At 72.7% G+C, this 230,686-nt stretch carries 207 protein-coding genes, 2 tRNA genes, 1 other RNA gene and 4 pseudogenes (2 of these 214 only partly in view); 140 read left to right on the forward strand and 74 right to left on the reverse strand.

All coding sequences use genetic code 11. The features are described from left to right. The 5 genes from MicB006_RS04465 to MicB006_RS04485 all read left to right on the forward strand — a co-directional run. Positions 1-389 carry the 3' portion of a hypothetical protein gene (locus MicB006_RS04465; protein WP_116504012.1) on the forward strand. Its footprint begins 37 nt before the window's first position, so only the last 389 of its 426 coding nucleotides appear in the window; the start codon falls outside the window, past its left edge; the stop codon is at positions 387-389. Between the two features lie 318 nt (positions 390-707). Beyond that, a complete protein-coding gene (locus MicB006_RS04470; RefSeq protein WP_116504014.1) occupies positions 708-2,114 on the forward strand; it encodes a PhoH family protein in 1,407 nt (468 codons plus the stop codon). Between the two features lie 234 nt (positions 2,115-2,348). Beyond that, on the forward strand, positions 2,349-3,038 hold the full coding sequence (locus MicB006_RS04475) for a transglycosylase SLT domain-containing protein (RefSeq protein ID WP_073825022.1): 690 nt from the start codon (positions 2,349-2,351) through the stop codon (positions 3,036-3,038). A 104-nt stretch (positions 3,039-3,142) separates the two neighbouring features. Next, the gene (locus MicB006_RS04480) at positions 3,143-3,802 is read left to right on the forward strand and encodes a rhomboid family intramembrane serine protease (protein ID WP_116504016.1); all 660 of its coding nucleotides are present in this window, start codon (positions 3,143-3,145) and stop codon (positions 3,800-3,802) included. A gap of 106 nt (positions 3,803-3,908) precedes the next feature. Beyond that, complete coding sequence (locus MicB006_RS04485) at positions 3,909-4,877, forward strand: NAD(P)/FAD-dependent oxidoreductase (protein ID WP_116504018.1); 969 nt, start codon at positions 3,909-3,911, stop codon at positions 4,875-4,877. A 13-nt stretch (positions 4,878-4,890) separates the two neighbouring features. Here the strand turns inward: MicB006_RS04485 and MicB006_RS04490 are convergent, their stop codons facing one another. Beyond that, positions 4,891-5,577, reverse strand: a complete 687-nt coding sequence (locus MicB006_RS04490; RefSeq protein WP_116504020.1) for a TetR/AcrR family transcriptional regulator — start codon at positions 5,575-5,577, stop codon at positions 4,891-4,893. Between the two features lie 140 nt (positions 5,578-5,717). On the opposite strand from MicB006_RS04490, the gene MicB006_RS04495 reads away from it, so the two are divergent. Then, positions 5,718-6,653, forward strand: a complete 936-nt coding sequence (locus MicB006_RS04495) for an NAD-dependent epimerase/dehydratase family protein (RefSeq protein ID WP_116504021.1) — start codon at positions 5,718-5,720, stop codon at positions 6,651-6,653. A 25-nt stretch (positions 6,654-6,678) separates the two neighbouring features. Here MicB006_RS04495 and glpX read toward each other — a convergent pair whose 3' ends face one another. Next, positions 6,679-7,710 carry a class II fructose-bisphosphatase gene (gene glpX, locus MicB006_RS04500; RefSeq protein ID WP_073825013.1) on the reverse strand — a complete coding sequence of 344 codons (1,032 nt, stop codon included), beginning with the start codon at positions 7,708-7,710 and terminating at the stop codon, positions 6,679-6,681. 147 nt (positions 7,711-7,857) lie between these two features. Here glpX and MicB006_RS04505 point away from each other — a divergent pair, with 147 nt between their 5' ends. Further along, entirely contained in the window at positions 7,858-8,547 is a 690-nt protein-coding gene (locus MicB006_RS04505; protein ID WP_116504023.1) for a DUF4245 domain-containing protein, read from the forward strand. A 92-nt stretch (positions 8,548-8,639) separates the two neighbouring features. Then, a complete protein-coding gene (locus MicB006_RS04510) occupies positions 8,640-9,479 on the forward strand; it encodes a hypothetical protein (RefSeq protein WP_116504025.1) in 840 nt (279 codons plus the stop codon). Positions 9,480-9,519: 40 nt separating this feature from the next. Here MicB006_RS04510 and MicB006_RS04515 read toward each other — a convergent pair whose 3' ends face one another. Together MicB006_RS04515 and xseA are read right to left on the reverse strand one after the other, a co-directional pair. Continuing rightward, positions 9,520-9,732, reverse strand: a complete 213-nt coding sequence (locus MicB006_RS04515; RefSeq protein WP_116504027.1) for an exodeoxyribonuclease VII small subunit — start codon at positions 9,730-9,732, stop codon at positions 9,520-9,522. 13 nt (positions 9,733-9,745) lie between these two features. After that, a complete protein-coding gene (gene xseA / locus MicB006_RS04520) occupies positions 9,746-11,002 on the reverse strand; it encodes an exodeoxyribonuclease VII large subunit (protein WP_116504028.1) in 1,257 nt (418 codons plus the stop codon). A gap of 87 nt (positions 11,003-11,089) precedes the next feature. On the opposite strand from xseA, the gene MicB006_RS04525 reads away from it, so the two are divergent. Continuing rightward, on the forward strand, positions 11,090-12,079 hold the full coding sequence (locus MicB006_RS04525) for a 4-hydroxy-3-methylbut-2-enyl diphosphate reductase (protein WP_116504029.1): 990 nt from the start codon (positions 11,090-11,092) through the stop codon (positions 12,077-12,079). A gap of 38 nt (positions 12,080-12,117) precedes the next feature. Beyond that, entirely contained in the window at positions 12,118-12,528 is a 411-nt protein-coding gene (locus tag MicB006_RS04530; RefSeq protein WP_116504031.1) for a hypothetical protein, read from the forward strand. Between the two features lie 58 nt (positions 12,529-12,586). Here MicB006_RS04530 and MicB006_RS04535 read toward each other — a convergent pair whose 3' ends face one another. Together MicB006_RS04535 and MicB006_RS04540 are read right to left on the reverse strand one after the other, a co-directional pair. Continuing rightward, positions 12,587-15,880 carry a S8 family serine peptidase gene (locus tag MicB006_RS04535; protein ID WP_116504032.1) on the reverse strand — a complete coding sequence of 1,098 codons (3,294 nt, stop codon included), beginning with the start codon at positions 15,878-15,880 and terminating at the stop codon, positions 12,587-12,589. Positions 15,881-16,028: 148 nt separating this feature from the next. Beyond that, entirely contained in the window at positions 16,029-17,207 is a 1,179-nt protein-coding gene (locus MicB006_RS04540) for a DNA recombination protein RmuC (protein ID WP_073824995.1), read from the reverse strand. 54 nt (positions 17,208-17,261) lie between these two features. Here MicB006_RS04540 and MicB006_RS04545 point away from each other — a divergent pair, with 54 nt between their 5' ends. Next, entirely contained in the window at positions 17,262-18,062 is an 801-nt protein-coding gene (locus MicB006_RS04545) for a hypothetical protein (protein ID WP_116504033.1), read from the forward strand. 159 nt (positions 18,063-18,221) lie between these two features. Here the strand turns inward: MicB006_RS04545 and ppc are convergent, their stop codons facing one another. Both ppc and MicB006_RS04555 read right to left on the reverse strand, forming a co-directional pair. Then, complete coding sequence (gene ppc, locus MicB006_RS04550; RefSeq protein ID WP_116504035.1) at positions 18,222-21,008, reverse strand: phosphoenolpyruvate carboxylase; 2,787 nt, start codon at positions 21,006-21,008, stop codon at positions 18,222-18,224. A 123-nt stretch (positions 21,009-21,131) separates the two neighbouring features. After that, a complete protein-coding gene (locus MicB006_RS04555) occupies positions 21,132-22,160 on the reverse strand; it encodes a hypothetical protein (protein ID WP_116504037.1) in 1,029 nt (342 codons plus the stop codon). Positions 22,161-22,244: 84 nt separating this feature from the next. On the opposite strand from MicB006_RS04555, the gene MicB006_RS04560 reads away from it, so the two are divergent. Beyond that, on the forward strand, positions 22,245-23,285 hold the full coding sequence (locus MicB006_RS04560; protein ID WP_116504039.1) for a S66 peptidase family protein: 1,041 nt from the start codon (positions 22,245-22,247) through the stop codon (positions 23,283-23,285). Positions 23,286-23,473: 188 nt separating this feature from the next. Here MicB006_RS04560 and MicB006_RS04565 read toward each other — a convergent pair whose 3' ends face one another. Continuing rightward, positions 23,474-24,385, reverse strand: coding sequence for a cyclase family protein (locus MicB006_RS04565; protein WP_116504041.1), 912 nt, complete (start codon positions 24,383-24,385; stop codon positions 23,474-23,476). Between the two features lie 156 nt (positions 24,386-24,541). On the opposite strand from MicB006_RS04565, the gene mfd reads away from it, so the two are divergent. From mfd to MicB006_RS04585, 4 genes are all read left to right on the forward strand, one after another. Beyond that, positions 24,542-28,198, forward strand: coding sequence for a transcription-repair coupling factor (mfd, locus tag MicB006_RS04570; RefSeq protein ID WP_116504043.1), 3,657 nt, complete (start codon positions 24,542-24,544; stop codon positions 28,196-28,198). A gap of 98 nt (positions 28,199-28,296) precedes the next feature. Continuing rightward, complete coding sequence (locus tag MicB006_RS04575; RefSeq protein WP_116504045.1) at positions 28,297-29,067, forward strand: SurA N-terminal domain-containing protein; 771 nt, start codon at positions 28,297-28,299, stop codon at positions 29,065-29,067. Further along, on the forward strand, positions 29,064-30,053 hold the full coding sequence (locus MicB006_RS04580; protein ID WP_116504046.1) for a nucleoside triphosphate pyrophosphohydrolase: 990 nt from the start codon (positions 29,064-29,066) through the stop codon (positions 30,051-30,053). The genes MicB006_RS04575 and MicB006_RS04580 overlap by 4 nt, the downstream gene beginning before the upstream one ends. A gap of 581 nt (positions 30,054-30,634) precedes the next feature. Further along, complete coding sequence (locus tag MicB006_RS04585) at positions 30,635-32,254, forward strand: DUF885 domain-containing protein (RefSeq protein WP_116504047.1); 1,620 nt, start codon at positions 30,635-30,637, stop codon at positions 32,252-32,254. Between the two features lie 3 nt (positions 32,255-32,257). Here the strand turns inward: MicB006_RS04585 and MicB006_RS04590 are convergent, their stop codons facing one another. Both MicB006_RS04590 and MicB006_RS04595 read right to left on the reverse strand, forming a co-directional pair. Then, positions 32,258-33,022 (reverse strand): NAD(+) diphosphatase, encoded by a 765-nt coding sequence (locus tag MicB006_RS04590; RefSeq protein ID WP_225980640.1) that lies wholly within the window; start codon positions 33,020-33,022, stop codon positions 32,258-32,260. Between the two features lie 143 nt (positions 33,023-33,165). Then, positions 33,166-33,858, reverse strand: coding sequence for a hypothetical protein (locus MicB006_RS04595; protein WP_073824970.1), 693 nt, complete (start codon positions 33,856-33,858; stop codon positions 33,166-33,168). Between the two features lie 212 nt (positions 33,859-34,070). Between MicB006_RS04595 and eno the strand changes: the two genes are divergently transcribed. The 17 genes from eno to MicB006_RS04680 all read left to right on the forward strand — a co-directional run bounded on the left by eno (position 34,071) and on the right by MicB006_RS04680 (position 47,476). Continuing rightward, complete coding sequence (gene eno, locus MicB006_RS04600; RefSeq protein WP_030501297.1) at positions 34,071-35,354, forward strand: phosphopyruvate hydratase; 1,284 nt, start codon at positions 34,071-34,073, stop codon at positions 35,352-35,354. Between the two features lie 28 nt (positions 35,355-35,382). Further along, positions 35,383-36,018, forward strand: a complete 636-nt coding sequence (locus MicB006_RS04605; RefSeq protein WP_116511171.1) for a septum formation initiator family protein — start codon at positions 35,383-35,385, stop codon at positions 36,016-36,018. A 22-nt stretch (positions 36,019-36,040) separates the two neighbouring features. Continuing rightward, positions 36,041-36,598, forward strand: a complete 558-nt coding sequence (locus MicB006_RS04610) for a DUF501 domain-containing protein (RefSeq protein WP_073824968.1) — start codon at positions 36,041-36,043, stop codon at positions 36,596-36,598. Between the two features lies 1 nt (position 36,599). Beyond that, entirely contained in the window at positions 36,600-37,109 is a 510-nt protein-coding gene (locus MicB006_RS04615) for an amino-acid N-acetyltransferase (RefSeq protein ID WP_073824966.1), read from the forward strand. Between the two features lie 50 nt (positions 37,110-37,159). Continuing rightward, positions 37,160-38,101, forward strand: a complete 942-nt coding sequence (locus MicB006_RS04620) for a Ppx/GppA phosphatase family protein (RefSeq protein WP_116511173.1) — start codon at positions 37,160-37,162, stop codon at positions 38,099-38,101. Positions 38,102-38,136: 35 nt separating this feature from the next. Beyond that, complete coding sequence (locus tag MicB006_RS04625) at positions 38,137-38,340, forward strand: Arc family DNA-binding protein (protein WP_116504048.1); 204 nt, start codon at positions 38,137-38,139, stop codon at positions 38,338-38,340. Then, positions 38,337-38,714: a type II toxin-antitoxin system death-on-curing family toxin gene (locus tag MicB006_RS04630; protein WP_116504050.1), complete on the forward strand. Its 378-nt coding sequence runs from the start codon at positions 38,337-38,339 to the stop codon at positions 38,712-38,714. Before MicB006_RS04625 ends, MicB006_RS04630 begins: the two co-directional genes overlap by 4 nt. A gap of 142 nt (positions 38,715-38,856) precedes the next feature. Next, positions 38,857-39,189: a PadR family transcriptional regulator gene (locus tag MicB006_RS04635; RefSeq protein ID WP_030501302.1), complete on the forward strand. Its 333-nt coding sequence runs from the start codon at positions 38,857-38,859 to the stop codon at positions 39,187-39,189. Continuing rightward, entirely contained in the window at positions 39,186-40,133 is a 948-nt protein-coding gene (locus MicB006_RS04640; RefSeq protein WP_116504051.1) for a hypothetical protein, read from the forward strand. Before MicB006_RS04635 ends, MicB006_RS04640 begins: the two co-directional genes overlap by 4 nt. A gap of 236 nt (positions 40,134-40,369) precedes the next feature. Continuing rightward, positions 40,370-41,056 (forward strand): dienelactone hydrolase family protein, encoded by a 687-nt coding sequence (locus MicB006_RS04645; RefSeq protein ID WP_116504052.1) that lies wholly within the window; start codon positions 40,370-40,372, stop codon positions 41,054-41,056. Between the two features lie 19 nt (positions 41,057-41,075). Next, positions 41,076-41,789 (forward strand): uracil-DNA glycosylase, encoded by a 714-nt coding sequence (locus tag MicB006_RS04650; RefSeq protein WP_116504054.1) that lies wholly within the window; start codon positions 41,076-41,078, stop codon positions 41,787-41,789. A gap of 20 nt (positions 41,790-41,809) precedes the next feature. Continuing rightward, positions 41,810-42,541: a DUF4129 domain-containing protein gene (locus MicB006_RS04655; protein WP_116504055.1), complete on the forward strand. Its 732-nt coding sequence runs from the start codon at positions 41,810-41,812 to the stop codon at positions 42,539-42,541. After that, positions 42,538-43,122 (forward strand): hypothetical protein, encoded by a 585-nt coding sequence (locus MicB006_RS04660; RefSeq protein WP_073824945.1) that lies wholly within the window; start codon positions 42,538-42,540, stop codon positions 43,120-43,122. Before MicB006_RS04655 ends, MicB006_RS04660 begins: the two co-directional genes overlap by 4 nt. Beyond that, the gene (locus tag MicB006_RS04665; RefSeq protein WP_116504056.1) at positions 43,122-44,120 is read left to right on the forward strand and encodes a MoxR family ATPase; all 999 of its coding nucleotides are present in this window, start codon (positions 43,122-43,124) and stop codon (positions 44,118-44,120) included. The genes MicB006_RS04660 and MicB006_RS04665 overlap by 1 nt, the downstream gene beginning before the upstream one ends. After that, complete coding sequence (locus MicB006_RS04670) at positions 44,120-45,481, forward strand: DUF58 domain-containing protein (protein ID WP_116504058.1); 1,362 nt, start codon at positions 44,120-44,122, stop codon at positions 45,479-45,481. Before MicB006_RS04665 ends, MicB006_RS04670 begins: the two co-directional genes overlap by 1 nt. Further along, entirely contained in the window at positions 45,478-46,041 is a 564-nt protein-coding gene (locus MicB006_RS04675; protein ID WP_116504059.1) for a hypothetical protein, read from the forward strand. Before MicB006_RS04670 ends, MicB006_RS04675 begins: the two co-directional genes overlap by 4 nt. 103 nt (positions 46,042-46,144) lie before the next feature. Beyond that, a complete protein-coding gene (locus MicB006_RS04680; RefSeq protein WP_116504060.1) occupies positions 46,145-47,476 on the forward strand; it encodes an NAD(P)/FAD-dependent oxidoreductase in 1,332 nt (443 codons plus the stop codon). A gap of 93 nt (positions 47,477-47,569) precedes the next feature. Here the strand turns inward: MicB006_RS04680 and MicB006_RS04685 are convergent, their stop codons facing one another. Next, positions 47,570-49,396, reverse strand: a complete 1,827-nt coding sequence (locus tag MicB006_RS04685; RefSeq protein WP_116504062.1) for a hypothetical protein — start codon at positions 49,394-49,396, stop codon at positions 47,570-47,572. 89 nt (positions 49,397-49,485) lie between these two features. Here MicB006_RS04685 and MicB006_RS04690 point away from each other — a divergent pair. Together MicB006_RS04690 and MicB006_RS04695 are read left to right on the forward strand one after the other, a co-directional pair. Then, positions 49,486-49,566 (forward strand) — tRNA-Leu (locus MicB006_RS04690). A gap of 110 nt (positions 49,567-49,676) precedes the next feature. After that, the gene (locus MicB006_RS04695; RefSeq protein WP_116504063.1) at positions 49,677-50,522 is read left to right on the forward strand and encodes a Bax inhibitor-1/YccA family protein; all 846 of its coding nucleotides are present in this window, start codon (positions 49,677-49,679) and stop codon (positions 50,520-50,522) included. 157 nt (positions 50,523-50,679) lie between these two features. Here MicB006_RS04695 and MicB006_RS31620 read toward each other — a convergent pair whose 3' ends face one another. Further along, positions 50,680-50,994, reverse strand: coding sequence for a hypothetical protein (locus tag MicB006_RS31620; RefSeq protein ID WP_152037820.1), 315 nt, complete (start codon positions 50,992-50,994; stop codon positions 50,680-50,682). A 192-nt stretch (positions 50,995-51,186) separates the two neighbouring features. On the opposite strand from MicB006_RS31620, the gene MicB006_RS31625 reads away from it, so the two are divergent. The 4 genes from MicB006_RS31625 (at position 51,187) to MicB006_RS04710 (ending at position 54,641) form a co-directional block, all read left to right on the forward strand. Beyond that, on the forward strand, positions 51,187-51,498 hold the full coding sequence (locus tag MicB006_RS31625) for a hypothetical protein (RefSeq protein WP_152037821.1): 312 nt from the start codon (positions 51,187-51,189) through the stop codon (positions 51,496-51,498). A 485-nt stretch (positions 51,499-51,983) separates the two neighbouring features. After that, positions 51,984-52,736 (forward strand): ATP-binding cassette domain-containing protein, encoded by a 753-nt coding sequence (locus tag MicB006_RS04700; RefSeq protein ID WP_116504064.1) that lies wholly within the window; start codon positions 51,984-51,986, stop codon positions 52,734-52,736. Next, entirely contained in the window at positions 52,733-54,010 is a 1,278-nt protein-coding gene (locus MicB006_RS04705) for a hypothetical protein (RefSeq protein ID WP_116504066.1), read from the forward strand. The genes MicB006_RS04700 and MicB006_RS04705 overlap by 4 nt, the downstream gene beginning before the upstream one ends. After that, complete coding sequence (locus MicB006_RS04710; RefSeq protein WP_116504067.1) at positions 54,000-54,641, forward strand: hypothetical protein; 642 nt, start codon at positions 54,000-54,002, stop codon at positions 54,639-54,641. The genes MicB006_RS04705 and MicB006_RS04710 overlap by 11 nt, the downstream gene beginning before the upstream one ends. A gap of 236 nt (positions 54,642-54,877) precedes the next feature. Here the strand turns inward: MicB006_RS04710 and MicB006_RS31630 are convergent, their stop codons facing one another. From MicB006_RS31630 to MicB006_RS04715, 3 genes are all read right to left on the reverse strand, one after another. Next, positions 54,878-55,198, reverse strand: coding sequence for a hypothetical protein (locus MicB006_RS31630; RefSeq protein WP_152037822.1), 321 nt, complete (start codon positions 55,196-55,198; stop codon positions 54,878-54,880). A 17-nt stretch (positions 55,199-55,215) separates the two neighbouring features. Then, the gene (locus MicB006_RS31635; RefSeq protein WP_152037823.1) at positions 55,216-55,533 is read right to left on the reverse strand and encodes a hypothetical protein; all 318 of its coding nucleotides are present in this window, start codon (positions 55,531-55,533) and stop codon (positions 55,216-55,218) included. 878 nt (positions 55,534-56,411) lie between these two features. Beyond that, positions 56,412-57,254 carry a BTAD domain-containing putative transcriptional regulator gene (locus MicB006_RS04715; RefSeq protein ID WP_116504069.1) on the reverse strand — a complete coding sequence of 281 codons (843 nt, stop codon included), beginning with the start codon at positions 57,252-57,254 and terminating at the stop codon, positions 56,412-56,414. Positions 57,255-57,813: 559 nt separating this feature from the next. Between MicB006_RS04715 and MicB006_RS04720 the strand changes: the two genes are divergently transcribed. Further along, a complete protein-coding gene (locus tag MicB006_RS04720) occupies positions 57,814-58,572 on the forward strand; it encodes a Bax inhibitor-1/YccA family protein (RefSeq protein WP_116511175.1) in 759 nt (252 codons plus the stop codon). Positions 58,573-58,589: 17 nt separating this feature from the next. After that, positions 58,590-58,910: a hypothetical protein gene (locus MicB006_RS04725; RefSeq protein WP_116504070.1), complete on the forward strand. Its 321-nt coding sequence runs from the start codon at positions 58,590-58,592 to the stop codon at positions 58,908-58,910. Between the two features lie 94 nt (positions 58,911-59,004). Here MicB006_RS04725 and MicB006_RS04730 read toward each other — a convergent pair whose 3' ends face one another. The 4 genes from MicB006_RS04730 to MicB006_RS04745 all read right to left on the reverse strand — a co-directional run bounded on the left by MicB006_RS04730 (position 59,005) and on the right by MicB006_RS04745 (position 63,866). After that, positions 59,005-60,489, reverse strand: coding sequence for a CYTH and CHAD domain-containing protein (locus MicB006_RS04730; RefSeq protein WP_116504072.1), 1,485 nt, complete (start codon positions 60,487-60,489; stop codon positions 59,005-59,007). A 40-nt stretch (positions 60,490-60,529) separates the two neighbouring features. Next, positions 60,530-61,792: an acetyl-CoA C-acetyltransferase gene (locus MicB006_RS04735; protein WP_116504074.1), complete on the reverse strand. Its 1,263-nt coding sequence runs from the start codon at positions 61,790-61,792 to the stop codon at positions 60,530-60,532. Between the two features lie 58 nt (positions 61,793-61,850). Then, positions 61,851-62,663: an SGNH/GDSL hydrolase family protein gene (locus MicB006_RS04740; protein ID WP_116504075.1), complete on the reverse strand. Its 813-nt coding sequence runs from the start codon at positions 62,661-62,663 to the stop codon at positions 61,851-61,853. A gap of 156 nt (positions 62,664-62,819) precedes the next feature. Beyond that, a complete protein-coding gene (locus MicB006_RS04745) occupies positions 62,820-63,866 on the reverse strand; it encodes an SGNH/GDSL hydrolase family protein (RefSeq protein WP_116504077.1) in 1,047 nt (348 codons plus the stop codon). Between the two features lie 141 nt (positions 63,867-64,007). On the opposite strand from MicB006_RS04745, the gene MicB006_RS04750 reads away from it, so the two are divergent. Next, entirely contained in the window at positions 64,008-64,364 is a 357-nt protein-coding gene (locus MicB006_RS04750) for a YkvA family protein (RefSeq protein WP_013474058.1), read from the forward strand. A gap of 76 nt (positions 64,365-64,440) precedes the next feature. Next, the gene (locus tag MicB006_RS04755; protein ID WP_073824917.1) at positions 64,441-65,811 is read left to right on the forward strand and encodes a cystathionine beta-synthase; all 1,371 of its coding nucleotides are present in this window, start codon (positions 64,441-64,443) and stop codon (positions 65,809-65,811) included. Between the two features lie 90 nt (positions 65,812-65,901). Here the strand turns inward: MicB006_RS04755 and MicB006_RS04760 are convergent, their stop codons facing one another. From MicB006_RS04760 to MicB006_RS04800, 9 genes are all read right to left on the reverse strand, one after another. Further along, positions 65,902-66,411 carry a GNAT family N-acetyltransferase gene (locus tag MicB006_RS04760; protein WP_116504079.1) on the reverse strand — a complete coding sequence of 170 codons (510 nt, stop codon included), beginning with the start codon at positions 66,409-66,411 and terminating at the stop codon, positions 65,902-65,904. Beyond that, a complete protein-coding gene (locus MicB006_RS04765; protein WP_116504080.1) occupies positions 66,408-67,337 on the reverse strand; it encodes a ribonuclease Z in 930 nt (309 codons plus the stop codon). The genes MicB006_RS04760 and MicB006_RS04765 overlap by 4 nt, the downstream gene beginning before the upstream one ends. A 306-nt stretch (positions 67,338-67,643) precedes the next feature. Beyond that, positions 67,644-68,828 (reverse strand): osmoprotectant NAGGN system M42 family peptidase, encoded by a 1,185-nt coding sequence (locus tag MicB006_RS04770; protein WP_091418524.1) that lies wholly within the window; start codon positions 68,826-68,828, stop codon positions 67,644-67,646. After that, positions 68,825-70,663, reverse strand: a complete 1,839-nt coding sequence (ngg, locus tag MicB006_RS04775; protein WP_116504082.1) for an N-acetylglutaminylglutamine synthetase — start codon at positions 70,661-70,663, stop codon at positions 68,825-68,827. Before ngg ends, MicB006_RS04770 begins: the two co-directional genes overlap by 4 nt. A gap of 2 nt (positions 70,664-70,665) precedes the next feature. Further along, a complete protein-coding gene (locus MicB006_RS04780) occupies positions 70,666-72,456 on the reverse strand; it encodes an N-acetylglutaminylglutamine amidotransferase (protein ID WP_116504084.1) in 1,791 nt (596 codons plus the stop codon). A 282-nt stretch (positions 72,457-72,738) separates the two neighbouring features. Then, entirely contained in the window at positions 72,739-73,401 is a 663-nt protein-coding gene (gene msrA / locus MicB006_RS04785) for a peptide-methionine (S)-S-oxide reductase MsrA (RefSeq protein ID WP_116504086.1), read from the reverse strand. Between the two features lie 74 nt (positions 73,402-73,475). Beyond that, positions 73,476-73,889: an HIT family protein gene (locus tag MicB006_RS04790; protein WP_073824903.1), complete on the reverse strand. Its 414-nt coding sequence runs from the start codon at positions 73,887-73,889 to the stop codon at positions 73,476-73,478. Positions 73,890-73,953: 64 nt separating this feature from the next. Further along, entirely contained in the window at positions 73,954-74,631 is a 678-nt protein-coding gene (locus MicB006_RS04795) for a nucleotidyl transferase AbiEii/AbiGii toxin family protein (protein ID WP_161565909.1), read from the reverse strand. A 17-nt stretch (positions 74,632-74,648) separates the two neighbouring features. After that, entirely contained in the window at positions 74,649-74,975 is a 327-nt protein-coding gene (locus MicB006_RS04800; protein WP_116504090.1) for a hypothetical protein, read from the reverse strand. A 95-nt stretch (positions 74,976-75,070) separates the two neighbouring features. On the opposite strand from MicB006_RS04800, the gene MicB006_RS04805 reads away from it, so the two are divergent. The 4 genes from MicB006_RS04805 to ilvA are packed head-to-tail and all read left to right on the forward strand — an operon-like array spanning position 75,071 to position 79,785. Then, positions 75,071-76,213 carry a cystathionine gamma-synthase gene (locus tag MicB006_RS04805; protein WP_073824892.1) on the forward strand — a complete coding sequence of 381 codons (1,143 nt, stop codon included), beginning with the start codon at positions 75,071-75,073 and terminating at the stop codon, positions 76,211-76,213. Between the two features lie 16 nt (positions 76,214-76,229). Then, entirely contained in the window at positions 76,230-77,642 is a 1,413-nt protein-coding gene (locus MicB006_RS04810) for an amidase (RefSeq protein ID WP_116504092.1), read from the forward strand. Between the two features lie 11 nt (positions 77,643-77,653). Continuing rightward, the gene (locus tag MicB006_RS04815) at positions 77,654-78,568 is read left to right on the forward strand and encodes a DUF4328 domain-containing protein (RefSeq protein ID WP_225980642.1); all 915 of its coding nucleotides are present in this window, start codon (positions 77,654-77,656) and stop codon (positions 78,566-78,568) included. Then, positions 78,565-79,785, forward strand: a complete 1,221-nt coding sequence (gene ilvA / locus MicB006_RS04820; RefSeq protein WP_116504094.1) for a threonine ammonia-lyase — start codon at positions 78,565-78,567, stop codon at positions 79,783-79,785. The genes MicB006_RS04815 and ilvA overlap by 4 nt, the downstream gene beginning before the upstream one ends. A 132-nt stretch (positions 79,786-79,917) precedes the next feature. Here ilvA and greA read toward each other — a convergent pair whose 3' ends face one another. Both greA and MicB006_RS04830 read right to left on the reverse strand, forming a co-directional pair. Further along, on the reverse strand, positions 79,918-80,418 hold the full coding sequence (greA, locus tag MicB006_RS04825) for a transcription elongation factor GreA (protein WP_073824882.1): 501 nt from the start codon (positions 80,416-80,418) through the stop codon (positions 79,918-79,920). Between the two features lie 144 nt (positions 80,419-80,562). Beyond that, complete coding sequence (locus tag MicB006_RS04830) at positions 80,563-80,997, reverse strand: DUF4307 domain-containing protein (RefSeq protein WP_073824878.1); 435 nt, start codon at positions 80,995-80,997, stop codon at positions 80,563-80,565. Between the two features lie 238 nt (positions 80,998-81,235). Here MicB006_RS04830 and mca point away from each other — a divergent pair, with 238 nt between their 5' ends. The 6 genes from mca to purE all read left to right on the forward strand — a co-directional run bounded on the left by mca (position 81,236) and on the right by purE (position 88,962). After that, positions 81,236-82,117, forward strand: coding sequence for a mycothiol conjugate amidase Mca (gene mca / locus MicB006_RS04835; protein WP_116504096.1), 882 nt, complete (start codon positions 81,236-81,238; stop codon positions 82,115-82,117). 48 nt (positions 82,118-82,165) lie between these two features. Continuing rightward, the gene (locus MicB006_RS04840) at positions 82,166-82,450 is read left to right on the forward strand and encodes a hypothetical protein (protein ID WP_073824871.1); all 285 of its coding nucleotides are present in this window, start codon (positions 82,166-82,168) and stop codon (positions 82,448-82,450) included. A 222-nt stretch (positions 82,451-82,672) separates the two neighbouring features. Then, complete coding sequence (locus tag MicB006_RS04845; protein ID WP_192900261.1) at positions 82,673-85,162, forward strand: bifunctional diguanylate cyclase/phosphodiesterase; 2,490 nt, start codon at positions 82,673-82,675, stop codon at positions 85,160-85,162. A gap of 50 nt (positions 85,163-85,212) precedes the next feature. Further along, complete coding sequence (locus tag MicB006_RS04850; protein ID WP_116511179.1) at positions 85,213-87,249, forward strand: thioredoxin domain-containing protein; 2,037 nt, start codon at positions 85,213-85,215, stop codon at positions 87,247-87,249. A 64-nt stretch (positions 87,250-87,313) separates the two neighbouring features. Next, positions 87,314-88,471, forward strand: coding sequence for a 5-(carboxyamino)imidazole ribonucleotide synthase (locus tag MicB006_RS04855; RefSeq protein ID WP_116504100.1), 1,158 nt, complete (start codon positions 87,314-87,316; stop codon positions 88,469-88,471). Then, positions 88,471-88,962, forward strand: a complete 492-nt coding sequence (gene purE, locus MicB006_RS04860) for a 5-(carboxyamino)imidazole ribonucleotide mutase (protein ID WP_116504101.1) — start codon at positions 88,471-88,473, stop codon at positions 88,960-88,962. The genes MicB006_RS04855 and purE overlap by 1 nt, the downstream gene beginning before the upstream one ends. 31 nt (positions 88,963-88,993) lie before the next feature. Here purE and MicB006_RS04865 read toward each other — a convergent pair whose 3' ends face one another. Together MicB006_RS04865 and MicB006_RS04870 are read right to left on the reverse strand one after the other, a co-directional pair. Continuing rightward, positions 88,994-93,901 carry an SCO7613 C-terminal domain-containing membrane protein gene (locus MicB006_RS04865; protein ID WP_116504103.1) on the reverse strand — a complete coding sequence of 1,636 codons (4,908 nt, stop codon included), beginning with the start codon at positions 93,899-93,901 and terminating at the stop codon, positions 88,994-88,996. A 164-nt stretch (positions 93,902-94,065) separates the two neighbouring features. After that, positions 94,066-95,493, reverse strand: a complete 1,428-nt coding sequence (locus MicB006_RS04870; protein WP_116504105.1) for a UDP-glucose/GDP-mannose dehydrogenase family protein — start codon at positions 95,491-95,493, stop codon at positions 94,066-94,068. Positions 95,494-95,741: 248 nt separating this feature from the next. Between MicB006_RS04870 and MicB006_RS04875 the strand changes: the two genes are divergently transcribed. Continuing rightward, positions 95,742-96,905 (forward strand): acyl-CoA dehydrogenase family protein, encoded by a 1,164-nt coding sequence (locus MicB006_RS04875; RefSeq protein WP_116504107.1) that lies wholly within the window; start codon positions 95,742-95,744, stop codon positions 96,903-96,905. Positions 96,906-96,957: 52 nt separating this feature from the next. Here the strand turns inward: MicB006_RS04875 and MicB006_RS04880 are convergent, their stop codons facing one another. Next, positions 96,958-97,611: a hypothetical protein gene (locus MicB006_RS04880; protein WP_116504109.1), complete on the reverse strand. Its 654-nt coding sequence runs from the start codon at positions 97,609-97,611 to the stop codon at positions 96,958-96,960. Positions 97,612-97,634: 23 nt separating this feature from the next. Between MicB006_RS04880 and MicB006_RS04885 the strand changes: the two genes are divergently transcribed. Both MicB006_RS04885 and MicB006_RS04890 read left to right on the forward strand, forming a co-directional pair. Then, positions 97,635-98,150 carry an acyl-CoA thioesterase gene (locus MicB006_RS04885; protein ID WP_116504111.1) on the forward strand — a complete coding sequence of 172 codons (516 nt, stop codon included), beginning with the start codon at positions 97,635-97,637 and terminating at the stop codon, positions 98,148-98,150. Positions 98,151-98,467: 317 nt separating this feature from the next. Next, the gene (locus tag MicB006_RS04890; RefSeq protein ID WP_116504113.1) at positions 98,468-100,459 is read left to right on the forward strand and encodes an acetoacetate--CoA ligase; all 1,992 of its coding nucleotides are present in this window, start codon (positions 98,468-98,470) and stop codon (positions 100,457-100,459) included. A gap of 99 nt (positions 100,460-100,558) precedes the next feature. Here MicB006_RS04890 and MicB006_RS04895 read toward each other — a convergent pair whose 3' ends face one another. Next, positions 100,559-101,248 (reverse strand): TIGR03089 family protein, encoded by a 690-nt coding sequence (locus MicB006_RS04895; protein WP_116504115.1) that lies wholly within the window; start codon positions 101,246-101,248, stop codon positions 100,559-100,561. A gap of 150 nt (positions 101,249-101,398) precedes the next feature. On the opposite strand from MicB006_RS04895, the gene MicB006_RS04900 reads away from it, so the two are divergent. Further along, positions 101,399-102,544, forward strand: coding sequence for a glycosyltransferase family 1 protein (locus tag MicB006_RS04900; protein WP_116504116.1), 1,146 nt, complete (start codon positions 101,399-101,401; stop codon positions 102,542-102,544). Positions 102,545-102,608: 64 nt separating this feature from the next. Continuing rightward, the gene (locus MicB006_RS04905; RefSeq protein WP_073827008.1) at positions 102,609-103,700 is read left to right on the forward strand and encodes a mannose-1-phosphate guanylyltransferase; all 1,092 of its coding nucleotides are present in this window, start codon (positions 102,609-102,611) and stop codon (positions 103,698-103,700) included. 25 nt (positions 103,701-103,725) lie between these two features. Here the strand turns inward: MicB006_RS04905 and MicB006_RS04910 are convergent, their stop codons facing one another. Beyond that, positions 103,726-104,301 carry an NUDIX hydrolase gene (locus MicB006_RS04910; RefSeq protein WP_116504118.1) on the reverse strand — a complete coding sequence of 192 codons (576 nt, stop codon included), beginning with the start codon at positions 104,299-104,301 and terminating at the stop codon, positions 103,726-103,728. Positions 104,302-104,599: 298 nt separating this feature from the next. Here MicB006_RS04910 and MicB006_RS04915 point away from each other — a divergent pair, with 298 nt between their 5' ends. Next, a complete protein-coding gene (locus MicB006_RS04915; RefSeq protein ID WP_116504120.1) occupies positions 104,600-105,589 on the forward strand; it encodes a helix-turn-helix transcriptional regulator in 990 nt (329 codons plus the stop codon). An 81-nt stretch (positions 105,590-105,670) separates the two neighbouring features. Here MicB006_RS04915 and MicB006_RS04920 read toward each other — a convergent pair whose 3' ends face one another. Together MicB006_RS04920 and cofD are read right to left on the reverse strand one after the other, a co-directional pair. Next, positions 105,671-106,756 (reverse strand): coenzyme F420-0:L-glutamate ligase, encoded by a 1,086-nt coding sequence (locus MicB006_RS04920; protein WP_116504122.1) that lies wholly within the window; start codon positions 106,754-106,756, stop codon positions 105,671-105,673. Further along, entirely contained in the window at positions 106,753-107,700 is a 948-nt protein-coding gene (gene cofD, locus MicB006_RS04925) for a 2-phospho-L-lactate transferase (protein ID WP_116504124.1), read from the reverse strand. The genes MicB006_RS04920 and cofD overlap by 4 nt, the downstream gene beginning before the upstream one ends. A 98-nt stretch (positions 107,701-107,798) precedes the next feature. Between cofD and MicB006_RS04930 the strand changes: the two genes are divergently transcribed. The 6 genes from MicB006_RS04930 to MicB006_RS04955 all read left to right on the forward strand — a co-directional run bounded on the left by MicB006_RS04930 (position 107,799) and on the right by MicB006_RS04955 (position 114,436). Next, a complete protein-coding gene (locus MicB006_RS04930) occupies positions 107,799-108,761 on the forward strand; it encodes a hypothetical protein (protein WP_116504126.1) in 963 nt (320 codons plus the stop codon). Between the two features lie 159 nt (positions 108,762-108,920). Next, complete coding sequence (locus MicB006_RS04935) at positions 108,921-111,446, forward strand: bifunctional FO biosynthesis protein CofGH (protein ID WP_116504128.1); 2,526 nt, start codon at positions 108,921-108,923, stop codon at positions 111,444-111,446. Positions 111,447-111,601: 155 nt separating this feature from the next. Next, positions 111,602-111,895 (forward strand): hypothetical protein, encoded by a 294-nt coding sequence (locus tag MicB006_RS04940; RefSeq protein ID WP_116504130.1) that lies wholly within the window; start codon positions 111,602-111,604, stop codon positions 111,893-111,895. Between the two features lie 71 nt (positions 111,896-111,966). Then, entirely contained in the window at positions 111,967-113,364 is a 1,398-nt protein-coding gene (locus tag MicB006_RS04945; protein ID WP_116511181.1) for a DUF4331 domain-containing protein, read from the forward strand. A 12-nt stretch (positions 113,365-113,376) separates the two neighbouring features. After that, the gene (locus MicB006_RS04950) at positions 113,377-113,715 is read left to right on the forward strand and encodes a phospholipase (protein WP_073824816.1); all 339 of its coding nucleotides are present in this window, start codon (positions 113,377-113,379) and stop codon (positions 113,713-113,715) included. Between the two features lie 460 nt (positions 113,716-114,175). Continuing rightward, on the forward strand, positions 114,176-114,436 hold the full coding sequence (locus tag MicB006_RS04955; RefSeq protein ID WP_013284161.1) for a WhiB family transcriptional regulator: 261 nt from the start codon (positions 114,176-114,178) through the stop codon (positions 114,434-114,436). Positions 114,437-114,551: 115 nt separating this feature from the next. Here the strand turns inward: MicB006_RS04955 and MicB006_RS04960 are convergent, their stop codons facing one another. Beyond that, complete coding sequence (locus tag MicB006_RS04960; RefSeq protein WP_018787548.1) at positions 114,552-115,001, reverse strand: metallopeptidase family protein; 450 nt, start codon at positions 114,999-115,001, stop codon at positions 114,552-114,554. 153 nt (positions 115,002-115,154) lie between these two features. On the opposite strand from MicB006_RS04960, the gene MicB006_RS04965 reads away from it, so the two are divergent. Continuing rightward, entirely contained in the window at positions 115,155-115,526 is a 372-nt protein-coding gene (locus tag MicB006_RS04965; RefSeq protein ID WP_073824812.1) for a DUF3499 domain-containing protein, read from the forward strand. Positions 115,527-115,992: 466 nt separating this feature from the next. Here the strand turns inward: MicB006_RS04965 and MicB006_RS04970 are convergent, their stop codons facing one another. The 3 genes from MicB006_RS04970 to MicB006_RS04980 all read right to left on the reverse strand — a co-directional run bounded on the left by MicB006_RS04970 (position 115,993) and on the right by MicB006_RS04980 (position 119,384). Next, positions 115,993-117,372: an FAD-binding oxidoreductase gene (locus MicB006_RS04970; protein ID WP_116504132.1), complete on the reverse strand. Its 1,380-nt coding sequence runs from the start codon at positions 117,370-117,372 to the stop codon at positions 115,993-115,995. Between the two features lie 4 nt (positions 117,373-117,376). Further along, positions 117,377-118,723, reverse strand: a complete 1,347-nt coding sequence (locus tag MicB006_RS04975; RefSeq protein WP_116504134.1) for an aspartate aminotransferase family protein — start codon at positions 118,721-118,723, stop codon at positions 117,377-117,379. 148 nt (positions 118,724-118,871) lie between these two features. Then, positions 118,872-119,384 (reverse strand): Lrp/AsnC family transcriptional regulator, encoded by a 513-nt coding sequence (locus MicB006_RS04980; RefSeq protein WP_116504136.1) that lies wholly within the window; start codon positions 119,382-119,384, stop codon positions 118,872-118,874. Between the two features lie 205 nt (positions 119,385-119,589). On the opposite strand from MicB006_RS04980, the gene MicB006_RS04985 reads away from it, so the two are divergent. The 9 genes from MicB006_RS04985 (at position 119,590) to MicB006_RS05025 (ending at position 128,111) form a co-directional block, all read left to right on the forward strand. Then, positions 119,590-120,774 carry a spermidine/putrescine ABC transporter substrate-binding protein gene (locus MicB006_RS04985; protein ID WP_116504138.1) on the forward strand — a complete coding sequence of 395 codons (1,185 nt, stop codon included), beginning with the start codon at positions 119,590-119,592 and terminating at the stop codon, positions 120,772-120,774. Continuing rightward, the gene (locus MicB006_RS04990) at positions 120,771-121,928 is read left to right on the forward strand and encodes an ABC transporter ATP-binding protein (RefSeq protein WP_116504140.1); all 1,158 of its coding nucleotides are present in this window, start codon (positions 120,771-120,773) and stop codon (positions 121,926-121,928) included. The genes MicB006_RS04985 and MicB006_RS04990 overlap by 4 nt, the downstream gene beginning before the upstream one ends. Before the next feature lie 76 nt (positions 121,929-122,004). Beyond that, positions 122,005-122,913: an ABC transporter permease gene (locus tag MicB006_RS04995; protein WP_116504141.1), complete on the forward strand. Its 909-nt coding sequence runs from the start codon at positions 122,005-122,007 to the stop codon at positions 122,911-122,913. Then, on the forward strand, positions 122,910-123,740 hold the full coding sequence (locus MicB006_RS05000; protein ID WP_116504143.1) for an ABC transporter permease: 831 nt from the start codon (positions 122,910-122,912) through the stop codon (positions 123,738-123,740). Before MicB006_RS04995 ends, MicB006_RS05000 begins: the two co-directional genes overlap by 4 nt. Then, positions 123,737-125,158 (forward strand): FAD-binding oxidoreductase, encoded by a 1,422-nt coding sequence (locus tag MicB006_RS05005; RefSeq protein WP_116504145.1) that lies wholly within the window; start codon positions 123,737-123,739, stop codon positions 125,156-125,158. Before MicB006_RS05000 ends, MicB006_RS05005 begins: the two co-directional genes overlap by 4 nt. After that, the gene (locus MicB006_RS05010) at positions 125,158-126,360 is read left to right on the forward strand and encodes a saccharopine dehydrogenase family protein (RefSeq protein WP_116504147.1); all 1,203 of its coding nucleotides are present in this window, start codon (positions 125,158-125,160) and stop codon (positions 126,358-126,360) included. The genes MicB006_RS05005 and MicB006_RS05010 overlap by 1 nt, the downstream gene beginning before the upstream one ends. Next, positions 126,357-127,370 (forward strand): agmatinase, encoded by a 1,014-nt coding sequence (gene speB, locus MicB006_RS05015; protein WP_116504148.1) that lies wholly within the window; start codon positions 126,357-126,359, stop codon positions 127,368-127,370. Before MicB006_RS05010 ends, speB begins: the two co-directional genes overlap by 4 nt. A 40-nt stretch (positions 127,371-127,410) precedes the next feature. Next, the gene (locus MicB006_RS05020) at positions 127,411-127,803 is read left to right on the forward strand and encodes a type II toxin-antitoxin system RelE/ParE family toxin (RefSeq protein WP_116504150.1); all 393 of its coding nucleotides are present in this window, start codon (positions 127,411-127,413) and stop codon (positions 127,801-127,803) included. After that, positions 127,800-128,111 carry a helix-turn-helix domain-containing protein gene (locus MicB006_RS05025; protein WP_013284175.1) on the forward strand — a complete coding sequence of 104 codons (312 nt, stop codon included), beginning with the start codon at positions 127,800-127,802 and terminating at the stop codon, positions 128,109-128,111. The genes MicB006_RS05020 and MicB006_RS05025 overlap by 4 nt, the downstream gene beginning before the upstream one ends. Positions 128,112-128,130: 19 nt before the next feature. Here MicB006_RS05025 and MicB006_RS05030 read toward each other — a convergent pair whose 3' ends face one another. The 4 genes from MicB006_RS05030 to MicB006_RS05045 all read right to left on the reverse strand — a co-directional run bounded on the left by MicB006_RS05030 (position 128,131) and on the right by MicB006_RS05045 (position 131,882). Beyond that, positions 128,131-128,574, reverse strand: coding sequence for a hypothetical protein (locus MicB006_RS05030; RefSeq protein WP_116504152.1), 444 nt, complete (start codon positions 128,572-128,574; stop codon positions 128,131-128,133). 134 nt (positions 128,575-128,708) lie between these two features. Beyond that, positions 128,709-129,056, reverse strand: coding sequence for a DUF779 domain-containing protein (locus tag MicB006_RS05035; RefSeq protein ID WP_073824767.1), 348 nt, complete (start codon positions 129,054-129,056; stop codon positions 128,709-128,711). After that, entirely contained in the window at positions 129,056-130,561 is a 1,506-nt protein-coding gene (gene adh / locus MicB006_RS05040) for an aldehyde dehydrogenase (protein WP_116504154.1), read from the reverse strand. Before adh ends, MicB006_RS05035 begins: the two co-directional genes overlap by 1 nt. A 40-nt stretch (positions 130,562-130,601) precedes the next feature. Beyond that, positions 130,602-131,882 carry a transcriptional regulator gene (locus MicB006_RS05045; RefSeq protein ID WP_116504155.1) on the reverse strand — a complete coding sequence of 427 codons (1,281 nt, stop codon included), beginning with the start codon at positions 131,880-131,882 and terminating at the stop codon, positions 130,602-130,604. 236 nt (positions 131,883-132,118) lie between these two features. On the opposite strand from MicB006_RS05045, the gene MicB006_RS05050 reads away from it, so the two are divergent. The 7 genes and pseudogenes from MicB006_RS05050 to MicB006_RS05075 all read left to right on the forward strand — a co-directional run bounded on the left by MicB006_RS05050 (position 132,119) and on the right by MicB006_RS05075 (position 138,541). Continuing rightward, positions 132,119-132,784, forward strand: coding sequence for a response regulator transcription factor (locus tag MicB006_RS05050; RefSeq protein ID WP_116504157.1), 666 nt, complete (start codon positions 132,119-132,121; stop codon positions 132,782-132,784). Next, positions 132,781-133,833 (forward strand): HAMP domain-containing sensor histidine kinase, encoded by a 1,053-nt coding sequence (locus MicB006_RS05055; RefSeq protein ID WP_116504159.1) that lies wholly within the window; start codon positions 132,781-132,783, stop codon positions 133,831-133,833. The genes MicB006_RS05050 and MicB006_RS05055 overlap by 4 nt, the downstream gene beginning before the upstream one ends. Positions 133,834-134,036: 203 nt before the next feature. Further along, positions 134,037-135,482, forward strand: a pseudogene (locus tag MicB006_RS05060) (pyridoxal-phosphate dependent enzyme); the annotation flags it as partial. A gap of 88 nt (positions 135,483-135,570) precedes the next feature. Beyond that, on the forward strand, positions 135,571-136,044 hold the full coding sequence (locus tag MicB006_RS32590) for a pyridoxal-phosphate dependent enzyme (RefSeq protein ID WP_255419528.1): 474 nt from the start codon (positions 135,571-135,573) through the stop codon (positions 136,042-136,044). A gap of 14 nt (positions 136,045-136,058) precedes the next feature. Then, positions 136,059-137,174, forward strand: a pseudogene (locus MicB006_RS05065) (D-alanine--D-alanine ligase family protein); the annotation flags it as partial. Further along, entirely contained in the window at positions 137,171-137,806 is a 636-nt protein-coding gene (locus tag MicB006_RS05070; protein ID WP_116504161.1) for a M15 family metallopeptidase, read from the forward strand. The pseudogene MicB006_RS05065 and the gene MicB006_RS05070, both read left to right, overlap by 4 nt. Positions 137,807-137,881: 75 nt before the next feature. Continuing rightward, positions 137,882-138,541 carry a hypothetical protein gene (locus MicB006_RS05075; RefSeq protein WP_116504163.1) on the forward strand — a complete coding sequence of 220 codons (660 nt, stop codon included), beginning with the start codon at positions 137,882-137,884 and terminating at the stop codon, positions 138,539-138,541. Positions 138,542-138,608: 67 nt separating this feature from the next. Here MicB006_RS05075 and gabT read toward each other — a convergent pair whose 3' ends face one another. Together gabT and MicB006_RS05085 are read right to left on the reverse strand one after the other, a co-directional pair. Further along, complete coding sequence (gabT, locus tag MicB006_RS05080; protein ID WP_225980643.1) at positions 138,609-139,880, reverse strand: 4-aminobutyrate--2-oxoglutarate transaminase; 1,272 nt, start codon at positions 139,878-139,880, stop codon at positions 138,609-138,611. A gap of 5 nt (positions 139,881-139,885) precedes the next feature. Beyond that, a complete protein-coding gene (locus MicB006_RS05085; RefSeq protein ID WP_116504165.1) occupies positions 139,886-141,322 on the reverse strand; it encodes a gamma-aminobutyraldehyde dehydrogenase in 1,437 nt (478 codons plus the stop codon). 142 nt (positions 141,323-141,464) lie between these two features. Here MicB006_RS05085 and MicB006_RS05090 point away from each other — a divergent pair, with 142 nt between their 5' ends. After that, positions 141,465-142,904, forward strand: a complete 1,440-nt coding sequence (locus MicB006_RS05090) for an aldehyde dehydrogenase family protein (RefSeq protein WP_116504166.1) — start codon at positions 141,465-141,467, stop codon at positions 142,902-142,904. Between the two features lie 30 nt (positions 142,905-142,934). On the opposite strand, the gene MicB006_RS05095 is transcribed toward MicB006_RS05090, so the two are convergent. Then, positions 142,935-144,170 carry an SUKH-3 domain-containing protein gene (locus tag MicB006_RS05095; protein WP_116504168.1) on the reverse strand — a complete coding sequence of 412 codons (1,236 nt, stop codon included), beginning with the start codon at positions 144,168-144,170 and terminating at the stop codon, positions 142,935-142,937. A gap of 78 nt (positions 144,171-144,248) precedes the next feature. Between MicB006_RS05095 and MicB006_RS05100 the strand changes: the two genes are divergently transcribed. The 15 genes from MicB006_RS05100 to efeB all read left to right on the forward strand — a co-directional run bounded on the left by MicB006_RS05100 (position 144,249) and on the right by efeB (position 161,161). Then, entirely contained in the window at positions 144,249-144,662 is a 414-nt protein-coding gene (locus MicB006_RS05100) for a YbaB/EbfC family nucleoid-associated protein (RefSeq protein WP_116504170.1), read from the forward strand. Positions 144,663-144,665: 3 nt separating this feature from the next. Further along, on the forward strand, positions 144,666-145,022 hold the full coding sequence (locus MicB006_RS05105) for a hypothetical protein (protein WP_030501384.1): 357 nt from the start codon (positions 144,666-144,668) through the stop codon (positions 145,020-145,022). Positions 145,023-145,349: 327 nt separating this feature from the next. Then, positions 145,350-149,252, forward strand: coding sequence for a toxin glutamine deamidase domain-containing protein (locus MicB006_RS05110; RefSeq protein WP_225980645.1), 3,903 nt, complete (start codon positions 145,350-145,352; stop codon positions 149,250-149,252). 4 nt (positions 149,253-149,256) lie between these two features. Beyond that, the gene (locus MicB006_RS05115) at positions 149,257-149,727 is read left to right on the forward strand and encodes a hypothetical protein (protein ID WP_116504173.1); all 471 of its coding nucleotides are present in this window, start codon (positions 149,257-149,259) and stop codon (positions 149,725-149,727) included. Continuing rightward, positions 149,724-150,167 carry a hypothetical protein gene (locus MicB006_RS05120; protein ID WP_116504176.1) on the forward strand — a complete coding sequence of 148 codons (444 nt, stop codon included), beginning with the start codon at positions 149,724-149,726 and terminating at the stop codon, positions 150,165-150,167. Before MicB006_RS05115 ends, MicB006_RS05120 begins: the two co-directional genes overlap by 4 nt. Positions 150,168-150,184: 17 nt before the next feature. Continuing rightward, on the forward strand, positions 150,185-150,904 hold the full coding sequence (nfi, locus tag MicB006_RS05125) for a deoxyribonuclease V (protein ID WP_116504177.1): 720 nt from the start codon (positions 150,185-150,187) through the stop codon (positions 150,902-150,904). 105 nt (positions 150,905-151,009) lie between these two features. Beyond that, complete coding sequence (locus tag MicB006_RS05130) at positions 151,010-151,999, forward strand: hypothetical protein (RefSeq protein ID WP_116504179.1); 990 nt, start codon at positions 151,010-151,012, stop codon at positions 151,997-151,999. A 198-nt stretch (positions 152,000-152,197) separates the two neighbouring features. Continuing rightward, positions 152,198-152,404 (forward strand): Trm112 family protein, encoded by a 207-nt coding sequence (locus tag MicB006_RS05135; RefSeq protein ID WP_030501390.1) that lies wholly within the window; start codon positions 152,198-152,200, stop codon positions 152,402-152,404. Beyond that, the gene (locus MicB006_RS05140; RefSeq protein WP_116504181.1) at positions 152,401-153,597 is read left to right on the forward strand and encodes an SIS domain-containing protein; all 1,197 of its coding nucleotides are present in this window, start codon (positions 152,401-152,403) and stop codon (positions 153,595-153,597) included. Before MicB006_RS05135 ends, MicB006_RS05140 begins: the two co-directional genes overlap by 4 nt. 28 nt (positions 153,598-153,625) lie before the next feature. Next, on the forward strand, positions 153,626-154,648 hold the full coding sequence (locus MicB006_RS05145) for a cation diffusion facilitator family transporter (protein WP_116504183.1): 1,023 nt from the start codon (positions 153,626-153,628) through the stop codon (positions 154,646-154,648). A 3-nt stretch (positions 154,649-154,651) separates the two neighbouring features. After that, positions 154,652-155,809, forward strand: coding sequence for a mannose-6-phosphate isomerase, class I (manA, locus tag MicB006_RS05150; protein ID WP_116504185.1), 1,158 nt, complete (start codon positions 154,652-154,654; stop codon positions 155,807-155,809). 299 nt (positions 155,810-156,108) lie between these two features. Next, on the forward strand, positions 156,109-157,608 hold the full coding sequence (gene ahcY / locus MicB006_RS05155; protein WP_116504186.1) for an adenosylhomocysteinase: 1,500 nt from the start codon (positions 156,109-156,111) through the stop codon (positions 157,606-157,608). Positions 157,609-157,783: 175 nt separating this feature from the next. Continuing rightward, on the forward strand, positions 157,784-158,683 hold the full coding sequence (gene efeU, locus MicB006_RS05160; RefSeq protein ID WP_116504188.1) for an iron uptake transporter permease EfeU: 900 nt from the start codon (positions 157,784-157,786) through the stop codon (positions 158,681-158,683). A gap of 28 nt (positions 158,684-158,711) precedes the next feature. Then, positions 158,712-159,842: an iron uptake system protein EfeO gene (gene efeO / locus MicB006_RS05165; RefSeq protein ID WP_116504190.1), complete on the forward strand. Its 1,131-nt coding sequence runs from the start codon at positions 158,712-158,714 to the stop codon at positions 159,840-159,842. Beyond that, positions 159,839-161,161 carry an iron uptake transporter deferrochelatase/peroxidase subunit gene (efeB, locus tag MicB006_RS05170; protein ID WP_116504192.1) on the forward strand — a complete coding sequence of 441 codons (1,323 nt, stop codon included), beginning with the start codon at positions 159,839-159,841 and terminating at the stop codon, positions 161,159-161,161. The genes efeO and efeB overlap by 4 nt, the downstream gene beginning before the upstream one ends. A 7-nt stretch (positions 161,162-161,168) precedes the next feature. On the opposite strand, the gene MicB006_RS05175 is transcribed toward efeB, so the two are convergent. Beyond that, positions 161,169-162,128 (reverse strand): RDD family protein, encoded by a 960-nt coding sequence (locus MicB006_RS05175; RefSeq protein WP_225980646.1) that lies wholly within the window; start codon positions 162,126-162,128, stop codon positions 161,169-161,171. A gap of 41 nt (positions 162,129-162,169) precedes the next feature. Between MicB006_RS05175 and MicB006_RS05180 the strand changes: the two genes are divergently transcribed. Next, complete coding sequence (locus MicB006_RS05180; protein WP_073824680.1) at positions 162,170-163,123, forward strand: stage II sporulation protein M; 954 nt, start codon at positions 162,170-162,172, stop codon at positions 163,121-163,123. On the opposite strand, the gene MicB006_RS05185 is transcribed toward MicB006_RS05180, so the two are convergent. Genes MicB006_RS05185 through MicB006_RS05205 form a run of 5 tightly spaced genes read right to left on the reverse strand, consistent with a single transcriptional unit; the run spans position 163,101 to position 168,118 of the window. Continuing rightward, positions 163,101-164,411, reverse strand: coding sequence for a DUF58 domain-containing protein (locus MicB006_RS05185; RefSeq protein WP_116504196.1), 1,311 nt, complete (start codon positions 164,409-164,411; stop codon positions 163,101-163,103). The two genes, MicB006_RS05180 and MicB006_RS05185, sit on opposite strands and share 23 nt — an antisense overlap. Beyond that, positions 164,408-165,385 (reverse strand): MoxR family ATPase, encoded by a 978-nt coding sequence (locus MicB006_RS05190; RefSeq protein WP_116504198.1) that lies wholly within the window; start codon positions 165,383-165,385, stop codon positions 164,408-164,410. The genes MicB006_RS05185 and MicB006_RS05190 overlap by 4 nt, the downstream gene beginning before the upstream one ends. Then, positions 165,382-166,683 (reverse strand): DUF4350 domain-containing protein, encoded by a 1,302-nt coding sequence (locus MicB006_RS05195; protein ID WP_116504200.1) that lies wholly within the window; start codon positions 166,681-166,683, stop codon positions 165,382-165,384. The genes MicB006_RS05190 and MicB006_RS05195 overlap by 4 nt, the downstream gene beginning before the upstream one ends. Next, complete coding sequence (locus MicB006_RS05200) at positions 166,680-167,276, reverse strand: DUF4129 domain-containing protein (protein WP_116504202.1); 597 nt, start codon at positions 167,274-167,276, stop codon at positions 166,680-166,682. Before MicB006_RS05200 ends, MicB006_RS05195 begins: the two co-directional genes overlap by 4 nt. Continuing rightward, the gene (locus MicB006_RS05205) at positions 167,273-168,118 is read right to left on the reverse strand and encodes a hypothetical protein (protein ID WP_116504204.1); all 846 of its coding nucleotides are present in this window, start codon (positions 168,116-168,118) and stop codon (positions 167,273-167,275) included. Before MicB006_RS05205 ends, MicB006_RS05200 begins: the two co-directional genes overlap by 4 nt. A 214-nt stretch (positions 168,119-168,332) precedes the next feature. On the opposite strand from MicB006_RS05205, the gene mtrA reads away from it, so the two are divergent. From mtrA to hpf, 5 genes are all read left to right on the forward strand, one after another. Continuing rightward, positions 168,333-169,022 (forward strand): MtrAB system response regulator MtrA, encoded by a 690-nt coding sequence (gene mtrA / locus MicB006_RS05210; RefSeq protein ID WP_030501405.1) that lies wholly within the window; start codon positions 168,333-168,335, stop codon positions 169,020-169,022. Between the two features lie 70 nt (positions 169,023-169,092). After that, positions 169,093-170,790: an MtrAB system histidine kinase MtrB gene (mtrB, locus tag MicB006_RS05215; RefSeq protein ID WP_192900262.1), complete on the forward strand. Its 1,698-nt coding sequence runs from the start codon at positions 169,093-169,095 to the stop codon at positions 170,788-170,790. Further along, complete coding sequence (locus tag MicB006_RS05220) at positions 170,787-172,586, forward strand: LpqB family beta-propeller domain-containing protein (RefSeq protein WP_116504205.1); 1,800 nt, start codon at positions 170,787-170,789, stop codon at positions 172,584-172,586. The genes mtrB and MicB006_RS05220 overlap by 4 nt, the downstream gene beginning before the upstream one ends. A gap of 7 nt (positions 172,587-172,593) precedes the next feature. Continuing rightward, the gene (locus MicB006_RS05225; RefSeq protein ID WP_116504207.1) at positions 172,594-173,298 is read left to right on the forward strand and encodes a ComF family protein; all 705 of its coding nucleotides are present in this window, start codon (positions 172,594-172,596) and stop codon (positions 173,296-173,298) included. A 250-nt stretch (positions 173,299-173,548) separates the two neighbouring features. Then, the gene (hpf, locus tag MicB006_RS05230; RefSeq protein WP_073824654.1) at positions 173,549-174,193 is read left to right on the forward strand and encodes a ribosome hibernation-promoting factor, HPF/YfiA family; all 645 of its coding nucleotides are present in this window, start codon (positions 173,549-173,551) and stop codon (positions 174,191-174,193) included. Positions 174,194-174,239: 46 nt separating this feature from the next. Here hpf and MicB006_RS05235 read toward each other — a convergent pair whose 3' ends face one another. Together MicB006_RS05235 and MicB006_RS05240 are read right to left on the reverse strand one after the other, a co-directional pair. Continuing rightward, complete coding sequence (locus MicB006_RS05235) at positions 174,240-175,346, reverse strand: GNAT family N-acetyltransferase (protein WP_116504209.1); 1,107 nt, start codon at positions 175,344-175,346, stop codon at positions 174,240-174,242. Further along, positions 175,343-176,500, reverse strand: coding sequence for a GNAT family N-acetyltransferase (locus tag MicB006_RS05240; protein ID WP_116504211.1), 1,158 nt, complete (start codon positions 176,498-176,500; stop codon positions 175,343-175,345). Before MicB006_RS05240 ends, MicB006_RS05235 begins: the two co-directional genes overlap by 4 nt. Before the next feature lie 169 nt (positions 176,501-176,669). Between MicB006_RS05240 and secA the strand changes: the two genes are divergently transcribed. After that, positions 176,670-179,567 carry a preprotein translocase subunit SecA gene (gene secA / locus MicB006_RS05245; RefSeq protein WP_116504213.1) on the forward strand — a complete coding sequence of 966 codons (2,898 nt, stop codon included), beginning with the start codon at positions 176,670-176,672 and terminating at the stop codon, positions 179,565-179,567. A 349-nt stretch (positions 179,568-179,916) separates the two neighbouring features. Here secA and MicB006_RS32230 read toward each other — a convergent pair. The 3 genes and pseudogenes from MicB006_RS32230 to MicB006_RS05255 all read right to left on the reverse strand — a co-directional run. Further along, a pseudogene (locus tag MicB006_RS32230) lies at positions 179,917-180,189 on the reverse strand (Rv3235 family protein); the annotation flags it as partial. Positions 180,190-180,366: 177 nt separating this feature from the next. Further along, a pseudogene (locus MicB006_RS32720) lies at positions 180,367-180,606 on the reverse strand (hypothetical protein); the annotation flags it as partial. 95 nt (positions 180,607-180,701) lie between these two features. After that, positions 180,702-180,929, reverse strand: coding sequence for a helix-turn-helix domain-containing protein (locus tag MicB006_RS05255; protein ID WP_030501414.1), 228 nt, complete (start codon positions 180,927-180,929; stop codon positions 180,702-180,704). A 195-nt stretch (positions 180,930-181,124) separates the two neighbouring features. Here MicB006_RS05255 and MicB006_RS05260 point away from each other — a divergent pair, with 195 nt between their 5' ends. Further along, positions 181,125-181,634: a hypothetical protein gene (locus MicB006_RS05260; protein WP_116504215.1), complete on the forward strand. Its 510-nt coding sequence runs from the start codon at positions 181,125-181,127 to the stop codon at positions 181,632-181,634. Between the two features lie 9 nt (positions 181,635-181,643). Here the strand turns inward: MicB006_RS05260 and MicB006_RS05265 are convergent, their stop codons facing one another. Then, entirely contained in the window at positions 181,644-182,822 is a 1,179-nt protein-coding gene (locus MicB006_RS05265) for a hypothetical protein (protein ID WP_116511186.1), read from the reverse strand. An 871-nt stretch (positions 182,823-183,693) separates the two neighbouring features. Here MicB006_RS05265 and pruA point away from each other — a divergent pair. From pruA to MicB006_RS05310, 9 genes are all read left to right on the forward strand, one after another. Continuing rightward, the gene (pruA, locus tag MicB006_RS05270) at positions 183,694-185,322 is read left to right on the forward strand and encodes an L-glutamate gamma-semialdehyde dehydrogenase (RefSeq protein ID WP_116504217.1); all 1,629 of its coding nucleotides are present in this window, start codon (positions 183,694-183,696) and stop codon (positions 185,320-185,322) included. A 134-nt stretch (positions 185,323-185,456) separates the two neighbouring features. Continuing rightward, complete coding sequence (locus tag MicB006_RS05275; protein ID WP_073824633.1) at positions 185,457-185,972, forward strand: PadR family transcriptional regulator; 516 nt, start codon at positions 185,457-185,459, stop codon at positions 185,970-185,972. Between the two features lie 102 nt (positions 185,973-186,074). After that, positions 186,075-187,196, forward strand: a complete 1,122-nt coding sequence (gene prfB / locus MicB006_RS05280; RefSeq protein WP_073824629.1) for a peptide chain release factor 2 — start codon at positions 186,075-186,077, stop codon at positions 187,194-187,196. 118 nt (positions 187,197-187,314) lie between these two features. Beyond that, a complete protein-coding gene (gene ftsE, locus MicB006_RS05285) occupies positions 187,315-187,995 on the forward strand; it encodes a cell division ATP-binding protein FtsE (protein WP_013284225.1) in 681 nt (226 codons plus the stop codon). A 65-nt stretch (positions 187,996-188,060) separates the two neighbouring features. Continuing rightward, complete coding sequence (gene ftsX, locus MicB006_RS05290) at positions 188,061-188,936, forward strand: permease-like cell division protein FtsX (RefSeq protein ID WP_116504218.1); 876 nt, start codon at positions 188,061-188,063, stop codon at positions 188,934-188,936. A gap of 131 nt (positions 188,937-189,067) precedes the next feature. Then, entirely contained in the window at positions 189,068-189,547 is a 480-nt protein-coding gene (gene smpB, locus MicB006_RS05295) for an SsrA-binding protein SmpB (RefSeq protein WP_116511188.1), read from the forward strand. Between the two features lie 103 nt (positions 189,548-189,650). Next, positions 189,651-190,026: a transfer-messenger RNA gene (gene ssrA, locus MicB006_RS05300) on the forward strand. A 175-nt stretch (positions 190,027-190,201) separates the two neighbouring features. Then, positions 190,202-190,624 (forward strand): hypothetical protein, encoded by a 423-nt coding sequence (locus MicB006_RS05305; RefSeq protein ID WP_116504220.1) that lies wholly within the window; start codon positions 190,202-190,204, stop codon positions 190,622-190,624. Positions 190,625-190,665: 41 nt separating this feature from the next. After that, positions 190,666-191,610, forward strand: coding sequence for a hypothetical protein (locus tag MicB006_RS05310; protein WP_116504222.1), 945 nt, complete (start codon positions 190,666-190,668; stop codon positions 191,608-191,610). 3 nt (positions 191,611-191,613) lie between these two features. Here MicB006_RS05310 and mdlC read toward each other — a convergent pair whose 3' ends face one another. Further along, positions 191,614-193,206, reverse strand: coding sequence for a benzoylformate decarboxylase (gene mdlC, locus MicB006_RS05315; RefSeq protein ID WP_116504224.1), 1,593 nt, complete (start codon positions 193,204-193,206; stop codon positions 191,614-191,616). Between the two features lie 109 nt (positions 193,207-193,315). Next, positions 193,316-194,116 (reverse strand): S-methyl-5'-thioadenosine phosphorylase, encoded by an 801-nt coding sequence (locus MicB006_RS05320; protein ID WP_116504225.1) that lies wholly within the window; start codon positions 194,114-194,116, stop codon positions 193,316-193,318. Positions 194,117-194,265: 149 nt separating this feature from the next. On the opposite strand from MicB006_RS05320, the gene MicB006_RS05325 reads away from it, so the two are divergent. From MicB006_RS05325 to MicB006_RS05335, 4 genes are all read left to right on the forward strand, one after another. Then, the gene (locus MicB006_RS05325; protein ID WP_073827004.1) at positions 194,266-194,856 is read left to right on the forward strand and encodes a YqgE/AlgH family protein; all 591 of its coding nucleotides are present in this window, start codon (positions 194,266-194,268) and stop codon (positions 194,854-194,856) included. Positions 194,857-194,946: 90 nt separating this feature from the next. After that, positions 194,947-195,019, forward strand: a tRNA-Ala gene (locus tag MicB006_RS05330). Positions 195,020-195,105: 86 nt separating this feature from the next. Then, a complete protein-coding gene (locus MicB006_RS31795) occupies positions 195,106-195,252 on the forward strand; it encodes a hypothetical protein (protein WP_161565910.1) in 147 nt (48 codons plus the stop codon). A gap of 55 nt (positions 195,253-195,307) precedes the next feature. Further along, entirely contained in the window at positions 195,308-195,787 is a 480-nt protein-coding gene (locus MicB006_RS05335; RefSeq protein ID WP_116504227.1) for a GNAT family N-acetyltransferase, read from the forward strand. 46 nt (positions 195,788-195,833) lie between these two features. On the opposite strand, the gene MicB006_RS05340 is transcribed toward MicB006_RS05335, so the two are convergent. Next, entirely contained in the window at positions 195,834-196,322 is a 489-nt protein-coding gene (locus tag MicB006_RS05340; RefSeq protein ID WP_192900192.1) for a DUF1772 domain-containing protein, read from the reverse strand. 70 nt (positions 196,323-196,392) lie between these two features. Between MicB006_RS05340 and MicB006_RS05345 the strand changes: the two genes are divergently transcribed. Together MicB006_RS05345 and MicB006_RS05350 are read left to right on the forward strand one after the other, a co-directional pair. Beyond that, complete coding sequence (locus MicB006_RS05345; RefSeq protein WP_116504232.1) at positions 196,393-197,337, forward strand: AraC family transcriptional regulator; 945 nt, start codon at positions 196,393-196,395, stop codon at positions 197,335-197,337. Next, positions 197,334-197,675, forward strand: a complete 342-nt coding sequence (locus MicB006_RS05350; RefSeq protein ID WP_116504234.1) for a VOC family protein — start codon at positions 197,334-197,336, stop codon at positions 197,673-197,675. The genes MicB006_RS05345 and MicB006_RS05350 overlap by 4 nt, the downstream gene beginning before the upstream one ends. 35 nt (positions 197,676-197,710) lie before the next feature. Here MicB006_RS05350 and MicB006_RS05355 read toward each other — a convergent pair whose 3' ends face one another. After that, positions 197,711-200,029: a DUF4153 domain-containing protein gene (locus tag MicB006_RS05355; protein WP_116511190.1), complete on the reverse strand. Its 2,319-nt coding sequence runs from the start codon at positions 200,027-200,029 to the stop codon at positions 197,711-197,713. Between the two features lie 155 nt (positions 200,030-200,184). On the opposite strand from MicB006_RS05355, the gene MicB006_RS05360 reads away from it, so the two are divergent. Further along, the gene (locus MicB006_RS05360) at positions 200,185-201,087 is read left to right on the forward strand and encodes a lytic polysaccharide monooxygenase (protein WP_116504236.1); all 903 of its coding nucleotides are present in this window, start codon (positions 200,185-200,187) and stop codon (positions 201,085-201,087) included. 1 nt (position 201,088) lies between these two features. On the opposite strand, the gene mgrA is transcribed toward MicB006_RS05360, so the two are convergent. Then, the gene (gene mgrA, locus MicB006_RS05365) at positions 201,089-202,078 is read right to left on the reverse strand and encodes an L-glyceraldehyde 3-phosphate reductase (RefSeq protein ID WP_116504238.1); all 990 of its coding nucleotides are present in this window, start codon (positions 202,076-202,078) and stop codon (positions 201,089-201,091) included. Positions 202,079-202,135: 57 nt separating this feature from the next. On the opposite strand from mgrA, the gene MicB006_RS05370 reads away from it, so the two are divergent. The 5 genes from MicB006_RS05370 to MicB006_RS05390 all read left to right on the forward strand — a co-directional run bounded on the left by MicB006_RS05370 (position 202,136) and on the right by MicB006_RS05390 (position 208,814). Beyond that, positions 202,136-203,104, forward strand: a complete 969-nt coding sequence (locus MicB006_RS05370; protein ID WP_116504240.1) for an aldo/keto reductase — start codon at positions 202,136-202,138, stop codon at positions 203,102-203,104. Between the two features lie 70 nt (positions 203,105-203,174). Then, positions 203,175-204,659 (forward strand): sigma 54-interacting transcriptional regulator, encoded by a 1,485-nt coding sequence (locus tag MicB006_RS05375; RefSeq protein ID WP_116504242.1) that lies wholly within the window; start codon positions 203,175-203,177, stop codon positions 204,657-204,659. 2 nt (positions 204,660-204,661) lie between these two features. Next, positions 204,662-206,617 (forward strand): VWA domain-containing protein, encoded by a 1,956-nt coding sequence (locus MicB006_RS05380; protein ID WP_116504244.1) that lies wholly within the window; start codon positions 204,662-204,664, stop codon positions 206,615-206,617. Positions 206,618-207,631: 1,014 nt separating this feature from the next. Further along, on the forward strand, positions 207,632-208,210 hold the full coding sequence (locus MicB006_RS05385; protein ID WP_116504246.1) for a hypothetical protein: 579 nt from the start codon (positions 207,632-207,634) through the stop codon (positions 208,208-208,210). Positions 208,211-208,337: 127 nt separating this feature from the next. Then, positions 208,338-208,814, forward strand: a complete 477-nt coding sequence (locus MicB006_RS05390) for a hypothetical protein (protein ID WP_184689344.1) — start codon at positions 208,338-208,340, stop codon at positions 208,812-208,814. 24 nt (positions 208,815-208,838) lie between these two features. Here the strand turns inward: MicB006_RS05390 and MicB006_RS05395 are convergent, their stop codons facing one another. Further along, entirely contained in the window at positions 208,839-209,942 is a 1,104-nt protein-coding gene (locus tag MicB006_RS05395) for a GlxA family transcriptional regulator (RefSeq protein WP_192900193.1), read from the reverse strand. A 71-nt stretch (positions 209,943-210,013) separates the two neighbouring features. On the opposite strand from MicB006_RS05395, the gene MicB006_RS05400 reads away from it, so the two are divergent. Further along, a complete protein-coding gene (locus MicB006_RS05400; protein WP_116504252.1) occupies positions 210,014-211,312 on the forward strand; it encodes an MFS transporter in 1,299 nt (432 codons plus the stop codon). Between the two features lie 27 nt (positions 211,313-211,339). On the opposite strand, the gene MicB006_RS05405 is transcribed toward MicB006_RS05400, so the two are convergent. From MicB006_RS05405 to MicB006_RS05415, 3 genes are read right to left on the reverse strand one after another with little or no spacing between them, the layout of a single operon-like run. After that, a complete protein-coding gene (locus tag MicB006_RS05405; RefSeq protein WP_116504254.1) occupies positions 211,340-212,062 on the reverse strand; it encodes an RICIN domain-containing protein in 723 nt (240 codons plus the stop codon). 48 nt (positions 212,063-212,110) lie between these two features. After that, positions 212,111-212,395, reverse strand: a complete 285-nt coding sequence (locus tag MicB006_RS05410) for a DUF427 domain-containing protein (protein WP_030501939.1) — start codon at positions 212,393-212,395, stop codon at positions 212,111-212,113. A gap of 40 nt (positions 212,396-212,435) precedes the next feature. After that, positions 212,436-212,906 (reverse strand): aminoacyl-tRNA deacylase, encoded by a 471-nt coding sequence (locus MicB006_RS05415; protein WP_116511192.1) that lies wholly within the window; start codon positions 212,904-212,906, stop codon positions 212,436-212,438. 91 nt (positions 212,907-212,997) lie between these two features. On the opposite strand from MicB006_RS05415, the gene MicB006_RS05420 reads away from it, so the two are divergent. The 11 genes from MicB006_RS05420 to MicB006_RS05470 all read left to right on the forward strand — a co-directional run bounded on the left by MicB006_RS05420 (position 212,998) and on the right by MicB006_RS05470 (position 224,731). Continuing rightward, positions 212,998-214,383 carry an FAD-binding oxidoreductase gene (locus MicB006_RS05420; RefSeq protein ID WP_116504256.1) on the forward strand — a complete coding sequence of 462 codons (1,386 nt, stop codon included), beginning with the start codon at positions 212,998-213,000 and terminating at the stop codon, positions 214,381-214,383. Continuing rightward, positions 214,380-215,723, forward strand: coding sequence for a class I SAM-dependent methyltransferase (locus MicB006_RS05425; RefSeq protein ID WP_116504258.1), 1,344 nt, complete (start codon positions 214,380-214,382; stop codon positions 215,721-215,723). The genes MicB006_RS05420 and MicB006_RS05425 overlap by 4 nt, the downstream gene beginning before the upstream one ends. Before the next feature lie 91 nt (positions 215,724-215,814). Continuing rightward, positions 215,815-216,375 carry a helix-turn-helix domain-containing protein gene (locus tag MicB006_RS05430; RefSeq protein ID WP_116504259.1) on the forward strand — a complete coding sequence of 187 codons (561 nt, stop codon included), beginning with the start codon at positions 215,815-215,817 and terminating at the stop codon, positions 216,373-216,375. Continuing rightward, positions 216,368-217,195 carry an SRPBCC family protein gene (locus MicB006_RS05435; protein WP_116504261.1) on the forward strand — a complete coding sequence of 276 codons (828 nt, stop codon included), beginning with the start codon at positions 216,368-216,370 and terminating at the stop codon, positions 217,193-217,195. Before MicB006_RS05430 ends, MicB006_RS05435 begins: the two co-directional genes overlap by 8 nt. Positions 217,196-217,273: 78 nt before the next feature. Next, positions 217,274-217,507, forward strand: a complete 234-nt coding sequence (locus MicB006_RS05440; protein ID WP_073830721.1) for a zinc-ribbon domain-containing protein — start codon at positions 217,274-217,276, stop codon at positions 217,505-217,507. Between the two features lie 260 nt (positions 217,508-217,767). Continuing rightward, the gene (locus MicB006_RS05445; RefSeq protein WP_116504263.1) at positions 217,768-218,838 is read left to right on the forward strand and encodes a hypothetical protein; all 1,071 of its coding nucleotides are present in this window, start codon (positions 217,768-217,770) and stop codon (positions 218,836-218,838) included. Then, positions 218,835-220,340 (forward strand): hypothetical protein, encoded by a 1,506-nt coding sequence (locus tag MicB006_RS05450; protein WP_116504265.1) that lies wholly within the window; start codon positions 218,835-218,837, stop codon positions 220,338-220,340. The genes MicB006_RS05445 and MicB006_RS05450 overlap by 4 nt, the downstream gene beginning before the upstream one ends. A gap of 170 nt (positions 220,341-220,510) precedes the next feature. Beyond that, positions 220,511-222,790: a bifunctional diguanylate cyclase/phosphodiesterase gene (locus MicB006_RS05455; protein ID WP_192900194.1), complete on the forward strand. Its 2,280-nt coding sequence runs from the start codon at positions 220,511-220,513 to the stop codon at positions 222,788-222,790. A gap of 128 nt (positions 222,791-222,918) precedes the next feature. After that, positions 222,919-223,551, forward strand: a complete 633-nt coding sequence (locus MicB006_RS05460; protein ID WP_116504267.1) for a hypothetical protein — start codon at positions 222,919-222,921, stop codon at positions 223,549-223,551. 109 nt (positions 223,552-223,660) lie between these two features. Further along, a complete protein-coding gene (locus MicB006_RS05465; RefSeq protein WP_116504269.1) occupies positions 223,661-224,419 on the forward strand; it encodes a MerR family transcriptional regulator in 759 nt (252 codons plus the stop codon). A 27-nt stretch (positions 224,420-224,446) separates the two neighbouring features. Continuing rightward, positions 224,447-224,731, forward strand: coding sequence for a putative quinol monooxygenase (locus tag MicB006_RS05470; RefSeq protein ID WP_073830725.1), 285 nt, complete (start codon positions 224,447-224,449; stop codon positions 224,729-224,731). A 7-nt stretch (positions 224,732-224,738) separates the two neighbouring features. Here the strand turns inward: MicB006_RS05470 and MicB006_RS05475 are convergent, their stop codons facing one another. Both MicB006_RS05475 and MicB006_RS05480 read right to left on the reverse strand, forming a co-directional pair. Further along, the gene (locus MicB006_RS05475; protein ID WP_116511196.1) at positions 224,739-226,250 is read right to left on the reverse strand and encodes an SLC13 family permease; all 1,512 of its coding nucleotides are present in this window, start codon (positions 226,248-226,250) and stop codon (positions 224,739-224,741) included. A gap of 21 nt (positions 226,251-226,271) precedes the next feature. After that, complete coding sequence (locus MicB006_RS05480) at positions 226,272-227,813, reverse strand: gluconokinase (protein WP_116504271.1); 1,542 nt, start codon at positions 227,811-227,813, stop codon at positions 226,272-226,274. 266 nt (positions 227,814-228,079) lie between these two features. Between MicB006_RS05480 and MicB006_RS05485 the strand changes: the two genes are divergently transcribed. Continuing rightward, positions 228,080-229,234, forward strand: coding sequence for a hypothetical protein (locus tag MicB006_RS05485; protein ID WP_116504273.1), 1,155 nt, complete (start codon positions 228,080-228,082; stop codon positions 229,232-229,234). 6 nt (positions 229,235-229,240) lie between these two features. On the opposite strand, the gene MicB006_RS05490 is transcribed toward MicB006_RS05485, so the two are convergent. Next, complete coding sequence (locus MicB006_RS05490) at positions 229,241-230,515, reverse strand: rod shape-determining protein MreC (protein ID WP_116504275.1); 1,275 nt, start codon at positions 230,513-230,515, stop codon at positions 229,241-229,243. Continuing rightward, on the reverse strand, positions 230,508-230,686 hold the 3' end of the coding sequence (locus tag MicB006_RS05495) for a SigE family RNA polymerase sigma factor (RefSeq protein WP_116504277.1). The gene runs 343 nt beyond the window's last position; 179 of the gene's 522 nt are visible here — the last part of the coding sequence; its start codon lies beyond the right edge, outside the window; it ends in the stop codon at positions 230,508-230,510. Before MicB006_RS05495 ends, MicB006_RS05490 begins: the two co-directional genes overlap by 8 nt.

A 230,686-nucleotide genomic window follows, 5' to 3' on the forward strand; every position in this document is an offset into this window, starting at 1 on the left:
TCGGCTCCACCTGCTACGCGGCCGGTCGCCTGCACGGGCAGCTGAGCTACCGCATCGGCTACCGGTTCGGCTACCGGCAGGGCTACTTCGACGGTGACCGGGGCGCCTGGAACCGCCGCCGTCGCGACGCCCAGGCCGCGATCGCCTCGGCGCTGTCCGCCCCCGGCGCGACTGTGGTGACGTCGGCCGGGCGCTCGGCCGTGCCGTTCGCCGGCACCGCCGTGCCGGCCGCCGTCGCCGCCCGGTCCGGCTCCGCCCCGGCCGTACGGGTCACCGCCACCGCTCAGCTCGGCGCGGTGGGGCGGGCGGGCACCACGTACACCGGATCGTCGTTCGGCGCGACCGGCGCCGGACCGAGGGCCGGCACCCTGGCGCGGCGGCCGGGCTGACGCCCACGGCAGTACGCGGCGCCGCATGTGAGCGACCGGCCGGGATGCGCGCAGGGGGCATGCATCCCGGCCGGTTCCAGGCCGCCCGTCACCCGAACAGGTGTACGTCCGGCGACTGTCGCACGATGATCCACGCGCACCTCTAGCCCCGCGGCCCCGCGGCGATTAGCGTCTAGGCATGGCGCGGGGTTTTCCCGGGCCAGCCGGACAGCCCGGACCTGCGTCCTCGCACACGGGGCCCGCATCCGACCCCGTGTCCTCCGGGCACCGGAAGAGGCGGAACTCGGGTGGCCGGGTGCCCATCCGCGGAGCAGGCCTGTGACCACTCGCCGTACCCCCGCCGGAGCCGAGCAGACCCCGGCCTCGACCGCCCAGACCCGCCGGACCACCCGCAGCCGCCGGAGCGCCGCTGCCGAGGCCGAGGAGCCCCGACCAGCCGGTCCGGCCTTTGTCCTGGACACCTCGGTCCTCCTCTCCGACCCGGCGGCGTTCCACCGCTTCGCCGAGCACGAGGTGGTGCTGCCGCTGGTGGTCATCTCCGAGCTGGAGGGCAAGCGGCACCACCCCGAGCTGGGCTGGTTCGCCCGCCAGTCGCTGCGCATGCTCGACGAGCTGCGGGTGCGGCACGGCCGGCTGGACCGTCCGGTGCCCGCCAACGAGCAGGGCGGCACGTTGCGGGTGGAGCTGAACCACACCGACGACGGCGTGCTGCCGCCCGGCTTCCGCAACGAGTCGAACGACGCGCGCATCCTGTCCGTGGCGCTCAACCTGGCCGCCGAGGGGCGTGAGGTCACGCTCGTCAGCAAGGACATGCCGCTGCGGGTGAAGGCGGCCTCGGTCGGCCTGCGTGCCGACGAGTACCGGCACGGCCAGGCCAGCGACCCGACCTGGACGGGCATGGCCGAACTGGACCTGTCCGAGGAGGAGATCGGCCGGCTGTACGCGGGCGAGACGCTCGACGTCGATGCCGCGGCGGGCCTGCCCTGCCACACCGGCCTGGTGCTGCAGTCCGGGCGCGGCTCGGCGCTGGGGCGGGTGTTGCCGGACAAGACGATCCGGCTGGTCCGGGGCGACCGGGAGGCGTTCGGCGTGCACGGCCGCTCGGCGGAGCAGCGGGTCGCGCTCGACCTGCTGCTGGACGAGTCGATCGGCATCGTCTCGCTCGGCGGCCGGGCCGGCACCGGCAAGTCCGCGTTGGCGCTCTGCGCCGGCCTGGAGGCGGTGATGGAGCGCCGCCGGCACAAGAAGGTGATCGTGTTCCGTCCGCTGTACGCGGTGGGCGGTCAGGAGCTCGGCTATCTGCCCGGCTCGGAGTCGGAGAAGATGTCGCCCTGGGCGCAGGCCGTCTTCGACACGCTCGGCTCGGTGGTGCACGAGAACGTGCTGGAGGAGGTCACCTCGCGCGGGCTGCTGGAGGTGCTGCCGCTGACCCACATCCGCGGCCGCAGCCTGCACGACGCGTTCGTCATCGTCGACGAGGCCCAGTCGCTGGAGCGCGGCGTTCTGCTCACCGTGCTGTCCCGGATCGGCCAGGGGTCGCGGGTGGTGCTCACCCATGACGTGGCGCAGCGGGACAACCTGCGGGTCGGCCGGCACGACGGGGTGACCGCGGTGATCGAGGCGCTGAAGGGGCATCCCCTCTTCGCGCACGTCACGCTCAGCCGATCGGAGCGTTCTCCGATCGCCGCCATGGTCACCGACCTGCTGGAGGACATCCCCGGCTGAGCGCCGCTTTTACCCCACTTTGTCCGCATTTTTAAGGTGACGCAGATCACTTTTAGGGCTGGCCATTTCCCAGCGGCCTCACTGTGCGCAATGGTGTCCATCGAGCGTCACCGACCACTCGGGAGCCGTACACGCCCCGCAGTCACACCGGTACCGGAGCGCTCGCGGCACGTCGGCGCGGCCCGGTGAGGCCACGCGCGTGCCGCGTCCCTGCCCCCGACGAAGGGAAACTTCGTGACTCGGCTGTGGAGCCGGTTCGGCGCCCGCACCGCCGCTGTCGCACTGCTCTCCGTGGGCGTGGCCGGCGGCTTCTACCTGGGCGAGGATCGCCAGACCCAGCAGCAGGGCCTGACCGCGCAGGTCGGCCTGGAGGTCGACCAGGCGGAGTACGCGTACCAGCGCGAGCGGCTGTCCGACCACCGCGTGGACTCGTCCCGGCAGCGTGCCGCCGAGTACCAGGCGAAGCTGCGTGCCGCCGCGGCGGCGAAGGAAGCCGCCGAGCGGGCCAAGAAGGCCGAGGCGGCCGCCGCCACCCGCAAGAAGGAGCGGGAAGCGGAAGCGGCGGAGAGCGAGGCGAAGGTCAAGCCGTACGACGGACCGATCCCGTCCTCGTGCGCGGAGTACAGCGGCAACCGGAAGATCGGTTGCGCCATCATGCTCCAAAAGGGCTTCGGCATCGACCAGTTCCCCTGCCTGGACAAGCTCTGGACCAAGGAGAGCGGCTGGAACCCGAAGGCTTCCAACAGCTCCTCCGGGGCCTACGGAATCCCGCAGGCGGTGCCGGGCAGCAAGATGAGCTCGGTGGCCGACGACTGGAAGACCAACCCGGCGACCCAGATCACGTGGGGTCTCGGCTACATCAAGGGCCGGTACGACACCCCGTGCGGCGCCTGGCAGAAGTCGCAGAGTTCAGGCTGGTACTGACCTTGTGACGACGGCGGGACACCCGGGCAGAACCGGGTGTCCCGCCGTCGTCGTACCCGGCCCCCGACTGGCGGCCAGCCACTTTTACTGATAGCTCTTGGTAGGTGACCTGGCCCGACAGCCCACGTGGCGGCGACCCTCACCGGTTCGGCACCGATGCGTTCTACGCGGCGCTCGGCCGGGCCTTCGTCGCGATGTGCGCGGTCGTGCCGGTGCTGTTCCTCATCGAGGCCCTCGACGTCGGCCTGCGACTCGGCCTGGACTACACCGCCGGCATCATCCCGCAGCGGATCCAGGGCCTGGACGGTGTCTTCTTCTCACCGTTCCTGCACGCCGGCTGGAACCACCTCTACAGCAACAGCATCCCGCTGATCCTGCTGGGCACGTTCGTGCTCGCCGCGGGCACCCGCCGGTTCCTCTGGTCCACCGCTGTCATCATCCTGGTCAGTGGCCTGGGCGTCTGGTTCACCGGCTCGCCCAACTCGGTGGTGGTCGGCGCCAGCGGCGTGATCTTCGGCTACCTCGGCATCCTGCTCACCCGCGGCGTCGTCGAGCGGAGCTGGTGGAACTTCGCCGTCGGCCTGCTCGTCGGGTTGCTCTACGGCTGGCAACTGCTGGGCATCCTCCCCACCGACGAGCGCGTCTCCTGGCAGGGCCACCTGTTCGGGCTGCTCGGCGGCGTCGTGGCGGCGATCCTGTTCCGCCGCCGCAGGGACACCGACGACACCGACCACCTCGGCTCACCGAGGATGACGCTGCCCTGACGGCGCGTTGATCAGACCCCGGGACATGCTTGCCCGCGGCCACCCGCCCGCCTACCGTTTCGGCATCAGCGAGGGTTGATCCCGAAGCGGAAAGTGACGGTGAGCCATGCGCGAGGTCGATGTCGCCGTGATCGGGGCCGGTCCCGCCGGGCTCTTCGCCGCCTACTACGCGGGATTCCGCGGGCTCTCCGTGTCGGTGATCGACGCGCTGCCCGAGCCGGGCGGTCAGATCACCGCGATGTACCCGGAGAAGCTGATCCTCGACGTCGCCGGCTTTCCCGCGATCAAGGGCCGCGAGCTGGTCGCGAACCTGGTCGCCCAGGCCGCGCCGTTCCACCCCGACTACCAACTCGGCGTACGCGCGGAAAAGCTGTCCTACCTCGACGGCCGGCCGGTGCTCGGCCTGGCCGGCGGTGAGCAGCTGAGCTGCGGCGCGGTGGTCGTCACCGGCGGGCTCGGCAGCTTCACGCCCCGGCCGCTGCCGGTGGCGGAGAGCTTCACCGGCGGCGGGATCGTCTACTTCGTGCCGCAGCCGGCCGAGCTGACCGACCGGCACGTGCTCATCGTGGGCGGCGGCGACTCGGCGTTCGACTGGGCCGCCACGCTCGCGCCGCTGGCCCGGTCGGTGACGCTCGTGCACCGGCGGGACCGCTTCCGGGCGCACGCCGCCACCATCGAGCGGGTCCGCGCGCTGCCGGTGCGGATCGTCGTCAACGCCGAGGTGAGCCGGCTGTACGGCGAGGAGACCGTCACCGGCGCCGAGCTGACCGTACGCGGCGGTGAGGTGGAGACGCTGCCGGTGGACACGGTGGTGGCCGCGCTCGGCTTCACCGCCGACCTCGGCCCGCTCGCCGAGTGGGGGTTGAACATCGACCGGCGGCACATCGTGGTGGACAGCGCGATGGCCACCAACCTGCCCCGGGTGTTCGCCGCCGGGGACATCACCGAATATCCGGGCAAGGTCCGCCTGATCGCCACCGGCTTCGGCGAGGCGGCCACGGCTGTGAACAACGCGGCTGTCGTCATCGACCCGACCGCGCACCTGTTCCCCGGTCACTCCTCCGACGGCACCTGACGCCTGACCGGCGTCAGGGCAGGCCGATGAGGTCTGCCATCAGGCCGATCTGGTGGTCGAAGTACTCGTCGCGGTGCGGCAGTGCCCGGTTGATCCGGCCGAACAGCTCGAAGCTGATCAGCCCGAACAGCTGGGTCCAGCCGGCCATGCCGCGGGCCAGCAGCGCGGGCGAGACGTCCATGCCGATCTGCTCGACCAGCTCGGTCACGTCGCCGCGCAGCGGTTCGGGCAGGTCCTCGCCGGGCGGGGCGAGCCGTCCGGTGGCCAGCCCGTCGCGCAGGATGCCGATCAGCGTCACCGGTGGGCGCTGGGCCGGCACGACCGTGTCGTCGGGGGCCGCGTACCCGGGCACCGGGCTGCCGTAGAGCAGCGCGTACTCGGCGGGGTGGGCCAGTGCCCAGGCGCGGGCGGCCCGGCAGGCGGCGAGCCAGCGTCCGCGCAGGTCGGCCGGGGCCTCGGCGGCGTCGGCCGCCTCCACCGCGTCGCCGAGCGCGTCGTACGCCTCCAGGATCAGCGCGGTGAGCAGGTCGTCGCGGCTGGGGAAGTAGCGGTAGATCGCCGAGGAGACCATGCCGAGGTCCCGGGCGACCGCGCGCAGCGAGAGGTTCGCGCCGTCGGTGTCCAGGTGGCGGCGGGCCACCGTCTTGATCTCTTCGATCATCCCGGCGCGGACCCGGGCGCGCAGTGAGGGAGCGACCATGCCCTCACTCTGCCACGGATGAGAGCAGCAATCAAAAGAGAGAGCAGTGCTCTTGACAGTCGACCTGCGCTTGAGTCATGCTCTTTTTCGAGAGCGGTGCTCTCGCTTCAGATAACTGCTTCAGAAAAGGTGGACCTGTCATGGCCCTGCATGTGATCGTCGGCGCCGGCCCCGTCGGCACCGCCACCGCCAACCTGCTCGCCGAGCGCGGCGAGCAGGTGCGGGTGGTCACCCGGCGCGGCACCGGCCCGGAGCACCCGGTCATCGAGCGGGTGGCCGCCGACGCCGCCGACGCGAACCGGCTCACCGAGCTGGCCGAGGGCGCGGCCGCGCTCCACAACTGCGCCAACCCGGCGTACCACAGGTGGGCGACGGACTGGCCGCCGCTGGCCGCCGCCCTGCTCACCGCCGCGGAACGCAGCGGCGCCGTGCTCGCCACGGTCGGCAACCTCTACGGGTACGGTCCGGTCGACGCCCCGATGACCGAGGCGACCCCGCTCGCCGCCACCGGCGTCAAGGGCCGCGTCCGCAACCGGATGTGGGCCGACGCGCTGGACGCCCACCGCGCCGGGCGGGCCCGGGTCACCGAGGTACGCGGCTCCGACTACATCGGGCTCGGGGGCAACTCCCTGCCCATGATGGTGCTGCCCAAGGTGCTCGCCGGGCAGCGGGTGTTCCTGCCGGTCGACTGGGACGCCCCGCACACCTGGACGTACGTTCCGGACGTCGCCCGTACCCTCGTCACGGCCGCCACCGACCCGCGCGCCTGGGGACGGGCCTGGCACGTGCCGAGCGCGCCGCCGGTGCCCATGCGGGCCCTGGCCGAGCTGGCGGCGGAGCGGGCCGGCGTGGCGGCGCCACGACTGGCCCGGATTCCCTACCCGGTGCTCTGGCTGGGTGGCCTGGCCGACCCGTTCGTCCGCGAGATGCGGGAGACCGCGCACCAGTTCGCCGCGCCGTTCGTGATGGACTCCAGCGCCGCCACCACCACGTTCGGGATCGAGGCGACGCCGCTGGACCGGGTCGTCGACGAGATGGTCTCCGGCCTGCGCGCCCCGGCCCCCGCCGCCCGTTAGGGGCGGGGGCGGGACGCCGCCGGGCTCACTCCTGCTCGGCCAGCGGTCGGCCGTCGAAGTCGACGGCCGAGTAGAGGGCGAGCTTCTCCAGGCGGTGGTACGAGTCGATCACCCGGATCGTGCCGCTCTTGGAGCGCATCACGATCGACTGGGTGTACGCGCCACCCGAGCGGTAGCGCACGCCACGCAGCAGGTCGCCGGAGGTGACGCCGGTGGCCACGAAGAAGCAGTTGTCGCCGGTGACCAGGTCGTCGGTGAACAGCACGCGGTCCAGGTCGTGCCCGGCGTCCAGCGCCTTGCGGCGTTCCTCGGAGTCCTTCGGCCAGAGCTTGGCCTGCATCATGCCGCCCATGCACTTCAGCGCACACGCGGCGGTGATGCCCTCCGGGGTGCCGCCGATGCCCATCAGCACGTCGACGTCCGACTCGCCGCGGGCCGCAGCGATGGCCCCGGCGATGTCGCCGTCGGAGATGAACCGGATCCCGGCCCCGGTGCGCCGGATCTGCTTGACCAGGTCGTCGTGGCGCGACCGGTCCAGCACGCACACGGTCACCTCGGCGGTGTCGGTGCCCTTGACCTTGGCGATCCGGCGGATGTTCTCGGCCACGCCGGCGTTGATGTCCACCACGTCGGCGTACATCGGGCCGACTGCGAGCTTCTCCATGTAGAAGACGGCGCTCGGGTCGAACATCGCGCCGCGTTCGGCCACCGCGAGCACGGCGAGCGCGTTCGGCATGCCCTTGCTCATCAGCGTGGTGCCGTCGATCGGGTCGACCGCCACGTCCACCTCGGCGCCGGTCCCGTCGCCGACCTCCTCACCGTTGAACAGCATCGGGGCGTTGTCCTTCTCGCCCTCGCCGATCACCACGACGCCGCGCATCGGGATGGAGTTGATCAGCTTGCGCATGGCGTCGACCGCTGCGCCGTCGCCGCCCTCCTTGTCGCCCCGGCCGACCCAGCGGCCGGCGGCCATCGCCGCGGCCTCGGTCACCCGTACCAGATCGAGGGCGAGGTTGCGGTCGAGATCCTGGGGCGTCCGCGTCCTGGTGGTTGTCATGGCGGCCTCCTCGCGACGTTGCGGGGTGGGACCGGCGGTCGTCGCCGCCGGTTTTGTCGCTGATCCTCACACGATCTCAGGTTCGCGGTCCCGGCGGGGCGGAGGAGGCCAGGATCACGCCACCCGGAGGGCTGCGACAATGGCCCTGTGGAAGCCGCACAGCCTGCCGACCGCGCACCGACCGACGCCACCCCGCCGCAGGGCCAGCCGCCGGTCCAGCCGGGTGGCGGCCCGACCCCGCCCGAGGGTCAGCCCGCGCTCGTCGCGGAGCAGGGCGAACCGGCCGCCGCGGGGGACACTCCCGCGCCGCCCGCCGGCAAGGAGAAGGCCCGCTCCGAGCGGTCGCCGAAGGACATGGCGCTGTCCCTGCTGATCCTGCTGGTCCCGATCGCGCTGCTGCTCGCCTTCTACCGCGGCTTCCTCGGCGGCGACTCGCCGGTCACCGTCGACCCGGCGCCCGCGCTGGAGCAGGCCCGCTCCGCGAACGTCTTTCCGGTCAGCGAGCCGACCGGGCTGGGCGACGACTGGCGTACGGTGAACGCCCGCTTCCGGACCGAGGCCGACGGGTCGACGCTGCGGATCGGGTACGTGACCCCGGAGGGCCGTGGCGCGCAACTCGTGGAGAGCAACGTGCCGGCGGAAAAGCTGCTCCCGGCCGAGCTGAGCGAGGGCCGGCCGCAGGGGGCGGCCGACCTGCCCGGCGGGCTGAGCTGGCAGCGCTACACCGCCCGCGGCAACGAGCAGGCGCTCGTCCTGCTGGAGCCGAACCGCACAGTGATCGTGGTCGGCGACGCCGGGGAGACGGAGCTGCGCAAGCTCGCCACGTCGCTGCGCTGACGTCCTCCCTCCGGGTGAGGCGGGATTGCGGATCCCCGCTTCCGGGAACAGAAGGGACATCGAGCCCGGACGACCCACCTGGAGAGGTTGACGTGAAGATACGACGCTTCAGCGCCACCGCGTTCGCCGCGGCGCTTCTTATTCCCGGCCTGGCGGCCTGCAACGGCGACGGGACGACCGCCGGCGCCTCCGCGACCCCGAGCGCCTCCGGCAGCGTCGCACCGAGCGCCACGGCGTCCAGCAGCGCGGCCAAGCAGGCCCTGCTCGACTCCACGAACGCGATCCGCGAGGGCAATTTCAAGTTCACCATGACCGGCGCGGGCTCCACCGCCGAAGGGCAGGTGCACGAGCCGAGCCAGAGCGCCGACATGCGGATGACCATCGGCGACCCGTCGTCGGACCTGATGATGAAGCTGGACCTGATCCACGCCAAGCCGGACAGCTGGGTCAAGCTGGAGCTCGGCGGCACGGCGGCCGCGCAGATCCCCGGCGTGAAGAACCTCAACACCGGCAAGTACCACCACCTCGACCAGAACCGGATCAAGGGCAACCGGTCGCTGGGCTTCGACTTCGAGAAGCTCGACCCGGCCGGCAGCGCCGTGCTCACCCAGGGCATCACCGAGGTACGGCAGACCGGCGAGGGCGCGTACGAGGGCACCGTCGACGTGTCCAAGGCCGCCGACGCGGGCTCGCTCGACCCGGCCGTGATCACCGCGCTCGGCGCGCAGGCCCAGTCGGTGCCGTTCACCGCCAAGGTCGACACGCAGGGCCGGCTCAGCGAGATGGTGCTCAAGATCCCGGCGGCCGGGCAGAACGCCGCGCAGGACCTGAAGATCACCTACACCGACTACGGCAACGCGGCGGCGGCCCAGAAGCCCCCGGCCGACCAGGTCGTCGAGGCGCCCGCCGAGCTGTACAACCTGTTCAACTGACGTCTGCGGTGGGGTTCGGCGATCGCGCCGGACCCCACCGTCATTCCTCGGCGCGCTGCCGGGCGGCGTCGATACGGGCGCGCGCGCCGTCCAGCCAGCGCTGGCACACCCCGGCGAGCTGCTCGCCGCGCTCCCAGAGGGCGAGCGACTCCTCCAGCGAGGTGCCGCCGGCCTCCAGCCGCTCCACCACCGAGGCCAGCTCGGCGCGGGCCTGCTCGTAGCTGAGCTGCTCTTCCTTTGTCGTCCCGGTCATCGTCTCTCTTCCCTCAGCCGTCGACGGTGGCGGTCAGCTCGCCCTCGGCGAGGCGTACCCGCAGTGGATCGCCCTTGGCGACCTCGGACGCCGCGCGGACGACGTGGCCGTCGGCCCGCTGCACGATCGCGTAGCCGCGCTCCAGCGTGGCCGCCGGGGACAGCGCGCGCAGCCGGGCCAGCGTGTGCCGCAGGTCGTCGGTGGCGCCCCGCAGCCGGTGCTCCAGGGACCGGCCGGCGCGGTCGCGCAGCGCGGACACGTCCACGGCCCGCTGCTCGACCATCACCTGCGGGCGGGCCAGCACCGGGCGGGAGCGCAGCAGGTCGATCCGGTGCTGCTCCCGGTCGACCAGGTGACGAACTGCGCGTTCCAGCCGGGACCGGGCCTGACCGATCAGGCGGACCTCCTCGGTCAGGTCCGGCACGATGCGCTTGGCCGCGTCGGTGGGGGTGGAGGCGCGCACGTCGGCCACGTAGTCGAGCAGTGGCGCGTCGGTCTCGTGGCCGATCGCGCTGACCACCGGCGTGCGGCAGGCGAAGACCGCCCGGCACAGCGTCTCGTCGGAGAAGGGCAGCAGATCCTCGATGCCACCGCCGCCCCGGGCGATGACGATCACGTCGACCGCCGGATCGGCGTCGAGCACCTTGAGCGCGCCGACGATGTCCGGCACCGCGCTCGGCCCCTGCACCGCCACGTTGATCGTGCGGAAGTCGACGGCGGGCCAGCGGCGGCGGGTGTTCGTCAGCACGTCCCGCTCGGCCGCCGAGGCGCGGCCGGTGATCAGGCCGACCCGGCCCGGCAGGAACGGCAGCCGCCGCTTGCGGGCCCGGTCGAACAGGCCCTCGGCGGCGAGCAGCTTCTTGAGCTTCTCCAGCCGGGCCAGCAGCTCACCGAGGCCGACCTGGCGGATCTCGTCGGCGCGCAGGCTGAGCGTGCCCCGCGCGGCGTAGAACTCGGGCTTGGCGTGCAGCACCACCCGGGCGCCCTCGCGCAGCTCCGGCGCGCCCGCGTCCAGCACGTCGCGGTTCGTGGCGACGGTGAGGCTGAGATCGGCCGACGGGTCGCGCAGCGTGAGGAAGACGGTGCTCGCGCCGGGGCGGCGGCTGATCTGCGCCACCTGGCCGTCGACCCACACCCAGCCCAGGCGGGCGATCCAGGCGCCGACCTTCTGGCTGACCACCCGGACCGGCCACGGCTCCTCGGGCGTGCTCCGGCCGTCCGGCCTGCTCTGCCCCTCCGGCCTGCTCTGCCCGTCCTCTCCCGCGCTCACCAGCCCACCCTACGGCCCGGGCCCGACAGCGCCCGCGCGCGCCTCGCGGCCGCTGCCGCGCGGGGGAGCGGCACGTACGATGGGCGGGTGACTGACGCTGAGACGACTCCCCGGACCGGCAAGCGCGTGCTCCTGGCCAACCCCCGCGGCTACTGCGCGGGCGTCGACCGGGCGGTGCAGACCGTCGAGGAGGCGCTGAAGCTCTACGGCGCGCCGATCTACGTGCGCAAGCAGATCGTGCACAACAAGCACGTGGTGCGCACGCTGGAGGCCCAGGGCGCGATCTTCGTGGAGGAGAACGAGGAGGTGCCGGAGGGCGCCACAGTCATCTTCTCCGCCCACGGCGTCGCCCCCGAGGTGTACGAGCAGGCCAAGGAGCGCTCGCTGCGGGCGATCGACGCCACCTGCCCGCTGGTCACGAAGGTGCACCACGAGGCCCGGCGGTTCGCCGCGCAGGACTACGACATCCTGCTCATCGGGCACGAAGGGCACGAAGAGGTCATCGGCACCGCCGGTGAGGCGCCCGCCCACATCCAGCTCGTCGACGGCCCGGACGGCGTCGACAAGGTCACCGTGCGCGACCCGGAGAAGGTGGTCTGGCTGTCCCAGACCACGCTGTCGGTGGACGAGACGCTGGAGACCGTGGCCCGGCTCAAGAAGCGGCTGCCGCTGCTCCAGTCGCCGCCCAGCGACGACATCTGCTACGCCACCTCCAACCGTCAGCACGTGGTCAAGGAGATCGCCCCCGAGTGCGACGTGGTGATCGTGGTCGGCTCGCGCAACTCCTCGAACTCGGTCCGGCTGGTCGAGGTGGCGCTGGACGCCGGCGCCCGCGCCGGACACCTTGTCGACTTCGCCCACGAGATCGACGACGCCTGGCTGGCCGGCGCGAACACGGTGGGCGTGACCTCCGGCGCGAGCGTCCCGGACGAGCTGGTCCAGCAGGTGCTCGCGCGCCTGGCCGAGCGCGGCTTCGGCGACGTCGAGGAGATCACCACGGCGGACGAGCGGCTGACGTTCTCGCTGCCGCAGGAACTCAAGCGCGACATGAAGGCCGCCGCCGCGGCGCGCGGCTGACCGGGAACGGAACGGCCGTCCGCCGCGTCCAATCGACCATGAAGACTCCTCGCACGGTGCTCGTCGCACTGCTCGCCGGCCTCGCGCTGACCGCCTGCGCCGCACCCGGCGACGGGTCCGCCGATCCCAGCCCGAGCCCGAGTACGACGGGAGCCGCCCCGGTGACCAGCCAGCCCGATCCCGGCACCAGCCCGAGCCGGCCGGATCCCTCCTGGAAGGGCGGCCCGTCGACGCCTCCGGGTGTCGGCGGCACGGTCCTCAGCGGCACCGTGCAGGCCGGGGTCGAGCCGAACTGCCTGCTGCTCGACGGCCACCTGCTGGTCGGTGGCCCGCGCGACGTGCTCAAGGCCGGCGCCCGGGTCGAGGTCACCGGCCGCCCCGAGCCGGGCATGATGACCACCTGCCAGCAGGGCACCCCGTTCGTGGTCGAGTCCGCCCGCCCCGCCTGACGACACGAAAGAGCCCCGCCCCCTGCGAGAGGGGACGGGGCTCCGTCGTGTCAGCGGCTCAGTTGACCGCGAGGACCTCCACCGAACCACGGCCGACGACCGCGCCCTCGGTGGTGGTCACGGCCATGTCGCCGTACAGCTCCCGGCCGGCGGCCGGGGTGGACAGGGCGGTCACCGAACCCGTGAGGGTGGCGGTGGCACCGTTGGCCAGCGACACCGGCGTGGACGGCGCGGAGAGCGAGCCCAGTGCCGGGGAGGCGAACGAGTCCCGGTAGTCGTACGCGGTGCTCGGGTCACTCATCGAGTAACCATCGACCACGACCCGGTAGGTGCCGGGCGTCGGGTTGGTCAGCGTGACCGCCTCCTCCGAGTCACCGTCGGCCGACTGGCCCACCCGGGTCGTGCCCAGGAAGACCGTCAGGTCCAGGTCGGCGCTCAGGTCGGACGGGTTGCCGATCCGCGCGGTGAACGAGGTGGCGCCCGCCGGCACCTCCACCAGGTACTCCTGGCTCGCGCCCTGGGTGATGCTGGGCCGCTCGGCCCGGACGCTCGCCAGCGGCCCGCCGACGCCGGTCACCTGGACCGGACCGAACGCGTTGGTCAGCTTCCAGCTCACCGGAGCCGGGGTGCCGGCGGTGACCGACGGGAGCTGCACCACAGCCGGCTCCACCTTCACGCCCTGCACGCGGGCCTGCAGCCGGAACGGGTTGTCCAGCGCCGGCGAGGTGCGGCGCGCCTCCACCTCGATCTCCCACACACCCGGGATCGGGTTCTGGTAGTCCCGCTCCTGCGGCTTGCAGACCGCGGCGTCGGAGAAGTTGGTGTAGCAGGCGGTGCTGGCGGTGCTCTCGACCGGCACGCCGTACGGGTTGATGGCGATGAAGCGGGTCTGCGAGCCGGTCGCGATGCCGGACAGGTTGACCTGCAGCGCGCCCGCACCCGGCGGGACGGTCACGAAGTACGACCGGAAGTTGTTCCGCTCGACCGAGCCCTCGGCCGAGAAGGAGTACGCCGGAGCGGACACCGGGTTCGAGGCGACCACGACGGTGGCGACCTCGAAGTCGACCACGTCGGTGGCCGGGTCGTCGACGGTCATGATGGCGCCGTGGGCGCCGGCCGTCATCGGCTTGGCCTTCACCTTGACCGTGACCGTCGTGTTCAGCGGCAGCCAGACCACCTTGGGGGCGGAGTAGGTGCCGTCGTTGCCGAGGAACGCGACCTCGTGCTTGATGCCCTTGTTCGGGCCGCTGGTCCGGGTCAGCTTGACCTCGTAGTGGCGGCTCTCCTTGACCTTCTGGCCACCACGGTCGGCGGCGCAGCGGTTGTAGAGGCCGGTGCCGACGTTCGGGTTCGGCACGAACGTGCCGGAGGCCCGGTCGTAGCGGGTCAGGTTCGGCGACAGCTCGGTGCAGACCGGCGCCTCGGAGGTGTACGTGCGGGTCGGCACGCCCTTGGCGAGCAGGCTCCACGCGCCCGGCACGTTGAACATGCCGTAGCCCTGCGCGTACGTCGGCACGCCGGCGATCGGCTGGGCCGAGGTGTAGACGGCCCGGCGCAACGCGGCCGGGGTGACGCCCTTGCCGGTCGCCTTCGCGGCCGACAGCAGCAGCGCGGCGGCGCCGGTGGCCTGCGGGGCGGCCATCGAGGTGCCGTTCAGCATCTGATAGCCCGGGGGCAGCGGGTAGCCCGCCTCCGGCACCGGGTTGCCCGGCTGCCAGGTCGGCGCGGTGGAGATGGCCGAGCCCGGAGCGGCGATGTTCGGCTTGAAGCCGCCGTCCTCACGCGGGCCGCGCGACGAGAAGTTGAACAGCGCGTTGTCCTTGCGGACCACCGAGCCGTAGTTGGCCAGCCAGGTGTCCTTGCTGACGCTCGCCGCGACGCTGACCACGTCGGTGGCCACCGACGGGTCGCCGACGGTGTTCAGGCCCGGGCCGGAGTTGCCGGCCGAGATGAACAGCTGCACGCCGTAGGTGTTGATCAGGTCGTTGTAGAGGACCGCGCGGGCGTTCGAGCCGTCGTTGAGCGCGGGCAGGCCGCCGATCGACATGTTCACCACGTCGACCTTGCGGTTGATGACCAGGTCGGCCATGCCGGTGGTGAGCGCGGCGGCGGTGCAGCCGCCACCCCACGAGCAGGCGCGGGCGGAGACCAGCTTGGCGCCCGGGGCGGCGCCGTCGAAGGCGCTGTTGCCCAGCATGTCGTTGGCGGCGGTGATGCCGGCGACGTGGGTGCCGTGGGTGCTCTCGATGATGCCGATGTTGACGTAGTCGACCAGGCCGGGGCCGCCGACCGGCGCGGTGTCGACGTTGCGCCGGTACTCGACGACGAACGGGATCTGCTCGCGTACCGCGGTGGCCGGGTTGTCCGTGCCGAAGTGACCGACCTGGAACCGCTCCTTGTACGGCCGCATCACCTCGTCGTCGGTGAAGTCGTTGTTCTGGTTCGCGTCGACGCGGACGTCACCGTTGGCCGGGTTGTAGAGCACGCCCCAGAAGTCGGTGGTGTCGCCGTCGCGGTTGAGGTCGCCGCGCGCGTCGCTGTTCGCGGTGATGTTCTCGCGGAACACGTTGAACCGGTAGTTGCCGGCCGGCGCGGTCCAGGTGCCCAGCGAGGTGGTGAACGACGGGCCGCTGACCTCGGTCAGCATCGGCCGCCAGGAGGCGTCCTCCAGCGGGTCGGTGGCGGTGACCCAGTCGACGATCTTGCGCTCGCCGGTGGTGGTCGTCTGGAGCGCCGGCTGGTCCAGGTCCACACCGGAGTCCATGATGCCGATGGTGACGCCGCGGCCGTCCCACTGCGGGTTAGCGGCCTTGAAGGCCTCCGCGCCGGTCTCGTTCGTCGGCATGTACGGGTTCACCGCGCCGGTGTCACCGCCCGGGCCGGCCAGCGTCTGGGCCTGCGAGGCGGTCTTCGCGCCCTTCGGCGCCGCCTCGGGCGCCGGGTCGGGGAGCTTGATGGTCTCGTCCAGGTCGACCGCGGCGACGCCGGGCAGCGTGGCAGCCTTGAGCGCCTTGTCGGTGGGGACCTTCGCCAGCACGTACCCGATCTGGTCGTAGCGCTGGCTGACGGTGGCGCCCAGGCCGGCCAGGCCGTCGACGACCTTCTTGGCCGAGCCCTTCTTCGCCGCGATGATCATCGTGACGGTCGGAGCGTTCTTCGCCTCGGCCTCGTCGAGCAACTTGGCGTCGTGTGCGCCCAGTGCCTTCGCGGCGGTCGGCTGCGAGGGTTGCGGGGCGGCGGGGGCGGCGCTCGCGGTGCCGGCGCCACCTCCGACGGTCAGGGCACCGGCCGCGAGGACCGAGGCCAGGAGCGCGGCGGACGGACGCCGGCTGCGCGTGCGGGGTTTACTCAACGTTCTCTTCCTCCAGAGAACAGGGCCCTCGAGGGGCAGGGCACGTGTGACGGTGATCCTGCGTGTCAGGACGACACGTGTCACTACCCGGCCTGGGTTTGTGATCAGTCCGTGACGCAGATCGGTCTACGTCATCACGTGCGACGTGTTAGGCGTCGACGTCCGTCGACCTCTCGGCCGATGTGGACGGCGCGCCCAGCAGCTCCGGCGCCTGCGGCTGCCTCGGCGCCAGCTCGACCTGCGCCGGTGCGGCCAGCTCGTCGCCGGAGACGCCCAGCTCGGCCAGCTTGCGCGCGCTCACCAGCACCCGCGCCTCCAGCGAACCCACCGCCCGGTTGTACGCCGTCACCGCTCCGCTCAGCGAGCTGCCCAGCTTGCCGACGTGATCGCCCAGCGTGGACAGCCGCCCGTACAGCTCACGGGCCAGCGAGTGGACGGCGGCCGCATTGTGCGCCAGCGCCTCCTGCCGCCACGAGTAGGCCACAGTGCGCAGCAGCGCCACCAGCGTCGCCGGGGTGGCCAGCACCACGTTGCGGGCGAACGCGTGCTCCAGCAGCGTCGGGTCGCGTTGCAGGGCCACGTCCAGGAACGGGTCGGCCGGCACGAACAGCACCACGAACTCCGGCGTCTGGTCGAACGCCGACCAGTAGGACTTGGCGGCCAGGCCGTCCACGTGCGCGCGCAGGTGCCGGGCGTGCGCGTCGAGGTGGGTGTCGCGCCCGCGCTCGTCGCGCGACTCCATCGCGGTCAGGTACGCGTCGAACGGCGCCTTGGCGTCCACCACCACCGTGCGGCCGCCGTGCAGCCGTACCACCAGGTCGGGGCGTACCCCCTGGTGGTCGGTCGCGGCGGTGACCTGCTCGCTGAAGTCGCAGTGCTCCAGCATGCCGGCGGCCTCGACGATGCGGCGGAGCTGGTGCTCGCCCCAGCGGCCGCGCACCTGCGGCGCGCGCAGCGCGGCGACCAGCTGCTTGGTCTCGGTGCGCAGCTCACCCGAGACGGCGCTCATGGACCGCACCTGCTCGCGTAGCTCGGCGTACGCGTCGACCCGGTCCCGCTCCAGCTCGGCGACCCGCTGCTCGTAGCGGCGCAGCGTGTCGTGCAGCGGCGCCACCGCGCGGGCCACCGCCTCCTGGGACTGCGCTGTCGCCTCGTAGCTCAGCGCCCGCATGGACTGCTCCAGCCGGCCCTCGCCGGCCTGAGTGGCGGCAAGCGTCGCCTCCAGGCGGGCGATGTCCGCCGCCGAGCGCGCCCGGGCGGCCAGCCAGCCCACCGCCCCGCCCGCGGCGAGGCAGAGCAGCACCACGGCCAGCGTCGCAAAGCTCATGGCCAAGAGCTTGCCAAACGGGTACGACGAGCGCCCGGTGGGTACGTTCGAGTCATGGAGTTCGCGTTGTGGCTGTTCCTGATCGTGCTGCTCGGAGGTGCACTCGTGTTCTGGCGACGGGGGAGCAGATCCCGCCGGTCGAACGAGCTGGCCGACGCCCGCGCCGAGGCGCAGCGGTGGTACGAGCGGCTCGGCGGCCAGCTGATGAACCTGCACGGCGACGCCCCGGCGGTCCGGCAGGCGCTCGCCGACGCCGGTGAGCGGTACAACGCGGCCGGTTCGCAGCTGGAGCAGGCGGGCACGCCGCGCCAGTTCGCGCTGGCCCGGGAGACCGCGCTGGAGGGGCTGGCGTACATCCGGGCGGCCCGGACCGCGATGGGCATCGACCCGGGCCCGGAGCTGCCGCCGCTCGCCGCCGCCCAGGGCGCCGGCGCGCTCACCAAGGAGCGCCAGGTCGACGTGCAGGGGCAGACGTTCCGGGCCGGCCCGCAGCCGGGGAACGCGACGCCCTACTACTACCCGGGTGGCCGGTTCCAGGGGCGGCCGGTGCCGGCCGGCTGGTACTCCACGCCGTGGTGGAAGACCGCGCTCGGCGCGGGCGTCGGTGTGGTCGGCGGTCTGCTGATCGCCGACGCGCTGTTCTCGCCCGCGTTCGCCGACCCCGGTTACGGCTACGACGCCGGTTACCAGGAGGGCTTCGGCGACGGCCAGGACTTCGGCGACCAGGGCGACATGGGCGGTGGCGACATGGGCGGCGGTGGCGACTACGCCGGAGGCGACTTCGGCGGTGGCGGGGACTTCGGCGGCGGGGACTTCGGTGGCTTCGGTGGTGGCGACTTCGGCGGAGACTTCTAGCTGGCGCCGCGCGTCGGACGCCGCGCCGGATGCCGCGCGCCGGACGCCGCGCGCCCGACGCCGCGCATCGGACGCGCCGCTCGCGGCGCGCTCGGCGCACGCGTTAAGAAGGGCCCCCTCTTATGCACGAGGCGTTAAGAGGGGGCCCTTCCTTACACCTCAGCCGGTGTTGCGCATGCCGGCGGCGATGCCGTTGACGGTGGTCAGCAGCGCGCGCTCCAGCGCCGTACCGTCGTTCGGGGCACGCCGCCCACCCGGCGCGGTCACCACCGCCCGCCCGGCGGCGCCTGATTCGCGGTACTGCCGCAGCAACGCCACCTGGAGGTGGTGCAGCGGCTCCAGGTAGGTGTCCCGTACGGCGAGCGTGCGCTGGAGCACCGGCGAGTTCTCCAGCAGCGCCGGTGACGCGGTGACCGCCAGCACCTCCTGCTTGGTCAGCTCGTACTCCTGCTCGATCTTGTCGAAGATCGGGTGCAGCTTCTTCGGCACCAGCGTCTCCACGTAGCGCCGGGCGATGTCCAGGTCGGTCTTGGTCAGCATCATCTCGACGTTCGACAGGAACGTGCGGAAGAAGTGCCAGTTCCGGTTCATCTCGGCGAGCACGTCGGCCAGCCCGGCCGACCGCGCGGCGGCCAGCCCGGAGCCCACGCCGAACCAGCCCGGCACGATCTGCCGGGTCTGCGTCCAGCCGAACACCCACGGGATGGCCCGCAGGCCGGACAGGCCGGCGCCGGTGTTCGGGCGCTTCGCCGGCCGGGACCCGATGTTCAGCGCGCCGAGCAGCTCGGTCGGCGTGGAGGCCCAGAAGTACGCGGGCAGGTCCGGGTCCTCGACCAGCGACCGGTACGACCGGAACGCCGACTCCGAGACCACGTCCATCGCCGCGTCCCAGCGCTCCAGCATCTCGGCCGGCTGCCGGGGCGCGGTGTGCAGCAGCGTGGCCTGGAGCACCGCGGCCACCGTCAGTTCCAGGTTCTCCCGGGCCAGCGCCGGCAGCGTGTACTTGTCGGAGATGACCTCGCCCTGCTCGGTCACCTTGATCGCACCGTCGAGCGTGCCGTACGGCTGGGCCAGGATCGCGTCGTGGGTGGGGCCGCCGCCCCGGCCGACGGTGCCACCCCGGCCGTGGAACAACCGCAGGTGTACGCCGTGCCGCGCGGCCACGTCCCGCAGCGCGCGCTGCGCCCGGTGGATGGACCACTGGCTGGTGGTGATACCCGCCTCCTTGTTGGAGTCGGAGTAGCCGAGCATCACCTCCTGCACGTCGCCCCGGGCCGCGACGAGCGCCCGGTACGCGGGCAGCGACAGCAGCTCGTCCAGCAGCTCACCGCCGGCGTTCAGCTCGGCCGGGGTCTCCAGCAGCGGCACGATGCCGATGCGGGCGCGCCCGGAGTGCACGTCCACCAGGCCGGCCTCGCGGGCCAGCACCACTGCGGCGAGCACGTCGTCCACGCCGAGCGTCATCGAGATGATGTACGACTCGATGACCTCGGGGCCGAACCGGTCCTGCGCCTCGCGGATGGCCGCGAACACGTCGAACGTCTTGCGTGCCGACTCGGTGAGCGGGCTGTCCTGGGTGGAGAGGGGCCGGCGGCCGGTCAGCTCGTCGGCGAGCAGCTTGGTGCGCTCCAGCCGGGACAGCGCCGGGTAGTCGGACACCTCGCCGACGGCCTCGTAGAGCTGGGCCAGCACCTCGTGGTGCTTCTCCGCGTGCTCCCGGATGTCCATGGTGGCCAGGTGCAGGCCGAACGCGGACACCGTACGGATGGCCGAGGCGAGCCGCCCGACGGCGGTGAGCTGGCCGGAGTTGCGGGCCAGTGACGCGCGCAGCAGCTCCAGGTCGGCGATCAGCTCGGTCGAGCCCCGGTAGTCGCGCCCCGGCACGTGCGGAGTGCCGGCGCGCAGCCGCTCGCGGGTGTTGGCGAGCTTCGCCTTCACGCACCGCGCCTTGAGCCGGTACGGCTCCTCCGCGTTGACCCGGCGGAACCGGGGCGCGACCTCGGGCAGCGCGTCCAGGTCCTTGGCCAGGCTGGCGGACAGGTCGAGCGACACCGCGCGCAGCCGCCGGGAGACGCTGACCTCGGTGATCAGCTCGTCCATCGCCTTCTCGGTGGCGGCGATGCCGTGCTCGTGCTGGATGCGCAGCACCTCGCGGGTGACCACCGGCGTGACGAACGGGTTGCCATCGCGGTCGCCGCCGATCCAGGTGCCGAAAGTCAGCGGGCGGGACGTCGGGGACGTCTCCACCCCGAGCGTGCGCAGCGTGTCGGCTAGGTCGTCGAGGACCTGGGGCGCGGCCTCGGCGTACAGGTCCCGCAGGTAGTAGATGGCGTTGCGCGCCTCGTCGGTCGGGTCCGGCCGGTCCAGCCGCAGCTCGTCGGTCTGCCACATGAGGTCGAGCAGTTCGGCGAGGCGGCGGTTGGCCGGGCCCTCGTCGCTGGCGCCGTAGAGGATCGCGTTGGCGGTCTCGGTGTCCAGCTCGTCGGCCACCGCGCGCAGCTTGGACAGGATGGACCGGCGGGCCGCCTCGGTCGGGTGGGCGGTGAAGACCGGGCGTACTGCCAGGCGGCGGGCCGCGGCGGCGATCTCCTCGGCCGGTACGCCCCGCTCGGCGATCATCTTGGCGGCCTGGTCCAGCCAGCCGCCATGGGTGGCGCGGCGGCGGCGCAGGTCCCGGGCGCGGTGCACCTGCTCGGTGATGTTCGCCAGGTGGAAGTAGGTGGAGAAGGCGCGAGCGAGCTTCGTGCCGGTGGTGACGTCGAGCCCGGCGAGGCGCTGGGCGGCGGCCGGCGCGTCGGAGCGGACCTGGGCCCGGATCTCCTCGACCAGGTCGAGCAGCGGCCGGCCCTCCTGACGGGCCAGGGTCTGCCCGAGCAGCGTGCCGAGGCGGCGGATGTCGGCCCGGAGAGCGGCGTCGGGGCCGTCGTGGTCGTGCTGGTCGGTCACGGTTGCGCTCCTTACGCGAGGACGAAGGACAGCGCTGTCCGACTCCCCTGGATCGTATCCGCGTACCCCCGGGGGACAGGAGGGGGACCGCGTGATGATCTGCACTCTGGGACGGCCCGCCGGTCAGCCCCGGTCGACGGCGTGCCGACCCGGCTCCGGGCGTGGCCGGGCGTGGAACATGGTCGCGGTGAGCAGCCCGGCCAGGCCGGCGACCACCCAGATCAGCAGGCCGGTCAGCGCCCAGCCGCCGCCGCGCCAGTCGAAGTAGATGGCCGATTTGAACAGGTCGGTGGCGAGGCCGGGCACGTTCCAGCGGTGCATGCCGCGCAGGAACGGGGGCAGGAACTCGGGCGCGTAGATGCCGCCGGAGCCGGGGTTGCCGAGCACGACGAGCAGCAGGATCACGATGCCGGTGCCGAGCAGCCCGAGCCAGCCCTGCACGGCGGCGGCGACCATGCCGGCCGCGAACGCGGCGAGCGCGCCGACCGCCGCCACCGTCGCCACGTGACCGGCGAACACGCCGAGCACCGGTCCGACCAGGATTGCCCCGATGACGCCGAGCAGGATCGCGTGCACCGCGAGCGTGGCGATCCGCAGCCCGGCCCGGCGCAGGCTGCGAGGGCTGGTGCCGAGCGAGATGCCGAGCGCCGTGGACGCCAGGTAGCCGCCGAGCACCACGCCGACGGCCAGGTAGAACGGGACCAGGCCGCGCGGGTCGTCGGCGGAGACCGGCACGTCGTCGGTGACCTCCAGCGGCACCTCGGCCTGCCGGGCCGCCTCGGTGAACACGTCGGTGACGAGTTCGGTGGCGGCGGGCGCTCCGGCGCTGGCGGTGGCGAGCGTCAGGCCACCGTCGGGGGCGGAGCTGAGCACCGCGTACACAGACCTGTCGTTGAGCCCGTCGGAGGCGGCGCCGCGGCTGTCGTACCCGACGGGTTTGATCGTGTCGGTGCGGGCGCGGACGGCGGACATCACGGCCTGGGCCTGCTGGTCGCCGGTGACGACGGCGACCGGCACGTCGCGCGGGTCCGGCTTGTGCAGCGCGCCGACGTAGGCGGCGATGAACGCGCTCGCCAGCGCCAGAGTGCCGAGGATCAGCGCCGCGGTGCGCGGCAGCCAGTCCCGGGTACGCAGTTCCGGCTCGTCCTCCACGCGCTCAGCCTATTGCGGGCATATGCCCGGCTCGTGGAGTTTCGTCGGGCGAAAACCGGTGGCCCGGGCCGGTAGCGTCGGACCATGCAGGCACCCGTCTATCCCCCCAAACCGAAGCCGGGCGACCGGGTCGCGGTCGTCTCACCCTCCGCCGGCCTGCCGGGTCTCTTCCCCCACGTGTACGAGCTGGGGCTGCGCCGGCTCCGCGACGAGCTGGGGCTGGAACCGGTGGAGTACCCGACCACCCGCGTCATGGGCGCCGACCCGCGCGACCGGGCACGCGACCTGATGGCCGCGTTCACCGACCCGACGATCACCGCAGTGCTGGCCACCGTCGGCGGGGACGACCTGATCACTGTCACCCCGTACCTGAACGACGAGGAGCTGTGGGCCAACCCGAAGCCCTACTTCGGCTACTCGGACAACACCAACGTGCTCAACCACCTCTACCGGATGGACACCGTCAGCTACCACGGCGGGTCGGTGCTGGTGCACCTCGGGCGCTCCGGCAAGCCGCACCCGCTCACGCTCGACTCGCTGCGCGCCGCGCTGTTCACCTCCGGCTGGTACGAGCTGACCCCCGCCTCCGAGTGGGGCGACGAGCCGTGCGACTGGCGCGACCCGGCCACGCTCGCCGAGGAGCCGCCGATGTACCCGTCCGAGGGCTGGCGCTGGCACGGCCCGGCCCGCGTGGTGCAGGGCCGCACGTGGGGCGGCAACCTGGAGATCGTGCACTGGCTGGCCGCCGCCGACCGGGTGCCGCCGGCCGCCGACCTGGCCGGTTCGGTGCTCCTGCTGGAGACCTCGGAGGAGATGCCCCCGGCCCAGGAGGTCTTCCGGATGGTGCGGAACCTGGGCGAGCGGGGCCTGCTCGCCGGCTTCCCGGCGATCGTGGTGGGCCGCCCCAAGGCGTGGGACTTCGACCGGCCGCACTCCGTCGCGGCGCGGCTGGCCTGGGCCGCCGACCAGCGGGCGGCGATCCTGTCGGCGCTCGCCCCCTACAACGACGACCCGGTGGTGGTCTTCGACGTCGACCTGGGCCACACCGACCCGCAGGTGATCATCCCGTACGGCGGCGAGATCCGCGTGGACGCGGTAGACCGCCGCATCGCCGTCCGCTACTGAGCCCGCCGCCCGGCACCCGCCGCCCGCCTGCTCGGTGGAACGGCATGGGTGTCTACGTCGCCGTTTGACACCCATGCCGTTCCACTCACGCCTCGAAGTGGCGGTCAGTGGAACGCTATGGGTGTCTCAGCGCCCTTTTGACACCCATGGCGTTCCACCCGGCGCTTGGCGGCGCTTGGCGGCGTGGGTCAGGCGGCCACGACGGCGAACGCGCGGACCGGGAACGTGCCCATGCCGGCCACCCGCGGCGGCGCCGCGGTGAACCGGAAACCGGTCGGCGGCAGCGCGTCCAGGCCGGTCAGGTGCTCCACGATCGGCACCCCGGCGGCCAGCAGACCGGTGTGCGCCGGGCGCTGGCCTCCTGCCGCCGGAGTCATGTCGTCGATGTTGATCGAGTCGATGCCGACAAGCGCCGCGCCCGCCTCGGCCAGCCACTGCGCGCCGTCACCGGTCAGGTAGGGCGCGTCCGGTCCGGCGTACCCGTCGGTGCCGAAGTGCGCGTCCCAGCCGGTGTGCAGCAGCACCGCGCACCCGGCCACGTCGTACGGGGCGAGCAGCAGCTTGTCCACCGCCCGGGTACCGGCCGGCACCCGTACCACCAGGCCGGGCAGGTCGGCGAGGCGGTCCAGCGGCACCCCGGTCAGGTCCGGCCCGTCGGCGAAGCGGTGCGACGGCGTGTCCACGTACGTGCCGGTGTTGGCGATCATGTCGATCCGCCCGACCTGGAACTCGACGCCCGGCGCGTACCGCTCCCGGGACGCCTCCCGGGTCAGCCACTCGCTGATCGCCGGGCCGGGCCAGCCGGGCAGCGTGACCATGCCGTCGGTGACCACGTGGCTCAACTCGACCAGCCGCCGACCGCCGCCGGTGGCCGGTGCGGTCACCCCGCGTCCGCCCTTGTGCGGCTCCTCGACGACGGTCCGGTTGGTGATCCGTACCTCGCCGACCATGAGCAGCCCGAGGTGCCGGACCAGCAGCGCGGCCACCTCGGCCTCGGTGACGTCCGGGTGCGGCACGTCCAGCCGGAACCCGTCAGTGCGCAGGCCACCACCGTTTGCGAACTCCACCTCGGCGTCGAAGACCGCCCGATACTCGACCATCCGCCCACCGCACCACGCGCCCTGGCGGAGCGTCAAGATCCGCAAGCTGGGCGGGCCCGGATTGTCGGGAGAGGGGGATAGGCTCGGACGGTGCACCCCCCGTCCGGCTGGACGCGGGGTCGTCGTCGTGTGTCGATCCGCTGGAAGTGATCACTGATGCTCACCGGACTCTTCTCCGCCGCCCTGGCCGACCCGGGGCTGGCCCGGGCGCGTGACCTGGCGCGCTCCGGTGCCGCCCAGGTCGACGGGCTCGACCTGACCGCCCCCGCCGCGCTGCGCCCGTTCGCGGTGGCCGCGGTCGCCGCCGACGAGCCGGCCGGCGGCGCGGGCCGCCCGGTGCTCGCGGTCACCGCCACCACCCGGGAGGCCGACGACCTGGCCTCCGCGCTGGGCAGCCTGCTGCCGCCGGAGCAGGTGGCGGTCTTCCCGTCCTGGGAGACGCTGCCGCACGAGCGGCTCTCGCCCCGCTCCGACACCGTCGGGCGTCGGCTGGCCGTGCTGCGCCGGCTGGCCCACCCGGACGCGGCCGACGCGCACGGCCGCACCGGGCCGCTGCGGGTCGTCGTCGCGCCGGTCCGCTCGCTGCTCCAGCCGCAGCTCAAGGGCCTCGGGGACCTGGAACCGGTGCAGCTCGCCGCCGGTGACGAGGCCGACCTCGAAGAGGTCGCCCGCCGGCTCACCGACATGGCGTACGCCCGGGTCGACCTGGTCACCAAGCGCGGCGAGTTCGCGGTACGCGGCGGCATCCTGGACGTCTTCCCGCCCACCGACGAGCACCCGTCCCGGGTCGAGTTCTGGGGCGACGAGGTGGAGGAGATCCGCACGTTCGCGGTCGCCGACCAGCGCACCATCGAGGGCGTGGCGCAGATGTGGGCGCCGCCGTGCCGCGAGCTGCTGCTGACTCCGGCGGTTCGGGAACGGGCCGCCGCGCTCGCCGCCGAGCACCCCGAGCTGGCCGAGATCCTGGACAAGCTCGCCGAGGGCATCCCGGTCGAAGGGATGGAGTCGCTGGCCCCCGCGCTGATCGGCGCCGACGCGCTGGAACTGCTCGTCGACTGCATGCCGGCCGGCACCCACGTACTCCTCTGCGACCCCGAGCGCATCCGCACCCGCGCGCACGACCTGGTCCGTACCTCGGAGGAGTTCCTCCAGGCCAGCTGGGCCGCGGCCGCCGTCGGCGGCCAGGCCCCGGTCGACCTCGGCGCCGCCGCCTTCAAGACCCTGGCCGAGGTACGCACGGCGGCCCGCGCCCTGCGCCAGCCCTGGTGGACGCTCGCCCCGTTCGGCCTGGTCGAGTCGGACGCGGCGCCGGCCCGGCAGCCCTGGGAGGACGCGCCGGCCGAGGTCGACGTCACCCCCGACGACGCCATCGCGGTGAGCCTGGCCGCCCAGCCGGCCCCGCTCTACCACGGCGAGACCGCCCGGGTGGTCGACGACCTCAAGCGCTGGGCCGGCGAGGGCTGGTCGATCGCGCTGGTCTTCGAGGGGCACGGTCCCGCCCAGCGGGCCGTCGAGGTGTTGCGCGACGCCGGTCTCGGCGCCCGGCTCACCGAGGAGGTGCCCACCGCGCCCGCGCCCGGCGAGCTGCTCGTGTCGTGCGGCTGCCTGACCGCCGGCTTCGTCGACGAGGCGTCGAAGTTCGTGCTCCTGACCGGCAACGACGTCACCGGTGGCCGGGGCACCTCCACCCGCGACATGCGCAAGATGCCCAGCCGGCGGCGCAACACCATCGATCCGCTGGAGCTGAAGGCCGGCGACTTCGTGGTGCACGAGCAGCACGGCATCGGCCGGTATGTCGAGCTGGTGCAGCGCACCGTGAACGGCGCCAGCCGCGAATACCTGGTCATCGAGTACGCGCCGAGCAAGCGCGGCCAGCCCGGCGACCGCCTCTTCGTCCCCACCGACCAGCTCGACCAGCTTTCCCGCTACGTCGGCGGCGAGCAGCCCACGCTGCACAAGATGGGCGGCTCGGACTGGCAGAAGTCCAAGGCGCGGGCGCGCAAGGCGGTACGCGAGATCGCCGCGCAGCTCATCCAGCTCTACGCCGCGCGCAAGGCGTCCAAGGGGCACAACTTCGCACCCGACACCCCGTGGCAGCGGGAGCTGGAGGACGCGTTCCCCTGGCAGGAGACGCCCGACCAGCTCGCCGCCATCGAGGAGGTCAAGCGGGACATGGAGCAGACCGTCCCGATGGACCGGCTGATCTGTGGCGACGTCGGCTACGGCAAGACCGAGATCGCGGTACGGGCGGCGTTCAAGGCGGTGCAGGACGGCAAGCAGGTGGCGGTGCTGGTGCCCACCACGCTGCTCGTGCAGCAGCACTACAACACGTTCGCCGAGCGGATGAGCCAGTTCCCCGTGTCGATCCGGCAGCTGTCCCGGTTCCAGACGCCGAAGGAGACCGAGCAGACGCTGGAGATGGCCGCCGCCGGCACCGTCGACATCGTCATCGGCACCCACCGGCTGCTCCAGGCGTCCACCCGGTTCAAGTCCCTCGGGCTGGTCATCATCGACGAGGAGCAGCGGTTCGGCGTCGAGCACAAGGAGCACCTGAAGACGCTCCGTGCCTCGGTCGACGTGCTCGCCATGTCGGCCACCCCGATCCCGCGCACGCTGGAGATGGCGATCACCGGCATCCGGGAGATGTCCACCATCGCCACCCCGCCGGAGGAGCGGCACCCGGTGCTCACGTTCGTCGGCGCGTACGACGACCGGCAGGTGGCCGCCTCCATCCACCGCGAGCTGCTGCGCGACGGCCAGGTCTTCTACCTGCACAACCGGGTCGAGTCGATCGAGAAGACGGCCCGCAAGCTGCGGGAGCTGGTGCCCGAGGCCCGGGTCGCGGTGGCGCACGGCCAGATGGGCGAGGAAGCGCTGGAGAAGGTGATGGTCGGCTTCTGGGAGAAGGAGTTCGACGTCCTGGTCTGCACCACGATCGTCGAGTCCGGCATCGACATCCCGAACGCCAACACGCTCATCGTCGAGCGGGCCGACCTGCTCGGCCTGGCCCAGCTGCACCAGATCCGCGGCCGGGTCGGCCGGGGCCGGGAGCGGGCGTACGCGTACTTCCTCTACCCGCGGGAGAAGCCGCTCACCGAGAACGCGCACGAGCGGCTCGCCACGATCGCCCAGCACACCGAACTCGGCGCGGGCATGTACGTGGCGATGAAGGACCTGGAGATCCGCGGCGCCGGCAACCTGCTCGGCGGCGAGCAGTCCGGCCACATCGAGGGCGTCGGCTTCGACCTGTACGTCCGGATGGTCGGCGAGGCCGTCTCCGCCTTCAAGGGCGAGAGCACGGAGGAGGAGACCGAGGTCAAGGTCGACCTGCCGATCGACGCGCACCTGCCGCACGACTACATCGGGGTGGAGCGGCTGCGCCTGGAGATGTACCGCAAGCTCGCCGAGGCCCGCGACGCCGAGCGGCTGCGCGAGGTGGTCGCCGAAATGACCGACCGGTACGGCGAGCCGCCCGCCCCGGTGCAGAACCTGGTCGCGGTGGCGCAGTTCCGGCTGCTGGCCCGCCGGTACGGGCTGACCGACGTGTCGATGCAGGGCAAACACATCCGGTTCGGCCCGCTGCCGCTGCCCGACTCGAAGCAGATGCGGCTCAAGCGCTACCACCCGGACTCGGTCTACAAGCAGGCGCTCGATCAGGTCAGCGTGCCCCGGCCCAGCACCCGGCGGATCGGTGGCGAGCCGCTTCGCGACCAGGCGCTGCTGGAGTGGTGCGGGCAGCTCCTCGCGGATGTGCTCGGCAAGCCCGAGGAGCTGGCCGGTTCTGCCAGCCCCGCAGTGGCGAGCGGAAGGTGACCCGGCAAGCCCGAGGAACTCGTCGCCTCCGTGCCGGCGGGTGCGCGATGAGGTGGGTGGAGTCACAGGCTGGTACGGGGCGTGAGAGAGTGACCCACATGCGTGCCCGCCGTTCCCTCGTCGCCGTCAGCGTCGCGGCCCTCGCCGCGCTCTCTCTCGCCGCCTGTGGCCGATCCGCCCCGGACGTCGCCGCCTACGTCGGAGACACCCGGTACTCGGTCGAGCGGGTCGACGCGATCTACGACGACGCGCAGCGGCAGTACGCGGACGCCGTCCGGAACCAGGCGCCGCAGACGCCGTCGCCGGAGGAGCTGCGTTCCCCGGTGACCCGGCAGGACGTGCTGAACCTGCTCGTCGCGCTCGACCTCGGCAAGCGCGTGGCGGCCGAGAAGGGCCTCCAGGTCACCGACGAGGTGTCCCCGGAGCAGCTCCAGCAGCCGCTGCGGATGCCGGCGACCACCGAGTACACGAAGCTGTGGGGCGAGTGGGTGGACCTCTCCGCCACCCTCCAGCAGAGCCTGCCCCCGGCCGACCTCAGCGACGAGTCCCTGATGGCCGTCTACCGCGCCATCGAGAAGACCGGGGCGATCCAGCCGGGCCTGAGCGTCGACGAGGTCCGGCAGGCGTTCGGCGAGGCCGGGTTCGTGCGCAGCGCCACCGCGCTGAGCACCGCGCTTCAGCAGGAGGCCGAGAAGGCGGACATCCGCGTCAACCCCCGGTTCGGGGTGACCGGCGTGCCGTCGCTCGTCAACACCGGCCAGTCGCTCGTCTTCTACTCCCTGCCCTACGTCAACCAGGACGGCCCGGTCACCGACATCTCGACGCCGGAGGCGCCGGCCAGCAGTGAGCCGGCTCCCGGAGCCGCATGACCGCGCGAATCGTCCTGCTCGTCACCTCGCCCCGGCTGCCCGCCGGCCTGCTGACCTCGGCCGCCTGGGACGCCGTACGCTCCGCGCCGGTCCTCGCCGGTGCGGAGAGCGAGTTGACCCGGGCGGTCCGGACGGCCGGCGCCGAGGTGAGCGTGGTGGCCGAGGGCGCGACCCAGGCGCTGCTCGACGCCACCGCCACGCACGGCGGCGCGGTGTGGCTGGCCGGCCCGGCCGGGGACGAGACGCTCGCCCGTGAGCTGGGGCTGCGGCTGGCCCGCGAGCCCGGCCTGGCCGAGCTGGAGCTGATGTACGGCTCGTGGGACCCGCCCGGCGCCCGGCTGCTCGACGCGGTCGAGGTGATGGACCGGCTGGCCTCCCCGGGCGGCGATCCGTGGAAGCGGGCGCAGACCCACCGCAGCCTGGCCGGGTTCCTGCTGGAGGAGTGCTACGAGGCGTACGACGCGATAAGCGCCGACGACACCGACGCGCTCCGCGAGGAACTGGGCGACGTGCTGCTCCAGGTGCTGCTGCACGCCCGGCTGGCCGAGAACCTGCCGGAGGGCGAGAGCTGGAACGTCGATGACGTGGCGGGCACGCTTGTCGACAAGATGGTGCGGCGCAACCCGCACGTCTTCTCCGGCGAGCCGGCCGGCTCGATCGAGGAGATCGAGGCGAACTGGGAACGGATCAAGCGGGCCGAGAAGACCCGCGACTCGGTGCTGGACGGCATCGCACTGAGCCAGCCCGCGCTGGCGCTGGCCGCGAAGATCCTGGACCGGGCCGGCCGGGTCGGCCTGGCCGTACCGCCCCCACTGGCCGAGTCCCAGGTGGACCCGGAGGCCCGGCTCGGCGCGAGCCTGCTGTCCACCGTCGCCGCCGCCCGCCAGGCCGGCATCGACCCCGAGGCCGCCCTGCGCCGTGCCACCCTCTCGTACGCCGAGGCGGTCCGAGCCGCCGAACGCCCCACCCCCACCCACCCCGCCTGACCCCACCCCGCCTCCCCGCGCCCCCCGCCCCCTCATGCCCGCGATCTTGCACTTGCGGCCCTCGGGGCGTCACAAATATCCCTTCTGTCCGGGCAGGAAGTGCAAGATCGCGGAGGGCTGCCGGGGTGGATTGCGTGGTGGTGGGACAGGCTGATGATGGGGATCGGCGTTTCGCCGCCCTTGTCGGCCCGATCGGGGTCCCGCGCGCTGCCAGCCCTGTCCCGCCGCCCTTGGCTCATCCCGCGCTGGCGGCTGCCCCAACCCACCGCGCCCCTACTTGAGTCGACCCCTCTCGCCTCCCGAGACTTGTAGACCGAATCTCGGGATCAACCGAAGATCTTGGTACGAAAGGGCCCTCCTAGGGTCGGTTTCGTACCAAGATCTGCCCAGCCGCCCAGCCGCCCAGCCGCCCAGCCGCCCAGCCGCCCAGCCGCCCAGCCGCCCAGTGGGTCGGTTCGGTGATCAAGGAGTTTGGGGTCTAGGTGGGCGCTGGTGGGGACACAAACTCCTTGATCAACGCGGCGGGTGGCCCGGAGGGCGGGACGGGGAAAGGGTCGGGGGTGATCGGTAGGGTGCCGGGTATGGAGTCGTTCGTGCCGCTGGCGGAGCGGATCGTGGAGGCGTTGCTGGAGAGCCGGCCCGGGCTGGCCACCTACGCCGGGGACCACCGCTACGACGATCGGCTGCCCGATCTGTCCGCCGACGCGCTCGCCGCCGATCAGGCGATGCTGAAGGACGCGGCCGACGCGCTCGCCGAGATCGACCCGGACGCGCTGGACGTGGCGGAGAGCGTCGACCACGCGCTGCTCACCAGCATGATCGACAGGGGTCTGTTCGAGACCACCGAGATCCGCGGCCACGAGTGGGATCCGCTGCGCCACAATCCGGGGCCGCTGCTGCATGCCCTGCTGGCCCGTCCCTTCGCCCCGGCCGAGGAGCGCCTGACCAGCCTCGCCGGGCGTCTGTCGGCCGTACCCGATGCGCTTGCGACAGCGCGCGCGACGCTGCGGGACATGCCGCGGATCCACGCGGAGACGGCGGTCGGGCAGTTCACCGGCACGGCGGCGCTGATCCGCGACGAGGTGCCGGCGTTGCTCGCCCAGGCGCCCGCGCTGCGGGACCGGGTCGGCCCGGCGGCCACCGACGCGATCGCCGCGCTGGAGGAGTTCGTGGCCTGGCTGCGGCAGGGCCTGGCCGCCGACGCCGGCCCGGGGCGTGACCCGCGGCTGGGCCGGCGGCGCTGGGAGGCGCGGCTGTGGCACACGCTCGACACCGAGCTGAGCGCCGCCGAGGTGCAGCGCCGCGCCTGGGCAAACCTCGACCGGGTCACCGAGGACATCCGCGCGGCGGCCGTCGAGCTGGTCGGTGGTCCGGCCGACGACGAGACGGTACGCCGGGCGCTGGACCTGCTGGCCGCCGAGCATCCGGCCGACGCCACGATCGTGGACCTCGCCTCGGTGACGCTCGACGAGGCGAGTGACTTCGTCCGCCTCCACGACCTGGTCAGCATGGTCGATGACCCGTGCGTCATCCAGGAGATGCCGGAGTTCGCCCGGGGTGTGGCGGTCGCCTACTGCGACTCGCCGGGGCCGCTGGAGACGGCCGACGTGCCGACGTTCTACTGCATCGCGCCCACCCCGGCGGACTGGCCGGCGCAGCGGGTCGAGTCGTTCTACCGCGAGTACAACGACCACATGATCCGCAACCTGACCGTGCACGAGGCGATGCCCGGCCATTTCCTCCAGCTCGCCCACGCCCGCCGCTACGAGGGTCCGACCCGGGTACGCGCGCTCACCGAGTCGGGCGTGTTCATCGAGGGCTGGGCGGTCTACACCGAGGAGCTGATGGCCGGGCTCGGCTTCGGCGGGCTGCCGGTGCGGTTGCAGCAGCTCAAGATGCAGCTGCGGATGACCATCAACGCGCTGCTCGACCAGCTCGTGCACTGCGACGACCTGCCCGAGTCGGAGGCGATGGCGCTGATGACCGGGCGCGGCTTCCAGGAGGAGGGCGAGGCGGCCGGCAAGTGGCGGCGGGCGCTGCTCACCTCCACCCAGCTCTCCACGTACTTCGTCGGCTACAGCGAGATGGCCGACATCGCCGCCGCCCTGCCGGACGGCGTGCCGGTGCGTGACTGGCACGACGCCATGCTGGCGCACGACTGCCCGCCGCCGCGCCACCTGCGCACGCTGCTGGGGGTGTGAGGGTCACCGCCGGGCGGCGACCGCGTCGATCAGCCAGCGGGACAGGGAGTACGCGGGCGGCAGCTCGGCGGGTAGCGCGTCGACCGGGAACCAGCGCGCCTCGGTCAGCTCGGCGCCGTCGACCACCGGTTCGGCGGCCGGGTCGGTCACCTCGGCGGTGAATCCGGCGAGCAGCGTGCCCGGTCCGGACAGCGCCCACGGCTGGCTGTCCACGTACGCGGGGCGGCGCAGGGTCAGGCCGACCTCCTCGGCGACCTCGCGGTGCACCGCCGCCTCCAGCGACTCGCCGGCCTCGACGAACCCGGCGACGAGCGCCCACAACTCGGTCGGCCCGTGCGCGTGCCGGACCAGCAGGAGTTCGCCCGCTCCGCCGGCCGGGCCGGGGCGGGTGATCGCGGTCAGTACCGCGACGGACAGCGGCACGAACACGGTCAGCCCGCAGTCCGGGCAGCGGCGCGCGGTCTCGCCCGGCACGTCTGCCAGCTCGGCCCGGCACGCCCCGCACCACCTGTGGGTACGCCGCCAGGTGACCACGGCGAGCGCCCGCCCGGCCAGGTCGGCGCGGGGCGCGGGCAGTTCGGCGGCGAGGCCGCGCCAGCCGCGCCACCGGCCGGGCAGCGACTCGGGGTCGGCGACCTCGGCCGCCCACGCCGGGGTGCCGTCGAGCGTGCCGACGGGTGTCCAGGCGAGGTCGCCGGGCAGCGCGTCGATCCGCAGCGGCTGCCCGGTGTCCGGATCGGTCAGCAGTTTCCGGCCGGCGACCGGCACCGCCAGGTCGCCCGGCCGCGGGGGCCGCCCGTGATCAGCGGCGGGCCGGAACCCGGCACCGGCCGGGCGGACGACAGCAGACTCGGAACCGGCGCCGTCGGCGGGCCGCGAACCGGCATCGGACGAGGCGCCGCCGGGCGGGGTCACGACGTGGCGGGGCGGCGGTCCACCACGCCCGCGCCGGCCGGCACGGCGAACGCGGCGGCCTCGACGCTCTCGGTGTAGCGGCTCAGCGTCACCTCGGCGGGCTTGCCGTCGATCATGCCGGAGAAGCTGCCCAGCACGCCCTCGTTCGTCACGCACGTGCTGAAGCGCTCGCCGTCGTGGGTGACGTTCACGCAGGTGGCGTGGTGCCCGGCCAGCGTGGTGTCGCTCTGCTCGATGACGGCGTCCGGCGCCAGCGCGGCCTCGGTGAGCAGCCGGATCACCGCGGGCGGCGTGACCAGGCCCTGCTTGCGCGCCTCGTCGTAGACGATCACCGACGGCTTTCCGGCGGTGAGCACGGGCGGCGAGACGGTGCAGGAGGTGCGGGTGGCGGTGCTCGCGCACCGGGTCACCGACTCCTGCGTCACCGTGATCTTGCCGCCGGGCCAGGTGTACGTGGACCGCAGCGGCTTCTTGGTCTGCGCGATCGAGGCGGTGCGACCGCCGTCGAGCTGGTAGTCGGCGGCCCAGGTCTGTTCCAGCGCCCGGTCCATCCGCGCGGCGAGGTCGTTGACCAGGTCGGCCCGACCGAGCGCGACGCCGGCGTCGTCCAGGGCCTGGCAGCCGGTGACCGAGAGCGACGCGATGACCGAGGCGGCGAGCACGCGGAGAGTCGTCGAGGCGGCAGGCATGATGCCCAGCCTTGTCGATCGACGCAACGTCTCGCAAACCGGTTGCCGGTTGACGACCGGTAATCCGGGAATGTCCGTCTCACCAAGCGCCTCGGGGCCCGCCCCGAGCGGCGTACGGCGGGGCGGGGACCGATACGCTGCGTTCAACACCTGCCTCAGCCGCACCGTCGCGGCCCATACGGACCGGAACCACACAAACGAGGAGCGACTCAGTGGCAACCATCGAGGGAATCGTCGCCCGGGAGATCCTGGACTCGCGGGGCAACCCGACGGTCGAGGTCGAGGTCGGGCTCGACGACGGCACGATCGCCCGCGCCGCGGTGCCGTCCGGCGCCTCCACCGGCGCCTTCGAGGCGGTCGAGCTGCGCGACGGTGACAAGGACCGCTACCTGGGCAAGGGTGTCGAGAAGGCCGTCGCCAACATCGAGGACCGGATCGTCGACCAGCTCATCGGCTACGAGGCCAGCGAGCAGCGGCTGATCGACCAGAAGATGCTCGACATCGACGGCTCGGACAACAAGGGCGAGCTGGGCGCGAACGCCATCCTCGGTGTCTCCCTGGCCGTGGCGAAGGCCGCCGCGGGCAGCGCCGAGCTGAGCCTGTTCCGCTACCTGGGCGGCCCGAACGCGCACCTGCTCCCGGTGCCGATGATGAACATCCTCAACGGTGGCGCGCACGCCGACTCGAACGTCGACATCCAGGAGTTCATGATCGCGCCGATCGGCGCGCCGACGTTCCGGGACGCGCTGCGCTCCGGCGCCGAGGTCTACCACGCGCTGAAGTCGGTGCTGAAGAAGAAGGACCTGTCGACCGGCCTGGGCGACGAGGGCGGCTTCGCCCCGAACCTGCCCACCAACGCCGCCGCGCTGGACCTGATCGCCGAGGCCGTGGAGAAGGCCGGTTACCGGCTGGGCACCGACATCGTCTTCGCGCTCGACGTGGCCGCCACCGAGTTCTTCGACAACGGCACCTACACGTTCGAGGGCACCGCGAAGAGCGCCGAGGAGATGAGCAACTACTACACCAAGCTCGCCGGCGACTACCCGATCGTCTCCATCGAGGACCCGCTGGCCGAGGACGACTGGAGCGGCTGGGCCACCCTCACCGCCGCGCTCGGCGACCGGATCCAGATCGTCGGCGACGACCTGTTCGTGACCAACCCGCAGCGCATCGCCCGGGGCATCGCGGAGCAGGCCGCCAACGCGGTGCTGGTCAAGGTCAACCAGATCGGCTCGCTCACCGAGACGCTGGACGCCGTCGACCTGGCCCACCGGGCCGGTTTCAAGTGCATGATGAGCCACCGCTCCGGCGAGACCGAGGACACCACCATCGCGGACCTGGCCGTCGCCACCGGCTGCGGGCAGATCAAGACCGGCGCGCCGGCCCGCTCCGACCGGGTGGCCAAGTACAACCAGCTCCTGCGGATCGAGGAGGAGCTGGCCGACGCGGCGCGGTACGCCGGCGCCGGCGCGTTCCCGCGTTACCGTTCGGCCTGAGCGAGCGCTCCGGGGGAGGGGTGTGACGATGCAGCAGCGCCGCACACCGGGTGGCCAGCGGCCCGCCCGTCGGCCGGGTCAGCCCGGCCGGACGGGCGGTGCCCGGGTCCGGTCCACGGCCCGCGACAACGGCGTCCGCGCGGAGACGCGCGCCGCCGGCCGGTCACCCGGCGCGTCCCGGGCCAGCGACGGCGTACGCTCCGCGAGCCGCCCCGCCGCGGCCCGGCGTACCGCTGCCGGTGGTCCGGTCAAGCGGCTCACCGCACCCCAACCCCGGCGCTTCACCGGGCGCGCCACAGTGCTGTTCGCGGTGCTGATCGCGCTCGCCCTGGCGTACACCTATCCGGTCCGGGTCTACCTGGACCAGCAGGCCGACATCGAACGGATGGAGGCCGCGCAGGCCGCCCAGCGGGCCGAGATCGAGCGGCTCACCGCCGAGGCGGCCAAGTGGAAGGACCCGGAGTACGTCAAGACGCAGGCCCGGGAGCGGTTCTTCATGGGCAAGCCGGGCGAGACGCTGCTGGTGGTGCTCTCCGATCCGGAGGGCGCGGCCAAGGACGCCGGCAAGGGCGCGAAACCGGGGGCGCCGACCGGGCCGGAGCCCTGGTACGACACCCTGTGGGGGAGCGTGCGGGCGGCGAACGCCGAGCGCCAGGACAAGTGAGCACCACACGAAAGGCACTTCCTTGAGCGTCGTACCACCGCAGGAGCCGGCGGCGGACTCCGTACCCCCGCCGGAACGCCAGCCGGCCACCGAGGCCGACCTGGCCGCGGTGGCCGCGCAGCTCGGACGCCCGCCGCGCGGCACCCGCGCGGTGGCCCACCGGTGCCCGTGCGGCCTGCCCGACGTGGTGGAGACGACGCCCCGGCTGGCCGACGGCACGCCGTTCCCGACGCTGTTCTACCTGACCTGCCCGCGTGCCACGGCGGCGTGCAGCCGGCTGGAGTCGGCCGGGCTGATGAAGGAGATGGCCGAGCGGCTGGCCGAGGATCCGGAGCTGGCCGCGCAGTACCGGGCCGCGCACGAGGACTACCTGACCCGCCGGGAGGCGATCGGCGAGGTGCCGGAGATCGCCGGCATCTCGGCCGGTGGCATGCCGGGGCGGGTGAAGTGCCTGCACGTGCACCTGGGGCACGCGCTCGCCGCCGGGCCGGGGGTCAACCCGTTCGGCGACGAGACGCTGGCGCTGGTGGAGAAGTGGTGGGCCGCCGGCCCCTGCGTGGACGTGCCAGCGGTCCAGTGAGATGAGCGCCGACCAGATCACGGTCCGCCGGGCCCGCACCGCCGACGTGCGCGGCATCCGGCGGCTGGTGGACACGTACACCGACGACCGGCGGCTGCTCAGCAAGGCGACTGTGACGCTGTACGAGGACGTGCAGGAGTTCCGGGTCGCGGTGACGCCGGACGGCGCCGTCGTCGGGTGCGGCGCGCTGCACGTCATGTGGGAGGACCTGGCCGAGATCCGGACGGTGGCGGTCGACCCGTCCTGTCGAGGTCACAAGATCGGGCACCGGATCGTCGGTGAGCTGATCGACTCGGCGCGGGAGCTGGGCATCGCCCGGATCTTCGTGCTCACGTTCGAGACCGGCTTCTTCGGCTCGTTCGGCTTCCGCGAGATCGACGGCGCGCCCGTGCCGCAGCCGGTCTACGAGCAGCTTCTGCGCTCGTACGACGAGGGCGTCGCGGAGTTCCTGGACCTGGAACGGGTCAAGCCCAACACCCTCGGCAACTCCCGCATGCTGCTGCGCCTCTGAGCCCAGGGGTGGGGGCGGGCTGCCGTAGGGTGGGCGCCGTGAGCGCGCGCGTGGCAGCCATCGACTGCGGGACAAACTCGATCCGACTGCTGATCGCCGATCTGCCGGAGGCGTCGGACGGGGACTCGGCGCCGCTCGTGGACGTCAGCCGGCGGATGGAGATCGTGCGGCTGGGGCAGGGCGTCGACCAGACCGGCATGCTCGCCCCCGAGGCCATCGAGCGGACCCGGGTCGCGCTCGCCGACTACGCGGCGGAGATCGAGAAGTCCGGCGCCGAGCGGGTACGCATGTGCGCCACCTCGGCCTCCCGCGACGCCTCCAACGCCGCCGACTTCCGTGCCATGGTCGAGCGCACGCTCGGCGTACCGCCCGAGGTGGTGACCGGCGACGAGGAGGCGCGGCTGTCGTTCACCGGCGCGGTGCGCGGCCTGCCCGCCGACGCCGAGCCGCCGTACCTGGTGGTCGACATCGGCGGCGGCTCGACCGAGTTCGTGGTCGGCACCCGCGGCGACGGTGTGCGGGGCGCGATCTCGGTGGACATCGGCTGCGTCCGGATGACCGAACGCCACCTGCACGGCGAGCCGCCGACCCCGGCGCAGATCGCCGCCGCCGAGGCCGACATCGCCGCCGCCGTGGACCGGGCGCTCGCCGCCGTGCCCGGCCGGGAGGCCGCCACGCTGGTCGGGCTCGCCGGTTCGGTCACCACAGTGGTCGCCCTGGCCGAAGGACTCCAGGGGTACGACCCGAGCCGCATCCACCACGCCCGCGTCTCGTACGAGCAGGTGGCCGAGGTGACCGCCGACCTGCTCGGCAAGAGCAGCGAGCAGCGGCTGGCGTACCCGGTGATGCACCCGGGGCGGGCGGACGTGATCGGCGCGGGCGCGCTGGTGCTGCGAGTGATCATGGAGCGGGCCGGGATGCCGTCCGTGGTCGCCTCCGAGCACGACATCCTCGACGGCATCGCCTGGAGCCTCGCGGCGACCTCGGGATAGGTGGTTCCCCTGCGTGTGGCCGGTATGATTTCCATATGGTCACCACTGTCAATCTTCCTGAGGGACTGCACGAACGGCTCAAGCAGCTTGCCGAGCAGGAGCACCGGTCGATGAACGCCACCATCGTCGTGGCCGTCGAGGAGTACGTCTCGGCGCGCAGTCATCGTGCCCGCGTGCGGGATCTTGCGCGGGAGGTTGCCGAGCGTGACGCCGAGCTGCTGCGGCGGTTGGCGGAGTGATCCACTATCTCGAGGTCGACGACCTCGTGGAGATCGCCTCGATCGTGCTGGGTGGGACGCCGCAGGTCCGTGATTTCGGTCTGCTCTCATCGGCGGTGGTCCGCCCGGCCACCGTGGCGTTCGGCCAGGAGGCTTATCCCGATCTCTGGACCAAGGCCGCCGCGCTGCTGCACTCGGTCTGCATGAACCACGCGCTGATTGACGGGAACAAGCGTCTCGCCTGGGCGGCGGGGCGGGTGTTTCTGGCCCTCAACGAGGTGCCGATCCAGGATGTCGACGTTGATCAGGCCGAGGCTCTCGTGATGTCGGTGGCAAGCGGCACCCTGACCGAGGTCTCGGACATCGCCCGCGAGCTCCGCAAGCTCTACGTCTGAGCCATCGGCGGAAATGCTGTCGCAGTTGCCGGACGGCACCGCCTGGAGTCTCGCCTAGCCGGCCACCTGCCGCCCACCCTCCTCCCGCTGAATGGTGCTGTGTTGTTGACGGTAGTGCGGATTGCGCACTAGTGTGCGGAGCGTGGATACCACGCAGCTCCTCAAGGGCGTGCTCGACCTGGCGGTGCTCGCCGTGCTCAAGGACGAGGACGGGTACGGCTACGACATCCTGCGGCGGCTACGCGAGGCCGGTCTCACCGAGGTCGGCGACGCCTCGGTCTACGGCACGCTGCGCCGGCTGTTCGCGGCCGGTCTGCTCACCACGTACGTGGTGCCGAGCGAGTCCGGGCCGCACCGCAAGTACTACTCGCTCAACGCCGCCGGGCGTGACCAGCTCACCAGCTCCGGCAAGACCTGGCGCTCGTTCGCCACCACCATGGACGCGCTGCTCGACGATCGGGGGATGGCGGCATGACCGTCACGGGGCAGGAGATCACGGACTACGTCGACCGGGTACGGGCCGCGCTCGCCGACCTGCCGCCGGAGGTCCGCGACGAGTTGACCGAGGAGCTGCCGGAACACCTCGCCGAGGTCGCCGCCGAGGGCGAGGGCACGCTCGTCGACCGGCTGGGCACCCCCGAGGCGTACGCCGCCGAGCTGCGCGCCGTCGCCGGTGCCCAGCCGAGCCGGCGGCCGACGCGTTTCCACCGCCTGGCCGAGGCCCGGCGGGAGGCGGCCACCCAGCTGCGTCTGCTCGACCGTCAGCTCGGCCCGGTGCTCGGGCACGAGACGGTGAGTGATTTTCTACGTCCGCTGCGCCCGGCCTGGTGGCTGGTGCGCGGCTGGCTGGCCGCGCTGATCGTGGCGTGGATGGTGGACGGCCGGTCCGGCCTGGTGCCCCGGCTGGACGGCAACAGCTCGATGGGGCTGCTGCTGCTCATCGGCGCGATAGTCGCGTCCATGTGGTGGGGTCGTCGCTCGGCCGGGATCACCGGGTGGCGGCGACAACTGCACCAGATCGCCACCGCCGCGCTGCTGTTGTTCTCCATCGCCGTGCTGGCCGAGGTGGACGAGCGCGCCGACACCGACGTCTACGGCAGTTACGAGCAGACGTCGGTGGACCACCGGTACGACCGGATCGAGGACGTCTTCGTCTACGACCAGCAGGGGCGGCTGATCCGCGACGCGCGGCTCTTCGACCAGAACGGCGTGCCGATCCGACTCGGCTGGCCGAGCTGCATGGCCGACGCGGGCGCGGTGCCGCAGATGCGTAACACCTACCCGTACTGCCCGGAGCGGGCCCCGTTCGGCCCGCCGGTCTCACCGTCGATAGCCCCGCCCGCACCCGCGCCCACGGACAGCGCCACCCCGACCGCGCCCACCACCAGCGCTTCCCCGGAACCCACGTCAACTCCCTGAGAGCGCTCGATCCCGCGAGATCTTGGAAGGAAACGGCCCTCATAGGGGCCGCAATCTTCCAAGATCTCGCCGGGCTGGGGCGGCTGACGTCCACTACTCGGCTGTGAGGTCTACAGGAGGTGAATGCCACTGTTGTTCCGTCTTCCCCGGGCCGCTGACGGCGTGGCACGCTACCGGCACATAACAGCCAACTGTGCGACCAGCCAACGTTGACTGACCGCAAGGAGGACGGGCCCATGGGCGAGATGGTGAGCTTCACCGGCAACGGGGGGACGAGCGAGGGGTATCTCGCGATACCCTCCGGCGGTGCGGCCAGCCCGGCGGTCATCGTCATCCAGGACTGGTGGGGTCTCGTACCCCACGTACGGGCCGTGGTCGACCGCTTCGCGGAGGCCGGCTTCGTCGCCCTCGCGCCAGACTTCCGGCACGGTGGCCCGGCCGTCAAGCCGACCGAGCCGCGGCTGATGCTCAACAGCTCCCAGATGGACGAGGCCGCGAGCGACATCGCCGCTGCCGCCGAATACCTGGCGAGCCGGCCCGAGGTCGCCGGCAAGGTGGGCTGCGCCGGGTTCTGCGCGGGCGCCAGCCTCGCCCTGTGGTCGGCCACGTTCTCCGAGCGCATCGTGGCCACCGCCGGGTTCTACCCGCGCCTGCCCTGGGAGGGCATGGCCGCCGACTGGGCCGACTATGCGGGGAAGGCCGCGCTCATCCACTGCTCCGAGGCCGACGGCCTGTCGGCCGCCGACGGGGTGCAGAGCGTACGCCGGTCCATCGAGTCGGCCGGCGGCACCTGCCAGACGTTCGACTACCCGGGCACCGCGCACGCGTTCTTCAACGAGGACCGGCCGGAGCACTACGACCAGCGGGCCGCCGCCACCGCCTGGGCCCGCACGCTGGAACTGTTCCGGGCGAAGCTTGGCTGAGTCGCGTACCCCGCAGGACGTGGTCGCCCGCGCCGCGCGGGCGACCGACCTGGCCGACCTCGACGGCGCGGTCAGTGACTGCTTCGCCTGCCCGCGCCTGGTGGCGTGGCGCGAGGAGGTCGCGCTGGTCAAGCGGGCCGCGTTCCGCGACCAGGACTACTGGGGACGCCCGGTGCCCGGCCTCGGCCCGCAGGAGGCGCGCATCGCCATTCTCGGCCTGGCGCCGGCCGCGCACGGCGGCAACCGCACCGGCCGGATCTTCACCGGGGACCGGTCCGGCGACGTCCTGTTCGCCGCGCTGCACCGCGCCGGGCTGGCCAACCAGCCGACGAGCGTCTCCGCCGACGACGGCCTGACGCTGCGCGACACCCGCATCTTCGCCGCGGTGCGGTGCGCGCCGCCGGACAACAAGCCCACCCCGGCCGAGCGGGACACCTGCTCGCCGTGGCTGCACCGCGAGGTCGAACTCATCCGGCCCACGCTGCGCGTCGTGGTCGCGCTGGGCGCGTTCGCGTGGGCCGCGTGGTGGCCGGTGCTACGTCAGGTGTACGGGCAGCGACCGCCCACGCCGCGACCGGCGTTCGGCCATGGGGCACACTGGTCCGGCGAGTCCGTGCCGGAGTTGCTGGGCTGCTACCACGTCAGCCAGCAGAACACGTTCACCGGCCGGCTCACGCCGGCGATGCTGGACGACGTGTTCACCCGGGCGAAGGACCTGGCCGGGGTGGACTGAGGAACACCTGAGGCGGTGGGATGGATTTCGGCGTACTGCGCAGGTGGTGGCCGGTCGCCGCGGTGACGGTGCTGCTCGCGCTCGCCGCGTTCGCCGCCGGTCACTCCGCCATCGGGGCCAGCCGGATCCCGCCCGCGGCCGACACCATCCCGTACGTGCCGGACTACCCGTCGCCGGAGGCGGTGCCGTCGTACCCGGTCGAGCCGCGCGACGTGGGGGAGTCCACCTCGGGCGGCGTGCCCGGCTGGCTGGCCACCGCCGCCGTGGCGTTGCTGTCCGCGGCGGTGCTGGGCGCGATCGGGTACGTGCTGTGGAACGTGCTCCGGGGTGCGCTGCGGCGTACCACCCGTGCCGTGCCGGTGCGGCGCACCCGGCGTACCGCCGAGGGGACCGCACGTGAGGTGGTGGCCGCGCTCGACGCCGGGCTGGTCGAACTGGACGACCGTTCCACCGACCCGCGGACCGCTGTCATCGCGTGCTGGGTACGCCTGGAGGAGGCCGCCGAGGACGCGGGCGTGCCCCGGCACACCGGCGACACCCCGACCGACCTGGTCGCCCGGTTGCTGCGCGGCGACCCGGAGGCCGGCATCCCGGCGATCGCCAGCGCCGACGTGCTCGACGGTTTCGCGCACGTCTACCGGGAGGCCCGGTACGCCACGCACCCGGTCGACGAGCACACCCGCGACCAGGCGCGCGCCGCGCTGCGGCGGCTGCGCGGTGAGCTGACCAGCCTGGCGGGGGAGACGTCGTGAGCACGAGTATCGACGACCTGCTCTCGTTCGGCGAGGAGCCCGCCGGGGAGGACGTGCGGCCCTCGGGCGGCGGTCGGGCGCGCGCGCTGCTGCGGACCGCGGCGGTCACCGCCGCCGTCGTCGTGGTGATAGTGGTCGGGCTGCGCGCTGTCGGCCTGAAGGTGCCGCTCTGGATCGTCGTGGCCGGGGTGCTCGCCGTCCTCGCGGTACGCCGGGTCACCACGGCGCTCTCACCCCCGCCGCCGCCCCGCGCCGGTGCCCGGGCGCCCGCCGGTGAGGAGCCGGGCACCTGGAACTGGTCCGCCCGGGACGCGTTGCGCACCGCGATCAACGGCTGGGAGCGCCCGCTGGACTGGTCCGCCGACAACCGGGAGCGGTTCACCGAACGCATCCTGCCCCGCCTCGGCGAGCTGGCCGACGAGCGGCTGCGCCAGCGCCACGGCGTCACCCGCGAGTCCGATCCGGCTCGCGCCCGGTCGGTGCTCGGCGAGCCACTGTGGACGTTCCTCACCACCCCCGCCCGCCGCCCTCCGTCGCCGCGCGATCTCGCGGCGATCGTCGCCGAACTGGAGAAGATCTGATGAACGACGTGGACCGGAGCATGGCCCCCGCCGAGGTGGGCCGGCTCGCCCGGACCGTCCTGGAGGCGGTCGGCACCGTCGTGGTCGGCAAGCGGGATGCGCTGGAGCTGGTGCTGGCCGGCATCCTCGCCGGTGGTCACGTGCTGCTGGAGGATCTGCCCGGCCTGGGCAAGACGCTCACCGCGCGCTGTTTCGCGCAGGCGCTCGGGCTGGACTTCCGGCGGCTCCAGTTCACGCCGGATCTGCTGCCCGCCGACGTGACCGGCTCGTTCCTCTACGACCAGAGCAGCGGCGACTTCGCCTTCCGGGCCGGGCCGGTGTTCACCAACCTGCTGCTCGCCGACGAGATCAACCGGACGCCGCCGAAGACGCAGTCGGCGCTGCTTGAGGCGATGCAGGAGAAGCAGGTGTCGGTGGAGGGCGTGACCTACCGGCTGGACGAGCCGTTCCACGTGCTCGCCACCGCCAACCCCATCGAGTACGAGGGCACGTACCCGCTGCCGGAGGCGCAGCTCGACCGGTTCCTGCTGCGGGTGTCGTTCGGCTATCCGACCCACGACGAGGAGTGGGACGTGCTGCGCCGCCGGATCGCGCGCCGCCGCGAGGAGGCCGAGATCAAGCCGGTGGTGGACGCCGCCACGCTGCGCGCCATGCAGGCGGCGCTGGAGGACGTGGTGGTCGAGGACTCGGTCGGCCGGTACATCGTGGCGCTGACCGCCGCCACCCGGGAGCACCCGTCCGTGCTCGTCGGCGCGTCCCCGCGCGGCTCGCTGGCGCTGCTGCTGCTGTCCCGGGTCCGGGCGGTGCTCGCCAACCGGGACTACGTGGTGCCGGAGGACGTCAAGGCGGTGGCGGCGCCCGCGCTGGCGCACCGGATCACGCTGCGGCCGGAGATGTGGCTGCGCCGGGTCGACCCGGCGTTCGTGGTCGGCGAGGTGCTGGAGTCCACGCCCGCCCCGGCCAGCGGCGCGCTTCCGAGCTACGCCGCCGGGCGCTGATGGACCGGGCCGACGCGGCGAGCGGCTGGGCGCCCACCTGGGCGCTCGGCGGGGCCGTGCTGCTCACCGGCGTGCTGCTCGTCGCCGCGGTGCTGCTCGGCCGCATCGACCTGGTGGTGCTCGCCACGCCGTTCGCGCTCGGCACCGCGTACGCGCTGCGCCGCCGCCCGGCCGGGTTGCCGGAGCTGGAGCTGGGCGTCGGGGACACCCACCTGGTCGAGGGCTCCCCGCTGGCCGCGACCGTCGCGGTGGCCAACCCGGACCTGGTCGGGTACGACCTGGCGGTGGTGCGGACCCGGATGTCGCGCTGGCTGCGCGTGGAGCAGGTCGGCTTCGGCGGCACCGGGCTGGACGTGAGCCGCTCCGGTGGGGCGGACCGCCCGTTCGTCACCTCCGTGCCCCGGGGCAGCGCCGTCGACCTGGAGCTGACCGGCACGGCGCTGCGGTGGGGGCGGCACCCGATCGGCCCGGCCGGGGTGCGGGTCGCCGCCGCCGACGGGCTGCTGGTCTCCCGCGCGGTGATCACCGAGCCGATCCGGGCCCGGGTCTACCCGCGTACCGAGCCGTTCGACGCGGTCGAGGCGATGCCCCGGGCCGCCGGGCTGGTCGGCGCGCACCGGTCGCGGCGGCCGGGGGAGGGCGGCGAGCTGGCCGGGGTACGCGTGTTCGCACCCGGCGACCGGCTGCGCCGTATCGACTGGCGGGTGTCGCTGCGGGCCCGCCAACTGCACGTCGCGGCGACGCTCTCGGACCGGGACGCCGAGGTGGTGGTGCTGCTGGACGTGCTCGCCGAGGCGGGCCGCTCCGGTGGCGTGAACGGCCCGGCGTCGGTGCTGGACACCACGGTCCGGGCCGCCGCCGCGATCGCCGAGCACTACCTGCACCGCGGCGACCGGGTGTCGATGCTGGAGTACGGCCCGGCCGCTCGCCGGCTGCGTCCGGCCACCGGGCGGCGGCAGTACCTGACCGTGCTGGAGTGGCTGCTCGACGTGCACGCCGAGTCGTCCCCGCACGAGCCGTACGACCAGGTCTTCGGCCCGCAACTGCTCTCCTCGGACGCGCTCGTGGTGGTGCTCACCCCGCTGCTCGACGAGCGGTCGGCGCAGATGCTGGCCCGGCTGGCCCGCGGCGGCCGTTTCGTGGTGGCGGTGGACACGCTGCCGGCCGAGCTGCCGATGCCGAAGGAACGTGGCTGGGCCGAGGTGGCGTACCGGCTGTGGCGGCTGGACCGGGACACGATGATCGGCCAGCTCCGCGAGCACGGCGTGCCGGTGGTGCGCTGGGCCGGCGCCGGCAGCCTGGACGAGGTGCTGCGCGACGTGGCCCGGCTGGCGACCGCCCCGAAGGCGGGTTTCAAATGACGGATGCTCTGGTGGAGCGGGTGCGGGCGCTGCGGTACGCGGCCGCCCGGGTCAGCCCGCTGCCGCTGCTGGTACGCGGCGGCATCTTCCTCACCGTGCTGGCCGGTTTCCTGCTCGCGTACCCGGTGCAGGCCCTCACCGCGCGCTCGCTGCTGGCCCTGGCGGTGGCCGCGGTGCTGCCGGCGTTCGGGCCGCGCCGGATCTGGCCGACGTTCACCGCGCTGGTGACTGTCGCCGGCTGGCTGCTGGCCACGCTCGGCTTCGACCGGCCGCCGGCGCTGTGGCGGCTGCTCGCCGTGGCGACGCTGCTCTACCTGGCGCACTCGCTCTGCGCGCTCGCCGCGCTGCTGCCCTACGACGGGCTGATCGACCCGGACGTGGTGTTCCGGTGGCTGGGCCGGGCGGGCGGCGTGGTTCTCGCCAGCGCTGTGCTCGGCGTGGTGCTGGCGTGGCTCGGTGGGGTCGGCGGGGCGGACGGTTCGCAGGCGGCGACAGTGGTGGGGCTGCTGGTGGCGGTGGGGCTGAGCGCGCTGCTGGGCTGGCTGCTGCGTCGCAGGTGACGCAGCGTTCCGGTGACGTTGCGCAGGTCACACCGGTTGTGCTCCGTCACAGAAGGGGGTCTCGCGCGGGATTACCGGGGGCCCCCGGGGAAAGATAGATGACGTGAACCCGAAGCGGATCCTTGTCGTGGGTGCCGGTCACGTGGGCCTGTACGCCGCTCTGCGCCTGTCCAAGAAGCTGAGCAGCCGTGAGGCCGAGGTCATCGTCGTCGACCCGCAGCCGCACATGACGTACCAGCCGTTCCTCCCGGAGGCATCGGCGGGCAACATCTCCCCGCGGCACGCCGTCGTGCCGCTGCGGCGGGAGTTGCGTAAGTGCACCGTGGTGGCCGGCACTGTCACCCGGATCGACCACGACCGCATGACCGCCGTGGTGCAGCCGATCAGCGGCCCGGCCCGGGAGATCCAGTACGACCACGTGGTGGTCGCGCCCGGCTCGGTCTCCCGCACCCTGCCGATTCCCGGCCTGCACGAGCACGGCATCGGGTTCAAGACCATCGGTGAGGCCATCTACCTGCGCAACCACGTGCTGGACCGGCTCGACGTGGCGGCCTCCACCACCGACCCGGCGGTACGCAGCCGGGCGCTGACGTTCACCTTCGTCGGCGGCGGCTACGCCGGCATCGAGGCGCTCGCCGAGATGGAGGACATGGCCCGCGACGCGCTGCGCTACTACCCGGAGCTGAAGCCGGAGGAGATGCGCTGGGTGCTGGTCGAGGCGACCCAGCGGGTGCTGCCCGAGGTCGACCGGGACATGGGCGCCTACACGGTGCAGCAGCTGATGAAGCGGGACATGGACATCCGCCTGGACACCCGGCTGGAGTCCTGCGTCGACGGTGTGGTCAAGCTCTCCGACGGGGACAGCTTCCCGTCCGACACCATCGTCTGGACCGCCGGTGTGAAGCCGTCGCCGATGCTCGACGCCACGGACTTCCCGCGCGACGAGCGCCGCCGGGTCACCTGCCGGCCCACGCTGCAGATCGTGGACGGCGACCGGGTGATCGAGGGCGCGTGGAGCGCGGGCGACTGCGCCGCGGTGCCGGACCTGACCAAGGAGCCGGGCAACTTCTGCTCGCCGAGCGCCCAGCACGCGGTGCGGCAGGCGGCGCGGATGGCCGACAACATCGCCAACGTGATCCGCGGGCGCGAGCCGGTCGACTACAAGCACAAGCACGCCGGCAGCGTGGCCAGCCTCGGCCTGCACAAGGGCGTGGCGCAGGTCTACGGCATCAAGATGACCGGCTGGCCGGCCTGGTTCATGCACCGGACGTACCACATGTCGCGGATCCCCTCGTTCAACCGCAAGGTGCGCGTGGTGGTCGACTGGACGCTGGCGTTCTTCCTCAAGCGTGAGGTGGTCGCGCTGGGCCAGCTGCACGACCCGCGTGAGGAGTTCGCCGAGGCGTCCGCCCCGCCGGTCGCCGCGCGCGTCTGACGCACGTCCGCGAAAGGGCCCTTTCCGTACGGGAGGGGCCCTTCGCCGTGTCCGGGGTCAGAACCGCTGTCGGGGTCAGAACCGCTGTCGGGGTCAGAACCGCCACGTCCAGGCGTCGGCGAGGCGGGTACCGGGTCCGAAGAGCTGTTCCAGGGTGCGGCGCAGCATCTCCGCGTGCGGCGCGTCGTCAGTCACCGCGACGCAGGACGCGCGCCAGAACTCGACGTCCCGGGCGGCCTGGCGGCGCTGCCGGTCGCCGACCGCGGGCGTCACGCCCCGCCGGGCCACGTCGGCGAGCAGGGCCGAGGTGGGGCGTTGCCAGGTGCCCATGGTGGCCGAGCCGCCCCGGCCGTACGGGCCGATGAAGAAGCCCTCCGGCATGCCGAAGCCGACGCCGGTGGCGGTGGCCCAGCGCATCGGCCAGGGGTCCTGCGGGGTGGCGGTGGGCACCGGTACCAGCACCCCGCCGGGGCGTACGCACTGCCGCCAGTGGCCGCCGGTGACGAACTCGGGCAGCGGCGGCCGGTCCATCGTGGGCAGCGGTGCCGGCAGGACGCTGAGCACCGCCGCGCCGACCGCGATCGGGACGGCCCGGCGGACTCGGCCGGATTCGCCGAGCGCCCGGTGCACGGCGAGCGTGAGCACGGTGCCGACCAGCGGCAGCACCGCCAGCGCGAAGCGCATCGGCAGCGCGCCGTCCACCACCGGCAGCCCGGCCAGCAGCCGGTACGGGCCGGGGAGCCCGGTCCGTTCGCCGCCGACCACGACCTCGGGGCCGAGCGCGAGCACGGCAGTGACCAGCGCGCCGGCCACCAGCGCCACCACCAGGGGCCGCCGCCCCAGCCAGGCCGCGCAACCGACCGACACCAGCAGCAGCGGCCAGCCGAGGAACGTGGTGAACTCGGCCGGACCGGTGGTCAGCCGGACCGCCTCCGGGCTGCCGAACAGCGTCAGCGCGGAGAGGCGGGTCCACCCGGCCAGGTCGGCGGAGAAGTAGGCGGGCGGGAACATCCCGTCGGCGACGCCCTGCGGACCGGTGAACTGCACCCAGAGCGGGTACGCCAGCACCGGCAGCGCCAGCCCGGCGGCGCCGATCAGTCCACGGGCGAAGCCGGGACCGGCCCGGCGCAGCAGATCCCGGTCGGCCAGCCCGTACGCGAGAGTCATCACCGCCAGCGTGAGCGCGGTGAGGAAGAGCACCTCCTCGCCGACGAAGACCTGCACGGTGACGACGGCGGCGAGCCCGGCCGCCGACGACACCATCCGGCGGCGGTCCGGGCCGTCCGGGCGCCCGGCCGGGTCGGCGGCGCGCAGCAGCCGGACCACCAGCCAGACCAGCACCGGGACCAGCCACTGCGCGGTCATGTGCAGGTGGCCGTTGCTCTGCGAGACCATGCCCGGACCGAAGCCGCACAGCGCTGCGCCGAGCCCGGCGGCGAGCCGGCGGGCCCGCAGGACACGGGTGAACAGCAGGTACCAGGCCAGCGCGGTGCCGGCCATGTTGAGCGCGACCAGCAGCGCGAACGTGACCGGCGCCCCGAACGCCAGCGTGACCGGGGCGAGCAGCACGCCGAGCGCGACGACCGAGGTGTTCGCCATCAGGTTGACCCCGTCCGGCGCGTTCAGGCGGTCGCTGACCAGGCTCAGCTCGCCGCGAAGGGCGCGCGCGTCGAGCGCCAGGAACCACTCGTACAGTGTCTGGTCGGCCGGGTTGAGCGCGAGCACCCGCGCGCCCGGCGCCGGCCAGAGGCCGTGGGTGAGCCAGCCGGCGAGCACGACGAACGCCAGCCCCACGAGCAGGTCCGCGCGGCGCCGCCGGACGGCGGCCGCCATCCGCCGCGTGACCGCCGCCGGGCGCACCGCCCGGACCTGATCCGGCCGGGGGGCCGTGCGGGCGGCGCTGGTCACGGCCTCGACCATATCGGCCGCAGCCGTCGGGGTACGCCGCGTCGCGGCCGAGCCGCTACGGTGAGATCTGCACCGCGCGTGTCGGCGCGCCGGTGTCACCCGCCCGGGTGGTGGAACGGCAGACACGGCCGCCTTAAAAGCGGCTGCCGCAAGGCGTGCGGGTTCGACCCCCGCCCCGGGCACATGAACTCTCAGCTTTCCCACAGCTAGCTGTCGCACGCGCGATTGCGGCCACGTTTACCCTGGAGTAGCACGTCTACGTGCGATCGACCCCCTGAGGGAGGCCTGAGAAGTGAAGACCTCGAACCCGGTGCTCGCCCGGCTCGGCCAGGCGGCGGAGCGTGAGCGGGCGGCCGGGTACGCCCAGCCCGGGCCTTACGGTCAGCCCGGATACCCCCAGCAGTACCCCCAGCAGCAGTACCCGCAGCAGCCCTACCCGGGCGGCTACGGCCAGCCGGTGGCCCCGCCCACCGTGACCCCGATGACGCTCGACGACGTGGTCGTCAAGACGGTCCTCATGCTCGCCATCCTCGGTGCCTCGGCCGCGGCGGCCTGGGTGCTCGTGCCGGACTCGCTCGTCGGCGTGGCGTGGATCGGCGCCGCGGTGGTCGGCCTGGTGCTGGGTCTGATCATCTCGTTCTCCCGGATGGCCAACCCGGCGCTCGTGGTGGCGTACTCGATCATCGAGGGCGTCTTCGTCGGCATGGTCAGCAAGGCGTTCGAGGCGCGGTACGACGGGATCGTGCTCCAAGCCGTGGTGGCGACCTTCGGCGTCTTCTTCCTGATGGCGATGATCTACAAGGCGCGGATCATCCGGGCCACCCCGAAGTTCGCCCGCATCCTGGTCTCGATCATGGCGGGCCTCTTCGCGGTCATGCTGATCAACTTCGTGTTGTCCCTGACCGGCGTGAACACTGGCTTGCGGGACGGCAGCAAGTTGGCCATCGGGTTCAGCCTGGTCTGCATCGTGGTGGCGTCGCTGAGCTTCGTGCTCAACTTCGCGCAGATCGAGGAGGGGGTCCGCATGGGCCTCCCGCAGCGCTACGCCTGGACGGCCGCCTTCGGCATCGTGGTCGGCCTGGTGTGGCTCTACATCGAGATCCTGCGGCTGCTCAGCTACTTCCAGGGCGACGACTGACCTCGCTGAACCAAACCCCTAAGAAGTGCCTCTGAGGCGGAACGACGTCGATCACGACGGATTCACGTTCCAGCCCAGAGGCACTTCCATGTTCGCTACCCGCGACCCCGCCGGCGAACGGGCGGCCGGCGCGTGCTGATCGCGGGGTGCCGCGAGGTCACGACTTGTAGACGTTGTACGCCTCGACCGCGCTCCACCGGCATTCGAATCGGTCGACCGGGTCGAGGCTTCCGGTGACCTTGCGCCAGAGGCCCTTGAAGTCGCCGGAGTTGTTGCAGATCGCCTGGAATTGCAACTCCACGCCAGGGGAGTTCTGACACTCACTCCACGTTGCGGTCTTGCGCCAGTGGGCAGCGCAGCCCTTGTGACGGGAAGTGTCGCCGGCGGCTTGCGCGGGTGGTGGCACCAACAACGCGGCCGCGGCGAAGCTTGCGAGCACGCCCGCAGCAGCAAGATTGAGTTTGCGATTCACTATTCCTCCTCAGCTCTGGGCAATATCGGGTCGAGCCTCGCCGATGTATGCACCTGGAGCGCATACGTGCGCGACTCGGCGTATGCGGACGACATGCGGAGGCTGTCGATATTGGGCGCTAACCCGCGGGCCGCGGTGACAGGATGCGAGCACCGACCCGCTGAGTCGTCAATCTACTGAGGGAGCGCCGACATGCAGCTGCGACGATCGAGCAAAGCGGTTATCGGACTAATGACAGGGCTTGCAGGTCTGATTCTCGTGGCACCGCCCGCCCAGGCAGGTGGCGACACAAGCCGCTACCACGGATGTGCCGCGCACTGGCGGGAGACCGCAACCTGGAACGAATGCCAGAACGCGACCGGAGTTGACGTCCGGCTCGAAAGTGATTGCAACAATCAGGGTGACTACACGGGGAGTTACAAGTACGTGAAGGGCACCGTCAATCCGCTTGACCGGTTCGAGTGCCGATGGAAGGCCAACGGTGCCGCGCTCGGGTTCAAGTAGATCCGCCTGATAGTCGGCCGGTCCGACCGTACGCTGCGGGAGCATCCGAGAACAGCCGAATTCTGTGATGCAGGAATTTGATTCAGGAATCGACGGGGGAAATCATGAGGACGAAGCCGGCCCTGTTGGCCGTTGCCGTGATGATCGGTACCGCTATTGCGCTGCCGGGGAGCAATCCGGCCATGGCGGACGGAGACACCAGTCGGCAGTACGGGTGCGCAGCACACTGGCGTACCACAGCCGCGTGGAATGAGTGCCAGAACTCGCCCGGTGTCAAAATCAGGCTGAGAGTCGACTGCGACTGGCAACTCGACTACAGTGGGCAATGGCGTACGGCGAAGGGATCCGTCAATCCGGTGGATCGATTTGAGTGTGACCTACGCGCCTTAAGTGCTGCCAACTCCTTCTCGTAGGGCGAAATAGCAGGGGTGCTTTCCCGCGCCAGATTGACGCGGGAAGGCACCCCTTTACAGAGGGCTGGATGTATGACCAGAGCAATTGAAGCACGAGGAATAACCCAGGGCTACGGAACCAAGAAGGTCTTGGAGAACGTCGACCTCGTGCTAGACAAAGGAATATTTGGGCTATTGGGTCCCAATGGTGCCGGAAAGACGACTCTCCTCAGGACGCTCGCTACGGTCGTTCCTCCCGTGAGAGGTGACCTGACAATTTGTGGCCACCGGCTCGATCGAGCCTTGAACATACGCCTCGCCAGACGGCAGATCGGGTACCTGCCGCAGCACTTCGGCTTCTTTCCGAACTTCACGGTCTATGAGTTCGTGCGCTACTGTGCGTGGTTGCGCGAGGTGGACCGGAAGACGATTCACAAGGCAACGATCGAGGCCATCGAGAGGGTGGCTCTTTCGGCCCAGTCAAAAACGAAGCTGCGGAAGTTGTCCGGGGGCATGCTCAGACGATGTGGTGTGGCCCAGGCGATCGTGGGAAACCCCGGGCTCATCTTGCTGGATGAGCCCACAGTGGGACTCGATCCGGCCCAGCGGCTGGAGTTCCGAGATCTCCTACGCTCCTTTTCCGACACCACCGTCGTCCTCAGCACCCATTTGGTCGAGGACGTCTCGGCAACCTGTGACGAAGCCATCGTCATGGACGACGGGGAGTTCCGTTTTCGTGGTACGCCCACCGAGTTGGAGAACGCCGCCCATCGGGGCGCGCGCGGCGACACTGCACTCGAACGGGGCTACACCTCCGTGCTGGAGATGATGAAGGTCCCCTCATGACCAAGATCTTTTTTATCGAGATGCGGCGGTCGCCTCTCAGGTGGTGGCTTCCCTTCCTCGTACTGGTGGATGTCTCCATGCTGTTCAGTCGATCCACGGAGTGGATCGGTGTCTGGCCCCAGACCAGTGCTGCCGCGCAGCTTCCGGTGTTCTACTTCGCCATCATTCTGGCGGCCGGGGCGGCATGGGCTTCCGGCCGGGCGTTCCGTTCCGAAACGACCGAGAACCTGGCGGCGGCGGCCTCGCCGCCCTGGCGTCGGGAGGCAATTCAGCTCGCGACGACGGTCGTCTACGGCCTCATGCCGTTCCTGGTGGGAACAGCTGTCGCGGCGGTGACCACCGCGGTCGGCGACTCCCCACGCGGCTTCCTATGGCCCGGCTACCTGGTCCTGGCCACAGTGCTGATCGTCTGCACCTGCGCGCTGGGTCATCTGTTGGGCCGTACCATCCAGAGCAAGATTGCGGCACCACTCATCGGTCCTGTGGTGGTGTTCATGATCGTCGGGTTCGGTGTACTACCGTTCCTTGAACTCGCGGTCCTGTCCGGCGCTCCGCAGTTCAAGGTCGAGCTGGTTCCCATGCTCGCGCGACTGGCCTTGGCGGCCGCGCTCGTCGGAGCGGCACTCGCGGCGGGCAGAACGGCGGCTGGACGGTCGTGGACGTGGTCGCGGTTCGGGCGCGGCAACCAGTTCCAACATGCCGCCTATCTCGCCTCCGCCGGAGCCGTGGTGCTCTCCCTCGTTTTGATATACGCCGCGGGGCCGCTTCGCTCGGCTCGTCCCGCCCCGGAAGAACCGTTGTGTTCCGACTCCACCCCCAAGGTGTGTGTGTGGCCCGAACAGCGCGTTCACCTGGCCCGGATGGTTCCCGTCGCGGAGAGGCTCGGCGCTCTCTCGTCCGTACTGGTTGTGCCCGGAACGTTCTACGAGGAAGGGCTCCGAGGGCCTCTGGGCAGCAACAGCGACTTCGCCCTCGTGCTCGGAGACTGGGCAGCGACGCGCGGCATGGTGTCCACAGCGCTCAACGACACCTTCGGGGTGCCTGCCTGCGAACCGACGAATGATCTCGACCTCCGGAGGAACGCCGAGGCATTCACGATCCTGAAGGAATGGATCGTCGCTCGTGTGTACGGACCGAAGCCCTCCGACATCCACGGAGGCTTCGAGTACGACGAGGAGGAGCTGGCGCGAGTGCTCACCTCGTCTGAGTCGCAGCAGGTGGACTGGGCGCGGTCCAAGATTGCGATCGTTCGGGAGACAACCTGTGGCGGATAGAACTGAGAGGATCTTCTATCTACGGTCGCGCCGGGCAAGGAGTACTTCGTTCGTCCTCGCACTCATCGGGCTTCTCGCCGCCGTGTGGGGTGCGTTGGAGATGTCCGTTCCCACCGCGACGGCGACCGGATCAGTGGCCATGCCGGTTTGGGTGGTGCTTCCGATCCCGGCCGCCGCCGCGATAGCTGCCGGCATCTGGTCCGAGATGGACATGCTGGAGGCTGGTGCCAGCCGACAGCTCTGGCGGTTCGACCTCACCGCCCTGGTCGCGGGCATGCTCGTGGCGGCGGTCTTTCTGGGACTCGGCCTCGTCGTCGGTGGAGTCGGAAGAGCAGTCCCGGATGCGTTGCGAAATCTCGTCTTCTGGACAGGAGTCGCTCTCGTCTCCGCGGCGCTGTTCGGACGTAGGCTCGCCTGGGCGCTGCCGTTAGCCGCCTTCTTCCCATACGACTGGTTCGGGTTCAGTTACCACACGAACGAACCCAAGGCGTGGGCCACCCCGATGCTTCACCTGTCGGTGGAGACGGCGCTGATCTCGGTGGGGGTCTTCGCCGCTGGAGCCGCCCTAGCCACGAGCCCCAGCGCCCGGCGGTTCAACTTCGGAAGGCACCTGGTGATGTTCCGCCGTTGACGCGCGTCCTGGACCAGTGGACCGGTGCTCGAATCCGAGCACCGGTCCAGGTGTCTCATCCGTGGATTTGGCGTTAAGTCCACGCTCTACGGGCTGCACGAACAGGGCGCCCCGTGACGGGGCGAAATCGATGAACTTTCGCATCGCCCGCGGAGCGCCCTGCGCCAACCGGTCTAGCTGTTGTGAAGGCTCCGGTCAGTCCTGGTTCTCAGCGCCGGAGACCGCCGCTGTCCGAGTCAGAGGCGGAAGCCGTTCCAGGCCTTCGCGGCCCGGTTTATGCATTCGTGTCGGCTTACCGGGTCCTTGGAACCATTCACCGTCACCCAGGGCGAGTAGTAGTCCGGGTTCCCGCTCTCCCAGGTGCAATCGACTTGCAGTTGCACAGTGATGTTGGAACTGTTCTGACACTCGTTCCAGGTGGCGGTGACACGCCAGTGCGCCGCGCAGCCGTGGACCCGTTGAGTATCGCCGCTGGCACTTGCCGTCTGCGGGACGGCGAAGATCGGCAGAAGGGCGACAGCGCTCAGTAGACCCACAAATGGCCTGATGGCTTTCATCTGATATCTCCGCTCTGTCAGGAATGAAAAGCAACCAGGGCGCTGTTCACGTGGTATCTGCATTCATGCTGGTCCGCGGGATCGATCGAGCCCTTGACATATCGGAATCTACCGGTGTAGTCGGACGTGTAGTTGCAGTCGGCCTGCAGTTGGACGTAGATGCCGGGTGAGTTCTGGCACTCGTTCCATGACGCGGTGTTTCGCCAGTGTGCCGCGCATCCGTGCTGGCGCGCGGTGTCACCCGCGGCCAGAGCCGGTGCAGCCGAATATGCAAGAGCGGCTGCGGTGGCCAGTGTCGCCGCCGCAAAAAAGACGTGCTTCTTGCTCCCTCGCATGGGGATTCCCTTCGTGTCTGGTTTTTCCGACGAAAGCTGCGCAGACGTCACAAGTTTCTAACGGAATCCGTTCGACGCGCCGAGGGCTTTGATACGGCATTCGTACGTGTCTACCGGGTTAACCGTTCCCTTGATTGTCTTCCAGGCGCCGTCGTGATCCACTTGCCAGTCGCAATCGGACCGAAGCCTGATCTGCACGCCCGAGCTGTTCTGGCACTCGTTCCAGGTTGCGGTCGCACGCCAGTGTGCTGCGCAGCCGTAGTGTCGACTGGTATCGCCGTCTGCCATCGCCGGCAGCGTCGGTCCCATCGCACTTGCCATTGCTCCCAAGCCAACAGCAAGCGCTGCAACTCTGCGTCTAGCCTTCATTGGACTCCCCTCTGTATGTGACAGGTGAAGTGCGGTCCGAGGACCTGCTTCGCTTCGAATCCAAGTCTGACTTTTCGCTGCACATGTTTCGCATACCTGCGATGCGCCTGCCGTGTGCCGGCCGCCATCCGCCAGGCCGCTGTGGTGGGCTCGGGCGCAGGCGACGGCGCCTCGACCAGCTTGCGGAAATATCGCTCGTACGCAAGCGATCCACCAGGTCGGGCCGCTCGGGCGGTGGGTGGTCTACTGAAAGCGGCGTCAGTCCCGCAGGGCCGTGACCGAGGAGCGCGGCGTGGACGCGTTGCGGGTGGCGTGCTTCCCGCCAGGCCGACGGTCCGGTCTAGAGCCACCCCCTACAACAATCGGTTGAGACTCGGGGATGTAATGCCCGGCCGCGTGATAACTGAGCGACCGGTGCCGTTGAGCCGGTGAAGAACAGCCCGAGATGAGAATTGCTCACCCCGGGCTGCCGGTGTTCTATTGTCTTCGCCTGTGGAAAGTCGTGTTTTTTATACCGGACGCCGGCTGCTCAGTTGCCGCGCCGCGTAGTCGGTATGCGGGTGCTGGGTCGAGCCGGTTGTCTGGGCGAGTACGACGCGCGCCTTCTGGACGAGTTGCACGGCGCACGAGTGGCCACCGATAAGGTTCTGCCCTCTCACCAGAAGGGCCCACCCTCGGTCTCTCGCCGGGTCGGTCGCGAGGAGATTCATCAATCGCGCGACCATGACGTCGAGATCGCCTATCTGGAACTCGATCTCAGCCAGTTCTTCTGTCGTGCTGAGCCAGTCGAGATTGAGCCCGTCGGCGTGCATGCTCATGCTAACGGTCTTGGGTAGGTCGTCACCGGCTCGACCTTGCCAGAGGCTCAGCGCGGCTCGCATCGTGTGAGCTGCGGCAGTCAGATCGCCGCGGGCTTTTAATTGCTGCCCGGCCATCCGGAGCTTCTTGAACTCATTGACATCGAGGTCGGCTTCGTCAAATTCGAGGGCGTAACCGTTCCCGCGATAAGTGACAAGGCGGAGATTGCTGGTTGAGTCGACGAGTGAGCGCCTCAACTTTGTGGCGTAACTTCTGATGTTCGCCTCGGCGGAGGCTGGCGGTTCGTCCCAGAGCCAGTTGAGGAGACGGTAGGTTGACACCATCGTTCCCTGGTTCGCCACCAATGCTGAAATCAAACCGCGAACCATGGTTGTTTCCCATGGTCGGGAATTGATTTGTCCAATGCGCACGTGGCCCAATAGCTTTAAAGTTGTTTTTGAAATGTGCATATCGCCCCCGTTGACGGTATGCTGTAGGGTACCGCATCCATCGATGGCGGGCAAGGCCATTTCCGGTTGCGGATGGCCCGGCATCCCGCGAGTTCGTTGAAGAGGGCGAACGCAGCTGTAGCTCCGAGAAAGGGTGGTTGCCCCGCCAAGTCCATCGCGCAGGGGGCTCAGTCACTGATGGTGATCACGTCATTCGGATGGGCTGGACCGGCTGCCGGGCGTCTAACACTTTCTGGACTTGAGCGGCCGCCAAAAGGGCCGGCGAATGACCTCACGGACCTTGATCAACAGCTCGTGAAAGGTAGAGGACTATGGCGGCCGAAAAGGGTGATGGCCGCGGTCCCTGGTCCTGATGGCGGTCACGTCAGGGCGATGCGGTGCAATGCCTGCCAGGAAGAAGACTTGTCCCTGGGCGGCACCCGAGCACCACCCCGACAGCGACGGGCTCGGCCGCTGCGGCCTGGGTGCTCGTGCCGGCATCGTTCGTCGGCGTGGCGTGGATCGGCGCCGCGGTGGTTGGACTGGTGCTGGGTCGATCATCTCGTTCTCCCGAATGGCCGCGGCCGCGGGCGTCGTTTTCCCGTCCCTGCCGCCCCGCCCGGGGCAGAGTGGGACTCGGGTACGTCGGCGGGAGGTGGTCGCGGTGCGCAGTGCCAATCCGGTGCTGGACCGGCTGGACGACGTCGGCCGCGCCGAACGGCAGGTGCTCGGGGTCGGGACCGCCGACGCGATGACGGTGGCCGACGTGGTGAGCCGGACCGTGGGGCTGCTGCTGGTCACCGGCGTCACTGCGGCGGTGTCCTGGGTGGTGGTGCCGGAGGCCGCGTGGATCTCCGCCGCGCTGGCCGGAAGCGCGCTGGCCAGCCTCGCCCTGGTGCTCGTCATCTCGCTGAAGCAGATCACCAGTCCGCCGGTGATCGTCGGGTACGCGGTGCTGCAGGGGCTGCTGCTCGGGGTGGCCAGCCGCGCCTTCGAACTGGTCTACCCGGGCATCGTGGTGCAGGCGGTGGTCGGCACGTTCGGCGTCTTTCTCGGCATGGCCGCGCTCTACCGGGCCCGGCTGGTACGCGCCACCCCGCGCCTGGCCCGCCTGGTCATCGGCACGCTTGTCGGGATCGTGGCGATCGGCCTGGTGAACCTGTTCGCGTACCTGTTCACCGGACGGCAGGGCGTGGCCGTCTACAGCCTCAGCGACCGGGTGGGCTGGCTGCCGTACGTGTTCTCGGTGGTGGCGATCATCGCCGGCGCGCTCAGCTTCGTCCTCGACTTCGACCTGGTCGAGCGGTCGGTGGCCAACCGGCTGCCCCGCCGCTACGCCTGGTACTGCGCGTTCGGGCTGCTCGTCGGGTTGATCTTCCTGTACTGGCAGATCCTGCGCCTGCTCAGCTACGTACGCCGCTGACCGTAGACTCGGCGGCGATGAGCGCAGCGGAACTGGACCGGGCGGTGACCCTGCTGGTCCGACAGGTGCAGCACTGGCAGCAGCCGCGCTGGTCGGCTCCGGCCGAGGGCGGCAACGTGTCCCGGGCCGACCTGGTGCACAAGCTGGTCCAGGAGATCGCCAACCTGGCCGCCGACGCGGCGGGTGAGCCGCGCCGCGATGTGCCCCGGCTGCCGAGCGACCTGGCCCTGCCCGACCAACTCCGCGTGGTCGCCGCCGACCTGACCCTGGCCGCGCCCCCCGAGCCCGTGCTGACCGAGGCCACAGAGGCGATAACCCGAACCCGCGCCACCCTCTGACCCCGCCCCCTGTTGGGCTGATCATGAGGTTGGCGGCGACAAAACGGACGCGAATCCCCGCCAACCTCATGATCGACGGGGTGGAGGGGATCGGTCAGGGCTTGAGCCAGCGGCGTACCTTGCGGCGTCTTGCCCGGTCGCGTGCCCGCAGGACGGCGGGGCGGTCGTGGCCGGCGGCCTCCGCCTGCCTCGCGTGCAGCAGGCCGTAGGTGAACGTGTTCTCGCCGTCGGCGTACGCCTGGAGCGCCTGCCGCCGGAGCGTCTCCCGGGTCACCACCGAGTCCTGGTGGGTGCCGAGCAGATCCTGTAGCGCCTTGAACCGCTTCACCAGGCGGGCAGCCGCTCTGCCGGCGCTCGGCTCACGCACCTCCACCGCGTACCGGGCGGCCTTGTGCTTCTTGCGCGCCTCGTGCAGCGCCGCGTCCCCGGCCGGCCCGTCGACAGTGAGCGCCCGGTCCAGCCGCTCGTCCGCGCGGCGTACCGCCTTGCCGACCCGGCGGTCCACCCAGCGCCGGCCGACGTCGACGGGTGCGCCGTCGACAAGTCGATCCAGACGGGCCAGCAGCTCGGGATAGCGGTCGGAGTCCAGCGCGGACCGCAGCGCCACCGTCGCCCCGGCCAGGTCGGCCGCGAACCGCTCACCGATCCGCGCGGCCACCGGGCCGAGCACCAGCTCGTCCGGCAACTCGTGCACCGCCTCGGTGAGCCGGGCGGCCATCACCTGGGTGTCGCGGACCCGGCCCAGCTCGCCGCCGAGCCAGCGCAGCTCGGCCCGGACCGCCTCGCTCTCCCGGCGATCCCACAGGCCCCGGAACGTCCGCAGCGTCGCCCGCAACCGGCGGGTCGCGACGCGCATGTCGTGGATCGCGTTCTCGTCACCCTGGTACGCGGCCGCGTGGTTGCCGACGATCGCGTCCCGCTGCGCCCGGGCGTACCCGAGAACCGGACCCGCGGGGCCGTCCGCCGGCTCGTCGTCGAAGCGCGCGATCCGGCCGGCGACGGCCCGGTGCGACTTGCTGACCGCCACCTCCCGGGCGCCGGCCGCGCCCAGCCGCTCGCCCAGCGCGTCGAGCAGTCCTTCGTCGCCCTCGACCAGCTCGATCTCGATCTCGTGCCAGGTCCGCGCGGCACCGTCCACCAGATCCTCGGACCGGACGTCGTCCTCGGCCACCTCGGCCAGCACCCGGCCGTCCGCGTCCAGCAGCCGGCGCTCCCGGCGATGGTTGACCACCCGGGCGGCCGGCGCGACCGGACGGCCCCGCGACGCGCCCCGGATCAGCGCGGCCAGCTCGGCCGGCGGGCCGTCCTCGGACGCACCGGCCGGGAACTGGTGCTCGACCCGCGCGCCGCCGACCGCGCCCACCTTCAGATGCCAGCCCGCGTCGTGCCCGCCGGTACGCCGGCGCAGCGCGTGGCCGCTGCGCAGCAGGAGCAGGTCGTCGGTGTCCCAGTAGACCGCGTCCAGATCCGAGACGGTGGCGTCGGACATGGTCACGACGCCACCGCACCCGGTCAGGTCGGGCAGTTGGAAACCCTCGTCGCCGGAGTACTTGCGCTCACGTTCCACGACGGTCGCCATACGGCCTCCCGTACCCGGCCCGCGCCCCGGCGAACCGGTCTCAGCTCAGTCGCTCCAGCACCATCGCCATGCCCTGGCCACCGCCGACGCACATGGTCTCCAGGCCGATCGTCTTGTCGTGCCACTCCAGCGCGTTGAGCAGCGTGCCGGTGATCCGGGCGCCGGTCATGCCGAACGGGTGGCCGACAGCGATAGCGCCACCGGCGACGTTCAGCTTCTCCTCCGGGATGCCGAGCTGCCGGTACGAGGGGATCACCTGCGCGGCGAACGCCTCGTTGATCTCGACCAGGTCGACGTCGTCGATGGTCATGCCGGCCCGCTTCAGCGCCTGCTTCGACGCCTCTACCGGACCCAGGCCCATGATCTCGGGGGAGAGCCCGGTGACACCGGTGGAGACGACCCGGGCCAGCGGGGTGAGGCCCAGCTCGGACGCCCGCTCGGCGCTCATGATCACCACGGCGGCGGCGCCGTCGTTGAGCGGGCAGCAGTTGCCCGCGGTGATCCGGCCGTCCGGGCGGAACACCGGCTTCAGACCGGACACGGCCTCCAGCGTCACCCCGGCGCGCGGGCCGTCGTCGGTGCTGACAACTGTGCCGTCGGGCGTGGTGACCGGGGTGATCTCGCGGGCCCAGAAGCCGTCCGCAATCGCCTTCTCCGCGAGGTTCTGGCTGCGGACGCCGAACGCGTCCATGTCCTCGCGGGTCACGTCGTACACCTGGGCCAGGTTCTCCGCGGTCTGCCCCATGGCGAGGTAGATGTCGGGGAGCTGCCCGGCCTCGCGCGGGTCCGTCCACACCTCGGCGCCACCCTGGGCGCGGGCCGCGGAACGCTCCCGCGCCTCGGCGAAGCGGGGATTCTCCCAGCCGCCGCCGACCAGCGCCTGCGCCTCCGGCGGCAGCGTGTCCGAGTTGCCCCGGGCGTACCGGGAGACCATCTCCACACCGGCGGAGATGAACACGTCACCCTCACCGGCCCGGATCGCGTGCATCGCCATCCGCGTGGTCTGGAGCGAGGACGCGCAGTAGCGGGTCAGCGTGGCGCCGGGCAGGCCGTCCAGGCCCATCAGGGTGGCGACCACCCGGGCCATGTTGAAGCCCTGCTCGCCGCCGGGCAGGCCGCACCCGAGGTAGAGGTCGTCGATGGTGGTGGGATCGAGCGCCGGGACCTTGTCGAGGGCGGCCTGGACGATGGTGGCGGCGAGGTCGTCCGGGCGGACCTCGCGGAGGGAACCCTTGAACGCGCGGCCGATGGGGGACCGGGCGGTGGCGACGATGACGGCGTCGCGGGGCGACTCAATCGGCATGAGCCAACGTTAACGCGCCAGTAACATGCGCGGGAAGGCGTACAGCGGGCGGGAAATGTCACCCCGTGGGCGGTCGGCGGTGGTGCCGGAACGCGACAGTCGCCGCCGCCTCGACCGCCGGCAGCAGGGCGTGCGCCCAGACCCGGTAGCCGTCGGCGGACGGATGGAAGCCGTCGTGGCAGAGCGTGCCGGCATCCGCGCGGAACACCGGTCCGGTCTCGGTGCCCAGGTCCACCACCGTGCCCCCGGCGTCCAGCACGGCCGCCGTCTGGGCTCGCGCCATCCGCCGGCCGGACCAGCCGAGCACCTGGCGCAGCGGGGCGGCCACCGCGCGTACCGCGCCGAGGTCCGGGCAGGTGCCCACCACCACCTCGACGTGCGCCTCCCGCATCCGGCGCACCGCCGAGCCGAGATAGGCAGCCGCGTCACCCGGGCGACCCAGCGCGGTCGCGTCGTTCGCCCCGATCAGCACCACCGCCACGTCGGGCCGCTCGCCCAGCAGCGCCCGGGCCACCTGGGTCGCCAGGTCGGTGGCGCGGGAGCCGGAGACGCCGACGCTGGACAGGTGCACCCGGCGGCCGTGCGGCCCCTCGGCGAGCAGGTTCGCGAGCTGACCGCCGATCGTCTCCTCGAAGCGGTCGACGCCGACGCCGAGCGCCGACGAGTCGCCGAGCAGCACCAGCCGCAGCGGCGGCGCGTCCGCCCGGCCGACCGAGGCGCGCAGCACCAGACCCAGCTCGGGCTGTGCGTACTCCCGGCTGCGGGCGGCGATGGCCTGCCCGGCGAGGACAGCCGCGCCGCCCACCGTGCCGGCCAGCAGCGACAGGGCCGCCGCCCGGCCCCACCGGGCCGCCTCACCGCGCTCGCTCATGACCGCACTCCGCTTCGCTCCGTGCCGCCACGAGGCACCTCTGCGCTGAGCTGGCTGATTCGCTCGCTGCGCTCGCTCATGACAGCACTCCGCTTCGCTCCGTGCCGCCATGAGGCACCTCTGCGCTGAGCTGGCTGATTCGCTCGCTTCGCTCGCTCATGCCGTTTCCTCCAGGGTGGCCGAGTCGGCGGCGCTGCCGGTCGGGGGTAGCGCGCCGACGCCGAAGAAGGCCCGTCGGCGAAGCTGCGCCCAGCGGCCGCCGGGCCCGCGGTCGCGGCCCCGGAGCTGGGCGCCGCTGACCTCCGTACCGGCGTGCCGGGCCGCCTCGTGAGCCGCCTCCGGGAGCGACCGTACGCCTTCCACGCCGGGCAGGACAGGCCTGCGCTCCGGGACGGCGCCCAGCGCGGACAGCACGGTGGGCAGCACGGCCGCCGCGGCGATCGCGTACCCCTCGGCGGAGGGATGGAACCGGTCCCAGGCGAACATCCGGCCGGGCTCGGCGGCGAACCGTGGCCCGAGCATGTCGCCGAGCGAGACGGTACGGCCACCGGCCTCCACCACGGCCACCGTCTGGGCGGCGGCGAGCTGGCGGCTCCAGCGCCGGGCCAGCCAGCGCAGCGGCGGCTGGATCGGCCGGATGGTGCCCAGGTCGGGACAGGTGCCGACGACCACCTCACAGCCGGCCGCCCGCAGCGTGCGGACCGCGTCGACCAGGTAACGCACTGCCAGCGCCGGCGGCGTGCGGTTGGTGACGTCGTTGCCGCCCACCAGGATCACCGCCACGTCCGGCTCGACCTCCAGGGCGGACTCGACCTGCGGCTTCAGCCCGGACGACAGCGCGCCCACCACGGCGAACCGGTGCAGGCGTACCGGCCGGTGCAGGCGGCGGGACAGCCCGGTGGCCAGCAGCGAGCCGGGGGTCTCCCGGCGCCTGTGCACGCCGTAGCCGGCCGCCGAGGAATCGCCCAGGACGACCACGGTGACCGGCGGGCCGGGCAGCCTCGCGCCGTAGACGCCGTCGCAGCGCGGCGGCGGGGCCTGCGCCATCGGGATGGTGCGGCGGGCCTGCCGGGCCTGACCGAGCAGCACCCCGCCGGTGGCGGCGGTGGCCGCCACCGTGGCGCCCGTGCCGATCGCCGCGAGGCGGGCGATGTGCCGGGCGCGCTGCCAGCGGACCGGCGCGACGGAACCAGCGTCCCCCATGAACCGACAGTATCGCGCCGGTACGACCCCCACTGTCCGCGATCGGATGGCTGGGCGGTGCCCGGATTGGGTACCGATGGGGGTAGCGGGCGCGGGCTTGCCACCGGGCCGCACCATGGTCGGGCGGAGAGGGGCGAAAACATGGGGAAGACGTTGAAGCGCAGCGCCGCGTTCGCCGCGCTGGCCCGGGCGCTGGCGGCGGGTACGCGGGGCGGGCCGTCGCTCGGGGCCCGGCTGGCGGCGCTGCCGCGGATGATCCGCGCGACCACCCGGGGCGAGTACGACGGCGGCCTGCGCCTGGCGCTGATGGCCGGGGCGACCGCGTACATCGTCAGTCCGATCGACCTGCTGCCGGAGATCCCGCTGGCGATCTTCGGGCTGGCCGACGACGCGGTGATGGTCACCTGGCTGGCCGGCAGCGTGCTCGCCGAGACCGAGCGGTTCCTGGAGTGGGAGGCACGTCGCAGCTCGGTCATCCCGGGGCATGTGGTGCCCTGACGGCACGTACGCTGGTCGGCGAACTGACGGCTGACCGACCGCCCCACGACGGCGGCGCGACGAAGGGCACAACGAGGTGCAGTACTACGACAACGTCGTCGAGTTGATCGGCAACACCCCGCTGGTCCGCCTGCGCAACGTCACCGAGGGCATTCAGGCCACCGTGCTGGCGAAGGTGGAGTACGTCAACCCGGGCGGCTCGGTCAAGGACCGGATCGCGCTGCGGATGGTGGAGGACGCCGAGAAGGCGGGGATCCTGCGGCCGGGCGGCACGATCGTGGAGCCGACCAGCGGCAACACCGGCGTCGGGCTGGCCCTGGTGGCCCAGCTCCGGGGCTACCGGTGCGTCTTCGTCTGCCCGGACAAGGTCAGCCAGGACAAGCAGGACGTGCTGCGCGCGTACGGCGCGGAGGTGGTGGTCTGCCCGACCGCCGTCGCGCCGGAGGACCCGCGCTCCTACTACAACGTCTCCGACCGGCTGGCCCGGGAGATCCCCGGCGCGTGGAAGCCCAACCAGTACAGCAACCCGGCCAACCCGCGCTCGCACTACGAGACCACCGGCCCGGAGCTGTGGAAGCAGACCGAGGGCAGGATCACCCACTTCGTCGCGGGCGTCGGCACCGGCGGCACCATCTCCGGCATCGGCCGCTACCTCAAGGAGGCGTCCGAGGGCCGGGTGAAGGTGATCGGCGCGGACCCGGAGGGCTCGGTCTACTCCGGCGGCACCGGCCGGCCGTACCTGGTCGAGGGCGTCGGTGAGGACTTCTGGCCGGAGACGTACGACCGGTCGGTCGCCGACGAGATCGTCGAGGTGTCGGACAAGGAGTCGTTCGAGATGACCCGCCGGCTGGCCCGCGAGGAGGGTCTGCTGGTCGGCGGCTCCTGCGGCATGGCGGTGGTGGGCGCGCTGGAGGTGGCCCGCAAGGCCGGCCCGGACGACGTGATCGTGGTGCTGCTGCCGGACGGCGGCCGCGGCTACCTGTCGAAGATCTTCAACGACAAGTGGATGGCCCGGTACGGCTTCCTGGACGACTCCGGCACCGAGCCGACGGTGGCCGACGCGCTCGCCGGCAAGCCCGGCGGCCTGCCCGAGCTGGTGCACGTGCACCCGACCGAGACGGTCCGCGACGCGATCGACTACATGCGCGAGTACGGCGTCTCGCAGCTTCCGGTGCTGAAGGCCGAGCCGCCGGTGGTGACCGGTGAGGTGGCCGGTTCGATCGCGGAAAAGGACCTGCTCGACGCGCTCTTCACCGGCCAGGCCCACCTGCACGACACGATCGAGCGGCACATGGGCGAGCCGCTGCCGATGATCGGCGGCGGGCAGCCGGTGAGCGAGGCGGTCGGGCTGCTGGAGAAGGCGGACGCGGCGCTGGTGCTGGTCGACGGCAAGCCCAAGGGCGTGCTGACCCGCCAGGATCTGCTCGCCCACCTCGGAGCCCGCTGACCCTGCGCGTGCAAGGAAGGGCCCCTTATTAACACGTGGTGTTAATAAGGGGCCCTTCCTCTACCGGAGGCGTTAATAGGGGGCCCTTCCTTACACCTGGCGGGCGTAGCGGAGCTGGGGGACGAGCGCCGCGCCGATGTGCTCGTTCCGCTGCTCACCGGTGGCGGCCCAGCCGCCGCGCTCGTAGAAGCGGCGCGCGGCGGCGTTGTCCCGCAGCACCCACAACGCCGCCCGGGTCCACCCGCGGGCCCGCATCGCGTCCAGCGCGTCCACCATCAGCGCCCGCCCGGTGCCCCGCCCCCGCTCGGACGGCTCCAGGTGGATCGCGTTCAGCAGCCCGGTCGCCGGGTCGCCCTCGTCGTCCGGCCCGAGGTAGCTGAACCCCACCAGCCGCCCGTCCCGCTCGGCCACTGTCATCCGGTGGTCGGCGCCCTCCCAGGTCAGCCGCTCCACCCAGTAGCGGCCCATCGCCTCGGGCGTCGGGTCGGCCAGCGTTTCGGGCGGCAGGAACGACGAGTACGCCGCCACCCGTGAGCGCTGGTGCATGGCGCCGACCGCCATCAGGTCGGCCTCGGTCGCGGAACGTAGGGAGATCGTCACCCGGGCGACGGTACCCGCCGGGGCGGCACCGGAACCGTCAGCAGATCCTCGGCGATCACCAGATCACCGGTGAAGTGTTCCCGGGCCTCGTCGTGGAAGCGGCGCGGGTCGGCGTACCGCTGGGAGAAGTGGGTGAGCACGAGCGTGCGTACCCCCGACTCGGCCGCCACCCGCGCGGCCTGGCCGGCGGTGAGGTGCCCGACCTCGGCGGCGAGCGCGGCCTCCGACTCCAGGAACGTCGACTCGATCACCAGCAGGTCGGCGTGCTCGGCCAGCGCGTACACCCCGTCGCAGAGCCCGGTGTCCATCACGAACGCGAACCGCTGCCCGGGCCGGGTCACGCTCACCTCGTCCCGGGTGACGCGGCGCCCGTCGCGGTCCAGGTGGCCGTCGCGCAGCAGCCGCCCCACATCCGGACCGGCGATCCCGTACGCGGCCAGCCGCTCCGGAAGCATCCGGCAGCCGTCCGGCTCGACCAGGCGGTATCCGTACGTCTCGATCGGGTGCCGCAGCCGGCGGGCCTCCAGCGTGCCGACGCCGAGCGTGATCCGCTGCCCGTCGGCGTCGATCGGCTCGACGGCGAGTTCGGCGGTCTCGTAGAAGCTGGAGGCGTGGCGCAGCCGGGCGAAGTACTCGGCGCCACCGGCCGGGAAGTGCACAGCCACCGGGTGCGGTACGCGGTCCAGCGAGAGCCGCTGGATCATGCCGGGCAGGCCGAGGCAGTGGTCGCCGTGGAAGTGGGTGACGCAGATCCGGGTCAGGTCGGTGGCTGTGACACCGGTGTGCAGCATCTGCCGCTGGCTGCCCTCGCCCGGGTCGAAGAGGATCACCTCGTCGTCCCAGCGCAGCAGGTAGCCGTTGTGGTTGCGCTGCCGGGTCGGGGCCTGGCTGGCCGTACCGAGCACCACCAGCTCACGCATGGACACGGCATCCTCCGGAAGGCAAAAAGCGACCCCCGGGGCTTCCGCGCTCGCGCGCGGGCCGGCTGGACTGGGCCGGCACCCCGGGGGTCGGGTGGCTGTCGTGGTTTCGCCGCACCGCTGCCACACGGTCTCGACGATCCTGCAGGTGCCCGCCTCGCGGCGGACGAGTTTTGACTGTCGAGGACAGCGGCTAGCGGACAGCCACCTCACGAGTCCGATTGCTATACAAGTCTGGACCACCTCCTTTCCCGTGTACCGCCACGCTATCCACTTCCCGGCGGCCGCGGCAACGGATTTCGATCACAGGCGTCAGTCCAGGCCGATCGGGCCCTCGCGCGGGCCCTCCTCGTTCGCCGGCTGCACTGCCAGCGACGGGAAGTCGGCCAGGTCGCCCTCCGGCTCGGCGTCCCACTCGGGGAACACCAGCGGGCTCTGCAGGTAGAGGCAGAGCAGCTGGGTGAGCTGGTGCAGGCCGTCCAGGTGGGTGCGCTCGTGGCCGTGGGTGGCGTCCACGCCGAAGCCGAGGAGCGCCACCCGGGCGTGCGCCCCGGCCTCGACCGCGGCGGCCACGTCCGAGCGGTAGTAGTCGAAGACGTCCCGGACCAGGTCGACGCCGTGTTCCTTGGCGATCGAGGCGAGGTTGCGGGTCAGGTGGTAGTCGAACGGCCCGACCCCGTCGCCCATGGCGAGCGTCGCAGCGGTCTCCCGGGACTGCTGGCCCGGCGCGACCACCGCCGCGTCGACCGAGACGATCTCCGCGACGTCCGGGTCCAGCCCGTGGCTGGCGCCGTGGCCGATCTCCTCGGTGACGGTGACCAGCAGGTGCGCGGTGACAGCCGGGGTGACCCCGGCCTCGACCATCGCCTTGAACGCGGTCAGCACCGCCGCCACGCCCGCCTTGTCGTCCAGGTGGCGGGACTTGACGTACCCGTTCGGGGTGATGGTCGGGTTGGGCAGGAACGCCACGAAGTCGCCGGCGTCGATGCCGAGCGCCCGCAGCCCGGCCTCGTCGTGCACCGGCTCGTCCACCCGCACCTCGACCAGCTCCCAGCCGACGCCCTGGAGGTCGACCGCCTCGTTGTAGCGGTGGCCGCTCGCCTTCAGCGGCAGCACCTGGCCGGTGACGACCCGCTCCAGGTCGTCGGTGAAGATCCGCACGTGGGCGCCCTCGGCGAAGCGGGCGCTGTGCGTACCGATCGGGTTGACCTCCAGCCGGCCGTTCTCCTTCAGCCGCTTCACCATGCCGCCGATGGTGTCGGTGTGCACCACGATCGCCCGGTCGGCGCCGGTCGACCGGGGGCCGGGCAGACAGGCGCTCAGCGCCCCGCGACGGGTCAGCGTGGAGCTGATCCCGATCGCGGAGAGCCGCTCGCCCACGTACTGCTGGATGTGGTCGGTGCGCCCCGACGGGCTGGGGATCTCCAGCAGCTCCACCAGCACCTGGCGGAGATAGTCGAGGTCGAGCTTGAGCGGTTGGGGTTTGCGTGCGGTCATGCCCCAGAGCCTGCCGCACCGGCAGGCGACCAGAGTCGCTGCGGTGCCCGGGTACCCGGGAAGAGCAGGTCGACGAAACGTTCGGCGGTCGGCTGCGGCTCGTGGTTGGCCAGTCCGGGCCGCTCGTTCGCCTCGATGAACACGTGTTCCGGCCGGTCCGGGGCGGGGACCAGCAGGTCCAGCCCGGTGACCGGGATGTCCAGCGCCCGGCTGGCGGTGACGCACGCCTCGGCGATCGCCGGGTGCAGCTCGGCGGTCACGTCGTGGATCGTGCCGCCGGTGTGCAGGTTGGCCGTCCGCCGGACCGCCAGCACCTCGCCCTCCGGGAGCACGTCGTGCATCCGGTAGCCGGCCTCGGCCACCACCTCGCGGGTCATGTCGTCGACCGGGATGCGGGACTCGCCGCCGGTGGCGGCCGCCCGGCGGCGGCTCTGCCGCTCGATCAGCTCGGTGATGTCGTGCACGCCGTCGCCGGTGATCTGCGCCGGGCGGCGTACCGCGGCGGCGACCACCTCGTGGTCGATCACCACGACCCGCAGGTCCTCGCCCGCGCGCAGCTCCTCGATCAGCACGTCCGGGCAGAACCGGCGGGCCAGCTCGACGGCCGCGGTCAGCGCCTCCGGCGTACGCACGCCGACGGTGATGCCGTTGCCCTGCTCGCCGCGCGCCGGCTTGACCACCACCGGGCCCACGTCGTTGAGGAACGCCACGTCGTCGGGCTCGCCGGTGGCGGTGCGCCCGCGTGGCACGGACAGCCCGGCCTCGGTGAGGATGCGCCGGGTCACCCGCTTGTCGTCGCAGCGGCTCATCGCCACCGCCGAGGTCAGCTCGGACAGCGACTCGCGGGTGTGGATGGTCCTGCCGCCGGTGGTCAGCTTCAGCTCACCCCAGTGCGGGTCGGTCACCTCCACCCGGATGCCGCGGCGCATCGCCTCGTCCGCGACGATCTTCGCGTACGGGTTCAGCTCGTCGTACCCCTGCGGCATGGCGGGCAGGAACAGGCGCTCGTTGATCGGGTTCTTCCGCTTCACGCAGAGCGTGCCGGTGCGGTGGAAGCCGAGGCGCTCGTACAGCCGGATCGCGCCCGAGTTCTCGGCCAGCACGGACAGGTCCACGAACGCCCGGCCGCGCCCGTCGAGCCGGTCGGCGAGCGCGGTGAGCAGCGCCTGGCCGGTGCCGGGCGGGGCGGTGTTGAAGTCCACGGTCAGGCACCACAGGCTGGCACCGTTCTCCGGGTCGCCGAAGACCGCGACGTGGTCCACGCCGGTGATGGTGCCGACCACCTCACCTGTGGTGTCCTCGGCCACCAGGTGCAGGAACCGGTCCGTGCCGGCGTTGTCCACGAGCACCTCGACCGGGGCGGTGACCATGCCGTTGCGGGCGTAGATCCGGTTCACCGCCTCCGCGTCGGCGGCGTCGCGCAGCGGCCGGACGGTCAGCCCGGGCACCTCGCCACCCTCGGTGGCGGCGGGCCGCTTCTCGCCCAGCGGCAGCCGGTACGTCAGCGACGGGTCGATGAACAGCTCGTCCGGCAGCCGGGACACCAGCACGTGCGGGTCGCGCAGGTAGATGCAGATGTCCCGGGCGCCGACCGCCTCGGAGCGCAGCACGTCTGCCACGTGCACCTGGTCGTCGAACGTCTGCCCGAACACCAGCCGGCCCCAGCCGCAGTCCAGCACCACGCCCGAGGCGTCGGTGGACGCGGTCTCCGGCTGCCGCGGCTCCGGCGTACCCGGTGCGACCGGGTCACCGCCGGGGCCGATGCGTTCCCGGCGGCGCCCCAGCACCCGTTCCCGGTCGGTACGCGCCGTTCCGGTGGCGAGGGTGTCGGTCACTGTCAGTCGATTCCGTGGCTCTGGAGCCACATTTCCAGGAGTCCCAGTTGCCACAGCTTGTTTCCGTTCAACGGGGTCAGTTCGGCATTCGGGTCGGCGAGCAGCGCGTCGACGTAGTCGGCGCGGAACAGGTCCCGACGGCGCGCCTCCGGCGAGGTGAGCGCGTCGCGTACCCGGTCGAGGAGCTTGCCCTCCAGGTGGGTGAGACCGGGCACCGGGAAGTAGCCCTTGGGCCGGTCGATGACCTCGTGCGGCAGGACCCGGCGACCGATCTCCTTGAGCACGCCCTTGCCGCCCTGGGCCAGCTTCAGCTCCGGCGGGCAGCTCGCGGCGAGTTCGACGAACTCGTGGTCGAGGAACGGCACCCGGGCCTCCAGCCCGTGCGCCATGGTCATGTTGTCGACCCGCTTCACCGGGTCGTCGGTCAGCATGACCTGGGTGTCGATCCGCAGGCCGGCGTCGACGGCGGTCTGCGCGCCCGGGCGGCCCAGGTGCGCGGCCACGAACTCCCGCGCCGGGTCGCCGTCGGCCAGCCACGCCGGGTTGAGCACCCGGGCCAGTCCGGCCGCGTCGCGGTCGAAGAACGCCTTCGCGTACGTATCGAGCGCCTGCTCCCGGTCCACCCCGGCGAGCGGCGGGTACCAGTGGTAGCCGCCCAGGATCTCGTCCGCGCCCTGGCCCGACTGCACCACCTTGACGTGCTTCGCGACCTCCTGGCTGAGCAGCCAGAACGCGACGCAGTCGTGGCTGACCATGGGCTCGCTCATGGCCGCGACGGCGGCCTCCAGCGGCGGCAGCAGGTCGCCGGTGGGCACCCGGATCTGGTGGTGGTCGGTGCCGAACGTCTTCGCGACCAGGTCGGAGTAGACGAACTCGTCACCCTCCCGCCCGCCCACCGCGTCGAAGCCGATGGAGAACGTGGCCAGGCCGGACTGCACCTGCCCCTCGCCTGCGAGCAGCGCGACGACCAGGCTGGAGTCGAGGCCGCCGGAGAGCAGCACGCCCACCGGGACGTCGGCCACCATACGGCGGCGTACGGCGGTGGTCAGCGAGTCGAGCAGCGCGTCCTGCCAGTCCCGCTCGGACCAGCCGGCCCGCTCGGCGGCGCGGCCGAACGACGGATCCCAGTACACCCGCTCGTGGCTGGAGCCGTCCGCCTCGTACACCCGGACCGTGGCCGGCGGCAGCTTGGTGACGCCGGCGAGGATGGTGCGCGGCGGCGGCACGATGCTGTGGAAGCTCAGGTAGTGGGCGAGCGCCACCCGGTCGATGGTGGTGTCGATGCCGCCACCGGCGACCAGCGCCGGCAGGGTCGAGGCGAACCGCACCACGCCGGGGCTCTCGGCCAGGTAGAGCGGCTTGATGCCGAGGCGGTCGCGGGCCAGCACCAGGCGGCCGGTGTCGCGCTCGCTGATCGCCACCGCGAACATGCCGATGAGGTGGTCGACGAAGTCGAGACCCCACTCGGCGTACGCCTTGACCACGACCTCGCTGTCTCCGGAGGAGAAGAAGCGGTGGCCCTTGGCCTGCAGCTCCGCGCGCAGCTCCCGGTAGTTGTAGATGCAGCCGTTGAACACGCCGGTGAGCCCGGCGGCCGCGTCCACGATCGGTTGGCCGCTCGCGGCGGACAAGTCGATGATCTTCAGGCGCCGGTGTCCCAGCGCGGTCGGCCCCTGCGACCAGACGCCGCTGTCGTCGGGCCCTCGGTCACTCATCGTGGCCGCCATCCGCTCCACGGCCGAGACATCGGCGCGTGAACCGTCACGGCGGAACTCTCCCGCAAGTCCGCACATACGAGCCAATGCTGCCAGAGGTTGTTTCGGTTCGCCTGTTGAGACGATGACGAACGTGTGACAGCTTGCTACGATGCGCCGTCACGCAGGGTGGCCGCCTGTCAGGTCTTCGGTTCCTGCCCTCCAGGGCGCGGATGCCGGAAACCCGGCCCGTGCCGGGTGTGAGGAACACCGCATGCCCGTCCAGCCGCAGCCGTAATACGCGATCTTGGAGTTGTGGCGCCTGTGATGCCGGTTCCGCCAGGTTTGCGAGGTGCCACAACTCCAAGATCGGTGGCGGGTCTAGCCGGCCGTACGGGCCACGCCGACCGGGCAGCTCAGCCCGTTCGGGCCGTGGTTGCAGTAGCCGTTCGGGTTCTTCGTCGGAGCCAGGTACTGCTGGTGGTAGTCCTCGGCGAAGTAGTAGTCGCCGAGCGGGGCGATCTCGGTGGTGATCTCACCCTTGCCGGCCCGGGCCACGATCGGCGCGAACGCGTCCCGCGACGCCTTCGCGGCGGCGGCCTGCTCGTCGGTGGTGGTGTAGATCGCCGAGCGGTACTGGGTGCCCACGTCGTTGCCCTGGCGCATGCCCTGGGTCGGGTCGTGGTTCTCCCAGAAGACCTTGAGCAGGTCCTCGTAGGCGATCTTCGACGGGTCGTAGACCACCTGGACCACCTCGGCGTGCCCGGTCATGCCCGAGCAGACCTCCTCGTACGTCGGGTTGGTGGTGTAGCCACCCGCGTAACCGGCGGACGTGGTGATCATGCCGGGGAGGGTCCAGAACAGCCGCTCGGCGCCCCAGAAACAGCCCATGCCGAAGACGGCGACCTGCGCGCCCTCGGGGAACGGGCCCTTCAGCGTCGACGGCAGCACCTCGTGCCGGTCGGCGATCGGCATCGCGATCGGGCGGCCCGGCAGAGCCTGGTCAGGAGAGATCATCTCGGCCTTCATGCGGCGGAGGAACACGGTGGGACTCCTCTCTTGGCTTTCCCAGCGTGCAACAGCGTCGGCCCCCGGTTCCTTACCCGCCCGCGCTCACGTCAGGCCAGCGCCGCCGAGATCCGCCCGGCGAACGCCTCGGCCTCGGCGTCGTCGGCGTACCGGGTACGGGGCCAGAAGAAGCCGCGCAGCCCGTCCCCCTTGGTCCTGGGCACCACGTGGGTGTGCAGGTGCGGTACGGACTGGGACACCCGGTTGTTCATCGCCACGAACGTCCCACCGGACCCCAGACCGGTCTCCACCGCCACAGCGATGCGCTGCACCAGCCGGAAGTAGCCGGGCAGCGCGTCGGCCGGCAGGTCGGCCAGGGTGACCAGGTGGGTGCGGGGCACGACGAGCACGTGGCCCTTGAACACCGGCCGGGTGTCCAGGAACGCGACCCCGTCCGGCTCGTCGGTGACCCGGAAGGCCGGCACCTCGCCCGCCACGATCCCGCAGAACACACACCCGCTCATCTCTCCCACCCTAGGCCCACCCCGTCCACCCCACCTTCAGGCGCGAGGGGTCGCGGAGGGTGGGTCAGGAGCGGTCGAGGTAGGTGTCCCAGTCGTCCTCAGGGACACCGGACGGGCCGGTCTCACCGTTGGCCAGGCGGGCGCGGATGTCCGTCTCCCATCGGCGAGCCCAGCGTCTGAGTCCGTCGATGTCGTCCTCGCCGAGACCGTAGGAGGCGAATGTCTCCACCTCCAGCTCGTCGATCCCGCCCAATCGGTCGGCCAACTCGTGAAGCGAGAACGCGACGGTGTGTCGGGCTCCCAAGGATTCGAGTGCCCTGTATTCCACGATCCGGCCGGCGGCTCGTACGTCGATGTAGTCGCGATGCGCGGCGCGGTCGTGAAGTGCCCTGACCTTCAGGCCGATGGCGTCCTCCAGCGCGAGCACAGGGCCGATGTGCAACCTCGCGGGTGGCCCGATCGCCTCTTTCAGGAGGTCGATCTCGCAGGCGAAGTCTGGCCCCTCGACCAGCAACCGGGCCATCCGGGGCGTCGCCTCGACGACCCGACAGTCGAGCCCCTCTGCCCGGTACACGTCGGTCAGGCGCGCCGCGACCAGGGGTAGCGGCAGCGCGGTTGCGGTGGCGAAGTCGATGTCGCGGGACTGCCGGTGCACGAGATCGTGCGCGGCGAGGGCGTAACCACCTGCGAGCACCAGACCGAGGTCGTCACCGGCGCGGAAACCGACGCGCAGCAAACGCATGTGCAACTCGTCCACGGCTAGGCCGTCAGGCCAGGCATCCGGTTCTCCCAGATGCGAATCACTCGGCGCGCGGTCAGCTTGCAGATGCGGGACCAGTCCTGCCGGAGAAGCGCTGGATTGACGTACCGGACGATGTCCTCGCGCTGCCCGCAGTCCATCAGCGTGCGATAGAGCGTGAGCCGCTGTCCGCTGTCGTCGACATCGAACTCGGTGAGCCCGGACCACGCGAGGCGGGTCGGCAGCGTGACCCGGCCGTGCTCGGGCCCCTTGAGCTCGTCCAGGGACGTCGGGATCCGGTCGGCGACGCCGTGCAGGCGAGAGGGGAGCGCCTCGGTCGTACTCACCGGACCAGTATGGCGGACTGCCCTGACACCCTCGCGGTTGTGACTCGCGCCGGGTTGCCGGGAGCGGGACCGGGTGGAGGACTAACGTCTGCGGCATGAGGCACGGCTTCGAGACACTCGCGATCCACGCCGGTCAGGCCCCGGAGGCCCGCACCGGCGCGGTGATTCCGCCGATCTACCAGACCAGCACGTACGCCCAGGACGCCGTCGGCGCGCCGCGCGAGGGCTACGAGTACAGCCGCTCCGGCAACCCCACCCGGGACGCGCTCCAGGAATGCCTGGCGGCGCTGGAGGGCGGCCAGGTGGGGCTCGCCTTCGCCAGCGGGCTGGCCGCCGAGGACACGCTGCTGCGGACCGTCTGCAAGCCGGGCGACCACGTGGTGATCCCGGACGACGCGTACGGCGGCACCTACCGGCTGTTCGCCAAGGTGGCCGAGCGCTGGGGGCTGACGTACACCCCGGCGAAGGTCTCCGACCCGGACGCCGTGCGTGCGGCGATCCGCCCGGGCGCCACCCGGATCGTGTGGGTGGAGACGCCGACCAACCCGCTGCTCGGCATCGCCGACATCGCGGCGCTGGCCGCCGTGGCGCACGACGCCGGCGCGCTGCTGGTGGTCGACAACACGTTCGCCTCGCCGTACCTGCAGCAGCCGATCGCGTTCGGCGCGGACGTGGTGGTGCACTCCACCACCAAGTACGTCGGCGGACACTCCGACGTGGTCGGCGGCGCGCTCGTCTCCGCGGACCGGGCGCTCGGCGAGGAGCTGCGCTACCACCAGAACGCGATGGGCGCGATCAACGGCCCGTTCGACGCCTGGCTCACCCTGCGCGGCATCAAGACCCTCGGGGTACGGATGGACCGGCACTGCGACAACGCCGAGCGGATCGCGGCCTACCTGGACGGCAACGCGAAGGTCGCGCAGGTCATCTACCCGGGGCTGCCCTCGCACCCCGGCCACGAGGTGGCCGCCAAGCAGATGCGGCGGTTCGGCGGCATGATCTCGTTCCGCGCGGCGGGCGGCGAGGAGCACGCCGTGGAGATCTGCAACCGGGCCCGGCTGTTCGTGCTCGCCGAGTCGCTCGGCGGCGTCGAGTCCCTGATCGAGCACCCCGGCCGGATGACACACGCGAGCGCTGCGGGCTCGCCGCTTGAAGTTCCCGGCGATCTCGTGCGACTGTCTGTCGGCATCGAGACGGTCGACGACCTGCTCGCCGATCTGGAGCAGGCCCTGGGCTGACCGCTGGCTGGGGAGGGTGGCAGTGCCGGAGATCTTGCCGACGACGTGGGTCGGTGCGACCGCGAAACAGATCGCCCGGGCGGTACGCCGTGGCGACGTCTCTGCCACCCAGGTCGTCGCCGACCACCTGGATCACGTGGCCCGGGTCGACGCCGAGCTGGCCGCGTTCCGCACGGTACGCGGCGGTGAGGCGATCACCGAGGCCGAGAAGGTCGACGAGCAGGAGGAACTGGCGAACCTCCCGCTCGCCGGCGTCCCGGTGGCGGTCAAGGAGAACACGCCGGTGGCCGGCCTGCCCACGTGGAACGGGTCGGCCGCGATGCGTACCGGCGTGGCGGAGGCCGACCACGAGGTGGTCCGGCGGCTGCGCGGCGCGGGCGCGGTGATCCTGGGCGTGACCCGGATGCCGGAACTGGGCCTGTGGGCGCTCACCGACGACGACAGCGGGGCCACCCGCAACCCGTGGGACACGACGCGTACCCCCGGCGGCTCCTCCGGCGGCGCGGCCGCCGCGGTGGCCGCCGGGCTGGTGCCGATGGCCCACGGCAACGACGGCCTCGGCTCGATCCGTATTCCGGCGGCCTGCTGCGGCCTGGTCGGGCTCAAGCCCGGCCGGGGCGTGGTGCCCTGCCAGCTCGGCGCGGAGGACTGGTTCGGCCTGACCGAGCACGGCATGCTCACCAGCACCGTGGCCGACGCGGTGGTCGGCTTCTCGGTGCTCGCCGGTCGCCGGCCGGACAAGCTGGTCCCACCGGCGCGGCTGCGGGTCGGCGTCTCGCTCCGCTCGCCGGTGCGCGGCGTCTCCCCGGACGCGCCGAACCGGGACGCGGTCGCCGCCGCCGGCCGGCTGCTCGCCGCCGCCGGTCACGACACCGTGCCCACCGACCCGGTCTACCCGACCCGGCTGGGCCTGCAGGGCATCGCCACCTGGTTCGCGGCGGCCGCCGCCGACGTGCGCGCCGCCGGGGTCGCCCCGCGCCAGCTCCAGCGGCGCAGCCGCCGGCACGTCACGCTGGGCGAGTGGGCGCAGCGCCGGGGGTACGTGCGGGAGGCCGACCGGACCGCCTGGCGCGAACGGTCGGTGAACTTCTTCGCGGACAACTCGATCGACCTGCTGCTCACCCCGGCGTTGGCCGGGCCGCCGCCGGAGGCCGCCGGCTGGTCCGGCCGCTCCTGGCTCGCGAACATGTCGGCGAACATCAGGTACGCCCCGTACGCGGCGCCGTGGAACATCGCCGGGCTGCCGTCGATCGTGGTGCCGGTCGGCCGCCGCCCGGACGGGCTGCCGGTGGGCGTGCAGTTCGTCGGCCCGCCCGGCTCGGAGCTGCTGCTGCTCGGCGTGGCCGGCCAGTTCGAGATGCAGGCGCCGTGGGCGCGGCACGCCCCCGGCTACCCCCGGATCGGTACGGGGTCGCCGGCCGCCGCGTGATCGTCTAGCGTGTGCGCGCCCCTGTCGCGCACACCACCTCGGACGGTCCCACCATGCACTGCCAGACCTGCGGGGACGCCACGTCCCCGGCCTACGAGGAGTGCCAGCGTTGCGGCACGCGCGTCGGCCAGCCCGCCGTGGCCCCCGGCGTACCCACCTACGGCGTACGCGGACTGGCCGTGGCCAGCGCATTCGCGGTCGGCACCGCCACCCTGTGCTACCTGCTGACGGCCCTGTTCCCCCTGGTGGGCGCAGAGATGGCCCGCTCGGCCGCCGAGCAGCTCGACCGGGACGTGCTGCTCGGCGTCGTGCTGGTCGAGGTGCTGTTCACCCTGCCCTACCTGCTCGCCCTGCTGACCGCCGGGACGCTCGTGGTGATCTGGACCTGGCGGGCGCGCAAGAACCTGGACGCGTTCCCGGGCGCCGTGCCGAACCTGAGTCCGGCGTGGGCGATCGCCGGCTGGCTGGTGCCGTTCGCCAACTTCGTCGTGCCGGCCCGGGTGCTCGCCGACCTGCTCCGCAACAGCGTGTGGCAGCGCCGCCAGTCGTGGCTGGTCGGGGTGTGGTGGGCGAGCTGGCTGGTGTTCCTGATCGGTGACCGGTTCGTCGCGCGGGCCGAGCAGCAGCGGTACGACCGGCTGACCGAGCTGCCCCGCAACGACGCGGAGTTCGGCACGTACGTGCGCTTCTACGAGGAGGCGCTCGCGCCCCGGCTGGTGCCGGCGGTGGCCTGCCTGATCGCCGGGATCGCGTTCGTCGTGCTGGTCCGCCGGATCTCCGCCGCCCAGCAGGACCGGCTCGCGCGGGCGGTGCCCTCCTGGCCCGGTCAGCCCGCCTGGCCCGGGCACCCGGGCTGGCCCGCGCCAGCCGCCTCGGCCATGTCGCCGCAGGTTCCGCCGGGGCCGGGTGGCACGATCGGGGCATGACGGAACTGGTCGGTCTCGCCGACGTTCAGGCCGCGCGGGAACTGCTCGGCGGTGTCACCCGTACCACCCCGCTGGAGCCGTCCCGGCCGCTCAGCGCCGCGCTCGGCGGGCCGGTCTGGCTCAAGTGCGAGAACCTGCAACGCGCCGGGTCGTACAAGGTGCGTGGCGCGTACGTGCGGATCTCCCGGCTCTCGGCCGAGGAGCGGTCCCGCGGGGTGGTGGCGGCGAGTGCCGGCAACCACGCCCAGGGGGTGGCGCTCGCCGCCGGCCTGGTCGGCGCGCACGCCACCGTCTTCATGCCGGTGAACGCGCCGCTGCCGAAGGTCGCCGCCACGAAGGGGTACGGCGCGCAGGTCGAGCTGGTCGGCAACACGGTGGACGAGTCGCTCGTCGCGGCGCAGACCTTCGCGGAGCGGACCGGCGCGGTGTTCATCCACCCGTTCGACCACGCGGACGTGATCGCCGGGCAGGGCACTGTGGCGCTGGAGATCCTCGAACAGTGCCCGGACGTGCGCACCATCGTGACCGGGGTGGGCGGTGGCGGGCTGGTCTCCGGGATGGCGGCGGCGGCCAAGGCGCTGCGTCCCGACGTACGCGTGATCGGGGTCCAGGCGGCGAGCGCCGCCGCCTTCCCGCCCTCGCTGCGCGCCGGCGAGCCGGTACGGCTGCCCTCGTTCGCGACGATCGCCGACGGGATCGCCGTCGGCCGGCCGGGGGAGCTGACCTTCACGCACGTCCGCAAGCTCGTCGACGAGGTCGTCACGGTCTCCGAGGAGGACATCTCCCGGGCGCTGCTGATGCTGCTGGAACGCGGCAAGCAGGTCGTCGAGCCGGCCGGGGCGGTCGGCGTGGCGGCGCTCATGGCCGGCGCGGTGGAGGTGACCGCGCCGGTGGTCGCGGTGCTCTCCGGCGGCAACATCGATCCGCTGCTCATGCTCCGGGTGATCGAGCACGGCCTGGCCGCGGCCGGCCGGTTCCTGCGGATCACGGTGCGCTGCGTCGACCGGCCCGGCCAGCTCGCCTCCCTGCTCGGCGAGATCGCCGAGCACCGGGCCAACGTGGTGGACGTGGTGCACCAGCGGGCCAACCCGCACCTGGGCCTGGGCGAGGTGGAGGTGGCCCTGTCCGTGGAGACGCGCGGGGTGGAGCACTCGGACACCCTGATCAGCGCGTTGCGGGCCAGCGGCTACCAGGTGGTCTTCACCGGCGAGGGCTGAGCCCTCCCGGTCGACGCGAACGCCCCGGCCGGATGATCCGGGCGGGGCGTTCGGGTGTGCGGCTCGGGTCCGAGGAGCCTGTCAGCCTCGGTCGGGTTCGGGACCCGAGCCATCCGGCGCGGGTCCGGAAGGTCAGCCGCTGTACGGCTCGAAGGAAACGATCGTCACCTTGATATCGGCGCCGCTGGGAGCGGTGTAGGTGCAGGTCTGCCCGGCCTTGCCGCCGAGGATGGCCCGGCCGAGCGCGGACTCGGGGCTGTAGACCGTCAGGTCGGTGGTGGAGGCGATCTCCCGCGAGCCGAGCAGGAACGTCTCGCTGTCGTCCGCGTCGTCGTCGAAGTAGATCTTCACGACCATGCCGGGCGCCACCGCGTCGGTGTCCGGAGCCTCACCGACCTTGGCGGTGCGGAGCAGCTCCTTCAGGTAGAGAATGCGACCCTCGGCCTTGCCCTGCTCCTCGCGGGCGGCGTGGTAGCCACCGTTCTCCCGCAGGTCGCCCTCCTCGCGCCGGGCGTTGATCTCGGCGGCGATGACCGGTCGATTGGCGATCAGCTCGTCGAGCTCTGCCTGCAGACGGTCGTAGGCGTCCTGGGACAGCCAGGTGGCGGGCGCCTCGTTTCCATTTGTGGACACAGGCGGTCTCCTCGGTTGGTGCGGACTGGCTGACAGGTGAACTTGCAAGGCTACCAGTGCCGCACACGTCGAGGTGTGATCAATCACCCCGGTGCCGGCGACGGGACCGGGGTGCGGTTGCCGGCGGCTCGCCGGCGCTCCGGCTCAGCCGGCCGGCCGGCAGCGCAACACCTCGCCGATGAACGGCCGGGCGCTCGTGGGCACCTCCTGGCGGGTCCGGATGTGGCGCTGGCCCGGCTCCGCGGTCACCGTGGTCTCGACGCTGCCCACCTGGGCGCCGTCGTGCGAGCGGGCTCGCAGCAGACAGGTGGCGGAGCCACCCGGCGGCACGGTGACCCGGAAGTCGACGGTCACCCGGGAGTCGGTGATGTCGGAGTAGCTGATCATCTCGCCCTGGTACTCCGGGTCGCCGTACTGGTAGTAGAGCTTCGCCGCGCCCAGCCCGAGGACGGCGAGCAGGACCGTCACCGTCAGGGCGAGCAGGAGTGGCCGGCGGCGGCCCGGTTCCCGGCGTCGGCCGTACCGGCCGGGCGGGTAGACCGGCGCTCCCGCTGCGACTGTGGCGTGCGTCTCGCTCACCGGCGGGTATCTCCTGGCGTTGTTGTCGGCGGCATCGGCAAGAATGGCTAGGTCCATCTTCCCAGCCCGGCGCTGAGTCAAGGATGGCAGGTCGGCCTGGACCGGCGGGCGTGGCCCTGGCCACTCCGGTGGCGGCCCCCGACCGGCCGTCACGGGGGCTTTCGCGGGCGCGGGGGGAGATTCCGGCAGGTCAGCCGACCGGACGTGGGTCGGCGGGCACAGACGAGGAGCGCCGAAGGTGGCAGAACAGCTGCGTCTCATGGCGGTGCACGCCCATCCCGACGACGAGTCGAGCAAGGGCGCCGCCACCATGGCGAAATACGTCGCCGAGGGGGTGGACGTCCTGGTCGTCACCGCGACCGGTGGCGAGCGGGGCAGCGTGCTCAACCCGAAGATGGACCGCCCCGACGTGTGGGCCAACATCGGTGACATCCGGCGGGCCGAGATGGACGCCGCCCGGGCCATCCTCGGTGTCGAGCAGGCGTGGCTGGGCTTCGTCGACTCCGGGCTGCCCGAGGGCGATCCGCTGCCGCCGCTGCCGGAGGGCTGCTTCGCCCTGCAGGACGTGGACGTCGCCGCCGCGCCGCTGGTGCGGCTGATGCGGCAGTTCCGGCCGCACGTCGTCACCACGTACGACGAGGAGGGCGGCTACCCGCACCCCGACCACATCATGACCCACAAGATCACTGTGGCGGCGTTCGACGCGGCCGGTGACCCCGACCGCCACCCCGAGCTGGGCGAGCCGTGGCAGCCGCTCAAGCTCTACTACGACGTGGGCTTCTCCCGCGCCAAGATCATGAGCCTGCACGAGGCGGTGCTCGCCGCCGGGCTCGAGTCGCCGTACGGCGAGTGGATGAAGCGCTGGGACGAGCGCCCCGACAAGGGCGCGCGGATCACCACCCGGGTCGAGTGCGCCGACTACTTCCCGGTCCGCGACGACGCCCTGCGCGCCCACGCCACCCAGATCGACCCGGACGGGTTCTGGTTCCAGGTGCCGATGGAGCTGCAGAAGCGCGCCTGGCCGACGGAGGACTTCCAACTCGCCCGATCGCTGCTGGACAGCCCGCTGCCCGAGTCCGACCTCTTCGCCGGCGTACGGGAGGCGTGCCGTGCCCACTGACCCGGCCGGGGTCTACCCTGGTGCCCAGTCGCACATCGGAGGAACACCATGCTGACCACCGTCGAGGTGCTCGCGCAGAACAACTTCGGTGACACCCGCACGGGTGGTCTGGCCGGTCCGATGGGCCTCTTCCTCATCCTCGCGCTGGCCACCGTCACCGTCCTGCTGATCCGCAACATGAACGCCCGGCTGCGCCGGCTGCCCGACCGCTTCCCGCAGCAGGCCGGCCCGGACCGGGTCGATTCCGCAGTCGCCGATCCGACAGAAGGGCTCGTCGAGCAGGATTCACCGACGAACGCGCCCAGCGGCTCCCAGCAGCGCCGGAACAGCTGAACACCGCGTGAATCACGCCCAATCCGGTCGTCGCCCCCTGTTGCGACCACCGGCTTTGGCTTAGCCTTCCGCCGGGGGGACCGTCAGGCCCCGGACCCTGCGCGGAAGGGGGACGCCGATGTCGAAGGCAGCACCGGCCCCCGGCCATGCCCCCGCCCGGCCCGGTGACGGGGCGGCCCCGTGACCACCGAGCCGGCCGACCGTCCCCCGGACCGGGTCGGCCTGCGCGGGACGCCGACGGGCGTCGTCGTGTTGACCGTCGCGGTCGCGTTCACCGGTCTGCTGGCTGCCGTGCTCGGCCTCGGCGTCCCGTCGCACCTTCCGGTGGACCAGCCGCTGCCCGGCCCGGCCCGGTTCGGTATCGCCACCGTCGCGTTCGCGGTGGCCCAGCTCGCCCGGCTGCGCTTCCGTACCGCGTCGGGCATGGTGAGCATCACCTGGGGCGAGGCCGCGCTGGTGGTCTGCCTCTGGCTGGTGCCGGCCGGCTGGCTCCCGGCCGCGGCCCTGCTCGGGGCGGGCGCCGCCTGGACCGTCATGTCGGTGGTCTCGGACCGTCGACCGGCCCTGGAGCTGGCGGGGATCGCGGGCTCGCTCACCGCCGCGACCGCGCTGGCAGCGGCCGTCGCGACCGCCCTCGGCCCGCCGCTGCTCACCGCGCCCACCCCGGAGCTGGCGCTAACGCTGACCGCCGCCGCGGTGACGTACCTGCTCACCACCGCCTTCCTGGGTGCCGTGGCGCTCGCGCTGCGGCACGGCATCCCGATGGGGCCGCCGCTGTTCGCCGCGCTGCGCGGCAAGCTGCTCATGTTCGTCGGCAACGTGGCGGTCGGCCTGGTGGTGGTCGCGCTGCTCGAACTCGACGCGCGCTGGCTGCTGCTCCTGCCGCCGCCGCTCTGGCTGCTCCAGCAGACCTACCGGCACCGGCTGCGGGCCGACCAGGAGCGGCGGACCTGGCGGGCGTTCGCCGAGGCCACCGCAGCGCTCAACCAGCTCGACGAGCGGGGCGTGGCGACCGCCGCGGTGACCGGCGCGCTCACCCTGTTCGGCGCCGAGCTGGTCGAGGTCGACGTGGCCCGGGGAGAGGGGCGCTGGCGCCGGTACCGGGCCGATCGTGGCGGGCAGGTCCGCGACCGTGAGGTGGAACCCGTCGGGTGCGCCGGGGTTGCCGAGCACGAGTTGGTGCGGAAACTCGTCGTGGGCCCCGCCGAGGTGGGCCGGCTGCGGGTGCGGTTCGCCCGGTCCGCCCCGCCCAGCGCCCGGGAACGCGACGGCGTGGCGGCCTTCGGGGACGCGCTCGCCGCCGCCCTGCACGACGCCGCCACCCACCGGGAGCTGCGACTGGTCACCGCCCGCTCGTCGTACGACGCGGTGCACGACCAGCTCACCGGCCTGCTGAACCGGGCGGCGCTGCTCACCAAGGGGGACCAGGCGTTGCGGCAGCGCCCCCACGACCACCCGGTGGCCCTGCTGCTGCTCGACGTGAACCAGTTCAAGGAGGTGAACGACACGCTCGGGCATTCGGCCGGCGACCAGTTGCTGCGGCTCACCTCCAACCGGCTCGCCGCGCTGACCCGGCCCGGTGACCTGCTCGGGCGCCTCGGCGGCGACGAGTTCGCCCTGCTGCTGACCTCGGTGCCGCTGGTCGAGGACCGCGCGGCCCCGCTGGCGTACGCGCTGCGCCAGGCCCGGGAGGTCGCCGAACGTCTCGCCGCCCCGACCGAGGTGGCCGGGGTGCGGATGTCCGTCGAGGTGGCGGTGGGCGTGGTGGTGGCCGACGCGGGGGCGGCCGACCTGACCGAGCTGCTGCGCCGCGCCGACATCGCCATGTACCAGGCGAAGGAGGGCGGCGGCAGCGTCGCCGCGTACGACAGCTCCCGCGACGCGGCGAGCACCGACCACCTGGCGTTGCTCGCGGAGATGCGGGAGGCGCTGGCCGCCGACGACCAGCTGGTGCTGGCGTTGCAGCCGGCGGTGGACCTGGCCACCGGCGCGCCGACCGGCGTGGAGGCGCTGATCCGGTGGCGGCACCCGCGCCGGGGCTGGCTCGGCCCGGCCGACTTCATCCGCCCGGTGGAGAACAGCGAGCAGCTCGGCAGCTTCACCCGGTACGTGCTGGACAAGGCGCTGGCCGTGGCGTCCGGGTGGGCACGGGAAGGGCTGGACGTCCCCATCTCGGTGAACCTGTCGGCGCGCAGCCTGCTCGACCCGCGACTGCCCGCCGAGATCGACGAGGCGCTGCGCCGCCACCAGGTGCCGCCGCACCGGCTGGTTCTGGAGATCACCGAGACGGTGGTGATGAGCGAGCTGGAGGTCATCGACGAGGTGCTCACCATGCTGCGCGCCATGGGTGTGCAGCTCGCCGTGGACGACTTCGGCACCGGCTTCTCCTCGCTGACGTTCCTCACCCGGATCGCCGTGGACGAGCTGAAGGTGGACCGGTCGTTCGTGCTCCGGATGGCCGACTCGCCCGAGGCGGCGGCGATCGTCCGGACCACCGTCGGGCTGGCCCACGAGCTGGGGCTGCGGGTCGTGGCCGAGGGCGTCGAGACCGCCGAGCAGCGCACCGCGCTGGCCGAGCTGGGCTGCACCGCGGCGCAGGGCTACCACTTCTTCAAGCCGATGCCCGCCGACAAGATCGCCGCGGTGCTCGGGTCGCTGCGGGACGGGGCCCGGGGCAACGTGTTCCCGCTGCGCGCCGACGGCGCTTCCTGAACCCTGCCGCGCCCACGGCGTCGGACGGCGATGGTGGATAGGGTCGGGTGGTGAACCGACTCGCCGAGGCCACGTCGCCCTATCTGCTCCAGCACGCCGACAACCCGGTCGACTGGTGGCCCTGGTGCGACGAGGCGTTCGCCGAGGCGAAGCGGCGCGACGTGCCGGTGCTCATCTCGGTCGGCTACGCGGCCTGCCACTGGTGCCACGTGATGGCCCACGAGTCGTTCGAGAACGAGGCAGTGGCCCGGCTGATGAACGACGACTTCGTCTGCGTGAAGGTCGACCGGGAGGAGCGCCCCGACGTCGACGCGGTCTACATGACCGCCACCCAGGCGATGACCGGGCAGGGCGGCTGGCCGATGACCGTCTTCGCCGCGCCGGACGGCACCCCGTTCTTCTGCGGCACGTACTTCCCGCGCGCCAACTTCATCCGCCTGCTCGGCTCGGTCGCCGCCGCCTGGCGCGACCAGCGTGAGGCGGTGCTGCGCCAGGGCGCCGCCGTGGTCGAGGCGATCGGCGGCGCGCAGGCCGTCGGCGGCGTGACCGCCCCGCTCACCGCCGCCCTGCTCGACGCCGCCGCGAGCCAGCTCGCCCGGGAGTACGACGAGACGAACGGCGGGTTCGGCGGCGCGCCGAAGTTCCCGCCGCACATGAACCTGCTCTTCCTGCTCCGGCACCACCAGCGCACCGGCTCGGCCCGCAGCCTGGAGATCGTCCGGCACACCTGCGAGGCGATGGCCCGCGGCGGCCTCAACGACCAGCTCGCCGGCGGTTTCGCCCGCTACTCGGTGGACGGCCACTGGACCGTGCCGCACTTCGAGAAGATGCTCTACGACAACGCGCTGCTGCTGCGCGTCTACACCCAGCTCTGGCGGCTCACCGGCGACCGGCTGGCCCGCCGGGTGGCCCGGGACACCGCCCGGTTCCTCGCCGACGAGCTGCACCGCGCCGGTGAGGGTTTCGCCTCGGCGCTGGACGCGGACACCGAGGGCGTCGAGGGGCTCACCTACGTCTGGACCCCCGACCAGCTCGCCGAGGTGCTGGGGGAGGACGACGGCGGGTTCGCCGCCGACCTGTTCGAGGTCACCGCCGAGGGCACGTTCGAGCACGGCAGCAGCGTGGTGCGGCTGGCCCGGGACGTGGACGACGCCGACCCGGCGGTGCGGGCCCGCTGGCAGGACGTGGTGGGCCGGCTGCTCGCCGCCCGGGACACCCGGCCCCAACCGGCCCGTGACGACAAGGTGGTGGCCGCCTGGAACGGGCTCGCGATCACCGCCATCGCCGAGTTCCAGCAGGTCGCCGCGCTGCTCGTGTCGCCGGACGACGAGGACGCGAACCTGATGGACGGCGTGCTGATCGTCTCCGACGGCGCGATGCGGGACGCCGCCGAGCACCTGGCCGCCGTGCACCTGGTGGACGGCCGGCTGCGCCGGGTCTCCCGGGACAAGGCGGTCGGTGAGCCGGCCGGGGTGCTGGAGGACTACGGCTGCGTCGCCGAGGCGTTCTGCGCGATGCACCAGCTCACCGGCGAAGGGCGGTGGCTGAGCCTGGCCGGCGAGTTGCTCGACGTGGCGCTGGCCCGGTTCGCCGGTCCGGACGGCGCCTTCTACGACACCGCCGACGACGCCGAGCGCCTGGTCACCCGGCCCGCCGACCCGACCGACAACGCGACCCCGTCCGGCCGCTCGGCGATCGTCGCGGCGCTCGTGGCGTACGCGGCGCTGACCGGGGAGACCCGCTACCGGGAGGCGGCCGAGCAGACGCTGTCGACGGTCGCGCCGATCGTCGACCGGCACGCCCGGTTCACCGGGTACGCGGCCACCGTCGGCGAGGCGCTGCTGTCCGGGCCGTACGAGATCGCGGTGGCGACCGGCGACCCGGAGCGCGACCCGCTGGTGGCCGCTGCCCGGCTGCACGCCCCGCCCGGCGCGGTGGTGGTGGCCGGCGCCCCGGACCAGCCCGGCGTGCCGCTGCTGGCCGGGCGGCCGTTCGTCGACGGGCGGCCCGCCGCGTACGTCTGCCGGGGCTTCGTCTGCCAGCGGCCGGTGACCACCGTCGAGGAGCTGGTCGCGCAGCTCGGCTGAGCGGAGTGGGCCGGGCCGCCCTCACGGTCCGGCCCGCCACCGGCCCTTATAGGCTGGCGGCGCTATGGACTCCCGTACCGGTCTCCCCGTCGTGGGCATGGTGGGTGGCGGCCAGCTGGCCCGGATGACCCACCAGGCCGCCATCGCCCTCGGCCAGTCGCTGCGCGTGCTGGCGCTCGCCCCGGACGACGGCGCGGCGCTGGTCGCCGCCGACGTCCAGTACGGCGACCACACCGACCTGGCCGCGTTGCGCACGTTCGCCAAGGGCTGCGACGTGGTCACCTTCGACCACGAGCACGTGCCGAACGAGCACATCCGCGCCCTGACCGACGAGGGCGTGAAGCTGTTCCCGCCGGCCGAGGCGCTGGTGCACGCGCAGGACAAGCGGGTGATGCGGGAACGGCTCGGCGAGCTGGGCGCGCCGAACCCGGCCTGGCGTCCGGTGGAGTCCCCGGCCGACCTGATCGCCTTCGGCGAGGAGACCGGCTGGCCGGTGGTGCTCAAGGCCGCCCGGGGCGGCTACGACGGGCGGGGCGTCTGGATGGTCGACGACGCGGCCCAGGCCGCCGAGCTGGCCGCCACGCTGCTCGCCGGTGGCACGCCGCTGCTGGTCGAGGAGCGGGTGAAGCTGCGCCGCGAGCTGGCCGTGCAGGTGGCGCGGTCACCGTTCGGGCAGGTCGCCGCGTACCCGGTGGTGGAGACCGTGCAGCGCGGCGGCATCTGCGTCGAGGTGCTGGCGCCCGCGCCCGACCTGCCCGAGGAGCAGGCCGTCGCCGCGCAGCAGCTCGCGATCGACCTGGCCACCGCGCTCGGCGTGGTCGGCCTGCTCGCGGTGGAGCTGTTCGACACGCCGACCGGACTTGTCGTCAACGAGCTGGCCATGCGGCCGCACAACTCCGGGCACTGGACCATCGAGGGGGCCCGGACCTCGCAGTTCGAGCAGCACCTGCGGGCGGTCCTCGACTACCCGATGGGGGACACCTCGCTCACCGCGCCGGTCGTGGTGATGGCGAACGTGCTCGGCGGCGAGCCGGGCGGCATCTCCATCGACGAGCGGCTGCACCACCTGTTCGCCGCCGAGCCCGGGGCCAAGGTCCACCTGTACGGCAAGCAGGTCCGCCCGGGCCGCAAGATCGGGCACGTCACAGTGCTCGGCAACGACCTCGAGGACGTACGGGCCCGGGCCGCTCGTGCCGCCCGCTGGCTCCAGGAGGGGCACTGATGAGCACCGTCGGGCTGATCATGGGCAGCGACTCGGACTGGCCGGTCATGCGGGCCGCCGCCGAGGCGCTGGACGAGTTCGGCGTGCCGTACGAGGTCGGCGTGGTCTCGGCGCACCGCACCCCGGGCAAGATGATCGAGTACGGCCGGACCGCCGCCGGCCGCGGCGTCCAGGTGATCATCGCGGGCGCGGGCGGAGCGGCTCACCTGCCCGGCATGGTCGCCTCGGTCACCCCGCTGCCGGTGATCGGCGTCCCGGTGCCGCTGAAGTACCTGGACGGGATGGACTCGCTGCTGTCCATCGTGCAGATGCCGGCCGGCGTGCCGGTCGCCACCGTCTCGATCGGCAACGCCCGCAACGCCGGCCTGCTGGCGGTACGCATCCTGGGCGCCGCCGACCCGGTGCTGCGCGACAAGATGGCCGCCTACCAGGCGAGCCTGGAGGATCTGGTCGCCGAGAAGGAAGCGGCGCTGCGCGCCTCCCTGGCCTGACCGTTCGTCACTCCGCGTGCTCGGCTGCGGCTCACCGCATACCGCGCAGCGCTGTCTGCAGGCGCTCCTGGGCGCGGCGGCGACGCTCGTTGCTCGCGCCGAGCACCAGCAGCACGATGCCGACCGGGATCAGCACCAGCCACGGGCCGAGGCTGAACAACGCGTGCACGGCCGCGATCGCGGTCACCGCGGCGCCCACGATCACCGGGGCCTGCTGCCGGCTGGTCGAGCCGAAGATGAGCACCGCGACGGCCCCGAGCAGCAGCAGCACCTGACGCAGCATGCTGGAGTCGGTGGCGATCACGATCGCCAGCGTCGGCAGGAACGCGGTGACCAGCGCCGGGCCGTACGCCACCCAGCTCGACAGGTCGGGCCGGTGGCGCAGTTGCAGCACCCCGACCAGCAGCGCGAGCGCCGCGAACGGCAGCGTGTACGCCTCCGGCAGCGCCACGTCAGCCACCCGCATCAGGATCCACCAGGCGCTGATCTCGCAGGCCACCACCGCCCAGAACAGCAGGTTGCGCTCCATCGGCCGCCGCCCCGGACGGGTGGCCGCCACCCCGAGGACAGCACCCCAGGCGGCCAGCAGCGCGGCGATGTGCCGGGGCGAGTCGTACGCCAGGGCCAGCGCGATGAGCGCCGCCCCGAAGCCGCTCCACTCGACGGTGGCCGCCTCCCGGTACGCCTCGGGGCGGCGCAGCCGGGGCAGCGTGGCGGCGAAGACCTGCAACGCCGTGCCGACAGCGAGCACCCCGAAGGCGGACCAGACCGCGGCGAGCCCGGACTTCAGGCCGACGGTGAGCACGAAGAGCTGGGCCATCAGCGAGCCGAACAGCCAGCCCAGGATGCGGGCGCGCTGGGTGGTGCCGAACAGCGCGGCGACGGTGCCCACGCCGACCGCGCCACCGAGCGTGAAAACGGTCAGGTCGCTGGTGGCGAGGCTGCCGGCGAGCCCGGCGCCACCGGCGGCCAGCCCGAGGGCGAAGACCAGCACCCGGGCCACCCGGATCGACCGGCCCGGCTCGGCCAGCGCCGGCGGCGGGGTCAGCGCCAGACCGAGCATCGAGATGGTGAACACCGCCAGCGCGGCCAGCGCGGTCACCGGCCAGCCCCGGCCGAGCGCCACCGGCGTGATCAGCAGCGTGATCGCCGCCCCGGGCAGGATCACCGGCACCGCACGGGACCGCCGGCCACCGCTGAACCCGGTGGCGGCGAGCGCCGCGGTAACGGTCAGCAGCAGCGCGGTGAGCACGTGGGTGGGATTCACCGCGTTCGCCGGCGGGGTCAGCAACTCCGGTGGCGGCCCCTGCCACACCCGGCTCAGCACCGCGAACGGCGAGAACAACGCCACCACCAGCGCGGGCGCCAGCGTGGCCAGCGCCAGCGCGGTGGGCAGCGCCGCGGCGGCGAGCGCGCCGGCGGCCGGGCTGACCCGCCAGCGCAGCACCGGATCGTCCGGGTCACGGCGCATCGCCCCGTTCAGCAGGACGGTCCAGCGGCGTACCGGCCGGGCCGAGCCGACGGGCGGGACGGTGGCCGCCCGTACCAGTTCGGCGAGTACGCCGAGCAGCGCGGCGGCGGCGGCGAACACGCCCGCCGGCAGGCCGACCGCGAGCGCGGCGGCAGCGGTGACGGTGGCCGCCCCGACCACCGCCACGCTGGCGAACGGCAGGTACTGGGGCACCAGCCGGCGTACGGCCGCGATCGCGGCCAGGCCGATGCTGGCGGCGGCCAGAGCGGCGGTCAGGACCACCTGGGGCGGATGGCCGAACGCGGCGGCCAGGGCGGCCACCGCGCCGGGCAGGGCGAGCACTGCGGCGCCCGCGCCGGCGCCGCCCACCTGCACCAGGTGCGGCGGCATGCCCTCGGTGCGTACGTCCTCCACGAGCGACGGCGCGAGCGTGCGGGCCAGGGCGGCCACCGTCGCCCCGATCAGCGCGATGCTGCCGAGCGCCAGCGCTGTGGTTCCCGGCCGGACCAGCCCCGCCCCGGCCGCGTGCAGCGCCACCACACCGGCCACCGTGGCCCGGGACAGCGAGGCGCGGGGATCGACGGCTGCTACGGCCGCCATGCCGTAGACAGTGGCCACCATGGCGCCGACCAGCACCGGGGACCACCAGGGCAACTCGAACGCGGCGGGCGCACCCACCGTGGCGAGCACGACGGCCAGGCCCGACACGTCGTACTTCCACGGCGCCGGCAGCAGGACGGCGGCGGTCACCGCGAGCAGCACCAGCGCGACCGGGGCCTGCCAGGTCGACCCGCCCGTCGGCGCGGCCGGCCACCCGCTCAGGTCCCCCGCCCAGATCGGGCCGGGGGTGGCCAGCACGCCGAGCCCGCCGCGCAGCGCGCTCCAGGCGGCGATCAGGCCGAGGAGCAGGCCACCGGCGGCGATGCCGAGGATCGGTCCGCGCCGCCACTCCTCCGGCAGCGCGCGGGCGGCCACCGCCACCAGCAGCACCAGCGCGGAGGCCACCACGAGCTGACCACCGGGGGCGAGCACCGCGGCGATCCGGGCCAGCGTGGCGACGAGCGCCACGGTGGTGGCTGCCAGGGCCAGGTCGGACCCGTCCAGCGACATGTCGGCGCGGCGCCCCGCGTCGATGCGCGGGGCGAGCGCAAGCAGGGCGGCGGCGACCATGAGCAGACTGCCCACCCAGGCGTCCGCCGAGGTCGCGCCCGGCGCCCCGAACGCGGCGGCGGCGACGGCCACCGCGCCGAGCACGGTGCCGAGCGCGTGCGGCATGCTCAGGTGCCGCTGCGCCACCTGCACCAGGGCGGCGTAGCCGAGCGTGACACAGACGGCGAGGAAGCTCGCCGCGAGGATCGGAACGGTGACCTCGCGCAGGTTCGCCGGAGTGGCGATCGGCGGGGTCGGCGCGGTGGCGGCGACGAACGCGGCGACGGCGCCCGGCAGGGCGAACGCCGCCCCGCCGGCCGCCCAGGCGCAGACGGTGTCGGTCGCGGCGGCGGCCAGCCGGACCCGTGGGGCGAGGGAGACCAGCGCCCCGGCCAGGAAGAGCAGCGTCAGCGCCGCCGCGGTCAGCGCCGGCCGGGCGAGCGCGGCGCCGGCGCCGATCAGACCCAGCCCGGCCGCGGTGACCGCGTGCGTCACCGCGGCGCGTTCGGTGCCGGCGCTCAGCCCGAGCACCCCGACGGCGACCGCTGTGAGCAGCATCGGCCAGCAGGCCGCCGCCCACCCCAGGCCGAGCGACGCGGGTACGGCGAGCGCGGTGAGCGCCGCGCCGACCACCGCGAACTCCCGCCGGATCTCGGGCGGCAGCGCGATCACCGCGGCCACGGTCAGCAGCAGCGCGCTGGCGGCGAGCTGCCAGCCGGTCGGGCCGACCGCCCGGGCCAGCTCGGCGTGCCACCCGCTCAGGTCCGCCGACCAGGCCGGCAACGCGGCCCGGACCGGCGCCAGCCCGGCGCGCAGCGCGCCACCGGCGACCACCAGGCCGCTCACAGTGAGCGCCACCGCCGACGCGATCTGCGGACCCCGCCGGGCCGCCTCCGGTACGGCCCGGACGGCGATCCCGGTCAGCGCGATGACCGCGGAGATCAGCAGCAGGGACCGGCCCGGCAGGGCCACCGAGGCGACCCGGCCGAGCGCGCCGATCACCGCGAGCGTGAGGATGCCGGCGCCGACGTCGGGCAGCGGCGGCCGGCGCAGCACGAGCGTTCCGGCCAGCGCCACCAGGGCGGCGAGCAGCAGCGTCGTACCCGCGGCGGCGGCCGGCGGGACGGTGGTGGCGCGCAGCAGGCCGGTGACCGCGTACGCCAGCGCGACAGCGACCGCCACACCGTGCAGCAGCCAGGTCAGCTCGGACAGCCACGGCACCGGCCGGGCGGTGGCGGCAGGCTCCGGAGGAGTCTCACCGCCGAGCACCTCGCCGGCCTCCTCCGGCGCCGACTCGGGCCGGTCGTCGTCGGCGCGCTGCCGGGGCGGGACGGGTGAGGGCGGCTCGGTCGCGGGCAGGTCACGCCGGACCGGCCGCTCGCGTACCACCGCCGAGCGGACGAGCGCGAGGTCGAGCAGGGCCACCACGGTGAGTACCAGCGCCCAGCCGACCGGCCCGGTGATCCGCTCGTACGCCAGCAGCGGCAGCACCGGCTGGGCGGCCAGCACGGTGGCGAAGCGTGGGGCGCGCAGACCGGTCCCGTACGCGTACCCCAGGGCGACGAGCGTGGTGACCAGGAAGATCGATCCGGCGAACGCGGCGCCCGAGGAGCCGCCGCCGATCCGGTCGACGGCCCAGAGCGCGTACCCGGCCAGCGGCACCAGCAGCAACCCGACCGCGGCGATGGTCTCGGCGGTGGAGGTCAGCCCGCGCCGGGCCAGGACCGGCGGGGCGAGGAGCATCAGCGCTGTCGCCAGCAGCAGTACGCCGAGACGCGCCAGCGCGTCCATCGAGCTGGTGGCGACCGCCGCGAAGACCACCGCGGCCACGCCGAGCAGGAGCGCGCCCAGCCCCAGGGGGATGTTCTGCACCTCCCGCGAGGACGCCTCGGGCGGGTGCTCCGGGTCGTCCGCGTCCAGCCAGCGCGGGCGACCGCGCGGCGGCGACGGGGGCAGATCCTCCGGAGGGCCGGGCGGCGGCGTGCCCTGGCGGGGCACCCGGGGCGGCGCGCCGGTGGCGGCGGTGGGCGGTCGGCGGCCGGGGCGGCGGCGCAGCACCCGGCGCGGCCGGGTGGCCTGCCGCATACGTTCCTCACTGGCGTGCGCGAGGATGTCCCGCTGGAAGAGGGCGGCCTGCATCTTGGCGGCGATCTGCCGCTGTTCCCGGGCGATCTCGGCGTCGCGGGCCTTCATCTCGGCGATGGACCGTTCGATGTCGGCCAGGTGCTCGGCCCACTGCGGCTGATGCGCGCCGCAGTTCGGGCAGACCACGGCGGGCTTGATGTCCTGCCCGCACGAGGGGCACCTGAAGCTCTCCACGACAGTCTCCCGTCCGCCCGTGCCCTCGCACTGTGGACCTCCCAGAGGCAGCATGCCTTGAGCGGGCCGGGATTTCGACAGTTGCAGGCGCGTTCCGGACAACAAAAAGGACCGGCCCGGTCGGGGAGGGTGTCCCCGGCGGGCCGGTCCGGCCGGTCAGCGGGTCAGGGGCGGCCCATGCCGCGGTATTCCCACCCGGCCTGCGTCCACAGTGTCGAGTCGAGGCAGTTGCGCCCGTCGACCACCTTGCGGCCGTTGGCCAGCTCGCCCAGGGCGACCGGGTCGGCGTTACGGAACTCGGCCCACTCGGTGAGCACGCAGACCAGGTCGGCGCCGCGGACGGCGTCGTTCATGGTCTCCTCGTACGTCAGCTCGGGCACCGCGCGGCGCGCGTTCTCGATCCCCTGCGGGTCGAACACGTGCACGTCGGCGCCGGCCTTGCCGAGCAGCGCGGCGACCGCGAGCGCCGGCGCGTCGCGTACGTCGTCGGTGTTGGGTTTGAACGTGGCGCCGAGGACCGCGACGCGGGTGCCGGAGAGGTCCGGCCCGGCCGGGCCGGAGCGGCGGCCGAGCAGCTCGGCGGCGAGCTGCACGACGCGGCTGCGCCGGCGCAGGTTGATCAGGTCGACCTCGTGCAGGAAGCGCAGCGCCTCACCGGCGCCCAGCTCCTGCGCGCGGGCCTGGAAGGCGCGGATGTCCTTGGGCAGGCAGGCGCCGCCGAAGCCGAGGCCGGCCTGGAGGAAGCGGTTGCCGATGCGCGGGTCGTAGCCGATCGAGCGGGCCAGCTGGGTGACGTCGCCGCCGGCCGCCTCGCAGACCTCGGCCATCGCGTTGATGAAGGAGATCTTGGTGGCGAGGAACGCGTTCGCGGCGACCTTGACCAGCTCGGCGGTGGCGAAGTCGGTGACCACGAGCGGGACCTCGCGGTCCTCGGTGGCGGCGAGGTCGAAGACGCCCTTGTGCGCGGCGTAGAGCATGCCGTTCGCCCACTCGCTCTTGACGCCGACCACGATCCGGTTCGGACGCAGCACGTCGTCGACGGCGAAGCCCTCCTGGAGGAACTCGGGGCTCCACGCCACCTCGACGCCGAGGTCGGCCGGGCTGTGCTTGCCGACGAGCTGCTCCACCCACTCGGCGGTGCCCACCGGCACGGTGGACTTGCCGACGATCAGCGCCTTGCGGGTCAGGTGCTGGGCCAGGCTGGTCACGGACGCCTCGACGTACGACAGGTCGGCGCCCATGCCGGCGGCCCGCTGCGGGGTGCCGACGCAGATGAAGTGGACGTCGCCGAAGTCGGCGGTCTCCTTGATGTCCGTGCTGAACCGCAGCCGGCCGGCGGCCAGGTTGCGCCGCAGCAGCTCGTCGAGGCCGGGCTCGTGGATCGGCACCTCGCCGGCGTTCAGCTTGGCGATCTTGTCCGCGTCGACGTCGAAGCCGAGCACCTCGTAGCCCAGCTCGGCGTAGCAGATGGCGTAGGTCCCACCGAGGTAGCCGGTGCCGAGGAACGTCACCCGGGGACGGGCGGCGCCGGACGGCGGGGTCACCGCGGCGATGGCGGGCATCGGCTGGGTGTTCGGGTACGGAATCGTCACGCCTGTCTTCTCCGCTCGCACTGGCGGCGCTTCCACGCGTCGCATTCTGCTGGGGGCGCCTGGGCCGGGCACCGAGGGAACTGAATTTCTGCTGTGAGGGTAGTGGGGCCGGGCGGGCGACGCTCGGGCGCGAGCCTACCCGCCGGTAAGGTCCGACAGGGGCCGGTGGCTATCCTTCAGTTTGCGGCAGTCGTCGGCCCCCGGGCGGTACAGACTGCGCATGATAGCGGTGAAAGGGGAGGGCCGACATGGCCGCAGAGCAGTCGTTCGACGTCTACCGGTTGCCGGAGGAGCACGAGGCGATCCGGGAGGCGGTCCGTGAGGTCTGTGCGGCCAAGGTGGCACCGCATGCCGCTGAGGCCGACGAGACAGGTGAGTTCCCGAAGGCGTCCTACGAGGCGCTGCGGTCCGCCGACTTCCACGCCCCGCACATCCCCGTCGAGTACGGCGGCGCCGGCGCGGACGCCCTGGCCACGGCCATCGTGATCGAGGAGGTGGCGCGGGCCTGCGCCTCGTCCTCGCTGATCCCGGCGGTGAACAAGCTGGGCACCATGCCGCTGCTGCTGGCCGCGTCCGAGGAGCTGAAGCGCAAGTACCTGACCCCGGTCGCGGCCGGGGAGGGCATGTTCTCCTACTGCCTCTCCGAGCCGGAGGCGGGCTCCGACGCCGCCGCGATGACCACCAAGGCGGTACGCGACGGCGACCACTGGGTGCTCAACGGCGTGAAGCGGTGGATCACCAACGCGGGCGTCTCCGAGTACTACACCGTCTTCGCCGTGACCGATCCCACAGCCCGCTCGAAGGGCATCTCCGCCTTCGTCGTGGAGAAGTCCGACCCGGGCGTCAGCTTCGGGGCCCCGGAGAAGAAGCTCGGCATCAAGGGCTCGCCGACCCGCGAGGTCTACTTCGACAACGTGCGGATCCCGGCCGACCGCATGATCGGCGCCGAGGGCACCGGCTTCGCCACCGCCATGAAGACGCTGGACCACACCCGGGTCACCATCGCCGCCCAGGCCGTCGGCATCGCCCAGGGCGCGCTGGACTACGCCAAGGGCTACGTCCAGGAGCGCAAGCAGTTCGGCAAGCCGGTCGCCGACTTCCAGGGCATCCAGTTCATGCTCGCCGACATGGGCATGAAGCTGGAGGCGGCGCGGCAGCTCACGTACGCCGCCGCCGGCAAGTCCGAGCGCGGCGACGCGGACCTGACGTACTTCGGCGCGGCCGCGAAGTGCTTCGCGTCGGACGCCGCCATGGAGATCACCACGGACGCGGTCCAGCTGCTCGGCGGCTACGGCTACACCCGCGACTACCCGGTCGAGCGGATGATGCGGGACGCCAAGATCACCCAGATCTACGAGGGCACCAACCAGGTGCAGCGCATCGTCATGGCCCGCCAGCTGCTCAAGGGCTGACCGGAGGCGTTCGGGCGGGCGGGCCGGTGCGAACCGGCCCGCCCGCGCTCGTTCAACGGCTCTCGGTGCCCTCCGGCCGGCCCGCGCCGCGCGGCGGGGCCGACCACGGCGACTCCCCGGCGGTACGGCGGGGCAGCGGCTCGGTCGGGGTCTCGGGGTACGCCAGCGTGAGTGGCGGAGTGTCCGGATCCTTCGCCTGCGCCGGAGGCCAGTCGGTGAGCGTCGGCTTGTGCTCCACCGGCGCGGCGGCCGGGGTCAGCTCCGCCTCGGCCGTCTCCGGTGTGGCGGGACGCCGCCAGCGGCTCGTGCTGAACACGGCCATCAGCAGCAGCACGCCGATGAGGAACAGCGTGCCGTTGTCCAGTGGGTCGCGCAGCGGCAGCGGGTCGCCGAGCAGCTTCAGGTCACCGGGCACCCGGTCCCGCACGCTGAACGGCGCGACGAACAGCCCGAGGTACGGGACCGCGAGCAGCAGGCCGGCCACGAGCGGGCCGAACGGCGAGAAGCGCAACGTGCCGAGCAGGCCGAGCAGGATGCCGGCGACGCCCAGATAGACGGCCGGCTCGATCAGGTTCGGCGTGCTGTACGTCCCGATCTCCACCCAGCGGTCGACGGTCCGCTCAGATCCGTCCTGACCGAGCGTGACGAGCACCCAGGTGACGGGCGCCACCGCCAACCCGGCGAGGAAGCTCCAGAGATGTCGCATCCGCGCACCGTACCGTTTTCGGCATGACAGATCATCCCGCGGTCCCGCCGGGTAAGCCGACCTCGTACTCCCGCGTCACGCTCAGTCGCATCATGACCGCGGTCGATGTCAATCTGTACGGGACCGTGCACGGTGGGGTACTGATGAAATTCGTGGACGACGTTGCCGGCGCGGCGGCGGCGCGGCACAGCGGCGGCACCGCCGTGACGGCCTCCATCGACGAGATCGTCTTCTCCGAGCCGGTCCGGGTGGGCGACCTCGTGCACGCGCACGCCCAGATCAACTGGACCGGCAGCACCTCGATGGAGGTCGGGGTGAAGGTGGTCGCCGAGCGCTGGGACTCGGCCGAGGACGAGCCGGTGCCGGTCGCCACCGCGTACCTGGTCTTCGTGGGGGTCGACGTGGGCGGTGCGCCCCGGCCGGTGCGCCCGCTGCTGCCCGAGACGCCGGAGGACGAGCGCCGCTTCCGGGAGGCCGAGATCCGGCGGGCGCACCGGCTGGCCCGCCGCCGTGCGATCCAGGCCCACCGCGCCGGCTGAGGTGTAAGGAAGGGCCCCCTATTAACGCCTGCGGTAGAGGAAGGGCCCCCTTTTAACATCCGGGCACGCACGCTGCCCCCGCCGTCCGGCGGCGGACCCCGCGGGGAGTGAGGTGTTAACAGGGGGCCCTTCCTATGCACGAGGCGTTAATAGGGGGCCCTTCCTTGCACGCGGGCCACATGGGGTGGGGGTGCGGGGTGTGGGCGGGCCACGCCCCGTACGCCACGCCCGGCGCGGACAATGGCGGCACGAGGTAGGGCAAGATGGCGCCACGGCCCCGGCACACCGTCGTGGCGGGCCCAGGGGAGGGTGGAACAGTGGCTGACGTGCTGTGGACGCCGCCGGCGGACGTGCGGGAGCGGTCCCGGATCGGTGACTACCTGCGCTGGCTGGCCGAGCACCGCGGGCTGGAGTTCGCCGACTACGACGCGCTGTGGCAGTGGTCGGTGACCGACCTGGACGCGTTCTGGCGCTCGATCTGGGACTGGTTCGACGTGGTCGCACACACCCCGCCGGCCGCCACGCTCACCGGCCGGGCCATGCCCGGCGCCCGCTGGTTCCCCGGCGCGACGCTCAACTACGCCGAGAACGTGCTGCGGATGCCGGGGCTGGGCGACGACGACCCGGCGGTGATCGCGCACGGTCAGACCCGCGCGCCGGAGACCCTCACCGCTGCCGAGCTGCGCGAGCGGGTCCGCCGGGTGGCGGCCGGGCTGCGCCGCCTCGGCGTGGGGCCGGGCGACCGGGTGGCCGCGTACGCGCCGAACATCCCCGAGACGTACGTCCTGCTGCTCGCCACCGCCAGCCTCGGCGCGATCTTCTCCTCCTGCGCGCCGGAGTTCGGCACCCGCAGCGTCACCGACCGCTGGCAGCAGATCGAACCCACGGTGCTGGTGGCCGTCGACGGCTACCGGTACGGCGACAAGCCTGTGGACAGGCGCGCCGAGGTGGCCGCGATCCGGGCGGCGTTGCCGTCGCTGCGGCACACCGTCGCCATCGCGTACCTCGATCCGGACGGCCCGGCCCCCGACGGCGCGCTGCCGTGGGCGGAGCTGGCGGCACCGACCGACGAGCCGTTGACGTTCACTCCGGTGGCCTTCGACCACCCGCTCTACGTGCTCTACTCCTCCGGCACGACCGGCCTGCCCAAGCCGATCGTGCACGGCCACGGCGGCATCCTGCTGGAACACCTCAAGATGCTGGCGCTGCACCACGATCTGGGTCCGTCCGACCGGTTCCTGTGGTTCACCACGACCGGCTGGATGATGTGGAACTTCCTGGTCTCCGGTCCGGCGGTGGGCGCGGCGATCGTGCTGTTCGACGGCAACCCGGGCCACCCCGACCTGGGCGCGCTGTGGCGGCTGGCCGCCGACACCGGCACCACGTACTTCGGCACGTCCGCGCCGTTCCTGCTGGCCTGCCGCAAGGCCGGGCTGGTGCCGCGGGAGATCGCCGACCTGTCCGCGGTGCGCGGCCTCGGCTCGACCGGCGCGCCGCTGCCGGCCGAGGGCTTCACCTGGGTGTACGAGAACGTCGGCGACCGCCTCCAACTCCAGTCGCTGTCCGGCGGCACGGACGTGTGCACCGGGTTCGTCGGCGGCGTGCCGCTGCTGCCGGTGTACGCCGGGGAGATCGCCTGCCGGGCGCTCGGCGCGAAGGTGGAGGCCCGTTCCGCCGACGGCAGCGCGGTGATCGGGCAGCTCGGCGAGCTGGTGATCACCGAGCCGATGCCGAGCATGCCGGTGGGGTTCTGGAACGACCCGGACGGCGCCCGCTACCGGGAGGCGTACTTCGAGGTCTATCCCGGGGTGTGGCGGCACGGCGACTGGATCACCGTGAACGAGCGCGGCGGATGCGTGATCACCGGCCGGTCCGACGCCACGCTCAACCGGGGCGGCGTGCGGCTGGGCACCGCCGAGTTCTACTCCGTGGTCGAGGGCCTGGACGAGGTGGTCGACTCGGTGGTCGTGCACCTGGAGGACGACGAGGGCGGCGCCGGCGAGCTGCTGCTGTTCGTGGTGCTCGCCGAGGGCCTGGAACTCGACGACGAGATGCGGCGCAAGATCTGCCGGGAGTTGCGTACCGCGCTGTCGCCGCGGCACGTGCCGGACGAGATCCACCAGGTCCGGGCCGTGCCGCGCACGCTGAGCGCGAAGAAGCTGGAGGTGCCGGTCAAGAAGATCCTGACGGGCACCCCGGTGGACAGCGCGGCGGCCAAGGGCGCCCTGGCCAACCCCGAGTCCCTGACGGCCTTCGCCGCCCTGGCCCAGCGCCGAGCCACCAGCACCCACCCCACCCCCGCCCGTTGATCTTGCACTTTCCGCCCCGACGAAAGGGGTGAATCGCCCCTCCCGAGGGCCGAAACTGCAAGATCGCGGGGGAGGGTGGGCGGGGCGGGGCGGGGTGGGTCAGGTCAGGGTTTGGGTTGTTTTTTCGGTTTCGGCTCGGGCGGCCAGGCGGGCCGGATCGGGGTGGGCGCAGGCCACCACGCTGGCGCCGGCGGACAGGGGAGTCAGTAGCCAGTCGACGGGGTCGGGGTAGCGGGTCACGTCGACCAGGAGGCGGTCGCCGGGGGTGAGGCCCAGCTCCGCGGCGCGCGCCTGCGCGCGGGCCAGCAGCGCCGCGTCCGCCTCGCCACCTTCGGGGTACGGCGTGAAGTGGTCGCCGTGCCCGCGTACCGCCGTCACGAAGTCGGCGCAGCCCGGCGGCACCTGCCGCATCGGCAGCGCGAACGGGTCGAGCGCCAGCGCGTACCGCTCGCCGGCCGGCCACCCGGCCACCTCGTCCGCCCGGTCGACGGCCACGAACAGGACCTCCACCGGCCCCGGCGCGTCGGTCACCGTCAGTTTCGCCGACCAGCAGCCGAGCAGCACGGCGGCGGTCTGCCAGTGCGGCGGCAGCAACACGCCGGCCGGATCGCCCGGCGCGGCGCCGATCTCGTCGGCGAGCAGGTTGGCCGTCTTCGCCACCCAGTTCGCAAGCGTCGCGCCGGAGAGTTCGGTGCGCTCGCCGGTGGCGTCGTCGTACCAGGTCAGCAGCGGTCGGGTGGGGTCCGGCGCGATCGCGTCGGCGAACACCCGGGCAATGTTGTCGGCCATCGGCGCGAACGATACGCGCCCCGCGTGCGTACTCGATGACAACGTCAAGTCGGCGTACCGTCGGGTCGCGGTCAGCGTCGTGCGTCCGGCGCGGCGTACGCTTGCCGACAGTGTTCTTCCCCACAACTGCGCCATCTGAGGAGCCGCCCCGTGACCGCCGGTCGCCCGCCCCGCGTTCTCATCGACGCCACGAGTGTCCCCGCCGACCGCGGCGGCGTCGGTAGATACGTCGACGGACTGCTCGGCGCGCTGGGCCGGGTCTGCGGCACCGGCGTCGACCTGGCGGTGGTGAGCCTCCGCACCGATCTGGAGCGCTACACCCGGATGCTGCCGGGCGCCGAGGTGATCCCCGCCCCGGCGGCGGTGGCGCACCGGCCGGCGCGCCTGGCCTGGGAGCAGACCGGCCTGCCGCTGCTGGCCCAGCAGGTCGGCGCGGAGGTGCTGCACTCGCCCTTCTACACCTGTCCGCTGCGGGCCGGATGCCCGGTGACGGTGACTGTGCACGACGCGACGTTCTTCACCGAGCCGGAGCACTACGACAAGTCGCGCCGGACGTTCTTCCGCAGCGCCATCAAGACCTCGCTGCGGCGGGCCGGCCGGGTGATCGTGCCGAGCAAGGCCACCCGGGACGAGCTGATCCGGCTGCTGGACGCCGACCCGACCCGGATCGACGTCGCCTATCACGGTGTCGACCAGGACGCCTTCCACGCGCCCGGCGACGAGGAGAAGGCACGCGTGCGGGCCCGCCTGGGTCTGGGTGACAGCAGCTACGTCGCGTTCCTCGGGGCCAAGGAGCCGCGCAAGAACGTACCCAACCTGATCCGTGGCTGGGCGCGGGCGGTGGCCGACCGGCCGAACCCGCCGGCGCTCGTGGTCGCGGGCGGCCAGGGGCACGACGACGACATCGACCGCGCGGTGGCCGAGGTGCCGTCGCACCTGCGGCTGCTGCGCCCGGGCTACCTGCGTTACGCCGACCTGCCCGGCTTCCTCGGTGGCGCGCTCGTGGCCGCCTACCCCTCCTACGGCGAGGGCTTCGGCCTGCCGATCCTGGAGGCGATGGCGTGCGCGGCCCCGGTGCTCACCACGCCGCGCCTGTCCCTGCCCGAGGTGGGCGGCGACGCGGTGGCGTACACCAGCGAGGACCCGGACCAGATCGCCACCGACCTGGCCGCCCTGCTGGACGACGAGCCGCGGCGGCTGTCGCTGGCCAAGGCCGGGTTCGACCGGGCCAAGGAGTTCACCTGGGAGTCCAGCGCGGACGTGCACATCGCGGCCTGGCGACGGGCCCGGTCCTGAGGGCCGGCGGGCGGCCCTGGACGACCGACCGTGACGACTCGCCCGCTTCGGGCATGATGTGCTGATGTTCTACGCCGTCATCCCGGCGGGTGGCAGTGGCACACGGTTGTGGCCGCTGTCCCGTGCCGGCCATCCCAAATTCCTCCACCCGCTGACCGGTACCCCCGCCTCGCTCCTGCAGGCCACTGTCGACCGGTTGTCGCCGTTGACCACACCGGAGCGCACGCTCGTGGTCACCGGGGCCGCGCACGCCGCGGCGGTGGCTCGGCAGCTGGCCGGCGTGCCGGAGGAGAACATCCTGGTCGAGCCGTCGCCCCGGGACTCCTGCGCGGCGATCGCGCTGGCCGCCGCGGTGATCGCCGCGCGTACGCCGGACGCGGTGATGGGCTCGTTCGCCGCCGACCACCTGATCGGCGACCCGGCCCGGCTGGCCGAGGTGGTACGGCAGGCCATCCGGGGCGCGGAGCAGGGGCTGCTGATGACTGTGGGTATCACCCCGACCCGCCCGGAGACCGGCTACGGCTACCTGGAGACCGGCGATCCGGTGGGGGACGGCCCGCTGCGCCCGGTGCGCGAGTTCAAGGAGAAGCCGGCGGCGGAGGTGGCCGAGGTCTACGTCAACTCCGGCCGGCACCTCTGGAACGCCAGCATGTTCGTCTGGCGGGTGGACGTCTTCCTCGCCGAGCTGGCCCGCCAGCAGCCGGAGCTGCACGCCGGGATCACCGCCATCGCGGCGGCCTGGGGCACGCCGGAGCAGGACGACGTGCTGGGCCGGGTTTGGCCGACGCTGCCTCGGATCTCGGTCGACTACGCGGTCATGGAGGGCGCGGCGACTGCGGGCAGGGTGGCTACCGTGCCGGGTGACTTCGGCTGGAACGACGTCGGTGACTTCCACACGCTCGGTGAGGTGCTGCCGGCCGACGGCGCCGGGAACGTGGTGCTGGGTGGCGACGCCAAGCCGGGCGTGCTGCTGCACGACACCACCGGCACGGTCGTGGTGCCGCACTCCGGCCGGCTCGTCGCCACCGTCGGGGTGCGCGACCTGATCGTGGTGGACACCCCGGACGCGCTGCTGGTCTGCCCGCGTGACCGCGCGCAGGACGTGAAGAAGGTCGTGGACGAGCTGAAGGAACGCGGCGAGGAGGGCCTGGTCTGATCCGGCCGGGACGGCCCGCCTCCGCTCAGCGACCGGCGTGGCGGGCCAGCACGGCGAGCGCCGGCGGCACCAGTTGGGCCGTGGCGTGGGCGAGCGGCTCGGGCAGCCGGTCCGGCGGGAACCAGCCGAGCGCCTCGGACTCCGCGCTCACCTGCTCGACCGCCCCGGCCGGGGCCAGCACCGCGTAGCGGACGTCGTAGTGGAACGACCCGCCCTGGCAGGCGACCTGGTGGATGTCCACGTCGATCGGTTCCGGCTCGACTGTCAGGCCGGCGATCCCGGACTCCTCGGTGGCCTCGCGCAGCGCGGCTGCCACCAGTGTCCGGTCGCCCGGCTCGCAGTGCCCGCCGAGCTGCACCCACCTGCGGATCTTGCCGTGCAGGCAGAGCAGCACCCGGCCGTCCGGGTCGAGCACCAGCGCACTGGCCGTGACGTGCCCCGCCCGGTGCGTCCGGCTCATCGCCACCGGCCCGTCGGCCAGCAGCGCCAGCGTCCGGTCCCGGTTGGCGGCGGCGGCCGGGCTGGTCGCCGTCCAGCGGCTCAGCGCCGCGACGGCGTCGGCGTGCAGGTCGGCGTACGTGGTGAGGTCGGTGTCGGGCACCCGGACACTCTACGAGCGCCACCGCGGTACGCCAGTGCGGCGACCCACCGGTGGACGAGCGAAGACCGGGCGGCACCCCTGCGACGATGTCGCAGACCCTCGTGGTGCCGCCCGGTCACGCCCGTCAGCCGGCGACCGGGTCGAGACTGCGCCCCGGCGTCGGCGGGCAAGGAAGAGTTTGCCGAACCGGTCACCTCACCGTCGAGGTCTTTCACCTCAGGCTTAAAGATGGAGATTACTGCCGACGGGTAAAGTCGAGCCGTGGCGGGCACCCCCGCCGTCCGCACGGGAGCACTCCATGTTGAAGATCGTTTTCTCGGGCGAAGACGTCCTGCGGACCCGGGTCGCCCCGCGCGCGGACCCGCTCTGGGAGCTGGTCCTCAGCCTGCACCTGCTCCAGGGGCGCGGCCGCGACCCGATGATGACCACGTGGCGACGCACAGTGGCCCACGGGCTGCGCACCGACAGCGGTGCCGAGCAGTACCGCCTGCTCCTCGCGCTCAACCCGCCGCGCGGCTACTTCCCCGACTTCCTCACTCCGTTCGCCAGCCGGGAGGGCTTCGAGGTCGGGCTGGACGCCGTCCGGGGCACCCCTGTCGACATGCTGCGCCGCGACCTGACCCGGCTCGCCGAGGAGACCACGCTGCCGTCCTCGGCGACCGCGCTGGCCCGGGGCGAACCGGAGACGCTGCACCACCTCACCGACGCCATGGCGCGGTACCACTCACTGGCCGTCACGCCGTACTGGGCCCGGGTGCAGGCAGCTGTCGAGGCGGACCGGGCCCGGCGCGCCCGCGCCATGCTCGACGGCGGCGCCGAAGGGCTGCTGGCCAGCCTGCGGCCGAACATGCGGTGGAACTCCGGCGTGCTGGAGGTGCTCGACTATCCGGACACCCGGGAACTGCACCTGGACGGGCGCGGGCTGCTGCTCGTCCCGTCGTTCTTCTGCTCGCGTACCCCGGTGGCGCTCGTCGACCCGACCCTGCCCCCGGTGCTCGTCTACCCGGTGGACCGGCTCGCCGGGCTGACACCGGCGTCCGGCGTCGGCGCGTCACCGCAGGGCGAGGCACTCGCGGCCCTGCTCGGCCGCACCCGCTCACGGGTGCTCCAGGCCGCCGACGAGGGCTGCACCACCGGCGAGATGGCCCGCCGGCTGCACATCTCCGCCGCCGCGGCCAGCCAGCACACCACGGCGCTGCGCAACGCCGGGCTGCTGGTCAGCCAGCGCGAGCGCAACACCGTCCTGCACACGCTGACGCCGCTGGGCCGAGCCGTCCTCGACGCCTGAGCGCACCCATCGGGCCGGCCACGCCGGACCGCTACCCGCCACGCCCGCAGCGCCGAACCGCGCCCCTGGTGGGGCAGCGCGTCAGATCGCCAGCGTGGCGCTGGCGGCGCTGCCGCCCGGGGGCGGGAGGAGGACGGACCCGATGCCCTCGGCGGCCAGCGCGGCGCGCAGGCGTTGCACGTCCGCGCCGAACCGGACCAGGTCCGCCGGGTCGAGCGGGGTCGGCGCCGCGCCGAGCAGCAGGCCGGTGGCCGAGGCGGGCCAGCCGGGCACGTTGGCGGCGAGTCCGGCGCGTACCTCGTCGTCGGTGACGTGGGTGAAGACGGTGCCGGGGGCGACCACGTCGGCGACCGCGGCGATCGCCCGCCGCACCGCGGCCGGGTCGGCGGGGTCGGTGCCGGTCCGGTCGGGCAGCGTCGCCGCCTCCCGCAGACCGGCGGCGCGCGCCTCGGCGGTACCCAGCGAGAACAGGTCCATCGAGGCGTCGCGGACGAGCGTCCGGGCGCCCTCGTCGTCGTCCCGGGGCGTGCCGAGGTAACCCCGGACCACCGCCACCGGGACCTGGTCGCACTTGCCCTTGATCAGCTCGCCGGCGCCGGCCAGCTCGTCGACCACCGCCATCTGGGTGACGAACAGCTCGTTGCCGTACGGGTCGACCTCGCCCCGGTGGTCGCGGATCGCCGGCATGCCGGCCACCCCGAGCGCCACGTCGGTGAGCCCGTTGCGCCACGGGCGGCCCATGGTGTCGCTGACGATCACGGCGACGTCGAGGCCGTACCTGTCGCGCAACGCGGCACGCAACGCGCGTGCGGAGGCGTCCGGGTCGACCGGCAGCAGCACCAGCCGGGTCTTGTCCACGTTCGACGCGTCGATGCCGGCGGAAGCCATCACGAACCCGTGGTGGGTCTGCACGATCCGGGTGGTGCCCCGCGTCGCCACCACCCGGGCGGTCTCGTCGGCCAGGATCCGGTCCCGCGCGTCGAGCCGCTCCGGGCCGTCGGCGGGCACGTCGACAAGCCGGCCCTCCGCCTTCGACACGATCTTGCTGGTGACCACCAGCACGTCGCCGTCGCGCAGCCAGGGCGCCGCGCCGGCGATCAGCGCCGCCAGGTCGTCGCCCTCGGTCACGTCGCCGATGCCCTGCACCGGCAGGATCTCCAGCCTCACATCAGCTCCAGCGCGGCGCGCACCATCGCGGCGGTCGCCGCCTCGTCGGTCATCCGCAGCGGCGCCGCGCGGACCGTCACGTCCGGCACCACTGCCTCCTCGTCCTCCGGCGCGACCAGCCAGCCGTCGAGCAGCCCGCCGGCCGACCGCGCGCCGTAGAGGCCGCCCACCCCGGCCGCGCTGCACTCCACGCCGAGCACGGCGAGGCAGCGGTCGGCCATGCCGCGTACCGGCGCGCCGCCGATGATCGGCGACACCCCGATCACCGGGGCCGGCCCGCCGGTGACCGCGTCGCGCAGACCGGGCACGGCCAGGACCGGGGCGATGCTGACGACCGGGTTGCTGGGCGCGATCAGCACCACGTCCGCCGCCGCGATCGCCTCCACCACGCCGGGCGCGGGCTTCGCCGCGTCGGCGCCGACGAAGACGAACCGGTCGGTGGGTACGTCGGCGCGGTACCGCACCCACCACTCCTGGAAGTGGATCGCGCGCCGGCCCTGCTCGTCGGTGATGACGGCATGCGTCTCCAGGCGGTCGTCGGTGGCCGGCAGCAGCCGTACGCCCGGCTGCCAGCGCGCCGCCAGCGCCTCGGTGACCTGAGACAGCGGATAGCCGGCGTTGAGCATCGTGGTGCGGACCAGGTGGGTGGCGAGGTCCTTGTCGCCCAGGCCGAACCAGCTCGGCTCCGCGCCGTACGCGGCCAGCTCGTTCTTCACCGTCCAGGTTTCGCCCACCCGGCCCCAGCCGCGCTCCGGGTCGGCGCCGCCGCCGAGCGTGTAGAGCACGCTGTCCAGATCGGGGCAGACCTTCAACCCGTGCAGCAGCAGATCGTCGCCGACGTTGACCACGGCGGTCACCTCGGCGCCCACCTCGCGGGCGTACGCCCGCACGCCGAGCAGGAAACGGGCGCCCCCGATGCCGCCGGTCAGAACCACGATGCGCATGCGTCCATCCTTCCGCACGTGCCGCCGTCGATCGTTCGGTGGCCGGAGAGACTACGCTCACTTCGGCAACTGTCCGCTTTCGTCCCCTGGGGGAGTCCGTGACCAGCCCCGCCGAGCCCGCGTCCGGCGACGCCGCGCAGGCCAGCCAGTTGATCAAGCCGTTGCGCGAACTGGCCGCGCTCGTCCTTCTCGGCGCCAACGCCGTGCTGCTCTTCGTCGGTCTGCTCCGCTTGCTGGTGCCGGTCGACGACTACAGCACGTTCAGCGGCCGGGCGGGAAGCACGTATTTCAGCTTCATCGGCCTGGAGGCGACGGTCCTGCCGGTGCTCGCCGTCCTGATCGCCACCATGATCCTCCCGGTCGTTCCGAAGGCCAAGCTGATCACGCAGGTGGCGCTGATCGAGTACGCCGTGTCCGTCGTGTTCGGCGCGCTGACGTTCCTGGTCTGGCTGGTCGGCCGGCTCGCCGACGGTCAGGTGCTGGACGGGTTCCTCGGTCTGCTGACCCGCGCGGCCTGGCTGGCGATCTTCGCGGTCGCCGCGTTCGTGGTGTTCAAGATCTGGCGCACGCTCTACTACGTGCCGAAGCCCAAGGCGCAGCCCGGCGTGTACGGCCAGGCCCAGCCCGGCTGGCCGCAGCAGCCGGGTCAGCCCGGCGGCTACCCCGGCCCGGGCGGCTACCCGCAGGGCGGCGTGCCGCAGCAGCCGGGTCAGGGCTACCCGCAGGCCGGCTCGCCCCCGCCCGGGTGGCCGCAGCCCGGCCAGTACGGCCAGCCGCAGTCGGCGCCGCCGTTCAACACCGCGCCGCCGCACGCCCCGCAGTCCGGCCCGCCGTTCGCCGACCCGCAGTCGGCCCCGCAGCCCGGCTCGCCGTTCGCCGGTCCGCAGCAGGCGCCGCAGTACGGCTCGCCGCAGCCCGCGCCGCCGTTCGGCCAGCCGCCGTCGGCCGACCCGACGCAGGCGATCCCGCGCCAGTCCGCCGAGCCGGGCGCGCCGTCGCCCGCCGCCGACGACGAGCGCACCCAGCGGTTCGACCGCGAGGACCCGAACCAGCCCCGCTGAGCCGCGCGGCGGGCGACGGAGTGCCGTCGCCCGCCGGACGGCAGACGGTCGACGGCCCGCGCCGGTCCCGCTGTGAGGCGGGCCACGCGGGCCGTCCCGTTGCCCGGACCGCGAGCGGGCGCGGGCGGCCTGCCGCCCGGCAGCACATAGGCTGGGCGGATGGTTGATCGCAGCGACCCCGAACCGACCGAGGCGAGCGTCCGGCGGGCGCTGGGACGGGCCGCCACCGGCCGGGCGCTTGACGCCGACGAGGCCGGCGCGCTGCTCGCCGCGCGTGGGCAGATGCTCGACGAGCTGCTCCGGGTCGCCGGTGAGATCCGCGACGCCGGGCTGCGCGACGCCGGGCGGCCGGGCGTGGTCACGTACTCGAAGAAGGTCTTCATCCCGCTGACCCGGCTCTGCCGGGACCGCTGCCACTACTGCACGTTCGCCACCGTGCCGCACCGGCTGCCCGCCGCCTACCTGGAACGCGACGAGGTGCTGGCGATCGCCCGCGAGGGCGCCGCGCAGGGCTGCAAGGAGGCGCTGTTCACGCTCGGCGACCGGCCGGAGGAACGGTGGCCGGCGGCCCGCCGGTGGCTGGACGAGCGGGGGTACGACTCGACGCTCGACTACCTGCGCGCCTGCGCGGTGGCGGTGCTGGAGGAGACCGGCCTGCTGCCCCACCTCAACCCGGGCGTGCTCACCTGGTCGGAGTTGCAGCGGCTCAAGCCGGTCGCGCCGAGCATGGGCATGATGCTGGAGACCACCGCCACCCGGCTCTGGTCCGAGCCGGGCGGCCCGCACTTCGGCTCACCGGACAAGGAGCCGGCGGTCCGCCTGCGGGTGCTCGACGACGCCGGCCGGGTCGGGGTGCCGTTCACCACCGGCATCCTGATCGGCATCGGTGAGAACCGGGCCGAGCGGGTCGACGCGATCTTCGCGATCCGCCGGGGGATGCGGGAGTACGGCCACCTCCAGGAAGTGATCGTGCAGAACTTCCGCGCCAAGCCGGACACCGCGATGCGCGGCATGCCGGACGCGGAGCTGCACGACCTGGCCGCCACGGTGGCGGTGGCCCGGGTGCTGCTCGGCCCGAAGGCCCGCATCCAGGCCCCGCCGAACCTGATCGCGGGCGAGTACGACCTGCTGCTGCGCGCCGGCATCGACGACTGGGGCGGCGTCTCGCCGGTTACGCCCGACCACGTCAACCCGGAGCGGCCCTGGCCGCACCTGGAGGAGCTGGCGGCGCGCACCGCGAGCGCCGGGTTCACGCTGCGCGAGCGGCTGACCGTCTACCCGGAGTACGTCCGCGCGGGCGGCCCGTGGCTGGACCCGCGTCTGCTGCCGCACGTCACGGCGCTCGCCGACCCGGCCACCGGCCTCGCCGTCGAGGAGGCCCGCCCGGTGGGGCGGCCCTGGCAGGAGCCGGAGGAGACCTACGGCGGTCGCACCGACCTGCACGCCACCATCGACGTCACCGGCCGCACCGAGGACCGGCGGGGCGACTTCGACAGCGTCTACGGCGACTGGGCCGAGGTGGCCGGGAAGGTGGCGCCGGAGGCGCGCTCGGGCGTACCCCTTGCCGGTGGCGCGGACGCCGACCTGCGCGCGGGCCTGCGGCTGGCCGCGGACGACCCGGCCGCGTTGCTGACGCCGGCGCACGAGGCGAAGGCGCTGGCGTTGTTCGGCGCGGACGGCCCGGCGCTCGACGAGCTGTGCCGGCTGGCCGACGACGCGCGCCGGGACGCGGTCGGCGACGACGTGACCTACGTGGTGAACCGGAACATCAACTTCACGAACGTCTGCTACGTGGGGTGCCGGTTCTGCGCGTTCGCCCAGCGGGAGAGCGACGCCGACGCGTTCCGGCTCTCGCTGTCGCAGGTGGCCGACCGGGCCGAGGAGGCGTGGGCGGCGGGCGCCACCGAGGTGTGCCTGCAGGGCGGCATCGACCCGAAGATGCCGGTCACCGGCTACGCCGACATCGTCCGGGCGATCAAGGCGCGGGTGCCGGGCATGCACGTGCACGCCTTCTCCCCGATGGAGATCGTCACCGCCGCCGCGAAGGCCGGCGTGCCGGTGCGGGAGTGGCTGCTCCAGCTCCGCGAGGCCGGGCTGGACACCATCCCGGGCACCGCCGCGGAGATCCTCGACGACGACGTGCGCTGGGTGCTCACCAAGGGCAAGCTGCCGGCCGCCGCCTGGGTCGAGGTGGTGAGCACGGCGCACGAGCTGGGCATCCGCTCCAGCTCCACGATGATGTACGGCCACGTGGACCACCCGGGCCAGTGGCTCGCCCACTTCCGGGTGCTGGCCGGGGTGCAGGACCGTACCGGCGGGTTCACCGAGTTCGTGGCGCTTCCGTTCGTGCACACGAACGCGCCGATCTACCTGGCCGGCATCGCCCGCCCGGGGCCGACCTGGCGGGAGAACCGGGCGGTGCACGCGATGGCCCGGCTGCTGCTGCACGGCCGGATCGGCAACATCCAGTGCTCCTGGGTGAAGCTCGGCGACGAGGGCACGGTGTCGATGCTGCGCGGCGGCTGCAACGACCTCGGCGGCACGCTGATGGAGGAGACCATCTCCCGGATGGCCGGTTCGGGCAACGGCTCGGCCCGTACCGAGGAGCAGTTGCGGGCGATCGCCACTGCCGCCGGCCGCCCGTTCCGCAAGCGGACGACCGCGTACGGTCACGCCGGCGCCTGAGGTCGAACCTTTCCCCGTCGCCCGCCGTACCTGTGGATGCCGGCGGCGGTTTCGGCGAGGACCGCCGCCGGTGACCCCCGAACCGGGGGCCCGGCGGGTGTCCGGGCGTCCCGGGCCCGTTGCGGCGCTGCGGCGCCGGTCCGGAAAGGTTGCCGATGAGCACTGACGAGACCACCGACGCGCCGAAACGGCGGACCTGGCCGCGGTTGACCCGCAGGCAGACGCTCACCGCCGCGGCGAGCGCGACACTGGGCGCCGCCGCCCTCACCGTGCCGGGCCTGTCCGCCGCCCAGAACGCCCCCACGGCGAGCCGGCGCGACGAGCCGATCGTGGTCCACCTCCGCGACGCCGCCACCGGCGTGATGGACGTCTTCGTCGGCACGACAAGGGTCGAGGTCCGCGACCGCGGTCTGGCCGACCGCCTGGTGCGCGCCGCCGACCGGCGCTGATCCCACCCGCCACCGGCGTGGGCTCCGGCGCCGGCTCCGTCTTCCGTTCCCCCGACGAAGGTGCGTCCGCCATGTCCTCTCACCGCGAGGCCCCGGAGATCGCCAAGGATCCGGTCGCCGACAGTTCCGACCTGTACGCGTTCGTCACGCCGAACCAGCCGGACACGGTCACGTTGATCGCCAACTACGTGCCGCTGCAACTTCCGTCCGGCGGCCCGAACTTCTTCGAGTTCGGCGACGACGTCCGGTACGAGATTCACATCGACAACGATGGCGACGGTAATCCGGACGTCACCTATCGTTTCGAATTCACCACCGAGATCACGAACCAGAACAGCTTTCTCTACAACACCGGACCGATCGAGTCGCTGGAGAGCAAGAACTGGAACCGGCGGCAGTTCTACCGGCTGACCCGGATCGTCGACGGCCGGGCGCGCGTACTGGCGCACAAACTGCCCTGCCCGCCCTGCAACGTCGGGCCGCTGTCCACACCGAAGTACCAGAACCTCGTACGCCAGGCGACGTTCAAGCTGTCCACCGGTGAGAAGGTCTTCGCCGGACAGCGGGCCGACGGCTTCTTCGTCGACCTGGGCGCGGTGTTCGACCTGGGCACGCTGCGGCCGTTCCAGCAGTTGCACGTCGCCGGCAAGAAGCTGTTCCAGGCCGAGGGCGAGCCGGTGAACGCGCTGGACCGGCTGAACGTGCACAGCCTCGCCGTGCAGGTGCCGCTGAGCCAGGTACGCCGCAAGGCCGCCCGCTACGGCGTCGCGGACCGCGCCTCGACCATCGGGGTGTGGACCACCGCGTCCCGTCAGCAGGTCCGGGTGCTCGGCGACCGGGTCGCCGCGGACACCGCCGCCGGCCCCTTCACGCAGGTGTCGCGACTCGGTAACCCGTTGTTCAACGAGGTCATCGTGCCGATGTCCAGGAAGGACGTGTGGAACACGCTCCCGCCGTCGGAGGACAAGCGGTTCGCCGGGTTCGTCGAGCGGCCGGAGCTGGCCGGGCTGCTGCCGGCGCTCTACCCGGGCGTGTTCCCCAGTCTGGACGCGCTGAACAAGTCCAAGAAGCCGCGCGCCGACCTGGTGGCGATCCTGCTCACCGGCATCCCGGCCGGACTGATCGACGGCTTCGCCAACACCACCGGTGACGTCCAGGCGGACATGCTGCGGCTGAACACGGCGATCCGGCCCAGCCGCACGCCGGACCGGTTCGGCGTGCTCGGCGGGGACCTGGCCGGTTTCCCGAACGGCCGCCGGGTCTCCGACGACGTGGTGACCATCGCGCTGCGGGCCATCGCCGGGCTGACCGTGCCGCTGGTGGACAAGACGTTCCGGCCCGACGCCGCCGCGGCGGCGGTCACCCCGGGCCTGAGCGCGGCCGACGTCACCGCGCCGTTCCTGGCCGACTTCCCGTTCCTCGGTACGCCGTACGACGGGTTCGGCAACCCGCAGGCGAAGAAGTCCTGACGGGAGGCGCGGATGTCACACCATCACGATCTCGGCCCGTCGGAGGCCGGCAGCGTCGTGCTCGACCTCGGCGGCAACCGGGGCGCGCTGATCATCCACACCGGCCGGGACCTGCACGGCCGGGAGATCGAGATCAGCCGGGCGGACCTCGACGGACCGCGGACCCACTCCGCGGTACGTGAGCGGCACGTCCTGGACGGGGTCTTCCACAGTGCCGTCTACCCGGACCTGGAGGCGGGTGTCTATACCGTCTGGTGGGACGAGAACACATCGGCCGGCGCGATCTCGGTCACCGGCGGGTGCATCGCCGAATTCGTCTGGCCAGCCAGCTCACCAGCTCGCGTGGACTGAACCGGCGACCGCGCCGAAGCCTGCGCCCCGTCCACATGGTGGACGGGGCGCAGTCGGCGTTGGACGGCTCGACGGGCGGTACAGCGGCGGGCGCGTTACCCTTTGCCCCACCAATTCTGATCTTGGTACGAGCGGCCGGCGGGGGCGTCCGGCCGGCCCGCCGACGGTGCGCCACGGCAGAAAACTTCCGGCAACTCGCCGGGGAGGGCGTTACTCGTCCGGGGTCTGAATCGATAGGGCAGGTTGCGAGGCTACGGGCGACCGCGGCGGTCGTCCCGGACGTGTCGGGAGGGCGACTCCATTATCAAGTTTGGCTTGACGGCGCACGCATTACACGCGTGTAATTTGAATGGGGTTGTTCGCACGGAACGCAACAAATGGTGACCGTACGGACAGGCACGCCTTTCGCGTGGGGGGTTGCAGCGGCGAATGACGCCGGTGCGCGACAAGGAGGCAATCGATGGACGGCCAGCTCGAGGTGGCCGACCTGCTCGGGAACGCGCCGGAGTGGCAGGAGCGGGCGCTCTGCTCGCAGACCGACCCGGAGGCGTTCTTTCCCGAGAAGGGCGGCTCGACCCGCGAGGCGAAGCGCATCTGCTCGCGGTGCGAAGTGAAGACGGAATGCCTGGAGTACGCGCTCGGCCACGACGAGCGGTTCGGAATCTGGGGTGGCCTCTCCGAGCGGGAGCGGCGCAAGCTCAAGCGGCGGGTCGCCGCCTGACACACGTACGGGCCGACGGGCGGTGGGGGCCGCCCGGGCCCGGGTCGCTGTCCGGCCGGCGGGGGCCGGCCGGGTGGCGGCGCAACCGGCAGCGGGGCGACCGCCCGACGGGGGGTCAGGCCAGCTCGTCCGGGTCCACCCCGAGCAGATTCGCCACCTGCTCGATGATCACGTCGTGGACCAGGTCGGCGAGGTCCTCGCGGTCCATCGCGCGGAACTCCAGCGGCCGCCGGTAGAGCACGATGCGCGGCGGCACCTCCTGGCGGCCGGGCCGCCCGGGCAGCAGCCGGGCGAGCGGCACCTCGCCGTCCTCCAGCACGTCCGAGTCGTAGACGTTCAGGTCCGGCGGAACGTCCTCGACCGCGAACTCCACCCCGGCCAGCTCCTTGGCGAACCGGCGTTCGAGCGTCTCCACCGTGTCGAGCACCAGGTCGTCGAAGACCTCGGCCTTCGTCCGGGCCAGCGGGACGGTGGCCGGCACCAGCCGCCCGCGCAACCCGCGACCGTGCCGGTCACGGTGGGTGCGCCGGCCGGAGCCGGGGCGGCGGTTCTGCGGGCTCGTCATGACGGACAGGGTAGCCCGGGACGGCGGCCCGCCCGCCGTCGCGCGGTCGTCCGGCGCGCCGGTGCGCCGGACGGAGGAATTGTGATCACCATGACGGGCGTGTCGTAACGCGAAGCGGTGCGCCGGACCCGGTAATGGGGATACCCTGCCGCCGTGAGGTCACCACGGCGCTGCTCCCGTAACGGCTGCCCCCGGCAAGCGGTCGCCACATTGACCTATGTCTACAACGAGTCGACGGCGGTGGTGGGCCCGCTCGCCGCGTTCGCCGAACCGCACACGTACGACCTGTGTGAGCCGCACGCCCGCAGCCTGACCGCCCCGCGCGGCTGGGACGTGGTGCGGCACGAGGGCGAGTTCGAGCCGCCGCCGCCCACCACTGACGACCTGGTGGCGCTGGCCGAGGCGGTCCGCGAGGCCGCCCGCCCGGCCCCGCCCCGCCCTCCCGAGGACGAGCCCGGCACCAAGCCCCAGACCCCCCAGCAGGGCCGCCGCGGTCACCTCCGGGTGATCCCACCCCACCACTGACCGAGCCCCGGCCTGGACCCTCCATCGGTCGATCATGAAGGTCGCGCTGGTCGGCCACGCGCGCGGACCAGCGGGCGGGAGGCCCAGGATCGGGCTGACCGGCCCGGCGACGTCCGCGCCACCCTCGACCGGCGCACCGCCTCACCGGTGGCGGCGCCCTTTGGACGAAACCAGCCACCACCCCGAATTGGTGTCGATCACGAACCCTGGGCGCACCCGGCCGGGTCAAGGTCAACGCCAGTGCGGGGATGTGGTGCCATCCCACCCGCCTGGACTCCACCATCACCCCGTACTGGTGTCGATCACGAGTCCTGGGTGCACCCGGCCCCGCAAAGATCAACACAATTACGGCGAGGTGGCCGCATCCAACCCGCCCGGACCCCACCACTTCCCCGAGTTGGCGGCGTCTTCGATCTCCCTGAGTGCCGCCAACTTCATGATCAACGGGGCGTGGAGCCGGGTGCGGTCAGTGGCCCAGGAAGCGGTTGAAGAGATCGGCCCGGCGGGACGGGCGGGCCGTCCGGTGCTCTCTCCGGTCGGCTGAGGACATCACCCGCAGACCGGCGTTCACCGCGAGCCAGCGCAGCGGTTCCGGTTCCCAGCGCGGGGAGCGGTGACCCACCCAGGGCAGCGCTGTCAGGTCGCTGTCCACGCCCCGGATCAGGTCGGCCAGCGTACGGCCGGCGAGGTTGCTGGTGCCGACGCCGTCACCGACGTACCCGCCGGCCCAGGCGAGCCCGGTGCGGCGGTCCAGCCCCACCGACGCGGCCCAGTCGCGGGCCACGCCGAGCGGCCCACCCCAGGCGTGCGTCACCGGCACGTCCGGCCCGAGCGCCGGGAACAGCTCGCCGAGCGTGCGGCGCAGCGCCGCGAACACCAGGGGCTCCCGGTCGAAGCCGGGCCGGACCCGGGAGGCGTAGTGGTACGGGGCGCCCCGCCCTCCGAACGCGAGCCGGCCGTCGGCGGTGCGCTGGCCGTACACGATGACGTGCCGGTAGTCGGAGAACGTCTCCCGCTCCGCCAGCCCGATCCGCGCCCAGGTCGCCTCGGGCAGCGGCGGCGTGGCCACCATCAGCGAGTAGACAGGCGCCACCGTCCGCCGCTGGCCTGGTAGCCCCGGCGTGTAGCCCTCCGTCGCGCGGACCACCACCGGGGCCCGGACCACGCCCGCCGGTGTCACCGCCGCGCCCGGCCGCAGCGCGGTCACCGGTGTGCGCTCGTGGATGCGTACGCCCCGGCGTTCCACCGCCCGGGCCAGGCCCCGGACCAGCTTCGCCGGGTGCACGGCCGCGCAGTGCGGGGTGTACGTGCCGCCGCGTACCCCCTCGGCGTCGCACCGCGCGGCGGCCTCGGCGGCGTCGAGCAGCCTCAGGTCGTCGTCGGTGAGCCCGTGCGCGTGGGCCTGCGCGACCTCGGCTCGGGCCCGGCCGAGCTGGGCCTCGCTGCGGGCCAGCGTCACAGTGCCGCCGGCCCGCCAGTCGCAGTCGATGCCCTCGGCTGCGGCGACGCGGCCCACCTCGCCGACCGTGTCGTGCATGGCCCGTTGCAGCGCGAGAGCCCGGTCCCGGCCGTGGCGCCGGGCCAGCGCCGGCAGTGAGGTGGGGAACAGCGCGGAGCACCAGCCGCCGTTGCGCCCGGATGCGCCGTACCCGGCGATCTCCCGCTCCAGCACGACGACGCGCAGCGTCGGGTCGGCCTCGGCCAGGTACCAGGCCGTCCACAGCCCGGTGTACCCGGCGCCCACGATCGCCACGTCGGCGTCCGTGTCGCCGGGCAACCCGGGTCGCGGTGTCAGCGGCTCGTCCAGGCTGGACAGCCAGTACGACAGGTGCTGGTAGCCCGTCATCGGCTCAGAGCCGGGACCACGCCTCGGTCAGCACCGCGCGCAGGATCTGCTCGATCTCGTCGAAGTGCTGCTGGTCGGCGATCAGCGGCGGGGCGAGCTGCACCACCGGGTCGCCCCGGTCGTCGGCCCGGCAGTAGAGCCCGGCGTCGAACAGCGCGGTGGAGAGGAAGCCGCGCAGCAGCCGCTCCGACTCGGCCTCGTCGAACGTCTCCCGCGTCGTCTTGTCCTTGACCAGCTCGATGCCGTAGAAGTAGCCGTCGCCGCGGACGTCGCCGACGATCGGCAGGTCGTACAGCTTCTCCAGGGTGGAGCGGAACGCGCCCTCGTTGGCCCGGACGTGCCCGATCAGGTCCTCGCGGGCGAACACCTCCAGGTTGGCCAGCGCGACCGCGCAGGAGACCGGGTGACCGCCGAACGTCACGCCGTGCGCGAACATGCCGGTCTCGGTGAGGAACGGCTCCATCAGCCGCTCGCTGGCGATCATCGCGCCGAGCGGGGCGTAGCCGGAGGTGATCCCCTTCGCGGTGGTGATGATGTCCGGCTGGTAGCCGTACCGGACGGCGCCGAAGTACTCGCCGAGCCGGCCCCAGGAGCAGATCACCTCGTCGCTGACCAGCAGCACGTCGTACGCGTCGCAGATCTCGCGTACCCGCTCGAAGTAGCCGGGCGGCGGCGGGAAGCAGCCGCCGGAGTTCTGCACCGGCTCCAGGAAGACGGCGGCGACCGTCTCCGGCCCCTCCCGCTCGATCGCCCGGCCGATCTCCTCGGCGGCCCACCGGCCGAATGCCTCGGGGTCGTCGCCGTGCTCGGGGGCCCGGTAGAAGTTGGTGTTCGGCACCTTGATGCCGCCCGGGACCAGCGGTTCGAAGTCGGTCTTGATGCCGGGCAGGCCGGTGATCGACAGCGCGCCCATCGAGGTGCCGTGGTAGGCGATGTAGCGGCTGACCACCTTGTGCTTGGTGGGCTTGCCGGTGCGCTTGAAGTAGGCCCGGGCCAGCTTCCACGCCGCCTCGACCGCCTCCGAGCCGCCGGTGGTGAAGAAGACCCGGTTCAGGTCGCCGGGCGTGAGCGTGGCGATCTTCTCGGCCAGCTCGACGGCCTTCGGGTGGGCGTACGACCAGAGCGGGAAGTAGGCCAGCTCGCCGGCCTGCTTGGCGGCGGCCTCGGCCAGCTCGGCGCGGCCGTGGCCGGCGTTGACGACGAACAGCCCGGCCAGCCCGTCCAGGTAGCGGCGGCCCTGTGCGTCCCAGACGTACGCGCCCTCGCCCCGGACGATTGTCGGAACCTCGCCGGCGGGGTAGCTCGCCATGCGGGTGAAGTGCATCCACAGGTGGTCGGTGGCGTTGGCCATGTCAGCCCCATCGGGTCTCGGGCCGGTCAGGGGTGACACCGGCCGCTCTGCCCACGGTTATCCCACAGACGGTGCCGATAAGGCAAGTGAATAAGCCTCAACGCGACGGATTCAGCGCCGCGTCAGCGCTGCGTCAACGGAATCCGCATCAGGCGGTGCCCCAGCTGTAGGTCTGCTTGCGCAGCTTCAGGTAGACGAACGCCTCGGTGGAGAGCACCCCGGGCACGCCGCGCAGCTTCTGCAGGATCTCCAGCAGGTGCGCGTCGTTGCGGCAGACCACCTCGGCCAGCAGGTCGAACGAGCCGGCGGTGATCACCACGTAGTCGATCTCCTCGAACTCGGCCAGCCGGTCGGCCACCGCCTCCAGGTCCCCGTCGGTGCGCAGACCGATCATGGCCTGGCGGGGGAAGCCGAGCTGGAGCGGATCGGTGACCGCGACGATCTGCATGACGCCCGCGTCGAGCAGCCGCTGCACGCGCTGGCGTACCGCCGCCTCGGAGAGGCCGACCGCCTTGCCGATGCTCGCGTACGGGCGGCGTCCGTCCTCCTGGAGCTGCTCGATGATCTGCTTGGCCACGTCGTCGAGCAGAGCGTGATTGGAGCCTTCACGCACGGTGACCCGACGGCCGCCGTTGGAATTCTCCTGGTGCCGGTTGACCATCGACGCTCCTCGTGTCCGATTCTCCGGATCGATCGTAGTGCCCCGCGCAGTCTGGCGTATTTCGTGGCGACTGGCTATTCCTGCAACGGAATCCCTTGTGAGAGAGGTTTTCTCATGTCAGGATCAGTCGTCCATCGCCACTGACCCTCCCGCCGGCGCGCCGCCCCCGTCCCGCCGCCGACGATGCCCCCCAAGGAGTCGTCACATGCGTAGTCCCCTCCGGACCCTCACCCGGCGTGGTCTGCTCACCGGGACCGTCGGCTCGGCCGCGCTGCTCGCCACCGCGGGCACCCTGGCCGGCTGCGGAACCAAGGGCGCCCAGCAGACCGAAGCCGGCTGCAAGAGCGAGGATCTGTCCGCCACCGAGAAGAAGGTCGCCTTCTCGAACTGGCCGCAGTACATGGACACCGACGAGAAGGACGAGTCCAAGCGCCCCACGCTCGACGCGTTCGTCGCCGCTTCCGGTATCCAGGTGACGTACACCGAGGACGTCAACGACAACAACGAGTTCTTCGGCAAGGTGCGCAACCAGCTCGCCGGCTGTCAGAGCACCGGCCGGGACATCATGGTGCTCACCGACTGGATGGCCGCCCGGGTGATCCGTCTCGGCTGGATGCAGAAGCTGGACAAGTCGAAGATGCCCAACGTCGAGGCGAACCTGCTGCAGTCGCTGCGCGGGCGCTCCTTCGACGCCGAGACCCAGCTCGCCGTCCCGTGGCAGTCCGGGCTGGCCGGTCTGGCGTACAACGCGAAGGTCACCAAGGAGATCCGCACCGTCGACGAGCTGCTCACCCGCCCCGATCTCAAGGGCAAGGTGACTGTGCTGTCGGAGATGCGCGACACCATCGGCCTGCTGCTCCAGTCGCTCGGCCACGACCCGGCCAAGTTCACCGCGGCCCAGTTCGACGACGCGCTGAACAAGCTCAAGAAGGCCGTGGACAGCAAGCAGATCCGGCGGTTCACCGGCAACGACTACGCGCCCGACCTGGCCAAGGGCGACATCGCCGCGTGCATCGGCTGGTCCGGCGACGTGGTGCAGCTCGGCTTCGAGGACGAGAAGATCAAGTTCGTGGTGCCCGAGTCCGGCGTGATGCTCTGGTCGGACAACATGCTGGTGCCGAACAAGGCCACCCACAAGGCCAACGCCGAGGCGTTGATGAACCACTACTACGACCCGGCGGTGGCGGCGAAGCTGGCCGCGTACGTCAACTACATCTGCCCGGTGCAGGGCGCGCAGGCCGAGATGGAGAAGATCGACCCGGATCTGGCCACCAACCCGCTGATCTTCCCGGACGACGCGATGCTGTCCAAGGCCAAGGTCTTCATGGCGCTCGACGAAGCCCAGGAGAAGGAGTACGAGACCAAGTTCCAGCAGGTGATCGGCGCGTGAAGGGGCAGCAGACCCCGGCCGGCGACCTGCGACTGGTCGACCTCACCAAGCGGTTCGGCGTCTTCACCGCCGTCGACGACCTCACCCTCACCATCGGGCAGGGCTCGTTCTTCGCCCTGCTCGGCGCGTCCGGCTGCGGCAAGACCACCACGCTGCGGATGATCGCCGGGCTGGAGCAGCCCACGAGCGGACAGGTGCTGCTCGGCGAGCAGGACATCGCCGGGCTGCGGCCGTACAAGCGGCCGGTCAACACCGTGTTCCAGAGCTACGCGCTCTTCCCGCACCTGGACATCCACGAGAACGTGGCGTTCGGGCTGCGCCGCCGCGGGATCCGCAAGGTGAGCGACCAGGTCGAGCGGATGCTCGCGCTGGTCCAGCTCGAAGGGTACGGCCGCCGCCGCCCGGCCCAGCTCTCCGGCGGCCAGCAGCAGCGCGTCGCGCTGGCCCGGGCACTCATCAACCACCCGCAGGTGCTGCTGCTCGACGAGCCGCTCGGCGCGCTCGACCTGAAGCTGCGCCGGCAGATGCAGATCGAGCTGAAGCGGATCCAGACCGAGGTCGGCATCACGTTCGTGCACGTCACCCACGACCAGGAGGAGGCCATGACGATGGCCGACACGGTCGCGGTGATGAACGCCGGCCGGATCGAGCAGCTCGGCGCGCCCGCCGACATCTACGAATACCCGGCCACCGCGTTCGTCGCGAACTTCCTCGGCCAGTCCAACCTGCTCGCCGCCGAAGCCGGCGGGCGCGCCGCCGACGACGTGCTGGTCACGGCGCACGGCGCGCGCTTCTCGGGGCCCGCCGGCCGGGCGCGGCTCACCGACGGGCCGGCCTTCCTCGGCGTACGTCCGGAGAAGCTGCACCTGGTCGACGGCCCGGACCGGGTGCCGGCCGGGCACCAGCACGTCGGTGGCGTGGTCACTGACACCTCCTACGTCGGGGTGAGCACCCAGTACCTGGTGCGCACCGCGTGGGGCAGCGAGCTGACCGCGTTCGCCGCGAACAGCGGTCTGGGCGGTCAGCTGGCGGTCGGCACGGCGGTGACCGCGCACTGGGACCCGCGGCACGCGTTCCTCCTGCCCCGGGCCGCCGGTGAGGACGACCAGACCGCGCCGCTGCTCGACGAGCCGCCGGTGGGTGCGCTGCCATGAGCGAGCGCAGCGAGCGAATCGGCTGGCTCGGCGCGAAGGTGCCTCATGGCGGCACGGAGCGAAGCGGAGTGGCGGCATGAGCGCGCTGGCCCACGTACCGACCTCCGCCGGGAAACCGGCGCCGCCGCCGGTGCGGCGCGGGCGCAACCGGCTCCTGCCGTACCTGTTGCTGCTGCCCGGCGCGGTCTGGCTGCTCGTCTTCTTCGCGCTCCCGCTGGTGCAGCTCGCCTCGGCCAGCCTCTACGACCCGGCCGGCTCGCTATCCACCGGGTACGCGATGACCTGGGCGTTCAGCAACTACCCGGACGCGTTGCAGGCGTACTGGCCGCAGTTCTCCCGGTCCTTCCTCTACTCGGCCATCGCGCTGGTGCTCGGGCTGCTGATGGGCTACCCGCTGGCGTACGCGATCGCGCAGAAGGCCGGCCGGTGGAAGAACCTGCTGCTGGTGGCAGTGGTCGCGCCGATGTTCACCAGCTTCCTGGTGCGCACGCTGGCCTGGAAGACCATCCTGTCGGACAACGGCGCGCTGGTCGGGCTGCTGCGCGACGTGCACCTGCTCGGACCGGACGGGCGGCTGCTGGCCACCCCGATCGCCGTGGTGCTCGGTCTGACGTACAACTTCCTGCCGTTCCTGGTGCTGCCGCTGTACGCGAGCCTGGAGCGGCTCGATCCCCGGCTGCTGGAGGCGGCGAGCGACCTGTACGCGAGCCCGGTGCGCGCGTTCGCCAAGGTCACGCTGCCGCTGTCGATGCCCGGTTTGATCGCCGGCACGCTGCTGTTCTTCATCCCGGCCACCGGTGACTACATCAACGCCGAACTGCTCGGCACCCCGAACGAGTACATGATCGGCAACGTCATCGACTCGGCGTTCCTGGTCCGGCTGGACTACCCGCAGGGCGCGGCGCTGTCGTTCCTGCTGATGGCCGCGATCCTGGCGATCGTCTTCGTCTACCTGCGCCGGGCCGGTACGGAGGAGGTCCTGTGAACGTGAGGCGCTGGCTCGCCGACCGGTGGGTGATGGGTGTGGCGCTGCTCGTCCTCGGCTACCTGACGCTGCCGATCATGGTGGTCGCCGGGCTCTCCTTCAACCGGCCCTCCAGCCGGCTCTCCTACGACTTCAACGAGTTCACGCTCGACAACTGGAAGCAGCCCTGCGCCACCTCGGACATGTGCGACGCGGTGGTACGCAGCATGCAGATCGGCCTGATCGCCACAGTCGCCTCCACGATCCTCGGCACGCTGATGGCGTTCGCGCTGGTCCGGCACAGCTTCCGCGGCCGGTCCGGGCTCAACGGGCTGATCTTCCTGCCGATGGCCACCCCGGAACTGGTGATGGGCACCTCGCTGCTCGCCCTCTTCGTCGCCGCCGGGGTGCCGCAGGGCTTCTGGACGATCGTCATCGCGCACGTCATGTTCTGCATGTCGTTCGTCGTGGTCACCGTGAAGGCCCGGCTCTCCGGCATGGACCGGCGGCTGGAGGAGGCCGCCATGGACCTGTACGCCAGCGAGTGGCAGACCTTCCGAAGGATCACGCTGCCGCTCGTGCTGCCGGGCATCGTGGCCGCCGCGCTGCTGGCGTTCTCGCTCAGCTTCGACGACTTCATCATCACGAACTTCAACGCCGGCACCACAGTCACGTTCCCGATGTACGTCTGGGGCGCCTCCCAGCGGGGCATCCCGCCGCAGGTCAACGTGATCGGCACGGCGATGTTCGTGATCGCGTTGCTGCTGGTCGGGGCCACCTCGCTGCGCGGACGGCGGGCACGACGGGCCGCCCTCGCGGTGGTCGCCACACCTGCGGGCAAGCCATGACACTCCCGCATACCGGCCGGGCGCTGGCCGACGCCGCGCCCGTGCCGTACTGGCTGGACCGCCCGGTTCGGCCCGACCCGCTGCCGCCGCTGTCCAGGTCGCACGCCACCGACCTGCTCGTGGTCGGCGGTGGGTACGCCGGGCTGTGGACCGCGCTGCTCGCAAAGGAGGCCGACCCGGACCGCGACGTGCTGCTCGTCGACGCGGGCACGTGCGGCTGGGCGGCGTCCGGGCGCAACGGCGGGTTCTGTGCCGCGTCGCTCACCCACGGGCTCGCCAACGGCGTCGAGCGGTTCCCCGGCGAGATCGGCGAGCTGGAGCGGCTGGGCCGGGAGAACCTGGACGCCATCGCCGCCACGGTGGCGAAGTACGACATCGACTGCGACTTCGAACGCACCGGTGAACTGGCGGTGGCGGTCGAGCCGTACCAGCTCGACGGGCTCGCCGCCGACGCGGACCTGGCCCGCCGGTACGGCCACGACGTGCGACTCCTCGACCGTGACGAGGTACGCGCCGAGGTGGCGTCGCCGACGTACCTGGGCGGCATGTGGGACGCCGACCGGGTGGCCCTGCTCGACCCCGCGAAGCTCGCCTGGGGACTGCGCCGGGCCGCGCTCGACCTGGGCGTACGCGTGCACGAGCACACCCGCGTCACCGGCCTGGCCCGCGACGGCGCCGGGCTGCTCGCCACCACCGCGGGCGGTGTGGACGCGGCGCCCGGCGTGGTGCGGGCGCGGCAGGTCGTGCTGGCCACCAACGCGTTCCCGCCGCTGCTGCGCCGGCTGCGCTCCTGGATCGTGCCGGTCTACGACTACGCGCTCATGACCGAGCCGCTGACCGCCGCGCAGCGCGACGCGATCGGCTGGCGGCACCGGCAGGGGCTCGCCGACACCGGCAACCAGTTCCACTACTACCGGCTCACCGCCGACAACCGGATCCTGTTCGGCGGCTACGACGCGATCTACCACTACGGCAACCGGGTGGCGCCGGCGCTGGAGCAGCGCGAGGCCACCTTCACCGCGCTGGCCTCGCACTTCTTCACGACCTTCCCGCAGCTCGCCGATGTGCGCTTCAGCCACCGCTGGGGTGGCGTCATCGACACCTGCACCCGGTTCTGCGCGTTCTTCGGCACCGCTTACTCCGGACGCCTGGCCTACGCGGCCGGGTTCACCGGGCTCGGCGTCGGCGCGACCCGGTTCGGCGCCCGCGTGACGCTCGACCTGCTCTCCGGCGCGGACACCCCGCTGACCCGGCTCGACCTGGTACGCAGCAAGCCGCTGCCGTTCCCGCCGGAACCGGCCCGGTCCGTGGGCATCAACCTCACCCGCTGGTCGCTCGCCCGCGCCGACGCGCGCGACGGACGGCGCAACCTCTGGCTCCGTACTCTCGACCGTCTTGGACTGGGGTTCGACTCCTGATGCGTATCCTCCTCGTCGGCGCCGGTGGCGTCGGCTCCGCAGCCGTATCCATCGCCGCCCGCCGTACCTTCTTCGAGCTCATGGTGGTCGCCGACCACGACCCGGCGCGGGCGGCGCGGGCCGTCGCCGGGCACGGCGACCGGATCGCCGCCGCCACGGTGGACGCCTCCTCCGCCGACGCGGTGGCCGCGCTGTGCCGGGAACACCGGATCACGCACGTGCTCAACGCCGTCGACCCGCGCTTCGTCATGCCGATCTTCGACGGCGCGTTCGCCGCCGGGGCCGACTACCTCGACATGGCCATGTCGCTGTCCCGGCCGCACCCCGAGCGTCCCTACGCCGAGACCGGGGTCAAGCTCGGCGACGAGCAGTTCGCCGTCGCGCAGCGGTGGGCCGCCGCCGGGCGGCTCGCGCTGTGCGGCATCGGCGTCGAACCGGGCCTGTCCGACGTCTTCGCCCGCTACGCCGCCGACGAACTCTTCGCCGAGATCGACGAGATCGGGGTACGCGACGGCGCGAACCTCACAGTCGCCGGGTACGACTTCGCGCCCTCGTTCTCCATCTGGACCACCATCGAGGAGTGCCTCAACCCGCCGGTGATCTGGGAGGCCGGGCGCGGCTGGTTCACCACCGAACCGTTCAGCGAGCCGGAGGTCTTCGACTTCCCGGCCGGGATCGGCCCGGTCGAGTGCGTCAACGTCGAGCACGAGGAGGTGCTGCTCATCCCGCGCTGGGTCGAGGCGAAGCGGGTCACCTTCAAGTACGGCCTCGGCGCCGAGTTCATCGAGGTGCTGCGTACGCTGCACAAGCTCGGGCTCGACTCGACCGAGCCGGTGCGGGTACGCGGCGTCGAGGTGTCGCCGCGCGACCTGGTGGCCGCCGCGCTGCCGGACCCGGCCACGCTCGGCGACCGGATGAGCGGCAAGACCTGCGCCGGCACGTACGTCACCGGCACCGGCCCGGACGGGCAGCCGCGCCGCGTCTACCTCTACCACGTGGTCGACAACGAGTGGTCGATGAGCGAGTACGGCCACCAGGCGGTGGTCTGGCAGACCGCCGTGAACCCGGTCGTCGCGTTGGAACTGCTCGCCACCGGCGCCTGGTCCGGCACGGGCGTGCTCGGTCCCGAGGCGTTCCCGCCGACCCCCTTCCTGGACCTGCTCACCGGCTACGGTTCGCCGTGGGGGATGGAGGAACGATGACCCGGTACGGCCCGATGTATGGTCCCGACATCACGTTCCTCGGCGTGCCGCCGTGCACAGTCGAGGAGCCGGTCACGTACGCCGACGCGGACGTGGTGATCATCGGGGCGCCGTTCGACGGCGGCACCTCGCACCGACCCGGCACCCGGTTCGGGCCGTCCGCCATCCGGCAGGCCTGCTACCTGCCGCACGACGGTTCCCGCCCGTCGCTGGCGCTGCGCGTGGACGGGCTGAAGGACCTGTGCGTCTACGACGCCGGGGACGTGGAGATGTTCAGTGGCGACATCGAGCGCTCGCTGGCCGCGCTGGAGACCGCCGTGCACGCGGTCGCCGCCGCCGGGGCGATCCCGGTGGTGCTCGGCGGCGACCACTCCATCGCGCTGCCGGATGCGACAGGGGTGGCCCGGCACCACGGGCTCGGCCGGGTGTCGCTTGTGCACTTCGACGCGCACGCCGACACCGGCGACGTCGAGTTCGGCTCGCTGCACGGCCACGGCCAGCCGATGCGGCGGCTCATCGAGTCCGGTGCGGTACGTGGCGACCGCTTCCTCCAGATCGGGCTGCGCGGCTACTGGCCCGGCCCCGACACGCTGGCCTGGATGGCCGAGCAGCGGATGCGCTCGTACGAGATGACCGAGATCGTGGCGCGCGGCCTGGACACCTGCCTGACCGAGGCATTCGGCATCGCGACCGACGAGTGCGAGGGCGTGTTCCTCTCCGTCGACGTGGACGTGGTCGACCCGGGCATGGCACCCGGCACCGGCACGCCCGAGCCGGGCGGGTTCACCTCCCGGCAACTGCTCGACGCGGTGCGCCGGGTCTGTTACGAGCTGCCGGTGGTCGGGCTGGACGTGGTCGAGGTCGCCCCGCCGTACGACCACGCCGACATCACCGCCTACCTGGGCAACCGGGTGGTGCTGGAGGCGCTGTCCGCGATCGCCCGCCGACGCCGCGACGCCGAAACCGGAACCCCGTGGAACCCCACCCAGCCGCTCTTGGACGCCCGCTGATCGGTAGCCCGACGTGTTTAGCTCGGGCTATAGTCTGGGCATGGGTGCGGACGGGAAGCGCTGGTCGGTCCGGGTCACCGGAGAGGTCCGGCACTGGCTGCGCGACCTGCGGGACCACGACCCGGCGTCGTACGAGAGCGTCCGGGTGGCGGTGGACAAGCTGGCCGAGGTCGGGCCAGGGCTGGGCCGCCCGCTCGTGGACACGCTGCGCGGGAGCAGCCTCCGTAATCTGAAGGAGCTGCGGCCCCGCTCCGGTCGGGACGTGGCGCTCCGGGTGCTGTTCGTCTTCGATCCGTGGTCGCAGGCGGTCCTCCTGGTCGCCGGCAACAAGGCAGGCGACTGGAGTCGCTGGTACCGGCAGCACATCCCGGCGGCGGAGGTTGCCTACAAGGCTTGGCTCGACAGCGAGCGCGAGCGAAGGGGGGAGTCGTGACGGAGTTCTATCACTGGGACGAGGTCCGCGCCGAACTCGGCGGCGACGACGAGGCGTACGAGGCGGAGCGCGCCCGGACCGACGCGTGGGTGAGCGCGTTCCACCTGGCCGAGGAGCGCAAGCGGCTGGGGCTCACCCAGCGGCAGGTTGCCGAGATCATGGGCGTGACGCCCGGCCGGGTGAGCCAGATTGAGAACGGCGACCTCGACGTCAACGAGGTGGCAACGCTGAGCCGCTATGCCAACGCCCTCGGCGCCCGGCTGCGGATCATCTTCGACTACGGCGACGACCTCCGGCAGATCGCCTGACCGGAGGCCGTCGACCCGGTCAGGGGTGGGCGCAGCGGGGGCGCAGGCGTACGGGCTCGGTGGTTTCGGTGAGGGAGTTGGGCTCGATCACCAGGCGGGCGATGGTGGTGGCAGGGCCGGGGCGGAATCTGCCCTGGTCGGCGGGGATGGTCGCGGTCCAGGTGCCGGCGGTGCGCTCGTCGGTGCACGCGCCGATCACGCCGAACCCGAAGCCGGTGACCGCGCCGCGCCGCTGGTCGAGGTGCACCTCGATGTACGCGAGGCCACGCTCGGCGCCGCAGTCGAACCGGCCGCCGACGGTGGCGGTGTGCGCCCGCACGTCGGCCGTGCCGAACCAGTTGACGGAGATGCTGGGAGAGGCCGCCGGGGCGGCGACGGCGGCGCCCGGAGCGAGCCCGAGCGTGGCGGCGGTGGCCAGGGCGGTGAGGCCGGCGGCGAGCACTGGCTGTCGGACCGGGTGCATGGGCGGTCTCCTGTCGGGCGGTGGCGGAACGCGACCCGGTAGCGACTCGAGCGGTGGTGGGACGCGTACTCCGAAGTGGACGGCGTCAGCATCCCACCGCCGCGATGCCCGGGAGCTGCAAGATCTCGGACAGATCAGCGGTTCAGGTGGGACCGGATGAGGAAGCGCACGCCCTCCGGGGCCTCCAGGGAGAAGCCGCTACCCCGGCCGGGCACCACGTCGACGGTGAGCCGGGTGTGCTGCCACAACTCCCACTGGGCCTTGGACATCCAGAACTCCACCGGCTCGGGTACGCCGTCGACAGCCAGCGAGGCGAGCAGCACGTCCGAGCCGCCGGTGCGGAACTCGCCGGCCGGGTAGCACATCGGGGCGCTGCCGTCGCAGCAGCCGCCGGACTGGTGGAACATCAGTGGGCCGTGCTGCCCCCGCAGCGACCGGATCAGGTCGGCCGCCGCGGGGGTCACTGTTACCGGGTCGCCCATCAGAAGAAGCCGAGCTTCTTCGGCGAGTAGCTGACCAGCAGGTTCTTGGTCTGCTGGTAGTGCTCCAGCATCATCTTGTGGTTCTCCCGGCCGATGCCGGACTGCTTGTAGCCGCCGAACGCCGCGTGCGCCGGGTAGGCGTGGTAGCAGTTCGTCCAGACCCGGCCGGCCTGGATCGCCCGCCCGGCCCGGTACGCGGCGTTGAGGTCCCGGGTCCACACGCCCGCGCCGAGCCCGTACAGCGTGTCGTTGGCGATCTTCACGGCGTCGTCCAGGTCGGCGAAGGACGTCACCGACACCACCGGGCCGAAGATCTCCTCCTGGAAGATCCGCATCGAGTTGTCGCCCTCGAAGATCGTCGGCTGGACGTAGTAGCCGCCGGACAGCTCGCCGCCGAGGTCGGCCCGCTCGCCGCCGGTCAGCACCTTCGCGCCCTCCTGCCGCCCGATGTCCAGGTAGGACAGGATCTTCTCCAGCTGGTCGTTGGAGGCCTGGGCGCCGACCATCGTGTCGGTGTCCAGCGGGTGCCCCTGCTTGATCTGCCGGGTCCGGTCCACGGCGGCGGCCAGGAAGTCGGAGTAGTGGCCCTGCTGGATGAGCGCCCGGGACGGGCAGGTGCACACCTCGCCCTGGTTGAGCGCGAACATGGTGAAGCCTTCGAGCGCCTTGTCCAGGAAGTCGTCGGAGGCGGCGCTGACGTCGTCGAAGAAGAGGTTCGGGCTCTTGCCGCCCAGCTCCAGCGTGACCGGCCTGATGTTCTCGCTGGCGTACTGCATGATCAGCCGCCCGGTGGTGGTCTCGCCGGTGAACGCCACCTTCGCCACCCGCGGCGAGGACGCGAGCGGCTTGCCCGCCTCGACGCCGAAGCCGTTCACCACGTTGAGCACGCCCGGAGGAAGCAGGTCGCCGATCAGCGAGAGCAGGTAGTGGATCGAGGCGGGCGTCTGCTCGGCCGGCTTGAGCACCACCGCGTTGCCGGCGGCGAGCGCCGGGGCGAGCTTCCACACCGCCATGAGGATCGGGAAGTTCCACGGGATGATCTGCCCGACCACGCCGAGCGGCTCGTGGAAGTGGTAGGCCACTGTGTCGTCGTCGAGTTCGCCGAGCGAGCCCTCCTGCGCCCGGATCGCCCCGGCGAAGTAGCGGAAGTGGTCGATGGCGAGCGGGATGTCCGCGGCGAGCGTCTCGCGTACCGGCTTGCCGTTCTCCCACGTCTCGGCGATCGCCAGGGACTCCAGGTTGTCCTGCATGCGGTCGGCGATCCGGTTGAGGATCAGCGAACGCTCGGCGACCGACGTGCGGCCCCACGCGTCGGCCGCGCCGTGCGCCGCGTCCAGCGCCTTCTCCACGTCCTCGGCGGTGCCCCGGGCCACCTCGCAGAAGGTCTGCCCGGTCACCGGGGTCGGGTTCTCGAAGTACTTGCCACCGTGCGGCTTCACGTACTCGCCGCCGATGTAGTGGTCGTAGCGGGACTGCCAGTGGGTGGGGGCGTCGTAGCGCGTCATGGGTACCTCCGCCGTCCGTCTGGGGTGGATGGCGGGCAGGCTAGTTTCCGGGACGTTGCAGAAACGTTGCGCGCGGTAGCGCGTACTCCTCGGCGAGCTGGCGGGCCCGCGCGACAGCGAGTGGCCGGCGCGGCGTGCCCGGCGGCAGCGCCCGGGCCAGGGCCTGCCAGGCGGCGAGGTCGTCGGCCCCGGCCGCCGTCGCGGTCCAGGCGGCGATCAGCCCTGGATCGGCGCCGGCCAGCACCGCGGCGCGCAACTGGCCGTCGACCAGGCGGCGCAGCCGCGCCACTCCCGGCGCGTCCGACCCGGGCAGCAGGGGCCCGGGGTACGCGCGCAGCGCCGCCGCCGGATCGCCACGTTCCAGCAGCTCGGTGACGGTACGGAAGTCGGCACGCACGGCCGGCCGCAGCCGGTACGGGCGGGAGTCGAGAAGCTCCTCGCCGAGCACGCGGCGCAGCCGGGACAGCTCGGCGCGCAGCGTGACCGGGTGCCGCCTGTCGTCGCCGTAGAGGTCGAGGCCGAGTTGCTCCCCGGTGCGCCCCTCGGGGTGGTCGACGAGCAGCACCAGCAGCTCGCTGTGCCGGCGGCCGAGCCGGATGCGCCGGCCGCCGACGCGTAGCTCCGCCTCGTCGCGGCCGAGCGCCGACACGTACGCCACGTCCGGCGCGGCGGGCGCGGCGCCGGCCAGGAACGCCTCGGCGGCCCGGGCGGTGGCCCGGACCAGTGCCAGGCTCTGCGGGTTGGCCAGGTGGTCCCCGCCGGTGATGTCGACGGCGCCGAGCAGCGCGCCGCTGACCGGGTCGTGGATCGGCGCGGCGGCGCAGGTCCAACGCTGCACCGGCCGGACGAAGTGCTCGGTGGCGAAGATCTGCACGCCGTGGTCGACGGCGAGGGCGGTGCCGGGGGCGTTCGTGCCGGCGTGCGCCTCGTCCCAGCGTGCGCCCGGTACGAAGTTCATCCGCTCGGCGTGCCGCAGCACCCCGGGGTGGCCCTCCACCCAGAGCAGCCGCCCGGCGGCGTCGCAGACCGCCATCAGGTGCGCGCCGTCCTGCGCGATGCCGCCGAGCAGATCGCGGAAGAGCGGCATCACCCGGGCGAGCGGGTGCGCGGCGCGGTAGGTCTCCAGCGCGTCGTCGGTGAGGTCGACCGGTGCGGTGGCCTCCGGGTCGAGCAGCGCGGACCGCTCCCAGGAGCGGGCGACCACCTCCCGGACGCCGCCTGTGGTGCCCGCGGTGAGGAACGCCTCGTGGGCGGCACCGACCTGCGCGATCCGCTCTACCGGATCCGCGCCGAACTCCAGGGCGAGCCACGGGTCAGCCACCAGCGCCTCCTTCCACCCATCGTGACCCACCTCACGCCTGAGCGCCAATGCGTGATCCGGGTCACTTCAGCAGTGCTCGCGCCGCCCGAGGACCGGACGAACGGCCCATCCGGTCCTACGCCGGTTGTCGCAGCGTGGCCCGCGTGGAGGATGGCTGCTGCGGACGCTTACAGAACCCTTAACTGCGGCCTGCCAAGGTGTGCCGGACGACGAGGGAAGACACGGGGGAGCGCAACGTGCGGGTGCTGGTGGCGGACGACGAGCGGCTCTTGGCGGACACGGTCGCCGAAGGGCTGCGACGGTTCTCCATGGCGGTGGACGTCTGCTACGACGGCGACGGCGCGCTGGAACGGATCGGGGTCAACCGGTACGACGTGGCGGTGCTGGACCGGGACATGCCCGGCGCCACCGGCGACGAGGTGTGCCGGAGCCTGGCCGGGTCGGACGCCGGTACCCGGGTGCTGCTGCTCACCGCCGCCGCCGGCATCCGGGACCGGGTCGCCGGCCTCGGGCTGGGCGCCGACGACTACCTGACCAAGCCGTTCGCCTTCGCCGAGTTGGTGGCGCGGGTGCAGGCGCTGGGCCGCCGGTCCACCCCGGCGCTGCCGCCGGTGCTGGAGCGGCACGGCGTGGTCCTCGACGTGGCCCGGCACGCGGCGACCCGCGACGGCCGCCCGCTCGGGCTCAGCCCCAAGGAGTTCGCCGTCCTGCACGTGCTGATGCGGGCCGGTGGCCGGGTGGTCAGCGCCGAGGAGCTGCTGGAACAGGCGTGGGACGAGTTCGCCGACCCGTTCACCAACGCGGTCCGGGTGACGGTGATGACCCTGCGCAAGAAGCTCGGCCAGCCGTCGGTCATCCACACCGTGCCGAAGGCCGGCTACCGGATCGGCGAGCCGGAATGAGCCCTCGCCGCCGCATCCTGCTCGTCGGGGTGCTCGCCCTGCTCGCCGGGTTCTTCGTGCCCGACATGGTCAAGTCGCTGCTCGAACTGGTGTGGGGGCGGGCCCAGTGGTTCTGCGGCCTGGCCACTGTCGGCGCGGTGTGCGAGCCGGGCCGTCCGTTCGTGCCGCTGCTGCCGCTGGTGACCCAGTTGCTGGTGCTGGTGGCCGCCGGGTTCGCGGTGTGGGGCGCTGCTCGCTGGTGCCTGCGCCCGGTGCACGACATGGCCGCCCCGATGGCGAACCTGGGGCCGCAGAACCTCGGCTACCGCATCCGGCCCGGCGGGCGGGACGAGCTGGCCGGGCTCGCCCGCGCGATCGACGACATGCTGGACCGGGTCACCGCCGGATACGAGGGGCAGCGGCGGTTCGCCGCGAACGCCTCCCACGAACTGCGTACGCCGCTCGCGGTGCAGCGGACCCTGATCGAGGTCGGCATGGCCCAGTCGCTCACCGGCGAGCAACTGGAGCTGCTGACCGCGCAACTGCTCGCCACGAACGAACGCAACGAGCGGCTGATCGAAGGACTGCTGGCGCTCAGCGAGAGCGACCAGGGCCTGCGGTCCTCCACCCCGCAACGCCTCGAACAGATCGTCACCGGCGTGCTGGCCGCGTACGCCGACCGGGCCGCCGAGGCGGGCGTGACAGTGGAGACCCGGCTGTCGCCCCGGATCGTGACCGGCGAGCGGGTGCTGCTGGAACGCCTGGTCACCAACCTGGTGGAGAACGGCATCAAGTACAACCGCCCGGGCGGCCGGCTCACCGTCACCGTCGGCGGCGACCCGGCGCTGACCGTCACCAACAGCGGGCAGGCCGTCCCCGCCGAAGCTGTCGACGGGCTGTTCGAGCCGTTCCGGCGCCTCGCCCGGGACCGGACCAACCAGGGCGGCGGCGCCGGGCTCGGCCTGGCCATCGCCCGCTCCATCACCCAGGCGCACGGCGGCATCATCGCCGCCCGCCCGGGTGCGGACGGCGGCCTGCGGGTCGACGTCCACCTGCCCCACGTGGGCTGACCACCCCACACACGACTCCGGGAGCCGCCGTCGCGGCATCCCGCGATGACACCTGCCCGAGAACGGGACCGGCGGCACCGCCGCCTGCCCCGGAGACGGCCGGAGAGGAGACCGCAGTGCCGACGCGTACCGAGGGGAGCGCACCACCCGGTGACCGGGTGGTCTGGGCCGACGTGGCCAAGGGCGCCTGCATCGTGCTCGTGGTGCTGTGGCACGTCGTCGTCAAGGACTACCTGCGCATCGACTGGCAGGTGGGCCTGCCGGTGCCGGGCGCGTGGGGGGTGCTCGGCGAGCAGTTGCTGCCGCTGCGGATGCCGTTGTTCTTCACGATCTCCGGCATCTTCGCGGCGAACGCGGTGGCCCGCCCGTGGCGGGCGTCCGGGCGGCCCCGGATCGCGCGGAACCTCTACCTGTACGCGGTCTGGCTGCTGATCCACACCGCGCTGCTGGCGCTGGCGCCGGGCTTCCCGACCGACCGGGCCACCGACCCCGGTGAGCTGCTGGCCCAGCTCACCGTGACGCCCTCGAACCTGTGGTACCTGTACGCGCTGGCGCTCTACTTCGTGATCGCGAAAGCGCTGCGCCGGGTGCACCCGGCGGTACTGCTGAGCGCCGCGGGCGCGCTGTCCGCGGTGGCGGCCACCGGGCTGCTCGACAGCCCCGGCAACCGGGGGCAGGTCTACCAGAACCTCGTGTTCTTCCTGGCGGGCGCGCACCTGAAGCCGTACCTGACGGGGTGGGCGGACGGCGTGAGCACCCGGCGGCTCGCGGCAGCCGGCGCGGCGTACGCGATCGGGCTGGCCGCCATGGCGCTGGCCGGCGCGCAGCTCCGGCCCGGCGGGTACCTGCTTGTTTCCATCGCGGCGGTGGCGTTCGGGCTGACCGCCGCCGCCCGGCTGGCCCGGCACCGCCTGGCCGGTCCGGCACTGGCCCGGCTCGGCCGCCGCACGCTACCCGTCTACGTGATCCACATGCCGGTGCTGGCGCTGCTGGACCGGCTCCTCGCCGCACCGGTGGCCGGCCTGGGCGGGCCCGCGCGGGCGCTGCTCGTGACCGTCTACCCGGTCGTGCTCACCGCGCTCGTGCTGGCGCTGAGCCTCGCCGCACACCGCGGCCTCACCGCGCTCGGCGCGCACTGGCTGTTCGACCTGCCGCGCCGCCGCGCCCACTCGAATGCCGAAGGAGAGACCATGTCCCGAATCGACGCGCCGGCGCTGCCGGACCGAACACAGGTCGAGGAGGCCGCCCGCGTGCTGTCCGGCCGGGTGGTGCGTACCCCGGTGCTGCACAGCCCGGCGATCGACCGCCTGGCCGGCGCCCGGATCCTGCTCAAGGCGGAGAACCTCCAGGACGGCGGCTCGTACAAGATGCGCGGCGCGATGCTGGCGGTGGGCCGGCTGGCCGCCGCCGGGCACACCGGCGTGGTCGCGCAGAGCACCGGGAACCACGCCGTCGCGGTGGCGCTCGCCGCGCGCCGGCACGGGCTGGCCGCGACGGTCGTGCTGCCGGTGGACGCCGCGCCGGTCAAGGTGGACCGGGCGCGGGCGGCCGGGGCCCGGGTGGTCCGGGCCGGCACCACAGTCGAGGAGCGCCTGGCCGTCGCCCGGCGGATCGCCGAGGTGGAGGGCCACCCGCTGGTCGACGCGTACGACCACCCGGACGTGGTGGCCGGGCAGGGCAGCGCCAGTCTGGAGTTGATCGAGGAGGCGGCGCGGCACGCCGCTGGACGCTCTCGTGGTGCCGGTCGGCGGAGGCGGCGGCATCGCCGGGGCCTGCCTGGCGGCGGCCGGAACGCCGATCGAGGTGTACGGCGTGGAGCCGGTCGGGTGCGACTCGCTCGCCCGCAGCCTGGCCGCCGGACGTCCCACGCCTGTCGCGCCGACGCCGAGCCTGGCCGACGGACTGCGTCCCGGCTGCGTCGGCGACCTGCCGTTCGCGGTGGCCCGGACCGCCGTGCGGGGGGTGGTCCGGGTCGACGACGACGCGATCGCCGAGGCGTTCCGGCTGCTCCTGTTGGACCTCAAGGTGCTGGTCGAGCCGTCCGGCGCGGCCGGGCTGGCCGGCGCGCTGCGGCTGGGCGAGATCGCGCCGTGGCCTTCTCGTGGTGGGCGGCGAAGGACGGTCGGCGTGGTGCTGACCGGCGGAAACGTGGAAGCGGACCTGGTGGCCCGGCTGGCGGGCGACCCGATGACGGTGGGAGTGGCGGCATGAGGTCGACAGTGCGGATCGGTGTCCTGTTCGGAGGCCCGTCGGCGGAACACGAGGTCTCCTGCGCCTCGGCGCTCGGCGTGGCCCGGGCCCTGGCCGGGCAGGGCCACCGGGTGGTGGCGCTCGGCCTCACCCGGACCGGCGGGCTGCGGCTGCTGCCGGAACCGGTCCTCGCGCAGCACCTCGGAACAGTGGCGGCGGGACGGGCGATCGACGACCGGCTGCCGGTCACCGGCCCGGCGGCGGAGCTGCGACGCGGGGCAGTCGCCGGCACTGTCGCGGTCACCGCCGCCGACGCCCCGGCCACTGTGCACGCCGAACTGGACGTGGTGTTCCCGGTGCTGCACGGCCCGTACGGCGAGGACGGCGTGGTGCAGGGGCTGCTGGAATCGCTGGGCGTGCCGTACGTCGGCTGCGGCATCCTCGCCTCCGCCGTCGGCATGGACAAGGTGGCGATGAAGCGGGCGCTGCGCGCCGAGGACGTGCCGACCACCCCGTACGTCTGGTTCGACGAGCCGACCTGGCGGGCCGCGGCGGACCCGGAGAAGCTGGTCGTCGGGCTGCGCGGACCGCTGTTCGTCAAGCCGGCCCGGATGGGCTCCTCGATCGGCATCTCCCGGGTGGCCGACGGCGACGACCTGGTGGCGGCGGTCGAGGAGGCGTTCCGGCACGACCACGTGGTGCTGGTCGAGCAGGGCGTGACCGGCCGGGAGCTGGAGTGCGGCGTGCTCGGCGGCTGGCAGCCGGAGGCGTCGGCGGTCGGCGAGGTCCGGGTCGCGGGCGGCTGGTTCGACTACCGGCAGAAGTACTTCGGCGACGCCGACCCGATGATCGTCCCGGCGCCGCTGCCGGACGAGGTCACCGAACGGATCCGTGAGCTGTCGGTGCGGGCGTTCACCGCGATCGGCGGCTGGGGCCTGGCCCGTGTCGACTTCCTCTACGACGAGACCACCGGCGACCTGTTCGTCAACGAGCTGAACACGCTGCCCGGCTTCACCGCGCACTCGATGTACCCGAAGGTGTGGGCCGAGTCCGGCGTCACGTACGCCGAGGTGGTGGACCGGCTGGTCGCGCTCGCCTTCGCCCGGCACGCGGCCCGGCCGTCCACCGCGCACCCCGGGGGTACGCCATGATCCTGCTGTCCGACCCCCGGGTCGCCGCGGTGTCCAGCCGGGACGACGGTGAACCCCTGGTGGACCTGCGCGAGGTGCCCGGGCTGCGGGTGGACGCGCGGGCCGCCGACCCCGCCGGGGCGTACGCCCGGGTGCGTCGCGGGGTCGCGGACCGGCTGCTGGCCGCGCAGCGCGCGCTGCCGGCCGGGCTGCGCCTGCTCGTGGTCGAGGGCTACCGGCCGTTCCGGGCGCAGCTCGACATCTTCACCGGCTACCGGGACGAACTGCGGCGGCGGCATCCGGACTGGCCGGCGGACCGGCTGCACCGGGAGACCACCAAGTTCGTGTCGCCGGTCGACGTGGCCCCGCACAGCACCGGCGGGGCAGTGGACCTCACTCTGTGCGACAACGACGGGGCGGAGCTGGACATGGGTACAGCGCTCGACGCCACCCCGGAGGAGAGCGCGGACGCCTGCTTCACGGCGGCCCGGCACATCCCGGTGAGCGCGTGGCGCAACCGGAACGTGCTGGTGGCGGCGTTGAGCGGCGCGGGCCTGGTGAACTACCCGACGGAGTGGTGGCACTGGTCCTACGGCGACAGGTACTGGGCGCTGATGACCGGAGCGCCACACACCCGCTACGGTCCGTTGTAGACCGCGGACCGAAGTGAACGGTCTGGCCCTCCCGTCCGTACCACGCGTCGAGCGACAGCGACGACGGGAGAGAACGTGAGGGTGCAGCGCAAGCACGTGCTGGCGGCGACCGTGGCGGTGACCGCCACGATGGCGGTCTCGGTGGGGACCGGACTGGGTTTCGCGGACACCGCGCCGGCCGCGCGGTCGGTCTGCGCCGGGTCGGTGACGTTCTCGGCCGAGGGCGGGCCGCCGGCCGCGACGAGCGACCGGTTCCCGGTGGGCACCCGGCTGCGGGTGACGAACCTGGACAACCGCAAGGTGACCGCGGTGACGGTGACCGGGCCGTCCGGGAGCTGCGTGCTGCTGAACGCCGCCGCCATGGACCTGGTACGCGAGCCGGGCAAGAACGTCATCCGCCGCAACGTGGTGGAACGCCTCGACGGCGCCGCCGCCCCGGCGCCGGGCGCGCAGCCGGGTGAGACCCGCCCGGGCGCGGCGCAGCCGATCGGTGGCAGCGTCTGCTCCGGCGCGCTCACGTTCTTCGCCGAGGGCGGGGCACCCGCTGCCACCAGCGGTCAGTTCCCGCTCGGCACCCGGCTGCGGGTGACGAACCTGGACAACAACAGGGCGGTGACAGTGACGGTGACCGGGCCGTCGGGCAGTTGCGTGCTGCTCAACACCGCCGCCATGGACGCCATCCGGGAACCGGGCAAGAACCTGGTCCGGCGCAACACCGTCGAGCTGATCCGCTGAGTTCCCGGGTGGAACACCATGGGCAGGCCCGGGGGAGATCACGCCCATGGTGTTCCACGTCCGGGGGTCAGCCGAAGGCGGCTGCCAGGATGTCCAGGCCCCGGCCCAGCTCGTCGTCGGAGATGACGAGCGGCGGCAGGAACCGCAGCACGTTGCCGTAGGTGCCGCAGGTCAGCGTGAGCAGCCCGGCCGCGTGGCAGGCCGCCGAGATAGCCGCCGTGGCGGCCGGGTCCGGGGTCAGCGTGCCCGGTACGACGATCTCCACGGCGAGCATCGCGCCCCGGCCGCGTACCTCGGCCACGCGCGGGTCACCGGCGGCGATGGCGCGCAGCCGCTCGCCCATCACCGCGCCGATCCGGCGGGCGGCGGCGGCCAGGTCCAGCTCCCGCATCGTCTCGACCGACGCGAGCGCGGCGGCGCAGGCGATCGGGTTGCCGCCGTACGTGCCGCCGAGGCCGCCGACGTGCACCGCGTCCATCAGCTCCGCCCGGCCCGTGACTGCCGCCAGCGGCAGCCCGCCCGCGATGCCCTTCGCCAGCGTGATCAGGTCCGGCTCGACGCCCTCGTGCTCGCAGGCGAACCAGTCGCCGGTGCGGCAGAAACCGGTCTGGATCTCGTCGGCGACGAACACCACCCCGGCCGCCGTCGCCCACTCGCGCAACGCCGGCAGGAACCCTGGCGCGGGTACGACAAAACCGCCCTCGCCCTGGATCGGCTCGATCAGCAGCGCCGCCACGTTCTCCGCGCCCACCTGCTTCTCGATCATCTCGATCGAGCGGGCCGCCGCGGTGGCGCCGTCCAGCCCGCCGTCGCGCAGCGGGTACGACATCGGCACCCGGTAGACCTCACCGGCGAACGGCCCGAACCGGTGCTTGTACGGCATGTTCTTCGCGGTCAGCGCCATGGTCAGGTTGGTCCGGCCGTGGTAAGCGTGGTCGAACACCACCACCGCGGGCCGCCCGGTCGCGTGCCGGGCGATCTTCACCGCGTTCTCCACCGCCTCGGCGCCGGAGTTGAACAACGCCGAGCGCTTCTCGAAGCCACCCGGGGTCAGCGCGTTGAGCTGCTCGCAGACCGCCACGTACGACTCGTACGGCGCGACCATGAAGCAGGTGTGGGTGAACCGTTCGACCTGTGCGCGTACCGCCTCGACCACGCGCGGCGCGGAGTTGCCCACGTTGGTGACCGCGATGCCGGCGGCGAAGTCGATCCACTCCCGCCCGTCCACGTCGGTGATCGTGCCGCCGCCCGCCCGGTCCACGTACGCGGGAATCGTGCTGCCCACGCCCCGCGCCACCGCCTCGACGCGGCGCTTGTGCAGCTCCTCGCTGGTGGCCACCGCGATCAGCCTTCGATGTTGTGCATGACGTGCTTGACCCGGGTGTAGTCCTCCAGGCTGTAGACCGACAGGTCCTTGCCGTGGCCGGAGTGCTTGAAGCCGCCGTGCGGCATCTCCGAGACGAACGGGATGTGCGTGTTCACCCAGACGCAGCCGAAGTCCAGCCGCCGGGTCATCCGCATGGCCCGGCCGTGGTCGCGCGTCCACACCGAGGCGGACAGGCCGTAGTCCACGCCGTTGGCCCAGCGCACCGCCTCGTCCTCGTCGGAGAAGCGCTGCACCGTGATGACCGGCCCGAACACCTCGGCCTGGATGATCTCGTCGGTCTGCCGCAGGCCGGAGACCACAGTCGGCGCGTAGAAGAAGCCACGGTCGCCGACCCGCGACCCGCCGGTGGTGACGTTCGCGTGGTCCGGCAGGCGGTCCACGAAACCACTCACCCGGGCGAGCTGGTTGGCGTTGTTCAGCGGGCCGTAGAGCACGTCGGCGTCGTCCGGCGCGCCGGTGCGGGTGTTGCGGGCCTGCTCGGTCAGCGCGGCCACGAAGTCCTCGTGGATGCCCGGCCCGGTGAGCACCCGGGTCGCCGCCGTGCAGTCCTGGCCGGCGTTGAAGTAGCCGCCCGTCGCGATCGCCTCGGCAGCCGCCGCCAGATCCGCGTCGTCGAAGATCACCACCGGGGCCTTGCCGCCCAGCTCCAGGTGGGTCCGCTTCAGGTCCGGCGCCGCCGCGGCGGCGACCTCCATGCCCGCGCGGGTCGAGCCGGTGATCGACACGAGCTGCGGGGTCGGATGGGAGACCAGCGTACGGCCGGTGTCGCGGTCGCCGCAGACCACGTTGAACACACCAGGCGGCAGATGTTCGGCGGCGATCTCGGCCAGCAGCAGCGTCGACACCGGCGTGGTGTCCGACGGCTTCAGCACCACCGCGTTCCCGGCCGCCAGCGCCGGGGCGATCTTCCAGACCGCCATCATCAACGGGTAGTTCCACGGGGTGACCTGGGCGCAGACGCCGATCGGCTCCCGCCGCACGTACGAGGTGTGCCCGGCCATGTACTCGCCGGCCGAGCGCCCCTCCAGCAGGCGGGCCGCCCCGGCGAAGAAACGCAGCTCGTCCACCGCCGGCGGCAGCTCCTCCTCGGTGGTGAGCTGCCGGGGCTTGCCGGTGTTGCGGACCTCCGCGTCGACCAGCTCGGCGGCCCGGGCCTCCACCGCGTCGGCGAACTTCAGCAGCGCCCGCTGCCGCTCGGCCGGCGTGGTGTCCCGCCAGGTCTCGAACGCGGCGGCGGCGGCCTTCATCGCCGCGTCCACGTCCGCCGCGCCGGAGACCGGGGCCTGGGCGAAGACCTCGCCGGTGCACGGGTCGATCAGGTCGGCGTAGCCGCCGTCCACCGGGTCGACGTACTCGCCGTTGACGAAGTTGCGCAGCTGCTGCTGGTCGCTCATCAGAAGTCTCCGAGAGGGTGGCCGGGGAGAGGGTCAGCGGAGGTTATCGCAATCTGACTGCCATCTTGGCTACTAAATCCGGGGCAGACAAGGGTTTGAGCAACTGTTTCCGCGTGAGAGCCTGTGGTCTAGGCTGCCGGTCGTGGAGCCGAGAGCCTTCTACGTCGCCGGTCGCCCCGCCCACGGCGAGGACGAGCTGACAGTCACCCACCCGTACGACGGGCAGCCGGTGGGGCGTACCACGCTCGCCACGGCCGACCAGGTCGAAGCCGCCGTCGCGGGCGCCGCCCGGGTGGCAGCGGAGGCCGCGGCCCTGCCCGCGCACGCCCGCGCGGCCGCCCTGGACCACGTCTCCCGGCGGCTTGCCGAGCGGGCCGACGAGGTCGCCGCGCTGCTCACCGCCGAGAACGGCAAGCCGGTCAAGTGGGCGAAGGCGGAGGTGGGGCGCGCGGTCTCCACGTTCCGCTGGGCCGCCGAGGAGGCCCGCCGCTTCTCCGGCGACCTGCAACGACTCGACACCGACCCCGCCGCCACCGGGCGGATCGCCCTGGTCCGGCGCGTGCCGCGCGGACCGGTGCTCGGCATCACCCCGTTCAACTTCCCGCTCAACCTGGTCGCCCACAAGGTCGCCCCGGCGCTCGCCGTCGGCGCCCCGATCGTGGTCAAGCCGGCCCCGGCCACCCCGCTCACCGCGCTGCTGCTCGGCGAGATCCTGGCCGAGACCGACCTGCCCGAGGGCATGTTCTCCGTGCTGCCGCTGCCCAACGAGCGGGCCGCCGAACTGGTCGCCGACCCGCGGCTGCCGGTCGTGTCGTTCACCGGCTCCGGACCGGTCGGCGCGGCCATCCGGCGGGCCGCGCCGGACAAGCACGTCACGCTGGAACTCGGCGGCAACGCCGCGGCGGTGATCTGCGAGGACTGGGCGACGGACGAGGACCTGACCTTCGCCGCGCAGCGCATCGCCACGTTCTCCAACTACCAGGCCGGGCAGTCGTGCATCGCCGTGCAGCGGGTCTACGTGCACGAACGGCTCTACGACGACTTCCTGCCCCGGCTCGTCGCGGCGGTGAAGGCGCTGCGCACCGGCGACCCGCGCTCCGAGCTGACCGACGTCGGCCCGCTGGTGTCGGTCGAGGCGGCGCAGCGCGTCGAGACCTGGGTGGACGAGGCGGTCGCCGCCGGCGCGGTCATCGAGACCGGCGGGCGGCGCGACGGGGCGACCTACCCGCCCACTGTGCTCAGCGGCGTGCCGGCCGACGCGAAGGTGTGCGCCGAGGAGGTGTTCGGGCCGGTGCTCGTGGTCGCGCCCGTCGCGAACGACCGGGCCGCGTTCGCCGCCGTCAACGACTCCGCGTACGGCCTGCAGGCCGGCGTCTTCACCCACCGGCTCGACGTGGCGTTCGACGCCGCCCGGACGCTGGAGGTCGGCGGCGTGATCGTCGGGGACGTGCCGTCGTACCGGGCCGACCAGATGCCGTACGGCGGCGTGAAGGGCTCCGGCGTCGGACGGGAAGGGCTGCGCAGCGCCATGGACGACTACACCGAGCCGCGGGTCACCGTGCTGACCGGCGTGGCCCTCTGATCGCTCGCCCCCGGCTCACTCGCCCCGGCCTCACCAGGTGCCGTCGTCGCGGACCCGGGCGGGGGCCCGGCCGAGCAGCAGGGTGGTGAGGGCGGCGTCGATGTCGGGCCCGAGGAACCATTCACCGGCCTGGTCGAGAGCGAAGATCCGGCCGTGCTCGTCGACGGCGAGGATGCTCTCCTGACGTTCGCTGCCGAGCGGGAAGAGGCGGGCGCCGATGACCGCCCCGAAGTCGGCGAGAGAGTCGGCGCTGTGCGCGGCCCGGAGCGGATTCGTGGTGAAACGACTGATCCAGACCTGCTCGCCGGGACCGCGTCGTCGGCTCAGGACGGCCGGGAACGCAGTGAGCGCCTCTTCGGCGGCGGGAAAGGCCTCATGCCGGTGATGCTGCCCCGCGATTTCTCCCGTCTCCGTCATCGCGCCCTTCGCGAGGGCCTCGTTGAACATGCTGATCTGCCAGCCGCCGTCCATGAGCGCGTGGGCCACCTCGTCGGGAAACCTCCCGGGTTGAATGATCTCGCGCGGCTCCGGGCGCCATTCCTCCACGAAGGCGAGGTCGGGCCACGGCAGCACCGCGAAGCGCACCAGGAACTTCACGCACGAGTCGCAGGGAAGCTCGGCGAGGCCGCCCAACGGATCACCCGGCTCGCGGCTGCGGTAGACCTCGATCCGGCTCGTGCCGAGCAGGTCGCGCGCGTCCTCGATGGTCAGTGGCGGGAGGCCGTCGGTGGACCGGCGGTGGTCGTGCTCGTACAGCGCGTCGGAGACCACGATCATCTCGGCGTGCCGCTCGCCGCCACGCACCAGATGGCCCGGGGGTAGATCGTCCAGGTAGGACTGGACCAGCGGATGGTGCCGGACCTCGACGTCGCCCTTCGCGCCCTGCGCGACGTGCCGTAGGCCGTCGAGCGTGAGGTGCGCGGCGGCACCCGGCGTGGGCAGCCGGGTCAGCTCGCGGAGCAGTTGAGCGGCCGGGTCGACGGCGCGCGGCGCACGGGGTTCGGCGGGCCGCTGCTGCCGGTACATCGCCTCGACCGCCGGTGCGGGAATCCGCGGCCAGGTGGACACCTCGCCGGTCTCCTTGTCGATGACGGTGGTCGGCAGGTCGCCGGGCAGCGCCCGGGCATCGGTGGACACAGTGGACAAAACCACGTAGCCCAGGTCGAACTCCTCGACCACCGGCGTGCAGGGAAACCCGAGGCGGTCGGAGTCCCGGCGGGCCCATACCGAGGCGATCTGCTCGGCCTGCTGTCGCTCGATCACCACTTGAAATTACCGGACCCCACGGATTTCGTGGCACCCGGTATGGTCGGGCCTACCCACGGTGACGGAAGGGGTGCGGCGGTGGCCGAGAGTGCGGACCGGGATGCGAACCGTGCACTACGCACGCGATTCGACGAGATGTACGGCCAGTACCAACGGTTGCGGTCCGGTCTGGACGAACTTCAGGTCAAACTGGCCGAGCTGCGGGTCACCGAACGCTCCGACGACGGTCAGGTGACCGCCGTGGTCGGTGCGCGGGGCGAGCTGATCAGCGTCGAGGTGAGCCCTGCCGTCTTCCGGGATCGGGACGCCCGAGAGCTGAGCCGGAAGATCACCGAGACCGTGCTGCGCGCCTCCACGGCCGCGGTCACCGCCACCCGCGAGCTGGTCTCCGGCTATCTGCCCCCGGGTTCGCCGTCGGTCGAGTTCCTGCGTACCAATGACTTCGGCGCGCTGCTCGGCCGGGCCGACGCCGTGCTGGCGCGCGGCGAGTGACAGGTGGCCGGCGGAGAGATCTGGCTGGATCCGGACCGGGCCCGGCGCGGCGGCGCCGACCTGACCCTGTCCGGTAAGGCGATGAGCGCGGCCCGGCGGGAGACAGGCGACCCGATCGCGGCCGCGAGCGCCCAACGACCCTGGGGCCGGGACGACATCGGCGCCGCCTTCGACAAGCACTACCAGGGCTACGCCGAGACGCTGCTGCGGGCGTGGGAACAACTCGGCCGGTCGCTGGAGGTGCTCGGGTCGGACGTCGTCCGCTCGGTCGCGGCCACCGTCGAGACGGACCTGAGCAACGCCCGTGACCTCGGGAAGATCCCCCAGCAGGGCCACAACCCGCATCGGCCCTGGCGCTGACCACCGGAGGATCCGCGCGTGAGCATGCTGCCCAGCCCGATCCCGCACCCGCTCGACTTCTGCCCGTGGGACGTGCCCGGCTGGATCTACGAGGCGCTGGACTGGGTCGTCGGCGTCGAGTGGCCGGAGGGCAACGAGCGCGCCGTCTGGGACCTGGCCGACCAGTGGTACGGCGTCGCAGGCGTCCTGACCGGTCCGCGCGACGACGCCACCGCTGCCGCCGGTGAGGTGAAGAGCGGGTACGGCGGCGTCGGCCTGGTCGCCGGCGCGTTCGACACGGCCTGGCACAAGCTCGCCGAAGGTGAGGACGCGCCGCTGCACGTCCTCGTGGCGGCCACCGACGAGCTGGGCCGGCTGGTCGACTCCTGCGGCTGCGACATCGAGGGCGCGAAGCTCGAAGCCTGGATCGAGCTGGGCATCCTGGTGGTGGAGCTGCTGGCCCTGGCGGTGGCCGCCGTGCTCACCCTGGGCGCCGCCTCCCCGGCGGCCGCCGCCGCGATCACCGCGACGAGGGTCGTCGTCCAGCAGATCTTCAAGCGCCTGGTGGCCCAGCTCGCGCGCAAGGCGGTCAAGCAGGGGCTCAAGGAGGCGGGCGAACGGGCCGCGAAGGAGGCGGCGAAGGCCGGTGCCCGTGGGCTGGCCCGGCGGGCGGCGCTCGGCGGCCTGGTGGAGGCCGGTCAGGAGGCGGGCACCAACCTCGCGACCCAGACGTATCAGAACACCACCGGTCGACGTGACGGCCTGGACCTGACCGACGTGAGCACGTCGGCTCTCGGCGGCTTCGCCGGTGGGGCGGTCGCGCCGCTGGCGGGTCTGGGCCGGCATGCGAGCGGACGGTTCGCGGAGATCGGCGAGCGGTTCGGCCGGGAGATGGCCGGGGAGACGCTGGCCGAGACCGCGGCCGGGTTGGCCACCGGCCACGGGCCGTCGCTGGAGGATCTGGCGCGGGCGGCCGCCTCCGGTGCGGCCGGGTCCACCACCAATCAGGCGGACTCGGCGCTGCAACGCCGCCTCGACGGGCAGTTGAGCGGGCTGACCGTTCCGCCGGTCGGGCTGGACGTGCCGCCTGTCGCCGACCCCGTCGGGCTCATCCCAGCCCAGCGGGTCGCCGAGCCGGTCGTCCAGAGCGGCGATGCGATCGAGGGCGCCGTTCCCGTGACATCGACGCACGTCTCGCCCCAGGCCGCCGGCCCGCATCCGCTCGTCGTGGATCTGCCCCGCCCGGCGCCGGAACCCACAACGACGCCGCTCGGCGATGTCGTCCCGCACGACGTGGCACGTCCGACGGCCGCCGCGAGCCCCACGTTGTCTTCGGTGATCACGGACGCGCCCGTCGCCACACCCTTGTCGACCGCGCCCGGCGTCCACGGCGGCGCGGGTCCGGTGGCGGCGCCGATCGACCACCCCACGCCGTCCTCGACCAACTCGATTCAGGCAGCAGCAGTACCGGCGACACTGCCTGCACCGCCTGCCGACCACCCGCAGGTCGCGACGCCACCCGCGGCGGACCGCGCCGTCCCCATCAGCAATGGAGGTCAGGCAGGACCGCCTCCGGCCTCACCGGGCAGCCCTCAGCCGGGGCCGCATCCGGGAGCGCCGGCCGTCGGCCCCGACCCCCGGCCGGGGCCGAATCCCCGTTTCCCGCTGCTGGAGTCCTTGGCTCCGCATCGCCCTCCCACCGACTCTCCGGGGCCCCACCCCGGCCCTTTCGATGTCCAGTCGCAGCCCCGTGAGACCGCCGAGCAGCGTGCCGCGCGGCTGAAGGCCGACCGGGAGGGCCTCGACCGGCGGCGCTACCGGGGCTATCTGCAGTCTCAGCGTGCCTTGCACGAGGAGAACAGACGGCAGGCGCAGATCAAGGAGCTGCGTGATCTCGCCGAACAGCATTACGAGGCGGCGCGTTGGCTCCTCACGCAGGCACACGAGCTGCGCCAAGCCGGGCAACACGACCTCGCTGACCGGCACGTGCGGGAGGGTCGGCGGCGAGAGCGCCTGCACTACCGAGCCGTCGACGAGGTGGAGGCGGTGCGTGCCGGCCAGCGTCTGCCGCGCGAGGTGATGGTCGAGGACGACCTCGACTTCTACCGCATCAACGACGACGTGGCGGACCTGGCCGTCGGCGCTGTCGAGACGACCGACCATTCGGCGCTCACCGGCCGTGGCCATCCCGAACCGATCGACAGGTCCCGGCCCTACGGCCGCCGGGGAGGGCTCCGGCCACCGCTCGCGCTGCACCAGACCGACCTGGAACGGCAGATGCCCCGCAACCCGGACGGCAGCGTCGCGCGTACCGCCGATCCCCGGCGTGGCGGGTGGTTCCGCCTGGCGAACGACGGTGGTCCGGCGGCGGACGCGACCCGGGGCATCAACTGCCTCGACTGCACCCTGTCCCTGTTCGAGACCTGGGTCCACGGACGGCCGCGAGTCGCCGCTCCGCGTACGTTCGACGGCTACCTCGACGGTGACGTGCTCCGGCCGGTGGGTGGCGAGGCGGACGGACCGTTGCGGGTCGAGGAGACCACCGGCGGCCGGTTCCAGAACCTGTGCCCGGTCGACCGGCCCGGGATCACCGGCCCGGAGCGGCGGTGGCTGGTGGATCGGGGCTACCGCGAGCTGTACGCGCAACTGGCGTCGGGCGGCCACGGCAGCTACGCCTTCCTCATCACCAGCTTCGAGGGTGGCGGATCGCACGCCTGGGTGGCGTTGAACCAGAACGGCACGATCCTCTTCCTCGACCCGCAGTCGGGCGCTGTTGCGGACCGGCCGCTCTACCACCACAGCGGCCGTGCGTTCGAGGGCAACGTGGTCGGCGTCGACGCGCTGGTGCTCGGCCCCGACGGACGGCCGATGCCGCTCACCGGCCGCCCACCCGGCACGTACAACGTCCTGCCCGAGCCCCGGCCCCGTCCGGCGCCGCCACGCCTGCCCGAGCCGCCGCCGGCCGACGACGGGAACGCGCCGGACTTCAATCACGTCCACCTGCTCGGCGAGTCCACCACCATCCACCCCCGCGCGGACGGACCGCCGCCGGGCAACGCGCCGCCCGTCGTGCCGGAGCCCGACCGGGTACGCGAGGAACACCGGCAGGCGCACGCTGACCGGATCGCCGGCGGGCTCTACGTACGCGATGTGCTCGCCGAGAGCGGAAGCCTCGACGCGGCCTTCGCCGCCGGGGTGACGCCCGTCGAACTGGCGCAGGCCGCTGACGTGCCGACGCTGCGGCGGCTCGTACCCCTGTTGGACGACGCCGCCGCGGCCGACCTCAGCCGTTTGCTCGCCGACCCGCGCGTGCAGCGGATGCTCGACCAGAGCTGGGAGGCGCCACCGCGACGGGAGGAGTTGCTGGCCGAGACGCTGGTACGGCAGCTCGCGGAGCGGCCGGACCTGGTCCGGATAATCCTGGCGACACCGGAACTCGCGAACTCGCTGACCGCGCGGCCGCTGACCCTGCATCACCTGGCCAGCCACCAGCAGGCCATCGACATACTCGGCGACGTGCTGGCGGATATCGAGAGGAACGGACCCGAGGCGCAGGTGCTGGAGGGCGACCCGGACCCTTCCCCCATCCCACTGACTCCTGAGCAGCTCAGGCTGACGCGGAACCTGGCTTCCCAGCGCCAGCCGGCCGGACAGGACGGGTTCGACCCGAGCAGGAAGCGGGACCCGGCCTACGTCGCCGCATACCTTGATGGACTGACTGCCGAAGCGGCTGTAGCGCAAGGGGAACTGAACGCGACCGCTACCGCTCTTGCGGGAGAAAAGGGGAAACCCGGGTGGCGCACCGAACCCAAGAGGCACGACCGGATCATGGACAAACTGGTCGAATATGGAAATGACGCTTCTCGTCTGAAAGACTTGGCTGCTGCGAAGGTGGAGTTCTCCACGCTCAATGACATCTATGGCGCGTTAGCTGACCTCGTCGAGGATCCCGAGGTGATGATTCTGGATGTCAAGGATCGCTTCGTCGCTCCGAACGGTAGTGGCCACAGCGACATCCTGCTGAACCTTCGCCTGTCCAACGGGCACGTGGGGGAGTTGCGCCTGCAACTCAAAGCCATGGAGGCCGTCGCCGAATGGGAGCATGCGTTGTATGAGGTCCGGCGCGACCTTGACGCGTTGGCGGAGCTGGACGGTCGTTCGCTGACGACCATGGAGACGGCGGTCCGGGACGGTCTGCTACGACGCACGCAGACGATTTACTGGAACGCGGTACAGCAGGAAGAGGCGTGAAGCAGTGACCCACCGGGCCGGCCTTGTGTTGCCGAAGTTCTTCCTCTACTACGACTCGCCGGTGAAGTTGGTGAGGACGGAGGACGGCGGCATGGCGGGCTGGCGGCTCTCACTCGACACCGGCCGGTGGCAGCCGGCGAGCAATCTCGTGGACAGGTTGCTGTTCGGTAGGGATGACGAGATATTCGAGATCAACCCCGAGGAGTTCGTCTGGTACGTCGAGCAGGAGCGGGGCCTGAGTCTGCGCGGTGACGGGCCGATCTTTGCTCTCTACGAGACCGTCCGGGCGATCCAGGACACGCTGCGGGAGGAGCGTCGGTATCCGACGCCCATCGAGCAGGCGTTGATCAAGGGGATCCGTCGGCGGACCTTCGTAATGTTCGAAGAACAACTCCGGCGTGCCGGTGATCCCGGCGCCGACCCAACTGTTGTAAGCCTGTCGACCGACGAAGACGTTGAGGAGCCACCGCGATGAGGCGGTTGGTGGGCTTGAGGCTGCCGAGGTTCTTCGACTACTACCACTCTCCCCTGAAGCTTGTAGCCACCCCCGACGGCGGCGTGGCGGGCTGGATCCTGTTCAAGGACACCGGAGGCTGGCGCGAGGCCAACGGTCTCATCGACAAGGTGATTTTCGTCGGCGGCGACGAGATCAACGAGATATCGCGAGATGAGTTCATTCAGCTCACTGAGCATGAACGAGGCCGTTATCTGAGCGGTGACGGGCCGATCTTTGCTCTCTACGAGACCGTCCGGGCGATCGAGGAAACGCTACGGGAGGAGCGTCGGTATCCGACGCCCCAGGAGCAGGCGTTGATCCGGGGAGTCCGGCGGCGGACCTTCGTGATGTTCGAGGAGCAGCTCCAACAGGCCGGCGACCCCGCCGCCGACCCCACCATCGCCGCCACCGCCTCCTGACGCGGCCCGGAAACGTCATGTCCGTCGACGAAGGCATACCCGTGCCGTACGTTCCGCCCGCCGACGCGGCGGAGGCGACGCGCGTACAGGAGGAGTTGCGGTCGCGGGTGGACCTGGTGGGGCCCGGTCCCGCCGCGCCCGCGACGGTGGCCGGGCTGGACGTGGCCTACGCGCCCGGCGGCGACCTGCTCGCCGCCGCCGTCACGGTGCTGGACGCGGTCAGCCTCGCCGTGGTGGACGAGGCGGTGTGCGTGGGCCGGCCCGCCTTTCCGTACGTGCCGGGGCTGTTCGCCTTCCGGGAGATGCCGGCGCTGCTGGCGGCGTTGGACCGGCTGACCGTTCGCCCGGAGCTGCTGGTGTGCGACGGGCACGGGCTGGCGCATCCGCGTCGGTTCGGGCTGGCCTGCCATCTGGGTCTGGTGACCGGTGTGCCCGCGATCGGGGTGGGCAAGACGCCGCTCGTCGGTTCGTGGACGGGGCCGGGCCCGGAGCGTGGTGACAGCGCCGACCTGTGTGACGAGGGCGACGTGGTCGGGCGGGTGCTGCGTACCCGGGATGGCGTCCGGCCGGTCTTCGTCAGCGTCGGGCACCGGATGGGGTTGGACAACGCGGTGGATCGGGTACTGGCACTGACGCCCCGGTACCGGCTGCCGGAGACGACCCGGACGGCCGACCAACTGTGCCGCCGGGCGCTCGCCTCGGCCGTCGTCTCCGGCGGTGACCTGGACCGGCGGTGATCGCGTGGCGCGGCGCACATGTGGCGTGGTCGATGCGCGGGCACCATCCGGGCCCGGTAGTAACCTGACCGGCGGATCCGGTCCGGACGCAACGGTGAGGTGGGGATGTCGGTGGGGCGGCACGCGGCGCGGTGGGCCATTGTCGGCGCGCTGCTTGGTGCCCTCGTCGCCGTCCCGGCGTCGCCGGCGCTGGCTCGGGACGACCGGGTCGGGCTGCGCTCGGCGGGCAGCTTCACCGCCGGTGGTTCGCCGGGCGCCGTGACTGTCGAGGTGCGCAAGCGCACCGACGGCTGTGTGCAGCTGCGTACCGCGATCGGGCTCCGGCTGGAGGGCCTGCGGGCGGACCAGGTGCGGGTGCAGGTTGCCGCCGACGGCAGCTGGGTGCCGGTGCCCGTCTCCGGTGGTGACGGCGCGGTCGCGACCGCCGAGGTCGCGCCGGTCGACCGGCCGCTGTGCAAGGGCAAGGCCGCCACTGTGCGTTACCGGGTGTCGTTCCTGGCCGGCGCCGTCGGCGGGCGGCTGGAACTGGCGGGCGAGGCGAGCGCCGCGAACGGTGACGTGCTCGGCCGGGCCGGTGGGTCGGCCCGGCTGGTGGGCGCGCCAAGCCCGAGCCCGTCCCGTAAGCCCTCGCCGACGCCCACGCCCAGCGCGAGCGAGACCACGCCGGCCGAGGCGACGGACACGTCGCCGGTCGCCGCCGCCGTCGCCCCGGCCACCGCCGCGGCCGACGACTCGTCGTTCGGAGGTTCCATGATCATGTGGTTCGGTATCGCGCTGGTGCTCGTCGGCGCGGCGCTCATCGTCCTGCTGCTGCGCCGCAGCCGCGCCGATCGCACCGGCGGCGGGCCGGTCGCCGAGCCGCCGCCGGTCCCGCTGCCACGCAGCACCACCACCTATCGTTCCGGCGCGACCGGGCCGGCCCCAACGGTGTACGGCGGCGCGCCGGCGCCCCGTCCGGCCGGCAACGTGTACGGCGCGCCCGCGTCCGGCCCGACGCCGCCCGCGCCCAGCCCCACGCCGCCCGCGCCCGGCCCGATGCCCCCGGCCCCCGCGGGCGGGGACGCGACAAGCGTCCTGCCCCGCTTGCCGGACTGAGGCCGAACCCGACCGGCTCCCGGGGTTACCGTGACGGTGGGTGGTCACGCCGTGACCCGGTGGCCGCCACCTGCCCGGCCGGAGGACGGACACCGGGGCCGAACGGGGCCCGGTGCCGGGGCCGGTTGGCCGATAAGATCGCGTGCGCCGATCGGCACCGCCGACCGGTGAGACCACATACGTGGAAGGAGCCGCGCCGTGGCCCTGGACCCGCAGTTGCTCGAGATCCTCGCCTGCCCGGACACGCATCACGCCCCGCTCGACTACGACGCGCAGGCGCAGACGCTCACCTGCACCGAGTGCGGTCGCATCTTCGAGGTCCGCGACGACGTACCGGTGCTCCTGCTGGACGAGGCGCGCGGTGGACCCGCCGCCGACGAGGCGCGGGGCGGGTCGTCGCGGTGATGGAGGGTACGGCCGGGGTCAGCGGGCACCGGCGCCCAGACGAGGCCCTGCTCGACGACGCGGCGCTGCTGGCCGAGCGGGATCCGGGCGGCATGCTCCGGCACACCGCTTCCGCCGGCGCCCAGGTGCGCGAGTCTGCGGCGCTGGCCGCCGAGGCCAACCTGTCCGTGCTCGCCGACGACGGCCGCCCCCGCGCGGTGGTCATCGCCGGTATCGGCACCGCCGGGCGTACCGGTGACGTGCTTGCCACTGTCGCCGGGCCGCGCTGCCCGGTGCCGGTCATCCCGCACCGCAGCGCCGGCGTGCCGGGCTGGGTGGGCGCGGCGGACGTGGTCATCGCGGTGAGCGCGTCCGGCCGCAGCCCCGAGGCGCTGGGCGCGGCCGAGGCGGCGCACCGCCGTGGCGCCCGGCTGGTGGCGGTGGGCGCGCCCGACTCGCAACTCCAGTCGGTGGCGGAGCGGGCCCGGGCGCCGTTCATCCCGGTGCCCCGGCGCGCGCCGGCCCGGGCCAGCCTCTGGGCGCTCACCGTGCCGGTTCTGCTCGCCGCCCGTACCCTCGGGCTCGTGAAGGTCAACGAGGCCGATCTGGCGGAGACGGCGGCCCGGCCGGACGCCGACGCCGATCGATGCCGGCCGACCGCGGAGTCCTTCGTCAACCCGGCGAAGTCGCTGGCGCTGGGGCTGTCCGGCTCGATCCCGATCGTCTGGGGTTCGTCCCCGCTGGCGACAGTCGCGGCCCGGCGGTTCGGTGACACGTTGTCCGCCAATGCCCGTTACCCGGTGGTCGCCGGCGCGCTGGGCGAGGCGGGCCGGGGCCGCGTCGGTCTGCTCGACGGCGTGTTCGGTGGCCTGGCCGAGGGCGAGCGGGACATCTTCGCCGACCCGGGCGACGACGAGTCCGACGGCACCCGGCTGCGGCTGGTGCTGCTGCGCGACGGCGGGCTCAACGCCGACGACGACACCGACGAGCCGCTGGCGGTGGAGGAGCGCCGCGCGGACGCGGTGCAGACGCTCGCCGAGCGTCGGGGGGTCCGCTGCGACGTGGTGACCGCCGAGGGCGGTTCCGCGCTGGAGCGGCTCGCGTCGCTGGTGGCGGTCCCCGACTTCGCCTCGATCTACCTCGCCCTGGCACACGGGCTGGACCCGATGGCGGTACCGGCCATCACGGAGATGAAGGAGCTGGCAAACCAGTGAGCACACGGGGCATCGAGCGAGGCGGGGAATGAGCGCAAACGGGGGCACTAAGGCGATCGTCGCCGCCCTGGCGGCGAACCTCGGTATCGCCGTCACCAAGTTCATCGCGTTCGCCCTCACCGGCTCCTCGTCGATGCTTGCCGAGTCGATCCACTCGGTGGCCGACTCGGGCAACCAGGGCCTGCTGCTGCTCGGCGGCCGCCGGGCCAAGCGGCAGGCCACGCCGCAGCACCCGTTCGGGTACGGCCGGGAGCGCTACATCTACGCGTTCATCGTGGCGATCGTGCTGTTCAGCCTCGGTGGCCTGTTCGCGCTCTACGAGGCGTACCACAAGGCGGCCGACCCGCACCCGATCGACAGCTGGCAGTGGGTGCCGGTGGTGGTGCTGGTCGCGGCGATCGTGATGGAGGGCTTCTCCTTCCGTACCGCGATCAAGGAGTCCAACCTGGTTCGGGGCAACCAGACCTGGGTGCGGTTCATCCGCCGGGCCAAGGCCCCGGAGCTGCCGGTGGTGCTGCTGGAGGACTTCGGCGCGCTCGTCGGCCTGGTCTTCGCGCTGTTCGGCGTCGGCATGACGCTGATCACCGGAAACGGCATGTGGGACGCGGCGGGTACCGCGATGATCGGTGTGCTGCTCGTGGTCATCGCGGTCACGCTGGCGATCGAGACCAAGAGCCTGCTGCTCGGCGAGGGCGCGGAGCAGGGCGAGCTGGCCAAGATCGAGCAGGCCGTGACCAGTGGTCCCGAGGTCGAGCGGATCATCCACATGAAGACGCTCTACCTGGGCCCGGAGGAGCTGATGGTGGCCGCGAAGATCGCGGTGCCGGCCTGGGAGACCGCCGAGGACCTGGCCCGCGACATCAACGCGGTCGAGGCCCGGATCCGGCGTGAGGTGCCGACGGCCCGGGTGATCTACCTGGAGCCGGACATCTACTCGCCGGAGGCGGAGCGGGCGGGCACCGGGCAGGCGGCGGCGACCGCCGTCCCGGAGACCGCGCCCACCGGTGAGGCGCATACGGCCGACGAGGTGGCCGGGCGGCCCGGGAGCTGACCGATGGAGTTGTTGCAGGGCCGGATCCGCGACTACGCCTGGGGCTCGCGCACCGCGATCGCCGAGTTGCAGGGGCGGCCGGTGCCGAGCAACGGGCCGGAGGCGGAGCTGTGGCTGGGCGCCCACCCGGGCGCCCCGGGCACCGTTCAGCGGGACGGCCGTCCGGTCAGCCTCACCGAGCTGCTGGTGGCCGAGCCGGGCCACTGGCTGGGTGAGCGGCTGGTCGGCCGGTTCGGCACCCGGCTGCCGTTCCTGCTGAAGGTGCTGGCCGCCGACTCCCCGCTGAGCCTCCAGGCCCATCCGGACGCCGAGCAGGCCCGCGCCGGGCACGCCGCCGACGTGGGGCGGGTCAACTACGTCGACCCGTACCACAAGCCGGAGCTGCTGGTGGCGCTCTCGGAGTTCGACGCGCTCTGCGGCTTCCGCGACCCGGGGGAGTCGGCGGCGGCGATCGCCGCGTTCGGCGTACCCGCGCTGGAGCCTGTGGTGGCGGCGTTGCGCGCCGGGCCGGCGGGGCTGCGGGAGGCGGTACGCCTGCTGTTGAGCTGGCCGCGGGCGGAGCGTGCCGGGCTGGTGGCGGCCGTGCTGGCGGCGGACGACGGTCCGGCGCCGGCGGACGCGGAGCTGGTACGCACGCTGGCGGCCGGCTATCCGGACGATCCGGGCGTGGTGGTGGCGCTGCTGTTGCACCACGTCCGGCTGGCGCCCGGCGAGGGCATCTGGATGCCGGCCGGGAACCTGCACGCCTATCTGCGTGGCACCGGTGTGGAGATCATGGCGGCCAGCGACAACGTGCTGCGCGGCGGGCTGACCGCGAAGCGGGTCGACGTGGACGAGCTGGTGCGGGTGCTCCGGTTCGAGGTGCTGACCGAGCCGGTGCTGCGGCCGGAGACGGTGGCGCCCGGGGTGCTGACGTGGCCGGTGCCGGTGGAGGACTTCGCGCTGCACCGGGTCGAGGTCGCCGCCGGTTCGCCGGGGGCGCGGCTGACGCTGCCCGGGCCGCGGGTGGTGCTCTGCCGGGCCGGGAAGCTCACCGTCGACGACGGGGTGGGCGTGGTCACGCTCGGCGCGGGACAGGCCGCCGTGGGGACGGCGGCGGGCGGTCCGCTGACGCTGGGCGGGGACGGCGAGGCGTTCGTCGCCACCTGTGGCCTGCGCTGAGCGCTCCGGCAATAACCGCAAGTCCGACTTTCCCGAAATGGCTTGACGCTTCGCTGGCGCGGTGTGACCCTATGGGTACGCAGCGTTGTCGCGACGAAGGTCCGATGACGTGCGGGGGAACCAAACCGGGGGGATGCACGGGGCGGCCGGGCCGTGGATGGAAAGTCCGTCCATGACCGACCGCCCCGTGCGCTGTCCGCCGACCGGCCGATTGTGTGCTCGGTCAACCGGGCACCGACCGGACGGGGCGCGCGCGTAAGGTGGAAGGCTGCGCACCACATCGTTCGACAGGAGCTTCCATGACCAGCACCCTCCCCGCGGCCTCCAGCGGCGCGTCGTCGCAGGCTCGGCCGAGCACCCTCGCCGAGGGCGACTACAAGGTGGCGGATCTGTCGCTCGCCGCGTTCGGGCGCAAGGAGATCCGGCTCGCCGAGCACGAGATGCCCGGCCTGATGGCGATCCGGCGTGAGTTCGCCGAGGCCCAGCCGCTGGCCGGCGCCCGCATCACCGGCTCGCTGCACATGACCGTCCAGACCGCCGTCCTGATCGAGACCCTTGTCGCGCTCGGCGCGCAGGTCCGCTGGGCGTCCTGCAACATCTTCTCCACCCAGGACCACGCCGCCGCGGCGATCGTGGTCGGCCCCGAGGGCACCCCGGAGGCCCCGGCCGGTGTGCCGGTCTACGCCTGGAAGGGCGAGACGCTGCCGGAGTACTGGTGGTGTACCGAGCAGGTGCTCGCCTGGCCGGACGGGCAGGGCCCGAACATGATCCTGGACGACGGCGGCGACGCCACCCTGCTCGTCCACAAGGGCGCCGAGTTCGAGAAGGCCGGCGCCGTGCCGCCGGTCGAGTCCGCCGACTCCGAGGAGTACGCGGTCATCCTCGAACTGCTGCACCGCTCGCTGGCCGAGGACAACCAGCGCTGGACCCGGATCGCCGCCGGCATCAAGGGCGTCACCGAGGAGACCACCACCGGCGTGCACCGGCTCTACGAGATGCACCGCGCCGGCACGCTGCGCTTCCCGGCCATCAACGTCAACGACTCGGTCACGAAGAGCAAGTTCGACAACAAGTACGGCTGCCGCCACTCGCTCATCGACGGCATCAACCGGGCCACCGACGTGCTGATCGGCGGCAAGATGGCAGTGGTCATGGGCTACGGCGACGTGGGCAAGGGCTGCGCCGAGTCGCTGCGCGGCCAGGGCGCCCGGGTCGTGGTGACCGAGGTCGACCCGATCTGCGCGCTGCAGGCGGCGATGGACGGCTACCAGGTCGCCACGCTCGACGACGTGGTGGAGCAGGCCGACATCTTCATTACCGCGACCGGCTGCTTCGACGTCATCACCAACGAGCACATGGCCCGGATGAAGCACCAGGCCATCGTCGGCAACATCGGCCACTTCGACAACGAGATCGACATGGCCGGCCTGGCCAAGCGCGGCGACGTGACCCGGGAGAACATCAAGCCGCAGGTCGACGTGTGGCGCTTCGACGACGGCCACGCGATCATCGTGCTCTCCGAGGGCCGCCTGCTGAACCTGGGCAACGCCACCGGCCACCCGAGCTTCGTGATGTCGAACTCGTTCGCCAACCAGACGATCGCCCAGATCGAGCTGTTCACCAAGCCCGACGAGTACCCGATCGGCGTCTACGTGCTGCCCAAGCACCTGGACGAGAAGGTCGCCCGGCTGCACCTGGACGCGCTCGGCGCGAAGCTGACCACGCTCACCAAGGAGCAGGCCGCCTACCTGGGCGTCTCCACGGAGGGCCCGTTCAAGCCCGACCACTACCGCTACTGAGTTCACGCTCCGGAAGGGACCGGGGTCGGCCGCCGCGCGGCCGTCCCGGTCCCTTTTCGCGTACGGGAGCAGCCGGCAAGTGCCGAACCGGGTGACGTTACAGCGATCAGCTTGACGTTTGCTGTGAACAGGAGGAAGGTATGCCTGCCCTAAGTTAGCGACGACGGAGCAGCTGATGTTCGCCACGTACCTGATCGGCCTGCGCGAAGGTCTGGAAGCGACACTTGTGGTCAGCATCCTCGTCGCGTTCCTCGTGAAGTCGCAGCGGCGGGACCGGCTGCCGCAGGTCTGGGCCGGCGTCGGCCTGGCCGTGGCGCTCTCCGTCGGCTTCGGCTCCCTGATCCAGTACACCTCGACCTCGCTGCTGCGTACGTACGAGTCGCGCGAGATGTTCGAGGCGGTCACCTCGATCGCCGCAGTGGTCTTCGTGACCTGGATGATCTTCTGGATGCGCCGGGCCGCCCGCACCATCGCGGGCGAGCTGCGCGGCAAGCTCACCGACGCGCTCGCGGTCGGCTCCCTGGCGGTCGCCGGCATGGCGTTCCTCGCGGTGGTCCGGGAGGGCCTGGAGACCGCGCTCATCTTCTACGCCGCAGCGGAGAGCGTGGCCGGCGGAACCGGGCCCGGTTCGCTGCTCGCCCTGGCCGGTGGCGTCGCCACCGCGGTGGTGATCGGATTCCTGCTCTACCGCAGCGCGGTCCGGATCAACCTGAGCCGGTTCTTCACCTGGACCGGGGCGCTGCTCATCCTGGTGGCCGCCGGCATCCTCAAGTACGGCGTGCACGACTTCCAGGAGGCAGGCGTCCTGCCCGGCCTGAACGACCTGGCCTTCGACATCTCCACCACGCTCGACCCGAACACCTGGTACGGCGCGCTGCTCGCCGGCATGTTCAACATCACCGCAGCGCCGACGGTGCTGGAGCTGATCGCCTGGGTCGCGTACGCGGTGCCGGTGCTCGTGCTCTTCCTGCGCAAGCCGGTCCAGCCCGCGAAGCCGGCCCGGCCCGCCGAGCCCGCAGCCGACACGCCCGCCGCGCCGGCCGACGTCGCCGCTGTTCCGTCCCCCCGCGCCTGACCCTTCCGTTTCCGAGGAGACCCGCACGATGCGTACCACTCGATTCGTCGCGCCCGCCGCCGCCGGGCTGCTCGCCGTCGCCGGACTGGCCGGCTGCGGGGGCGGTGACGACGCCGACGCCACGAGCGGCGGGCCGATCGCCGTCAAGGCCACCGACACCGTCTGCGAGGTCGGCGACACCGAGATCGACGCCGGGCAGGTCACGTTCAAGGTGACGAACAACGGCTCCAAGGTCAACGAGTTCTACGTCTACGCCGCCGGGGACCGGGTGATGGGCGAGGTGGAGAACATCGCCCCGGGGCTCAGCCGCGAGCTGCGCGTCGAGCTGTCCGCCGGCACGTACGAGACGGCCTGCAAGCCCGGGATGAGCGGCCGGGGCATCCGGGGCGCGCTGAAGGTCAGCGGCACCGCCGCGACTGTCGCCCCTGACGCCGCGCTGACCCAGGCCACCGAGAGCTACCAGCGGTACGTGCGCAGCCAGACCGCCGCGCTGCTGACGAAGACCGAGGAGTTCGTGGCGGCGGTCAAGGCGAACGACGTGGCGAAGGCCAAGGCGCTCTACCCGGTGGCCCGCACCTACTGGGAGCGGATCGAGCCGGTCGCGGAGAGCTTCGGCGACCTCGACCCGAAGATCGACGGCCGCGAGGAGGTGGTCGAGGAGGGTATGGAGTTCACCGGCTTCCACCGGATCGAGAAGGACCTCTGGACCACCGGGGACGTGAGCTCCGACGGCGCGATCGCCGACCAGCTCCTGGTCGACGTCAAGGCGATCGTGGCCAAGGCGGACGCCGAGAAGCTCACCCCGCTCCAACTCGCCAACGGCGCCAAGGCGCTGCTCGACGAGGTCGCCAGCGGCAAGATCACCGGTGAGGAGGAGCGCTACTCGCACACCGACCTCTGGGACTTCAACGCCAACCTGGAGGGCTCCAAGGCGGCGATCGCCGCGCTGCGCCCGGCCCTGGAGCAGCGCGCGCCCGACCTGGTCAAGCAGCTCGACGGCGAGTTCGCGAACGTGGAGACCACGCTCGGGCGGCACCGGGCCGGCGACGGCTGGAAGCTGCACACCCAGCTCACGAAGACCGAGCTGAAGGAGCTGTCGGACGCGGTGAACGCCCTGGCCGAGCCGGTCAGCAAGGTCGCGGCGGCAGTCGCGCGATGACCGGGCCGGCCGACGGTGACGCCACGAGCGAGCCGAACACGCAGCGCTCCGGTCGGGGCGTCTCCCGCCGCCGGGCGATCACCCTGGCCGGCGTCGGCGTGGCCGGAGTCGCCGGGGTGGCGGGCGGCGCGGGCGCGCTGCTCGCCGGCGGGAACGAGGCGTCGGCGACCGGATCGGCCGCCGGTTCCGTGCCGTTCCTCGGCGAGCACCAGGCCGGCATCACCACCCCGGCCCAGGACCGGCTGCACTTCGTCGCGTTCGACGTGGTCACCAAGGACCGGGACCGGCTGGTCGCCATGCTCCAGGAATGGACCGCCGCGGCGGCCCGGATGACCGCCGGCAAGGACGCCGGGGTGATCGGCGCGGTCGGCGGCATGCCCGAGGCCCCGCCGGACGACACCGGCGAGGCGCTCGGACTGCCCCCGTCGCAGCTCACCCTCACCGTTGGCTTCGGGCCGACGCTGTTCCGCGACGCGCAGGGCCGGGACCGCTTCGGCATCGCCGCCCGGCGTCCGGCCGCACTGGCCGACCTGCCGCACTTCGCCGGGGACGCGCTGAAGCCGGAACTGTCCGGCGGGGACATCTGCGTCCAGGCGTGCGCCAACGACCCGCAGGTCGCGGTGCACGCCATCCGCAACCTCGCCCGGATCGGCATGGGCGTGGTGAGCGTCCGCTGGTCGCAGCTCGGCTTCGGGCGTACCTCGTCGACGTCACGGGACCAGGCCACGCCGCGCAACCTGTTCGGCTTCAAGGACGGCACCGCCAACCTCAAGGCCGAGGACGCCGGCCTGCTGCGCGACCAGCTCTGGGTGCAGCCCGGCGACGGCCCGGACTGGATGACCGGCGGCTCCTACCTGGTCACCCGGAAGATCCGGATGCTGATCGAGACGTGGGACCGCAGCCCGCTGGCCGAACAGGAGATGATCGTCGGCCGGACCAAGGGCAGCGGCGCCCCGCTCGGCCGCCGGGACGAGTTCGACGAGCCGGACTTCGCCGCGAAGGGCGACGACGGCGAGCCGCTCATCGCCGACACCGCGCACGTGCGGCTGGCCCACCCGGACCAGAACGACGGCGCCCGTCTGCTGCGCCGCGGCTACAACTTCGTGGACGGCTCCGACGGGCTGGGCCGGCTCGACGCCGGGCTGTTCTTCATCGCCTACCAGCGCGACCCGCGCCGCCAGTTCGTGCCGATCCAGGCCCGGCTGGCCCGCAACGACGCGATGAACGAGTACCTGCGGCACGTCTCCAGCGGCCTGTTCGCCTGCCCGCCCGGCCTCCGCGACGCGGCCGACTGGTGGGGGCGCGCGCTGTTCTCCTGAGGCCGGCTCAGCGGCGTACCGGATCGGGTGCGACCTGCGGCGCGGCGGGCCGCAACCGGCCCGCGCCCGGCCCGGCGGGATCCGGCCCGGCCGCACCCGGCACGACGGCGGGCGCCGGGACCAGCTCCGGCCAGAGCGTGGCGGCGACCGCCCGGCTGCGGCCCAGCCGGTGCGCCGCCCGTCGCCCCCGCTCGGCGAGCACCGCCGACAGATACGCCCAGTCCGGCGCGGCCCACGGCGGAGGCGGCGAGGTGACCGCCGCGACCTCCGTCCACAACCCCCGGCCCAGCCGGAGCCGCTCCGGTTCGGCGAGCTGGGGCAGCCGGTCCAGGTACTGCCGGACGGCCAGCGCCAGCCCGTCGTCGAGACGGGTCAGGTCGAGCGTGGCGGCCCAGGCCAGCAGCGGCGGCGCGGTCGGCGGCAGCGGCCGCCACAGCGCGGCGCCCCGGGTGTGCACCACGAGCGTGCCGGCGACCAGGTCGCCCAGCCGGCGTCCGCGCGGGTCGGTGAGCATCACCGTGACGCTCGCCGCCCAGCTCAGCAGCGGCAGCACCAGTCCGGGCCACTCCACCGCGACGCCGACGAGCGCCCGGGTCAGCGACTGGCCCACCCCCACCGGGCCGCCGTCGGCCCGGACCACCCGCAGCCCGACGGCCAGCTTGCCCACCGTCCGGCCACCGGCGAAACGTTCCATCACCACCGGGTAGCCGATCAGCACCAGCACCAGGAGCACGATCTGGAGCGCGCCGGCCAGGGCGGCGTCGAGGAAGTCCCCGAGCAGGGCGAGCGCCACCATCCCCAGCACCACGCCGAGCACGAGCGCCAGGACGAGCTGGATCACCGCGTCGATCAGCAGCGCCAGCACCCGGGAGCCCAGCCGGGCCGCCCGGACGTCCAGCTCCACCGCCTCGCCGCTTACCAGACCGGCGTCGGCCCATCGGGGCGGTGGGGGAGGTTGCGCGCGCACCCCGACAGTGAACACCATGGACGCCGAACGGGGGAGGGCGAGTGGATCTCGACGCGTACGTGGCCGAGCACAACGCCGAATGGCGGCGGCTGGAGTACCTGACCGGGCGGCGTCGTCTCGACGCGGCCGAGGTCGACGAGTTGGTGGCGCTCTACCAGCGCAGTGCCACGCACCTGTCCGCGTTGCGCGCCCGGGCGCCCGAGCCGGCGCTGGTGAACCGGCTGTCCCACCTGGTCCTCGCGGCCCGGGCCCGGGTCACCGGCCGTCCGCGGTTCTCCTGGGCGGCGGTGGGCCGGTTCCTGGTGGCCGACCTGCCCGCCGCCCTCTACCGGGCCTGGCCGTGGTGGTGCGGCGTGGCCACCGGGTTCAGCCTGCTCACCGCGTTCCTCATCTGGTTCGTCGCCGAAAACCCGGACACCGCCGCCGCGTTCGTCGGCGACGAGGCCGCCCGGGAACTCGTCGACTCCGGTTTCGCCGGCTACTACACCGAGTTCGCCGCGCCCACCTTCGCGTTCCACCTGTGGACGCACAACGCCTGGCTGGCCGCCCAGTGCCTGGCCGCCGGGGTGCTCGTGGTGCCGGTGCTCTGGCTGCTGTGGCAGAACGCGCTGAACATCGGCGTGGTCGGCGGCGTGATGGTCGCCTACGGCCGGGCGGACGTCTTCTTCGGCCTGATCACGCCGCACGGCCTGCTGGAGCTGACCGGGATCTACGTCGCCGCCGGGGTCGGACTGCGTACCGCCTGGGCCTGGATCGCCCCGCCCGCGGACCTCGGGCGGGGCCGGGCGGTCGCCGAGGCGGGACGGCTCGCCGTCGTGGTGGCGGCCGGTCTGGTCGGCCTGTTCGCGGTCTCCGCGCTGGTCGAGGCGTTCGTCACCCCGGCGCCGCTGCCGGTCGCGCTCCGGGTGGCCGCCGGGGCCGCGGTGTGGCTGGCCTTCCTCGCGTACGCGCTGGTGCTCGGCCGGCGCGCGGTCAGAGCTGGCCGAGGGACTTGAGCCGCAGGTAGGTGTCCGCGACGGCCGGCGCGAGTTGGTGCGCGGGCACGTCCACCACCGTCACCCCGTAGCGGGACAGCGCGGCGCGTACCCGGTCCCGTTCGGCCAGCGCCCGCCACGCCGACGCAGCCGCGTACGGATCGTCCGGGCCCGTCGGGGTGGCAGTGGCGAGCCTGGTCAGCACCGGGTCGCTGCCGGCGGCCAGCACCACCCGGTGCCGGGTCGCCAGCCGGGGCAGCACCGGCAGCAGTCCTTCGCCGATCGCGCCCGCCTCCAGCGCCGTGAACAGCACCACCAGGCTGCGCTGCCGCTCCCGGCGCAGCACCTCGCCGGCGATCAGCTCGAAGTCGGTCTCGGCAAGCGTCGGCTCCAGCGGCGCCACCGCCTCGACCAGCCGGGCGAGCAGGGCCGGACGGCCGCTGCCGGTCACCCGGGCCCGGATCTCGGTGTCCGCCGCCAGCAGGTCCACCCGGTCACCGGCGCGGGCCGCGAGCGCGGTGAGCAGCAGCGCCGCGTCGATAGCGGTGTCCAGCCGGGGCTCGTCGCCCAGCCGGACCGCCGAGGTGCGGCCGGTGTCCAGCACGCAGACCAGGCGCCGGTCCCGTTCCGGGCGCCAGGTGCGGACCAGGATGTCGGCGCGACGGGCGCTGCCCCGCCAGTCGATCGAACGGACGTCGTCGCCCACCGCGTACTCGCGCAGCGTGTCGAACTCGGTGCCGTGGCCGCGCCCCCGGGTCACCTGCACGCCGTCAATGACCCGCAGCCGGGCCAGCTTCTCCGGCAGGTGCCGGCGGGAGTCGAACCGGGGCAGCACCCGCAGCGTCCACGGCGGTGTGGCGGGCTGCCCGGCGTGCTGCCGGGCACCCAGGCGCATCGGCCCGAACGAGCGTACGGTCAGCGCCACCGCCGGCCGGTCGCCGCGCCGGGTCGGGGTGAGCCGGACCGGCAGCGTGGCGCTGCCGCCGGGCGGCACGGTGAGCAGGCGCTGCGGCGGCACGTCCGGGCGCGCCCCGGCCGACGGCACCCAGGCGTCGCGCACCTGTGCGTACAGCGTGTGGTGGGTGGGGTTGGTCAGGTGCAGCGTGACGGTGGCGGTGCCGCCGAGCCGCACCGTCCGGTCGCCGGAGCGGACCACGGTGAGCGCGTGCGGCGGAGCGGCCATCGCCCGGTCGAGCGCCACCAGCAGCAGCACCACGACGGTCAGCACGGCCATCCCGAGGAACGGCGCCGGCCAGAACGGCAGCGTCAGCGCGCCCACACCGAGCAGCAGACCCGCCCGCCAGGTCATCGCGGCGTCGGCACGGTGGCCAGCACCGAGTCCAGCACCGCGTCCACCGTCACACCCTCCAGCTCCGCCTCCGGGCGCGGCCGCAGCCGGTGCCGCAGCGTGGGCCGGGCCACCGCCTTCACGTCGTCCGGCGTGATGTGGTCCCGGCCGGCCAGCCAGGACCACGCCTTGGCGGTGTTCAGCAGCGCGGTGGCGCCCCGGGGCGACGCGCCCAGCTCCAGCGCCGGGGCGGAGCGGGTGCCCCGGCACAGGTCCACGATGTAGCCGAGCACCGGCTCGGCCACGTGCACCCTCTGCACCTCGGCCCGGGCGGCGGCCAGGTCCGCCGCGCCGGCCACCGGGCGTACGCCGGCGGCACGCAGGTCGCGCGGGTCGAAGCCGGCGTGGTGCGCGCGGAGCACGCCCAGCTCCTCCTCCCGCTCCGGCAGCGGCACCGTCAGCTTGAGCAGGAAGCGGTCGAGCTGCGCCTCGGGCAGCGGGTAGGTGCCCTCGTACTCGACCGGGTTCTGGGTGGCCGCGACGATGAACGGGTCGGGCAGCGGGCGGCGCTCGCCCTCGACGGAGACCTGCCGCTCCTCCATCACCTCCAGCAGCGCCGACTGCGTCTTGGGCGGGGTGCGGTTGATCTCGTCGGCTAGCAGCAGGTTGGTGAAGACCGGCCCCTCCCGGAACGTGAACGCGGCGGTGCGCTGGTCGAAGATCAACGAGCCGGTGACGTCACCCGGCATCAGGTCGGGGGTGAACTGCACCCGCTTGGCGTCCAGGTCCAGCGCGGCGGCCAGCGTCCGCACCAGCAGCGTCTTGGCCACCCCCGGTACGCCCTCCAGCAGCACGTGCCCCCGGCAGAGCAGCGCGATCACCAGACCGGTGACCACGGCGTCCTGCCCGACGACTGCCTTGGCCACCTCGGCGCGCAGCCGGTGCAGGGCGGCGCGGGCGCCGGACGGGGCGGTGGTCGTGACAGGTCCGGTCACCGGGTGTCTCCTTCGCTCGGATGCGGGGCCAGGGTACGGGTCAGGGCGTCCAGTTCGCGGGCCAGCTCCAGCAGCTCGCGGTCCTTCTCCGGGGCGGGGCCGTAGAGCAGTTCGGCCACCCGTTCCGGGTCGGCGCCGGCGCGCGCGGCGATCACGGCGGCCACCTCGTCGTCGGGCGTGTCCGGGGGCAGGTTGAGCCGCGGCAGCAGCCGGTCCAGCGCGGCGCCGCGCAGCGTCTCGGCGACAGTGCCCCGGGCGCCCGCCCGGCGGTAGAGCCGCGCCCGGCCGCGTACCGTCTCGGCGGACCGGACGGTCACCGGCAGCGGCTCCGACACCGGTGGCCCGAGGCGGCGGGCCCGCCAGAGCACGACGAGCAGCCCGGCCAGGGCGAGCTGCGCCAGGAGGGCCCAGAACCACGGCGGGAAGGCACCCCAGAGCGGGTTCTCCCACGGCGGGTCGGCGCGATCGGGCGGGTCGGGCCGTTCCGCCCGGCCGTCGCCGCCGCCCTGGGCGGGCTCCTCGGTGAAGGGTTCCGGGGACCAGCTCGGGCGGGTCGGGGCCGGTACCGGCTCGGGCAGGTCGAGCCAGACGAGCGGGCGGTTCCCGCCGAGCAGGCCGGTGGCGAGGACTTCGTTTCCCCACTCGTCGATCCGGTCGTTGCGGAACGGGTCGCTGGCGCCGGCCAGCACCATCTCGACCCGGCCGGGGGCGCGCAGCAGCGCGCCGCCGTAGCAGTGGTCGACCTCGGGCGGCCCGGCGTAGCGCTGCAGGTCGATCGCGGCGGCGCCGGCCCGGACCGCCTCGGGCAGCGGGCACGGCGTGCCGTCCGCGTCCGGCGGCACGGCCCGCGCGGCCCAGCGCCGGGTGGCCGCCTCGGCCGGCGCGTCCAGTTCGGCGAGCACCCGCGGCGAGGGCTCGACAAGCACCAGACGGCTGCCCGGGGGCAGGGCGGTCAGGCGGTCGACGAGGTCCGGGTGCACCAGTCCGGGCGCGGGCAGGAAGACGGTGCTGGGCGCGATGCCGGCGGTTTGCAGCATCCCGTCGAACGTCGTCTCCCGGCGCAGCGACACGCCCTGCGCGCGCAGCGCCTCGGCGAGCCGGCTGCCGCCGTCGTCGTCGGTGGCGACCGGGGAGAGGAAGCCGGGCTCGTCGGTGTCGGGCCGGTCGACGGCGTGCAGCACGAGCGTGGTCACGATCAGCAGCACGGCCAGCCCGAGCGGGACGACCAGCCGGTGCCACCGACGGCGCGGCGCCGCCGCGGTGGCCGTGTCCGCCGAGGTCACTGTGGTGGCGGTCATCGCGGCTCCTCCCCGGTCAGCTCGCGACGCAGGTCGGCGGCGAGTTCGCGCATCCGACGGTCGTGCGCGGCGGTGGCGGGGCGCTGGGCGTACCAGAGGTCGGAGAAGATCGCCCCGGCGGTGTGCAGCGTCGGCCGCACCTGCGGCCGGGCGCGGGCCGCCGCCTCGGTCAGCTCGACGACTGTGAGCCCGGGGCGGGGCTCCACGACGTGCCGCACGACCAGGAGCCGGACCATCTCGCGCAGCCGTTCCCGGACCGCCTCGGCGTACCGGCCCTCGGCCGCGAGCCGATCGGCCAGCCCGGGCGCGTCGGCCGGGACGGCGTCCGGGGTCCGGGGCGCGGGCACCCGTACCGGCGGCGGGTCGGAGCGGCGGCGCGCCGGCCGGCGCAGGCGGGGCAGCCGCAGCCGTGGCAGGCGTGGCCGGCGCAGCCGGGGCAGCCTGAACCGGGGCAGCCGCCGGGGCACCCAGGCCGGGAAGAAGTACCAGGCCAGGGCGGTGAGCAGCGCGACCGCCAGCAGAATCAGCGCGGCCAGCGGCAGCGGCAGCAGGTCACCGAGGGCCGCCACCGTCTCGGTCCACCACCGGCTCACCGCTGCGCCGCCAGCAGGGCCGGTTCCGGTACGCCGGCCGGCGCCCGCGAGAGCCGGATGTCCAGCCCTTCGGTGCGGATCCGGGTCTCCAGGTGCAGCACCGCGTCCAGGCAGGCCAGCGCCGGGTACGCCAGCGCGTTCACAGCGGCGAAGGCGGCGACCGTCACCGGCAGCGCCCAGGCGGACACGTCGAACAGGCCGAGCATGCCGAGACCGTGGTAGACGCCCAGCCCGATGCCGAGCCGGATCAGCAACCAGCCCAGATAGCCGAGCAGCCGGACGGCGGCGGCCCGCGCGCTCACCCGGCCCGCCAGGCGGATCGCCCGCCACGGCGCCCGGTGTCCGGGCACCCCGTCCAGCACCAGCACCGGCACCACCAGGCCGAGCAGCCCGTACGCCAGGAACCAGCCCGGCCCGGTCAGGGCGGCGAGCGCGACGACGGGGCCGATCACGACGGCGGCCAGCACCGCTACGCCGGGGCGGGAGCCACGCAGCAGCTCGGCCGGCCCGGGACGGCGTCCCAGCAGGGCCGCGCCGGCGCCGCGCGCGGCCGGGCCGCCCAGCAGCGCGATAATGGCCGCCTCGGTGCCGGCGCCGGTCGCCAGCAGCAGCCAGTACCAGGGCAGCGAGTCACCGGTGTCCGCCGGCCACCACTGGGGCGGGTCGGCCTCGGCCAGCAGCCGCAGCGGGTGCAGCACCGCCTGCTCGGCGAGGGCCAGCAGGAGGGCGAGCGGGACGAGCACCCGGGCGTGGTCGCGCAGCAGCAGAACTGCCGCGTCGAGCAGTTCGCCGACGGTCAGCGGACGGCGCGGCAGCACCGCGGTCGGGCCGGCGTCGGGCACGCGTACTCCTGGGCATGCAGGGCGGAGGTGGCGGGCGGCGCGGCGCCCGAGGGATCATGGTTGCACGGCGGGTCCGCATCCGGTGGACCCGTCCGCCTCGACGCGCCACGCTGGGCGGCCACGCCGACTGCTGTGGTGCGCGGGCCCGCTCGGCGCTACCGTGCCGTGGAGACGCCGAACCCTCCAGACGAACGGGGATGGAACGATAAACCCCATGAGAGCCCGGGTACTCGTGGTCGACGACGACCCCGCCCTCGCCGAGATGCTCGGCATCGTGCTGCGCAGCGAGGGCTTCGTGCCGTCCTTCGTCGCGGACGGCGAACGGGCGTTGGCGGCCTTCCGCGACAACCGACCCGACATCGTCCTGCTCGACCTGATGCTCCCCGGCATGAGCGGCATCGACGTGGCCCGCGCCATCCGGGGCGAGTCCGGCGTGCCGATCGTGATGCTGACCGCCAAGAGCGACACCGTCGACGTGGTGCTCGGCCTGGAGTCCGGGGCCGACGACTACGTGGTCAAGCCGTTCAAGCCCAAGGAGCTGGTGGCCCGGATGCGGGCCCGGTTGCGCCGGGGCGAGGACGTGGCCCCGGAGATGCTGACGATCGGGCCGCCCGGCAACCAGATCACCATCGACGTGCCGGCCCACACGGTCAGCCGCGACGGCGACGAGGTGAAGCTGACACCGCTGGAGTTCGACCTGCTGGTCGCGCTCGCCCGCAAGCCGCGTCAGGTCTTCACCCGCGAGGTGCTGCTGGAGCAGGTCTGGGGCTACCGCCACGCCGCCGACACCCGCCTGGTGAACGTGCACGTGCAGCGGCTGCGCGCCAAGATCGAGCCGGATCCGGAGCGACCCGAAATCATCCTGACCGTGCGGGGCGTGGGTTACAAGGCGGGTACCGGATAGCCTGGTCAGCACTGTGGTGACCACCCCGCTGCCGGACACGCCGACCCCCGAGACCCGCCGGTTCCACGCCGTGCGGGCGCTCTGGCTCGCCCTGAGCGGCCGGGTCGCCCGGCTGGTGGCCGCGGTGCACCAGGCCTGGCGGCGGTCGCTCCAGGTCCGTGTGGTCACCATCACGCTGGTGACGTCGAGTCTCCTGGTGGGCGGTTTCGCCTACCTGATCGCTGACAAGATCACCAACATCCTGCTGGAGAACGCCGAGACGGACGTGCGGCTGCGGCTGAGCAACGGCAGCGAGTACGCGGCCAAGCAGTTCAACCTCTACAGCCAGCCGCAGGAGGCGCAGCTCCAGAACACCATCGACGGCACCGTGAACTACCTGGCCGGTGGCGACCCGACGCAGACCAGCGGCGTCGTGGTGGCGATCACCGCCGACAACTTCGCCGAGTTCATCGAGCCGCGTACCACGCCCGAGGTGCCGGTGGGCACGGTGATCGGCGACGAGCTGCGGGCCACCGTGGCCTCCGGCAAGGTCGCCCACCAGATCCGCACCGGCTCGCTCGGCGGCGAGCGCACCAAATACCTGGTCTACGGCTCCCCGGTGCCCACCAAGTTCGGGCAGGTCGAGCTCTACTACCTCGTACCCCTGGCCCGGCAGGACGCGACGGCGGCCGACGCCCGGGCCGCGGTGGTAGCCACCGGCGTCGCGCTCGTGCTCCTGCTCGGCCTGCTCGCCGCCCTGGTCACCCGCCTGGTGGTGACCCCGGTACGGGTGGCCGCGCGCACCGCGCAGCGGCTCTCCGCCGGCCTGCTCGATCAGCGCATGGTGGTCTCCGGCGAGGACGACCTCGCCCTGCTGGCCGCCTCGTTCAACCAGATGGCGACGAACCTGCAACGGCAGATCCTCCGCCTGGAGGAGATGTCCCGGCTGCAACGCCGGTTCACCTCCGACGTCTCGCACGAGCTGCGCACGCCGTTGACCACGGTCCGGATGGCCGCCGATCTGATCTTCGCCGAGCGGGACGAGTTCGACCCGGCGGTGGCCCGCAGCGCCGAGCTGCTCCAGGCCGAGCTGGACCGGTTCGAGGAACTGCTCACCGACCTGCTGGAGATCAGCCGGTTCGACGCCGGTTTCGCGGTGCTGGACAGCGAGCCCACCGACCTGGTGCCGGTGGTGCACCGCGTGACCGAGCGGCTGGCCGGGCTGGCCGAGCGGGTCGGGGTCACGATCGAGCTGGACCTGCCGGACACTCCGGTGATCGCCGAGGTCGACCCCCGGCGCGTCGAGCGGGTGCTGCGCAACCTCGTCGGCAACGCGGTCGAGCACGGCGAGGCCAAACCGGTACGGATCACCCTGGGTCAGGACCGCAGCGCGGTGGCGATCACCGTGCGCGACCACGGCGTCGGCCTCAAGCCGGGGGAGGAGAAGCTGGTGTTCAACCGCTTCTGGCGGGCCGACCCGTCGCGTGCCCGGCAGACCGGCGGCACCGGGCTCGGCCTGTCGATCAGCCTGGAGGACGCCCGCCTGCACGGCGGCTGGCTGGAGGCGTGGGGCGCGCCCGGCCAGGGCGCCCAGTTCCGGCTCACGCTGCCGGCCCGGGCCGGGGACCGGCTCACCACCTCCCCGCTGCGGCTGGTGCCGGCCGACGCCACGGTGCCGTTCGGTGGTCCCCGCGACGGCGGCCTGCTCGCCATCGGCCCGGGTGCCGGCGCCGGGGCGCTGAGCGTGGAACCCGCCGCCGACGGCGACCGGGCGGAGGTCCGGCCGTGAGCCGCCGCGCCCTGGCCCTGCTGCTGGCCGGCGCCCTGCTTCCGGCCGCGCTCGTCGGCTGCGGCATCCCGGGTGAGACCGACGTCCAGGTCGACGGGTCGGTGCCGGCCGCGCAGGGCGGGGCGCTCAACGGCAGCGCGGCCCGGCCGCCCGAACCGGCCGACAGCAGCGAGCCGGTGCCGTTCATCGAGAACTACCTGCGGGCGGCGGCGGCCGGGGAACGCGACCAGGCGTACGCCCGGGCCCGCAAGTTTCTCGCCGAGGAGTCCCGCGACCTGCTCCCGGGCAGGCCGCAGACCAGCGAGGTCGAGCTGACAGTGGTGCGGCTGCGGGAGAAGCCGGAGAGCACGCCGCCGAACAACCAGGGCACCAGCACCGTGACGCTCAAGGTGCAGCAGGTCGGCGTGCTGCGGGCCGACGGCACGCTCGGCCCGCCGGTGGCCAGCGACACGCAGTACGTCTTCGAGCTGCGCCGGGCCGAGCCGGCCGGGACCGGACTGCTGATCACCGAGGCGCCGAACGTGCTGCTGGCGAGCGACTCGGCGATGCGCGAGTACTACCAGGCCCGCACCGTCTACTTCTGGAACTCGGACCAGACCCGGCTGGTGCCGGACCAGCGCTATCTGCTCTCCGCGGCGCCGACCGAGCGGTGGATCACCGAGGTGATGAGGTGGCTGGCGGACCGCCCCTCGGACTGGCTGGCCGCCGGGGTGACCGGGCTGCCCGAGGGCACCCAGTTGATCAACAACGCGACCGGGACGAACGGGCACTGGGAGATCAACCTGAACATGCCCGGGGCCAACGAGCAGCGACTGAACCGGCTCGGCACCCAGTTGGCCTGGTCGCTGTCGGACCTGGACGGCACGGTCGACCTCAAGATCCAGAACCAGAAGCGGCTGACCGTCGACCTTCAGCGGGAGCGCGTCTCGGCCGCCGCGTACCCGCGTGGGGCGAACCCGATGCGGCTGGGCGTCTACGACGGGGCCGTACGCCCGCTGGCCTTCGGCAACGAGCCGCGGGCCGCCGTGCCGCTGCCGGCGGAGGAGAACCGCAACGTGGTCTCCGCCGCGCTCGCCCGCGCCGAGGACCAGGTGCTGGCCGCGCTCGTGGTGACCGGGACGGACAACCGCAAGCGGCTCAAGGTGGGCGCCGGCGCGGAGCCGGTGGCCACGCTCACGGCGAGCGACCGTACGTTCCGCGCGATGAGCCGTCCGACGTGGCTGCGGTCGCTGAACAAGGCCCGGCCGGGTGGTCTGGTGGCGGCCGACGGGCGGCTCTACCGGTTCGACGGGGTGGGCGGGATGAGTGAGATCCCGCTGTCCGTCCCCGGCCCGGTGACCGCCGTCTCCGGCTCCCTCGAAGGCCACCGGATCGCCCTGGTCAGCGGTGGCGCGCTCTACGTCGCCGCGGTGAGCGTCGACGGTGGCGTGGTGCGCCTGGGACAGCCCCGCCGGGTGACCACGCTGCTCACCGGCGTGACGGTGGTGGACTGGGTGGCGCAGAACGAACTGGCGCTGGCCGGCAACGAGGCGGACCGGCGCTCGGCGATCCACCAGCTCAGCGTCGACGGCGTCTGGGAGACCCCGCTGGCGGTGGAGATCGGCGCCCCGGTCACCCAGCTCGCCGGCTACCCGGGCGGCAGCGACCGCGGCCTGGCCGCGTTCTCGTTCATGTTCGAGACGGACGGGGCGGCCTGGCGGAACAACCCGTTCGACTTCGTCAAGCGCGAACAGGTGCTCGACGTTCCGGCGGGCAGCCGGGCGACCAACCCGACCGCTCCGTTCTTCCTTTACTGAGCCGTCCGTGCGTGACCTGGGCGGGCTCTGGTCGGACCTGACCGATCTGGTGCTGCCCGCCGGGTGCGCCGGCTGCGGCACCGGATCGGCGCGGCTGCGGCAGGGCTTCTGCCCCGGCTGCGTACGCGAACTGGAGTCGCTGCGTCCCGAGCCGGCCCGGCCCGATCCGGCCCCACCCGGCCTGCCGCCCTGTGTCGCGCTCGGCCCGTACGGCGGGGCGCTGCGCGAGGCGCTGCTCGCGTACAAGGAGCGGGGCCGGCACGGGCTGGCCCGGCCGCTGGGCGCGCTGCTGGCGGAGGTGGTCGCCGAGGCGGTGGGGCAGCCCGGCCCGGTGACGCTGGTGGCGGTGCCGGACACCGCCCGCGCCGCCCGGGCCCGCTACGGCGACCACCTGGACCGGCTGGTCCGTCCGGCGGCGGCCCGGCTGCGCGCGGCCGGCTGGCCGGTACGCGTGCTGCGACCGCTGCGGGCGCTGCCCCGGCCCGACTCGGTGACGCTCGACAGCGCCGGACGGGCCACCGCGGCCGAGGCCGCGTTCCGGCTGCGCCGCCCGCCTGCCGGGCACCGGCCGGCCGGGACGGTGGTGCTGCTCGACGACATCGTCACCACCGGCGCGACGCTGGCGGCGGTGAGCCGGATGTTGCACCGCGCGGGAATGACGCCAAAGGCCGCGGCCGTGCTCGCCGCAACGCAAAAGCGGCACCTTCGGTGACGCTTCGTGTATCCGTTTCACCCCATGGTGTATGAGGTGTTAAATTCCGCAACCCCTTTCGGCAACCAGGGGTGACGGTTGGCGGTACAGGAGTTAGCGTTTCGGTGTCGGGGGTAGAGAGGATGCCAACCTTCCCCCGGCGCTGGAAGGAGGCGTAGCCGAACACCACCGGTCGACGCCGAGCGGGGCCCTCCCGGGCGGGTCGACCGGATTCTCCGGACCGAACGACCGTCCGAACAAGGGAGGTCACGTGGACATCGTGGTCAAGGGCCGTAACGTCGAAGTGCCGGACCATTACCGGGTGCACGTAGCCGAGAAGCTCGCGAAGATCGAACGCTACGACCAGAAGCTCATTCGCGTGGACGTCGAGTTGTTCCACGAGCGCAATCCACGCCAGGCGGACCACTGCCAGCGAGTGGAGATCACCTGCGTCACGCGCGGCCCGGTGATCCGGGCCGAGGCCTGCACGAGCGACTTCTACAGCGCGCTCGACGCCGCAATCGCCAAGTTGGACACCCGCTTCCGCCGCGCTGCGGACCGCCGCCGGGTGCACCGGGGACGGCACGCGCCGATCTCCGTGGCCGCCGCGACCGCCGGGCTGCCGGTGGCCGACCTCGACGGGCCCGGCCTGGCGGCGCGCGACGGCCACGGCGCCGCCACCGCTGTCGCCGAACGTCCCGACGAGGACGGTTACGTCGAACCCGACGACCAGCCGTGGCACATCGCCCGGGCGAAGGTCCACCCCGCCGAACCGATGACCGTCGACGACGCGCTGTTCCAGATGGAACTGGTCGGCCACGACTTCTACCTGTTCCAGGACAAGGAGTCCGGCCGCCCGAGCGTGGTCTACCGGCGGCACGCGTACGACTACGGGATCATCCAGCTCGACGCGTGACCCCTTGACCGGTGAGACGGGCCCCCGCACGCGCGGGGGCCCGTCCTCAGTTCTCGTCGGTGGCGAGCCGGCCGTAGACCACCGAGTCGACCCGGGTGCCGTCCGGGCCGGGCAGCCGCCCGCGCAGCAGCCCTTCACGCCGGAAACCGGCCCGCTCCAGCACGCGTTGCGAGGCGACGTTGTCCGGCCGGGTGCCGGCCCAGAGCCGGGCCACCCCGATGCCGAACGCCCACCCGGCGACCAGCCGGACGGTACGGGCGGCCAGCCCGCGCCCGCGCGCCTCGGGCAGCAGGCTGTAGCCGAGCATGGCCTGCCCGGTGCCCGGCTCGTCGTAGAACAGCGCGCATCCGCCGACGACAGTGCCGGTGGCCGCGTCGAGGATCGCCAGGTCGGCGGCCTCGCCGGCGAGCCAGCGGCTCGCCGCCAGCCGGCAGCGCCGCGCCAGCGCCGCCCGCTGCGGCGTCACCGGCGGCACCCGGTTCGCCACCACCTCCGGCAGCGAATGCAGGCGGTACATCGCGTCGGTGTCCGCCGGCTCCACCGGGCGCAGCGTCACCACGCCGTCGGTGAGCCGGCCGCCGGGCAGGTCCGGCAGCAGACGGGGGACCGGCCCGGGCGGGTCGTCGGCAAGCCGCACCCAGGCGATCAGATCCTCGCGTACGCCGCCCGCGCTCGCGCCCGCCGCCCGGCGTACCCCCTCGTGCCGGTAGCCGCAGGCGAGCGCGATCCGCTGGCTCGGCACGTTCTCCGTGCGGGTGAGCAGCTCCAGCCGGGCCGCCCCGGCGGCGAACGCCCGCTCGGTCAGCAGCCGGGTGGCGGCGGTGGCCACGCCCCGGCCGCGCGCCGCAGGACCCACCCAGTAGCCGATCTCGTAGCTCGCCCGCTCCGCGCTGAGCCGGCTCAGACCGATGCTGCCGAGCAGCCGGTCGGTGGCCGGGTCGGCGATCGTGTACGCGGCCCCGCCCGCCGCCCACGCGGCCGGCGAGCCCTCGGTGATCCACAAGCGGGCCGCGTCGGCGTCGTACGGGTCGGGCAGCAGGGGCATGAACCGGCGGGTCTCCGGGTCCGCGCACCCGGCCACCATGTCCGGCACGTCCGCGAGGTGGCACGGCCGCAGCCGGACGCCGTACCCCTCGATCGTCTCCGGGGTCACACCAGGTCCTCGGGCAGCAGCGCGCCGATCCACGCGTCCTGGCGCTCGCCGCGGTGCTGGACGCCGCCGCGCAGCGTGCCCTCGACGGCGAAGCCGGCCTTCTCGGCGGCCCGCCGCGAGGCGGTGTTGCCCACGTTGGCCCGCCACTCGATCCGGGCCAGGCCGAGCGTGGTGAAACCCCAGGCGCAGAGCGCGGTGAGCGCGGCCGGCAGGTAACCCCGGCCGCGGGCGTGCGGCGCGGTCATGTAGCCCACGTCGGCCACCAGCGGGTCGTTGGGCAGGATGCGCAGGTCGATCGACGCGACGTAGCTGTCGTCCGGGTCGGCCACGGCGAACGTCGCGGCGGTGCCCCGGGCCCAGGCCGGGCGGACCAGGTCGCGCAGGAAGCCCTCGGCGTGCTCGGGCCGGTACGGATGCGGCACGGTGGTCCAGCGCACCGTCTGCTCGTCCTGGCAGGTGCGGATCACAGCGGGCAGGTCGCGCTCCTCCAACGCGCGCAGCCGTAGCTCGGTGCCCCCGGCTGTGGCGAACAGGACCGGCTGCGGCCGGCCGAAGACCGCCGCCCGGCGGGCCTGGAGCGTGTCCGGGCCGTAGGGGACCGGGTCGCCGGGAGCGGCGATCTCGCCGGGGAGCAGCGAGCCGATCCAGCCCTCCGGACGGCCGCCCTCGGCGGGGTGGGCCAGCCGCAACTCGCCCTCGACCCGGAAACCGGCGCGCAGCGCGACGAGCCGGGAGGCGTGGTTGCCGATCTCGGCCTGCCAGGTGAGCCGGCGCAGCTTGAGCGCGTCGAACGCCCAGCGGGCGAGCGCGCGGGTGGCGCGGACCGCGACGCCCCGGCCCCGGGCCCACGGCGCGGTCCAGTAGCCGACCTCGGCCGAGTCCAGCTCGCGGTCCACGGAGACCAGGCCGCACGAGGCGAGCAGCTCACCGGTGGTGGCGTCGCAGACCGCGAACGGGGCGCCGGTGCCCTCGGCCCAGGCGGTCGCGCTGAACGTGGTCACGAACTCGGCGGCGTGCCCGGGCAGGTACGGGCGAGGTACGGTGGTCCAGCGCTGGATGTCCGGATCCTGGCAGGCACGGTGCACCGCGTCCGCGTCCTCCGCGCGCCAGGGGCGCAGCAACAGGCCGTCCTCGATGATCTCCACAGGCTCCATTCGAGCCATCGTGCCGGATCGTTCGCGCACGGCGTAACCCGATTAGCGGCCGGTGGCGCACGGTGGCGGCGTTATGTCGGGTTCCGGAGCCCGGACCGCCGCCACCAGTGACCATCGTCGCCTCCGAGCGCCTACGATGGTTCGAGACCGTCTAGGGGAGCGTTGATCCGTGTCGATTCTGGAAAAGTTCCTTCGCGCCGGCGAGGGCCGCATGGTGCGTCGGCTGAAGGCCATCGCTGCCGCCGTCAACTCGATCGAGGACGACTACGTCAACCTCAGCGACGACGAGCTGCGCGACATGACCGACCAGTTCAAGGAGCGGCTCGAGGATGGCGAGACCCTCGACGACCTGCTGCCCGAGGCGTTCGCGGTGTGCCGTGAGGCCGCCTCGCGGGTGCTCGGCCAGCGCCCCTACGACGTCCAGGTGATGGGTGGCGCGGCGCTGCACTTCGGCAACATCGCCGAGATGAAGACCGGTGAGGGCAAGACGCTCACCTCGGTCATGCCGGTCTACCTGAACGCGCTCGCCGGCAAGGGCGTGCACGTCATCACGGTGAACGACTACCTGGCCGAGCGCGACGCCGCCTGGATGGGCCGGGTGCACGAGTTCCTCGGCCTGCGCGTCGGCGTGGTGCTGCCCAACCGGCCCGCCACCGAGCACCGCGCGGCCTACGAGTGCGACATCACCTACGGCACGAACAACGAGTTCGGCTTCGACTACCTGCGCGACAACATGGCCTGGTCGAAGGACGAGCTGGTCCAGCGCGGCCACTTCTTCGCCGTGGTCGACGAGGTCGACTCGATCCTGATCGACGAGGCGCGTACCCCGCTGATCATCTCCGGTCCGGCCGAGCACTCCGCCCGGTGGTACCAGGAGTTCGCCACGTTGGTGGCCCGGCTCCAGCCCGGCACCGACGGCGAGGGCGACTACGAGGTCGACTACGCCAAGCGCACCATCGCGATCACCGAGCGCGGCGTCGCCAAGGTGGAGGACCGCCTCGGCATCGACAACCTCTACGAGTCGGTGAACACCCCGCTGGTCGGCTACCTGAACAACGCGATCAAGGCCAAGGAGCTCTACAAGCGCGACAAGGACTACATCGTCAACGACGGTGAGGTCCTGATCGTCGACGAGTTCACCGGCCGCATCCTGCACGGCCGCCGCTACAACGAGGGCATGCACCAGGCGATCGAGGCCAAGGAGGGGGTGGAGATCAAGCAGGAGAACCAGACCCTGGCCACCATCACCCTCCAGAACTACTTCCGCCTCTACGAGAAGCTCTCCGGCATGACCGGTACCGCCCAGACCGAGGCGGGCGAGTTCAACAAGGTCTACAAGGTCGGCGTCGTGACCATCCCGACGCACCGGCCGATGGTCCGGCTCGACCGGCCCGACGTCATCTACAAGACCGAGAAGGCCAAGTTCAACGCCGTCGTCGAGGACATCGCCGAGCGGCACGAGCAGGGCCAGCCGGTGCTGGTCGGCACCGTCTCGGTGGAGAACTCCGAGATCCTGTCGCACATGCTGCGCCGCCGCGGCATCCCGCACTCGGTGCTGAACGCGAAGTTCCACGCCAAGGAGGCGGAGATCGTCGCGCAGGCCGGGCGCAGGGGCGCGGTCACCGTCGCCACCAACATGGCCGGCCGCGGTACGGACATCCTGCTCGGCGGCAACCCCGAGTTCCTCGCCGCGAACGAGCTCCGCCAGCGCGGGCTCGACCCGGTCGAGCAGCCGGAGGAGTACGCCAAGGCGATGGAGGAGATCCTCCCGACCTGGAAGCAGGCGTGCGACACCGAGGCGGAGGAGGTCGCCGCCGTCGGCGGCCTGTACGTGCTGGGCACCGAGCGGCACGAGTCCCGCCGGATCGACAACCAGCTGCGCGGTCGCGCCGGCCGGCAGGGTGACCCGGGCGAGTCCCGCTTCTACCTGTCGCTGCAGGACGAGCTGATGAAGCGCTTCCGGGCCGGCGCGGTCGAGGCGGTGATGGACCGCTTCAACATCCCGGAGGACGTGCCCATCGAGTCGAAGATGGTCACCCGCCAGATCAGGAGCGCCCAGGCCCAGATCGAGGGCCAGAACGCCGAGATCCGCAAGAACGTCCTCAAGTACGACGAGGTGCTGAACAAGCAGCGCCAGGTGATCTACGCCGAGCGCCTCCGGGTGCTCAACGGCGAGGACCTGTCCGAACAGGTCCGCAACATGATCGACGACGTGGTGACCGCGTACGTGGTCGGCGCGACGAGCGACGGCTACGCCGAGGACTGGGATCTCGACCAGCTGTGGTCGAGCCTGAAGCAGCTGTACCCGGTCGGCATCACCGTCGAGGAGCTGGAGGAGGAGGTCGGCTCCCGCTCGGGCATCGACCAGGACTTCCTGCTCGCCCGCCTCAAGGAGGACGCGCACGCCGCGTACGACCGGCGCGAGGAGAGCCTCGGCGAGGAGGCGGTGCGCCAGCTCGAGCGGATGGTCCTGCTCCAGGTGATCGACCGCAAGTGGCGCGAGCACCTCTACGAGATGGACTACCTCCAGGAGGGCATCAGCCTGCGGGCGTACGCCCAGCGCGACCCGGTCATCGAGTACCAGCGCGAGGGCTTCGACATGTTCGCCTCCATGATGGACGGCATCAAGGAGGAGACGGTCGGCTTCCTCTACAACCTGGACGTGCAGGTCGAGGAGGCCGAGCCGGAGGCCGAGCAGGTGGAGCTGCTGGAGAAGCCGGTGGAGATCCGGGCCAAGGGTCTCAACCGCGCGCCGCAGCAGCAGGGCCTGCAATACTCGGCCCCCGCGGTGGACGGCGAGGCCGGTCGCGGCGTCCCGGTGATCGAGCGGCCCGAGCAGCAGGCGCCGGCGCTCGGCATCGGCCAGCAGTCGGAGCGCCCTGCCGCCGCCGGGCCGCGCCGGGCGCCGGCCGGGGCGAGCGGCCAGGCGGTCGCGGCGAGCACCGCACGGCGGGCCGCCCCGGGCCAGGTCGACGGCGGCGAGGGCCCGTCCCGTAACGCGCCCTGCCCGTGCGGCTCGGGCCGTAAGTACAAGCGCTGCCACGGCTCGCCCAACGGCGGCAACTGACCCCGAACAAGCGCCCGACGGGCCCCGGCCTTCCGGCCGGGGCCCGTCGCCGTCCCCGCCGTCCCCGCCCGCGCCCTCCCGTCCTCCCTCCCGCGATCTTGCAGTTGCGGCCCCTGTGGTGACCGATTCGTGTCGGTATCGGGGGTCGGCAAGTGCAAGATCGCGCAGGCAGGGCCGTGGCGTGGCGTGCCCCGGGCGGGGAGGGCGGATCGCGGGTCAGAGGACGTCGAGGACCAGGCACAGCCAGGTGCCGCGGCGGCGTTCCAGGCGCAGGGCGACGGCCCAGCTCGTGCCTGCGGGCGCCGACGAACACGGCGGTCGCCTCGACCGCGCCCGCGCGGGGCTCGCAGACCCGAAGCCGCCGCAGGAGCAGGGCCGGCCGGGCGGTACGGCGGCGGACCGGAGTCACCCGGCGTGCCGCGCGGGTCAGCTCGGCCGTCACCGGCGCGACGGTCTCGGGCAGGCAGAGCGGCCGGAGCTGACCGGGCGGCCGGAAGCCGTTGACGATCTCCAGGAAGGTGCGGACGAACCGGTACGCCGCCCGCGCTCCTTCCGGCGTGGCGGAAGCGAGCGCCGAGGTGGGAGTGCCGGTGTCGAAAGTGGGACCCCCGCATCCGCGCATTGCGCCGCCGGATCCGGGCGTTGCGCCGCTGGCTCCGGGCGTGGGGCCGCCAGGTCCCGGTGTGGTGCCGCTGGGTCCGGGCGTGGCGCCGGTGGGTCCGGGCGTGGTGCGCACCGGCCCGGACGTGCCGGCGGCGGGTGGCGGAGCGGCAAGGCCACCCGGGGGCGGCGCGAGGGTCGGCGGCCGGTCGAGTGAGCTGGACCAGCGCGGCCAGGCCGGAGGCGGATCCGGGGCGCGTCCGGCCGGGCGTGCTGCCGCGCGTGCGGGGTCACGGCGGCGCGGGTCGGCGAGGTCGAGCGCGAGCTGGCCTAGCGGGCTCCAGACCGGGTCCTCGTCGGTGCACGGCGGATCGAGTGGCGGGGCGGGCCGGAGACGGACCGGCGGGCGGGGTGCGCGGGGACGGCGGGTGTCGACCATCTCAGATCCTTGCGTTTGCCTTCGTTTGCCTCCGACAGTGCTTCATCTTCCCGGACCTGCATCACCGTCGTCAATGGCCGACGGTCCTCGGGTGGTCACTCCTCGTCGCGCTCGCCGAGCGGGTTCCCGCGTACCCACTCCGCCGTCTCGGCGTACTTCCGCTCGATGTATTCCTCCAGCCGGGAGCGCTCGACCCGCCACTGCCCCCGGCCGCCGATCTTGATCGCCGGCAGCTCGCCGCTGCGGACCATGTGGTAGACCTGCGAGTCCGACACGTTCAGCTCGGCGGCGACGTCGGACAGCAGCAGGAACCTCGACTCCACGGTGACTCCCGGGGTTGGCTTCGTTTGCCTCAGTTTGCCATCACCGGCTGACATCGCCCCAGGCCCGTTCGCCTGACACACCGGCGGGAGACTTCACCCGCGCGGGTGCCGGGTGTATGACGGTCCTGGCGTACGGCATGATCGGCGCCCGGAGCCGGCGTCCGCCGGCGGTTGGCCTGAGTGCGGGAGTGACCGGTGACCGACGAGCTTGTCCGGGTGTACCTGCCGGCGACCGTACCCATGCTCGCCCGGCTGCGCGAGGAAGGGCTGACCGTCGAGGCGGCGCACGCGGTCACTCCGGAACTGCGCGAGTGGTACGCCGAGGGCGACGAGGAGGAACTGGAGTACGTGGCCTTCACCCGGGCCGCCCAGGAGGCGCTGTTCCTGCTCCGGAGCGATTCCGCCGCGCCCCGGCGACGGGTTGTCGTATCGGCCGACCTGCCCGCCCGGGCGGTCGGACGGGTCGGCGGCGAGCTGGGGTCGAGCGTGGTCCGGCCGGCCGGACCCGTACCTGTGAAGTCGGTCGCCGCGCTGCACGTGGACGGCGCGGAGGCGGTCGAGGACGTGGCAGCTGCCGTCGAGGTGGTGGCCGAGGCCCAGGCCGGCGACCCCGACGCCCAGTTCACCGTCGACGGTGCCGAGGACCACGAGTTGGAGTGGTACGACGTGACCGAGCTGGACCTGCTGCTGCGCGAGGCCGGCTGAGCCAGCCGCTCAGGACGCCGCTGGCTCGTCCGTCTCGTCCTCGACCGGGCGGGGGCCGAGCGTGCGGCCGAACACGATGAGCGTGGTCAGCGCGCCCACGAAGAGCACCCAGATCCCGTTGTCCACCCGCGAGGTGCCGAGCGCGGTCTGCGCCACCTCGTCGGCCTCGCTGAGCGCTGCGGCCAGGTCGAGCAGCCCGCGGCCGCCGATCCGGATGATCACCTCGGTGAGCAGCAGGAGCAGGCCCGCACCCGCGCCGGCCACCAGGTACGCCGGCCAGCGCAGCGGCGACGCCACGCCGTCCCGGCGCTCGGCCCGGCGGCGGGACCAGGTCAGGTAGAGGTACGCCGCCAGGCCGGCGAGCAGGCCGGCGAGCAGCGATTCGGTACGCGAGACCCACTTCGCGGCGTCGAGCACCGACTGCTGGGTCTCCCCGGCGCCGAACAGATCGGACAGCGGGTCCCGGGCGCGGCTGAACAGCACCACGAAGATCTGCGCGGTGAGCGTCGCGGCGGTGATCGCGCCCACCACGCGGGCCTGACGCGCGCCCGCCATCGCGCCGCCGATGATCGCGGCTGCCGCCGTGGTTCCGGCGATCGTGTTCGTGGTGGCGTTGTCGGCGTACGTCAGGTTGATCGCCACCGCGGCGAGGAGCCCGACCACCAGGCCGGTCCCGACGGCGGCCAGAAAGCGCAGCGTGGCCCGGCCCAGCCGGTTGGTCGCGGCCAGGGCGACGGTGGCCCCGCTGACCAGCGCCGCGGTGATGACGCCGGGCAGCGCGTACGCGGAGAGGCTGATCGCGGTGACGCCGGCCGCGGTCGAGTGGATGGCCTCGCGGGTCGACCAGAGCATGGCGGCCAGCCACCCGATCGAGACCAGGGCGAGCACGAGCGCGCCGGGGGCGAACTCCGGCCGCCCGCCGGTGACGGTGCCCTCGTCCGCATGCGGATGTCCGGATGCTGCCGCGCCCGCCGAAGCCTCGGCCGCCGGTGCCTCGCCCGCTGGTGCCTCGCCCGACGCTGCCGCGGCCGACGGTGCCTCGCCCGACGCTGCCTCGCCTGTCGGTGCCTCTCCGGAGGACGCCTTGACGGCGGAGGTCTCGACGGCGGCCCCGTCGCCCGTGGTCGGCCCGACGGCCTCGGGTTGATCCGTCTGCGCGGCCGTGGAGCTGCCGGGCTGGTTGCTCATCGTCTTCCCTTCGACGGTCGCCGGATCTCCCCGCGCCGGGCCGGGCAGGTCACCGGTCATCCAGGGTACGCGGCGCACCACCGCTCCTCGGGCGGCCGTGTGCCGCCTGTGCCTTGATCGACTGCAGTTCGCCGATGTGGTGGCATCCCGAGGGCTCGGATACCGCCGTTTCCCCGGGGTGGAGTGGATCAGTGGCCGATACCCGCGAGGAGCGGGGTGTGCGGGAAACCTGAGGCAGGGCTGGGTCGTGGGGTCGGACGGTGCTCGCGGCCCGCGACGTGCCGCCTGTGCCTTGATCGACTGCAGTTCGCCGATGTGGTGGCATCCCGAGGGCTCGGATACCGCCGTTTCCCCGGGGTGGAGTGGATCAGTGGCCGATTTCCGCGAGGAGCGGGGTGCGCGGGAAACCTGAGGCAGGGCTGGGTCGTGAGGTCGGACGGTGCTCGCGGCCCCGCGACGGGCCGCCTGCGCCTTGATCGACTGCAGTTCGCCGATGTGGTGGCATCCGGAGGGTTCGGATACCGCCGTTTCCCCGGGGTGGAGTGGATCAATGGCCGATACCCGCGAGTCGGGGCGTGCCCGTCTCGGGTGGGAGGTGGAGTGGATCAATCGGTCGGTGGTGGCCGTCGAATCTTCGAAGAAGAGGGCTGTTGTCCGATGGTTCGTCGGGATGGGGTGGGTTGGGGCCTACGGTCCGGAGATGGGCTGGCCGTCCGGTGTGCCAGGGAGGCGCTTCCGACGAGGGCTTGTCGTGACAGAATCGGGCCAGGTCCCGCCGCCGCCCACCCCGCGGCGCCCCGGCGTCCGGCCGCCCGGCCGGTGCCCGCGGGTCCGGTTTCGCCGTCGCCGTCGAGATCGCCAGGAGCCTGTGATGGACGCCGTGTTCTCCGTACCCGAGCCGATCAACGAGCCGGTTCACAACTATGAGCCCGGCAGCGCCGACCGGGAGCGGCTCCAGCGGCGGCTGGCCGAGCTGGCCGCCGAGCGGATCGAGCTGCCGATGACGATCGCCGGTGAGCGGCGGATGGCCGGCGGCGCGTCGATCGACGTGGTGCAGCCGCACAAGCACGCGCACGTCCTCGGCGTGACCGGGCACGCCACCCACGACGACGCCCGCGCCGCGGTCCGGGCCGCCAAGGACGCCGCTCCGATGTGGCGGGCGCTGCCGTTCGAGGAGCGGGCCGCGATCTTCCTGCGCGCCGCCGACCTGCTCGCCGGCCCCTGGCGGGACACGCTCAACGCGGCCACCATGCTCGGCCAGTCCAAGACCGCCGTCCAGGCCGAGATCGACGCGGCGTGCGAGCTGATCGACTTCCTCCGGTTCAACGTGCACTTCGCCCGGCGGCTCCTGGCCGAGCAGCCGCTGTCCTCGCCCGGGGTCTGGAACCGACTCGACCACCGGCCGCTGGAGGGCTTCGTCTACGCGATCACCCCGTTCAACTTCACCGCGATCGCCGGCAACCTGCCGTCCGCGCCGGCCATGCTCGGCAACACAGTGGTCTGGAAGCCGTCCCCGACCCAGCAGTTCGCGGCGCATTTCACCATGCGCCTGTTCGAGGCCGCCGGCCTGCCGCCCGGCGTGATCAACATGGTCACCGGGCGCGGCGAGGAGGTCTCCGAGGTGGTGCTCGCCGACCCGGACCTGGCCGGCATCCACTTCACCGGCTCGACAAAGGTGTTCCAGCACCTGTGGAAGACGGTCGGCGACAACATCGCCCGCTACCGCGGTTACCCCCGCCTGGTCGGCGAGACCGGCGGCAAGGACTTCGTGGTCGCGCACACCAGCGCCGACGTGGACGCGCTGCACACCGCGCTGATCCGGGGCGCCTACGAGTACCAGGGGCAGAAGTGCTCGGCCGCCTCCCGGGCGTACGTCCCGCGGTCGATCTGGGAGGGCGGGCTGCGCGACCGGCTCGCCGCCACCGCGGACTCGCTGACCTACGGCGACGTGACCGACTTCAGCAACTTCGGCGGCGCGGTGATCGACGACAAGGCGTTCGGCCGCCACACCGCCGCGCTGGAGCTGATCAAGGGCGACGACTCCTGCCGGATCCTGGCCGGCGGCACCGCCGACGACTCGGTCGGCTACTTCGTCCGGCCGACGCTGTTCGAGTGCTCCGACGCCGCGCACGAGACGTTCACCACCGAGTACTTCGGCCCGATCCTCGGCGTGCACGTCTTCGACGACGCCCGCTTCGACGACGTGGTCGCCCAGGCCGAGTCGATCGCGCCGTACGCGCTGACCGGGTCGATCTTCGCGACCGACCGCCGGGTGGTCGACCAGGTGGCGGAGAAGATGCGGTACGCGGCCGGCAACTTCTACATCAACGACAAGCCGACCGGCGCGGTGGTCGGGCAGCAGCCGTTCGGCGGCGCCCGGGCCAGCGGCACCAACGACAAGGCGGGCTCCTGGCACAACCTGGTCCGCTGGATGTCGCCCCGGACGATCAAGGAGACGTTCGTTCCGCCGACCGATCACGCCTACCCGCACATGGGCTGAGTGGCTTCGAGAGGGCCCGTCCCGGCCGGGGCGGGCCCTCTTCCTCATCCGACAGTGCACATCGGACCAGTCATCGGGTGCCGAAATAGGCAAATCCTGGACGCCAGAGCCGACAAAGTGGCAGCTTAGAGGGCATGGCGGATTCCGGAGTCAACCCGACGGCAGCAGCTTTGCTCGGCCTGCTGCACGACGGCCCGATGACTGGCGGCCAGTTGATGGCCGCGGCCGAGCGCCGGCTGGCGCCGTACTGGTCGATGACCCGCAGTCAGGTCTACCGCGAGCTACCGGTCCTGGCCGAGAAGGGTCTGGTGCGTCTCGGCAAGCCCGGGCCGCGCATGAGCCAGCCGTACGCGCTGACAGCGGCCGGTAAACGGACATTCTCCCGCTGGCTGGCGGAGAATCCCGGCAAGGACACCATCCGTAACCCGATAGCGCTACGGATCGCGTTCGGCGACCTGCATTCGTCGAGCCAGCTCAAGAACCTGTACGCCTCGGCGAACGAGTACCACACCGAGGCCCTGGCGGCGGTGCGGGAGCAGGTCAAGAACGCCAAGAAGGAAGGCGACAGCTACGACGCCAGCGCGCTGGAGTTCGCCGTTGCCTACCACAAGGCGGCCCTGTCCTGGCTCAAGACCGCGCCGGTCGGCTGACCACCTGCGGCGAACCCGCCGGACTAGGCAGCGCAGACTTTTCGCGCGTGACTGCGGGGCTCGCAAGCTCACTCCTCGCACGCGCCGGTAGTCTTGTCTGTCGTGACCGCTGCCGATTACGCCGAACAGCTCAAGGAACTCGACGCCACGCTGCGCAACATCGAGGCCGTGCTCGACCTCGACAAGCTGCGCGAGCAGAAGGCACGGCTGGAGCAGGAGGCCTCCGCGCCGGACCTCTGGGACGACCAGGCCAAGGCGCAGCAGGTCACGTCGCAGCTGTCGTACGTCAACGGCGAGATCACCAAGCTCGGCGACCTGCGCTCCCGGCTCGACGACGCCGGGGTGCTGCTGGAGCTGGCCCAGGCGGAGGACGACCCGGGCGTGCTGACCGAGGTCGAGTCGGAGATCGCCGGGCTGACCAAGGCCATCCAGGAGATGGAGGTCCGCACGCTGCTCTCCGGTGAGTACGACTCCCGGGAGGCGCTGGTGGCGATCCGGGCCGGAGCCGGCGGCGTGGACGCCGCGGACTTCGCCGAGATGCTGCTGCGGATGTACCTGCGCTGGGCCGAGCGGCACGGCTACCCGACCGAGGTCTACGAGACCTCGTACGCCGAGGAGGCGGGCCTGAAGTCGGCCACCTTCACGGTGAAGGTGCCGTACGCCTACGGCACGCTCAGCGTGGAGTCCGGCACCCACCGGCTGGTGCGGATCAGCCCGTTCGACAACCAGGGCCGCCGGCAGACCAGCTTCGCCGGGGTCGAGGTGCTGCCGGTCACCGAGCAGACCGACCACATCGACATCCCGGAGAACGAGGTCCGGGTGGACGTCTACCGGTCGTCCGGGCCGGGCGGGCAGAGCGTCAACACCACCGACTCGGCGGTGCGGCTGACCCATATCCCCACCGGCATCGTGGTCACCTGCCAGAACGAGAAGTCCCAGCTGCAGAACAAGGCCTCCGCGATGCGGGTGCTCCAGGCCCGCCTGCTGGAGCGCAAGCGGCAGGAGGAGGAGGAGAAGCTCGCCGGCCTCAAGACCGGCGGCACCAGCTCCTGGGGCGACCAGATGCGCTCGTACGTCCTGCACCCGTATCAGATGGTGAAGGATCTGCGTACCGAACAGGAGACGGGCAATCCGTCCTCGGTCTTCGACGGTGACCTGGACAGCTTCATCGAGGCGGGAATCCGCTGGCGGAAGCAGCAGCAGCTCACCGCTGACGGTGCGTGATCACGGTCGGACTGAGCGCGTCATCGATCTCGTTCTGACCGGGTAAATCGATGACGCGCACCGCTTCGGCGGGCCTGGGGGCTTGGCTCTGCGGTTACACCGCGTAGACTACCGACCCGTGATTCAGCTTGAGCAAGTGACGAAGACGTACCCGAAGGCGTCCCGGCCTTCGCTCGACAACGTGTCCGTCTCGATCGAGAAGGGCGAGTTCGTCTTCTTCATCGGTCCATCCGGCTCCGGCAAGTCCACGATCATCAAGTTGCTGCTGCACGAGGTCACGCCCAACAAGGGCCGGGTCGTCGTCAACGGCAAGGACGTCACGTCGATGCGTTCCTGGAAGCGACCACACTTCCGGCGTTCCATCGGCTGCGTCTTCCAGGACTTCCGCCTGCTGCCGAACCGCACCGCGTACGAGAACGTGGCGTTCGCGCTGGAGGTGATCGGCAAGACGAAGGCGGTGGCCCGCCGCGTCGTGCCGGAGGTGCTGGAGCTGGTCGGTCTCGGTGGCAAGGAGCACCGCTACCCGCACGAGCTCTCCGGTGGTGAGCAGCAGCGTGTGGCGGTGGCCAGGGCGTTCGTCAACCGGCCGTTGATCCTGCTGGCCGACGAGCCCACCGGAAACCTGGACCCGGACACCTCGATCGAGATCATGCGTCTGCTGGACCGGATCAACCGCACCGGCACGACCGTCGTGATGGTCACGCACGACTCCAACATCGTGAACCAGATGCGGCGCCGGGTGATCGAGATCGAGAGCGGCCGCATCGTGCGCGACCAGGCCCGCGGCGTCTACGGCTGAGCCGGACGACGTTCCGTAGACCCTGACGACGAACCCTCACGCCGGAGAGCCGGAGGAATATCCCGATGCGGATGAAGTACGTCCTGTCCGAAGTACTGGTCGGGCTGTGGCGCAACGTCACCATGACCATCGCCATGATCATCACAATGGCGGTGTCGCTGTTCATGCTGGGCGGCAGCGGCCTTCTGTACCAGAAGGTCGGCGACATGAAGGACCTCTACTACGAGAACGTCGAGGTCTCGATCTTCCTGAAGACCGATGCCACCAAGGAACAGGTCGACGCGCTGGGTCAGCAGCTCGGCCAGGACCCGCTGGTCAAGGACTCGACGTACGTCAACAAGGAGCAGGCGTACGAGCGCTTCCAGCAGATGTACGCCGACGCCCCGGACCTGGTCAGCGCGGTCAAGCCGGACCAGCTTCCCGAGTCGTACCGGGTCAAGCTCAACGACCCCGAGCAGTACAAGGCGATCTACGACAAGTACAAGACCGCCGAGGGCATCGACACGATCGTCGACCAGAGCAAACTGCTCGACAAGGTCTTCGGCGTGCTCAGCGGCTTCCAGAACGGCGCTCTCGCGATCGCGATCGTGATGGCTGTCGCCGCCCTCCTGCTCGTCGCGAACACCATCCAGGTGGCCGCGTACAGCAAGCGGCGTGAGGTCGCGGTCATGAAGCTGGTCGGCGCGTCGAACTGGTTCATCCAGGCGCCGTTCGTGCTCGAGGCGGTGGTGGCCGGTCTGTTCGGCTCCCTCCTCGGCCTGCTGGCGTTGATCGCGGTGAAGGTGCTCGCGGCCGGCAGTTCGATGGCGGCCCTGGAGGGCCTGATCACCCCGATCTCGTGGTCCGACATCTTCCTGACCTTCCCGCTGATGGCCGCCGTCGGTGGCGTGGTCAGCGCGGTCACCGCCTGGGTCACGCTCCGCTTCTACCTGCGGGTCTAGTCACCCGTCCGGCTCCGGCAAGGGCCCTCCCGCACGGAATAAACCGCGCGGGAGGGCCCTTGTGGTTCCGGTAGCATGATCTTCGCTCGCCGGCCGGTGGCCGGCGACGGACCGGAAGGGAGGTGGCGCCGATGCCACGGGAAAAGGGTCGCAAGGTGGTCGCCTCCAACAAGAAGGCGCGGCACGACTACGCCATCCTCGACACGTACGAGGCGGGCATGGCGCTGACCGGCACCGAGGTCAAGTCGCTGCGGGCCGGGCGGGCGTCGCTCGTCGACGCGTTCGCCCAGGAGCGCGACGGCGAGATCTACCTGCACGCCATGCACATCCCGGAGTACGCCCAGGGCACCTGGACCAACCACGAGCCCCGGCGTACCCGCAAGCTGCTGCTCAACCGGCTGGAGATCGACCGGCTGCTGGGCAAGCTCAAGGAGAGCGGCCTGACGCTGGTGCCGTTGCAGGTCTACTTCTCCGACGGCTGGGCCAAGGTGGAGATCGGCCTGGCCCGGGGTAAGAAGTCGTACGACAAGCGCCAGGACCTGGCCAAGCGGGACGCCGCCAAGGAGATCGCCCGGGCGGTCGGCCGGCGCGGCAAGGGCATGGCCGAGTGATACGTCCGGTTCGTCCGGCTGTCCGCGTCGGGCGGGCCTCGGGATGAATCCGGTTGCGCCAGGCGTTACGCTTGGTGTGCTGCCGACAGGGGCAGCGCTACGAGGGGGTGACTGGTTTCGACTTCGTACGCAGCGACAGGGGAAGCGAGCCGAGGAAGCCGACGTCGTCTCGAGAATCGGTCGTCGGAAACCAATAAGCGCCAAGAACAATCGCGCTGACTTCGCTCTCGCCGCCTGAGGCGAGTAGCAAGTCTGTCGGCCTGGGAGCGCCTTCGACCCAGTTAGCCGGCATCAGCTAGAAGGCTGGCCAATCGGACCCGGTCGCGGGGTCCGTGCGGCGAGATTAATCAGCGACTGGGCCCGTCACACCAACTTGCTCGCGTGAGCGGTGGGGCCGAGTAGAGGCACAGCGAGCTGCGCTCGGAGAAGCCCTGACAAACCGGCGAAGGACCCGGGTTCGATTCCCGGCACCTCCACTACACGGCCTGTGCGCCCCGGTCCACGAGGACCGGGGCGCACAGTCGTCTGAGGCTCCTGCGGCTGCCGGGGCAGTTGTTGCCAATGCGGCAGATGAGGCGTCCTCGACCGCTGGACAGCGCCGCGAACCAGGTCCACCATCGCCATACGGGTTCGCCCAGCAGCGGGAGGTGTCCCATGGTCACCAGTCCGATCCAGCAGCCGATCTCCGTGCTCCCCACCGCTCCCGGCGCCCTGCGCGCCCTCGCGCGGGCCACCGGCGGTCCGCGCTGGCGGGAGCGCCTGCTCACCGACCTCGACCCCGTCCGGCAGGGCTTCACCGAGCACGTCCGCGTCACCGAGGGGCCGGGCGGTCACTACGCCGACCTGGTGCGCGCCGCGCCGCGGCTGCACCGGGGCGTACGCCTGCTGGTCGCCGAGCACGCCGCGATCCTGGCGGCGCTGGCCGCGCTCCAGCACGCCGTCCGGATGCCCGGGGCGTCCGCCGCCCAGGTGCGCGCCCACACCGTGGACCTGCTGCGCGCGCTCGACCGGCACCGGCGGCACGGCGCCGACCTGCTCTGGGAGGCGTACCAGGCCGACCTCGGCGGCGAGGACTGAGCCTGAGGGAACCGGCCGGGACGGGCCCGCGTCCAACCGGTATGCGTCGCGTGCTCGCCCTGCTCGGGATCCCGTTGCTGGCCCTTTCCGCCTGCGCCACGCCCGGCGCTGCTCCTGTCCGGACGCCGCCCACCGGCCCGGACCAGCGGCCCGCGTTCACCGAGCGGGCCGAGGAGGTCGCCGCGGGCTGGCGGCCCGGGCCGGGCTGGCGCGACGGGTACGTGCCGCTCCAGGACGCCACAGTGCTCACCGGCGACCCGGGCTTCACCGACGAGACGAAGGTGGCGTTCGGGGCCGGCTGGTACCGGGACCAGATCCCGATCCCGGCCGCCGTGCCGAAGGACGGCACCATCCGGTTCCCCGACGGCACACTGCGGGTGCCGCTGATGAGCGCCGCCGACGCGTACGCCCAGCTCCGCCAGGGCGACCCGCCGCCGTGCGACGGGCGCCCGGCCGCGCCGGACCCGGCCCCGACCGGGCGGCCCGGCCCGAACGACCCGGTGTCGACGTCGGCGCCGACCCCGTGCGTCCCGCTCACCGTGACCGGGGTACGGCTGGGCAGTGCGCCGGTGTGGACCAGCCGGGGCCGCGCCGAGGTCCCCGCCTGGCTGTTCACCGTGGACGAGCTGGCCGTACCCGTGGCCCGGATCGCTGTCGCGCCGCGCGTGACCGGCCGGGCCCCCGCCGGCGCGGTGCCGGGCCGGCCGCTCCCGGCGGGCCTGGTGTCCGCGCAGCAGTTGCGGGCGGTCGAGGGCAACCGGATCGACTACGTGCTCGGCGTCGGCGCCTGCGACGGCCCGCCCACCCCGCTGGTGCTGGAACGGCCGGACGTGGTGGTGATCGGCGGCGCCGTGGTCACGTCCACCGGCATCTGCACCGCACAGCTCGTGCTGAAGCCGGTCAGCGTCACGCTCGACGCGCCGCTCGGCGGCCGGGCCGTGCTGGACGCCGCCAGTGGCGCCCCGCTCACCGTCTGGCCCGGCTGAGCCTCACAGGATCCGCGGCACGTCGGTGCTGATCGGCACCGGCAGCACTGTCGGCCGGTCCGCGGCCAGCGCGGCCGAGAGCGCCGCACCGAGCCCGTCCAGCGTGGTCACCTCACCGGCGCAGCCGTAGCCGTGCGCCACCGCCGTCACATCCAGCCCGGGCAGGTCCAGCGCGGGCACGCCCGGGGTGTGCTTGAGGTCGGCGAACGCCTTGAGGATCGCGTACTGCTGGTTCACCGGAACCACGACGGCGAGCGGCAGCCGCAGCCGCGCCGCCGTCCACAGCGCCTGCACCGAGTAGTGGAACGAGCCGTCGCCGACCACCGCGACAACCGGGCGGCAGCGCCCGGTGTCGCGTTCGGCGAGCGCCAGGCCGACCGCCGCCGGAAGCCCGAAGCCGAGGCCGCCGCTGGCCATCGTCAGGTACGAGCGAGGCCGCTCGATCGGCAACCGGCGGCGCAGCGCGGCCAGGTTGGACGGCGACTCCTGCACCAGCACCCCGTCCGCCGGCCACGCGGCTGCCAGCGCGGCGAACAACGCGTCGGCGCTCGGCGGGTCGGCCGGCTCGGGCGGCGCCGGCTGCGGGCGCGGTGACGGCGCCGGCCGGTCGGTCGCCGGCAGCAGTTCCCGCAGCGCGGCCATGGTCAAGCGGGCGTCGCCGAGCAGGCTGTCCCCGACCGGGGCGCGGGCCGCCTCGTCCGGGTCGTCGGTGACGTGCAGCAGCCGCGCGTCGCCGGGCAGGTACTCGCCCGGCACGTGCGGGTAGTAGCGGAACACCGGCGCGCCCACCACCAGCACCACGTCGTGGCCGCGCAACGCCTCCGACAACGGCCCGATCGCGTACGGCAGCACGCCCCGGAAGTGCGGATGCCGCTCCGGGAACACGGCCCGCTCCGGTGCCGGGGCGGCCCAGACCGGGGCGGCCAGGTGCTCGGCCAGCGCGACCGCGTCCGGCCAGGCGTCCGACCGGTCCACCGCCGCACCGAGCACCAGCGCCGGGGCGCGGGCGGCGGCCAGCGCGTCGGCGAAGCTCCGCAGCCGGTCCGGGTCCGCCGCGATCCGGGTGGCGACGGTACGCACCTGCGGCGGCGGGTCCGCCGGGCGGTCCCAGTCGTCCATCGGCAGGGAGAGGAAGACCGGCCCGGCCGGTGGCTGAACCGCCGAGGCGTACGCCCGCATGAAGGCCGCCGGGATGTCCTGCGCGCGGGCCGGCTCGTGGGCCCACTTGACGTACGGCTGGGCCAGCTCGACCGCCCGGGGGCTGGCCAGGCGCGGCTCGATCAGCAGCATCTCGCGGGTCTGCTGGCCGGCGCTGACGATCAGCGGGGTCCGGTTGTGCCAGGCGGTGACCAGGTTGCCCATGCCGTTGCCGGTGCCCGGCGCGGTGTGCAGGTTGACGTGCGCGGGCCGGCCGGTGCCCTGGGCGTAGCCGTCGGCCATCGCGACCGCCGACGCCTCCTGGAGCGCGTGCACGTAGTGGAAGTCGGCCGGGAACTCCTGGAGGAACGGCTCCTCGGTCGAGCCGGGGTTGCCGAAGACGGTGGTCAGCCCGAGCGCGCGCAGCAGGTCGTAGGTCGCCTCCCGCACCGTCGCCATCGCCGGCTGCCCCCGTCCTCCATGCGGACGCCGGAGACAGTCCGGTGCCCGGTCCCCCGACCAGCCGAATCTATCGGGCCGTAGCCGACTTTTCGGGCGCTTCCCACGCTCAGGGCAGCGGGAACGGCAGCTTGATCCCGTCCAGCGCGCTCCCGCACTGGCACTCCCGCTCGATCGGCAACGCGGCGACGGCGTCCAGCAGCAGCCCACGCAGCCGGTCGGTGTTCTCGGCGAAGACCCGGAACACCTCCTCGTGGGTGACCGACTCGCCCGCCTCGACACCCGCGTCCAGATCCGTCACCAGTGCGATCGACGTGTAGCAGAGTGCCAGCTCGCGGGCCAGCACCGCCTCCGGGTGGCCGGTCATGTTGACGATCGTGCCGCCCATCGAGGCGAACCAGCGCGACTCCGCCCGCGTCGAGAAGCGCGGGCCCTCGACCACGACCACCGTCCCGCCGTCCACCGCCGGCACGCCCCGACCGGCCGCCGTGTCCAGCAGCGTGCGCCGCCCGGCCGGGCAGTACGGGTCGGCGAACGACACGTGCACCGCGCCCCGGTCGTAGTACGTCTGCACGCGCCCGCTGGTGCGGTCGATCAACTGGTCGGGCACCACGAACGTGCCCGGACCCAACTCCGGCCGCAGGCCGCCCACCGCGCAGGGGGCGAGCACCTGGCGTACGCCCAGTGACCGCAGCGCCCACAGGTTGGCCCGGTAAGGGATCAGGTGCGGCGGGTACCGGTGATCGCGCCCGTGCCGGGGCAGGAACGCCACCCGGCGACCGCCCACCTCGGCGACGGTGATCGGGCCTGACGGCTCGCCGTACGGGGTGTCCACCACCTGCTCAACCCCGTCGAGCAGAGCGTAGAGACCCGACCCGCCGATCACCGCCAGTTCGGCCTCCGCCGCCATCCGGCCCTCCCTCGATACGTAGCGATCACCCGCCCGTCAGACCTTAACCAGCGGGCGGAACGCAAGCTATGGTGCGTGACATGGCGTTGACAGGGTGGACGGTCGACGGCCTCGGGCCCGTACGGGCGCACGGCTGACGGGTGTCGGACATGCAGAGTGAGGGGCAGGCGATCGGTGGCCGAGCCATGGAGTCGATGACCGGACGACTGCTGGTCGCGACACCAGGGCTCAAGGATCCGAACTTCGACCGTACGGTCGTGCTGCTCGTCGCCCACGAACCCGGCGGCGCCCTCGGGGTGGTGCTGAACCGAGCCACCGAGGTCTCGGTGGCCGACGTGCTCGGCGACTGGAGCGACCTGGCCCGCGACCCGGCCGTGCTGTTCGAGGGCGGTCCCGTGCAGCCCGACTCCGCCATCTGCCTGGCCCGCATGCGGCACCCCGTCCGGCCGGTCAAAGGCTTCCACCGCGTCTCCGGCGCGGTCGGCACCATCGACCTCTCCGTCGACCCGGAGAAGCTGCGCGAGGCAGTCGGCGGGATCCGGGTGTTCGCCGGCTACTCCGGCTGGGGCGCCGGGCAGGTGGAGCGCGAGATCGAGGAGGGCTCCTGGTTCGTGCTGGATGCGCTGCCCGGTGACGCCTTCGTCGAACGGCCGGATGATCTCTGGCCGATGGTGTTGCGTCGGCAGGGCGGCATGATGGCGGCGGTGGCCCACTTCCCGCCGGACGTGGCGCTGAACTGACCCCTTCTGTGGGGGACCCCCGCGAGATGACCATGCGGGGCGGCGTGTGTATAGTTCTTTCCGTGCCCGGGCGACCGGGTGCAACCGCAAGGGGCCGTGGCGCAGCTGGTAGCGCACCACACTGGCAGTGTGGGGGTCAGGGGTTCGAGTCCCCTCGGCTCCACCCGAGCGAAACACCCTGGTGAGGGAAACGACCCTCCCAGGGTGTTTGTTGTTTTCCGGCCGCTTCGATGCAGGCATAGTGAATGTGTGCAGATGCAGGTTCGGCGGCGCAACGTGGCCGTCCTTGATCGCTTTTCCGGTCGATCGGACGGCACGCGCTCCTTGCCGGGCGAGAGTGCCACCGAGCTGAACGACCAGCGGGAACAGCGCGAGCCGCGGGGACGCGCCGCATGATTGTGGTCGATGCGCCGGCACCGGCCGCCGTGATCCGACCGTGAGGGAGAGCACTGTGAACGACGCCGTCCGCATCCGCCAAGCCGGTCCGGACGACGCGAATGTCGTGGACGCCCTGGTCCGGGAGATCGCGGCCCACGAGGGGGAGAGCGAGTACGTCGGTGCCACCCCCGACCGGTGGCGTGAAGTGCTCGGCCGCGCCGACGTGACGGTCCTGCTGGCCGAGCGGGACGGCGAGCCTCTCGGCTACGTCTCCGCGCAGCGGCGACTGCACATGTGGAGCGGTGCGGACATCCTCGCGCTCGACGACTTGTTCGTCCGCGCCCAGGCCCGCGACGGCGGTGTGGGCCGCCTGCTGATGACCGCGCTGGCCGAGCGGGCCGCCGCCGACCGGCTCGTCATCCGGTGGGAGGTGAAGCCGGAGAACGAGGCGGCGCAGCGGTTCTACCGCCGGATCGGCGGGGCGCTTTTTCCGAAGGTGGTCGTCCGCTGGCTGCCGGAGAGCTACCTGCCGCTGATCGAAGACCGGTCGTAGCGGCACGGCCGAACCGGCCGAAGCCCCGTTCGGCGGCCCGAGCGGCTCAACCGGTCGCCCGGCCCGTGAGCACCAGCGCCCAGCACAGCGCGCCGAAACCGGCCGTGTTCGCCACCGCCCGAACCACGTTCCAGGTGACCCAGGCAGACTCGAAGCGCTCCCGTGCCGCACCGGGATCGGCCGCACCGGGCGCCGCGAGCGCGTCGTTCAGCGGGACGTTCACCGCCACCGTGACGGCGAACATCACCAGGTAGAGGGCGAGCCCGGCGATGATCCACGGCAACGTCGGCCGGGCCGCCCCGCGCCACGCCAGCACCGCCGCGAGCGCGGCGAGCACCGGCGTACCCAGGAAGGCCAGCAGGAACCAGCCGTTGACGATGGTGACGTTGATGCGCTGCATGACGTCCACGAACGTGCGGTCGTCCGCGCCGCGCAGCGCCGGCATCACGGCGTACGCGAACGCGGCGAACAGGCCCGCCATCAGCCCGGCCCCGACTGTAGCGCCGACCAGCGTCAGTTGTTGTACGAGTCGCATGTGTTCATCGAACCGCCGCGCGGTGAGACGGCCCATGGCCAGGACGCGCGATTCTGTGTTCAATCGTCTCGTGGACGCCGTTTCCGGCCTGCTCGACGGTCCCCGAGCGCGGGGCGCCTTTCTGCTGCGCTCGATCCTCTCCCCGCCCTGGTCGTTGCTGATCCGGGACGAGGCGCCGCTCACGCTGGTCGCCGTGGTGCGCGGGGACGCCTGGATCGTGCCCGAGGAGGGGGAGGCCGCGCGGCTCGGCGACGGTGACGTGGCGATCGTGCGCGGCCCGGCCCCGTACACGGTGGCGGACGACCCGGCCACGGCGCCGCAGGTGGTCGTGCACCCGGGCCAGCGCTGCACCACGCCGGACGGGCGCGAGCTGTTCGCGATGACGCGGTGGGGCGTACGCACCTGGGGCAACGGGCCGGACGGCCGGACCGTGCTGCTCACCGGCACGTACCCGGTGCGGGGCGCTGTCGGGCGGCGGCTGCTGGACGCGCTGCCGTCGCTGGCGGTGGTCCGCCGCGAGTCCTGGGACACGCCGCTCGTGCCGTTGCTGGCCGACGAGATCGTCAAGGACGACCCCGGCCAGGAGGCGGTGCTGGATCGCCTGCTCGACCTGCTGCTCATCGCCGCGCTGCGCGAGTGGCTCGCCCGGCCGGGGGCCGCCGCGCCCGCCTGGTACCGGGCGTACACGGACCCGGTGGTCGGCCGAGCGCTGCGGATACTGCACGACGACCCGGCCCGGCAGTGGACGGTGGCGTCGCTGGCCGCCGAGGTGGGGCTGTCCCGGGCGGCGCTGGCGCGGCGCTTCACCGCGCTGGTGGGCGAGCCGCCCATGTCGTACCTGACGGGTTGGCGGCTGGCGCTCGCGGCAGACCTGCTCCGCGAGCCCGGCGCCACAGTGGGCGCGGTGGCCCGCCGGGTCGGCTACGGCAGCTCGTTCGCCCTGAGTACGGCGTTCAAGCGCCGGTACGGCGTGAGCCCACGCGGGCACGTCGGCGCCGCTAGATTGGCCGGATGACTGTCGACCTGTTCGCCGGCGTCCCGATCCGCGATCTCGCCGTGTCGACGGCCTGGTACGAGCGGCTGCTCGGCGCCCCGCCGCAGTTCCTGCCCAACGACCACGAGGCGGTGTGGGAGCTTGCCGAGCACCGCTACCTCTACGTCGAGGTGCGGCCCGACCACGCCGGCCACGCCATGCAGACGGTCTTCGTCGAGGACTTCGACTCCCGCGTCGCGGCGATCGCCGCCCGTGGTCTGACGCCTGCGGCCCAGGAAACCTACGACAACGGCGTCCGGAAGGCGATCTTCCGCGACCCGGACGGTAACGAGATCGGCTTCGGCGGCGGCCCCGCCTGACCGGGCCGCGGCGATCCGCGGCCCGGTCGGGTACGTCAGCGGGGACTCCGCGTCTTCGGCAGGTCGAACTGGTCCGCGCGGCGGCAGTCCTTCGGGCCGCCGACCGCCTGCGGGCCGACCTCCTCCAGTGCCTTGCGGGCGCGCTGGCGGCCGAGGTTCCAGGCGTACCAGGGGTCGGGCTCGGCGAGGTCGTCGGCGATCCAGCTCAGCGTGCACCGGCGTACCGGGTCGGGAAGCTTGGCCAGCGACGGCGTCGCGTCGGCGGACAGCGCCCGCAGATACCAGGCGTCGATCTTGCCGGTCTGCTCGTACCGCAGCGCGTTGCGCCGCGCGACGTAGTCCTCCGGGTTGAGCACCGCCAGGCCGAGCAGCATCGCCACCGCCAGCGCGACAGTGGTGCCGGGAATCCACCGGCCCTTGAACCGGACACCGGCCAGGATGATCATCAGGAAGACCGTGCCGAGCAGCATCTCGAACGCCATCACGAAGATCCGCTCACCGGTGAAGCTGTAGACCTTCTGGTACGTCCACATCCGGGACAGCGCCGACGCCACGATCACCACGCTCAGCGCGCTGATCAGCCCGAGCAGCACACGCAGCAGGACGCGCTCGACCGGCCGCTCCCGGCGCGCCCAGCGGCCCACGCCACCGAGCACCGCCACCGTCAGCAGCGTGACGAAGAGCAGCTGCCAGAAGCCGCTGCGCGCGTACTCGGCGTAGCTGAGACCGGCGACGCGCTGCACGTGTTGCTGCCCGCCGAAGAGCACCGTGAACTGCACCACCACGAACCCGGCGAACAGCAGGACGAGCGCGCCGATGGCCGGGGCCCACTCCAGCAGGCCGATCCGCCGCTCGCCGGACTTGTCCACGGTGGACAGGTCGGGCGGCGCGGCGATCGTGTAGACCGCGGCGACCGCGATCAGCCCGCCCACCACTGCCAGGAAGACCCAGCTGAACACCGAACCCATGTCGGTCTCGGGAACGAGCGAGCCGAGCGCCTCGGAGAACGCCGCGTCGGCGGAGGCGAGCAGACTGCCGAAGACCACGAGCACCACGACTGTGGCGACCACCGAGACGGTCACCTTGCTGACCGTCGCCGCCGACGCCGAGGTGGTGACGTGCCGGCGTACCCAGGGCAGGCCGCGCAGCGCCGCGAACGGCGTGGCGACCAGGCCGAACAGGATCGACCGCACCAGCCGCCCGCCGATGATCGCGAGGGTGGCGCAGCCCAGCGCGCCGAGCACGCAGAACGTCACGAGCCACCAGGCGTTGCGGAACGCCGGCACGGCCATCAGGGCCAGCGCGGCCGCGGCCCACCCGGCCCGGATGAGCCGGTCGGCGCGAGGCAGGTCAGCGGTCTTCGCCCGGACCGCCAGCATCACCGCGACGGTGAGCGTGAGCCACCCCAGGAACCAGCCGACGCCGACCCGGCCCAGCGGCACGAAGACCGCGCTGCCGACCGCGCCGGCCAGCACCGCGAGCGGCGCGGCCCGGCCGGTCGCCTTCTTCGGGCCGGGCCACCGCGCGCCGAGGAACGAGGTCCGCGGCGTCGGCGGTCGCGGCGTCCAGACCGGCGCCTGCGGGTGGCCGGTCCACCCCGGGCCGGGGTACGGCGGCGCGCCCATCGGCCGACCGGGAGGCGGCGGCATGCCCGGAGCGTGCGGTGCGGGCGACGGACCGGGGATCGGCGGCGCGCTCGGGGTCCCGGGCCGGCCGGGAGCGTGCGGCGTGCCGGGCGCACCGGACCCGGCCTGCGGGTTCGGCGCATCCGACGGGGACGAATCCGGGGCGGCAGGCGAACCGGTGGCCGAAGCCGCCGTGCCGGTGCCCGAGGTGGACGGACCCGCCGATGCGGCGTCCTCGGCAGCCGAAGGGGCTCCGTCGGCTCGGGCGGCGGCAGGCCGGGCCGCCGGAGCGGCGTCCGGCGTGGCGGCGACGGGCTCTCCACGATCAGCCGTCCCCGTCGAACCGTCCCCGGTCGGGGACACGCCCGCGCCCGCGGGAGCTGGCTGCGGCTTGGCGGCGTCGCCGGTGGCGGGGGAGTGGGCGGCACCCTCCACCGGGGAGCGTTCGACGGCCGGCGCTGTCGCCTGAGCGGGCACCGCGCTCGGCTGGCCGGTCGCCGGCACCAGCGGGAGGAACAGCGCGTACCCCTGGGTGCCGGACGGCACGGTGACCGGAATCGCCCAGGCGGGCTGCCCCTCCGCGCCGGGCCACGGCACCGGCGGGGGCGCGCCCTCCATGGTGGGCATTACCAGCAGATACGGCTGGGCGGCAGGTGGGACGTCGCCCGTCGCGGGCCCGTCCGCCGGGGCGGCGCGGGACGGCTCGGGGGACGGTTCCGGCTCGGGCAAGGGACGCTCCTCGATCACAGGGTTTCGTCACTGTAGGTCCCCCTGTACGCGCCCCGCCGCCCCGCCTGTCCGTTCGGTCACACCGGCCCGGCCGATCGGCGCGGATCGAACCTTTGACGCCTCGCGGCCGTACCAGTGCGCAGGAGGTCGATCACATGGCCGCACGCCGCGCGTTCGCCGCGCTCGCCGCCGTCGCCGTGACGGTGCCGCTCGGCGCCACACCGGCCGTCGCGCACGGTGCGCCGACCAGCCCGCTGAGCCGGGCCGCCGCGTGCGGGCCGGAGGGTGGCCGGGCGCAGACGGCCGCGTGCCGGGCCGCGATCGCCGCCGGCGCGGCGGTACGCGAGTGGGACAACATCCGGGTGGCCCGTGTCGACGGGCGGGACCGGGAACTCATCCCGGACGGGGAACTGTGCAGTGGCGGGCTCTCCGCGTACCGGGGGCTGGACCTGCCGCGCGCCGACTGGCCGGCCACCACGCTCACCGCCGGTGCCCGGCACACGTTCCGCTATCGCACCACCATCCCGCACCAGGGCACGTTCCGGTACTACGTCACCACCGGCTCGTACTCGCCGAAGCAGAGGCTGACCTGGGCGGACCTGGAGAAGAAGCCGTTCCTGCAGGTCACCGACCCGCCGATCCGCTCCGGCGCGTACGAGATGCGGGGCCGGCTGCCGGCCGACCGCACCGGCCGGCACATCGTCTACGTCATCTGGCAGAACTCGGACACCCAGGACACCTACTACTCCTGCTCGGACGTGATCTTCCGGGCGGCCCGCGGTGAGCCGGACGCGTCACCGGCAGCGCCGAAGGCGAGCGCGTCGCCTCCGCGTACCCTCGCCGGGGCGGCGACCGACGACGAGCCGGCGGTGCCGGTGGCGACGGTGACCGACGGCGGACCGCTGTCCCGGCCGCTCGTCGTCGGCGCGGCGGCGCTCGTCGTCGCGCTGCTCGCGGCGGCGGTGGTCGGGCTGCGGCTGAACCGGACCGGCCGCCCGCCGCCCGGGCGGCCGTGCGGTGTCCGCAACCACCGCGCCGGGCGGCGCCGGATCTGGTGACTCAGCCGAGCAGGCCCTCGACCTCGGCCAGGTCGTCACCGGCGAGGTCGAGGTTGTCCAGCGCGGCCACGTTGCCCTCCAACTGCGCGACGCTGCTCGCGCCGATGATGAGGCTGGTCATGCGGGGGTCGCGCAGCGCCCAGGCCAGGGCGAGCTGGGCGAGCGTCTGACCGCGCCGTTCGGCCACCGCCGCGAGCCCGCGGACCGTCGTCATCGTCTCCTCGTCGAGGTCGCTCTCGTTGAGGAAGACGCTCGTGCGCACCCGGGAGTCGGCCGGAATGCCCGTGAGGTAACGGTCGGTGAGCAGGCCCTGGGCGAGCGGGCTGTACGCGATGCAGCCGGCGCCCACCCGCTCCAGCGTGTCCAGCAGGCCGTCGCTCTCCGTCCAGCGGTTCATCATCGAGTACGACGGCTGGTTGATCAGCAGCGGCGTGCCAAGGTCGCGCAGGATCTCGGCGGCACGCTCGGTCTGCTCGGAGTCGTAGTTGGAGATGCCGACGTAGAGCGCCTTGCCGGAGCGGACGATCGCGTCGAGCGCGCCCATCGTCTCCTCCAGCGGAGTCTCCGGGTCGAAGCGGTGCGAGTAGAAGATGTCGACGTAGTCCAGCCCGAGGCGGCGCAGCGACTGGTCCAGCGACGAGATCAGGTACTTGCGGGAGCCCCACTCGCCGTACGGGCCGGGCCACATCAGGTACCCGGCCTTGCTGGAGATCACCAGCTCGTCCCGGTACGGCTTCAGGTCGGTGGCGAGCAGCCGACCGAAGTTCTCCTCCGCCGAACCGGGCGGCGGGCCGTAGTTGTTGGCCAGGTCGAAGTGGGTGATGCCGAGGTCGAAGGCGCGTCGGACGATGTCGCGCTGCCGCTCGAAGGGCCGGTCCGGTCCGAAGTTGTGCCACAGGCCGAGGGAGATGACGGGGAGCTTCAGCCCGCTCCGGCCGCTGCGCCGGTAGATCATCTCCTGGTAACGGTCGTCGCTGGCGAGGTATGTCACGAGGCCATTCTGTCCGCAGCGGAGTGCTGTCGCAGCGGCGCGGGTACGTTCGGCCTCATGCGTTACGTGCAGCTCGACACCCCCAAGCCCATCTCCAAGATCGGTCTCGGCACCTGGCAGTTCGGCTCCAAGGAGTGGGGCTACGGCCCCGAGTACGAGCGCCGGGCCGCCGAGATCGTGCGACGGGCGCTCGAACTGGGCGTCACCCTGTTCGACACCGCCGAGCTGTACGGCTTCGGCCGCAGCGAGCGCATCCTCGGCGCGGCGCTCGGCGACGAACGGGCCAAGGTCGTGGTCGCCAGCAAGATCTTCCCGCTGCTGCCGGTCGCCCCCGTCGTGCAGCAGCGCGCTGTCGCCTCCGCCGCCCGGCTCGGCGTCGACGGCATCGACCTCTACCAGGTGCACCAGGCCAACCCGGTGGTCGCCGACACCACCACCATGCGCGGCATGCGCTCGCTGCAGGACGTCGGACTGGTCGGCGAGGTCGGCGTCAGCAACTACGGCCTGCGCCGGTGGCGGTTCGCCGAGGCCGCGCTGGGCCGCCGGGTGCTGAGCAACCAGGTCCGCTACAGCATGATCGACCGCGGGCCCGAGGAAGACCTCATCCCGTACGCGGAGCAGGCCGGCCGCATCGTCATCGCGTACTCGCCGCTGGCGCAGGGCTTCCTCTCCGGCCGCTACGACGCCACGAACCCGCCCGCCGGGGCGGTACGCCGGGCCAACCCGTACTTCCTGCCGGAGAACCTGGAACGCGGCGCCCAGCTGATCGCCACGCTGCGCGAGGTGGCCGACGCGCACGACGCCACGCCGAGCCAGATCGCGCTCGCGTACGTGCTGCGGCACCCCAACGTGGTGGCCATCCCGGGCGCGTCCGGGGTCGAGCAGATGGAACGCAACGCGGCCGCCGCCGAGATCGACCTCACCGACGACGAGTACGCCGCGCTGGTCGCCGCCGCGCACGCGTTCCGCCCCGTCACCGGCCTGGCCGCCGTGCCCCGGATGGTGCGCGCCCGCCTCGGTAAGTGAGCGGCGTTCCGGCGGCTTCCCTTGTCGCGACATCGACGACGGAGGCCGCCGGTCATCGGAGCGCGCTAGCGTGGATCGGGTGACCGCTCCCAACCAGGTTCTCCCGGTCCCGCCCGCCGACCTGCCGAGCACGCTCGGCGCGTTGCGCGCGGCCGGCCACCAGTACCGCACGGTCAAGCAGGAACTCCGAGACAACCTCCTCGCCCGGATGGGCTCCGGCGAGGACCGCTTCCCCGGCATCGTGGGCTACGAGGACACGGTGCTGCCCGAGGTCGAGCGCGCGCTGCTCGCCGGGCACGACATGGTGCTGCTCGGCGAACGCGGGCAGGGCAAGACCCGGCTGATCCGCTCGCTCGGCGCGCTGCTGGACGGGTGGACCCCGGTGGTCCCCGGCTCGGTGCTCAACGAGCACCCGATGCACCCGATCACGCCCGCCTCCCGGGCGCTCGTCGAATCCGCCGGCGACGACCTGCCGATCGGCTGGCTGCACCGCTCGATGCGGTACGGCGAGAAGCTCGCCACGCCGGACACCAGCGTCGGTGACCTGATCGGCGACGTCGACCCGATCCGCCTCGCCCAGGGGCGCACGCTCGGCGACCCGGAGACCATCCACTTCGGGCTCGTACCGCGTACCAATCGGGGGATCTTCGCCGTCAACGAGCTGCCCGACCTGGCCGAACGCATCCAGGTGGCGCTGCTCAACGTGCTGGAGGAGCGCGACATCCAGGTCCGCGGCTACCAGCTGCGGCTGCCGCTGGACCTGCTGCTGGTGGCCAGCGCCAACCCGGAGGACTACACCAACCGGGGCCGGATCATCACGCCGCTCAAGGACCGGTTCGGCGCGGAGATCCGTACCCACTACCCGCTGGACCTGGGCCTGGAACTGGCGCTGATCCGGCAGGAGGCCGACCTGGTCGCCGTCGTGCCGGAGCACGTGCTGGAGGTGCTGGCCCGGTTCGCCCGCGACGTGCGGGAGTCGCCGTCGGTGGACCCGCGCTCCGGTGTGTCCGCCCGGTTCGCCATCGCCGCCGCGGAGACGGTGGCCGCCGCCGCGTTGCGTCGGTCCGGTCTGCTGGCCGGTGCCTCTGCCTCTGCCTCGGGTGGCGGGGCCGGGTCGGCGTCTCGTCCGGAGGCGCCGGTGGCCCGGATCGGAGACACCGTGTCGGTCACCTCCACGCTGCGCGGGAAGGTCGAGTTCGAGAGCGGCGAGGAGGGACGCGAGATCGAGGTGCTCGCGCACCTGCTGCGTACCGCCACCGCCGAGACGTTCCGCGCCCGGCTCGCCGGGCTCGACCTGTCCGGCTTCACCGCGATCGTCGCCGAGGGCGGCGCCGTCGAGACCGGGGAACTGGTCTCCTCGGCCGAGCTGCTGCGCCAGGTCGGCACCGTACCGGGGCTGGCCAAGGTGCTCGACCGGCTCGGGCTCGGCGACGCGCCCAGCCCGGAGGAGGCCGCCGCCGGCATCGAGTTCGTGCTGGAAGGGCTGCACCTGACCCGGCGGCTCGGCAAGGACGTCACCGACTCCGGGCGCACCGTCTACGGGGACCGGGACTGACAGTGGCCGGCGGCAACCGCTTCCGGTACGGGCAGTGGCGCGGCGGGCCGGACCCGCTCGCCCCGCCGTACGACGTGCGCGCCGCGGTGGACGCGGTCGGCTCGGACGTGCTCGCCGGCGGCAGCCTGCGCGAGTCGCTTCGTGAGCTGCTGCGGCGTGGCCCGCAGGGGCGGGGTGGGCTGGACGACCTGGCCGCCCGCGCCCGCCGCCTGCGCCGCGAGGCGCTGCGCCGCGGTGACCTCGACGGCGCCGTCACCCGAGCCCGGGCGCTGCTCGACCAGGCGCTCGCCGCCGAACGCGACGAGCTGCGCGGCCGCGACGGCGACGACGCCCGGTTCGCCGAGGCCGTGCTCGACAACCTGCCCCGCTCCACCGCCCGCGCGGTGTCGGAGCTTTCCGGGTACGACTGGGCCAGCGCCGAGGCCCGGCAGACGTACCAGCGCATTCTCGACGGGTTGCGTGGCGACGTGCTGGAGCAGCGCTTCGCCGGGCTGCGCGACGCGGCGCGTGCCGCCGCCGACCCGGCCGCCCAGCGGCAGCTCGCCGAGATGATGCGCGACCTCAACGACCTGCTCGCCCGGCACGCCCGCTCGGAGGACACCACCGACGCGTTCGCCGAGTTCATGCGCCGGCACGGCGAGTTCTTCCCCGAGCGGCCCACTAACGTCGACGAACTGATCGACGTGCTGGCCCGCCGGGCCGCCGCCGGTGAGCGTCTGATGCGGTCGCTGTCCGACCGGCAGCGCGAGGAACTGGCCGGACTGATGCGCCAGTCGCTCGGCGACCGGCTGGCCGGTGAGCTGTCCCAGCTCGACGCGCACCTGCGGTCGCTGCGACCGGACCTCAACTGGCAGCGCGGTGAGCGGGTCCGCGGCGACCAGCCGCTCGGCTACGGCGAGGCCACCGGCGCGCTCGACGAGATCGCCGAACTCGACGAGCTGCTGGACTCCCTCGACCAGGACCAGTCCGGCGCCACGCTCGACGACGTCGACGTAGAGGCGGTCGCCCGCACGCTGGGCCGCGACGCCGCCGACGACGTACGCCGGTTGCAGGAGCTGGAACGCGAGCTGCGCCGCCAGGGCTGGGTCACCCGCGACGCGGACGGGCTGACGCTCAGCCCGAAGGCGCTGCGCCGCCTCGCGAGCACCGCGCTGCGGCGTGTCTTCGCCGACCTGACGGCCGGCCCACGCGGCCAGCACGACCTCCGCACCGCGGGCGCGGCCGGCGAGGTGAGCGGTGCGTCCCGCCCCTGGGAGTACGGCGACGAGCAGCCGCTGGACGTGGTGCGCACACTCACCCGGGCGGTGCGCCGGGCCGGGCCCGGAGTGCCGGTGCCGCTCGCGGTCGAGGACTTCGAGGTGGTGGAGACCGAGCGGCGCGCGTCCGCGGCTGTGGTGCTCTGCGTCGACCTGTCGTACTCGATGATCTCGCAGGGCCGCTGGGGTCCGATGAAGCAGACCGCGCTGGCCCTGTCGCACCTGATGGCGACCCGGTTCCCGCAGGACGCGCTGCAGATCGTCGGCTTCGGCCGGGAGGCGATGCCGCTGACCCAGCAGGAGCTGGCGGCGGTGGAGCCGGACATGCAGCAGGGCACCAACCTCCAGCACGCGCTGCGGCTCGCCGGCCGGCACCTGCGCCGCCACCCGGGCGCCGAGCCGGTGGTGCTCGTGGTCACCGACGGCGAGCCCACAGCACACCTGGACCCGGAGGACGGCGAGGCGTACTTCCACTGGCCGCCGCTGCCGGAGACCATCTCGGCGACGATCCGGGAGGTGGACCGGCTGACCCGGTACGGCGCCACGCTCAACCTGTTCATGCTGGGCGACGATCCGGGACTGCGCCGGTTCGTGGACGCGGTGGCACGGCGCTCGGGTGGCCGGATGTTCACCCCCGACCTGGACGACCTCGGCGAGTACGTGGTGTCCGACTACCTACGAGCCCGCCACGGCCGCCGCTGACCCGCACTCCCTCGCTCCCTCGTCGACCTTGCAGTTGTGGCGCCCAGGATGCCCGGTTGACACCCTTCGTGAGGTGCCACAACTCCAAGATCGCCGGGCTCAAAGATCACGGCGGGTTCCGAGCGCCCCCGAACAGCCTCGCCCCGGGGGTCGCCCGCGATCTTGCACTTCCGTGCCCCGCATAACGGATAAAAGGGACGCCTGAAGGGCTCAAGCTGCAAGATCGGCGCGGCCACGCCCACCCCACGCTCCACCCCTCGCTCCACCTCACGGTTCGCCCCTCGCTCCGCCCCTCGGTTCGGCCGCCGTTCGGCCCGCCCCGAGGGCGTCGATCATGAACTTGACGGCACTTGTTGTCCGGTTTGTGGCCGCCAACCTCATGATCAACCCTGTGATGGGCGCCGGGGGAGGGCCTCCTCAGGGGTGATCAAGGAGTTTGTGTCCTCGTGGGCGCTGGAAGGTGCCGCAAACTCCTTGATCACGGGCCGCCGGAGCGGGGTGCCCGGGCTGGGCGCGGTGGGGATGCGCTCGGCGGTGGGCCGGACGGCGGCTGTATCTGGTGTGTGTGGGAGGTGTGGGGTGTGTGTCGGGTTCGGGGGTGGTGGGCGGCACTGTGGTGGCGGAATCGTGGGCGGGCCGGTGGCGTTGTAACCAGGTGACCGACCGAGCAAGGCCGCGCCCCCAGGGCGGCGGCGCCGGGTATGGGAACAGCCCCCGGTTGTCGGTCGTTGGGTCCGGTTCCGGCGGTGTGAGCCGCGGGAATCATCTCGCCCGGCCGGTCGTTGAGCCTGGTTCCGGCGACGTGAACCCGCGCCGCCCCCCCGGTGGCGTGAGGCGCCCGGGAATGATGCCGGGGTGCGGGTCGTTGGACATGCTTCCGGCGCCGCGTAGAGGCCCCCGCCCCGCGAGCAGCCGAGACCCCCGCAAAGACTTTTTTTGAGCGCCTGACGGTGCTCGCACCCGTGCCGAATCCCCTGTCGGTGTGGGCGTCGATCCCCCGAATGGAGCCCCCTGATGAACACGATTCTGCGGAAGAGCATCCTGGGTATTGCTGGTCTGGCCTTCACCGGTGGCGTGTTCGCCGGCCCCGTCGCCGCCCACGCGGCCGACACCACCACCGCCAGCGTCAAGCCGGTGAGCGTGAGCGTGCAGGGTGACAAGCTGATCCCGCACGGCGTGCAGGGCAACCAGTCCCGCATCGACCTCAACGACGAGCAGACCAAGAACGTCAAGGCGATCATCGCGGCCACGAAGAAGGCCGGCATGGACGAACGCGCCGCCGTCGTGTCCATCGCCACCGCGCTGCAGGAGTCGAAGCTGGAGAACCTCGGCCACCTCGGTGACCGTAACGACCACGACTCGCAGGGCCTGTTCCAGCAGCGCCCCTCCAGCGGCTGGGGCACGGTCGAGCAGATCACCGACCCCGAATACTCCACCACCGCGTTCCTGAAGGGTCTGAAGCAGGTTGACGGCTGGCAGGACATGCCGCTGACCAAGGCCGCCCAGACCGTCCAGGTCTCGGCCTACCCGGACCACTACGCCCAGTGGGAGCAGCAGGCCGCCGACCTTGTCGCCGAACACTGGAACAAGTAAGCACACAAGCGTGAAAGGCCGGCACCCCGCCGGCCTTTTCGCCTGTCCGGACCCGTCCGGGTGAACCGGGCGCGGTAGCCGGGGTGGGCGCGGCAGCGGCGGGGGTTGGATTCGACACATGGACGAGGTGGACGTCGCGGCACTACGGCAGGCGTACGACGAGCTGCTCGCGGAGATCGACGCGGGCGGGTTCGGGCCGCCGCCGGAGGGTCAGTTGAGCGCCGAGCAGATCGTGGCGCACCTCGCCGCCAACGACGAGCTGATGAGCGAGGCGACCGAGGCGGTGCTGGCCGGCTCGCCGTTCGCCTACTACGACCTGGACACCATCCACCGGCCCCAACTGGACGCGCTGGTGTCCGAGTGCGGCGGGTTGGACGGCCTGGCGGCGCTGTTCCGGGCCACCAGCCAGAAGCTGTGCGCGCTGGCCGAGCGGCTCGGCCCGGCGGCGGAGACGCCTGTGGACACGGTGCTGCGCGAGGGCTTCGACCTGGACGTGGACGACTCGCTGCCCTGGGGCAGGGCCCTGGACCTGCACATCCGCGTGCATCTGCCGCTGCATCTCACCCAGCTCCGCGCCCTGCGCCGCCAGCCCCACCTCGCCTGACCGTCAGACCGCCAGACCCGCCGATCATGCAGTTGTGGCAGTGGAAAAATCCGACACGTCCGGCCTTCCAGGCGCCACAACTCCAAGATCGGCGGGAGCGGGAGCGGGCGCAGGCGAGGGCGGGGCAGCAGGCGAAGGCGGAGCGGGGGACGCCGCGGGGGAAGGGCGGCGGAACGTCCGGCGGTACGCGCTCGGTGCCACGCCCACCCGTGCGTGGAAGTGCTGGCGCAGCGCGGCGGTGGTGCCAAAACCCGCGTCCCGGGCGATGCGGTCGACGCTCAGGTCAGTGGTCTCCAGGAGCACCCGGGCGTGCTCGGTGCGTTGCTGGAGCAGCCACTGCGCAGGGCTGAGCCCGGTCTCGGAGCGGAAGTGCCGGGTGAACGTGCGGACGCTCATACGCGCGTGCGCCGCCATCTCGCGCAGCGCCACCGGCTCGTGCAGGCGTTGCCGGGCCCACTCGCGGGTGGCGGCGGTGCCGTGGTCGGTGCCCCGGGGCACCGGCCGTTCGATGTACTGGGCCTGCCCGCCGTCGCGCCACGGCGGCACCACGCAGCGCCGGGCCGCCCGGTTGGCCGCCGCGCTGCCGTGGTCGGTGCGGACGACGTGCAGGCACAGGTCGATGCCGGCGGCCACCCCGGCCGAGGTGAGCACGCGCCCGTCGTCGACGAAGAGCACGTCGGGGTCGAGCCGTACGCCGGGGTGCAGCCGGCGGAAGCGCGGCGCGTACGCCCAGTGGGTGGTGGCCGGACGGCCGTCGAGCAGACCGGCGGCGGCCAGCACGAACGCGCCGGTGCAGATGGACATGACGCGGGCGCCCCGGGCGTACGCGGCGCGCAGCGCGTCGGCCACCTCGGCGGCCATCGTGCCGCCGAAGAGCGGCGCGCCGGAGTGGATGCCGGGGACGATCACGGTGTCGGCGGTGTCGAGGAGTTCCAGGCCGTGGTCGGGGAGCACCTGGAAGCCGGCGCTGCTGCGTACCGGCTGCCCGCCCGGAGTGCAGGTCGTGACGGCGTACAGGGGGGTGCCGTCTTCGGTGCCGGCGGCGCCGAAGACCTGGGCCGGGGTGCCGAGGTCGAGCGCCACCACGCCGTCGAGGGCGAGGACGGCGACCCGGTGCGGTACGGACATGGCCCGATTATTGCGCACGATGGCTTTCCGGCCACTCGTCGCTGAGGCCATCCCGGTCCGAGACTCGGCTGGTGACCCGATCCCGCCTGCATCCGGCCTGGCTCGTCGCCGCCGTCGCCTTCGTCGCGCTGGTCGGCGCGGCCGGTTTCCGGGCCACCCCCGGCGTGCTGCTGCACCCGCTGCACGCCGAGTTCGGCTGGCCGCTGGCGACCATCTCCGCGGCCGTCTCGGTCAACCTGCTGCTGTACGGCCTCACCGCGCCGTTCGCCGCCGCGCTGATGGACCGGTTCGGCATCCGCCGGGTGGTGGCCGGGGCACTGGTGCTGGTGGCTGCCGGCAGTGGCCTGACCGTGGGGATGACCGAGAGCTGGCAGCTCCTGCTCTGCTGGGGCGTCCTCGTCGGGCTGGGCACCGGCTCGATGGCCCTGGCGTTCGTGGCGACGGTGACCGGGCGCTGGTTCGTCAAGCGCCGCGGCCTGGTGACCGGTGTGCTCACCGCCGGTGGGGCGGCCGGGCAGCTCGTCTTCCTCCCCCTGTTGGCGGTGCTGGTGCGCGACCACGGCTGGCGCACGGCGGCACTCGTCGTCGCCGGAGGCGCGCTGGCGGTCGTACCCCTTGTGGTGTGGTTGTTGCGTGAGCACCCGGCGGACCTGGGGCGGCCCGCTTATGGCGCGACCGAGGTCGTGCCGCCGCCGCGGCCGGAGGGCGGCGCGGCGGCCCGGGCGGTCGGCGCGCTCGCCGCCGCCGCGCGGACGCGGCCCTTCTGGCTGCTCGCCGGTGGTTTCGCGATCTGCGGCGCGACCACGAACGGCCTTGTGGGTACGCACTTCGTGCCGGCGGCGCACGACCACGGCATGCCGGAGACCACCGCGGCCGGGCTGCTCGCCCTGGTCGGGCTCTTCGACATCGCCGGTTCGATCGCCTCCGGCTGGCTCACCGACCGGGTCGACGCCCGGCTGCTGCTCGGCGCCTACTACGCGCTGCGCGGGGCGTCGCTGCTGGTGCTGCCGAGTCTGTTCGCCGGGTCGGCCCGGCCGAGCATGCTGGTCTTCATCGTCTTCTACGGGCTGGACTGGGTGGCCACCGTGCCGCCGACGGTGGCGCTGTGCCGGGAGTGGTTCGGCGCGTCCGGGGCGGTGGTGTTCGGCTGGGTGTTCGCCGCGCACCAGTTCGGCGCCGCGCTCGCGGCCACCGGCGCGGGCCTGGTCCGGGACCGGCTCGGCGACTACGCGATGGCCTGGTACGCGGCGGGCGCGCTGTCGGTCGGCGCGGCCGGGCTGTCGCTGCTGCTGCGGCGCCGTCCCGCCGACGAGCCCGCGTTCGCGCTGCCGGTGGTCGCGGGCCGGCGGGCCTGGAGCTACCGCGGCTGACCGGCCGGAGTCACCGGGGCTGACCGGTCAGCCGACCGCCCACTGCTGCTCAGGAGCGCCGCTGCACGGCGCCTGCTCCAACTCGCGGCCGGGCTCGGTGCCCGCGTCGTCGACCTGGGCGCACTTGCCGCTGTGCACGGCCACCAGCAGCGCCACGCCGTCGCCGGCCTGCTGGAGCCGCCACTGCTGGTTGGCCTGCCCGTTGCAGGACCACTGCTGCACGTCCGTGCCGTCGTCGGTCTTCGCCTCGTTGACGTCCAGGCACTTGCTGCTCGCGGCGTTGACGAGCAGGTAGGTGTCGTTCGTGACCGGCGTGACCACCCACTGCTGCTCGGGACCGCCGGTGCAGTCGGCGAGCGCGGCCTGCGCGCCCTCGGCCTCGTCGCCGGTCACGCCGAGGCAGCGCCCGGACGGCACGCCCCGGAGCACCTTCGGGGTGGCCACCGGCGCGGCGGGCGTGGTCGGCGCCGCGCTCGGCGAGGGCGACGACGACGGCGTGGGCTCGGCCGTCGGTTCCGCGCTCGGCTCGCTCGGCGCCGCGGTCGGCACCGCTGCCGCCGGCACCACCGGCCGCTCGTTGCCGCCGCCGAGCACGCCGGTGGCGAAGAAGGCCCCGAGGAGTACGCCCGTCGCGCCGACGCCCAGCGCGATCCGCATCAGCGGGTCCTGCGGCAGCCGGAGACCACGGGCGCCACGGGCGCGGCGGGCCCCGTAGACGGTGCCGGACGGGTCGGAGTGCGGGTCGGCCATGGGGGCATAGTGACCCACCGGGGCGGCCGGGTGCCAGTCGAGCCGGTGTCAGTCGACGACCCGGACGTCCTTCCAGAACGCCACCCGGTCGCGGACCATCTCCGCCTCCGGCTTCGGGTCGCTGTAGTACCAGACGGCGTCCGGGCTGGTCGCGCCGCCGTGTTCGAGCGTGTAGTAGGAGGCGGTGCCCTTCCACGGGCAGACCGTGTGGGTGTCGGAGGGGCGGATCAGGTCCTCGCGCAGGGCCGTACGGGGGAAGTAGTGGTTGCCCTCGACCAGCACTGTGTCGTCGCTCTCGGCGACGACGAGGTCGTTCCAGACGGCTTTCGGCATGTCCTCCACGCTATGCCGCCGGCCGCCCACCGGCCACCGGTCAGCGCGTCGGCTCCTCGTCGGTCACGTCGGCCACCGTCGCGTCGAGCGCGGCCAGCGCGGTGTCCGCGTCGACAGCGACGGCGAGGCCGTGCTCGCCCGCGCCGAGCGTGATCTCCCGGCCGCGCAGCCGCTCGTCGGCGACCACCGGCCATGCGGTGCTGGACCCGAACGGCGTGATGGTGCCGCGCGCGTACCCGGTGGCGTCCTTCGCCGCGGCGGCGTCCGGCATCGACAGCCGGCTCACCCCGAGCAGGGCGCGCAGCTTCAGCCAGGAGATCACCCGGCCGCCGGGGGCCAGCACGAACAGCAGGTCGCCCTCGCCGCGGCGGACCACGATCGTCTTGACCACGTCCGGCACCTCGACGGCGCGCGCCGCGGCCGCCTCGGCGAGGCTCGCCACCGGCCCGTGCCGGATGACCCGGTACGGCAGACCGGAGTGGTCGAGAGCGGTCAGCGCGGGATTCGCCATGGCGGTCACGGTAACGCGAGTGTCGACGGCGTGTCGGCGAGGCCACCGTGGACGTCCCACGAATTGTCGTACCCGAGCGTAAGGTGATCTCATGCGCGCTGTCCGTGATCATGAACGGGCGGTGGACACGCTGCGGCGCTCCTACGCCGCGGTGCCCGCCGGGGAACCCGTACGGCTGGCCAAGCAGACCTCGAACCTCTTCCGGCCCCGCTCCGCGCCGCGTACCCCGGGTCTGGACGTGAGCGGCCTGACCGGTGTGCTCGCCGTCGACCCGGGGGCCCGCACCGCCGACGTGCAGGGCATGTGCACCTACGAGGACCTGGTCGACGCGACGCTGCCGCACGGCCTGATGCCGCTGGTCGTGCCGCAGTTGCGCACGATCACGCTGGGCGGCGCGGTGACCGGGCTGGGCATCGAGTCCACCTCCTTCCGCAACGGCCTGCCGCACGAGTCGGTGCTGGAGATGGACGTGCTCACCGGCGCCGGGGAGATCGTCACGACCCGGCCCCGGGGCGAGCACGCCGACCTGCACCGGGCCTTCCCCAACTCGCTGGGCAGCCTCGGCTACGCCACCCGGCTGCGCATCGAGCTGCAACCGGTCCGCCGGTACGTGGCGCTGCGCAACATCCGGTTCACCCGCCTGGAGGAACTGGTCGACGCCGTCGGCGAGGTGGTCGCCAAGGGCGCCTGGGGCGGCGAGCCGGTCGACGCCATGGACGGGGTGGTGTTCAGCCCGGGCGAGTCCTACCTGGTGCTGGGCACGTTCACCGACGAGGCCGAGGGCGGCCCGTCCGACTACACCGGCCAGGACATCTACTACCGCTCGCTGCGTCGCCGCACCCGGGACACGCTCACCGCGTACGACTATCTCTGGCGGTGGGACACCGACTGGTTCTGGTGCTCGGCGGCGTTCGGGGTGCAGCATCCGGTGGTGCGGCGGCTGTGGCCCCGGCGCTACCGGCGCAGCGACGTCTACCACCGGATCGTGCGGCTGGAGCACCGGCACCAGGTGGCCGCCCGCGTCGACAGGTGGCGGGGTCGCCCGGCGCGCGAGCGCGTGGTGCAGGACGTGGAGGTTCCGCTGGACCGCACGCCCGAGTTCCTGCGCTGGTTCGCCGCGAACGTGGGCATGACGCCGGTCTGGCTGTGCCCGCTGCGGCTGCGCGAACCCGCCGGCCCCGGGTCGGCGAAGGCGTGGCCGCTATATCCGCTCCAACCGGGCGAAACGTATGTGAACATCGGCTTCTGGGGAAGCGTGCCCATCGCGGCGGGCGCCGCCGACGGTGACGTCAACCGGCAGATCGAGCGCATGGTGTCGGAGGTGGGCGGTCACAAGTCCCTCTACTCCGACGCGTACTACGACCGGGGCGAGTTCGACCGGCTCTACGGCGGGGACACCTGGCGCGCCGTGAAGGACCGCTACGACCCGGACCACCGACTCACCGGACTGTACGAGAAGGCGGTATCCCGAGCATGAGTCTGACCGACCGAACACCCGGGGCGGCGAGCGCCCCGGCCGGCCCGCCGGCGGGCGGCCGGCGTACCGGACCCACAGTCGCGGACGTGGTCCGCGCGGTCACCACCGGCGACCTGCCCGTCCGGGTCACCGGCTACGACGGCAGCACGCTGGGCCCGGCCGACGCCGGGATCACCCTGGCGATCCGTACCGAGCGGGGCCTGTCCTACCTGCTCACCGCGCCGGGCGACCTGGGCATGGCCCGGGCCTACGTCAGCGGCGACCTGGGGCTGGAGGGGGTGCACCCGGGCGACCCGTACGAGGCGCTTCGGGTGATCAAGGACGAGGTGTCGCTGCGGATGCCGGCGGTCGCCGAGGCGCTCGCGCTGGTCCGGGGCCTGGGCTGGGAACGGCTGCGCCCGCCGCCGCCCCCGCCGCAGGAGGCGGCGCCGCGCTGGCGGCGGCTGATGACCGGCCTGCGTCACTCGCGTACCCGGGACAGCAGCGTGATCTCCCACCACTACGACGTGTCGAACGCCTTCTACGAGAAGGTGCTCGGGCCGTCCATGACGTACACCTGCGCGGTCTTCCGCAGCCCCGGCGACACCCTGGAGGAGGCGCAGCGGGCCAAGTACGACCTGGTCGCCGGCAAGCTGGCGCTCAAGCCGGGGATGCGGCTGCTGGACGTCGGCTGCGGCTGGGGCGGCATGGTCCGGCACGCGGCCCGCGAGTACGGCGTCAAGGCGCTCGGCGTCACCCTGTCCCGCGCGCAGGCCGAGTGGGCGCGGGCCGCGATCGAGCGGGAAGGGCTGAGCGAGCTGGCGGAGGTGCGCCACCTCGACTACCGGGACGCGCCGCGCGAGCAGTTCGACGCGATCTCCTCGATCGGGCTGACCGAACACATCGGCGTGCGCAACTACCCGGCCTACTTCGGCGCGCTGCGCTCCCGGCTCAAGCCCGGCGGGCGGCTGCTCAACCACTGCATCACCCGCGCCGACAACCGGGCCCCGCACCGCTCCGGCGCGTTCATCGACAGGTACGTCTTCCCGGACGGCGAGCTGGCCGGTCCGGGCCGGCTGATCAGCGAGATCCACGACGCCGGGTTCGAGGTGCACCACGAGGAGAACCTGCGCCTGCACTACGCGATGACTCTTGCCGGCTGGTGTCGCAACCTGGTCGAGCACTGGGACTTCTGCGTCGGCGAGGTCGGGCCGGGCACCGCCAAGGTGTGGGGGCTGTACATGGCCGGTTCCCGGCTGGCGTTCGAGCGCAACGGCATCCAGTTGCACCACGTGCTCGCCACGCACAACGGCCCGGAGGGGGTGAACGGGTACCCGCTGCGTCCGGACTGGACGCCCTGACGCGACGTACCGACGAGAGGCCGCGCGGACCGCGCGGCCTCTCGTCGAAGCCATTGACAAAGAAGTTTTGTACGTACAAACTGATTTTGCCATGAGAGACGTCCTGTACCTGGAACAGCGCGAGCAGGCCGAAGTCCTGCTCAAGCCGCAGCGCATCGAGGTGCTGCGGCAACTGGCCGAACCCCGCACCTGCACCGAGGTCGCGGGCCGGCTGGAACAGACGCCGCAGCGCGTCTACTACCACGTCAAGCAGCTCGTCGCGGCCGGGCTGGCCGAGCAGGTGGCGCAGCGGCAGGTGCGCGGCATCACCGAGGGCATCTACCAGGCCGCCGCCCGGTCGTACTGGCTCTCGCCCCGCCTGGTCGGCCGCATCGGCGGCGCCCGCCGGGCCCGCGACGAGCTGAGCCTCGGCTACCTGCTCGACCTCATGGAAGAGGTGCAGGCCGACATCGCCGCGCTGGACCGCGCCGCCCCCGAACTGCCGTCCATCGGCGTCTCCGGCGAGATCCGGGTGCCCGCCGAGCGGCGGCAGGAGTTCCTGCACGACCTGCAGACGACGCTGCAGGACCTGTTCACGCGCTACGGCGGCGCCGAGGGGGACGCCTTCAAACTCGCCGTGGCCTGCTACCCGAAAGGCGACAAGCATGAGTGAGCCGATGACCATCCGCGCCCGCCTCGCCGCACCGGTGGCGACCGTCCGCCGAGCCCTGACCGACCCCGCCGAGCTGCGCGTCTGGCTGGCCGAGCACGCCGAGGTCGAGCTGCCCCGGCGGTACGAGTTCTGGGGCCGCTACACGCCCGAAGGTGACGCGCCACACCAGCGGCTGCTGCACGTCGACGACCGGACGCTGCGCTTCACGTGGACGCTTGACGGGGTGGAGACCACCACCGAGTTCGAACTGGAGCCCGACGGCGACGGCACCCTGCTCACGCTGCGGCAGAGCCACTTCGACTACGAGGAGGCGATGAGCGGCAGCAGCATCCGGGGCGTGCTCCAGACCTTCTGGTACCTGGCGATCGCCCACCTCAACGACCACCTGGACGGACGGCCGCTGCTGCCGCGTACCGACTTCACCTCCGCCGACCTGCGCGGCGAGGTGGTCATCGACGCGCCGATGGACAGGGTGTGGACGTCGCTCACCGACTCGGAGCAGGTCACTGCCTGGTTCGGCTACCCGATCGGCGTCGAGCCCTGGGAGGGCGGCCGGTACGCGATGGGCGGCCTCGACGCCGGTGAGGCCGCGAAGGTGTTCGACGTGACACCGGGGCGGGCGCTGTCCATCGACTGGGGACCGGTCGGCGTTACCTCCTGGGAGCTGGCGGAGACCGACGGCAGGACGAAGCTGACGTTCGTGCAGTCCGGCTTCGACGAGGGCAACCCGCCGTACGCGGCATGGAGCGGCAGCGTGGCCGGGTGGGCCGAGCTGCGCCGCTTCCACGAGGTGCCCGACTGGCACCCCATCTGGGTGTAAGGAAGGGCCCCCTCTTAACGCCTCCGGTAGAGGAGGGGGCCCCTTTTAACACGGACCCCGGGTGGGTAATGCCGGGCGATGTTCTTCATCTTCGGGCTGCGCACCAAGGTCGTCAGGTCCGGCGTCGTCACCGAGGTCTGCCGCAACTGCGGCAACCAGGCCGCCCAGGTGATCACCCGCCGGGTCACCAAGTTCAGCCTCTTCTTCGTCCCGTTGATCCCGCTGCGCACCCGGTACGCGCAGCAGTGCACGTTCTGCGGCGCCGAGTACGACATCTCCCGCGCCGAGGCCCAGCGCCTCCCGGTCGGCTGACCGTGACCCGTTTCCTCTACTGGCTGATCGGCCGGCAGCCAGCCGCTCCGATCGCCCCGCCGGTGCACACCGCCGCGCGTCCGCCCTGCACGCCGGGCCGCCGGCACCGTCGCCGGCGTCGTCCGGACGCGGGCGCGCAGTCGCCCCGCGCGCCCTGGAACCGCTCCGCCGGCCGGTGACCGGGCGGTCCCCCCGTGTTAACAAGGGGCCCTTCCTCTACCGGAGGCGTTAAGAGGGGGCCCTTCCTTACACTTCATCGGGTGGAAGATCGGCTGGCACGGATCCGGGGTGGTGGACCGCCGCGGCGGCACAACGCCCGCACCATCGCCGCGCTGACCGGGAACCCCGGCTGCACCCGGCGCGCCGTGCTGGACAGCGCGGGCGCGGACAAGCCGGCGCTGGCCGAGCGGCTCGGCTTCCCGGCCCGGTTCGGGCAGTCCCGCTTCGCGATCACCCGGGGCAACGCCTTCGAGGCGCAGGTGAAGGCCGACGGCGGCGCGGAACTGCTGCGCCTGGTCGCGGAGCGGCTCGGCGTACCGGTCCCGGAGGGCGCGACCTGGACCGACCTCGGCGCCGACGACGACCGGCCGGAACGGTCCCGGGCGGCGTTGACCGCGAGCGGCGACGGCCCGGCGCTGTTCGACCACCCGCTGCTCGGCCTGGACGTGGCCGGTACCCGGGTGCACCTGGAACCGGACCTGGTCGCCGCCCGGCTGGCCGGCCGGTTCCACGTCGTGGAGATCAAGTCGTTTCCGGTGATCGACGGGCAGGCCGACCCGGGCAAGGTCGCCGCCGCCGCGATCCAGTCCGCCGTCTACGTGCTGGCGCTGCGCGAACTGCTCGCCGCCGAGGGACGCGACCCGGAGTTGGTGTCGCACGAGGTGGTGCTGGTCTGCCCGCGTGACTTCGCCAACCAGCCGGTGGCGAGCCTGCTAGACGTGCGCCGGCAACTGCTGGTGCTGCGCCGCCAGCTGGCCCGGATGGCGCGGGTCGAGGACCTGCTCGCCGCCGTACCGGCCGGGTTCACAGTCGATCCGGCGGCCGATCCGGCCATGCTCGCCGCCGCACTGCACGAGGTGCCGGCCCGCTACGCGCCGGACTGCCTGGCCGCCTGCGAGCTGGCGTACTTCTGCCGGCACGAGGCGCGCGGGCAGACCGGCGCGCTGGGCCGGCCGGTCCGCGAGGCGCTGGGCGGCGTCGAGGAGGTGGCCGACGTGCTGGCGCTCGCCGAGGGCTCGGCCGCTCCCGAGCCGGGGCAGGCGGAGGCCGCCGCGCTGCTGCGGGCCGCCGCGCGCCTGCGCGCCGACGCCCTCACCGGGCAGACCGCATGAGTACGCTGCGCGCGCTCGCCCGGGCGCAGGCGGTCGCCTCCGGGCGGGCCCAGCCGGTGGCCACCGTCCGCCACCTGCACCTGTCGGAGCGGCCACTGGTGCTGGTGCCGCTCGCGCTCGCAGGTGAGGCGAACGCCCCGCTCGCCGCGATGGTCGGCGCCGCGCCCGACGAGGCCCGGCTGCTCGTGGTGCCGCAGCCGCGCAACCGGGACCAGCGGTTCGCGTTCGCCGCCGAACTGGCCGCGATCGTGCTGCCGTACCTGGACGAGTTCCGTGACCTGACCGAGGCGGTGCCGGTGGACCGGGGCCGCGACGTCCGCCACCGGTACGCCGACGCGCCGCAACTGCTGGTGCCGAACCCGGCCGCTGTCACGTTCCTGCGGCTGTTCGGGCGGTCCACCCGGTTCCGCCGTACCGACGGCGACTATCCGGTGCATCCGTCGGTGCCGCTGCTCGGCCGCTGGCTGACGTTCTTCGCCGAGCGCGCCGAGCAGCCCGGCTCGTCGGCACTGCTGGCGCTCACCGACGCGTTGACGCTGCACTGGGCGACCGGGCAGAGCACTGTGGAGGATCTGCACCTGCCGGCGGTGCTGGGCTGGCTCGACCCGCCGGCCGGGCTGACCGGCGCCGAGGCGGCGGCCCGCGCCGAGGACCCGGCACACTGCCCGCCGGCCGGGCCGGCCACCGACCCGGACTTCGACAACCGTCGGCTCGCCCCGGCGATCGAGGCGTACACCCGGGCCGGGGACGACCCGGTCGCGCGCGCGGCCGCGTACGACGAGCTCGTCGGTCTGCTGCGGGACCAGCTCGCGCCCACCTGGGAGCTGATGTGGCGCGGCGTGGGGCTGTTGCGGACGCTGCCGGCCGGCGCGCGGGTGGCCGGCCGGTGGGCCGGCGACCGGGACGCGTTCACCGCGCACGCCGAGCACGTCGACGCCGGGGGTGGTCCGCAGCCGCGGCGTGACGGCGCGGTGGCGGCGGCGCTGCGGTTGCAGCGGCTGGAGCGGGCGTCGACCGCGTGGGCGGTGCAGCGCGCCTACGACGATCCGCTGGTGATGGCCGAGCACCGGCTCGCCGGGGAGGCGTTCGTCGGCGAGGTGACGCTCGCCGACCCGGCGCGGGTGGACGACTCCGGCAAGCGGCCGGTGCTGCGCCCGCGCATCCAGGTGGTCACCACCGAGCCGGTGCCGATGCCGGTGGGCGCGAGACTGTTCTCGCCGCAGCGTCCGGCGCAGAAGGCGACTGTGGTGTTCGTGACGCCCGGCGCGGACGGCAAGACCGAGGTGGTGCTGGAGCTGTCCGGCGGGATGGGCCGGGGGCTGACCGCGCCGCACGGCAGCGTGCCCGAGGTGGGGGAGCGGATCTGCCTGACCAGCCTGTCGGACGGTTTCCTGCCGGGCGGTGCGTTCCCCGCGCCGGAGGAGACACCGTGGACGCACGGCGGGCCGCCCGGCACTGCCGCCGCGCCGCAGGACCCGGCCCCGGCGGAGGACTGGTCCTGACCTGTCGCGGCACTCGCGGCCGCCTGGGTACGGTCCGCTGACCGACAGCCGTCGACTCTGGCGGCGGCCCCCGGCGCTGACTAGGCTTGCGCCGTCCGTCGTCCTGCCCTCGCCGTCGAGGGTGCACGTCTGGAAGAGAGCCGGAGCGCATTGTTGTACCCCAGCTCGACGTGAGCCTCGCCGCCGCGGCGCCGGCCCGTCATCCGCTCGCCGGCCGTGTCGGACTTGCCGCGGCCGCCGTCGCCGTACTCGGGGAGACGGCCTGGCTGGTCGCCCGGCTGCCCGGCGCGGCGCTGGTCAGCGATCTCGGCGCGGTGGCGGTGTCGAGCCTGGCGGCGGTGCTCTGCTTCGGCGCGGCACGGCGCCACCCGGTCGCGCTACGCCGGTTCTGGGAGCTGCTGGCGGCCACCATGGTCCTCGCCGCGCTCGGCCGTACGGTGTGGACAGTCGAACGCCTCGGTGGGCTCGGCCTGCCGCACACGCCGCTGATCGCCGGACTGTTCGCCGCCGGCATCGTCACCGGCACCGCCGCCCTGCTCAGCTTCCGCGCCGGCCCGCGCAGCCTGATCGGCCGGGCCCGCACCCTGCTCGACGGGGTCATCGTCGGGCTGGCCCTCATCCCGATCGGCTGGGTGGTGGTGTTCCAGGAGATCACCGAGGCCGGCCTGGCCGATCCGATGCGCACGTTCGGCCTGCTCTACCCGATGTTCGACCTGATGCAACTGACCATCCTGGTGGCGGTCGCCGGCCCGGGCCGGCCGATGTGGCGTGCGCTCACCGTGATCGGGGCGGGCCTGGCGATCCGGGCCGGCGCGGACGCCGTCTACGTGTCCCTGGTCGCGCACGGCAACTACACGCCCGGTCACCCGGTCGACATCTGCTGGCCGCTGAGCTACCTGCTGGTCGGCCTGGCCACCCGCTATCCGCCGCCGGTCGACGAGGACGGCGAGGACGACGTGGTCGAGTCGCCGCTGCCGCCGTGGTGGCGGGTGGCGCTGCCGTACCTGCCGGTGGGCGGCGCGATCGTCGCGGTCATGCTGTCGCGGCGGCCCAGCGGGCAGACCCCCCACGTGGTCTTCGTCGGCATGATGGCCCTGCTCGGCGTGCTGGCGCTACGCCAGGGGCTGGCCGCGAACGAGAACCTGCGGCTGGTCGGCCGGCTGCGCCGGCTCGCGTACTCCGACCAGCTCACCGGCCTGCCGAACCGGCTGACGTTCGTGCGGCGGCTGCGCCGGGCGTTGCGCGCGGGCGGGCCGGTCGCCGTGGTGCTGCTCGACCTGGACGGCTTCAAGCAGGTCAACGACAGGTTCGGTCACGCCGCCGGGGACCGGTTGCTGACCACCACCGCGGAGCGCATGCGGGACGCGGTCGGCCCGGACGGGATGATCGCGCGGCTGGGCGGCGACGAGTTCGCGGTGCTGGTGGCCGGGGAGCGGCCGGTGCCGCCCGAGCGGCTCGCGATCCGGCTGCTCGCCGCGCTGGAACCGCTGCCCGGCGAGGAGGACCTCGGCGTCCACCCGTCGGCGAGCATCGGCATCGCCGAGTACGGGCCGCAGCACACCTCGCACACCGACCTGCTCCGCGACGCCGACATCGCCATGTACGCGGCGAAGGCGGCCGGCAAGGCCGCGTACCGCACGTGCACGCCGGAGCTGCGCGAGTCGGCGGTGAGCCGGGCCGAGCTGATCGCCGACCTGCGCCGCGCGGTGGACGAGGGCCAGTTGCTGATGGAGTTCCAGCCGATCGTCGACCTCGACACCGGCGTGGTACGCAGCGCCGAGGCGCTGGTGCGCTGGCGGCATCCCCGGCTCGGCGTGCTCACCCCGGCCCGGTTCCTGCCGCTGGCCGAGGAGACCGGGCTGATCGTGGCGATCGACAGGTGGGTCATCCACGAGGCGTGCCGGGCCGCGGCGACCTGGCGCGCGAACGCGCCGGAGGTGACAGTGGCAGTCAACATCGCCGCCGCTCACCTGTGCCGGCCCGACCTCATCGCCACTGTCACCGGCGCGGTCGCCGCGGCCGGCCTGCCGCCCCGCGCGCTCACCCTGGAACTCACCGAGTCCGCGCTGATCGAGGGCAGCGAGTCGGTGCTGGACCGGCTGTCCCAGCTGCGCGACCTCGGCGTCCGGATCGCGATCGACGACTTCGGCACCGGCTATTCCTCGCTGAGCTACCTGCACCGCATCCCGGCCACGGAGTTGAAGATCGACAGGTCGTTCGTGTCCCGGCTGGACGCCGGTGACACCCGCGCGTACGCCACCGTCGAGATGGTGAACCGGCTGGCCGGCGCGTTCGACCTGGCAGTGGTGGCCGAGGGGGTGGAGACTGTCGCGCAGCACGCGGCGGTCACCGCGATCGGCTGCCGGCAGGGCCAGGGCTGGCGGTACGGCCGCCCGGCCGCGCTGCCGGACCTGCTTCCCGCATTGTCCGGAGCGGGCGCCGGCCGCTGACCGGCCCGCCCGGGCGGGGGCCGAAGGTCCCGGACAGGCAGGGGATTCGACCCTGCTCACGGGCGGTACGCGCCGTCATGATTATTCTCGTCAGCCAGACGAATACACCCTCCACACGGGAGTCAGATATGAAGCGACGGACGCTCGACCTGCTGTTCAGCATCGGTGGGCTGGGCCTGGCGGTCCTGCTGCTCGTCGTCGGCGTCGTCCTGACGACGAACGCCAACTTCGCCAACGACTACGTGCGTGCCCAGCTCGGCGAGCAGAACATCACCTTCACCCCGGCGGACAAGCTGTCGGACGAGGAGAAGAAGTCGGACTGCCTGCGCGAGTACGCCGGCCAGAAGATGACGACCGGCAAGCAGGCGGAGTGCTACGCCAACGAGTACATCGGCCTGCACCTGAAGAACATGGCCGGCGGCAAGACCTACGCCGACCTGGGCGAGCCGCAGAGCGCGCTGCGCGAGCAGGTGGCCCAGGCCGAGCAGAGCAACGCCGCCAACCTGGCCGACCTGCAGAAGCAGCTCGCCGAGGTGACCGCCCAGCGGGAGACCGTGTTCAAGGGCGAGACGCTGCGCGGCCTGCTGCTCACCTCGTACGGCTTCAGCGAGTTCGGCCGCAAGGCCGAGCAGGGCGCCCTGGCCGTGTACCTCGGCGCGGGCCTGCTCCTGCTGCTCTCCGCCGCCGGCCTGGTGCACGCCTTCCGCACCCCGCCGACCGCGGCCTTCGCCGCCCCGGAGAAGGAGAAGGTCACCAACTGACCGCACCGACGACGCCCCCGGCCGATCATGGTCGGGGGCGTCGTCGTGTTTCCGGCTTGACCCTCACGCAGCGGAAGGCGGCAGCCTTGGTCGCGGAAGGGAGGGAACCATGGCGTACACGGTGGGGCAGGTGGCGCGGGCGGCCCGGGTGACGGTCCGGACGCTGCACCACTACGACGAGATCGGGCTGCTGCGGCCCAGCGGGCGCACGCCGGCGGGCTACCGCCGCTACGACGACGCGGACCTGGACCGGTTGCAGCTCATCCGGTACTACCGCGAGCTGGGGTTCCCGCTGGAGGAGATCGCCGAGATCCTGGACGATCCGGACGCCGACCCGGTGGCGCACCTGCGCCGGCAGCACGAGCTGCTGTCCGGGCGGATCGGGAAGCTCCAGGAGATGGTCGCGGCGATCGAACACGCGATGGAGGCGAGGACGTTGGGGATCCAGTTGACGCCGGAGGAGCGGTTCGAGGTGTTCGGGGACTTCGACCCGGACGAGCACGCCGAGGAGGCCGAGCAGCGCTGGGGTGACACCGAGGCGTACCGGCAGTCGCAGGAGCGCGCGGGCCGCTACTCGAAGGAGGACTGGCTGCGCAACAAGGCGGAGAACGACGACTGGGGGCGGCGGTTCGTCGCGCTCATGGACTCGGGCGCGCCGGCTGACAGCCCGGAGGCGATGGCGCTGGCCGAGGAGCATCGGCAGCTCATCACCAAGTGGTGGTACGACTGCTCGTACGAGATCCACACCGGTCTGGCCGACATGTACGTGGCCGACCCGCGGTTCACCGAGTACTTCGAGACGCTGCGGCCCGGGATGGCCGCGTACCTGAACGAGGCCATCCACGCCAACGCGATCACCCGGGCCTGACCGGGGGTCCGTGGCAGGATGGCCGGCATGCTCATCGTCGCCGGCACCCTCTACGTCGATCCGGCCCGGCGGGACGCCTACCTGGCGTCCTGTGAGGCCGCCGTCCGCGCGGCCCGGTCCGCGCCCGGCTGCGTGGACTTCGCGGTCAGCGCCGACCTGGTCGAGCCGGGCCGGATCAACGTCTACGAGCGGTGGGAGTCCGACGAGCAGTTGCTGGCGTTCCGGGGCTCCGGGCCGGAGGCCGAGCAGGTGACGGAGATCCTCGGCGCCGAGGTGCACAAGTTCCGCATCTCCGGCGTCGAGGCCCCCTGACCCGTCGCTAGATGAAGACGTCGAGCAGCAGGACGCCGAGGAAACCGACCACCGAGATGATGGTCTCCATCACCGACCAGCTCTTGATGGTCTGCCCGACGGTCAACCCGAAGTACTCCTTCACCAGCCAGAAGCCGGCGTCGTTGACGTGCGAGAAGAACAGCGACCCGCAGCCGATGGCCAGCGCCAGCAGCGCCACCTCGGGGGCGGCGAGCGTGTCGGCCAGCGGCGCGACGATGCCGGCGGCGGTGATGGTGGCGACGGTGGCCGAGCCGGTGGCGACCCGGATGCCGACCGCGACGAGCCAGCCGAGCAGCAGCGGGGAGAGGTTCGCGCCGTCGGCCGCGTTCGCCACCATGTCGCCCACGCCGGCGTCGACGAGCACCTGCTTGAAGCCGCCACCGGCGGCGACGATCAGCAGGATGCCGGCGATCGGCGGCAGTGAGCCGCCGAGGAAACCGGAGACCTGGGTACGGCTGAAGCCGGACCGGTAGCCCAGGAAGATCATGGCGAAGATGACGCCGGCGAGCAGGGCGATGATCGGGGTGCCGACGATGTCCAGCGCCTTGCGGCCGGGGGTGTCCTCGGCGAGTGTCAGCTCGCCGATCGCCCGCAGCAGCATCAGCACCACCGGCAGCAGCACGGTGACCACCGCCGCCCACAGCGCCGGGGAGCGGCGGGACCGCCGGCCGGCCGGTTCCTCGATGGCGGCGCCGGGGCGGCCGGTGCCGGGGTTGAGCAGGTCGTCCTCGGTGACCAGGTCGCCGTCGGCGTCGGCCCGGCCGTCACCGGGACGGGTCGGGCTGCGGTCCTCGGCGGTGTCCCGCCGGGTCGGCAGCAGCTCCGCCGGGGCGGTGGCCGGCACGTACCGGGCGATGAAGTTGCCGAAGACCGGACCGGCGATGATCACCGTGGGGATCGCCACCAGCAGGCCCAGGGCGAGCGTCTGACCGAGGTTGGCGCCGAGCGCGTCGATCGCCACCAGCGGGCCGGGGTGCGGCGGCACCAGGCCGTGCAGCACCGACAGACCGGCGAGCGCGGGAATGCCGATCTTGATCAGCGGGACATTCACCCGCAGCGAGACGAGCAGCACGATCGGCACCAGCAGCACCACGCCGACCTCGAAGAACAGCGGCAGGCCGATGAGCGCGGCCACGCCGGCCATGGCCCAGGGCAGCGCCGTGCCGGAGACCCGGCCGACCACCCGTTCCACGATGCCGTCCGCGCCGCCGGACTCGGCCAGCAGGCCGCCGATCATCGCGCCGAGCGCGATCAGCAGGCCCACGCCGCCGACTGTGGAGCCGACGCCGCCGCTGAACGAAGTGACGATCTTGTCGACGGGTACGGCGGCGACCACGCCGAGCACGGCGGCGCCGAGGATCAGCGAGAGGAACGGGTGCACCTTGCCCCACGCGATGAGCAGCACGACAGCGGCGATGCCGAGCAGGGCGGCGAGGACGAGTTGGGTGTCACCGGCGTTCGTGAGCGGTTCCGCGGGAGCAGCGAGCAGTGTGACCACGGCGATCACGCCCTTCGGTCGTCAGCGGGGAGGTGCTGTCGGTGGCGGTTCCGGCGGCAGGCTGGGGGCCATCCGCCGCAGGGACGCGAACGTGGGCACGAGCGCGTCGTACAGCTCGGAGAAGAGGGGGAGCAGCGCGGCGTACGTGGCGGCGGAGGCGGGATCCGGGTGGACCGTCTCCTCGATCCGGACCAGATCGGCGGCGACCTCGATCGACCCGATCAGCCCGAGCGCCTGCATGCCCAGCAGCGCGGCGCCGAAGCCGGACCCCTCGTGCCCGGCGGGGAACCGCACCGGCATGCCCAGCGCGTCGGCGAGGATCTGCCGCCACAGCGGGCTGCGGGCGAAGCCGCCGCTGGCGCGGACCTCGCGTACCTCGTTGCCGGCCGCCCGGACCGAGGCGAGGACCAGCGCGAGCTGCTGGCAGACGCCCTCCAGCGCGGCCCGGACCAGGTGCGCCCGGCCGTGGCCGTGGGTCAGCCCGACGTACGCGCCGCGCGGCAGCGCGCTCCAGTGCGGCGCACGCTCGCTCAGCAGGTACGGCAGCATGATCAGCCCGCCGGAGCCGACCGGCGCCTGGGCGGCCAGGTCGAGCAGTTCCTCCTCGGCGTGCTCACCCAACTCCGGGGCGAGCGCGTCGTTCGCCCACTGGAGGACGATCCCGCCGTTGTTGATGGCGCCGCCGACCACCCAGCGGTCCTCGGTGAGCGCGTAGCAGAACACGCCACCGAGCGGGTCGACGCCGGGGCGCTCCACCATCACCCGCATCGCGCCGCTGGTGCCGATCGAGCAGGCCACCACGCCGGGGCGTACCGCGCCGAGGCCGAGGTTCGCCAGCGGCCCGTCGCCGGCGCCCACCACAAGCGGGGTGTCCGCCGGCAGCCCGGTGGCCCGCGCCGCCCCGGCGGTGAGCCCCGGCAGCACGTGGGTGGTGGGTACGAGCTGGGGAAGCTGCTCCTCGGTGATGCCGGCCAGGCGTAGCGCCTCGGCGTCCCAGGTCAGCCGGTGGATGTCCATCAGGCCGGTGGCCGAGGCGACCGAGTGGTCGGTGACGAGGGCGTCGGCGAGCCGCCGCAGCACCAGATCCTTGATGCCGACCCAGTGCGCGACCCGCTCGTGCAGCTTCGGCTCCTGCTCGGCGAACCAGACCAGCTTGGGCAGCGGCGCCATCGGGTGCACCGGGGTGCCGGTGCGCCGGTGCAGCGCGAGCCCGGACGGCACCGCCCGCAGCCGCTCGGCCTGCGCGCTGGCCCGGGAGTCGGCCCAGGTGATCGACGGGGTCAGCGGGGTGCCGTCGGCGTCCAGCCCGATCAGGCTGTGCATGGCGGTGCTGAACGACAGGCCGGCCACCGGTACGCGCAGCTCGTCCACCACCGCGCGGATGACGCCGAGCACCGCTTCGTAGATGAGGTCCGGATCCTGCTCGGCCCAGCCCGGGTTCGGCTCCTCCAGCGGGTAGCCGATCGAGTGGCTGGCCAGTTGCCGGCCGGTGGTGTCGAACGCGACGGCCTTGGAGCTGGTGGTGCCGATGTCCACTCCCACCACCACGGCCGGGTCGCCCACCGGTGCACCTCCTCGCCGCCGGGGGCCGCGGTCCGCCCCGCTGTTTGCGGCTGACGTTACCCACGTGTCCACGCGCCCGCATGACGAAGCGGGACCGCCGGAGACCGGTGGCACGGCACGTGAATCGACGCGGGAGTTTCCGCCGATTGTGGAGGTCAATCAGCCGATCGGTCTAATTGGTGACTTTCGCGTGTCTTCGTACCCCTGCCGGATCGTTGACATGAAAGACACCCCGATTGGTGGGCTCGCGCGGCGGAGGAGTCGGCGTGGCGAAGACTGATTCGACGGGTTCCACATGGCGGTACCGGTGGGCGCACCGGCAGAACGAGCGGCGGCAGCGGGCCTTCCGCGCGGCCGACGAGGCGTGGCGACGCCGCGACGACGAGCTGCGCCGCCTGCGTACGCTCGCGGTGTCCTTCCACGGCTCGGCCCAGGCCGGCGTCGGCCTGCCGATGGAGCTGGCCCCCGGCGAGGTGGTCTTCTGGACGCTCCCGGCCGCGCAACTGGTGGAGGTGCGGCACACCGCCGTGCTGCCCGCCCCTGAGCTGACTGTCGACCCCGACCCGCCCGTGCTGCGCCCACGCCGCCCGGAGGGCGTCAAGGTGGTCGACGCCGGGCTCGCGGTGCTCACCAACCGCCGGCTGGTGCTGCTCGGCGGGCGCGGCCGGCGCGACTGGGCGTACGGCCGGATGACCGGCCTGTCCCACGATCCCGGCGCGCCGGTCACCCTGATCCAGGTGCTGGACCGCCGACGTACCTCCGGGTTGCTGCTGCCCACCGGCGCGGTGGCCGACTTCCGGTTCACGCTCACGCTCGCGTTCGCCGACGCGATCGAGCAGCGCGCCGCGGTCGTGGCCGAGCTGGACGAGCTGATCGAGGAACACGCGGCGGAGCGCCCCCAGCGCCCGCCCGTGCTCACCCCCGCCCAGGCCCGGGTCTCCGCGCTGGTGCCCGGCGGCCGTCGCACAGTGGCGGTCGGCGCGGCTCTCGCGCTCGTCGTGCCGGCGATGCTCTTCGAGTCCAACCCGCCGACCCGGGCCGGCTCGGAGCGCGCCGCCGCGGCCACCCCGGCGGCCACCGACACCCCCGCGCCGCCGCAGGTCGCTCCCGCCGTCCAGGTCCGGCCCACGACCAGCCCCGAGCCGTCGCGGGCCCGTCCCGCGCCGCCGCGCGGCACGCCGCAGCCGCCGGTCGAGCGCCGCTGCGGTGCCCCGGCGAACCCCTTCGGGTACGACTTCTGCGGCGGCCAGCGGATCCGCAGACCGGCTGCCGGGGTGTGCGACTGGTTCGAGTGCGTACCCGGGTTCTGGTCCGATCGGGGCTGGCTGGTGCAGTGCCGTGACGGCTCGATCAGCCGCACCGGCGGCCAGCGTGACGTGTGCGCCGGGCACAAGGGGCTGCGCCGGACCGTCTGGCGCTGACGGCGGTCAGGGCGTGGACGGTGTCATGATCGACAATCTGGTCAGATCGGCGAGGTCGGCTGTCGGCGTGAGCTCCACGGTGGTCGCACCCGCCGCCTTGTCCGCAGCGGCTCGCCCGATCGTGACAGCGCCGACCCGATCGCTCTGCTGGGACGGGTCCGGCATCAACACACGATTGGTCCGGTAGACCTCACCACCCGCGGGAATGACCTCCATCACGAGCCTTCCGCCGGTGCCGCGCACGAAACCCGGAACATTGCTGATGTTCGTGTACACCCGTCCGGAGAATCCGGTGCTGGTAACGAGATCGACACTGGCTTCGCCACGCACGGTGTCGACTGCGGAGACGCGTCCGACCAAGCCTTCGGCGACGACGGCAAGTTGCCCTCGCCGGACTCCCTGATCCTTCGGGAACGCCACGGTGATCTGTTGGCCGTTCCTGCCGATCACCTCTGCGGGCACGGCCCGCGCGTCGCCGTCCACGCCCGCCTCACCAGGCACCTCGAACATCCTCGTGAAGCCGGCGAACGGTCGCTTCGGCTTGACGAACCCCGCGATCGTCGTCGTCTGCGCGGTCGCAGCGATCGGAAGCCGTTTCACGACGAGGCGGCTGGTGGGTCCGTCCGGTTCTTGGACGATTTCGTCATCGACAGCCGTGCTCGACACCCGCAGCGCTGTCACGCCCGGCATGGCGAGGGCAATGACATAGGTGCCCGCAGAGTCGTTGCTCACCTCGCCGGCGGCTCCGGACAGCCGTGGACTGACCAGGCTTACCACCTGGGTCTTCACCGGATCAGGCGCCGGCCGATCGACCCGCATCCGCAAGGCGTCCGCCGCACCGGAATCACCCGTGAAGAAGGCCAACCGCGCGTCACCCTGCTTGTCGTATCCCTGCAGGATGACCACTGTCGAGCGCAGGCGTGGATGGCGCGTCGCGACAAGTGCTCGAACATCCCTGTGTGGGCCCGTCGAGCCGGCACGGTCCCAGACACCGGTGGCCTCCCGAACCAGCCCCGCGTCCACGTCTCCCACCGGAGACCAGCCCAGAAAAGGACCGTCCGGCGGCGGTGCGGCGAGTTGCGGCGGGGACCCGAGTCCTACCACCCGAAACGTCGTGACCAGCACCGCCAAGCACACTGCCGCCGCAGTTCCGGCGACGATACGCTGCCGCCCGCGACGCCGTCCCGCCCGCCGCATGATCTTGCTTTCATAGCCCGTTGTCGGTATCACCGACTCAGCCAGATCCGCCAGGCCGTCGCGCAACTCGGTCGTGTCATGCATAGCGCACCTCTTGATCAGCGACAGCGTCGGCCTCAACCCACTGCTGACGCAGGGTCCGCAGGCCCCTTGACGAAAGACTCTTGACCGTGCCGACCGAACAACCCATGACGAGCGCCGTGTCCTGCTCCGACAGATCCTCGTAGAAGCGCAGGACGACGGCGGCACGCTGTC

This window comes from Micromonospora sp. B006 (assembly GCF_003408515.1).
GTDB lineage: Bacteria > Actinomycetota > Actinomycetes > Mycobacteriales > Micromonosporaceae > Micromonospora > Micromonospora echinospora_A.

Bases quoted from the DNA above. Each gene is read 5' to 3' on its own strand.
- MicB006_RS04770 (WP_091418524.1), bottom strand. From the start codon at position 68,828: ATGACCGCACGCAAACCCCAACCGCTCAAGCTCGACCTCGACTATCTC.
- MicB006_RS31625 (WP_152037821.1), top strand. From the start codon at position 51,187: ATGCAGCTGCGACGATCGAGCAAAGCGGTTATCGGACTAATGACAGGG.
- mfd (WP_116504043.1), top strand. From the start codon at position 24,542: ATGCTCACCGGACTCTTCTCCGCCGCCCTGGCCGACCCGGGGCTGGCC.
- MicB006_RS05035 (WP_073824767.1), bottom strand. From the start codon at position 129,056: ATGGGCGACCCGGTAACAGTGACCCCCGCGGCGGCCGACCTGATCCGG.
- pruA (WP_116504217.1), top strand. From the start codon at position 183,694: ATGGACGCCGTGTTCTCCGTACCCGAGCCGATCAACGAGCCGGTTCAC.
- MicB006_RS05055 (WP_116504159.1), top strand. From the start codon at position 132,781: ATGAGCCCTCGCCGCCGCATCCTGCTCGTCGGGGTGCTCGCCCTGCTC.
- MicB006_RS04880 (WP_116504109.1), bottom strand. From the start codon at position 97,611: ATGCGACATCTCTGGAGCTTCCTCGCCGGGTTGGCGGTGGCGCCCGTC.
- efeU (WP_116504188.1), top strand. From the start codon at position 157,784: ATGTTCGCCACGTACCTGATCGGCCTGCGCGAAGGTCTGGAAGCGACA.
- MicB006_RS04935 (WP_116504128.1), top strand. From the start codon at position 108,921: ATGGTTGATCGCAGCGACCCCGAACCGACCGAGGCGAGCGTCCGGCGG.
- MicB006_RS04565 (WP_116504041.1), bottom strand. From the start codon at position 24,385: ATGGTCGAGTATCGGGCGGTCTTCGACGCCGAGGTGGAGTTCGCAAAC.
- MicB006_RS04730 (WP_116504072.1), bottom strand. From the start codon at position 60,489: ATGGCGACCGTCGTGGAACGTGAGCGCAAGTACTCCGGCGACGAGGGT.
- MicB006_RS04780 (WP_116504084.1), bottom strand. From the start codon at position 72,456: ATGTGCGGACTTGCGGGAGAGTTCCGCCGTGACGGTTCACGCGCCGAT.
- MicB006_RS04985 (WP_116504138.1), top strand. From the start codon at position 119,590: ATGCGTAGTCCCCTCCGGACCCTCACCCGGCGTGGTCTGCTCACCGGG.
- MicB006_RS05020 (WP_116504150.1), top strand. From the start codon at position 127,411: ATGGGTGCGGACGGGAAGCGCTGGTCGGTCCGGGTCACCGGAGAGGTC.
- MicB006_RS05460 (WP_116504267.1), top strand. From the start codon at position 222,919: ATGAAGCGACGGACGCTCGACCTGCTGTTCAGCATCGGTGGGCTGGGC.
- MicB006_RS05360 (WP_116504236.1), top strand. From the start codon at position 200,185: ATGGCCGCACGCCGCGCGTTCGCCGCGCTCGCCGCCGTCGCCGTGACG.
- ilvA (WP_116504094.1), top strand. From the start codon at position 78,565: ATGACGGAACTGGTCGGTCTCGCCGACGTTCAGGCCGCGCGGGAACTG.
- ftsX (WP_116504218.1), top strand. From the start codon at position 188,061: ATGCGGATGAAGTACGTCCTGTCCGAAGTACTGGTCGGGCTGTGGCGC.
- MicB006_RS04875 (WP_116504107.1), top strand. From the start codon at position 95,742: ATGGCCGCAGAGCAGTCGTTCGACGTCTACCGGTTGCCGGAGGAGCAC.
- MicB006_RS05305 (WP_116504220.1), top strand. From the start codon at position 190,202: ATGGTCACCAGTCCGATCCAGCAGCCGATCTCCGTGCTCCCCACCGCT.
- MicB006_RS04975 (WP_116504134.1), bottom strand. From the start codon at position 118,723: ATGGCCAACGCCACCGACCACCTGTGGATGCACTTCACCCGCATGGCG.
- MicB006_RS05320 (WP_116504225.1), bottom strand. From the start codon at position 194,116: ATGGCGGCGGAGGCCGAACTGGCGGTGATCGGCGGGTCGGGTCTCTAC.
- MicB006_RS05435 (WP_116504261.1), top strand. From the start codon at position 216,368: ATGAGTGAGCCGATGACCATCCGCGCCCGCCTCGCCGCACCGGTGGCG.
- mtrA (WP_030501405.1), top strand. From the start codon at position 168,333: ATGAGAGCCCGGGTACTCGTGGTCGACGACGACCCCGCCCTCGCCGAG.
- MicB006_RS04705 (WP_116504066.1), top strand. From the start codon at position 52,733: ATGACCAAGATCTTTTTTATCGAGATGCGGCGGTCGCCTCTCAGGTGG.
- MicB006_RS04980 (WP_116504136.1), bottom strand. From the start codon at position 119,384: ATGGTCAACCGGCACCAGGAGAATTCCAACGGCGGCCGTCGGGTCACC.
- MicB006_RS05385 (WP_116504246.1), top strand. From the start codon at position 207,632: ATGAACACGATTCTGCGGAAGAGCATCCTGGGTATTGCTGGTCTGGCC.
- MicB006_RS05120 (WP_116504176.1), top strand. From the start codon at position 149,724: ATGAGGCGGTTGGTGGGCTTGAGGCTGCCGAGGTTCTTCGACTACTAC.
- MicB006_RS04605 (WP_116511171.1), top strand. From the start codon at position 35,383: ATGCAGCAGCGCCGCACACCGGGTGGCCAGCGGCCCGCCCGTCGGCCG.
- MicB006_RS04700 (WP_116504064.1), top strand. From the start codon at position 51,984: ATGACCAGAGCAATTGAAGCACGAGGAATAACCCAGGGCTACGGAACC.
- MicB006_RS04970 (WP_116504132.1), bottom strand. From the start codon at position 117,372: ATGACGGGCTACCAGCACCTGTCGTACTGGCTGTCCAGCCTGGACGAG.
- MicB006_RS05420 (WP_116504256.1), top strand. From the start codon at position 212,998: ATGCGCGCTGTCCGTGATCATGAACGGGCGGTGGACACGCTGCGGCGC.
- efeB (WP_116504192.1), top strand. From the start codon at position 159,839: ATGACCGGGCCGGCCGACGGTGACGCCACGAGCGAGCCGAACACGCAG.
- MicB006_RS04670 (WP_116504058.1), top strand. From the start codon at position 44,120: ATGGACCGGGCCGACGCGGCGAGCGGCTGGGCGCCCACCTGGGCGCTC.
- MicB006_RS04665 (WP_116504056.1), top strand. From the start codon at position 43,122: ATGAACGACGTGGACCGGAGCATGGCCCCCGCCGAGGTGGGCCGGCTC.
- MicB006_RS05450 (WP_116504265.1), top strand. From the start codon at position 218,835: ATGAGTACGCTGCGCGCGCTCGCCCGGGCGCAGGCGGTCGCCTCCGGG.
- MicB006_RS04905 (WP_073827008.1), top strand. From the start codon at position 102,609: ATGTTCTACGCCGTCATCCCGGCGGGTGGCAGTGGCACACGGTTGTGG.
- MicB006_RS04580 (WP_116504046.1), top strand. From the start codon at position 29,064: ATGACCGCGCGAATCGTCCTGCTCGTCACCTCGCCCCGGCTGCCCGCC.
- MicB006_RS04735 (WP_116504074.1), bottom strand. From the start codon at position 61,792: ATGCCGATTGAGTCGCCCCGCGACGCCGTCATCGTCGCCACCGCCCGG.
- MicB006_RS05195 (WP_116504200.1), bottom strand. From the start codon at position 166,683: ATGACCGCCACCACAGTGACCTCGGCGGACACGGCCACCGCGGCGGCG.
- ahcY (WP_116504186.1), top strand. From the start codon at position 156,109: ATGACCAGCACCCTCCCCGCGGCCTCCAGCGGCGCGTCGTCGCAGGCT.
- MicB006_RS05030 (WP_116504152.1), bottom strand. From the start codon at position 128,574: ATGCACCCGGTCCGACAGCCAGTGCTCGCCGCCGGCCTCACCGCCCTG.
- MicB006_RS04585 (WP_116504047.1), top strand. From the start codon at position 30,635: ATGGAGTCGTTCGTGCCGCTGGCGGAGCGGATCGTGGAGGCGTTGCTG.
- MicB006_RS04530 (WP_116504031.1), top strand. From the start codon at position 12,118: ATGAAGACTCCTCGCACGGTGCTCGTCGCACTGCTCGCCGGCCTCGCG.
- MicB006_RS05470 (WP_073830725.1), top strand. From the start codon at position 224,447: ATGCTCATCGTCGCCGGCACCCTCTACGTCGATCCGGCCCGGCGGGAC.
- MicB006_RS05430 (WP_116504259.1), top strand. From the start codon at position 215,815: ATGAGAGACGTCCTGTACCTGGAACAGCGCGAGCAGGCCGAAGTCCTG.
- nfi (WP_116504177.1), top strand. From the start codon at position 150,185: ATGTCCGTCGACGAAGGCATACCCGTGCCGTACGTTCCGCCCGCCGAC.
- speB (WP_116504148.1), top strand. From the start codon at position 126,357: ATGACCCGGTACGGCCCGATGTATGGTCCCGACATCACGTTCCTCGGC.
- MicB006_RS05325 (WP_073827004.1), top strand. From the start codon at position 194,266: ATGCAGAGTGAGGGGCAGGCGATCGGTGGCCGAGCCATGGAGTCGATG.
- MicB006_RS05425 (WP_116504258.1), top strand. From the start codon at position 214,380: ATGAGTCTGACCGACCGAACACCCGGGGCGGCGAGCGCCCCGGCCGGC.
- cofD (WP_116504124.1), bottom strand. From the start codon at position 107,700: ATGCGCATCGTGGTTCTGACCGGCGGCATCGGGGGCGCCCGTTTCCTG.
- MicB006_RS05130 (WP_116504179.1), top strand. From the start codon at position 151,010: ATGTCGGTGGGGCGGCACGCGGCGCGGTGGGCCATTGTCGGCGCGCTG.
- MicB006_RS04655 (WP_116504055.1), top strand. From the start codon at position 41,810: ATGGATTTCGGCGTACTGCGCAGGTGGTGGCCGGTCGCCGCGGTGACG.
- MicB006_RS04940 (WP_116504130.1), top strand. From the start codon at position 111,602: ATGAGCACTGACGAGACCACCGACGCGCCGAAACGGCGGACCTGGCCG.
- MicB006_RS05085 (WP_116504165.1), bottom strand. From the start codon at position 141,322: ATGAGCGACCAGCAGCAGCTGCGCAACTTCGTCAACGGCGAGTACGTC.
- MicB006_RS05395 (WP_192900193.1), bottom strand. From the start codon at position 209,942: ATGTCCGTACCGCACCGGGTCGCCGTCCTCGCCCTCGACGGCGTGGTG.
- MicB006_RS31630 (WP_152037822.1), bottom strand. From the start codon at position 55,198: ATGAAAGCCATCAGGCCATTTGTGGGTCTACTGAGCGCTGTCGCCCTT.
- MicB006_RS05405 (WP_116504254.1), bottom strand. From the start codon at position 212,062: ATGGCCGACCCGCACTCCGACCCGTCCGGCACCGTCTACGGGGCCCGC.
- MicB006_RS04745 (WP_116504077.1), bottom strand. From the start codon at position 63,866: ATGGGGGACGCTGGTTCCGTCGCGCCGGTCCGCTGGCAGCGCGCCCGG.
- MicB006_RS05070 (WP_116504161.1), top strand. From the start codon at position 137,171: ATGATCCTGCTGTCCGACCCCCGGGTCGCCGCGGTGTCCAGCCGGGAC.
- efeO (WP_116504190.1), top strand. From the start codon at position 158,712: ATGCGTACCACTCGATTCGTCGCGCCCGCCGCCGCCGGGCTGCTCGCC.
- MicB006_RS05340 (WP_192900192.1), bottom strand. From the start codon at position 196,322: ATGCGACTCGTACAACAACTGACGCTGGTCGGCGCTACAGTCGGGGCC.
- MicB006_RS05010 (WP_116504147.1), top strand. From the start codon at position 125,158: ATGCGTATCCTCCTCGTCGGCGCCGGTGGCGTCGGCTCCGCAGCCGTA.
- smpB (WP_116511188.1), top strand. From the start codon at position 189,068: ATGCCACGGGAAAAGGGTCGCAAGGTGGTCGCCTCCAACAAGAAGGCG.
- MicB006_RS04945 (WP_116511181.1), top strand. From the start codon at position 111,967: ATGTCCTCTCACCGCGAGGCCCCGGAGATCGCCAAGGATCCGGTCGCC.
- MicB006_RS04840 (WP_073824871.1), top strand. From the start codon at position 82,166: ATGCTGACCACCGTCGAGGTGCTCGCGCAGAACAACTTCGGTGACACC.
- MicB006_RS04855 (WP_116504100.1), top strand. From the start codon at position 87,314: ATGGACTCCCGTACCGGTCTCCCCGTCGTGGGCATGGTGGGTGGCGGC.
- MicB006_RS04495 (WP_116504021.1), top strand. From the start codon at position 5,718: ATGGCCCTGCATGTGATCGTCGGCGCCGGCCCCGTCGGCACCGCCACC.
- MicB006_RS04750 (WP_013474058.1), top strand. From the start codon at position 64,008: ATGGGGAAGACGTTGAAGCGCAGCGCCGCGTTCGCCGCGCTGGCCCGG.
- mdlC (WP_116504224.1), bottom strand. From the start codon at position 193,206: ATGGCGACGGTGCGGGAGGCGACCTACGACCTGCTGCGCGCGCTCGGG.
- MicB006_RS04715 (WP_116504069.1), bottom strand. From the start codon at position 57,254: ATGCCGGGCCATCCGCAACCGGAAATGGCCTTGCCCGCCATCGATGGA.
- MicB006_RS05440 (WP_073830721.1), top strand. From the start codon at position 217,274: ATGTTCTTCATCTTCGGGCTGCGCACCAAGGTCGTCAGGTCCGGCGTC.
- MicB006_RS04625 (WP_116504048.1), top strand. From the start codon at position 38,137: ATGGTCACCACTGTCAATCTTCCTGAGGGACTGCACGAACGGCTCAAG.
- adh (WP_116504154.1), bottom strand. From the start codon at position 130,561: ATGACGCGCTACGACGCCCCCACCCACTGGCAGTCCCGCTACGACCAC.
- MicB006_RS04685 (WP_116504062.1), bottom strand. From the start codon at position 49,396: ATGGTCGAGGCCGTGACCAGCGCCGCCCGCACGGCCCCCCGGCCGGAT.
- purE (WP_116504101.1), top strand. From the start codon at position 88,471: ATGAGCACCGTCGGGCTGATCATGGGCAGCGACTCGGACTGGCCGGTC.
- MicB006_RS05005 (WP_116504145.1), top strand. From the start codon at position 123,737: ATGACACTCCCGCATACCGGCCGGGCGCTGGCCGACGCCGCGCCCGTG.
- MicB006_RS05370 (WP_116504240.1), top strand. From the start codon at position 202,136: ATGCGTTACGTGCAGCTCGACACCCCCAAGCCCATCTCCAAGATCGGT.
- MicB006_RS05240 (WP_116504211.1), bottom strand. From the start codon at position 176,500: ATGGAGCCTGTGGAGATCATCGAGGACGGCCTGTTGCTGCGCCCCTGG.
- MicB006_RS05185 (WP_116504196.1), bottom strand. From the start codon at position 164,411: ATGACCTGGCGGGCGGGTCTGCTGCTCGGTGTGGGCGCGCTGACGCTG.
- MicB006_RS04915 (WP_116504120.1), top strand. From the start codon at position 104,600: ATGTTGAAGATCGTTTTCTCGGGCGAAGACGTCCTGCGGACCCGGGTC.
- MicB006_RS05350 (WP_116504234.1), top strand. From the start codon at position 197,334: ATGACTGTCGACCTGTTCGCCGGCGTCCCGATCCGCGATCTCGCCGTG.
- MicB006_RS05465 (WP_116504269.1), top strand. From the start codon at position 223,661: ATGGCGTACACGGTGGGGCAGGTGGCGCGGGCGGCCCGGGTGACGGTC.
- MicB006_RS04895 (WP_116504115.1), bottom strand. From the start codon at position 101,248: ATGGCCGACAACATTGCCCGGGTGTTCGCCGACGCGATCGCGCCGGAC.
- MicB006_RS05415 (WP_116511192.1), bottom strand. From the start codon at position 212,906: ATGGCGAATCCCGCGCTGACCGCTCTCGACCACTCCGGTCTGCCGTAC.
- glpX (WP_073825013.1), bottom strand. From the start codon at position 7,710: ATGACAACCACCAGGACGCGGACGCCCCAGGATCTCGACCGCAACCTC.
- MicB006_RS04675 (WP_116504059.1), top strand. From the start codon at position 45,478: ATGACGGATGCTCTGGTGGAGCGGGTGCGGGCGCTGCGGTACGCGGCC.
- MicB006_RS04515 (WP_116504027.1), bottom strand. From the start codon at position 9,732: ATGACCGGGACGACAAAGGAAGAGCAGCTCAGCTACGAGCAGGCCCGC.
- MicB006_RS05275 (WP_073824633.1), top strand. From the start codon at position 185,457: ATGGCGGATTCCGGAGTCAACCCGACGGCAGCAGCTTTGCTCGGCCTG.
- MicB006_RS05265 (WP_116511186.1), bottom strand. From the start codon at position 182,822: ATGAGCAACCAGCCCGGCAGCTCCACGGCCGCGCAGACGGATCAACCC.
- MicB006_RS04615 (WP_073824966.1), top strand. From the start codon at position 36,600: ATGAGCGCCGACCAGATCACGGTCCGCCGGGCCCGCACCGCCGACGTG.
- MicB006_RS04725 (WP_116504070.1), top strand. From the start codon at position 58,590: ATGAGCGCAGCGGAACTGGACCGGGCGGTGACCCTGCTGGTCCGACAG.
- MicB006_RS05410 (WP_030501939.1), bottom strand. From the start codon at position 212,395: ATGCCGAAAGCCGTCTGGAACGACCTCGTCGTCGCCGAGAGCGACGAC.
- MicB006_RS04805 (WP_073824892.1), top strand. From the start codon at position 75,071: ATGAGGCACGGCTTCGAGACACTCGCGATCCACGCCGGTCAGGCCCCG.
- MicB006_RS05145 (WP_116504183.1), top strand. From the start codon at position 153,626: ATGAGCGCAAACGGGGGCACTAAGGCGATCGTCGCCGCCCTGGCGGCG.
- MicB006_RS04490 (WP_116504020.1), bottom strand. From the start codon at position 5,577: ATGGTCGCTCCCTCACTGCGCGCCCGGGTCCGCGCCGGGATGATCGAA.
- MicB006_RS04790 (WP_073824903.1), bottom strand. From the start codon at position 73,889: ATGAGCGGGTGTGTGTTCTGCGGGATCGTGGCGGGCGAGGTGCCGGCC.
- MicB006_RS04640 (WP_116504051.1), top strand. From the start codon at position 39,186: ATGACCGTCACGGGGCAGGAGATCACGGACTACGTCGACCGGGTACGG.
- MicB006_RS04540 (WP_073824995.1), bottom strand. From the start codon at position 17,207: ATGAGCTTTGCGACGCTGGCCGTGGTGCTGCTCTGCCTCGCCGCGGGC.
- MicB006_RS04995 (WP_116504141.1), top strand. From the start codon at position 122,005: ATGAGCGCGCTGGCCCACGTACCGACCTCCGCCGGGAAACCGGCGCCG.
- MicB006_RS04960 (WP_018787548.1), bottom strand. From the start codon at position 115,001: ATGACGAGCCCGCAGAACCGCCGCCCCGGCTCCGGCCGGCGCACCCAC.
- MicB006_RS04595 (WP_073824970.1), bottom strand. From the start codon at position 33,858: ATGCCTGCCGCCTCGACGACTCTCCGCGTGCTCGCCGCCTCGGTCATC.
- MicB006_RS05310 (WP_116504222.1), top strand. From the start codon at position 190,666: ATGCGTCGCGTGCTCGCCCTGCTCGGGATCCCGTTGCTGGCCCTTTCC.
- MicB006_RS04950 (WP_073824816.1), top strand. From the start codon at position 113,377: ATGTCACACCATCACGATCTCGGCCCGTCGGAGGCCGGCAGCGTCGTG.
- MicB006_RS04645 (WP_116504052.1), top strand. From the start codon at position 40,370: ATGGGCGAGATGGTGAGCTTCACCGGCAACGGGGGGACGAGCGAGGGG.
- MicB006_RS04740 (WP_116504075.1), bottom strand. From the start codon at position 62,663: ATGAGCGAGCGCGGTGAGGCGGCCCGGTGGGGCCGGGCGGCGGCCCTG.
- MicB006_RS04485 (WP_116504018.1), top strand. From the start codon at position 3,909: ATGCGCGAGGTCGATGTCGCCGTGATCGGGGCCGGTCCCGCCGGGCTC.
- MicB006_RS04795 (WP_161565909.1), bottom strand. From the start codon at position 74,631: ATGCGTTTGCTGCGCGTCGGTTTCCGCGCCGGTGACGACCTCGGTCTG.
- MicB006_RS05490 (WP_116504275.1), bottom strand. From the start codon at position 230,515: ATGCATGACACGACCGAGTTGCGCGACGGCCTGGCGGATCTGGCTGAG.
- MicB006_RS04575 (WP_116504045.1), top strand. From the start codon at position 28,297: ATGCGTGCCCGCCGTTCCCTCGTCGCCGTCAGCGTCGCGGCCCTCGCC.
- MicB006_RS04545 (WP_116504033.1), top strand. From the start codon at position 17,262: ATGGAGTTCGCGTTGTGGCTGTTCCTGATCGTGCTGCTCGGAGGTGCA.
- MicB006_RS04955 (WP_013284161.1), top strand. From the start codon at position 114,176: ATGGACGGCCAGCTCGAGGTGGCCGACCTGCTCGGGAACGCGCCGGAG.
- MicB006_RS04560 (WP_116504039.1), top strand. From the start codon at position 22,245: ATGCAGGCACCCGTCTATCCCCCCAAACCGAAGCCGGGCGACCGGGTC.
- manA (WP_116504185.1), top strand. From the start codon at position 154,652: ATGGAGTTGTTGCAGGGCCGGATCCGCGACTACGCCTGGGGCTCGCGC.
- MicB006_RS04885 (WP_116504111.1), top strand. From the start codon at position 97,635: ATGACAGATCATCCCGCGGTCCCGCCGGGTAAGCCGACCTCGTACTCC.
- MicB006_RS31635 (WP_152037823.1), bottom strand. From the start codon at position 55,533: ATGCGAGGGAGCAAGAAGCACGTCTTTTTTGCGGCGGCGACACTGGCC.